Raw genomic sequence first — 226752 nt, 5'->3', positions numbered from 1 at the left:
GCTGGTCGCCGAGGGGCGGGCGCTGGCCGAACAGCGCCTGTACCGGATGGTGCGCGAGCACGGGCTGCCGGAGCCGGTCTGGAACGTCGACCTGCGCATGCCCGGCGGCCCCCACCTCGGCGGCGTGGACGCCTTCTGGCCGGAGCAGGCGGTGGCGCTGGAGCTGGACACCCGCGCGCACCGGCAGCGGGAGGACGACGACCCGGTCTGGGCGGAACACGTGCGCAAGCGGGAGCACTTGGAGCGGCTGGGCATTACGGTCGTGCACCTCACCCCGCGCAAACTGCGGGACTCGCTCGAACATCAGGCGACGGTCGTCCGTACGGCGTTGATGGCGGCGGGGGACCGGGAACCCGCCGCGTATGTCGTGGTGCTGCCCCAGTAGTGAACGACGGGGCGGTCACCAGGAGGGGAGAGGAGGGGCCGCGTTGCACGACGTCCCGGCGGCCCCTCCTCACGCCGCCCCGCGTCCGGCTCCGGGGATTGTCATGGCCCGCCCCTTGTGTCCCGGATGGCGTATGGCGGAAGTACGCCATGACTCCTTCCCCTCCCGGACAACTCTCCCCAAACAGTGATCCCTTGCGTAAAGCTGAGCGGTCGTCCGGGATCGGATTCCGGACTGCAGCGGCCAGGGCCGGTCTGCCCCGGTCGTTCACGCACGTTCCTTTACCTACAAGGGATGCCGATGACCCACACCCCCCAGCGCGAACCGATACCGGGCGCGAGACGCGCGGCCCGCATCGCCGTGGCCGCGGGCCTCGTGGCCGCGCTCGCCGCGGCCGGACCCCTGCCCGTGGTCTTCGCCGCCGACGGCCCGCCGGCCGCGCTGCCGGCCGACGCCTCCGTCAAGTCCGCGCACGACAAGCTCGGTTCCGACGACGCGGACCGGCTCGCCGAGGCGAAGGCGGACGGCGAGAAGAACGTCACGATGATGGTCGCCACGGCTCCGGGCGGCACCGAGCGGGTGGCGGAGGAGCTGGACGCGATCCCCGGCGGCGCCGTCGGCCGGACCTACGACGAGCTGGGCTACGTCCGCGCCACCGTCCCCACCGCCAAGGCGGACTCGGCCATCGCCGCCGCAGCGAAGCTCTCCTCCGTGCACGGCATCGACCTGCGCGAGGAGATACCGCTGGACGACCCGACGCCGAGCGCGGACCGCGCGAAGGGCGCCAAGCACGACAAGGGCCGTGCCTACCCGGCGCCGGACCGCCGCACCCCCGCCGAGAACCCGTACAACCCGTCGTTCGAGACGGGCGCCGTCGACTTCGTGGAGAAGTACCCGAAGGCGGACGGCCGCGGCGTCACCATCGGCATCCTGGACTCGGGCGTCGACCTCGGGCACCCGGCGCTGCGGAAGACCACCACCGGCGAGCGCAAGATCGTCGACTGGGTCACCGCCACCGACCCGGTCGTCGACGGCGACCGCACCTGGCGCCCGATGACCACCTCGGTCTCCGGGCCGACCTTCACCTACGGCGGGAAGACCTGGACGGCTCCCGCGGGCTCCTACCGGGTCAGCAGCTTCCTGGAGTCCTACACCACCGGCGGTGACGCGGCCGGCGACGCCAACCGGGACGGCGACACCACCGACTCCTGGGGCGTTCTGTACGACGCCAAGGCCGGCACGGTCCGCGTCGACCTGAACGGCAACCACGACTTCGCCGACGACACCCCGATGAAGCCCTACAAGGACGGCTTCCAGGTCGGGTACTTCGGCACCGACGACCCGAAGACGGACGTGGCCGAGCGGCAGCCGTTCGTCGTCGAGATCCGCAAGGACGTCGTCGTCGACGGCGCGGGCACCAAGGCCGACTTCGTCAACATCGGCGTCATCGAGTCCGAGCACGGCACCCACGTGGCCGGACTCACCGCCGCCAACGGCCTGTTCGGCGGCCGGATGGACGGTGCCGCGCCCGGCGCGAAGATCGTCTCCTCCCGGGCCTGCACCTGGAGCGGCGGCTGCACCAACGTCGCGCTCACCGAGGGCATGATCGACCTCGTCGTCAACCGCGGCGTCGACATCGTCAACATGTCGATCGGCGGCCTGCCCGCGCTCAACGACGGCAACAACGCCCGCGCGGAGCTGTACACGCGGCTCATCGACGACTACGGCGTCCAGCTCGTCATCTCCGCGGGCAACTCGGGCCCCGGCGCCAACACCATCGGCGACCCCGGCCTCGCCGACAAGGTGATCTCCGTGGGCGCGTCCATCTCCCGCGAGACCTGGGCCGCCAACTACGGCTCCCAGGTGCGCACCAAGTACGCGATGATGCCGTTCTCCTCGCGCGGCCCGCGTGAGGACGGCGGGTTCACGCCGACGCTGACCGCGCCCGGCGCGGCGGTCAACACCATCCAGACCTGGATGCCCGGCGCGCCGGTCCCGGAGGCGGGCTACGCCCTGCCGGCCGGCTACGGCATGCTCCAGGGCACCTCGATGGCCTCCCCGCAGGCCGCCGGCGCCTCCGCGCTGCTGCTGTCCGCCGCGAAGCAGGCCCGCGTCGACCTCACCCCGGCGAAGCTGCGCACGGCGCTGACCTCGACCGCCGACCACATCAGCGGCGTGCAGGCGTACGAGGAGGGCGCGGGCCTGATCAACGTCCCCGACGCCTGGCGCGCGATCCGCAAGGGTGCCACCGCGCACGAGTACTCCGTCCAGGCGCCGGTCGACACCGCGATCGACCAGTTCCTGAAGACCCCGGGCAAGGGCACCGGCCTCTACGACCGCGAGGGCGGCCTGAAGGCCGGCGAGCGCAAGACGTACGAGATCACGCTCACCCGCACCACCGGCTCCGACCGGGCGGTCCGGCACGAGCTGGAGTTCGAGAACAACGCCGGGCGCACCTTCCGGATCGTCGGTCCGGACGAGGTACGGCTGCCGCTGAACGAGCCGGTGACCGTCAAGGTCGAGGCGCGGCCCGGGTCCGCCGGGCTCAAGAGCGCCATCCTGGAGGTCGACGACCCGCGCACCGAGGGCGTCGACAAGCAGGTCCTGACCACGGTCGTGGTCTCCGCGCCGCTGAAGTACGACGTCTCCGCCAAGGGTTCCGTGCAGCGCAACGCCACCAAGTCCTACTTCGTGACCGTCCCCGAGGGCGCGAAGACGCTGGAGGTGGCGATGAGCGGGCTGAAGACCGGGAGCCAGACCCGGTTCATCGCCATCCACCCGTACGGCGTCCCGGTCGACAACACCTCCACGCCGTACTGCTACAACAACTACCTCGACGGCAACGGCTGCCGGCCCGACGTGCGCGCGTACGCCGACCCGCAGCCCGGCGTCTGGGAGATCGAGGTCGAGTCGCGGCGCACCTCGCCGCTGCTGGACAACCCGTACAAGCTGGACGTCACCGTCCTCGGCGCCGTCTTCGACCCGGAGACCGTGACCGTGCCCGAGGCGAAGGCCGGCACGCCGGCCGCCGTCTCCTGGAAGGTGACGAACCGCTTCGCGCCGCTGGAGGGCAGGCTGACCGGCGGTCCGCTCGGCTCGTCCGAGACGTCCCGCCCGTCCATCGCGCAGGGCGAGACGGCCACCTCCACGGTCGAGGTGCCCGAGGGCGCCGACTCGCTGGACGTCGCCATCGGCGGCGTCTCCGACGCGGCCGCCGACCTGGACCTGACGGTCTACGGCGCGGACGGTGCCGTGGTCGGCCAGTCCGCCGACGGCGACTCCGAGGAGTCCGTCTCCGTCGCGAAGCCGGCCGCCGGCACGTACACCGTCGAGGTCGCGGGCTACTCGGTGCCGTCGGGCAGCACGGAGTACAACTACCGGGACGTGTTCTTCGCCGCGACCCTCGGCTCGGTCGCCGTGGACGGCGCGGCGCCGGTCGAGCTCGGCACGGGCGACTCGGCGACGGTCACCGCCCAGGTGACGGCGCTGGCCGCCGCCCCGGAGGGCCGTGAGTTCTTCGGCCGGGTCCAGCTGGTCAACGCCCACGGCACGGCCGCGGGCCTGGGCAGCGTGCGGATCGGGAAGGTCGTGCCGTAGTCCGGTGCGGCGGGTGACGGGCGGGCGCTCCTTCGGGGGTGCCCGCCCTTTCCCTTGCCGGGTCCCGCCGGGTCAGTCGCAGGTCAGGGTGCGGGACTCGGCGAGGGACGCCGTGATCACGGCGCGTTCGGCGGCGACGGCGCGGCTGCCGGTGATCACGACGTCCGGGGTGTCCCCGTACCGGGGGATGCCGATGAGCGCCTGGTCGCCCGGGGCCGGCCGGGCGGTGGCGTCGTCCAGCACGAAGGTGACCGGTGCGGCGTCCCGCTCCCCCGGTCCGTCCGTCTTGTAGGCGCGGGTGACGTCCAGGGTGATCCGGTGCCGCCCGGTGCCCGGCACGGGTTCGGCGGCCGTCACCGTGCCCTCGGCCACCAGCCGGGCGCAGGCGAGGTAGTGGGGGCTGCCGAAGGCGCCGGACGCCGCGGAGCCCGCCCCCTCGTCGCTCGCCACGCCCTTGCCGGCCGCGTCCTCGGACGCCCCGCTCCCGCCCTGCGCCCCCAGCCAGCCGAGGCCCGCCACCAGCGCGCCCGCGCAGGCCACCGCGAGGGCGCCGAGGGCCGGGGCGAGGAAGCGCCGGCGCGGACGGGCGGGGGGCGCCTCCGGGGCTCGGAGCACGGGGGGCGGCCCGCTCAGCGCCGTGCCGAGGAGCCCCAGCTGTTCCCGCAGCAGGGCCACGTCGGCTGCCGCGGACCCGTACGCGCGCCGCTCCCCGGGGTCCGCGTCCGGCGGCAGCGCCTCGCCGGTGATGGCCGCCATGAGCGCGTCGTACCCGGCGTCGGCGTCGCCGTCGTGCCCCGCGTGCCCGTCGGGGTGTTCCTCGGCGGCCATCTCACACCACCTCGTCCTCGTGCAGGCGGGCCCGCAGTGCCCGTACCGCTGTGTGCAGCCTGCTCTTGACCGTGCCCTCGGGGATGCCCAGCTCCTCGGCGATGCCGCGCACCGGCAGGTCCGCGAAGAACCGCAGGACGAGGACCTGGCGCTGGGCGTCGGGCAGCTCGTCCAGGCCCTGGGCGACGGCGAGGGAGAGCACGCTGGTGTCCTCCCCCGAGGGATGGTCCGCCTGGCGCAGCGCGGCCAGGCGCTCCCCGAGCCGGTCCTGGCGGCGCCGGGCGCGGTGCCAGTCCATCGCCAGGTTGGAGGCGACCACCGCCGCCCACGCCGACACGTCGCGCGGCGCCTCCCGGCCGCTCGCCGTCCGCTCCAGCAACCGCAGGCGGACCTGCTGCACCCCGTCCGGCAGGTCCGCCTGCGGCACCCCGCCCAGCGCGAGCACCGCCCGCACCCGGCGTTCCTGGGCCGCGTCCAGGGGATCGTCGCGTCCGGCGTCCCCCTGGCCGCGGCGGGCCTTTCTGCGCAGCACTGCCACCCCTCCCCCTGGGACCTGTCCCCGCGTCTCCCCTATGACGCCGCGGCCGCCCGAAACGTTCGCCCGTCCGGCCGGCCGTCGGCGCGAGGCGTACGTCACATCGTCGTGTGGGGTGGGACGGGATGGGCAGGGGCGGACCGAGCCGCCGCGTCCCAGGGTGCGGGCACCCGGGGCAAAGGATTGGACAGGCGGGCCGGGCTTCGCCCCATGATGGAAAAGTCTCGGCCGAGCAAAGCGCGCGTGAAGACACGCGTACAAACGGAGAAGGAGTCACCGTGAGGATCGGAATCGTCGGAGCCACCGGCCAGGTGGGCACGGTCATGCGCAGGATCCTCACGGAGCGCGACTTCCCGGTCACCGAGCTGCGCCTCTTCGCCTCGGCGCGCAGCGCGGGCAAGGAGCTGGACGGCGTGACGGTCGAGGACGCGACCACCGCCGACTACTCCGGCCTGGACATCGTGCTGTTCTCCGCGGGCGGCGCCACCTCCAAGGCGCTGGCCGAGAAGGTCGCCTCGCAGGGCCCCGTCGTGATCGACAACTCCTCCGCCTGGCGTCGCGACCCCGAGGTCCCGCTGGTGGTCTCCGAGGTGAACCCGCACGCGATCGCGGACCGCCCCAAGGGCATCATCGCCAACCCGAACTGCACCACGATGGCCGCGATGCCGGTGCTGCGCCCGCTGCACGCCGAGGCCGGCCTCGAAGCCCTCGTCGTCGCCACCTACCAGGCGGTCTCCGGCTCCGGCCTGGCCGGCGTGGACGAGCTGTTCGAGCAGGTCCAGAAGGTCGGCGCGGACGCCCCCAAGCTCACCCACGACGGCTCCGCGGTGGAGTTCCCGAAGCCCGACAAGTACGTCGCGCCGATCGCGTACAACGTGCTGCCGCTGGCCGGCTCCATCGTCGACGACGGCCTGCACGAGACGGACGAGGAGCAGAAGCTCCGCAACGAGTCCCGCAAGATCCTGGAGATCCCGGAGCTGAAGGTCTCCGGCACCTGCGTGCGGGTGCCCGTCTTCAGCGGCCACTCCCTGCAGATCAACGCCCGTTTCGCCCGCCCGCTCCCCGTGGCCCGCGCCAAGGAGCTGCTGGCCGGCGCCCCCGGCGTCGCCCTCACCGAGGTGCCGACCCCGCTGGAGGCGGCCGGGCAGGACCCGTCGTACGTGGGCCGCATCCGGCAGGACGAGACCGTGGAGAACGGCCTCGCCCTGTTTGTCTCCAACGACAACCTCCGCAAGGGCGCCGCCCTGAACGCGGTGCAGATCGCGGAGCTGGTGGCGGCGGAGCTGAAGGGCTAGCACCCCGGGGGCCGGGGCCAGCCCCGCCTCACCTCATAGAGGAAGCAGCCGTACTCGACGGCCCGGACGTGGACGAGCGCCACGGCCGGGTCGTCGAACGCTTCCTGGAGGGCGGGGGCGAACTCGTCGGCCCCGCCGACCAGCCGCCCGCCCAGGATGTGTCCCTCGGCCGAGTAGCGGCGCACCGTGCGGTGGGCGTTGGTGAAGGCCAGGCCGTCCCCGTCGGGCCCCGCGCACTCCTCGGCGTGGACGAAGACCGGCCCCTGCTCGTCGTAGGCGCCCGGGTCGGCGCCGGTGCGAGCCGCCCAGCGGCGCAGCGGGGCGTAGGAGACGAGGGCGATCCTCTCCCCCGGCACGCTGCGGCGCAGGCAGCAGCGCAGGGGGGGCGCCGCCCTCGGTGTCGGTGAGCGGCTCGGGGGCGCGGCCGGCGTCGTCGGTGGCGCGCAGTTCCTTCAGGGTGGCAGCGGGGACCGGGTGTGCGGTGTAGTGCTCCATGGCTCCCAGGTTCGCGCCCGCCCGGCTCGCCGACCGGCGGGAAATGGACATCGCGTTCCGTGCGGGCCGCGTGGAAGGATGGCGCAACCGACACATAACGAGGAGATGACCGCGTGCCTGGCACAAACCTGACTCGCGAAGAGGCGCGGCAGCGGGCGACGCTGCTGAGCGTCGACTCGTACGAGATCGATCTCGACCTCACCGGCGCGCAGGAGGGCGGCACCTACCGGTCCGTGACCACGGTGCGCTTCGACGTCGCGGAGGGCGGCGGCGAGTCCTTCATCGACCTGGTCGCGCCGACGGTCCACGAGGTGACGCTGAACGGCGACGCCCTCGACGCCGACGAGGTGTTCCAGGACTCCCGCATCGCCCTGCCGGGCCTGCTGCCGGGGCGCAACATCCTGCGCGTGGCCGCCGACTGCGCGTACACCAACACCGGCGAGGGCCTGCACCGGTTCGTCGACCCGGTGGACGACCAGGCGTACCTGTACACCCAGTTCGAGGTGCCGGACGCGCGCCGGGTCTTCGCGAGCTTCGAGCAGCCCGACCTCAAGGCGACGTTCCAGTTCACCGTGAAGGCGCCCGAGGGATGGACGGTCATCTCCAACTCGCCGACGCCCGAGCCGAAGGACAGCGTCTGGGTCTTCGAGCCGACCCCGCGCATCTCGTCCTACGTCACGGCCCTGATCGTCGGCCCGTACCACTCGGTGCACAGCGTGTACGAGAAGGACGGCCAGTCCGTCCCGCTCGGCATCTACTGCCGCCCGTCGCTCGCCGAACACCTCGACTCGGACGCCATCTTCGAGGTGACCCGGCAGGGCTTCGAGTGGTTCCAGGAGAAGTTCGACTACCAGTACCCCTTCAAGAAGTACGACCAGCTCTTCGTGCCGGAGTTCAACGCGGGCGCGATGGAGAACGCGGGTGCGGTGACCATCCGGGACCAGTACGTGTTCCGCTCGAAGGTGACGGACGCCGCGTACGAGGTGCGGGCGGCGACGATCCTGCACGAGCTGGCGCACATGTGGTTCGGCGACCTGGTCACCATGGAGTGGTGGAACGACCTGTGGCTGAACGAGTCGTTCGCCACCTACGCCGAGGCCGCCTGCCAGGCCGACGCGCCCGGCTCCAAGTGGCCGCACTCGTGGACGACGTTCGCCAACCAGATGAAGACCTGGGCGTACCGGCAGGACCAGCTGCCGTCCACGCACCCGATCATGGCGGACATCAGCGACCTGGACGACGTGCTCGTCAACTTCGACGGCATCACGTACGCCAAGGGCGCGAGCGTGCTCAAGCAGCTCGTCGCGTACGTCGGTGAGGACGCGTTCTTCAGTGGCGTGCAGGCGTACTTCAAGCGGCACGCGTTCGGCAACACGCGCCTGTCCGACCTGCTGGGCGCGCTGGAGGAGACCTCCGGGCGGGACCTGAAGACCTGGTCGAAGGCGTGGCTGGAGACGGCCGGCATCAACGTACTGCGCCCGGAGATCGAGACGGACGGCGACGGTGTCATCACCTCCTTCGCCATCCGGCAGGAGGCCCCCGCGCTGCCCGCCGGTGCGAAGGGCGAGCCGACGCTGCGCCCGCACCGCATCGCGGTCGGCGCCTACGACCTCGACGCGGACGGCAAGCTGGTGCGCGGCGAGCGCGTGGAGCTGGACGTGGACGGCGAGCTGACGGACGTGCCGCAGCTGGTCGGCCGGGCCCGCCCGGCGGTGCTGCTCCTGAACGACGACGACCTGTCGTACGCGAAGGTCAGGCTGGACGAGCAGTCCCTGGCCGTCGTCACCGAGCACCTCGGCGACTTCACCGAGTCGCTGCCGCGCGCGCTGTGCTGGGCGTCGGCCTGGGACATGACCCGGGACGCGGAGCTGGCCACCCGGGACTACCTCTCCCTGGTCCTGTCCGGCATCGGCAAGGAATCCGACATCGGTGTCGTGCAGTCGCTGCACCGCCAGGTGAAGCTGGCCATCGACCAGTACGCCGCCCCGACCGCCCGCGAGGCGCTGCTCACCCGCTGGACCGAGGCGACGCTGGCCCACCTGCGGGCCGCCGAGGCGGGCAGCGACCACCAGCTGGCGTGGGCGCGCGCGTTCGCGGCGACGGCGCGGACGCCGGAGCAGCTCGACCTGCTGGACGCGCTGCTCGACGGCACGCAGACGATCGAGGGCCTGGCCGTCGACACGGAGCTGCGCTGGGCGTTCGTGCAGCGGCTGGCGGCCGTGGGCCGGTTCGGCGGCTCGGAGATCGCCTCGGAGTACGAGCGGGACAAGACGGCCGCCGGTGAGCGGCACGCCGCCACCGCGCGTGCCGCACGGCCCACCGAGCAGGCCAAGGCGGAGGCCTGGGAGTCGGTCGTGGAGTCCGACAAGCTGCCGAACGCCGTCCAGGAGGCGGTCATCGCCGGCTTCGTCCAGACCGACCAGCGCGAGCTGCTGGCGTCGTACACGGAGCGGTACTTCGAGGCGCTGAAGGGCGTCTGGGAGTCCCGTTCGCACGAGATGGCCCAGCAGATCGCGGTCGGCCTGTACCCGGCGGTGCAGGTGTCGCAGGAGACCCTGGACCGCACGGACGCGTGGCTGGCCTCCGCCCAGCCGAACGCGGCCCTGCGCCGCCTGGTCTCGGAGTCCCGCTCGGGCATCGAACGCGCCCTGCTGGCCCAGGCGGCGGACGCGGCGGCGACCACGGAGTAGGTCCTCACACCGCAGGGGCGTCCGGTCCGCACGTCGGGCCGGGCGCCCCTGCCGTGTGCCCGCGCCGGGCGCCCCTGCCGTGTGCCCGGGTGGGGGCGGCACGCGGACGCTCCGTCACCGGGCCCGCCACGGCCTTCGCGTTCACCCACGCCGCCCGGTGGCACCAGCCGCACCGGGGCCCCGGCCCGTGCCCGGGTGGGTCTCGGCGCAGCACCGGGCCCCCGGCGGCACCGGGGCTGTCGCGTTCGCCCACCACGCCCGGGGGCCGCGTGTCGCGCCCCGCGGCCCCCGGCGCGGCTCGGCTCAGGGGCGGGAGGCCGCCGCTCCTTGGAGAGCCCTGAGTACCGTCGCGACGGCGGGGGCCTCCGACGCTCCCCTGCGTACGGCCGCGACGACGTGGCGGACGGGGTGGTCGGCGTGCAGGTCGCGCATGGACACGCCGTCGCGCGGGACGGCCGCCATGCGGGGTACGAGGGCCACGCCCATCCCGGCCTCGACCATCGCGAGGATCGCCGTCCAGCCGGCCGCCGTGTGGGCCTGGTGCGGGCGGAAGCCGGCCGTCTCGCAGGCCGCACGGGTGATGGCGGACCAGGGGCCGCTGCCGCCGAAGATCCACGGCTCGGCGGCGAGGTCGGCCAGGCGGAGCCCCTCCGCGCGGGCCAGCGGGTGGCCGGCGGGCAGAGCCACGTCCAGCGGGTCGGCGAGCAGCGGGACCCGGGTGAAGCGCGGGTCCGCGGCGCTCGGCGCCTGCGCGGCCAGCGACAGGGCGAGGTCCACCTCCCCGGCGGCCAGCAGCTCGTACGCCTCCTGGGCCTCGGCCTCCCGCACCCGCACCGTCACGGCGGGGTGGCTCGCCCGCAGCGCGGTGACGGCCGGTACGACGAGCGCCGGCACGGCCGTGGAGAAGGCGCCGACCCGTACCTCGCCGGCCTCTCCCCGGACGTACGCCGACAACTCGGCCTCCGCCCGTTCCAGTTGCTCGAAGACCGCCTCCGTGTGCCGCAGTACGAGGCGTGCCGCGTCGGTCAGCCGGACCCGGCGCCCGTGGGCCCGGAGCAGCTCCACGCCGAGCTGCCGGGAGAGGTTCGTCAGCTGCTGGGACACGGCGGACGGCGTCATGCTCAGCGCCTCGGCCGTCGCGGTCACCGTGCCCCGTTCCCGCAGCGTGCGCAGGATCTGCAGCTTGCGGATGTCCCAGTCGGCCATGGCGGCAACCTATCCGCGGCCGGCCCCCGTCAGCGACGCGCCCCCGCGCCGAGGACGACGCCGCCGAGGATCAGCGCCATGCAGCCCGCCTGCGTCCAGCCGGTCGGCTCCGACAGCAGCGCCCAGGACAGCAGGGCGACGCACACCGGCTGGAGGTAGTAGACGACGCCTGCTCGGGACGGACCGATGAGGGAGATCGCCTTGTTCCAGGCGAAGAAGGCCACCGCCGAGGAGGCGACACCGACGTAGAGGAGGGCGAGGACGGTGCCCGGCTCCGGGCTGAAGCCGCCCTGCGCGGCGAGGCTGACGCCCTGCGCGGGAAGCAGCATGAGGGTGCCGAGGAGGAACGTGGTGAACAGGAATCCGACCCCGTCGAGACCGGCGGGCCTGCGGCGCAGCAGCGCGCTGTACGACCCGAAGCAGCAGGCCGCGGCGATCATCCACAGGTCGCCCGCCGAGAAGCCCGCCCCGCCTCCGACCAGCAGCAGCACGCCCGCGCAGGCGACGAGCAGCCCCGCCACCCGGCGGGCGCCGAGCCGGACGCCGCCCGCCCGTTCGTAGACCGCCATCAGCACCGGGGACGCCGCCATGATCATGCCCATGTTGGCGGCGGGCGTGGTGACGCCGGCCTGGTTGACGAGGGTGTTGTAGACGGCCACGCCGAGCAGGGAGGCGAGGAGGACGAAGCCGAGGTGGCGCCGGATGAGCGCGCGCTGCCGCCAGGCCCGCCGGGCGCCGAAGGGGGCCACGACCGCGAGGGCCACCACCCAGCGCCAGAACGCGTGCTGGACGGGCGGCACGCTGTCTCCGAGGGCACGGGAGGCGACGAAGCTGCCGGACCAGACGACCGTGGCGAGCACGGCGAGCCCGATCCCGAGCGCGACGGGGGCGGCGGGCGCGGCGGCCGGGGTGGGGGGCGCGGCAGGGGCGGGTGCCGGGGTGGGGGTGGGGCTGGGGGTGGGGGTGACGGTCCGGCGGTCGGCTACGGCCACGGAGGTCCTTTCACTGTCGGCGGTCGTGGTGCAGCTACCGTCGCAGGCCCGGACCCGTCAGGTCCATCGAATCTTTTCGACCGTTCCTTGAAGGAGAACTGAACGGTACGGCCCCCGTGTCCGTCTTCGCTCGCGGCGCCCGCTGCCCCGCGACCGTCGCCCCGAACGCCAGCGCCATGCCGGCCAGTTGCACCGGCGTGAGCGTCTCGCCCAGCGCCGCCCAGCCGACGACCGCGGCGGTGAGCGGCGAGAGCGGGCCGAGGAAGGTGACCTGGGTGGCGGAGAGCCGGCCGATGCCGCGGAACCAGAGCCAGTACGCCACCGCCGTGTTGGCCAGCGCCAGGTAGAGGTAGCCGCCGACCGCCGCGCCGTCCAGCGCGGGCGGAGCCCCCTCGACCAGGAGGGCGACCGGCGCGATGAGCAGCCCGCCCGCGGTCAGTTGCCAGCCGGTGAGCGCGAGCGGGCCGACTCCTTCGGGGCGGCCCCAGCGCTTGGTGAGCACGGTGCCGGTGGACATGGACGCGGCGGAGGCGAGGGCGGCCAGCGCGCCGAGCGCGTCGAGTCCCCCGGCCGCCTTCAGCACGACCAGGCTGACGCCGAACGCGGCGACGACGCCGGTGAGCACCGCGCGCGTCGTGGGCCGCTGCCCCAGCAGCAGGGTCGAGAGACCGATGACGAAGAGCGGGCCGACCGAGCCGACGACGGCCGCCATGCCGCCCGGCAGCCGGTAGGCGGAGAGGAACAGCAGCGGGAAGAAGGCGCCGATGTTCAACGCGCCCAGTACCGCCGCCTTCCACCACCAGGCACCGCGCGGCAGCACCCGGGCGAGCGCGAGCAGCAGCAGACCGGCGGGCAGGGCGCGCGCCAGACCGGTGAACAGGGGCCGGTCCGGTGGGAGGAACTCGGTGGTCACGGCGTAGGTGGTGCCCCACGAGACGGGGGCGAGGGCGGTGAGCGCGATGAGGGTGGTGCGACCGGCGGACGGCATGACGATAGCTTACTTGTAAGCAAGTTTCCGTCAAGCTACTTTCTTGCGGCCGAGTGGAATCCTCCCGATACTCGTGCCATGACCGAACACGCCGGGCCCCCCTCCGAGTCCTTCCCCGAGTCCTCTCCCGCGCCGCGCAAGGACCCCGTCGACGCGATCGTCGACCAGTGGGCGGCGGTCCGTCCCGACCTGGACACGGCCGCCATGGAGGTGTTCGGCCGGGTGTTCCGGCTGGCCCGCGCGATGGGCGACCGGATGGAGAAGGCGTACGCCCGCTTCGGGATCTCCCGCGGGGAGTTCGACGCCCTGGCCACCCTGCGCCGCTCCGGCGAGCCCTACACCCTTTCGCCCCGGCAGCTCTCGGCCACGCTGATGCTCACCACCGGCGGTATGACCGGACGCCTGGACAAACTCGAACGCGCGGGGCTGCTGCGCCGCTCCCCCGACCCGCACGACCGCAGGGGACTCCAGGTCACGCTCACCGACCGGGGCCTGGAGCTGATCGACGAGGCGGTCGGCACGGGCCTCGCCGCCCAGGCGGATGCCCTGTCCGCCCTGGACGCGCGCCAGGCCGCCGAGGTGGCCGGCCTGCTGCGGGTCCTGCTCGCCGGCACCGAGAAGTAGGCCGGGCGGCAGGCGGACCGCTCAGCCCACGTGCGCGGCGACGGCCGCCCCGGTCTCCGCCGCGCCGGCGGAGACCGGGGCGGCGGCCACGTACCCGTCGGGGCGCACCAGCACCGTCGTACGGCGCCCGCCCGCCCAGCACTCCACGGACAGCCGCTCCTTGCGGCCCTCCTCGTCCATGTACGCCTCCGCACCCGGGGCCGGCGCCGGGGTGATCAGCACGAACCGTCCGCCGCGCAGCGCCTCGTAGAGCCGGATCCCGCCCGCGAGGGGCAGGTCCGGGACGCGGGTGCCGGTCAGCCGGTGGGCGCCGCGGGGGGCGGGGTAGCGGTAGCCGATGCCGGTGATCCGGCCGGTGACCCGGCGACGGGCCGGGCCCACATGGCCGAGGACGGTGGTCACCGCGGCCCGGAACGCCAGCGTCCAGGGGCGCCTGGCCATGGCGAGGCGCACGATGCCGCCACTGCTGCGCAGTACCGACCTGCCGACGGGGTGCCGCTCGCTTTGGTAGGTGTCCAGCAGCTCGGGCCGGGCGTGCCCGTGCAGCACGGCCGCCAGCTTCCAGCTCAGGTTCGCCGCGTCCTGCAGACCGGTGTTCAGGCCCTGCCCGCCGGCCGGTGTGTGCACGTGCGCCGCGTCGCCCGCGAGGAACACGCGGCCCACCCGGTAGGCGGGCGCCTGGCGTTCGTCGCTGTGGAAGCGGGACACCCAGCGGGCGTCGTGCATCCCGAAGTCCCGGCCGAGGGCCAGGCGGGTGATCTCCTTGACCTCGTCGAACCCGACCGGCTCGGTGTCGGGGACGTCGCGGCCCCGCTGCCAGCCGATCACGCGGTGGTACCCGTCACCCAGCGGCGCCAGGAAGGCCAGGGCGTCTCCGTTGGCGTTGACGGTCAGCAGCGTCTCCGGCTGCTCGGCGAGCCGTACGTCGGCGAGAACGGCGGAACGGATGGCCGAACGCCCGGGGAACGGCAGGCCGATCGCCTCCCGCACGGTGCTGCGCATCCCGTCGGTGCCGACGACGTACGCCGCCCGTAGCGTCCCGGGCTCGCCGTCGGGCCCGCGGACCTCGACGGTCACGGTGCCGTTGGCCGGGTCCTGGCGCAGACCGGTCACCCCGGTCTCGTACCGGAACTCCACGCCCGCCTCCACCGCCCGCCGCTCCAGCACCTTCTCGACCTCGTACTGAGGGAGGACGAGGAGGTGCTGGAAGCGGGAGGGGAGGGTGGCGAGGTCGATGGAGAGGCGGCCGAAGACGCGGAGGCTGTCCAGGGGCCGGCCCATCGCCTCCAGTTCGTCCGCCAGGGCGCGGGCGTCGAACTGCTCCAGGGTGCGGGCGTGCAGGACGAAGGCGCGGGAGAGGTTGCTGATCCGGTGCGGGCGCTTCTCGACGAGGGTGACGGGGATGCCGGCGGTGGCGAGGTCGCCGGCGAGGAGCAGGCCGGTCGGGCCCGCTCCGACGACGATCACGGGGGTGCGGGGGGTGGCGTGCGGGGTGCCGGTCATGTGGGCCTCCTAGGCGATGCCAACGTTCGTTTGCCAACGGCTGTTTGCCAACGCTCGTTGTCACCGTAGAGCGGCCTGCGGATCGACGTCAACACTTGTTGGCCTACACATGTTGGCCTACGCTTGTGGACATGTCCGACGAGTACGACGACCACGGATCACCCGCCCGGCGGTCCGACTCCACCCGCGCCGCGATCCTGGACGCGGCCCGCGAGCGCTTCGCGGCCGACGGCTACGAGCGGGCCACCATCCGCGCCATCGCCCGGGACGCGCGCATCGATCCGTCGATGGTGATGCGGTACTACGGCAACAAGGAGGGCCTGTTCGCGGCCGCCGTCGCCATCGATCTCGAACTGCCCGACCTGTCCGAGCTGCCGCGCGAGGAGGTCGGACGCGCCCTGATGGCGCACTTCCTCTCCCGATGGGAGGAGAACGAGGTGCTCACGGCGCTGCTCCGGGCCGGGACCACCAATCAGGCCGGGGCCGAACGCATGCAGGGCATCTTCCGGGACCAGGTGCTGCCGGTCGCCCTACGGGTGTGCCCGGACCCCGAGCAGGCGCCCGCACGGGCCGCGCTCGTCGCGACGCAGGTGCTCGGTCTGGCGCTCACGCGCTACGTCCTGCGGTTCCCGCCGGCCGTGGCGCTGCACCGCGAGGAGGTCCTGGCGTGGCTGGCGCCCACGCTCCAGCGCTATCTGACCGCGCCGAATCCCTGAGAGCCGAGCCCTGGGACACGCGGCCCGCCCGTGAGAACGCCGAAGGGCGCCGCCCGTCACATGTGTGCGGGGCGGCGCCCTCGGTGAAGCCGTTGCGGAGAGGTCAGGCCTTCGCGGCGACCTTGGCCTTGGTCTTGGCCTTGCCCTTGCTGCCGGGGGTGATCACCCGGTGCTCCGGCTTGGACCTGTCCAGGGCCATGACCAGACCGGCGATGACCGCGAACAGCGCGAGCGGGGCCAGGACGTAGTAGCCCAGCGTCTCGATGACGCTCAGGCCGGTGCCGGGGTCGTCGCCGTCGTCGCGGGTCAGCGCGAGCGCGGGGGACGACATGAGCAGCATCATCAGCGTCGTACCGGCTGCCAGGGCGCCGGCGCGCAGGGCGTTCTTCTTGTCCACGGTGCCAAGTTAGCGAACGGCTTGGGAGACCGCGCGCCCGGGGTACCCGTACGGGGCCCGCGGGGCGCCCGGTTCAGCCGTCCCGGCCGTCGCCGCGTTCCCGTACGACGTCGATCAGGGCGTGCAGGCGGGGTGAGGCGGCCAGGTCCTCCAGGGTCACCGGCCGGCCTTCGGCGTCGGCGACGGGCAGCCGCCAGTTCGGGTACTGGTCCCAGGTGCCGGGGAGGTTCTGCGGGCGGCGGTCGCCGACGGCGTCCGGGAGCCAGATGCCGACCATGCGGGCCGGGGTGCGCAGCAGGAAGCGGTGCACGGCCTGGATCTCCGCCTCCTCCGCGGGAATCCCGGTGTCGCCGCCGGTGCCGTCCAGCAGCCCGAGCCGGGCGAGGACCTCCAGCCACTCCGCGATGTCCGCCGCGGACTCGGCGCGCTCCCGCTCCAGCGGGCGGGTGAGCAGGCCGAGGCGGTCCCGGAGTTCGACGTGCTCGCCGGTGAGGCGGGCGGCGGTGGACGGCAGGTCGTGGGTGGTGGCGGTGGCCAGGCAGTCGGCGCGCCACCGCTCGGGCGGCAGCGGACGGCCGTCGCCGGTCCAGTCGCGCTCGAACCACAGCACCGAGGTGCCGAGCACGCCGCGTTCGCGCAGCGCCTCGCGCACGCCGGGTTCGACGGTGCCCAGGTCCTCGCCGATGACGACGGCGCCGGCCCGGGTGGCCTCCAGAACGAGGACGGCGAGCATGGCCTCTGCGTCGTAGTGGACGTAGGTGCCCTGGGTGGGCGGATGGCCCTCGGGGACCCACCAGAGCCGGAACAGGCCCATGACGTGGTCGACGCGCAGCGCGCCCGCGTAGCGGAACAGGCCGCGCAAGAGGTCCCGGAAGGGCGCGTAGCCGGAGTCGGCGAGGCGGTCGGGGCGCCAGGGCGGCAGGCCCCAGTCCTGGCCGAGGGCGTTGAAGGCGTCGGGCGGGGCGCCCACCGACATGCCGCGGGCGAAGTACTCCTGCTGCGCCCAGGAGTCGGCGCCGCGCGGGTGCACGCCGACGGCGAGGTCGTGGACGATCCCGACCGGCATCCCGGCCTCGCGGGCGGTGTGCTGGGCGGCGGTGAGCTGGGTGTCGGTGAGCCAGGTGAGCCGGGAGTGGAAGTCGACGCGGTCCATCAGCTCGGTGCGGGCGCGTTCGGTGGCGGCGGAGCGGGGGTCGCGCAGGCCCTCGGGCCAGAGGTGCCAGTCGGGGCCGTGGATCTCGGCGAGCGCGCACCAGGTGGCGTGGTCCTCCAGCGCGGTGCCCTGGGCGGCGAGGTAGTCGCAGTAGGCGGCGCGGCGGCCGGGTCCGAGGGGGACCTCGTGGAGCAGGTCGAGGGCGTCGCGTTTCAGCTCCCACACGGCGTCCCGGTCGATCAGGGCGTCGTCGTCCAGTACGGCACCGCGCAGCCGTGCCGCCCGGTCCCCGAGCTTCCGGGCCCGCTCGGGGTCGGTGACGTAGGCGTACTCGGGTACGTCCTCGATCCGCAGGTGGACGGGGTCCGGGAAGCGGCGCGAGGAGGGCCGGTACGGGGAGGGGTCGGAGGGGGTGCCGGGCACGGCCGCGTGCAGCGGGTTGACCTGGACGAACCCGGCACCGAGGGCGCGTCCCGCCCAGTCGGCCAGTTCACGCAGGTCACCGAGGTCGCCCATGCCCCAGGAGCGGCGGGAGAGCAGGGAGTAGAGCTGGACGAGGAGTCCGTGGGAGCGCCGGGCGGGCGCGGGCAGCCGGGCGGGCGCCACGATCAGGTGGGCCCGTGCGGTGCGGCCGTCGGGCGCGGTGGCGGTCAGGCGGTGGACGCCGGGTGGGAGCCGCCCGGCGTCGTCGCGGGTCTCGCCCTGCTCGGTGTCGACGCGGAGCCGGGTGCCCTCGGGCAGTGCGGCGAGGGCGGCCGGCGTGCCGCCGCCGTCCCAGTCGACGACGGTGGGCGGCAGCAGGCGGTCGCGCAGCCCGGTCTCACGCGCGGCGAGCGCGGCCCGTACGGCCTCGGGGGTGCTCGTGTCCACGCCGAGGGCGGCCAGCGCGAGGGTCACCGCGGTGACCGAGGCCGGGACGGTGCGGTCCGGGGACGGGCGGTAGGCGGTGGCGACGCCGTGCAGGGCGGCGAGCCTGGTCAGATCCTCGGGAAGGTCCTCGGCGGAGGGCTCGGCCGGCCCGGCTGCTGGCATCTGTGACCTCTACGACCTCGTCGGTTCGGGAACGGCGAAGGAGGGGCCGCCCTGCTCCGGCACGTCAGCCGTGAGCTCGGGCGAGGACTCGCTGGTCAGCGGTACGGCGTCGGCGAACGGCGACTCGCTGGTCAGGGGCTCGGCGTCGGGCAGTGGAGGTTCGCTGGTGAGCGGGGTCTCGGCGAAGCTCTGGGCGGCGCCGAAGACGCAGTAGTGCGGGGTCTCGGAGGCGGCGGAGGGCTCGGCCCAGGGTGTGGACGGCTCCGCCACGGGTTTGGAAGGGGCCGGGAGCAGGAGGATTGCAGCCACGGAGATCTCCTTTGGGTCGGGCTGTTGCGAGCACGCTTCTAGCGGGTTACGGCAGCCCCCTACCCAGAAGGTGCGCGGACAGGCACTCTGACACCCGCAACGTGGCCCTGGTCACATCTCACTCCTTCCAAATACCCATGATCCGGGCAAAAGAAATCCCCGACCGACTGCCTCCAACTATTCACTCAGTACATGTACGTGGTGAATACTGATCTTCATGAGCACCCGCCATCTCCTCCTGGGCCTGATCGCCTCGGGGCCGGGCCACGGCTACGACCTCAAACGGCGCCACGACGAACGCTTCCCGCAAGCCCGTCCGCTGGCCTACGGGCAGGTCTACACAACCCTGCAGCGGCTGGTCCGGGACGGCCTCGCGGAGGTCGACGGCACCGCGTCCGACGGCGGCCCGGAGCGCACCGCGTACCGCGCGACCGACGAGGGCGCGCGGGAACTGGCGCGCTGGGCGGGCGAGATCGCACCGCCCGCGCCCTTCGTGACGAACGAGATCTTCGCCAAGGTCGTCGTCTCGATCCTCACCGGCGGCGACGCGGGCGCCTACCTGCTGGCCCAGCGCGCCGCCCACATGGGCCGGATGCGGGAGCTCACGGCGCTCAAGACGGCGCCGGGCACCGACCTCGCGACCGTGCTCTCGGCCGACTACGCCCTCAACCACCTCGATGCCGACCTGCGCTGGATGACCACCACCGCGGCCCGGCTCACCACCCTGACCACGGAGGTCCGCACGACATGACGAACGGGGACACGCACGAGGCCACGACGGGACCGCTGCTCGCGGCCCGCGACCTGGTGAAGACGTACGGCAGGACGGAGGCCCTGCGGGGCGTCTCGGTCGACCTGCGGGCCGGCGAGATACTCGCCGTCACCGGGGCCAGCGGCAGCGGCAAGTCCACGCTCCTGCACTGTCTGGCCGGGATCGTCCGGCCGGACGCGGGTTCGGTGACGTACGCCGGCCGGACGCTGGCGGGGCTGCCCGAGCACCGGCTGAGCGAGCTGCGCCGCACCGACTTCGGGGTGGTCTTCCAGTTCGGGCAGCTGATCCCGGAGCTGACGGCGCTGGACAACGTGGCGCTGCCGCTGATGCTGGCCGGCACCGCACGGGCCGAGGCGCGGGCGCGCGCCGGTGAGTGGCTGGAGCGGTTCGGGGTGCGCGGGCAGGAGGAGCTGCGGCCGGGAGAGATGAGCGGCGGGCAGGCACAGCGGGCGGCGCTGGCCCGCGCGCTGGTCGGCGGGCCGAAGGCGGTGTTCGCGGACGAACCGACCGGGGCGCTGGACTCGCTTGCGGGTGAGCAGGTGATGACGGCGCTGGCGCGCACGGCCCGGGAGTCGGGCACGGCGGTGCTGCTGGTCACGCACGACGCCCAGGTGGCGGCGTACGCGGACCGCGAGGTCCGGCTGCGGGACGGCGCCGTGGCGCTGGAGGTGACCGCATGAGCGCATGGGGTGCGGACGTCCGGCTGGCCCGGCAGTTCGTGAGCGGGTCGGAACGGCGGGAGTGGTGGCGGATCGCGCTCACGGCGGCGGGCGCGGCGCTTGCCACGGGGTGCGCGCTGGCGGCGGTCACGCTCGCCTCGATCCCGGACGGATACACCGTCTCCGTCTTCCACGGCCTGGTCAACGAGGGCGGCACCCGCTCCGGGGTGATCGCCGGACTGTTGCTGCTGCTGGTACCGGTGCTGGCCTTTCTCGGCCAGTGCACCCGGATCGGCGCCGTGCACCGGGACCGGCGACTGGCCGCACTGCGACTGGCCGGCGCGACACCCTGGCAGGTCCGCCGGATCGCGGCGGTGGAGACGGGGCTGGCCTGTCTGGCGGGCTCGGCGGTGGCCACCGTCTTCTCGGTCCTGCTCCTGCTGCGTCTGTGGACGGGGCCGACCGCGCCGGCCTGGGCGGGCATCGCGCTGGTCGCCGTCGGCGTACCGGTGTCGGGTGCGGTGGCGGGCGCGGTGGCGCTGCGCGGGGTGGTGGCGTCACCGATGGGGCGGCTGCGGAGGGTGGGGCCGGAGTCGGGCCGGAAGCCGGGCCTGGTCTTCCTGGGCGGGCTGATCCTGCTGATCGCGGTGACGGCGCTGGCCACGGACGGCTCCGGCGGCGCCGGCAACCGGGTCGGCTGGCGCACTCCGCTGACCGTCTTCCTCCTCGTCGTCGCGCTCGGCGCGGGCGCGGTGTGGCTGGCCGGGGCCACCGCCCGGCTCACCGGCCGGCTTCTGTCCCCCCGGGCCCGGACCGCGGCGCCACTGCTCGCCGCGGAGCGACTGCGGGACGATCCCTGGGCCCCGGCTCGCACGCACGCCGCCGTCCTGGTGGTGACGGTCGCCGGCACGGCCTTCCTGGGCATCCGGCACGCGATGCTCACCGACCTGCGTGCCAGGGAGGGGCGCCTCGGCGCCGACCTGGCGTACTACACCACCGGCCTCGACCTGACGGGCGCCGCGCTCCTCGTCGCCCTCGCGATCACGCTCACCGGCCTCGCCGTGGGCACCGCCGAGTCACTGGCCGATCGGCGCCGGACGCTGGCCGCGCAGGTCGCGGCGGGGGTGCCGCGGACGGTCCTGAACAGGGCCCTGCTGATGGAAACCGCCCTTCCGCTCGCCCCCGCCCTGCTCCTGGCCTGCGCCGGGGGCCTGTCGGTCGGCGTCTCGTACTCGTCCCTGCACGGCGACGGCTCGTTCCCGTGGACGGCCCTGCTGGTCGCACCGGCGGTGTACGCCGCCTGCCTCCTCGCGGCGGCGACAGCCCTGCCCCTGCTGCGACGCTCGGTGCGGCCGGGGGAGCTGCGGTACGTGTGACGGCCGCCCCGGGTGTACGCCGAGACCGGTATCCCGGTGTACCTCCTGATGGACCAGGACACCTGCGAGGTCAAGGTGCACAGCCGGCCGGACGGCGGACGTTACGAGACCGTGCAGACCCTGCCCTTCGGCAAGGAGGTCGCGCTCCCGAGCCGGTCGGGATCACTCTGGACACCGAGCCGCTGAAGAACCGGGTGCGCTGAGCGACCCCGCACCGGCCTACGCGAAGGCCCGGACCGTCAGGCGGAAATGCCGTCGATCCGGGCCATGGCGTCCTCCGCGCCGTACGGCTGCAAGTAGGGCAACCAGCGCGGGTCCCTGTGACCCGTGCCGATGATGCGCCAGGCCAGGCCGGTGGGCGGGGCGGGTTTGTGGTGCAGGCGCCAGCCGATCTCGCCCAGGTGCCGGTCGGCCTTGACGTGGTTGCAGCGGCGGCAGGAGGCCACCACGTTGTCCCAGGCGTGCAGCCCTCCGCGGCTGCGCGGGATGACGTGGTCGACGCTGGTGGCGACGGCGCCGCAGTACATGCAGCGGCCTCCGTCGCGGGCGAAGAGGGCACGGCGGGTGAGCGGGACGGGTCCCCGGTAGGGCACCCGCACGAACCGCTTGAGCCGGACCACGCTGGGTGCGGGCACGGTGACGGTCGCGCTGTGCAGGTAGGCGCCGGACTCCTCGAGGCATACGGCCTTGTTCTCGAGGACGAGGACGAGCGCGCGGCGGAGCGGTACGACGCCGAGCGGCTCGTACGACGCGTTGAGGACCAGGACATGCGGCACGGGTGCCTCCTTGGGCGTCGGCGGCGCGTGGCTCGCGCCGGGACGATCTGGTTCAGTCTCCCCTCATGGCTGGTCGAAGCGCCACCATGTCCCGGTAACGGGCTGGGAGTGTTTTCGACCACACGGGGCGCCGCGCCGGGGGCGTGACCAGTCCGAGCGCGGGTGAGGACCGTCTCTCCCGCCCATTTCGGGCCGTTCCGCGCCCGGTGCCCCGTTAGTGTGGTGCATCTGCCCGTCCGGTGACCTTTCCGTGACCTTGGACCGGACCTCGAAGGACGGGCCGCCGCACTTGGAGGTAAGCCGTCGTGTCCCTGTCCGCCGCCGTCCGCACGGCCGCCGGTCCGTCGCCGTCCCCGACGCCCTCGGGGTCGACGACGCCGCCCGTGCCCTCGCTCCGGGACGCCCAGGAACACGCGACGAACGCCGCGGGCTGGGTCGAGGAGAACTGGTCGACGTGGCTGGCGATCGGGCTGCGGGTGCTGCTGATCCTGGTGATCGCGGCGGTGCTGCGGGCGGTGGTGCGGCGGGCGATCACCAAGCTGATAGAGCGGATGAACCGCAGGACCGGAACGGGCGGCAGCACCGCGCTGAGCAGCCTGCTGGTCAACGCCGAGCGGCGCCGGCAGCGTTCCGAGGCCATCGGGTCCGTGATGCGCTCGGTGGCCAGCTTCCTCGTCCTCGGCACCGCCGCGCTGATGATCCTCGGGACCTTCCAGATCAACCTCGCCCCGCTGCTGGCCTCGGCCGGTGTCGCGGGCGTGGCGATCGGCTTCGGCGCCCGCAACCTGGTCACCGACTTCCTGTCCGGCGTCTTCATGATCCTGGAGGACCAGTACGGCGTCGGCGACAGCATCGACGCGGGTGTGGCCTCCGGCGAGGTCATCGAGGTCGGGCTGCGGGTGACCAAGCTGCGCGGCGTCGACGGCGAGATCTGGTACGTCCGCAACGGCGAGGTCAAGCGGATCGGCAACCTCTCCCAGGGCTGGTCCACGGCCGGCGTGGACGTGACCGTCCGCTCCGACGAGAACCTGGACAAGGTGAAGGAGACCCTCGACGCGGTCGGCGAGCGGATGAGCAAGGAGGAGCCCTGGAACGAGATGCTCTGGGGCCCGATCGAGGTCCTCGGCCTGGACTCCGTACTGCTCGACTCCATGGTCGTGCGGGTCTCCGCGAAGACCATGCCCGGCAAGTCCCTCACCGTCGAGCGTGAGCTGCGCTGGCGGATCAAGCGGGCCTTCGACGAGGCCGGCATCGCGATCGTCGGCGGGGCCACGTTCCCGGTGGACGGCGCCCCGGCCGTCGCCGACCCGGCGGCCGGTGTCGCGCCGCCGTCGGCATACGCGAGCACGGTGTCGCCGCAGTCCGTCGCGGCGTCCCCCATCCCTCCGCCGAGCACCACCAAGTAGCGCGACCGGCTCCTCCCCGGAGTGACACCGCCCCCGAGGTAACGACTGCGTTGCCTCGGGGGCGGTCTCTTGACGCCCCCTCCCGGGCGGGCCTACGTTTCTCAGCCAACAGGAAACTTTCCTAACAGTCACAGTGGACGAGGCGGGCAGGCGGGCAGTGGACTTGCCCGTCCCCCACTGAAAGGCTGAGCGGCGAGAGGCAGGTGTGGACACGTATGGCAGGAACCGCCGGAACGCCGGGCACCCCGCGCGTCCTGCGCGCCATGAACGACCGGGCCGCCCTGGACCTCCTGCTGGAGCACGGGCCGCTGTCCCGGACCCGGATCGGCAAACTGACCGGCCTGTCCAAGCCGACCGCCTCCCAACTGCTGGCCCGCCTGGAGGCCGCGGGCCTGGTGCTGGCCGGCGGCACCACCGAGGGCCGCCCGGGCCCCGGCGCACAGCTCTACGAGGTCAACCCGGCCGCCGCGTACGCCGCCGGACTCGACGTCACCCCGGACCGCGTCCTGGCGGCGGTCGCCGACGTCACCGGGCGCACCGTCGGCCGCTTCGAACTGCCGACCCCGGGCCGGCGGCCCCTCACCCCGGTCGTCCAGCAGGTCACCGACGCCCTCGACGGCGCGGTGAAGGCCGCCGGACTCGCCCGGGCCGACGTCCACCGCCTCGTCATCGGCACCCCGGGCGCCTTCGACCCGGGCACGGGGCGGCTGCGCTACGCCTCCCACCTGCCCGGCTGGCACTCCCCCACCCTCCTGGACGAACTCGCCGCCGCGCTGCCGATGCCGGTCGAGTACGAGAACGACGTGAACCTCGCGGCCGTGGCCGAGCAGCGCCTCGGCGCGGCCCGGGGACACGAGGACTTCGTGCTCCTGTGGAACCAGGAGGGCCTGGGCGCCGCCCTGGTCCTCGGCGGCCGGCTGCACCGCGGCTGGACCGGCGGCGCGGGCGAGGTCGGGTTCCTTCCGGTGCCGGGCGCGCCGCTGGTCCGCAAGGTCAGCCGGACCGGCAGCGGCGGCTTCCAGGAACTCGCCGGTTCCCAGGCCCTGCCGGGGCTCGCCCGGGAGCTGGGGCTCACCGACCTTCCTCCGGGGCCGTACTACGAGTCCGCCGCCGCGCTCGTCGCCCGTGCCGCCGAGGCCGACGACGAACCGCACCGCCGGCTGCTCCAGACCTACGCCACCCGCCTGGCCACCGGCCTCGCCTCCCTCGTCTCGGTGCTCGACCCCGAGCTGGTGGTCCTGAGCGGCACCTCGCTCGCCGCCGGCGGCGAGGCGCTCCGCGACCTGGTCCAGGACGAGCTGGAGGAGCTGGCCGCCTCCCGGCCCCGGCTCGTCGTCGGTGACGTGACCGACCACCCCGTACTGCGCGGCGCGCTGGAGAGCGCCCTCGCGACCACCCGCGACGAGGTCTTCGACACCTCGCGCTGAGCGACCCCCCGCACGGCACCGCCTCCGCACGGCACCACCACTCGCACGGCACCACCCACCCCGCGCCACCCCCGCACCACCACCCCCGTCCCGCCACGCCCTGCCCCAGGGAGCCTCGCCATGCCCGGAATATCCAGAAAGGCCGCCCTCGCGGTCGCCGCCTCCGCCTCCCTCGCCCTGCTCGCCACCGCCTGTACCGGCCAGGCCGATTCCGGCGCCTCCGACGATCCGAACGCCAGGACCACCCTCACCTTCTGGCACGGCTGGAGCGCGCCCGCCGAGGTGAAGGCCGTACAGGCCAACGTCGACCGCTTCGAGAAGGCGCACCCCAACATCAAGGTGAAGGTCGTCGGCAACATCAACGACGACAAGCTCAACCAGGCCCTGCGCGCGGGCGGTTCGAGCGGCCCCGACGTGGTGTCCTCGTTCACCACCTCCAACATCGGCAAGTTCTGCTCGTCGGGCGCCTTCGCCGACCTGAAGCCCTTCATCGAGAAGTCGAAGCTCGACCTGGACGCCCTCATCCCGAAGCCGATGCTGGACTACACGCAGTTCGAGGGCGTGCGCTGCGCCCTGCCGCTGCTCGGCGACGCCTACGGCCTCTACTACGACAAGGACGCCTTCGCGGCGGCCGGCATCAAGGCCCCGCCCAAGACCTGGTCCGAGTTCGCCGAGGTGGCGAAGAAGCTGACCAAGCCGAAGGGCGACGGCTACGAGCAGCTCGGCTTCATGCCGAACTACCACGGCTACGAGACCGTCGTCGACCACTACATGTCCCAGTGGGACCACGCCTACTTCGACCAGGACGGCAAGTCGAGCGTCGCCGAGGACCCGGCCTTCGCGGAGATGTTCACGTACCAGAAGAAGCTCGTCGACGACCTCGGCGGCTTCGCCAGGCTGGAGAAGTACCGCAACACCTTCGGCGACGAGTGGGGCGCCAAACACCCGTTCCACACCGGCCAGGTGGCGATGCAGCTCGACGGCGAGTGGCGGCTCGGCATGGCCAAGGACGCCGGGGTGGACTTCGAGATCGGCACCGCGCCGCTGCCCGTCGCCGACGACGAGGTGGACGAGTACGGCAAGGGGTTCCTGTCCGGCACCGTCATGGGCATCGCGCCGCAGAGCGAGAAGAAGAACGCCGCGTGGGAGCTGGTGAAGTACATGACGACCGACACCGGGGCCGTCGTCGCCTTCGCCAACGCCATCCGCAACGTGCCCTCCACCTTCCCGGCCCTGAAGTCGCCGGACCTCAGGACCGACCCCGCGTTCAAGACCTTCCTGGACATCGCCCAGCACCCCGAGTCGAACTCCCCGCCGGCCTCCGTCAACGGCTCCACGTACCAGCTGACGCTCCAGGACTTCGGGTATCAGTACGAGTCGGGCAAGGTGAAGGATCTCAAGGCCGGGCTGGAGAAGACCGCCGAGCAGATCGACCGCGACATCGAGCAGACGAAGTAGCGGGCATGACCACGTCCATGACCGCGAACACCCTCCGTGCGAAGCGCCGTTCCTCGGCGCTGCGCACGCTGGCCTTCATGTCGCCGTGGCTCGTCGGGTTCGGCGTCTTCTTCGCCTATCCCCTCGTGTCCACCGTGTACTTCTCGCTGATGAGATACGACGGCTTCGGGGTCCCCGAGTTCCGGGGCCTGGACAACTGGGTGTACGTCTTCCGGGACTACCCCCTGTTCTGGCCCGCCCTGCGCAACACCCTGTGGCTGGTCGTGGTGATGGTGACCTGCCGGGTGGTGTTCGGGCTCGGGATCGGGCTGCTCATCACGAAGATCAGGAGGGGGGCCGGAGTCTTCCGCACCCTCTTCTACCTCCCCTACCTCGCCCCGCCGGTCGCCGCGACGCTGGCCTTCGTCTTCCTCCTCAACCCCGGCACCGGACCGGTCAACTCCGTCCTGGAGGGCCTGGGCGTCCCCGCGCCCGGCTGGTTCACCGACGCGGCCTGGTCCAAACCGGCGCTGACCGCGCTCGCCCTGTGGGGCGTGGGCGACCTCATGGTCATCTTCATGGCCGCGCTGCTCGACGTACCGAAGGAGCAGTACGAGGCGGCGGAGCTGGACGGGGCGTCGGCGTGGCAGCGGTTCCGGTTCGTGACGCTGCCGAACATCTCGCCGATCGTGCTGTTCGCCGTGGTCACCGGCGTGATCCAGACGATGCAGTACTACACGCAGCCGCTGGTCGCGGGGAAGGTCGCCTCCGGGATCATCGGCGGCTCCGGCCAGTCCTTCGAGCCGGGCTACCCGGACAAGTCGACCCTCACGCTCCCCCAGCTCGTCTACAACCTCGGCTTCCAGCGCTTCGACTACGGCTCCGCCTGCGTGGTCGCCCTCGTGCTGTTCGCGCTGGCCATGGCGTGCACGGCGCTGCTGATGCGCCGCCGGGGCGGACTGATCCAGGCAGGTGACCGATGACCCAGGTACTGGACCGGCCCGTGGTGGCCGGCACGACACCCCCCACCGAACGGCGTGCCGCCCGCCGGCGCGTGCTGCTGGAGTGGATCGGCGTCCACGCCCTGGGCGTCGCCGCCGCCCTGTTCTTCACCCTGCCGTTCGTGTTCGTGGTGCTCACCTCGCTGATGAGCGACCAGCAGGCCCTCACCCGGGACCTGTGGCCGCACACCTGGGAGTGGGGCAACTACCGCACGGTCCTGGACACGCCCGGCTTCCTCACCTGGTGGCGGAACACACTGCTCTACGCCGGTCTGGGCACCCTCCTGACCGTCGTGTCCTCGGTGCCCGTGGCCTACGCGCTGGCCAAGTTCCGCTTCCGGGGCCGGCATCTGTCCCTGATGCTGGTGATCTCGATGATGATGCTGCCCCCGCAGGTGATCATCATCCCGATGTACCTGTTCTGGGCGAAGCAGCTGGACCTGTCCGGCACCCTCTGGCCGCTGATCATCCCGATGGCGTTCGGCGACGCGTTCTCCATCTTCCTGCTGCGCCAGTTCCTGCTGACCATCCCGGACGAGTACCTGGACGCGGCCAGGGTCGACGGCTGCGGGGAACTGCGCACCCTGCTGAAGGTCGTCCTGCCGATGGCGAAACCGGGCATCGCGGCGGTGGCCCTCTTCCAGTTCTTCTACGCCTGGAACGACTACTTCGGCCCGCAGATCTACGCCTCCGAGAACCCCGGCGCCTGGACCCTCTCCTACGGCCTGGAGTCCTTCAAGGGCGCCCACCACACCGACTGGAACCTCACCATGGCCGCGACCGTGCTGGTCATGGCCCCCGTGATCCTCGTGTTCTTCTTCGCGCAGAAGGCGTTCGTCGAGGGCGTCACACTGACCGGAGTAAAGGGTTGATGACTGCATGAAACTCACCGTGGTCGGCGGCGGTTCGACCTACACGCCCGAACTGATCGACGGCTTCGCCCGGTTGCGGGACACCCTGCCGGTCCGGGAGCTGGTCCTCGTCGACCCGGCGGCGGACCGGCTGGAGCTGGTGGGCGGCCTCGCCCGCCGCATCTTCGCCCGGCAGGGACACGACGGCCGGGTCGTCACCACCTCCGACCTGGACGCGGCCGTGGAGGGCGCCGACGCCGTACTGCTCCAGTTGCGCGTCGGCGGCCAGGCGGCCCGCGAACAGGACGAGACCTGGCCGCTGGAGTGCGGCTGCGTCGGCCAGGAGACGACCGGCGCGGGCGGCCTGGCCAAGGCGCTGCGCACGGTGCCGGTGGTGCTGGACATCGCCGAGCGGGTCCGGCGGGCCAACCCGGACGCCTGGATCATCGACTTCACCAACCCGGTGGGCATCGTGACCCGGGCCCTGCTCCAGGCGGGGCACCGGGCGGTCGGCCTGTGCAACGTGGCGATCGGGCTCCAGCGCAAGTTCGCCGCACTGCTCGGCGTGACGCCCGCCGACGTCCACCTCGACCACGTGGGCCTCAACCACCTCACCTGGGAGACCGGCGTCCGGCTCGGCGGCCCCGAGGGCGAGGACGTCCTGCCCCGGCTGCTCGCCGAGCACGGGGACGCGGTCGCCGCCGACCTGCGCCTGCCCCTCCCCCTCCTCGACCGCCTCGGCGTCGTCCCCTCCTACTACCTGCGCTACTACTACGCGCACGACGAGGTCGTGGACGAACTGCGCACCAAGCCCTCGCGGGCCGCCGAGGTGGCGGAGATGGAGCGGCAACTGCTGGAGATGTACGGCGATCCGGCCCTGGACGAGAAGCCCGCCCTGCTCGCCAAGCGCGGCGGCGCCTACTACTCGGAGGCCGCCGTCGACCTGGCCGCCGCCCTGCTCGGCGGTGCCGGCTCCCCCTACCAGGTGGTCAACACGTACAACGGGGGCACGCTGCCCTTCCTGCCCGACGACGCCGTGATCGAGGTGCCGGCCGCGGTGGGCGCCAAGGGTGCCGCCCCGCTGCCGGTGGCGGCCGTGGACCCGCTGTACGCGGGCCTGATGGCGAACGTGACCGCCTACGAGGACCTCGCCCTGGACGCCGCCCTGCGCGGCGGCCGGGACCGGGTCTTCCGGGCGCTGCTCGCCCACCCCCTCGTCGGCCAGTACGGGTACGCCGAGCGGCTCACCGACCGGCTGATCGCACACAACCGGGAGCACCTGGCGTGGGCCTGACCGCGAGCGTCCTCGCCGTCGACGCGGGCAACAGCAAGACCGACGTGGCCGTGGTGACGGCGGACGGGGAGGTGCTGGCCACGGCCCGCGGCGGCCCCTTCCGGCCGCCCGCGGTGGGCGTCGAACGGGCCGTCGACACCCTGGCGGAAGCGGTGACGCGGGCCTTCGCGGCGGCCGGTGTCGGCTCCGTCGAACACGTGTCGGCGTGCCTGGCCAACGCCGACCTGCCCGTGGAGGAGGAGCAACTGGCCGCCGCGCTGCACGCGCGCGCGTGGGGCTCGCGGGTGGACGTGCGCAACGACACCTTCGCGATCCTGCGGGCCGGTGTCGACGAGCCGCTCGGCGTCGCCGTCGTGTGCGGGGCCGGCGTCAACTGCGTCGGCATGCGCCCCGACGGGCGCACCGCCCGCTTCCCGGCCATCGGGCGCCTGTCCGGCGACTGGGGCGGCGGCTGGGGGCTGGCCGAGGAGGCGCTGTGGCACGCGGCGCGCGCCGAGGACGGCCGGGGCGGACCCACGGAACTGGCCCGGACCCTGCCGGCGCACTTCGGGCTCGACTCGATGTACGCCCTCATCGAGGCCCTGCACCTGCGGCACGTCGAGCCCGCGCGACGCCACGAGCTGACCCCGGTGCTGTTCGCCACGGCGGCGGACGGCGACCCCCTCGCCCGGTCGGTCGTGGACCGGCAGGCCGACGAGGTGGTGGCGATGGCGACGGTCGCGCTGACCCGTCTGGACCTGCTGTCCGAACCGGCGCCGGTCCTGCTCGGCGGCAGCGTCCTGGCGGCGCGCCATCCGCAGCTCGACGACCGGATACGGGAGCTGTTGGCGGCCCGCGCCCCGAAGGCCGTCCCCACGGTGGTGACCGCGCGGCCGGTGCTGGGCGCGGCGCTGCTGGGTCTGGACCGGGTGGGCGCGTCGGCCGGGGCCCGTGCGCGGGTGCGGGAGCGGTTCGCGGCCTGACAGGGATCCGGACGGACGGCGGGACCGGCTCGGGGAACCGAACCGGTTCCGCCGGCGTATTCATGGGCAGGGGTTGGTGCGTCGCACCCTGATCGAATCCGGATCGGGTGAAGGCCGGTGCGAATGTCGGTGCGGGCAGCGATACTTGCGGCGACGGATGACCATGGGGGAGGTCAGGAGTGACTCGACCGCCGAAGGGCAGCGCGGCACCGCAGGGCCCGGGCGTGCCCGCGCCGCCCGCCGTGCCACCGCAGTCCGGCCCTCCGGCACCCGAACAGGGCCCCTCCGGCGGCGCACCGGCCGCTCCCCCGCAGCCGCCCGCCCCGCCCCGGCGCACCGCCTTCGCCGAGGGCGTGGACCGGCTGCGCGCGGCGGCGGTCACCGAACCCGGGCGGCTGCGCATCATCGGCGCGCTGCTCGCCGCGCTGGTCGTCGCCTTCGGCGCCGTCACCGCCTGGCAGATGAACGACCGGTCCACCGCGGCCGACGACGTGCTGACCCGCAGCCAGCCCCTCAGCTCCGCCGCCGCCGGCATCTACCGCTCACTGGCCGAGGCCAACACGGCGGCCTCCAGCGGCTTCCTCGCCGGCGGCCAGGAGACGAAGGACTCCCGCGACCGGTACGACAACGGCATCAGCGCCGCCGCCGAAGGACTCGTCACCGCCGCCGCCAACTCCGACCCCGAGTCGCCGGCCGCGAAGACCATCGCGAGGCTGAACCGGCTGCTGCCCGAGTACAAGGGCCTGGTCGAGCGCGCCCGCACCTACAACCGGCAGGGCTTCCCGGTCGGCGGCGCCTACCTGCGCTACGCCAACGAGAAGATGCAGAAGGAGATGCTCCCCGCGGCGGAGGACCTCTACAAGACGGAGAACGGCCGGCTGAGCGCCGACTACGGCGACGCCAAGCCCTACCCCTGGGCCGCGATCGCCCTCGGCGTCGTCGTCCTCGCCGCGCTGGTCTGGGCGCAGCAGCGCAACTACCGGCGCACCAACCGGGTCCTCAACCACGGCCTGGTCGCCGCCACGGCCACCGCCACGATCGTCATGCTCTGGCTGGTCGTCGGCCACAGCGTCGCCCGGTCCAGCCTGACCGACTCCTACGAGCACGGCGTCCGCTCGCTGAACGCGCTCAACGAGGCCCGGATCGCCTCCCTCAAGGCCCGCGGCAACGAGAACCTCACACTGGTGTCGCGCGGCGCGGAGACCACCAAGGTGGGCGAGAAGACGTACGACTCCTACGACCTGGCCTTCGGGAAGAACATGGACGCCCTCGGCAAGGCGCTCGCCGAGGCGGGAAGGCTCGCCGACGACAAGGCGGGCGAGTCCCCCGTGGACGCGGCGAACGGCAGCATGACGGAGTGGAAGAAGCGCCACGCCTCGGCCCGCGAGCAGGACGACTACGGCAACTACCAGCAGGCACTGGATCTGGTGATAGGCGGTGAGGGCGCCACCGTCGAGTGCTTCGACGGCGTGGACGACTCGCTGGCCGCCGCGCTCGCGCACGAGAAGGACGAGTTCGAGCGGTCGGCCGGCGACGGCCTGGACGCGATGACCCTCCTGCCCCAGGGCGCGGGGATACTGGCGGGACTGGGCGCGGCCGGCGCGCTGCTGGGCATCGGACGCAGGCTGTCGGAGTACCGGTGAGGCGGCGCGCGCGGCCGGCGGCCGTCGGGAAGGGGCACCCGTGAAAGGGGGCGTGAGGATGCGTGCGCGGCGATTGCGGACCGGGCTGAAGGGCTGGGGCGGAGTGGGCGCGATGGCGTTCGCCTGCGCCCTCGCCGTGCTGTTCGCCCTGCTCCTGCCGTTGGTCCGCTCGCACGGCGAGGGCGGCGGCGCGTACGACGGCCCCGGCCTCGCCCACGGCGGCCAGGCCCGGGCCGCGCAGGAGTGCCCGGACCCGGAGAAGCAGACCCTCGCCCCGTCCGGGGCCGACGGCCCCACCATCGACGAGATCCGCGGCCGCGAGGGCGAGAAGCGCAAGCTGATCGTCGGCGTCGACCAGAACAGCTACCGCTGGGGCTACCGCGACCCGAACAGCGGCGGCGACGCCGAGCTGGAGGGCTTCGACATCGACCTGGCGCACCGCATCGCGGAAGACATCCTCGGTGACGCGGACGCCGTGCAGTTCAAGGCCATACCCACCAACCAGCGCGAGCCGGCGATCCAGGACGGCCGGGTCGACATGGTGGTCCGCACCATGACGATCAACTGCGCCCGCCTGGAGAAGGTCGCCTTCTCCGCCCCCTACTTCCGCACCGGCCAGCAGCTGCTCGCCCCCAAGTCGTCCCCGATCACCGGGTACGACGACACGCTGGCCGGCCGGAGCATCTGCACGGCGGCCGGTTCCACCGCGCTGAGCACACTGGAGCAGGACCAGAAGGACGGCCGGCTCGCCGCCGACGCCGACCTCGGCACCACCGTGCCCAACCAACTCGACTGCCTGGTGCGGCTCCAGCTCGGCGAGGTCGACGCGGTGGTCACCGACGGCGCGCTCGCCGCGAGCCAGGCCGCGCAGGACCCGACGGTGCAGCTGAAGGGCGACCCCTTCACCACCGAGTACTACGGCGTGGCGATGAAGAAGGACGCCGACGATCTGGTACGCCGGGTCAACCGGATCCTGGAGGAGTGGCGCGCCGACCGGACCGACGGCTGGCAGAACTCGTACGACGAGTGGCTGTCCCCGACCATGGGCGACGACCCGGCGCAGTCGGAGCCGCCGGCCCCGGAGTACCTGCGCAAGAGCTGAACGGCCGCCGTACACAGGCAGAGAGCACAAGTCCGCGACAGCGAGGGGTGATCGATGGGCGACACGGGACCCACCGGGCCGGTGATGGACCGGGACGAGGTGGACCGTGCGCTGGCGCGGCTCGGCGCGGAGCACGAGGCGGTCGAGACCTCACTGCTCGCCCTCCAGGACCACGCGGGCCGCAGACTCCTCGAAGGCGCCGAGCTGACCGGCGTCACCGTCGAGCGCTGGAGTGCCGCGGAGGCGTCAATCACGCTGCTGTGGTCCTACTTCGACGCCTACACGGGCGCGCTGCGCACCGCCCGGGAGATCCGCTCCCGGCGCCGCTGGTCCAGCCGCGAGGACCTGGTGGAGCTGACGGAGCTGCTGCGCGGCGAGGCCGTCACCGTGGCCGGCGGTGCGGCGGCCCTCGCCCAGGCGCCCACCCCGGACGGCGGTCCCGGACGGCTCAGCGAGCGCTATTCCCTGGCGGCGCTGGTGGAGCGGATGAACCAGCTGTACGCGACCTCCCTGGACATGGTGGTCGCCGCCGACGCGGTGTGGTCGGCGCTGCCCGCCCGGATCGATTTACTCGCCGCCGAGCTCCAGCGCACCCGCAAGCTCGCGCACTCCGTGGGCGTGCGCCCCGGCGAACACCCGTCCGGCGACGACCTGGAGCGGATCACCCGCACCCTGACGCGGCTGCGCGAGCGGGTGGTGTCCGACCCGCTGGCCTTCTGGCTGCCCGCCGAGGGCAGTTCGGCGCCCGGCGGCGGCCGGCCCGACACGACGGTGTACGACCGTGAGGCGCGCGCCCTGGAGGAGGTGCGCCGCGAGATCGACGCCGTGCTGGCCGTCCGCCAGGACGCCGAGCAGCGCATCGTGCGGCTGCGGGACGTGCTCTCCCGGGCGGACCGCACGCTCGCCGAGGCGCGCACCGCGCGCGGCGAGGTGCTGGCGAAGATCGCCGCGACGGAGGTGCCGGTGGTCGGGGGACCGCCGATCGTGCTCCAGGAGCAGCTGGCGGCGGCCGCCGAGTACCGCAGGCACGCGCAGTGGCACCGGCTGTCCCCGCTCCTGGAGTCCCTGGAGGAGAAGGCGGAGGACGAACTGCTGCGCGCCCGCGAGTCGTTGACGGCGGTCACCGCCCCGCTGGCGGTCCGCGCCGAGCTGCGCGGACGGCTCGACGCCTACAAGGCCAAGGTGGCCCGCCTCGGCTTCGCCGAGGACCCGGAGCTGGCGGAGAAGTACGAGAAGGCGCGCCGCATGCTGTGGAGCGCGCCCTGCGACCTGCGCGTCGCCGAGCAGGCCGTGCTGCGCTACCAGCACGCGGCGGCCGAGACGCTGGGCTCCCCGCGGCGCGTGCCCGGCCAGGGCGGGCCGGTGGACCGGACGGGGCCCGGCGTATGAGCGACGAGGGGGAGGCAGCGTCATGAGCGAGGCAGGGCGGACGTGTCAGCGTCCCGGCTGCGGCGGGACCTACGAGGACATGGGCGGCGGCGAGCTGTACTGCGACACCTGCGGCCTCGCGCCGGTCGTCGCGTCGAACGGCATGGTCGGCTCCACCCCGACGGGCGTCACCGCAGGCGGCGGCCGGGGCTCGCGCGGTTCGGCGGGCAGCGCCGGTTCGAGCGCCGGCGCCCGCGGTTCGGGTACGTCGTCGCAGTCGTCGCGCTCGTCCCGCTCGTCGAGGTCTCGGCGCTCGGTGTCGGGGCGGCTCTCCCGGGCGGTGTCGGGGCGGTCCACGGGGCGTTCGGTGTCGGTGCGCAGCTCCGGTTCGGGCGCCGGCTCCACCGCGCGGGGGCGCCTGGGCGCCGGACTCGTCGAGGTCCCGGCGATCCCGCGGCCCGACCCCCGCGAGATGGTCATGGAGCGTCCGGAGGTGCCGGAGCGGAAGCGGTTCTGCTCGCGCTCGGACTGCGGGGGGCCGGTCGGGCGGTCCCGCGGCGAGCGGCCGGGCCGCACGGAGGGCTTCTGCACCAAGTGCGGCCACCCGTACTCGTTCGTGCCCAAGCTGAAGACCGGCGACGTGGTGCACGGCCAGTACGAGGTGGTGGGCTGCCTCGCCCACGGCGGTCTCGGCTGGATCTACCTCGCCGTCGACAAGGCCGTCTCCGACCGCTGGGTGGTCCTCAAGGGCCTGCTGGACACCGGCGACCAGGACGCGATGGAGGCGGCGATCTCCGAACGGCGGTTCCTCGCCGAGATCGAGCACGCCAACATCGTGCGGATCTACAACTTCGTCGAGCACCTCGACCAGCGCACCGGCTCCCTCGACGGCTACATCGTCATGGAGTACGTGGGCGGCAAGTCGCTCAAGGAGATCGCCAACGCCCGCCGCACCCCGGCGGGCAGACGCGACCCGCTGCCGGTGGAGCAGGCCTGCGCGTACGGCATCGAGGCGCTGGAGGCGCTCGGCCACCTGCACAGCCGCAAGCTGCTGTACTGCGACTTCAAGGTCGACAACGCCATCCAGAGCGAGGACCAGCTCAAGCTCATCGACATGGGCGCGGTCCGCCGCATGGACGACGACGAGTCGGCGATCTACGGCACGGTGGGGTACCAGGCGCCGGAGGTGGCCGACGTGGGCCCGTCGGTCGCCTCCGACCTGTACACCGTGGGACGCACCCTGGCCGTGCTGACGTTCGACTTCCAGGGGTACACCACCGTCTACGCCGACTCGCTGCCCGACCCCGACACCATCGAGGTGTTCCGGCAGTACGAGTCCTTCTACCGGCTGCTGGTGCGCGCCACCGATCCGGACCCGGCCCGCAGGTTCGCCTCCGCGCAGGAGATGGCGGAGCAGCTGACGGGTGTGCTGCGCGAGGTGGTCTCGCTCCAGACCGGGCGTGCCCGGCCCGCGCTCTCCACGCTCTTCGGGCCCGAGGTCCGGGTGACGGACACGGAGCTGTTCCCCCGGCTGGACGGGGAGGTGTCGCGGCTGGGCGCCCGGACGACGGTCCGCGCGCGCGGACGCGGCACCGGCGCGGGAGTGTCCCTGCCGGGCGGTCCGGGGCCCGCCCCTGCACTGCCTCGCGCTACGGGACCGGCGGTGGGAGCGCCGGGCGGTACGGTCGCGGGGGCCACGCCGGGCGCCGGTACGGGCGGCGCGACGGGCTCGGTCGCCGGCGGCGGTGCGAGCGCGTCGCTGCCGGGCGCGGTAAGCGCGGTCGGCGGGCTCGGCGGCGGCACCTCCGGGCTGGTCAAGGACGCCGACGCACCCATCGCGTCCCTCGCCCTGCCGGTCCCCCGGGTCGACGCGGGCGACCCCAACGCGGGCTTCCTGGCGGGGCTCATGGCGTCCGCGCCGGGCGAGCTGCTGACCGCGCTGGCCGCCGCTCCGGCGCCGTCCACCGAGACGCGGCTGCGGCAGGTCAGGGCCCGGCTGGAGAACGGCGACGCGCCCGGCGCGCTGACGGCCCTGGAGACGCTGGAGCGCGAACGGCCCGACGACTGGCGGGTGGTCTGGTACCGCGGCCTTGCCGCACTGGTGACCGGCGGGCACGAGGACGCCGCGCTGGCCTTCGACGCCATCTACGACGCCTTCCCCGGCGAGACCGCGCCCAAGTTGGCGCTCGGCCTGTGCGCGGAGGTACTGGGACAGCTCGACAACGCCGCCGAGTACTACCGCCTGGTGTGGTCGACCGACCCGAGCCATGTCAGCGCCGCGTTCGGCCTGGCCAGGGTGCAGCTGGCCGGCGGCGACCGGACCGGTGCCGTAAGGACGCTGGAGTCGGTGCCGGAGTCGTCGGTGCACTGCACGGCCGCGCGGGTCGCGGCCGTACGGGCCCGGCTGCGGCGGCGTACGGCGGGCGCCGGCGACGTGGCCTTCCTGGACGACCTGACGGCCGCCGCCCGGCAGGTCGAGGCGCTGGACGTGTACGGTCTGGATCCGGCGCGGCGCGAGCAACTGTCGGCCGAGGTCCTCGGTTGCGCGCTGGACTGGGTACTCTCCGGAGGTCGGGGTTCCGTCCCTCCCGCCGCCGGAGGACGGACGCTGCTCGGCAGCGCCCTGGACGAACGCGGCCTGCGCTTCGGCCTGGAGCGTTCGTACCGCACGCTGGCCCGGCTGGCGCGGGACGGCGAGGAGAGGATCGACCTGGTGGAACGTGCAAACCGTTACCGCCCCCGGACGTGGGTGTAGTTGATGTCGCAGATGCCCCAGCAGGCCGCTGTGTCCAAGTGCCCGAGCTGCGAGGAACCCCTCGAGTCGGGTGACCGTTTCTGCGGTGCGTGCGGATACGACCTGTCCGCCGTGCCCCCGCGGCCCGATGACCACCCGACCGTCGCCGTCGGCGGCGCGGTGCCCGCTCCGGCGCCCCCACCGGACGGCGTGGACTGGCCCGCCGCCCGGGACTCGGACGGCAACGGCCGTCCCGTCCCCGTGCACGCGGCCGCCGAACTGCCGGGCACCGACTCGGGCGGCTCCCCGCTGCCGCCGCCCCCGGCGGCCCCACCGGTCCCGTCGGCGCCGCCCGCGCCCGGTGTGCGCTTCGACCGGCCCCGCGAACCCGAGGAGTACCCGTTGCAGGCGCCCGACCCGCGGCTGACCGCCTCAGCGGCGCCGCACGCCGAGCAGGGAGCGGAACCGGCCGCGGCCGCCGGGGACAAGGTGTGCGTGGCCTGCCGCGCGGGCCGCGTCGACGACGACGGCTACTGCGAGAACTGCGGGCACGCCCAGCCCCGCGAACGCGACCACATGGAGCAGGAGTCGGGCCCCGTCGCGGCGGTCAGCGACCGCGGCCTGCGCCACCACCGCAACGAGGACGCGTTCTCGGTGGGCTGCACCGCGCTGCCCGACGGCGCCCCCGCCAGCGTCGCGATCGTCTGCGACGGCGTGTCCTCCGCGACCCGCCCCGACGACGCCTCGCTCGCCGCGTCCCGGGCGGCCGGCGAGCTGCTGCTGACCGCCCTGCCGCGCGGCACGCATCCCCAACAGGCCATGCACGACGCCATCCTCGCCGCCTCGCACGCCGTCAACGCGCTGGCCGACGAACCCGCCACCGCCCGCGAGCAGGGCCCCCACCAGAACGCGCCCGCCTGCACCCTGGTCGGCGCCGTGGTCACCGCCGGCCTGCTGGTCGTCGGCTGGGTCGGCGACAGCCGCGTCTACTGGGTGCCGGCCGACCGCGCCACCCCGCCCGCCCGGCTCACCGAGGACGACTCGTGGGCCGCGCAGATGGTCGCCGCCGGTCTGATGAACGAGGCCGAGGCGTACGCCGACGAACGCGCCCACGCGATCACCGGCTGGCTGGGCGCCGACGCCTACGAACTGGAGCCGCACACCGCGTCCTTCAAGCCGGACCGCCCCGGCGTGGTCGTGGTCTGCACGGACGGCCTGTGGAACTACGCGGAGTCCGCCGAGGAAATGGCCGACGCCATGCCCCTCGACGCCGCCACCCGACCGCTGCACGGCGCCCGCGTCCTGGTCGGCCACGCCCTGGACGGCGGGGGCCACGACAACGTAACAGTGGCCCTCGTGCCGTTCCCGGCCGTGCCGCAGGGGGCAGGATCGGCCTGAGGCCCCCGTACGGGTAGGGGTACGCGCGGGGTGGCCTCGCGGGCCGCAGGGGGCGGTCCGCGCGAGCAGCCAAGGCCCCACCTCCGTGGGGACGTAGAGGGGGATGCGATCCGGCATGGCCAATTTCTCGAAGTCGAACGTGCCGCAGTTCGCGGTGGACGTGTACCAGAACGAGTACCTGCCCGAGGGCGGCCAAGAGGTCAACGCCATCGTGACGGTGACCGCGACCGGCGGCGGCACGGTCGGGAGCGCGGTCGCCGCGCCCCACCTGTACTCGCCGGGCCAGGGCCCGTCGGCGGCCGTGGCGCTGCTGGTCGACTGCTCGGGCTCGATGGACTACCCGCCGACCAAGATGCGCAACGCCCGCGACGCGACGGCCGCCGCGATCGAGACCCTGCGCGACGGCGTGCACTTCGCGGTGGTCGCCGGCACCCACCTGGCCAAGGAGGTCTACCCGGGCGGCGGGCGGCTCGCGGTCGCCGACGCCGCCACGCGGGCGCAGGCGAAGCAGGCGCTGCGCAGCCTCAGCGCGGGCGGCGGCACCGCCATCGGCACCTGGCTGCGGCTGGCCGACCGGCTGCTGTCCACCGCGGACGTCGCCATCCGGCACGCCATCGTGCTCACCGACGGCCGCAACGAACACGAGTCGCCGGAGGACCTCAGGGCGGCGCTCGACGCCTGCGCCGGGCGGTTCACCTGTGACGCACGCGGCGTGGGCACCGACTGGGAAGTGAAAGAAGTCACAGGGATCGCCTCCGCCCTGCTCGGCACGGCCGACATCGTCGCCGATCCGGCGGGCCTGGCCGCCGACTTCACGCAGATGATGGAGACGGCCATGGGCAAGGAGGTCGCGGACGTCGCGCTGCGCCTGTGGACCCCGGTCGGCACCACCGTGACGTTCGTCAAGCAGGTCGCGCCCACGGTCGAGGAGCTGACCGGCCGCCGCTCCGAGGCGGGGCCGCGGGCCGGGGACTACCCCACCGGTTCCTGGGGCGACGAGTCCCGCGACTACCACGTCTGCGTGCGGGTACCGGCCGCTGAGCTGGGCCGGGAGATGCTGGCCGCCCGCGTCTCGCTGGTCATCCCGGAGCCCGACGGCACGGTTCAGAGCCTCGGCGCGCAGGGTCTCGTACGGGCCGTGTGGACGGACGACATGACCGCTTCCACGTCCATCAACCCGCAGGTCGCCCACTACACCGGGCAGGCCGAACTGGCCCAGGTCATCCAGCAGGGGCTGGATCTGCGCAAAGCGGGAGACATCGACGGAGCAACGGCCAAACTGGGCCGGGCGGTTCAGCTCGCGGGGGTATCCGGAAACGGTGATACGGCGAAACTGCTTGCGAAGGTGGTGGACGTGGTGGACGCGGCGGCGGGTACTGTGCGACTGAAAGCGAAGGTGGAGGAGGCCGACGAGATGACTCTCGAGACCCGGTCGACCAAGACCGTTCGTGTGAAGAAGTGACGCAGGACCATCCGCGCGACACGCCCGCAAGAGAGGGAAGCCCCGACATGCCGACCTGCCCGAACGGACACCAGTCGGGTTCCGACGACTGGTGCGAGGTCTGCGGTCACCGCATGGCCGGTGCCGTGCCGCCCCCTCCGCCGCCCCCGCCCCCCGGCGGCGGCTACGGCTTCCCGCCGCCCGGCGGTCCGGGCGGTGGTCCCGGTGGTCCCGGCGGCGAGCCGCAGCTGTGCCCTCAGTGCCGTACGCCCCGGGAGGGCGGCGCGCCCTTCTGCGAGGAGTGCCGGTGGAACTTCCTCACCAACACGGCCACCTCGTACACCCCGGCCGCCCCGCGCCCGCCGGCCTCCGGCGGCCCGGCGCCCTTCCAGCAGCCGCCGGGTGGCCCCTCGTACGGCGGCGGTGACGCGTACGGCTACCAGGGCTCACGCCCGTCCCAGATGAACCGCCCCGCCGAGCCGATCCCGCCGGGCCCGCCCTTCGGCGGCGACCCGTCGGGGCGCGGGGGCCCGGGCGGACCCGGCGGTCCCGGCGGAGCTCCTGGCGGCCCCGGTGGACCCGGCGGTCCTGCCGGTGGCCCGGGCGGTCCCGGCGGTCCTGGCGGTCCTGGCGGTCAGAAGGGTCCCTCTGGCCCGTTCGGGCCCGGCGGGCCCGGTAGGCCTGGCGGACCCGGCGGTCCGGCCGGCGGTCCCGGCGGGCCGAACGGCCCCTCTGGTCCATTCGGACCTGGTGGTCCCGGTGGCCCCGGTGGGCCCAGCGGCCCCGGCGGCCCGGGGCGTCCCGATGGTCCCGGCGACCCGAACGGTCCCGGTGGCTTCGGAAACCAGGGCTCCCCCAACGGCCCCGGCGGTTTCGGCGGCCCGGCTGGCCCCAACGGCCCTCATGGTCCCGGCGGCCCCGGTGGTTTCGGCGGCCCCGGTGGGCCCAACGGTCCGGGTGGGCCCAACGGCCCCGGCGGCCCCGGCGGTCCTGGCGGCCCCCACGGCCCCGGTGGCCCGGGCGGGCCCGGCGGCCCCGGCGGCCAGAACACCCCCTCCGGCCCCCCGGCCCCGCCTCCGTTCGGCGGGGACCCGTCGCGGCCGGTTCCGCCGCCGCCCGGGCCCGGTCCCGGCGGTCCGGGCGCCCCGCAGGGCGGCTACGGCTACCCGCAGCGCGGCGCCACACAGGCCCCGCCCGGCCAGGGCTTCGGCGGCGGTGACGACGACTGGGTGCTCTCCCCTCCGTCCTCGACCGGTCCCGGCGGCCCGGGTGCTCCGCAGGGCGGCTACGGCTTCCCGCAGACGGGTGCCACCCAGGCTCCGCCGTCGCCCACCGGCCCCGGCGGCCCGGGCGGGCCGCAGGGCGGCTACGGCTACCCGCAGACGGGTGCCACCCAGACGCCGCCCGGCCAGGGCTTCCCGCAGCCGACGACCTGGTCGGCGACCATCGGCCCGGACCGCGACTACTTCATGGCGATGATGCACCGCTCGGGCCCCGAGGCCGCGGGCCTGAACCTGCCCGCGTACTCGCCCGAGCAGCAGCGCACGCTCACCGGCAACCAGATCACCATCGGGCGCCGCCGGCACTCCACCGGTGACACCCCGGACATCGATCTGGCGGTACCGCCGGAGGACCCGGGCGTCTCGCACCAGCACGCGGTGCTGGTGCAGCAGCCGGACGGCACCTGGGCGGTCGTCGACCAGAACTCGACGAACGGCACGACGGTCAACGGCGGCGAGGAGCCGATCCAGCCCTTCGTGCCGGTGCCGCTCCAGGACGGCGACCGGGTGCACGTCGGCGCCTGGACGACGATCACGATCCGCCGGGGCTGACGCGGGCGGGCCCGTCCGTCAGGTGAACGGCCAGGCGTACGGGCCCTCGGGATCGTCCAGCCACGCCCAGGCCCGTGCGCCGCTGAGGGTGATGCCGAAGCGCTCGCGCTGCGGGGCGCCCTCGCGGTCCCAGAGCGCGTACGCCTCCTGCGGGTCGAGGCTGCCCCGGCTCAGCGCCAGCAGGAAGCGGAACAGGTCGTTCTCCCGGGCCCGGCGCGGCACCCCGCCCAGGCCCTGCGGCTGCGGCGCGGAGGCGTCCGCGCCGCGCAGCGGCACGAAGTACGCGGGCGTGTGCAGGAAGCGCCCCTCGGCGTGCGCCGCGTCGTGGACGGTGAGGACGACCAGCCCGGTGGCGAGCGGGGTCAGGATCCTGCCGCCGGGACGGCACTGGGCCGGCCAGGCAAGCGGCACCGAGGCCAGCGAGCAGGTGGCGAGGATCCGGTCGTAGGGGGCGCGCTCGGGCACCCCGCGGGCGCCGTCGCCGGTGACGACGGCCGGACGGTACCCGGCGGCGGCCAGGTGCCGGCGGGCCGACTCGGTGATCTCCGGTTCCAGGTCGACGGTGGTGACGAGGTCGTCGTCGCCGAGCCGGTGGGCGAGCAGGGCGGCGTTGTAGCCGGTGCCGGCGCCGATCTCCAGGACCCGGTCGCCGTCCCTCACGTGCAGCTCCGCCAGCATCATCGCCATCAGCGAGGGCTGGCTGCTGGAGGAGACCAGTTCGCCGTCGCGCATCCGGGTCGCCAGCGGGGCGTCGGCGTACGCGCCGCGCACCCAGCGCTCCCGGGCGCCCCGGTCGGGGTCCTCGCCCCACCGGCGTTCGTAGCCGCCCCGGACGCCGACGTAGTAGTACGGCACGAAGAGGTGGCGCGGGACCGTCCGGAACGCCTCCCGCCAGACCGGGTCGGCCGACCAGGCGCCGCTCAGCTCGATCTCCCGCACCAGCTCCGCCCGCGCCGAGGCCGCGAGGCGGTCCAGGTCCTCGTGCCCGCCCATGCCTCCACAGTACGGGCCCGGGCGGGGGACCTAAGTCCGAAGTCCTATGTCCGGGCGTCTGAGACCATGGACGGCGTGAATGAGATTCGGCGCGGCACGCTTCAGGAGCAGACCTTCTACGAGCAGGTCGGCGGGGAGGAGACCTTCCGCCGACTCGTCCACCGTTTCTACCAGGGCGTCGCCGAGGATCCGATCCTGCGGCCGATGTACCCGGAGGAGGACCTGGGTCCGGCCGAGGAGCGCTTCACGCTCTTCCTCATGCAGTACTGGGGCGGACCGACGACGTACAGCGAGAACCGGGGTCACCCGCGGCTGCGGATGCGCCACGCGCCGTTCGCCGTGGACCGGGCGGCGCACGACGCCTGGCTGAAGCACATGCGGGTCGCCGTCGACGAGCTGGGGCTCTCCGAGGAGCACGAGCAGACGCTGTGGAAGTACCTGACGTACGCGGCGGCCTCGATGGTCAACACCGCAGGCTGACCGGTCCGTCCGCGGGTGCCGGGGACGGGTGACGGGCGGATTCCGGTCGCCCGACGCCGGATTCCGGTCACGATCCGGTCAAGTCCGAGCCCCAGGCGCTTACTTCCGCACCTCGTCCTCTGACAGCATCGCCGAGAGGTCTGGACAACATCGGCGGGGGGCCGGGTGGCGGGGTACGGGGGATTCGCGGGGTTCGTGCTGCTGCGCGCGCGGGCGCACCGCCTGCTGCTCGCCGCCGCCCTGCTCACCGTGCTGCTCACCACCGCGGTCCTGACGGCCCTGACCGCCTATTCGGGCGCCGTCGGCGACGCGGCCCTGCGCCACGCCCTGGCCGATCCCCGCAACGCGGCGGACACCGCGCTGGTCGTCAAGGCGGACGTGCCCGAGGAGGGGCGCGAGCAGGCCGACCGCACGGTGCGCGAGGGCGCCCGGGACACCTTCGGCGGACTGCCGGTCACCGTCCGGGAGATGGCGCGGTCGGGCGCGTACAGCCTGCCGGGCACGCTGCGGCCGCCCGGCGAGCGCTCGGGCGACCCGGACCTGACCTACTTCGCGGCGCTGGACCCGGCGCAGGTGCGTGTCACCGAGGGCCGGCTGCCGCGGGACGGCGCCGGAGGGAGCGGCGGAGCGGTCGAGGTCGCGCTGCCGACGACCGCCGCCGAGCGGCTGGACGTCGGGACCGGCGCCCGGCTCACCCTCGCCGACCGGTTCGGCGGCCCGGACGTGGTCGTCGAGGTGACCGGCCTGTACCGGCCCGCCGAGGCCGCGGCCCCCTACTGGCGGCTGGACGACCTCGCCGGGCGCGGCGTCAAGAAGGGCGGCTTCACGACGTACGGCCCGCTGCTCGCCGCCCCCGGGGTGCCGGCCGGGGGCGCGGTGAGCGCGGGGCCCTCGGGGTGGCTGGCGACGGCCGACTTCTCCTCGGTGATGGCCGGGCGGACGGACGAGCTGCGGGAGGCGGCCCGGGGCGGCATGGCGTGGCTGCGCGCACGCCCCGTCCTCAGCGGCTCCACCGCGGCGACCACCTCCCTGCCCGAGGTGCTCGACCGGCTCGACCGCTCCCTGCTGGTCTCCCGCTCCACGCTGCTGGTCGTCGCCCTCCAGCTGGCCCTGCTCGCCGGGTGCGCGCTGCTGCTGGTGGCCCGGCTGCTGAGCGCCGAGCGCGCGGCCGAGCGGCGGCTGCTGCGGGCGCGCGGCGCCTCCCGGGCACGGCTCGGGTCGCTGGCCGCGCTGGAGGCGCTGCTGCTGGCCGTCCCGGCGCTGGTCCTCGCGCCGCTGCTCGCCGGGCCGCTGACCCGGCTGCTGGCCGGCCAGGGGTCGCTGGACCGGATCGGGCTGCGGCTCGAGGTGCCGGCCTGGGGCGGCGGCGGGGTGTGGCTGACGGCGGGTGCGGCGGCCCTCGGGTGCGCACTGGCGGTGACGCTGCCCGCCCTGGCCTCCTCGCTGAACGCCGGGGGCCGGGTCCGCGCGCTGCCCGCCCCGCTGCGCGCCGGAGCCGACGTCGGGCTGCTGGTGGTCGCGGGCGTCGCCTACTGGCAGCTGTCCCGGCAGACCTCGGGTGCGGTGAGCGGCGACGGTTCCGGGGCCCTCGGCATCGACCCGCTGCTCGTGGCGGCGCCCGCGCTGGCCCTGCTGGCGGGGACGGTGCTGACGCTGCGGCTGCTGCCGCCGGTGGCGCGGCTGGCCGAGCGGCGGGCGGCCGGCGGACGCGGGCTGACCTCGGCGCTGGCGGGCTGGCAGCTGAGCCGCCGGCCGATGCGCGGCGCCGGCCCGGTGCTGCTGCTGGTGCTCGCGGTGGCCCTGGGCATGCTCGCGATCGGCCAGGGCACCTCCTGGGAGCGTTCACAGGACGATCAGGCGGACTTCCGGGCCGGGGCCCCGGTGCGGGTCCTGGCCGCCGGTTCGGTGGGCCCGGGCCGTACCGAGACCTACGCGGACGTCGAGGGCGTACGGGAGGTGGCCCCCGCGGCGCGCTCCACGCTGCAGTTGTCCGCCGACCGCGCGGCGACGGTCCTGGCCCTGGACACCGGGCGCGCGGCGGACACGATGCTGCTGCGCCCGGACCTGTCCGACGAACCGGCCGGGACGCTGCTGCCCCCGCTGGGCGCCGGGGAGCCGGCGGCAGGCGCCCGGGTGCCCGCCGGGACGGTACGGCTGGGGGTGACCGCCACCCTGAGCGGCGGCCCGGGCGGCGGCGGGGAGAGCGCCACAGGACCGGCGGACGTGACGGTCACGGTGCGGGACCGCTACGGCATCCCCTTCCGGCTGCCGGCCGGCCAGTTGCCCGCGGACGGCCGCCGCCACACGCTGGCGCTGGACGTCTCCCCGGGCGGCCCGCTCACCGTGACCGGCGTGGAACTGGTCACGGCCCAGCCGGCCGACCGCGCGGAGCGGCACCGCCTGACCCTGACGGAGCTGACCGCCACGGCGGCCGACGGGACCGTGCGGCGCCCGGCCCTGCCCGGTTCCTGGACCGCCTCGGTGCGCGGCGACGGGTCGGCCTCGTCGCCGGACGCGGACACCAGTCCGACCAAGCCCCGGCTCGCCCCGTCCGGACCGCCGTCGGTGGAGTACGGCACCGGGTACCAGCCCGCCGACCCCTACAGCACCCTGACATCGGCGGTGACGCTGCGCCTGGACGTCGTACAGCCCGCGCCGCCGCGGCTCACGGCCGTCGCGACCGACCGGTACCTCGACTCGGCGGGCGCCCGCGTCGGACAGAGCGTGGACGTCCAGCTCGACGGCCACAGCGTGCCGGTGCGGATCGTGCGCTCGGTCCGCGCCCTGCCGACGACGGCCGCGCCCGACGCGACGGCCCCGACGGCCCCGACGACTGCGGCGAAGGACGGCGGCGCCCTACTGCTCGACCTGCCGTCCGTGAACCGGGTGCTCCAGGCGAAGTACGGCGAGGCCCTCGCCCCGACCGAGTGGTGGCTGCGTCCGGAACCCGGCGGCACGAGCGCGGTCGTCACGGCGCTGCGCGCCCTCCCGGACCTGGAGCCCTCGCAGGTCGTGGTGCGCGACGAACTGGCCGTGGGCCTGCGCGACGACCCGTTCGGCGCCGGTCCGGAGGCGGCCTTCACCGCGGCGGCCGGGGTGGCGGCGGCGCTCGCGGCGGTCGGGTTCGCGGTGAGCGCGACGGGGTCGCTGCGGGAACGCGGCGCCGAGTTCGCGATCCTGCGCGCCCTGGGCGCCCCGCGCCGCCGGCTGGCCCGCACGGTCGCCGTCGAGCAGGCGGTGCTGCTTTTCCTGGCCCTGCTGGTGGGCACGGCCCTGGGCGCGGCGCTGACCCGGGCGGTGATCCCGCTGATCGTGCTCACCCCGCAGGCCACCCACCCGGTCCCGGACGTGCTGGTCGCCCTGCCTGCCGGCCGGGTCGCCCTCCTCCTGGCGGGTGTCGCCGTCACGCCCCTGCTGGTCACGGCGGCCCTGGCCCTGCGCCGCACCGACCCGGCTTCGGCGTTGCGCGAGCAGGGAGGTGAGGCGCGGTGAAACCGGTGAGCGCTCCCTGGGTCCGCACCCGGCTTCGCGCCGCGCCCGGTGCCGCCTGGGCCCTCGCGGTGCTGGTGGCGCTGACCGCGTGTCTGGCCGCCGCCTTCCCGCGGGCACTGGAGCGGTACGCGGACGCCGGCCTCGACCGGGCTCTGGCGCAGGCCCGCCCCGACCGGACCAGCGTGCTGGTGCTCGCCCCGCAGCCCGACTTCGGTCTCTCCCCGCGAGAGCGGGAGGAGTCGCTGCGCCCGGACCCGCTGGGCCGGCGGTACGCCAAGGCGGTCGCCGCCGTGGACCGCCGCGCGCCGCTCGCCGTCGACCGGGCGCAGTCGACGTACGGCGTGCGCACCACCCAGGGTCTCCCGGTGCCGGAACCCTGGCTGCCGCAGCCGAGCGGGCTGCCGGCCCAGTTCTACTTCGCCGCCCAGCACGGCCTCGGCGACCACGCCCGGATCGGCTCCGGCCGCCTGCCGCGCGTGACGGGCGGCCCGGTGACCGCCGCGACCGGCGCGCTGGAGGCGGCCGTCACCACCGAGACGGCCCGCACGCTGCGCATCAAGGTGGGCTCCGTCCTGCACGTGCCCGGCGTCGAACGCGCTCCGCTCACCGTCCGGATCACCGGCGTGCTCGCCCCGCGCGACCCCGACGGCGCCTACTGGTCCACCCAGTCCGTGCTGCGCGAGCCGTCGCTGATGACGGTGCCGGGGGCGGCGGGCGCGGACCGCGAACGCTACTGGCTGGGCGCGCTGCTGCTCGCCCCGGACGCCGGGCCCGCCCTGCTGGGGACGGCCGGGACCCCGGTCCGCTACTGGCAGTTGGCCCCCGAGACGGACGCGCTGCACGCCCACGACGTGGACGGGCTGACGTCGGCCGTCGCCGCTCTGGAGTCCGGTCCCGGTCTGCGCGAGGTGCGTTCGGGCGTCGACCCGCTGGCGGACGTCAGCACCGACCTGGACGAGACGGTCCTCGCCTTCGACGGGCTGCGGTCGGGCATCGGCCCACTGGTCGCGGTCGCCGCCGCCGGGGCGGGCACGGTCGCGGGGGTCGTGCTGCTGATGGCGGGCGGCCTGGCCGCCGACCGCCGCCGCGCCGAACTCGCCCTGTTGCGGGCCCGCGGCGCCTCCCTGCGGGGCGTCGCGGGGCGGCTGTTCGCCGAGACCGCCGTGGTCGCGCTGCCCGCGGGCGCCCTCGGCCTCGCCGCCGCCCTGTTCGCGCTGCCCGGTGGCCGGCTCGCCCCCGCCGTCTGGGCGGCCGTCGCCGTCACCGCCGTCGCCTGCGCCGCGCTGCCCGTGCGGGCGTGCGTCGCGCACCGTGCCGTACGGGTCCACGACGGCCGGCGGGACGTGGCCTCCGCCCGTCCGTCCCGGCGGCGCACGGTCGCCGAACTCACCGCCGTCGCCCTGGCGCTCGGCGCGGTCGAGACCCTCCGTCGGCGCGGCGCGTCCGGCACCGGCGGGGACCTGGTGTCGGCGGCACCGGTGCTGATCGGGGTGATCGCCGCGCTGGTGCTCGTACGCCTGTATCCGCTGCCCCTGCGCCGCCTCGCCCGCCCGGCGGGACGCCTGCGCGGCGCGGTGGGCCACCTTGCGCTGGCCCGCGCCGGCCGTACGTCGGTCTCGGCGGTGCTGCCGCTCCTCGCCCTGCTGACGGCGCTCACCACGGCCGCGTTCGGCGGCTCGGTCCTCGCCGGGGTGACGGACGCCCGCGACCGCGCGGCGCTGCTCACCGTCGGCGCCGACGCCCGGATCGAGGAGACCGGGCCGCTCCGGGACGGCCTGTCCGACCGTGTGCGCGGCACCTCCGGCGTCCGGGACGTGGTCGAGGTCGGACTGACCTACCAGGCCAAGGGCCCGGACGGCCGCCAGACCCTGCCGGTGGCCGGCGTGGACCCGGCCGCCTACGCGCGGCTCGCGGCCCGGACCGGGCTGGGGTCCTTCGAGGCGGAGGAGCTGAAGCGGCGCGGCGGTTCCGAGGAGCCGCTGCGGGCGCTGGCCTCGCCGTCCGTCGCCGAACGGTTCGGCACCGGGCAGTTCCGGATCCGCGTGGAGGACGGCACCTCCGTCACGGTCCGGATCGGCCTCGTCCGCGACCGCACCCCCGCCGTCTCGGGTGAGGACTTCCTGGTCGTGGACCGGGCCGGACTCTCCGCCGAGGCGGCCCGCCCGACCGTCCTGCTGCTGACCGGCGACCGGATGGACGCGGGGGCGCTGCGCCGTACTGCGGGCGACGACGCCGGTGCCGAGACCAGTGCGGTGACGCTGCGGTCCGAGGAGCGGGACCGGTACGTCGACTCGCCCCTCCAGACCGGCGCCGAGCGCGTCTACGCGGGTGCCGTCGTCGCGGGCACCGGCTACGCCGTCCTCGCCCTGCTGCTGTCCCTGCTGCGCGCCGCCCCCGAACGCGCCGCCCTGCTGGCCCGGCTGCGCACCATGGGCCTCACCCGGGCGCAGGGCCGCCGTCTGCTCGTCCTGGAGTCCCTGCCCCAGGCCGTGCTGGCAGCCGCGGGAGGGGCCCTGACCGGCTGGGCGGCGATCCGTCTGCTCGCGCCCGGCCTCGACCTGACCACGATCGCCCTGGCGGGCGCCGCGTCCCCGGTGGGCCGCGCCGAACTGCGCACCGACCCGTGGTCGCTGGCCCTGCCGGCGGTCGCGGTGCTGGTGGTGGCGGTGGGCGTCGCCGGGGTGCAGGCATGGTGGTCGGGCCGGCGCGGGTCGGTCACCGAACTGAGGGCGGGGGACGCGCGGTGAGGGCGTTCCCGGCGGGCCGGGCGTCCCCGGGGAACCGGGCGTCCCCGGCGGGCCGACCGTCCCCGGCGGGTCCGACGGACCGCTCCCCCACCGGCACCCCTGGACGACGAGCCGTATCCGCGCAGGAGGCACGATGACGACGAACCCGACCCTCGCCGACCTGGCCGACCGCGCCACCGCGTCCCGCGACCGGCCCGCCTACGGCCACGACGCGCTGATCACCTGCGACCGCCTGGTCCGGATCTTCAGCGCGGACGGCGTGGAGGTGCAGGCCCTCCAGGGCCTCGATCTGCTGGTCCGCGAGGGCGAGTTGATGGCCCTGGTCGGTGCGTCGGGCAGCGGCAAGTCCACGCTGATGAACATCCTGGCCGGCCTGGACACCCCCACCGCCGGGGCGGCCCGGGTGGCGGACCGCGACCTGCTCACGATGACCGCGAAGGACCGCCTCGCCTACCGCCGCGAGGTGGTCGGCTTCGTCTGGCAGCAGACCTCGCGCAACCTGCTGCCGTACCTGACGGCGGCCCAGAACGTGGCCCTGCCGATGCAGTTGGCGGGCGCACGCGGCCGGACCGCCCGACGGGCCCGTGCCGAACGGTCCCTGGAGCTCCTGGAGCTGCTGGACGTCGCCGACTGCCGCGAGCGCCGCCCGCGGGAGATGTCCGGAGGCCAGCAGCAACGCGTCGCCATCGCGGTGGCCCTCGCGGGCGCGCCCTCGGTGCTGCTCGCCGACGAGCCCACGGGCGAGCTGGACTCCCACACGGCGGAGCAGATCTTCGCCGCGTTCCGCACCGCGAACGAGCGCCTGGGCACCACCATCGTCATCGTCACCCACGACCAGGCGGTGGCGGGCGAGGTCCGCCGCACGGTCGCCATCCGCGACGGCCGCACCTCCACGGAGGTCCTGCGCCGCAGCGAGGTGGACGCCACGACCGGCCACGAGACGGTGGTGGCCCGCGAGTACGCCATGCTCGACCGCGCCGGACGGCTCCAGCTGCCCGCCGACTACACGGCGGCCCTCGGCATGCGCGACCGCGTCGCCCTGGAACTGGAGGCCGACCACATCGCCGTACGCCCGGACGACAGTGATCAGTGATCAGTGCTCAGTGCTCAGTGCTCAGTGAGACGGACGCTCCGACGGAGGTCAGCGCACGCTGATACCGAGGGCGCCGGTGCCCGCCCGGCGCAGCGCGACGGACCCGTAGGGCGTACGGAGCCGGAGCCAGGCGCCCGAGGAGAACAGACCCGGCGCGTCCTCGGCGGACTCCGCCCCCGGCCGCAGGAACCCGAGTGACTGGGCCGCGTGCACGGCCCGTACCGGCAGCCCGGTGTCGCCGACCGTCCGGGACCAGATGTCGCGGCCGATCCGGTCCAGCTCGGCCCGGGTACGCGCCTCGGCCGCCAACTCCCCCGTACGGGAGCGGAACTCCGCCACCGCGGCGGCGACCAGCGCGCGCAGGGCGTCCGGCGCGGGAAGCCCCGGCTCGGACCGCCATCCGCCACGCGGGGGCAGCACCCCGGCCCAGGGCGGCCCGGTCACGGCACCCGGAACCCCGGCGGTGGCGGACTGCTCGTCCACCGACTCCAGCAGCTCACCGGCGGAGACGGTCACGTCCAGGGTGACGTCGAGTCCGTTCTCGTACGGCTTGGCCAGCCGTACGGCGCGCACGGCCAGCACCTCGAAGGAGGGAGGCCGGCCGAAGACCGCGAGAGCGGTACCGGCCGCCTGGAGACGGACGGCGGCCGAACGGTCGTAGTGGAGCAGCCGGGAGAGGAAGGCCGCGAGATCCGCGGCCTCCCCCTCGTCGGCCAGATGGAGCACCGTCATGCGGCGACGGCCTCCTCCTTGTCGTCCGTGTACTCCCGCAGGAACTCCCGTTCCTCAGCGGTGATGCGGCGGGGCATCTGCGTCTGGAAGTCGAACGGCACGATCACGGTCGAGGCGCGGACGTAGACCACGTCTCCGTCCTTGACCTCGTAGGTGAGCGTGAAGGAGGCCGCCCTCACCTCCGTGACCCAGAGCTCGATGTCGACCGGGTGGTGCCGGTGCACGAGCTGCCGCTTGTAGTCGATCTCGTGGCGCGCCACCACAGACCCCTGCTTGAAGTCCTTCTCCGGGCGGAACAGGAAGTCGATGCGTGCCTCCTCCAGGTAGCGGAGGAAGACCACGTTGTTGACGTGGCCGTACGCGTCCATGTCCGCCCAGCGCAGCGGGCAGCGGTAGATGTGCCGCAAGATCGATCAGCCCCGGGTCAGCTTCTTGTAGGTGGCGCGGTGCGGACGCGCGGCATCCGCACCGAGCCGCTCGACCTTGTTCTTCTCGTACGACTCGAAGTTGCCCTCGAACCAGAACCACTTGGACTCGCCCTCGTAGGCGAGGATGTGCGTGGCGACCCGGTCGAGGAACCACCGGTCGTGGGAGACGACCACGGCGCACCCGGGGAACTCGAGGAGGGCGTTCTCCAGGCTGCTGAGGGTCTCGACGTCGAGGTCGTTGGTCGGCTCGTCGAGGAGCAGCAGGTTGCCGCCCTGCTTGAGGGTGAGCGCGAGGTTGAGCCGGTTGCGCTCACCGCCGGAGAGCACACCGGCCGCCTTCTGCTGGTCCGGCCCCTTGAACCCGAAGGCGGAGACGTACGCGCGGCTGGGCATCTCGACCTGGCCGACGTTGATGTAGTCCAGCTCGTCGCTCACAACGGCCCACAGCGACTTCTTGGGGTCGATGTTCTCGCGGCTCTGGTCGACGTAGGAGATCTTGACGGTGTCGCCGACCTTGATCTGCCCGGAGTCCGGCTCCTCGAAGCCCTGGATCATCTTGAACAGAGTGGTCTTGCCGGCACCGTTGGGTCCGATGACCCCGACGATCCCGTTGCGCGGCAGCGTGAAGCTGAGGTCGTCGATGAGCACCTTCTCGCCGAAGGCCTTGCTGAGGTTGTTGACCTCGACGACGACGTTGCCCAGGCGCGGGCCCGGCGGGATCTGGATCTCCTCGAAGTCCAGCTTCCGCATCTTGTCGGCCTCGGCGGCCATCTCCTCGTACCGCGCGAGACGCGCCTTGGACTTGGCCTGCCGCCCCTTGGCGTTCGACCGCACCCACTCCAGCTCGTCCTTGAGCCGCTTGGCGCGCTTGGCGTCCTTCTGGCCCTCGACCTTGAGACGGGTCTGCTTGGTCTCCAGGTACTTGGAGTAGTTGCCCTCGTAGCCGTGCAGCCGCCCGCGGTCGACCTCGCAGATCCAGCCGGCGACGTTGTCCAGGAAGTACCGGTCGTGGGTCACGGCCACGACGGTGCCCTCGTACTTGGCGAGGTGCTGCTCCAGCCAGTTCACCGACTCGGCGTCGAGGTGGTTGGTGGGCTCGTCGAGCAGCAGCAGGTCGGGCGCCTCGAGCAGCAGCTTGCACAGCGCGACGCGGCGCTTCTCACCACCGGACAGGTTGGCGACGGGCCAGTCGCCGGGCGGGCAGCCCAGCGCGTCCATGGCCTGCTCCAGCTGGGCGTCGAGGTCCCAGGCGTTGGCGTGGTCGAGCTCCTCCTGGAGCTTGCCCATCTCCTCGAGCAGCGCGTCCGAGTAGTCGGTGGCCATCTGCTCGGCGATCTCGTTGAACCGGTCGAGCTTGCCCTTGACCTCGGCGACACCCTCCTGGACGTTCTCCAGGACGTTCTTGTCCTCGCTCAGCGGGGGCTCCTGCAGCAGGATGCCGACCGTGTAGCCCGGCGACAGGAAGGCGTCACCGTTGGACGGCTGCTCCAGCCCGGCCATGATCTTCAGCACGGTCGATTTACCGGCACCGTTCGGCCCGACCACGCCGATCTTCGCGCCGGGCAGGAAGCTCAGGGTGACGTCATCGAGGATCACCTTGTCGCCGTGCGCCTTGCGCGCCTTGCGCATGGTGTAAATGTACTCAGCCAAGAGAAACCGTCCGGCAGCTTGAATCAGGCAGTGGGCAGATACACCCCATCTTGCCGCACCGCCACCGCTGTGAGGAAACGCGTTCCCTGCGGGGCTCCTGACCTGGCCTTTCCCGGATGCCCCCCGGAGCCTCACCTGTCACTGCCGGTCGCCGCCGATCGGCCTCGGGCACCCTCGCACGGCCCAGGGACGGCCCAGCCGGACGCGTGGTCGAGGCCTCTCCAGTGTCAGTCCCTGCGGCTATGGTGCGTCCGCCATGAAGGGCGACGCTCTGGGGAGGGCCTGTGGGAGCCAAGACGGGACTGCTGGTGTGCGCCGACGGGGACGCCGCGGGAATGCTGCGTCAAGTGGGGGTGGCTGACCTTGTACGGACGAAGGCCATGCTGCGGCGGCTCTATCCGGGCTGCGAGATCGATGAGTGCGAGGGTTCGAACCTCTCGGACGGCGTGTACCCGCCGCAAGGGACGGTGTACGCGGCCAGTTGGCCCGGCGTGGAGGTCGTGGGCGACCAGAGTCTGATGATCGACAGCCCCTCCGAGCTTCCGGAACACCTGGTGGCGGCGAGCGCCGGCCGACGGCTCGTCCTGCATGCCATGCACAGCGTCGTCGACTGGCTGGCGTTCGCCGTGTGGGAGGACGGACGCCTCGTCCGCTCGCTGAGCCTCTCGCCGGACAGCGGAATCACCGAGAACATCGGCGAACCGCTCCCCTTCGAACTGCCCTACTGGGCCGGAGACCGTCCGGCGGACATCGTCCCCTGGCCCGGCGAGGAGGAAGAGCCATATGCCCTGCCCTTCCACCCCATGGAGCTGGGCGAGGACGCGTTGCGCGCGCTCTGCGGCTTCGTCCAAGAGGGCCGACCCGAATCTGACGACGTCGACGCGGATGCCACCAGACTGCATGGCTTCCATGTGAGGGAGCCGCATGGGCCCGACTCCGCCGTACAGGAGGCAGAACTACGCAGGGCCGCGGCAGCCATGGACCCGCCACGCTTCTACACCCTGGGACCTGACGGCGCACTGATCGAGCGGTCAGGCCCTTGACCCGATCAAGTTCTTTCTGCTGAGTCTCCGCGGAGCTCCTTCACCGGGTGATCGGGATCTCGTAGACGATCTCGCAATGAGCCGCGGGCACCACGATGTCGGCTGTCTCCACGGGCCGACCATCGTCGCTGTAGTACGTCCGCTGGATGTGCGTGACGAGGGCGGCTTTCTGGACGCCGAGTAGCGACGCCTCTTCGGCGGTCGCCTGTCTGGGCTCCGGCTGCTCGACGGCATGGCTCACCGTGATGCCGATCGCGGCCATCCGGTTCACGACGCCCGCTCCCGCGTGCGGCCCACCCTCCGGGAGAACAACGAGAGTGCCCGCGGTGAGGTCGTACGGCTCCCAACTCGTTGACAACTGCACAGGCCTGCCGTCCGCCAGGAACTCATACGCCGTCCGCACGCACAGCTCGCCCTCGTCGATGCCGAGTCGCGCCGCGATGTCTGCGGGGGCCGGCACCTTGGCGTCCGTCCGGCTCTCCCAGTCCCCTTGCCTGCCCACAGCCTTCATATCGGCCCGGAAGGGCGACCCGCTCGGCTGCTCACGCGCCGAGGACCTCACCACTCGCACCCGCTGCCGGGGCTCGGTGACGTAGGTACCCGACCCGGCGCGACCCTCAAGCACACCTTGGGAGATCAGCAGCTCCTGCGCCCGACGGACCACGTTCTCGCCGACGCCGCACTCCTGGCCGATCTGCGCGCGAGAGGGCAGACGGTCTCCCGGCTCCCACAGGTGCTCCGCGATCCGCCGCCGGAGTTCGTCGGCGACGCGGAGATAGGGCGGCTGCTCATGCATATGGAAAATCTAGTCCACTAGCTCTAATCTAGTTAACTAGCTTCACTTAAAGTGATCGCTGGATGACGGAGGCTGCCCTGTGCCCGCTTCGGGAGTTAGCGCGGCGGCCATCGCCGCCCGGTTGACCGCCCTCGGGCTTTCCACACGAGTGGAGGAACAGCACGAGCACACAGCGGTGGAAGTGGAGGTGCCGGACACGCTCTCCGCCGAGTCATGGCGGGACGTCCTGGACGTGGTGGCTGAGGCCGACCGATTCGGGCTCCTCGCCACCAGCTTGAACGACCGCACCTTATGGGCGGTCGTACGCAAAGCGGCCCCCACGACGGGCGATGTCGGGGGACCGAGCCATCAGCGATAGGAGCTGAACAGCGTGTTCAACCGTATCCGCCGCGCCTTCTCGCTCACTAGGGCGCGCAACTCTCCAAGGGGCAGGCACCGCCGTCCGTTAGCACCTGCCTTTCCTCCTCCTCTCCCCGTCCCTCGTGGGCCCGTGGGCACGTCGGCCCCCGGCTTGGGCCGTACAGCCGACGACGCGGCATCTCATCGAAACCTGCTCAGAGGAGAGGACGTGGTCCTGGTCCGCCCGTACGTCCTGGCGATGGAAGCACGCCTCCGGACACGTGCGATGGTCATCGCCCCTCACCTCTCGGCGGACGCCTGGTCATCGCTGACAGGGGCTTACTGATGCCACATCGTCGACAGCCGCACATCCCAGACGCCGCGTCCGCCCCCTACCGCTCGACTGCATGCCGGATCGGCACGCACCACGTCTGCGCCGACGCCTCCCCGACGCCGGCCCCGTCCGACATCCCGGTGATCTGCGAGGCGTGCGACTGCCCGTGCCACTCGGGCGTTGACCCGTCCGCGTCCTTGGGGGTGACGCGGTGACGGCGTATACCCCCGGCGGCCCGCTGGTCTCCAACATCGAGGTCACCGCGACCACCGTGCAGCGCGGCGACATCATCCAACTCGGCGGCCGTGTCGTCCGGGTGAGAGACCTTTTCCAGCTCCCTCAGGGAGTGAAGCAACTGGTTTTTGAGTCGGGCGAGTTGCTGACCATACATGCGCGTACCCGGCTCGTCGCCGTGCGAATGCTGAGAAGGCGGTGACCGGCTCCATGCGCTCACGCCACCTCGACATCGCCGACGGCCTCCGGCAGCAGATCACAGCCGGCCGCATCCTGCCGAGCGAACGCCTTCCATCCGAGGCTGCTCTCGCGGACCGCTACGAGATCAGCACGGTGACGCTGCGAAGAGCACTCGCCGTGCTCCAGAGGGAAGGCCTCGTCGAGAAGATCCACGGCAAAGGCAACTTCGTCCGCCGCCCTCACCGCAAGATCATGTACGTCGGCGGCTGGGGCACCCTGGACCCGTGGACCGCCGCCGAACCGGACTTGCGCGTCACCATCCGCAGCACCGCAGTTCAGGCACAAGCGCACTTGGCGACCTTGTTGAAGGTGCCCACGGGCAGCTCCGTCGTGGAGTTCACCTGCCTCAGCCGCCAAGGTGTGTCACCACACGGCCTGGCGCGCGTCTACATGCCGCACGGCCTGGTCCCGCCCGAAGCACTCGACGACGCCTCCACATCCAGAGAGGCAGCCAGAAGGTTCGCCTACCTCGCTCCACCCCCGACTGCTGCCCGATAGACGGTGAGCGCTCGCTTCCCGACACCGGACGAAGACTCGGCCCTCCGGATCGGCATCGCGTCAGTCGTCCTCTCCATCACTCGCATCGCCACCGACTCCACGGGCCGCGTCGTCGAAGCCGCGCTTCTGGCCTTCCCGGGGGATCGAGTCGACGCCGTGTTCACCACCCACCACGAAATCGACGAAAGGCAGAGCAAGGGATGACAGCACCGAACGAACTGCGACTCCTCCCGTGGTCGGGCCCGGAAGGCAAGCCCTGCTACCTGAGCACCGATGAACGCGGTGGCTACATGTCTCGCCTGGCGGACAATGTCGAGGCGGTCCAACTCGGCATGGCGGCCGAGCTCCTGGAGGAAGCCTCCGAAACCCTCAGCGACCGGGATGTGGCCCTCGACGAGATGCAGCGCTTGGCGAAGGAACTGAGCGGGGCCCTCCGGGACGTCCTCCGCGTTGCCACCAGCCGCGGTCACCTCCTGGCAGTCGGCGGACCGCGTCCCTGAGAGACCGCCAAGAGCGGCTGCCTGCGGCGACATCCCTCGAGCGCACAGAGAGAAGCCCGTCTACTGATCACCGGCTCCGCTGACCAGCGGGACTGAAGAAGCCCACGGCTCTGACCAGTTCAGAATGTCGTGGGCTTCCGTCGTTGGTGGTGGGCATCGGCTGACCTCGCACGGCCCGGAGTCGACCCAGTCCTCTCGCCAGGGTAGACACTCAGCCGGCAGTCGTGGCGTGAGCCTCAGTCGCCCCCGAACCACAGATAGCTGCCGGGGGTGGCTGCACACTCACCCAGCATCCTCGCGAGGTCGTCCAACGCGGCGAGCTGACGCTCGTCACCGCACTGTTGCTTCAGATCGCCAATCTCCTGAACGGCGGCTGCGGCCTCCTGCTCGTTCATCAACGTATCCCCGTACGGATCGACGGCAGTAAGCCGCCCGGGTACACCGAGAAGCTGAAGCGAGCCGAGCGCATCGGCCAGGGCGTCGCCATGCCCGTAGGAAGTCTGCAAGAACGTCGCACGCCAGTTCCTGCGCGCCGGCCGTGATGAGTGCAGCTCCAGATCAATCCCCATGCTCCATGATGCACGTGTGCAGCTGCTGCGCAGCCACAAGTGATCACGGGGGCCGTGACCTGCGGCCGACTTATCGATCAACGCCCTGACCTGCTGCCGAGCTGTCGGCACCTGTCGACGTTGGTCACCATTGAGCGCCCTTCCACGGCCCGAGGACGGCCCGGGAGGGCGCTCGTACGTGAGCGCCGCATTGTGAGTTCGGTTTGACCGCCCTGTCCACCCGTGCTGCGCGGGGCGGCCGTGGCCGTGTCAGACCACCGCCCCGCGCCGCTGCCGTCCGCTGTCGTTGATGTCAGCCATGGATGTCACCTCACACAGGCTGGGGTCACTTGCGACGCTTGCGTGTCTTCGCCTTGCGCTCGGCTTCCTTACGCTTCTCGATGGTGTACGACGACCACTCGCCACGGTGCAGGTTGCATCGCGACGCACCGACCATCGCCAGCCGCCGGCACCGAGTGCCCTTGTCCGTGAGCGCTCCGCACCTGGACTGCGTACGAGCCACGTCTCCCACCCCCGGTCTCGACCGTTGTGCGGACCAATGCAGGATTGCCGGGCACATGTCCTTTGTGGAAGGCGCACTGCTCCGCGCAGCGGTGCACGGCGGGCCAAGGAGGTCGCTCGGGGACGCACGCTTTCCAACTGTATTGATGAGGTGCTGGATGGGGTGCAGGGTCGTCTACCTGCGTTCATTGAGGGCTCGTCACCAGGCTGAGGCTGGCTCCGGTCTTGGCTGAACGTCGGTGAATCGGGCTGAATGAGACGAAAACTGGGACGGCCCGTCCGGCGGTCGTTGTCAGTGGCCTCGCCTAGTCTCCGGCCATGAGCATGATCGGTGAGTACCTGCGTGTCACGGCTGCTGAGCTTGACCGAGCGATCCAGGACCCCGACTGGGCTTTGGACTTCGTCGAAGAGGTCCAGGACGCCGAGGAGGAGACGGAGCCCGCGCTGGCCGAGGCGCGTCACTTCAGCACGTACAAGGCCTGGGACATGCTTCGCTTCCTTCTGTCGCGTGCTGGGTTTCCCGTGAACGTGATCCACGGTGAGGAGCCGTTCGCCGAGGACGAGGACTGGGGGTACGGGCCTCCGAAGTACCTGCGGCCTGAGCGGGTCCGGCTTGCGGCGAAAGCTCTGCGGGACACCAGCTATGACCAGCTCGTCAGTGGCGTGGATCCTGCTGAACTGACTGGTGCCGAGGTGTATCCGCTCGGATGGAGTGAGTCTGGCTCGCTGGACTGGGGGCGTCCCTGGTACGACGGGCTTACACAGTTCTTCGAGGCTGCTGCCAGGGCGGACGACGCGATGCTCGTCTGGCTGGACTGACAGGCGCAGACACCGGTGAGACCTCAGCTTGGGAAGCTGCGATCATTAGCTGCTGGTTCGGGAGCTGACCTGCGCGAACGGTCGATGTGCGGCCTCATTCTGCTCGGCTTCTTTCACCGTGGTTCCCCGCTGTTCCCCGCTCCATCTGGTGCGCTTGTGGTGCAGCAGGGGCGCGGTGCCCACCCACGTTGACCCTCATGCCGCAGCTGTTGCGGCCTTCACCGACGGATCACGTGAACTCTAGTTGGGCGGCGCGAGATCAACTCGCACGGCTTCCTCGAAGGCTTCGGCGGCTGCCATGACATCCTTCAAAGCAGCATCAGCATCGGCTGGCTCAGCGTGCAGGATCGGCCCCTGGGCCGTAAGCAGCTTCCTCCGCATGCGCACGGCTGCCAGGCGGACAGGTTCCGAGGCTATGAGATCGATCTCGACCCCGAGCTTGTACGCCGCTGACCGAGCGTCGTGCAAGGTGCCGTCGGCTTCATCTCTCACGATTGCGACGAGTGCATCGTGCCATCCGTACACAGCCAACAGCAGATCTCGGTAGAGGTGGCGCTTGTCATCCAACCAGCGCACACGTTCTTCGTGTCGGCGTTGTTCTCGTTGGAGACGCAGCTGCCCTCGTTGGGCCAACCACGCTCCGGAGAAGCCCGAAACGGCGCCCACCGAGGCGCCGAAAAGCCCTGCTAGCGCTGCGTCCAATGCTGCACCTACTCCATCTAGGGACATGCGGTCCGGGCAATACAACCAGAAGGCGACACACGGGAGCACGAGGCGATGAAGTCTCGCTGACTGAGCCCAGTCAGGACACAGCTAGAAGGGCCAGATGAGGAGGGCTCTACTCTCGGTCTGGCCCTTCGCATAGTTTGAGGCGCTGCCGTGCGACACGCGCCTTAGGGAGTTCGATCGCAACTCGGCACCAGCGGGGCGCCTCCTGGTCACGTTGGCCATGCCAGACTGCCTGGGAGTTCTGACGCCTGGCGCCCTTGATGTCACTCGCGGTTGTCAGAGCGGGGCAACCGCATGCGCTCGCTGACACGATGGTCCCGTGGTTGACCTGGAGCGCATCAAAGCAGAGACCGTGGCGTACTTCCGAGTACTCGATGAATCCGTCACCCAGCGGCACCACTTCCGCCACGCAGATGAGGAAGGCGGCCTGTGGTGCATCGAGGCCGTACCTGACCGCGGTGAGGTGGTCGTCATCAAGCAAGCCGAGCTGACTCCGGCCGGCCAACTCCGCCGGTACAGCTGGGAGCACCTGGAGGACGAGTACGGCTTCCTAACAGACCAAGCGATCGATCCTGAAGAGGATCCGCTGGAAGCCATCCCGGCCGAAGAGTTCCTTCGCGTGTGGACTCGGTAAGCGGGCTGGACAACCACTTTAGGAGAGAGGCTGAGTGATCTCCCTCCTGAGCTTCGGTTTCATAAGGCGAAGAAGCGGACGGGTACTCGCCCAAGAGGCACCGGTGTTGACCGTGGCTGACCCCTGCATCTGGCACGGTCGTGGCACGAACTCCAGCCGACGACAGTCAGCCACGCCGGCGGGTGCGCCGACCAACCAGGTGCGCGTATGCCTCGCTGTACCCCCACTGGCCTTCACCACGTTGCCAGTGCCGTCGACCAAAGCAAGCCGCGATAGCGGGCACGAGCTGACGATGTCTGAGCCCTCAGTTTGGGAAGCTAAGGCCATCTGAGTCCTGCTTTGTAGCTGATCTGCGACTGCTGTCGGCTCTTGGTGTGAAGCGGCTGGTTCCCAGGTGTTCCCCGTGTATCCCCGCACAATCTGGCACGGGTCTGACACGAGAGATGCGGCCGCGTGGCACGTACTGCCGCCGGGCAACATCGGGAGGACAATTTGCCATATGGTCAACTTGCAGTTGCCCGCCGACGTCGACGAGATCATGCACTACATCGGCGAGGCCGCCAAATTGTCGGGCTACCTCAAGTGGAATGAGGAGGCCAAGCTCAAGGCCGACATGATGAACGTACGGCACCGTTGGGTGTCCCGGGTTTCCGAAGAGGCGCTCCGGAAGAAGTGTCGAGCGGTCGACCTTACGGACGCGGAGACCGCCAAGATTCTTGAGTATCTCCGCAAGATTCAAGACGGCCGGCAGTTGGTGCCTCACAAGATGTACCGCGCGTTCCGCTTTACTCAGGAGCCGGCATAGGAGGCCGACGCAACGGTGCCCAGCACGAAATTGATCACTGCGACACCCAACCCTCGGTCGACAGCGGGCACCGCCGTCCACGCGGACAGTGGATTCTTGTGAGTGAGTCTGCTGCACAGCGACCACGCACAGCGCGACAGGCCTAGCGCGTGTCTGTCTGACGTTTGTTGGTCAGTTGATCGGATGTGTCTGTCCGATCAGTGATCATTGATCACGAGACATACAAGCAGCGAAACACCGTCGAGCGGTGCATCAACCGCCTCAAGCAAGCACGCGGCCTGGCCACACGAACCGGCAAGCTCGCGATCGCCTACCAGGCCGCACTCCACCTCGCGGGCATCCTCAACTGGACCCGACGCTGACCAAAGAGACAGAACCTAGGTGGGGGGAGCACCTGCAGCATGGCACGGAGAGAGCGCTGAGGGCTTCCGTCACGCACTAATTCGACTATGCTCGTGAGCGGCTGCCGCAGTCTTCCCAGTGTGCCGCTATATGGCGACGAAATACCCAAAAAGTGCCACGTAGACCAGACCGAATAACACCGGCAGGGCTTGCTCGGTGCTAGTGAGACGGAAATACCTTCCGTGCTGACCAGAGCGCACAGAAGCGTGCCACTCGCCCCTAGAATAAGCTCGGGCGGGTAGCCTTTCCTCAAGGACTTCAATAACCGCATATTTTGCCCTGTTGAGCAGACGGTATGACCGCAGTGTGCAAAACCAGACGAAGCATGCCCCACACATCACGAGCAATGCAACTACTGGCACGAAGATCCCAGTCTCGCTGGTGAGCTTCGAGGATACTGAGGTGATGACGCTGACCACGGCCAGGTTCAAGGTCAAGAAGAAGGAGTTGACGAGGCCCCTACGGGCGCTCAGTCGGTCAGCCATCTCGACGCAGAGCTTGTATTGTTCAAGAATGAGCTGATTCTGTAGGTCTGCGGTATCGGAATTACCTTCCCGTACCACGTTGGTGTTCCATACTGCTATATGCAGCTCGCGTGACGCTTCAGACACGGGCACCCCTAAGGGCGGGCTCAAGGCCCGCCCATCGAACTTTTACAGGGAATAGTCCTCGATTTCGAGGAAGTCGCGGTAGGCAGGATGGAACTCATAGCGCTCTTCTCTTTTACCGCGCCGTGAGGCGTTTCGCGCCAGAATCTTCGCCTTCCTCAGATCATCTGCGCGATCTGGGTAAGTGAAAATCCCCTCTCGCACTTCAATGCCTAGGAAGGAGATCTTGACAAGCCCTTCAAGGAACTGGGCAGCCTGGTCTTCTTCAGTCAATCCAGAGATTGATTGAATTATCTCTAGAATCTCAGCTTTCGGCATGATTGGCAGGCAGCCAGCAAATTCATAAACTACCTCCTCTAGGTGATCCATGGTCGACCCGTACTCGACAAGCAGTGCATCGAGGGCAAACTTGCTGTAGTTTTTCTTCGCCTCCATGATGTCGGATTCTTCGACTGTCAGGTGCCGCGCATTCGCCGCACTGAAAACGGCCGCCTTACAGAAGAACACCAAGTCTCGTGGACGGTGGAGGACGGTCGACAGGATGTAGTCCAGCGTTGGCTCGCCGTCGACGCTGGGACAGAAATGCCTTTCCCACAGCTCGTTGGGAGAGGTCCCCTTTGGGCGGGCTGATAGATACCGCTCGTCTATCACGCGCTTCAGTAGTTCTGGCTGGTTCCAGTCGATTCTCTTGGTATTGATCTTGTCCGGCTCGCGAGCCTCCTTGATTACTTCATCGTAGATGTCAGACCTCAAGAAGACACTGACCGTTACGTTCACGGAGCGCAGCTTATTGTTTTCCCTCTGGAATTCCTCCGCGATCCGGCTCACTGTGCTTAGGAGGCCCACGAGCAAGACCGCTTGTGTTTTGAGTTGCGCGGATTTCATCCATGCACTGTCGAGATTGTCTACCAGCAGCGCTACGCGGTGGCGGTCACGCAGCGCTTCTCCGAGCAACTTACGGAGATTCCCGACAATGTTGCCGTGAAGTGCCTGGGCGATACGCTCGCGCTGCTTCTCGATAGTTCGGGCGGATCCATGCATCTCACGGCGAACGGACTCGATGACGCGCTCAAGCCGGACGGAAAACTCCTCGGCGATGTCGTTCTGCGCCAGATAGTCGCGTAGCCGCGCCATCGGTGTTCCGCTCCCGATACCGGCCGGCAGCCTGTCAGCCGCGGCGACAGCCTCTAGTGAGATTTCGGAGTAGAGCAGGAACCGCCAGAAGCTCTCAACGAGATATGACTGATTTCCGTCACCTCCAAGAGAATGTAATACGCTTACAAGGCCGTCCAGATCGTAATTAGTTGGCCGGACGACACAGACCAAATTCCGCTTATCGTCCCGCAGGACTTGCGAGGCGCGGATCATGTTCGCCGATTTTCCCATGCCTTTGCGCCCGACGAACACGACGCTGCTTTCGCTCAGGATCGCCTCATATTCCGCTGTCTCAACGAAATACTCATCGAGGGTATCGGACTCGTTTTCGGCAACATAGTCGCCGAATTTTAGGTCCTTAAGTTCTGCTGCAAGTTCGACCTTCGGCGTCGGATGTGAATCTGCCATCCCCTCCTGGTTCCATGCCCGGAAAGCTTGCTCGCGCCATTGCCCTAGCTTCTCGGCAAGTCTTTTCTTGTTGTGATAGGTATAGAGAATGTCTTTGTAGTCGACCGGTCCATGGTAGTCCTCCTCGACAACCACCAGCAAAGGCCGCTCTAGCCCTCTTGCGAGCCCAGCGATAAAAGCACTCCGAGCGTTATGCAGCCGATTCCTCTCATGCCTCTCGCCTGACATCTGAAGAAGTGTAGCGGCTGAGGAATAAACGGCGTTAACGTACCAAGCCAGTGGGGCTGATCCCTGTTCCGCTGGATCGGCGATCGTTACTTTTGTTCCGAGGTCTCTTTCTTTGCTGACCATCCTTCGGAGATTTCGCTCCGATTCCGAGGTGTGATAAGTGGGAACGTAGAACAGTGAGTTCCTCGCGGTCCGATCCAGGGCCTGGGACACGTCATCCCATAGCGTCTTTTCGCTTGCCTCTTCAATGCCGGTCATAAATTTTGCGGCGAGTTCGCTGCCGGTTTCGTAGAAGATGCATCCGATTGTCGAGAAAATATCGAACGCTCGCCAGTCGCGCATCGTCTCCGGAGTTTTGCAAACGGATAGGACGATGTGCTTGCGTTGACTAAAGGCGTAGCCCACTTCGAACAGAACGTTCTCACTTAGAGTGGTGACATCAAAGAGGCAGATCGTGCTATCGTCGATATCCTGAAGCACCGTCTCAATGATAATTCTGCCAGTAGCAGGATTCGCCTCCCATGTTTTCGCTTCGGCAAAACGGCTCTTGTTTATTAGGGTCGCCGCCTGCTGAATCTCCTGTGAGACATCGACAGGGTTTTTTGAGTAGCCGAGAAAGACCTTGTAATCCATCTTGCCCCCCATGATCAGTGGCAGGGGTTGCGACCCCCTGATCGTTCAATGCAAGGAAGCACTCAGTCAGGAGTGCGATCTCCCCTCCCGCGCATCATTCGACTGATTTTAGGCAGCGATCAGTTGGTTGGGGAGACTTCTCGCAGATTCGTCGCAAACCTAGGTCTGCCAAGGTCGGCGGAGCGGCTTTGGCTGGTGGCCTGCCTGGTCTGGGGTCGAGCATGATCTGGGGGCCGTATGTTGGTTGGCAACGCGGGCAGTCTTTGGACCTGCCCGCAATGTGCACGAGTGGCACCTGGTCTCGCTCGACGCGGGACCTGGACCCGGGAGGTGGCTAAAGCCGCGGAGCCGACCGCCCCGGCCCCGACGTACCTCTTCTCGCATCAGGCCGCTGGCTTCTGTGTACGCGGCACGGGCGCCGGCCGGGCTGGAGCGGGGCGGAGACAGGAGCGCAGGCCCGGCCGGGGGCCGGGCCGCGCGCGGTGAGCGGAGCGAGCCGCCTTGAAGTAGGGAAAGTCTTATCCCGCTGGGATGAGGTGCTTGCCGTCGTGGCTTCGTACGTGGGGGCCCCGTCTAGGGCATCCAGGAGTCTGATCGCGTAGACCTCGGCCATGCGGCAGCTGACCTCGTCGGATGTGAGCCATGAGACGGCTGTTGACTCGCTTGAGGTGCGTTCGGTGCCGCCGGAGGGCTTGCAGCGGAAGACCAGGGCCACGATGCCGCGGGTGGTGTTCTTGTAGACGCCGCTCGCCTCCGCCGGCATCATCCCGGCCCCCGAGAAGGGCAAGCGCTACGCCGCCGCCCGCGAGCACGGCATGCACGCGCTCCGGCACTTCTACGCCTCGGTCCTCCTGGACGCCGGGGAGAGCATCAAGGCCCTGAGTCTGTACCTCGGTCACAGCGACCCTGGGTTCACCCTTCGGGTCTACACGCATCTGATGCCGTCCAGCGAGACACGGACCCGGAAAGCCATCTCCGCGATGTACCGGGCCGCCGGTCACGCTCACGACGGCCCAGAGACGATCCAGGTCGCCTGAGCCGGCCCCTCATCGGCGGGAAAGCTGCTGGTGAGGGGCCCTCTCATGCCCTCTATCGCGGACACCGAAGTGAGAGTCAATGCCAGTAGGCCGCCAAGGCTTCGCAGTCACCAACCTGCGGGCAGGATGCCGTTGGCGTATCTGTTCAAGCCAGGGGGTCACATGGGAAGCGCACTCATCGGCTTAGCCGCTGCGGTGGTTGGTGTCACGGGCACGCTGATTGCCTCCGTCCTTTCGCAACGTCACATGGCTCGCGTCCAGTCGCAAGAGTTCGCGCGTCAACAGCAGGCGACCGAAGCTCAGTGGCATCGTGAGCAGCAAGTAGCAGAGCTGAACCGTCGTCGCGATGGCTACATGCAAGTCAACGCATCTTTCCGGCGTTACCGAACCCATCTCATGAACTTCCTGTGGGATGTGCACAAGGGGTCTGTCACGCCAGATGCTCGTGAGCTGGTCGAGGAGGCTCGACGCGACCACCACTCCGTCTTCGCTGAGGCGCAGATGGTCGCCTCGCCTGCGGTGCTCGTCGAGCTAGACGGGATGACGACGGCGCTGTCTGACGTCTACCGGCGAACCATGTGTCTGGAGGAGGGCAATCCGGAGCCGGATGGGTCCTTCAACGACATACGAACAGACTTCGTTCGCCTTTGGGAGCGCTGGGAGGGGATGCGCACCGTGATGCGCGCCGACCTCGGCCTGGGAAGCATCGCTGGGGAGCCGCCCTCATCGGGTCACCGAAGCGCTCCAGCAACGGTCGATGGCCCAGGGACGGCCCAAGTTGCCTGAGGCGGCCCCTCGTCGGCGAGGAAACCGCTGGTGAGGGGCCTTTTCATGCCCTCTCGCGGCAAGTAACACCCCATCTTGCCGCACCGCCACCGCTGTGAGGAAACGCGTTCCCTGGCGCAATGCTGACCTGGGGTTTCGCGCCTTGCCGAACTAGGGTGGCGATGTGACGAGCGCACCGGAGCGCCCCCGCCCTCTCCTTTTCCTCGACGTGGACGGCCCGCTCATCCCGTTCGGGTCGTCGCCCGACCGCGCGCCGGGGTCCGTCACCGCTCCGGCCGAGGGGCATCCGCTGCTTGATCGCCTCGTCCCCGGGACCGGGCAGCGCCTCAGGGCATTGGGGTGCGACCTGGTGTGGGCGACGACGTGGGGAGAGGACGCGAACTCGACCGTCGCCCCGCTCATCGGGCTGCCGCGTCTGCCGGTGGTGCCGTGGCCGGCCGACGGGGCCGTGGCCGTCCCACGCGGCGTTCACTGGAAGACACCCTGCCTAGTCGAGTTTGCCAGCGGGCGACCGTTCATCTGGGTCGACGACGAGATCGGCGACATGGATCGACTGTGGGTGGCGGCCCAGCACCCCGGTCCCTCGCTCCTCCATCACGTCGCCCCGGCGAGAGGCCTCACGGACGCCGACTTCTCGGCACTGGCCCGGTGGCTCGACTCGTCGGGACGGGCCTGACGCCGACGAACGCCTCGAAGCAGAGCTAGCCGGGGGCTCCGTCGGCCAGCAGAGCGGCCTGTCGTTGGACCGCCGCGGCGACCCGGGGCTCGTCGTCGGTGGCGAGGAGGTCGAGGAGGGCGCCGCGGAGGACCGCGAGGGCGAGGGTGCGGCGGGTGGCGCCGTCCTCGCTGTCCCGCTCCGGCTGGGGCTGGCACGCGGCGAGGACGTCCAGCCAGTCGTGCACCGTGGCGCGGGCGAAGCCCGACCAGGCGCCCTCGGGCTCGACGAGAGAGCGCGCGTACGCCTCGGACCAGAGGCGGAGCAGGGCCCGGTGTTCGCGGGCGGAGAGCCAGGTCCAGACGTGTTCGACCGCCGGGACCAGGCCGACGGGCCGGTCGGTGCCCCGGAGGCGGTCCAGGAGCGCCAGTTCGTCCGCGCGGGCCCGTTCCAGCAACGCCCGCACCAGGCCGTCCTTGTTGCCGAACAGGAACATCAGCACTCGCGTGCTGGACCCGATGGCGTCGGCCAGCGGGCGCAGCGACAGGTCGGCCAGGCCGTGGGTGAGTACGTACCGGTAGGCCGCCTCCAGCAGCTCGACCTGGCGCGCGGACGGGGTTGCCGTTGTCGGGGACATGGGCCTAGCCTAATTCTACTGACACGGTCGTTTCAGTATCGGGGAGTAGTCGAAGCGTTACCTATGGCACGGAGTGCGATCCATGTCCGAGCGAGACCACCGGCGGCACCTCGTCATACGCTGCGCCGACCGCCCCGGCGACCTGGGCTGGGTCGTGATGGCCCACGGCGAGATCTACGAGCGGCAGTTCGGCTGGAACACCGACTTCGAAGCCCTCGTGGCCAAGATCGTCGCCGAGTACGCGGCCAAGCACGACCCGGCCACGGAAGCCGCCTGGATCGTTGAGGTCGACGGCGAGCGCGCGGGCTGCGTCCTCCTCGTCGCCGGTGACCAGCCGGGCGTCGCGAAGCTGCGCATCCTGCTCGTCGCGCCGACGGCTCGGGGGCTCGGTCTCGGCGCCCGCCTGGTCGAGGAGTGCCTGGACTTCGCCCGCCGGGCCGGCTACCGGCAGGTGACGCTGTGGACCAACGACGTCCTGGTGGCCGCCCGCAAGATCTACCAGCGCTTCGGCTTCCGTCTGGCGGACGAGGAGCCCCATCACAGCTTCGGTCATGATCTCGTCGGGCAGAACTGGATCCTCGACCTGCGCTGACGCCTGGTCAGTGACCGGCCGTGGACAGCTCCAGCCGCCGGCCCCGGAAGCGCTCGCGCAGGAGTCGGTCGTGGGTCACCACCACGAGGGTGCCGGTGTAGTGGGCCAGGGCCGCCTCGATCTCCTCCATCAGGGACGGGGAGAGGTGGTTGGTCGGTTCGTCCAGGAGGAGCAGGTCGAGGGGGCCGGACGTGACCAGGCGGGCCAGTTCGAGCTTGCGGCGCTGCCCGACGGACAGGTCGCGTACGGGGACGGACAGGTCCGCGGGGTGGAACAGGCCCAGTGCGAGCAGCGTGTCGGCGTGTTCGTCGGGGTGGCCTACGCGGCCGGCCGCGTAGGCCGCGAGGAGGGTGCGGGCGTCGAAGGCGGCTTCGGGGGCGCACTGTTGGCGCAGGTGGCCGATCCGGCGCGGGCGGCGGACGGAGCCCGCGTCGGGTGTCAGCTCCCCTGCCAGTACCTGGAGCAAGGTGCTCTTGCCCGCGCCGTTGGGTCCGGTGACGAGCAGCCGGTCGCCCGGGGCGAGTGTCAGGTGCGGCAGGGAGAGGCGGCCCTCGACTCGCACCCCTTCGAGGTGGGTTGCGGTCGCCGACTCGTCCTCGGTCGGCGCGCCTTCGACTCGGGCCGTGAAGCGGAGGGGTTGCGGCGGCGGTGGTACGGGGTGCTCCGTGAGCCGCTGCAAGCGCTCGCGCGCGTTGCGGATGCGGCTCTGGGCGCCGTGGGACCGCGAGCGCGCCCGGAAGGCGCCGGCGCCACTGAAGGCCCACGGGCCCTTGCGGGGGATCTCGGACAGCATGCCGATGCCGGAGTCCGCCAGGGCGCGCTGCCGGGCGACCTCGTCGCGCCACTGCTCGTGCTCCCACGCCCAGCGCGCCCGGGCGGCCGCTTTGGCGGTGAGGTAACCGGCGTATCCGTTGCCGTAGCGCCGAACCGTGCGCCGGTCCTGGTCCACCTCCAGCACGGTGCCGGTGACGCGTTCCAGGAACGCCCGGTCGTGCGTGGCCACGATCACCGTGCCCCGGTGACGGCGCAGGCGGGCTTCGAGCCAGGCCACGGCCTCGTCGTCCAGGTCGTTGGTCGGTTCGTCGAGCAGGAGCAGTTCGGGGTCGGAGGCCAGCGTCGCGGCGAGCGCGAGGCGGGAGCGCTGCCCTCCGGAGAGGGTGCCGAGCGGACGCGCTCCGTCGAACGGCGCGCGCTCACCGAGGCGGCGCAGGGCCACCTCCACACGCCGGTCCGCTCCCTGCCCGCCCCGTGCCTCGTACTCGGCCAGCAGCGCCGCGTACTCCTCGAACGCGTCGGGACCGGCCGTACCCAGTGCGGACTCCGCGGTCCGGATTCGGCGCTCCAGGGCGCGCAGTTCGCGCAGTACGTGGTCCACGGCGTCGCCCACGCTCGCCGCGCCGGGCAGGTCGAGGGTCTGGGCGAGATGGCCGATGCCGCCCGGCGCCGTGACGGTCAGGGTGCCGTTGTCGACCGGCTCCTGTCCGGCGAGGAGCCGCAGCAGCGTGGATTTGCCCGAGCCGTTGTCCCCGACGATGCCGACCTTCTCGCCCGGTCGGACGGTGAGGGACACGCGATCCAGGACGACTCGGTCGCCGTAGCGCTTGGTGACGTCGGCGAGGGCGATCTGAGAGGCGGGGCGGGGGGCGGGGGCGGCGTTCACGGTGGTGGCTGAGGGAGCAGGGCGCAAGGGCGGTCCTTTGGCTGGGGAGCAGGGGTGAGCAAGTTGCGGTGGCGGTGGCAGTCCGGCGGGAGCCGGAAGCGCCTTTCACCGACTGGCACGCCCGTAAAGTTAGACGATACGGTTCGTCTCGTCAAGGGTGCCGAACAAAGTCCCCGGCGCCACGCGTACGCGGCGGCCGGGGACTCGGACGGGGATCTGGAACCCGGGCGCTAGACGGTCACCGCTCGCTCTTCTTCCGGAGGAACACCAGCACCGCACCGCCGATGACCACCAGACCGATCGCCGCCCCGCCGATCAGCGGGGTCGCCCCGGAGCTGCCGGTCTCGGCGAGGTTGGGGTTCTGGGTGGGGGTGACGGCCGTGGCGGGGGCCGGTTCACCGAGGGTCTGGGTGGCATCGTCGCCCGTCGTGGCGCCCTGGGTACGGCAGTCGAGTACGCCGGAGAAGCGCTGCTCGAAACCGGCCGGGCCGCGGACGGTGAAGTCGTAGGGCCGGTCCTCCGGCAGCGGGACGGTCACCGTGCGGGTCTCACCGGCCGCGATGGTGTACTCGGCATCGAGCAGCGCGAAGGTGAACGGCTCGTCGCCCTTGTTGACGGCGGTGACGTCCAGGCCGCCTTCGGCGCAGTTCTTCTCGGCGGACAGGGCGGGTATCGCCCCCTGGCCGGCCCAGGTGGCCGTGGCCGTCGCCGCGACCGTGGACTCGCTGGAGCCCGCCAGGATCTGGGTCTGGCTGCGGCTCTCGGAGGCGAAGGCCCGGCCGACCGGCACGGTGGTCGACGCCTGGACGGTCAGCTCGGACGTGCCGGCCTCCGCATCCTCGGGCACGTCGAAGAAGATCTGGGTGCCGTCGGTGACCTCGGTGACCGGCTCACCCTTCTTGTCGACGATCCGTACGCCGCTGGTGGTGGCGTCCACCGGGGGCGTCACCGTCGCGCCGCCCGCGTTGGTGCGGACGGTCACCGGACCGATCCGCTCACCCGGGCGGCCCGAGACCGCGGGCGGGTCCAGGGTGAGCGAGGCGGCGGGCTCGGTGAGGCCGCGGGCGTTCTTCTCCAGGTAGTCGGCGAGCCGCTCGGCCTGGGGGTCGGTCGCCTCGACGTCCGTGTGGTCGGAGTAGCGCCAGATGGCCACCTGGGTGCCGGCCGCCGCGTCCTGTTCGGTGAGCCCGCCGCGGACACCCGCCTTCTTCGCGAGCTCGGCGAGATCGTTGACCTGGGGGTAGGAGTTGTCCAGGATCCAACGGATGCGGCCGGCGTCCTTGTTGGTGCCCAGCGAGGTGCCGCTCCACGGCGTCTCGTAGTACTTGGCGTCCTTCTGCGTCGGGTTCTGGATGTCGACGCAGTACGTCTGCAGCATCCCGCCGCCCTCGACGGACATCTCGAACAGGCCGGCCGGCACCTCCTGGTCGCCGTCCTCCCCGTGGATGACCGCGGTGCCGTGCGTCTTGAGCCCGCCTATCGTGGCCGTCGCGCCGCCCTGACCCCCCGCTCCGTCCTGGGCGGCGGCCGGTCCCGCACCGGTCACCAGGCCGGCGACGGCGACAGCGGACACCAGGGCCGCGGCGGCGGTACGCGCCGTCCTCCGGCCGGGCAGAGACAGCGCAGCGAGCGAAGAAAACACCAAATTCCCCTTCGAGCAGGACCCGTTGGCGTGGGGGGAACGGTCCCACCAGCAGAAGCAGCAGCCCCACAGGGCTCGTTCGGCATCCTAAGGACCTGACGGACCGTGCCCCCGGGTGATGTTCGCCCGCACGGTGATCCGAATCGGAATCGTTATCGCCGACCGACCCTGTGAGCAGGGCTTATCGACAAATCCACCCGGGTTCGTCCGGGCGCAGGGCTCGATAAGCCCGCACTTCGGTCAGTTCCGGCGGGCCACCCGAATCAGGCCACGGCGGCGGGCTCCTGGCGTGGTTCGAGGTCCGTGTCGGCCGACTCCCCCGCCGGTGTCTCCCAGTTGGGCTCCGGCCGCGGCGGGGAGGCCGAGACCTCCGGCGCCTCCGCCTTCCCGGTACGCCTGAACGCGGCCGTGCCGCGCGCGAGATCGTGGCCGATCGCCACCGCGTCGATGTCCGCCGAGGTCCAGTTCTGCCCCTCGCGCACGTCCGTACGGACCTTCAGCCTGCCCTGGACGACGACGGGGTCGCCCACCGCCAGCGACGCCGACGCGTTTGCGGCGAGCTGCCGATTGGCCCACACGGTGAAGAAGTTGGTGTGGCCGTCCGTCCAGGCGCTCTTGTCGCGGTCCCAGTAGCGCGCGGTGACCGCCAGCCGGAAGCGCGCCGACGGTCCGTTCGCCAGCTCCCGGAAGACCGGCTGCGTGGCCACGTTGCCCACGGCGCAGATCATCGTCTCGTTCATCGCGAGTCCTCCCTCCCGTACGGGCCCGTCCCGTACGGCTGCGTCCGGCGACCGCGTTCGTCACGACCGCCGCGAGGCCAGACTGCCCCGGCCGGCGCCCGGCCCGCCTAGGGCTGTGGACCGTCGCCCGCCTGTGGAGAACTCCGTCACCCGTGCGGGTGAGAGCCGCCGATCCGCTCCGAAGCCGAAGTCGAAGTTGGAGCCGGAGCCGGAGCCGGAGCCGGAGTCGGATCCGAGGCCGAATCGGAGCCGGAGTCGGAGTCGGAACCCGAGCCGGAGCCGGAGCCGGAGTCGCCGAGGCTCGCCTACCTCGCCGCCGTCCCCACCCCCATGACCCGCCCGTACTGCTCCCGCACTTCCCGGTACCGCAGCAGTTCCGCCGCCAGCGGATCCAGCACCCTGGCCCGGCCGCACCCGGCGGCCGCCTCCCGCAGCAGGCGTTCCGCCTCGTGGCCGTAGCGACGGGCCGGTCCACGCGCCGCCATACGGCAGGCCCACTCGATGAGGGGGCCGCCGATGATGCCCGCCAGCATCAGCAGCACCGGCACGCCCAGGTTCGGCGGCATGAAGCCGACGATCTGGCCCAGCAGCCACAGGCCGCCCACCACCTGGATCAGGGTCATGGACGCCTGCGCCAGCACGGCCACCGGCCACCAGCCCGGCCGCGGTGGGCGCCCCGGCGGCAGCCCCGTGCGCTCCGCCAGCTCGTCCAGGGCCTCGGGCAGCCCCTGGGCGCCGCGCACGGCCGCCTCGCGCATCGCCTGCGCCCAAGGCGCCGGCAGTCCGGCCGACGCCCGCTCGGAGACCGTACGCACCGCCTGCTCGACGCGCTGCCGCGCGGTGGCCTCCTCGTCCGGCTGGGCGCGCAGCTGGAGCCGCCCCGTGGCCGGTTCGCGCCGCTCGTGGTACCAGCGCCATAGCCGCAGCCAGGGCGTACCGCACGCGCGGTTGGCGTTGCGCAGCCAGGCCCGCTCGGCCGCGTCGCCCGCCGCGGTGGCGCCCACCGCGTCCGCGAGCCGGTCCGAGAACTCCTCGCGTGCCTCCTCGCTGAGGCCGGTCCGCCGCCCGGTGACGTACACGGAGCGCAGGCGCCGGGCGGCGGCGTCCACGTCGGCCGCGATGCGACGCGCCGGGGCCTGCCGCTCGGCCACGAACTGGCCCAGCACCTCACGCAGCTCGCCGATGCCCTCCCCGGTGAGGGCGGACAGGGCGAGCACGGTCGCGCCGGGTTCGCCGTGCTCCCCCAGCGCGATGCCGTCCTCGTCGAGCAGGCGGCGCAGGTCGTCGAGGACCTGTTCGGCGGCCTCGCCGGGCAGCCGGTCGATCTGGTTGAGGACGACGAGGGTGACCTCCGCGTGGCCCGCCATCGGCCGCAGATAGCGCTCGTGGAGCACCGCGTCGGCGTACTTCTCCGGGTCGACGACCCAGATGACGGCGTCGACCAGCTCCAGGATCCGGTCCACCTGCTCGCGGTGCTGGACGGCCGCCGAGTCGTGGTCGGGCAGGTCGATCAGGACCAGCCCGCGCAGCGGCGACTCGGAGTCGGGGTGCTGGATCGGGCGGCGGCGCAGGCGGCCGGGGATGCCGAGGCGGTCCAGGAGGCTCGCGGCGCCGTCGCTCCAACTGCACGCGATGGGCGCGGCGGTGGTCGGCCGGCGGACGCCCGTCTCGGAGATCGTCACCCCGGCGAGGGTGTTGAACAGCTGCGACTTGCCGCTGCCGGTGGCGCCCGCGATGGCGACGACGGTGTGCTGCCCGGAGAGCCTGCGCCGCGCGGCGGCCTCGTCGAGGACCCGCCCCGCCTCGGCGAGGGTCCCGCCGTCGAGGCGGGTCCGGGAGAGGCCGACCAGCTCGCGCAGGGCGTCCAGCCGGGACCTGAGGTGTCCGTCGTAGGCGAGCGGCATCAGGGCGGCCGAGGTGGCGGCGGGCCGGCTGGGCAGGACCGCGTACTGCTCCGTGCCACCGTTCTCGTCCACCCGCCGCGCGATCAGCCCGTCACCCCACGCACCCTCCCCGTCCCCGGAACCGGCACCCGAGCCGGAGCCGGAGCCGGAGGGACCACCGGGACCGGAGGAACCACCGGGGCCCGACGAACCACCGGAGCCGGACGGACTACCGGCCCCGGACGAACCACCCGAGCCGACCGAACCACCGGACCCGGCCGAACCACCGGCGACACGCTCGGCCCTGCCCACCTGCTCGGCCCTGGCCGCCCGCTCGGCTCCTCCCGCCCGCTCAGCCCTGGCCGCCCGCTCGGTCCTAGCCGCCCGTTCGGCCCTAGCCGCCCGCTCAGTCCCTCCTGCCCCTTCCGCCCCTCTGGCACGCTCCTTCCCTCCCCCAAGTTCCTTCCCTGCGGCACGCTCAGCCCGTCCCGCACCCGCACCCGCACCCGCACCCGCAGCCGCACCCTCGGCCCCACCCGCCCCTCCCCCGTCGGCCGCGCCCCCCGTACGGCCCCCGCGCCGCCGCAGCCACGTCCCCCGCGCCGGTTCCTCGGACGCGCCCTCGGCGCCGTCCGCACGCGTGGTCTCCGGCTCGGTGGCGCCCCCCGGGGCCCGGCCGTCCCCGGGCTCCGTGTCGCCGGACTGCCCCGTCCGGTCCGCCTCCTGGGTGGTGTGGTCGGTGTGCTCGGTGGGGTCCTGGTCAGTGACGGCGGTCACCGGTCACCTCTCCTTCTGCAGTACGGACAGCGCGGCGATGAGTTCGGCCTGTGGCTCGGGATGCACCTCCATCCCGTCGAGCGGCGCCAGCCGGCGCTCGCGCTCGACGTGCAGGACGCGGTCGACGTGTTCGTCGAGCAGCCGTCCGCCCCGGTCGCGCAGCCGCAGCGCGCCGTGGGCGCCGAGCCGCTCGGCGAGCCGCTCCCCGGCGACCCGCGCGCGTCGTCCGCCGAGCAGCACGGTGGCCACCAGCCCGGCCACCACCCCGGGATCCGGGGCGAGGTTCCGGTCCAGCTCGCGGACCTCGTCCTCGGCGTACTCCTCCAGCTCCCGCCGCCACCGCCGCACCGCCAGCCCGATCCGGTGCTCGGCGCTCTCCGGGGTGGGGTCGTGGCGCGTGAGTTCCGGGGCGGCCGCGGCCGGTTCGCCCCGCCACGCCTCGTCGACCCGCTCGTCGGCGGCGGTGACGGCGCACAGCAGCAGCGCGCTCAGGCTCTCCACCAGGGAGTCGAGGAGCTCCTCCGGTGAGCAGTCGAGGGGGAAGGCCCGCCAGCGCTTCAGGGCGTCGCCGGCGAGGACGGCACCCGCCTGCAACCGCCCCCGCACGCGCGCGTGCTCGCCGTCGTACGCCCCCTCGACGGCGGCGGTGAGCCGCAGCGCGGCGGCGTACTGCGCCGCGGTGGCCCCGGCCAGTTCGGGCATCCGGGACTTGAGCGAGTCCAGGATGCCGTGCGCCGTACGGGCCATGGTGTGGTGCCGGGCATCCAGGTCCTGGGCCCGGTGCACGAGCCAGGACCGCAGCGGCGCCACGGCGCTGGCCGGCAACAGCCCGCCGCCCCACGCCGATTCGGGCAGCTCGGGCACGGTGAAGCGGGGTACGTCGCCGAGACCGGCCTTGGTGAGCAGGGCTCCGTACTGCCGGGACACCTCGGCCACCACCTGGTGCGGCACCCGGTCGAGGACGGTGACCAGGGTGGCGTCGTACTCCTTGGCGGTGCGCAGCAGGTGCCAGGGCACCGCGTCGGCGTACCGGGCGGCCGTGGTGACCATCACCCAGATGTCGGCGGCGCAGATCAGCTCGGCCGCCAGGACGCGGTTGTCGGCCACGAGGGAGTCGATGTCGGGCACGTCCAGGAGGGCGATGCCCGGCGGCAGGGTGTCGGCGGTCTCGACCCGCAGCACGCGCGCGGGGTTCTCGCCGGGCAGCAGCAGGTCGTCGTCCGGTTCCCGGTGCGGCACCCACACGCGCGTGAGGTCGGGCAGCACCCGCATCCCGCTGAACCAGTGGTGGTCCTCCGGATGGCACACCAGCACCGGCGTGCGGGTGGTGGGCCGCAGCACGCCGGCCTCGCTGACCCGCTGCCCCACGAGGGAGTTCACCAGGGTGGACTTACCGGCGCCGGTGGATCCGCCCACCACGGCCAGCAGGGGCGCTTCGGGATCCTTCAGCCGGGGCATCAGGTAGTCGTCGAGCTGGGCGAGCAGCTCGTCGCGGTTGGCACGCGCGCGTGGCGCACCCGCCAGGGGCAGCGGAAAGCGTGCGGCCGCGACACGGTCGCGCAGCGCGGAGAGTGCGTCGAGCAGCTGAGGCCGTACGTCCAAGGTCACCACATGTGAAGAATGCCCAAGTTTGAGGGAATTCTGAAGCATATGAGCATGATGAGCATGTCTGCGCGCCGACCGGACACTCCGGACGGAAGCCACTAGTGGGACGTGAGCACAGTCCAGGCATAACGAGTGGACAACACCCGATGCGCGAGCGGCCAAAAGCGATGCACGATTCGTACCTGCCTGCGATTATCAGAACCGCTTCACCGAACCTCCACATCGAGCCACGGAGGGGAAGCATCAGGGACATGGAGCCGGGAGCCCTATCCTTGTCCCCGGCAACGTCACGGACCCGCCCACACCCGGGCACCACGAACGAGGCCACCACACCAGGCCCCCGTAGCTCAGTGGATAGAGCAGGCGCCTTCTAAGCGCTTGGCCGCAGGTTCGAGTCCTGCCGGGGGCGCCACTGCCCGTTTGGCGAGGGGGACCGGACCACGTGCGACTGCGTTGCGCCGTACTCGACGACTTCCAGCGGGTGGCGACCGAGATCGCCGACTGGTCCCCGGTCGCCGACGACGTGGACGTCGTGTCCTTCGACACCCATTTCGGCGACGAGGACGCTCTCGCGGCCGCCCTCGCCGACTTCGACATCGTCGTCACGCTGCGCGAACGCGTGGCCTTCCCCGGATCACTGATCGCCCGGCTGCCCCGGCTGAGACTCCTCGTCGCCTCCGGCATGCGCAACAGCGTGATCGACTACGCCGCCGCCGAGGCGCACGGCGTCACCGTGTGCGGCACGGCCTCCTCCTCGGCCCCGCCCGTCGAACTGACCTGGGCGCTGATCCTCGGCCTGGCCCGCGGCATCGTGCGGGAGGGCAACGGGCTGCGCGAGGGCGGCCCCTGGCAGCAGACGGTGGGCGCCGACCTGCACGGCCGCCGCCTGGGCCTGCTCGGCCTGGGCAAGATCGGCAGCCGGGTGGCCGGGGTCGGCCTCGCCTTCGGCATGCGGGTGAGCGCGTGGAGCCAGAACCTCACCCGCGAGCGCGCCGACGAGGTGGGCGTCGAACTCGCCCCCTCCAAGGAGGCGCTGCTGCGCGACGCCGACTTCGTCTCCGTCCACCTGGCGCTCGGCGACCGCACGCGCGGCCTGCTCGGGCCCGCCGAACTGGCCCTGCTCAAGCCGACGGCCTATCTGATCAACACCTCGCGCGCGGCGATCGTCGACCAGGACGCCCTGCTCGCCGCGCTGCACGAGGGCCGGATCGCCGGCGCGGGCGTCGACGTCTTCGACACCGAGCCGCTGCCCGCCGGCCACCCGATGCGCACCGCCCCGCGCCTCCTCGCGACGCCCCACCTCGGCTACGTCTCACAGGCCAACTACGCCACGTACTACGGCCAGGCCGTGGAGGCGATCCGGGCCCACCTCGACGGCTCCCCCGTACGCCGCCTGCCCGTGGCCCCCGCTTCGGACGCTCAGGCGGTGCCCACCCGGTCGGATTCCACCGGGCGCGCGTAGATCCCACCGCTCCGGCGCAGGTGTCCGAAGTCCACCAGATGGCGCCGGAGCGTCACATGGTCGACCTCGCCGTCCTCGCACCAGGTCCGCAGCTTCTGGTCGACGGTGCGCTCGGGGTACTCCACGCCGGGGGCGAAGGTCCGCTCGGCGATGTGCCGCAGCACCACCTTCTTGCGCGTCCAGCGGGCGGGGAGGCGGACCAGGCGCCCGTCCTTCACGAAGGTCCGCAGGATCATGCCGGTGCGGTCGCCGTCGGCCGCCGGTGCGGAGTCACCGGCCGGGTTCGCCGCGGGGCGGGCCGCGCGGGCCAGCTCCCTGAACCGGTCGTGGGCGACGACGAGTTCACCGTCGTCCCCAGGCACCACCACGCCCTGCTCCCCCAGTCGGCGCAGCGCGCCCGCCGTCTCCTTGGCGGACAGTCCCGCCATCCGGGCCACCTCCGCGCTGCCGCCGGCCCCCAGAGCGACCGCGGCGAAGGCGCGGACCCTGCTCTGCTCGGAGAAGAGCCCGGGCAGCGCGGCGAGCGCGGACGGCTCGGAGGGCTCGGAGGGCCCAAGGGGCTCGGAGGGATCGGAGGGCTCGGAGGGATCGATGGACGCGTCGGGCAGGTCGTTCGGCATGGCGGGGAGGCTAGTGGACGTCCGCGCGGGAGCGGCACCGGTTTTCCAGCGCCGCCCACCCCCTCGACACCCCTCACCTCTCTGCAAAAAGGGTGATCCTCACATTCCCCCCGTGACCCGCTTCGACCAGGTGCGTTGAACCGGCCGCGCGGCGGCGCGTCCTGCCGCCGTGTTCCCCGAGTCAGAAGGAGAAACGTGATGTCTCGCATCGCGAAGGCTGCCGGCGTCGCTCTCGGCGCCGGCGCCGTGGTGCTCAGCGGCACCGGCCTGGCCATGGCGGACGCGGGTGCCGAGGGCGCGGCCATCGGCTCGCCCGGCGTCCTGTCCGGCAACGTCATCCAGGTCCCGGTCCACGTACCGGTCAACCTGTGCGGCAACACCGTCAACATCCTCGCTCTGCTCAACCCGGCGTTCGGCAACGCCTGCGAGAACGGCGACGACGCCAAGAAGGACACGAGCGACAAGAAGAAGCACACGAGCGACAAGAACGGCAAGAACGGCAAGAAGAACGCCGGCTACGGCAGCTGAATCCCGTAGCACCCGAAGAGCCCCGGCCTTCCCGGCCGGGGCTCTTCCCGTGGGTCCCCCGGGCGCACCCGGTGGATCCCCCGGGTGCGCTGGTCGACCCGTCAGGCGTAACGGTAGATCCGGCCGACGTCCTCCAGCTCGTCCGGAGTCACGTTCCACGGCGGCATCCGCTCGTGCCGGGCGACGATCCGTCCGCGCTGCGCGCTGCCCCGGCCGGGCGGCTTCGCGGGCAGGTAGCGGGCGCCCCGGTGACGGGCCTGCCAGCGGGACCACTGAAGGTCGACGAAGGCGTGGTGCAGCCAGAACACCGGGTCGTTGACGGAGGCGCCGCCGACCATGGCCCCGCCGACCCACCGGTGCACCCGGTTGTGGTTGCGCCAGGAGACGCTGCCCCGGCCGGTCCCCCACCCCTCCAGCTTGTTGCGGAACCCCTTGCGGACCGTGGAGTCGTAGGGCGCGGTGTCGTACACCGGGTCGTCGAGGGCCCACTCCAGGTCACTCCTGGTGGGCAGCCCGAGGGGAGCACCGGCCCGTCCCAGGTCCCGGGTGAGGTACTCGGTGTCGGTGACGTTCACCTTCAGCGTCCAGTTGCCCTCGGCGTACGCGAACGGCCCGGTGGTGACCCGGTGGTCGGAGCGTCGCCCGGTGCCGCCCAGGAAGTCGGGGGTCCAGGGCGCGGACGTGGTGCCGCGGTTCCTCGTCCAGTCCCAGTACGGCACGGTGACCGCCGGGTCGACCCGGCGCAGCGCCTCCTCCAGGTCCAGCAGGAACCTGCGGTGCCAGGGCAGGAAGGAGGGCGCCATGTGCGCCGTACGCAGCCCGGCCTCGCCGTCCGAGACGTAGTAGTCGATGTGGATGCGGACGAATTCGTCGTACTCGCCGCGCCGTTTGATCTCCAGCAGCGCGTTGACGAACCGTCGCCGCTCGGCGCGGGTCAGCGTGCTGACGTCCTTACGCGTGTACGCCATGCCGTCCCCCGGAGCGGTGGTCGTGCCCGTGAGAGTCGTGCCCCTCGGCGGCCGGATTGTCACGCAGGTGCTCGCCGGGGCCGAGTGCGTCGACGGCGCGGCGGGCCGCGGAAAGGGGGGTGGGGTAGGACCGGTAGTGGTCGATCATGGTCAGCCAGCTGCCGTCGGCCCGGCGCATCAGGTGCAGCGGGCGGCCGTCCACGGTGACGTGCCAGGTGCCGGCGCCGACGGCGCGTCCCGCGGCGGACCGGACGCCGCGGATCCGGCGCCCCCGGTAGGTCTCGTCGAAGGCGCCGCTCCCTGCCGGCTCGGCGATGTGCGGCTCGGGGCGGGAGGCGGCGACCAGCGGCGTCAGGGTGACCGCGAAAGCCGGTGCGAGCAGCCCTCGCATCAGCTGCCGCCGGGTGCCGTGCGCCGGGCCGCCTCTCGCCCGGCTCTCCGCCCCGCGATCCTGCTCCTGCTCCTGCTCCTGCTCCTGCTGCTCGGTGTCGCTCGTTGCCGCGCCCGCGTCAACGGCCATGGCTCGCTCCTCGTCCGGTTCCGGTGGTCCGCACCACTAACCGGCCGACGGGCCACTCGGTCACCGCCCGCAGGGCCAGTCGGAGCACGGGACGGCCCGGGCGCGTGACGGGCCGAGCGGGCTAGAGCCCCGGTCCGACGCCCAGGTCGGCCACGGGAGCCGTCTGGACGACGGGGGCCGCCACACCGGCCTCCGGGAGCTTGACCGCCGGCAGGCCGAAGGCGTCGGCGCGCGGCGCGGTGAGCGGCGCGTCCGGGGACAGACCGGGTGCCAGGGTGCGCAGCCCGGCGGCGGGGGCGTCGAAGGCGGCATGGTCGAAGTTGTCGCCGAGGACGTGCGGCACGGGCTGGCGCACATCGGCGCCCGGCAGCCCGCCGTGCACCGGCAACTGGGGCAGCGCCCGCTCCGGCAGCAGCCGGCCCTCGACGTAGCGCGGCCCCTCGGGTGCGCCCACCGTCGGCACGGGCAGCTCGCCGGTCACCTGCGGCAGTTCCATGCCGAGGGCCGTCTCCGCGCCGGACAGGGGCACGGGTACGGGGATCGCGTCGGCCGCGGCGGCGGGGGACGCGGACACGCCCACGGCTGCCGCCACTCCGGTGACGACGGCGGCCAGGGTTCGTCTGGTGGTCGGCTTCATGTCAGGCACGGTCCCTTTCGAGAATGCGGGAAGGCGGGAGGAACGGGCGGGAAGAGCGCACGCGGAAAACGGACCGGGGCTCAGCCGCCGAGCGGGAGGCCCCCGAGCCGGCCGTTCTTCGAGTTCAGGTCGGTGGTCGCCTCCTTCACGGTGTGCAGCACGGAGTCCTTGTTCTCGGTGTCGAGCGCCTTCGACTGGTGCTTGAGCGGCATGACGTCGACGGGCTCCGCGGTCAGCGCGTTCACGGCACCGTTGAGGCTGGTGGGCGTCAGCCGGGCGGTGTCGGCGTCGTGGGCGAACGCGGGCACGGCGGAGCCGGCGACGACCAGGGAACCGGCGACGACCGCGGCGGCCTTGAGGGACTTCATCGTGTTCCTTTCTTCGGCGACCCGTGTCACCGGAGGAAATGCTGACGCCCTCTCCAACGACCTGTACCGGGCACGGAAACTCCACCGTCCGGAAGACATATGAGATCTCCGGACCCGCGAAAGACGGAAGGACGGAAAGGCGGAAAGACGGAAAGGCGGAAATGCAGAAGGGCCGTCGCGCGACCCCGCAAAGGGGGTGACGCGACGGCCCGGGGACGCGCGGGGCGTCAGGAGGGGTTGGCCGGCAGCGGGTTCGCCGGGACCGCGGCTTCCGGCGTGGCGGCCTCCGGAGCCGCCGGGAGGGCGGGCAGACCGGCCAGGTCCGCGGCGGGCATGCCGTTGGCGACGAGCGTGGCGGCGACGACGTTGCTGATGCCGGTCATCACCCCGTCGATGGCCGGGCTCACCTGCTCGGCGTTGCCGGCGGTGGTGGCCTTGACCAGCGCGTCGATCCGCTTCTGGAGATCGGCGTAGGCGGTGGCCGTCAGGTCGGACGCCGTCGCGGTCTGGTCCTCCGCCACGACCGGCGCGGGCAGCGTGACCGGGTTGCCGGCCTGCGGCGCGGTCACGGCCGGCGGCTGGGCCGGGGTGGTCGTGCCGGGCAGGTTCACCGTGTCGTCCGCGTCCGTGTCGTCGGCGTCCGCGTCGGCCGCCTCGGCCTTGGCGAGCGCGTCCTTGACCGCGGCGGCGAACTGGTCGGCGTCGGCGGCGGCCAGCTGGCCGTTGTCGGCCTTGAGAACGGCGTTGAGCAGGTCGGTGACGGGCGTGAGCACTCCGCCCAGGTCGACCAGGCCGCCGACCTGGCTCTGCAGTTCCGCCAGGTCGGGCAGGGGTGCCTGGGACACCGCGTGGGTACGTTCCCGGGCCGATTCGCCATCGGCCGCCATCACCGCCGGCCCCGAGAGACCGATCAGCAGGCCGGCGCAGAGAGCGGTGGTGGCGATTCGTCGTGCGGGCAGACGCATGGGTCGTTCCTTTCGGTGGTGCTTCGGATCTTGTGCCCACCGTGAAAGCGCCCCTGGCGCTCTGCAACCGAGCGGTGACCGCACGTGCTCGCCCGGATTTCCCGTCGTCGGCGTCTTACCTGGTGAGACGCCCTGTCAAGGTTCGTACGCCGTGTCGGCACACGGACCCCCCATTCGGGGCAGCGCCCCGCCGTCCGCACGCAAACGCGGACCGGCCGCCCGGTCGCGGAGGAACCGCGGTACGGACGGCCGGTACGGAAGGCGCGAGCCGAGGTCAGTCGTTCTCGCACTCGTTGCCGAACGCCGGGTTCAGCAGGCCGATGACGTCGACGGTGTTGCCGCAGACGTTGACCGGGACGTGGACCGGGACCTGCACCACGTTGCCGGACAGGACGCCCGGGGAGTGGGCGGCGGCGGCCTTCGCGCCGCTGTCGGCAGCGGCGACACCGGCGGTGCCCGCCACCGCGGCGGCGGCGACGGAGGTCAGGGCCAGGCCCTTCGCAATACGCGACATGGAGAAGTGCTCCTTGGGGTTGTCACACACATCCGGGCGGCTGCCCGGCGCAGTGTCAACGCGTGGCATCCACGCGAGTTGTGCCGCCAAAGGGGTGATCTGGCGAAGGACCGGTATTCACAAATCCAACACACTTACCCGCTTTCACCGTATTAGTACGGATAGCGGCTAGAGTCCCACTTCGTTCCCCACTCCACCGACGCCTCCCCGTCGCACCACTCAGGGGCATCGGCCGAAGGCACTCTCCGAGAACTCCCGACGCGGCGGTGACCTGCCGGTTTCCGGCTCGTTTGGCAGCGGGACGCGGCGTGCGCCGGCGTACGCCGCGGCGCGGCCGGCGCCCCGCCGTCAGACGCGTTCCCGCACGTCCCGAGCAGAATCCGTGAACGAGGAAACGCGCATGCACCTGCCACCGACCGGCTCCCGGCCACGGGTTCTGCATGTCACCCAACCGGTGGACGGCGGGGTCGCCCGGGTCGTCACCGACCTGACGCGGGCTCAGCTCGCCGCCGGACTGAGCGTCGCGGTCGCCTGCCCCGACGGGAACCTCGCCGACAGCCTCCACACCCTGGGCGCCGACGTACACCTTTGGCCGGCCACCCGCTCGCCGAGCCCGGCGCTCGTGCCGGAGGTACGCCGGCTCGCCCGGGTGACCGGGGTCGTGCGCCCGGACCTGGTGCACGCGCACAGCGCGAAGGCCGGTCTCGCGGCGCGGCTCGCGGTGCGGGGGCGGATCCCGACCGTCTTCCAGCCGCACGCCTGGTCGTTCGAGGCGGTCGGCGGTCCCGCCGGGGCGCTCGCCCTGTGCTGGGAGCGGTGGGGCGCGCGATGGGCGGCGCGGACGGTGTGCGTGAGCGAGGCGGAGCGGTGGCGCGGGGTACGGGCCGGGGTCCGCGGACGCTGGTCGGTGATCCCCAACGGCATCGACACCGACCGCTTCCCGGCGCGCGGAACGCCCGAGGACCCGACCGATGCCGACGGCGTGCGGCTCCGGCACGGCATCGGCCCGCACGCCCCGTTGGTGGTCTGCGTGGGGCGCCTGTGCCGGCAGAAGGGCCAGGACGTCCTGCTGGCCGCGTGGCGTTCGGTCCTCGCGCGGGTGCCGGACGCCCGGCTGGTCCTGGTCGGCGACGGCCCGGACCGCGGTCGGCTCACCGCACGGGCCTCGGCGTACGGCTTCCTGGACGGCGCCCGGACGTCGGTGGTCTTCGCGGGCGGTGTGGACGACGTCGCCGCCTGGTACCGGGCCGCCGACCTGGTCGTCCTGCCGTCGCGCTGGGAGGGAATGGCGCTGGCCCCGCTGGAGGCGATGGCCTGCGGGCGGCCCGTGGTGGTGACGGACGTGGACGGGGCCCGCGAGGGCCTGCCGCCCGCTCTGGAGCCGCACTGCCTGGTGCCGCCCGAGGAACCCGCGACACTGGCCGGCGCGGTCGCCGCCCTGCTGCTCGACGCGCCGCTGCGCACGTCGCTCGCCCGCCGGGGACACGCGCACGTGCGGTCCGCGCACGACGTACGGCACACGGCCGCGGCGGTCGCGGCGGTGTACGACGCCCTCCTGGGGGGCGCACGGACGACCGGGACGCGCGTCGCCGACGGCTGCGGGGCGACGGGCGCGGGCGTGCCCCTTCCGCACGTCGACCCGGCAGCCCCGGACCCGTCCCGGCACCACGACCCGGCAGCCCCGGACCCGCACCACGCCCCGGCCACCGCTGAGCCGTCCCGCCGCGGCGGACCGTCCGACGCCCTCCGTCTCCTCCCCGGCGACCGGCCCGCAGCCATGGGCCGGCCGGCCGTCGTGCCCATCGAGTACAGGGAGTCCACCCACCCGTGACCGCGGAAAGCACCGTCCCCAGCCCCTCCGGCCAGGCGCACGACCTCGGCCCGTCCCCCGTCGCGGTCCTGCCGCCGCGTACCCGCCCCGCCGGCTTCCGGCTGCCCGCCGGGCGCACCTCGCCGCGGCCGGACTCACCCCTGCCGCTGCTCGTCGCGGACGGCACGGCGGCGCTGCCGGGGTCGCTGGCCCTGACCGGCACCCCGTACCAACCGCTGCTGACGGCACTGCTGGTCGGTGCCTCGCTGCTGCTGCGCCCGCGCCCGGACCCCGCCCGGCCGCCCACGGGGGTGCTGGACGACCTGCCCGCCCTGTGCGGGCGGATCGCGGTCGTCTGGCTGACGCTGGCGGCACTCGTCGCGGCGTACGACCCGCCGCAGGCGCTGTCCGCGCCCACCCTGCTCCTCGGCTTCCTGCTGCACGCGGCCACGGGCTGCGCCGCGCGGGGCGCCGTGCACCGGCGGCGCCGTACGGCGCTGGCGAACCGGCCGCACGCGGCCCTGGTCGTCGGTCCCGCCGCGACCGCGCAGCGGGTGGCCTCGGCGCTGCTGCGCCACCCCCGCTGCGGGGTCCGACCCGTCGGCGTCGTCACCGACGAACCCGACGGAACCACCGGCCTGCCCGTGCTGTCCACCGGCGAGGAGGTGCGGCGGGCGGTCGTGCAGAACGGGGTGCGCGACATCCTGACCGTCCACCCCTCCGTACCCACCCGGCAGGAACCGCTGCTGCGGGCGCTGGCGGAGTCCGGCTGCGTGGTGTGGGAGCTGGACGCCGACCTCCCCGCGCGGGACGGCCGGGAACGCCTCGCCGGATTCTCCCGCCGGCGCCTGGAACCGGGCGCCCGGCGACCGGCCGGCGCCGGCAAGCGGGTGCTGGACGTGACCGTGTCCGGGCTGCTCCTGCTCCTGCTCAGTCCCCTGCTGCTGGCCTGCGCGACGGTGCTGCGGATGGTCGGCGGGCCGGGCGTGCTGTTCCGGCAGGAGCGCATCGGCCAGGACGGCAGGCCGTTCACGCTGCTGAAGTTCCGCACCCACCGTCCGGCCGACGAGCACGAGTCGGCGACCCGGTGGAGCGTGGCGGACGAGCGCCGGATGCCGTGGTTCTGCCGCTTCCTGCGGCGCACGTCGCTGGACGAGCTGCTCCAGTTGTGGAACGTCTTCCGGGGCGACATGAGCCTGGTCGGCCCACGACCCGAACGGCCCTTCTTCGTGACCCAGTTCAGCCAGACCTACCCCGGCTACGCGGCCCGGCACCGGGCACCCGCCGGCATCACGGGCCTGGCCCAGATCAGCGGGCTGCGCGGCGACACCTCCATCGAGGACCGGGCCCGCTTCGACAACGCCTACATCGACGACTGGTCGCTGTGGCAGGACGTCTGCATCCTGCTGCGCACCGCCGTCGCGCTCGTGCGTCCCACGGGGAGCTGACGCAGGTGGCCCACGCCCTTCCCCTGTGGCCGGCGGCGCGCGTTCGGCGGCTGCCGCCCGTGCTGGCCGTCGTCGCGGTGGTCGCGCTGCTCGCCCTGCCTCTCGCGCCGGACGGCGGGGGCGGCATCGGCGGCGCGCATCCGGCCGACGCGGTCTCCGCGCTGGTGGTGCTGTACTGCGCGGTTCGGCTGGTACGGGACCGGCGGCGCCCCCTGACCCGCGGCACGGCGGTGGTACTGGGCCTGCCGGTGCTGGGTCTGGCCGTCGCCGCCGTGGGCGCCGCCTCGCCGGGGGCGGGGCTCGAGGGGCTGGGCCGGTACCTCCAGGTCTTCGTCCTCGTCCCCGCCGCCGTACTGCTGCTCCTGCGCACGCGGGACGACGTACGGCTGCTCGCCTGGTCGATGGTGGGCCTCGCGGTGTGGCAGGGGGCGGTCGGCGTGCACCAGTACGTGACCGGCACCGGCGCCTCCTACCAGGGCGAGCGGATCCGGGCGGTGGGCACCTTCGGGGCGCAGGACGTGATGGGGATGGCGACCGTGGTCTCCCTGGGCCTGGTCTGCGCGGCCGGTCTGGCGCTGGGGCGTACGCCGGTGCGGCACCGGCTGCTCGCCGCCGGGTGCGCGCTCGCCCTGCTCGTGCCGCTCGCCCTGTCGTTCAGCCGGGGCGCGTGGATCGCGACGGCGGTGACCTGCGCGGCGCAGCTGCTGCTGGCCGGGGCGCGCCGGGCGCTGGCGGTGGGCGCGGCGGCGGTCGCTGCGGGCGTGGTGCTGGTGGGCGGGCTGGGTGTGGGTACGGCGATGCTCCAGGAGCGGGTCGGCAGCATCACGCAGGTCACGGACGCCCCCGACCAGTCGGTGACCGACCGCTACACGATGTGGGCGGCGGCGGCCGGGATGTGGCGCGAGCGGCCACTGACCGGAGTGGGGCTGAAGGGGTTCCCCGAACACCGCGACTCGCACGCCTCCCTGGCCCTGTCCTCGGGCAGCGAGACCGACGGCGCCGGTGCCGGTTACCAACGGCAGCCGCTGCTGTCCCCGCACAACATGTACCTGCTGGTGCTGGCCGAACAGGGCCTGCTCGGGCTGCTCGTGCTCGCCGGGAGCTGGCTGGCGCTGCTGGTCCTGGGGCTGCGCAGGCTGCGTGCCGCGGGGCGGGCCGGGACGGCGGGGCAGGACTGCGGGCTGGTCGCCTGCGGGCTGCTGGTGTGGCAGTTGACCGACTTCGCGTACGCCGACATCGGCGGGCCCTCGACGGTACTGACGGCGGTCTGCCTCGGGCTGGCGGCCTGGTGGGCGCTCGGGTCCGCGACGAGTGAGCGGGTGGCGCAGCGGTGAGGACGACCCCGCCGCGCGCGGCGGACGGGACGGCGGTCCCCCCGGCCCGGACCGCTCCGCCGGATCCGGACGCAGCGGTGGCCGAGACGCGGTCCTCCCGGAGTTTCCTGGCCCGGGCCGCGCTGGTCACCGCCGTGCTGTCGGTGGCAGGGTCGGTGCTCGGGCTGGCCCGGGACCAGGCGCTGGCCCGGTTGTTCGGGGCGGGCAGCGAGACGGACGCCTTCCTGGTGGCGTGGACGGTGCCGGAGTTCGCGGCGACGCTGCTGATCGAGGACGGGCTGGCCTTCGCGCTGGTCCCGATGTTCAGCCTGGCCCTGGCCCGCCGCGCGCGGGGCGCCCCCGGCGACCCGGTCCGCGACCTGGTCGCCGCCACCCTGCCCCGGCTGCTGTGGGCCTTCGTCGCGGTCGGCGCGCTGGTCGTCGTCTGCGCTCCCGCCCTGGTCCGGACGCTCGCGCCGGGCCTGGACGATCACGCCCTGGCCGTGGACTGCACCCGGCTCACCGCCACCTGCGTCGTCAGCTTCGGGCTCGCCGGGTACTGCAGTGCGGCGCTTCGGGCGCACCGCCGGTTCCTGGCGCCGGCGGCGATCTACGTCGCCTACAACACCGGCATCATCACGGCGATGTTCGTGCTCGGCGGGCGCTGGGGAGTGCGGTCGGCGGCGGTGGGGGTCGCGGCGGGCGGTCTGCTGATGGTGGCGGCGCAGGTGCCGTCGCTGCTGCGGCAGTTGCGGCACCGGGACACGGGCGAACGGCTCGCGGACTCCGGGGACCCGGCCCGCCCGCTCGCCCTCGCCCTGTTCTCCACCGTGCTGCTCTTCGCGGTGTGCCGGCAGTCGCAGATCCTCATTGAGCGCTTCCTCGCCTCCGGGCTGCCCGCCGGGGCCATCTCGCACCTGAACTACGCGCAGAAGGTGGCGCAGATCCCGATGACGCTGTCGCTGATGCTGTGCACGGTCACCTTCCCGGTGGTGGCCCGCGCCATGGCCGACGGCGACACCGAACGGGCCCGCGAGCGGGTCGAGCGGGACGTGGCGCTGGCGGCCTGCCTGGTGCTCCTTGGCGCGGCCACGGTGGTGGCCTGCGCACCGCAGATGATCGAACTGCTCTTCCAGCGCGGCGCCTTCACGGCGGCCGACACGGCGGCGACCGCGGGCGTCATGCGCGTGTACGCCCTCGGACTGCTCGGGCAGACCGTGGTGGGCGCGCTGGCCCGGTCCTACTTCTCGGCGGGCCGCGCCTCCTGGTACCCGCTCGGCGCGATGGCCGTCGGCATCGCGGCCACCGCCGGCGCCGGCGGCTGGGCCGTCGGTCCGTGGGGTGTGACCGGCATCGCCGCCGCCAACGCCGCCGGCATCACCGTCACCGGGGCCCTGCTCCTCGCCGGGATGGGCCCGCGCAGTGTCCCGGTCCGGGTCCGGCGGGTCCTGGGCGACCTGGCCCGGCCGGTGCTGGCGGCGGCCGTGGCGACCGGCGCGGGCGCGTGGGCCGCGGGCGCCGTGACCGGCCTCGCCGCCGCCCCCACCGTCTCCACCGGCGTCCGCGCGGCCCTCGCGCTCACCGCGGGCGTCGTGACCGTCTGCGGTGTCTTCGCCCTGCTCGGCCTGGTGCTGGGCGTCCAGGGCGTGCGCCCCGCCCTCCTGTCCGTCCGCTCCGTCACACGAAGGATTCCGCATGGCCGCTTCGGCTTCCGTAGATCCCGTTGACACCCGCACCGGCGGCCGTCCGCGCCCCGGCTCCGTCCCCTGGGTGGCGATGTACCACTCCGTCGGCGACGCCACGGACGATCCGTACCGTGTCACGGTCACGCCCAACCGGCTGAACGCGCAGCTCGGCTGGCTGCGGCGGCGCGGGCTGCGCGGTGTGTCGATGGCCGAACTGCTCGCCGCCCGGGCCCGCGGCGAGGGCCGGGACCTGGTGGGGCTGACCTTCGACGACGGGTACGCCGACTTCGTCGAGTACGCCCTGCCGTGCCTGCGCCGCTGGGGCTGCGGAGCCACCCTGTTCGTCCTGCCGGGACGGCTCGGCGGGGTCAACTCCTGGGACCCGCTGGGCCCGCGCAAGCCGCTGCTGACCGCCGACGGCATCCGGCACGCCGCCGCCGAGGGCGTCGAGATCGGCTCGCACGGGCTCACCCACGTCGACCTGACCCGGGCGGACGACGCCGCGCTGAGCGCCGAGACGGCCGAGAGCCGGGCGCTGCTCACGGAGTTGACCGGCGCTCCCGTCGCCGGCTTCTGCTACCCGTACGGCACGGTCGACGCCCGCGCCGCCGAGGCCGTGCGCGGCGCCGGGTACGGCTACGCCTGCGCCATCGACCCCGGCCCGCTGACCGGTCCGTACGCGCTGCCGCGGGTGCACGTGGGGCAGCACGACACGTCCGTACGGCTGCTGCTGAAGACGCGGCTGCACCGTCTGCGCCGCCGTCCCGTGGCGGGGGTCTGACGTGCCGGACCTCAAGGCGCTGCACATCATCACCGGCCTCGGCGTGGGCGGCGCCGAGCAGCAACTGAGGCTGCTGCTGCGGCATCTGCCGGTCGACTGCGACGTCGTGACGCTCACCAACCCCGGCCCGGTCGCCGACGGGCTGCTGGCCGACGGGGTCCGGGTCGTCCACCTCGGCATGACCGGCAACCGGGACCTGGCCGCGCTGCCCCGGCTGGCCCGCCTCATCCGCGCCGGCGGCTACGACCTCGTGCACACGCACCTCTACCGCGCCTGCCTCTACGGACGGCTCGCGGCCCGGCTGGCCGGCGTACGCGCCGTCGTCGCCACCGAACACTCCCTCGGCGACTCCCAGATGGAGGGCCGCCCGCTCACCCCGGGCGTCCGCGCCCTGTACCTGGCCGGGGAGCGGCTGGGCAGCGCCACCGTCGCCGTCTCCCCCACCGTCGCCGACCGGCTGGAGCGGTGGGGGGTGCCCGCGCCCCGCATCGAGGTGGTGCCCAACGGCATCGACCTGACCCGTTTCCGGTTCGATCCGGTCCAGCGCCTGCGCACCCGCCGCCGTCTGGGCCTGCCGGAGGGCGCGTACGTGATCGGCGGCGTCGGCCGGCTGACCTCGGCCAAGCGGTTCGACGTCCTGGTCCGAGCGCTGGCCGGACTCCCGGACGACTGCTGGCTGCTGCTGGTGGGCGGCGGCCCCGAGGAGCACGTGCTGCGGCGCACCGCCCGCGAGGCCGGGGTCGCCGACCGCGTCCTGCTCACCGGCGAACGCCCCTACGTCCCCGACGGCTCCCCCGGCCCCGACCTGCCCTCGCTGGCCGCCGCGATGGACGTCCTCGCGTCGCCCTCGCCGGAGGAGGCCTTCGGCCTGGCGGTCGTGGAGGGCCTCGCGTCGGGGCTGCCGGTGGTGTACGCGTCCTGCCCGGCGATCGAGGACCTGCCCTCCGGGCACGCGCCGACCGCCCGGCGGGTCACCGGCGGCGCCGAGGACTTCGCCCGCGCCCTCGCCGAGGTCCGGGCCGGCGCCGGACCCGGTCCCGGGCCGCGCACGGTTCCCGAGGCGGCCCGCCACTACTGCGTCACCCGCAGCGCCGCCCGGCTGATGGACGTGTACGCGACCACCCTCACGCACCCGTTGTCCCCGGCACCCCAGGGAGTCAGTTCCACATGACCGAGCCCCTCACCCAGTCCCCGGCCCAGCCCTCGGCGGAGCCCGAGGCCGAACCGCCCGCCCGCCCGCGCCGCGCACGGGCCGCCCTGCGCCGCGTCCGGAACCGCCTGCGGTCGCTGCCGCCCTGGTCGCCGCTGGCGGCCGGTGTCCTGGCAGGCGGGCTGCTCGGCGCCGGCTACGGCCTGCTCGCCACCCCGCAGTACACGGCGACCGGCTACGTCGTCGCCGTCCCCACCGACAAGTCCGACCCGGCGACCGCGCTGGGCTTCGCGCAGGCCTACGGGCGGGTCGCCACGCAGCTCGCGGTGCTCGGGGACGCGCAGATGTGGGCGGACGTGCCGGTGGCCCGGCTGGAGGAGAGCGTGCGCACGGCGACGTCGCCGGACGCGCCGATGGTCTCCGTGACGGCCACCTCCGCCGACCCGGAGGAGGCCGCGGACATGGCCAACGCGGTCGCCCGGGCGCTGACGCGGCACGCGGCCGCCTCCGTCGACGACACCCACGTGGAGCTGCGGCAGTTCGCGCGGGCCACCAAGCCGACCGAGGCGTCCTCCGCGTCCGCCGCGGTGACCGGTCTGGTGGGGGCGAGCGCGGGCGGGCTGCTCGGCGGGCTGGCGCTGCTGGCCCGCCCGCGCCGTGCCGCGGCGGACGGCGGCCGCGCGACCGCGGCGGTGCCCGGACCCGCCTCGGCGGCCGGCGTGCGCGGGCAGCTGTGACGGACACGAGGGCGCGCACGGCCGCGCCGTCGGCCGGCTGCACGACCGAACTGGTCACCGACGAGGCGCACTTCGCCGACCTGGCGCCGCAGTGGTCGCGTCTGCACGCCCGGTGCGAGGCCGCGACCCCGTTCCAGAGCCACGCCTGGCTGCACGCGTGGTGGCGCTCGTACGGCACGCGCGGCCGGCTGCGGCTGGTGCTGGCCCGCGACGGCCGCGATCTGGTCGCCGCCGCACCGCTGACGCTGGTACGGCGTCCGGTACCCGCCCTGGTGCCGCTGGGCGGGGCGATCTCCGACTACGGCGACGTCCTGCTGGACGACGAGCGCGGTCCGGACGCGGTGGCCGCGCTCACCGAGGGCCTGTCCCGGGCCGCCCGCACCGCACTGGTCGACCTGCGCGAGGTACGGCCGGGCGCCGCCGCCGAACGGGTCTACGAGCGCTGGCGCGGTCCCCGCCGCCGGCTGGCCGACTCGCTCTGCCTGGAGCTGCCCGCCCTCCCGATGGACGAACTGGTCGCCCGGCTGCCCTCGGCCAAGGCCCGCCAGCGGGTCCGTGCCCAGCTGCGCCGGCTGGACTCGCTCGGCGTCAAGAGCCGGACGGTCCTGCCCGACGAGGTCGACGCGGCGCTGGGGCGGCTGCTCGAACTGCACCGGTTGCAGTGGCAGGGCCGGAAGGTGACCGGCGAGCACCTCAAACCGCGGTTCCGCGACCACCTGGTGCGGGCGGTACGGCCGATGGTGTACGCCGGGGACGCGGTGGTCACCGAGTTCCGGATGGACGACGAGGTGGTGGCCGTGGACGTGACGCTGCTGTCCGCCCGGCTGGCCGGCGGCTATCTGTACGGCGCCCACCCCCGGCTGCGGGAGCGCAGGGCGGACGTGGCGGTGATGCTGCTGGACGCGTGCGCCGGGCACACCCGGCAGCCGGGGCGCGGCACGCTCAGCCTGCTGCGGGGCAACGAGCCGTACAAGCACCACTGGCGTCCGGACCCGGTGTCCAACCAGCGGCTGCTGCTGGCCCGCCGGCGCACCGCCCCGCTGCTCGCGGCGGCCCTCGGCGACGCCGCCGCGCGACGGCGGGGCAAGGCGCTGCTGCGGCGCCCGGAGCGGAAGGAGGGCGACGGTGGCGGCGGCACCTGACGAGCCCGGCCGCCACCGTCGCGTACGGCTACTCGTCGCGCGAGTACCAGTCGAGGCGCATGCAGAGCTTCCCGCCGAGCCAGTACTCGACCCAGTCGCCCAGCTCCAGCGGCGAGCAGCCGGCCGGCGGCCGGGGCGTGGTCTCCGGCACCGCGGGCACGGGCGGCGTGGTGGGCGTCGCGGGTGCGGTGGGCTCCGGGGTCCCGGGTGCGGGCTCGTCGGTGCGGCCGAAGAGCACGGACCGGTAGACGGCGGTGGAGCGGGGATTGTCGTCGCACTGCCACACGCCGTGCGGGCAGTAGTCGGTGACCGTGTTGTAGACGGGCTTGTGCTCGTCCATCCAGGCCAGCATGCGCCGCATGTACTCGGCGTTGTCGCCGTTGCGGAACAGCCCCCATTCCGGATAGGAGACGGGCTTTCCGTGCTTCTTCGCGAAATCGACGTGCGCCTGGAGTCCGTAGGGCTCCTTCACCTGTTCGTCGAACTTCATTCCGCGTGGCTGGTCGTAGGAGTCCATGCCGATGATGTCGACCGTCTCGTCCCCCGGATAGCACGTCGTCCAGGGGACGGCGTCCCGGCCGCGGCTCGGCGTGAAGTCGAACCGGAACTTCTGGCCGGGCACCGCCCGCATGGTGGTGACGATCCGCTTCCAGTACGTCTTCCAGGCCTCCGGGTCCGGCCCGCAGCGGTGGGTGTAGGTGATGCCGTTCATCTCCCAGCCGAGCACCAGGACCGTGTCCGGGACCTTGAGTTCGACGAGCCGTTCGGCGAGGGCGCGGAAGTGGTGGTCGAACTCCCCGGCGGCGCCCCGGCGCAGCAGTGCGCGCACCTCGTCGTCGCCGACCCCCTCCTCGTTGCGCTCCATCATGGGCACGTTGAGGACGAACATCCGGTCCGCCTTGCGGGTGCGCCAGTCGGCCCACGCGTCGAGGAAGGTGGGGGCGCCCTCGATGTTGCTCCAGCGGTCGCCGGGCAGATAGGTGTGGCCGACGCGCAGTTCGGCGTCGCCCAGCCACCGGCTGAGCCCGGCCATCCGGGCCACGCCGCGTGGGCCGTAGTCCAGGTACGCGCCGAACGCGGGGGTGACGGCGGGCTTCTTCGCCGGTGCTCCGGGTGCCGGGACCGCCGGCGCGGGTGCCGGCGGGGTCGGTTCGGCGGCGACCGTGGGGCCCGCCGCGGCCACCAGCGCCGCCAGCGCGACCGCCGCCGCGACGCCTGCCGGCCGCCTGGACCGGTTCCGTGACTGCCGTACGGCCATACCGGCTCCATTCCTCGCCGTGAATTCCGCTCCGTTACTGACACTCAGTCATATGAAATGCCATCACGCCACCGCCGCTACGGCTTTCGAGTGCGCCGATCGCCCGCACCGGTGAACCGATTCGAAGACGAAGGAAGTTTCCCGTGTCGCTGTTCGACACCCGCGTCCCCGCAGTTCTGCTGCGGACCGACCGGAATCCCTTTCACCACGGAACGCTGGGCGCCGTGCGTTCGCTCGGTCGGGCCGGAGTGGACGTGCACGTGGTCGCGGACTGCTCGCGCAGCCCCGTCCGCGCCTCTCGCTACGTGACGGAACTGCACACTCCCCCGCCGCCCGACGCGTCGCCCGCCGACATCACGGCGGCCCTGCGCCGGGTGGCGGCACGGATCGGGCGTCCCGCCGTACTGATTCCGATGGACGACGCGTGTGCGGTGGCGGTGGGACGGGCGCGGGCCGAGCTGGCGCCCTCGTATCTGCTGCCGGACCAGCCGGGCGACCTACCCGCACGGGTCGCCGACAAGGCGGAGCTGGCCGGGGTGTGCGCCTCGCTGGGCGTGCCGCACCCCGAGACGCTGGTCCCGGACGGACCGGCCGAGGCGGCGCGGGCCGCGTGGCGGCTGGGTCTGCCGGTGGTGGCGAAGTGGAGCCGGCCCTGGCTGGTGCCCCCGGGCGGCGGGCTGCGCAGCACGGTGCTGGTGCGCTCGGCCCGCGAGGCCGGGGAGCTGTACCGGCGCGCCGAGGAGGCGGGGAGCCGACTGCTGCTCCAGGCGTTCCTGCCGCCGGGGCCGGACCGCGACTGGTTCTTCCACGGGTACGCCGACCGCTCGGGCACGGTCCGGGCGGGCGGCCCGGGCCGCAAGACCCGGGCCAGGCCGCGCGGTGCCGGTCTGACCGCGGTGGGCCGCTGGACGCCCAACCCGCGGGTGCAGGCGCTCGCCGAGCGGGTCACCGGCGAGCTGGGCTACCGGGGCGTCTTCGACCTCGACTTCCGCCGCTGCGGTGCGACGGGCGGCTACCACCTGCTCGACTTCAACCCGCGTCCCGGCGCGCAGTTCCGGCTCTTCACCGACTCCGCCGGACTGGACGTCGTACGGGCGCTGCACCTGGACCTGACCCACCGGGCCCTGCCGGACGGGGTGCCGCGGCCGGGGCGGACCTTCGTGGTGGAGAACTACGCGCCGCTGAGCGCGCTGCGGCCGGCGCCGGACGGGCGGGAGCTGGCCTGGCACGCGCCCGACGACCGGGCGCCGGGCCGGGCCCTGTGGGCCCTGTGGGGCCGCCACGCGACCGGCCGGGTGCTGGACCGCGCGCGCAGCCGGCGCGCGCACCCGGCGGACGAGGCCCCTGCCCGCGCCCGCGTGGTGCGCCAGGCGGGCGCGCCGCGGGCCGACCGCGCGGGACAGCCGGACCGCCCGGGGGGCGACCGGGCGGGCAGTCACTGACGCGGGACGGGGGCACGACAACGCCCCCGGCGGCCCATGCGGGCCGACCGGGGGCGTCGGGGTGGAGCGTGGGTCAGCGCGTGGCGTTGGCCCGGCCCCTGCGGTACAGGATCGCTCCACCGGCGATCAGCACGGCACCCGCGGCGGCGGCGCCCAGCGTGCCCTCGCTGCCGGTCTCGGCCAGGACGGGCGGCTGCTCCGTCTGCGGGGTGGGCGGAGTCTTCTCCTCCTCGGCGGGCGGCGGGGGCTCCTCCTCGCTCGGCGGCGGGGGCGGCTCCTCCTCGTCCGTGGGCGGGGTGGTGGGCGGCGGCGGCTCCTCCTCGCCGTAGCCGGGGGGCTCCTCCGAGCGGTTCTCGCACTCGTTGCCGAAGACCGGGTTGAGCGCGGCGATCAGGTCGACCGTGTTGCCGCAGAGGTTGAGCGGCACCTCGATCGGGAGCTGCACGGCGTTGCCAGAGCCGACGCCCGGCGAACCCACGGCGGTGCCGCTCGCGTCGGCACCGCTCCCGCCGGTGCTGGAGGCGTCGGTGCCGGAAGCGTCGGTGTCGGACGTGTCGGTGTCGGACACGGCGGAGGTGTCCCCGCCGGAGCCGCTCTTCCTGCTCTCGTCCGAGTCGTTCTCGCACTCGTTGCCGAAGGCGGGGTTGAGCGCCGCGATCACGTCGACCGTGTTGCCGCAGACGTTCACCGGCACGTCGACCGGGGCCTGGAGGGCGTTGCCGGACGCGACGCCCGGCGAGTTCTTGGCGGCTCCGTCCGCTTGCGAGTCGGCCAGGGCGGGGCTGCCGCACAGGGAAAGGATGCCCGTCGCGGCGGCAGCCGCGACCATCCCCCTGCTCAGAGTCTGTCGCACTCTCGTTGTCTTCCTGCTTGTAGAAATGGCTGGAGAACGATCCGGAGGACAGGCTGCGGAAAGGGGAAGAGCCGGCCCCGAACCAAACAAGCTGGCCAAGGCCGGCCGTGACGCAGCCGGTCGGTGCGGAACGACGTCAGTCGTTCTCGCACTCGTTGCCGAACGCCGGGTTCAGCAGACCAACGACGTTGATGCTGTTGCCACACACGTTGACGGGAACGTGCACGGGAACCTGGACGACATTGCCGGACAGGACACCCGGGGAGCCGATCGCAGCGCCCTGGGCGTCGGCGTCGGCGAAGGCCGGGGCGGCCATGCCGAGAGCCATGATCGCGCCAGCGACGACGGCAGCGGTTTTCTTCATGAACTTTCCCTTCTCCGCGGTCATGCCTGAATGGCGGCCGAAACCGCGCGAGCACAGCATTGACGGCTCGCACCATGACCTGCAGCCTGCAAACGAGGAATTGACGGCCGGAGCAACTACCGAACGCGGGACACCCCGAAATTCACTCGGATGCCTCACGACACGGCCCTGCCATTCCCCCGGAAGAGCGAAGACGTCAACCGCTTCTCGGCGAGACCCCGGCCCGGGAACGACCGGGCGGCCCACGGGGAAGTCAGCGGGCCGCCCGGGCTGGGCGGGAGGGGACTCAGTCCCGGCCCTCGCCGTTCGCCGACAGAACCGACAGGTCCTCCAGGACGTGCGACAGGGCACCGTCCCGCTTGGCCTGCGTGGAGTTGTCCGCGCACTGCTGGTTCAGGTCGTCCGACAGGACGTTGATGTCCTGGACCGGCACGAGGTTGATGACGGCGGCGTTGATGTCCTCGACACCCAGGCACGGCTTGTTCAGCGTGCCCTCGACCAGCGACAGCTGCGGGCTCATGTCGCCCTTGGTCGCCGAGTTGCCGAACGCCGACTTGGCGCCGTTGCCGTTGGCCACGGCCGGCCCGTTGTCGTCCCCGATGGCAAGAGCCTGAGGAGCGGCGGCAGCCGACATGCCGATCACAGAAGCGGCAGCCGCCGCGGCGACCATTGCCTTCTTGAGCACTTCGCGTTCCTTTCGTCGTAGCGACGCACTGTCCTACGGCCTGATCAACCCGGTGCGCGATGATTGGTTTCGGGCGTTCACCCGGTTGGGCCTCCGCCGCATACCGAAAAGGGCCACTCGGATCGCCGGAAATACCGGCGGAATCAAGGAGCCGCACGGACTTCCCGTGTCCGCCGACCGAGTGAACGGGAGAAACCCGGCCGGACTCGTGGAGTTGACCAGTGCGCTCCGGTGGACGGGGTTTCCTCAGAAAGGACTGGCCAGTGATCAAGAAGGTAGCCGCCTACGCGGCGATCGCCGCCTCCGTCATGGGCGCCTCCGCTGCCGCGGCCCCGCAGGCGATGGCGATCGGCGACGACAGCGGGCCCGTCTCGGCCAACGGGAACGCGGCCTCGCAGTACTTCGGCAACTCGGCGACCCACGGCAACATGAGCCCGCAGATGGCGCTCATCCAGGGGTCGTTCAACAAGCCGTGCATCGCGGTCAGCGACATCCCGGTCAGCGTCGTCGGACTGATCCCGATCCAGGACATCCCGGTCCTGTCGGACGACCTGAACCAGCAGTGCGCGGAGAACTCCACGCAGACCAAGCGCGACGGTGCGCTGGCCCACCTGCTGGAGGACGTGTCGATCCTGTCGGCGAACGGCGAGGGCGGCAAGGGCTGACATCGGCCGAGGGGCGGGCCGCCGGGCACAACGGCGGCCCGCCCCTTTCGCGTGTCAGCGTCCGGGCGGCGCGTACAGGGCCTCGATGGCGTCGGCGTACGCCGCGACGGCCGCGTGCCGCTTCACCTTCAGCGACGGGGTCAGCAGCCCGTTCTCCTCGGTGAACTCGCCCTCGACCAGCCGGAAGGCGCGGATCGACTCGGCCCGGGAGACCGCCGCGTTGGCGTGGTCCACGGCCTTCTGGACGTCGGCCCGCATCCTCTCGTCCCGTACGACCTCGGACATCGGGGTGTCGGCGGGCAGCTTGCGCACCGACAGCCAGTGGGCGACGGCGTCCGGGTCGAGGGTGATCAGGGCGCCGACGAAGGGGCGGTTGTCGCCGACGACGAGGCACTGCGCGACGGGCGGGCGGCTGCGCAGGCGGTCCTCCAGGACGGCCGGGGAGACGTTCTTGCCGCCGGAGGTGACCAGCAGGTCCTTCTTGCGGCCGGTGATGGTGAGGTAGCCGTCGTCGTCGAGGGAGCCGAGGTCGCCGGTGGCGAACCAGCCGTCGGTGAGGGCCGCGTCGGTGGCCTCCGGGTTGCCCCGGTAGGCACCGAAGACGATGCCGCCCTTGACGAGCACCTCGCCGTCGTCCGCGATGCGCACGGAGGTGCCGGGGACGGGCGGGCCGACGGTGCCGGGGCGGGGGCCGAGCGGCGGGACGATGGTGGCGGCGGCGGTGGTCTCGGTGAGGCCGTAGCCCTCGTAGACCATGATTCCGGCGGCGTAGAAGAAGAGGTTCAGGTCGCGGTCGAGCGGGGAGCCGCCGCTGATCGCGTAGCGCATCCGGCCGCCCAGTTCGGCCCGCACCCGCCGGTAGACCAGCAGGTCGTACAGGGCCCAGCCGGCCCACAGGCCGAGGGCGGGGCCCTTGCCGCGGCCGAGGAAGCGTTCCAGGTGGGCGCCGCCGAAGCGGACGGCGAGGCGGTGGGCGCGCTCGAAGGAGGCGCCGCGACCGATCTTCTCGGCGGTCGCGCGGCCGGTGTCGTGGATCTTCTCGAAGAGGTACGGGACGCCGACCAGGAAGGTGGGGCGGAACGACTTGAGCGCGGGGCGCAGTTCGTCGGGCTTGATGCTCGGGAAGTGGCCGATCTCGATGCGGGCCAGCAGGCAGGCGATCTGGATCGTGCGGCCCAGGATGTGGGCGAGCGGCAGGAAGAGGAGCGTCGAGGCGGTCTGGCCGGTGACCTCCTTGAAGATCGGGTGCAGCAGCTCGACCGTGTTGGCGGCCTCGGCGTGCAGGTTGGCGTGGGTGAGGACGCAGCCCTTGGGTCGGCCGGTGGTGCCGGAGGTGTAGCAGACGGTCGCCACCGCGTCCGGGGTCAGGGCGGTGCGGCGCTTGGTGACCTCCTCGTCGCTCACGCCCGCGCCGAGGGCGGTGAGGTCGGCGAGCGCGCCCGCGTCGAGTTCCCAGGCGCGCGGGCGTTCGGGGTGGGCGGCGGTGCCGGCCAGGACGGTGGCGGTGTTGGCGGCGGTCTCGGTGACGAGGTGCCGGGCGCCCGAGTCGCGGACGATCCACTCGACCTGGTCGGCGGACGAGGTGGCGTAGACGGGGACGGTCTGGCCGCCGGCCGCCCAGATCGCGAAGTCCAGGACGGTCCACTCGTAGCGGGTGCGGGACATGACGGCGACCCGTCCGCCCGGTTTCAGACCGGCCGCGATCAGGCCCTTGGCCACCGCGGTCACCTCGTGGGCGAACTCGGCCGCGGTGACGGGCCGCCAGGCGCCGTCCACCTCGCGGCGCAGGACCACCGCGTCGGGGGCCTCGGCGGCGTTGGTGAACGGGATGTCGGCGGTGCTGCCGGTGGTGGGGCGGGGCGCGAGGGGTGCGGTGCGGGCCTCGCGGACGGCGCCGTAGGCGTCCCTGACGGTCTCGGTGCTCGCGCGGGACACCAGGTCACCGCGGTTTCTCGCCCGTTTCAGGTCCTTGCGTACGCCCATGTCGGCTCCCGGTCGCTGATCGGCTGGCGTTGTGTCGTGCGCATCCAGACTTGCTTACTCCTGAGTAAACTTACTCAGGAGTAAGCATAGGTCAATGGGTGCGTGCGGACCGAGGCGCCTCAGGTCAGCCGGTTCGCCGTGCCGATCGCCTCGGCCAGCCGCCGGACGTCCTCGTCCTCGGTACGGACGGCCAGGGAGTCGGCGCGCTCGGCGAGTTCACCGAGGCCGGGCGCGCCCGGCAGGGAGCCGTGGCGGGTGTCGCCGTCGTAGGAGGACGAGGACGACGAAGAGGAACGGAGCGCGTCCGCGAAGTACGCGGCGGTCGCGGTGACCCGCAGGCCGCGGTCCGCCTCCCAGACCGAGTCGCCGAGAGCGTCGGTCTCCACGTCGCCGGACTCCTCGTGCGGGGTCCGGCTGTCGGGGTCGAGCCAGCGGACGGTGGCCGTCGCGAGGTGGCCGTCGGCGCCGGGCCGGGTGCGCACGGCGTACAGCGCCGTGACGGTGTGGCCGGGGCCGACCTCGCCGCCGTCGACGCGGTCGTCGCGGAAGTCCTCGTCGGCCACCTGCCGGTTGTCGTAGCCGACGAGGCGGAACTCGGCGACCGTCTCCGGGTCGAAGGCGACCTGGGCCTTGGCGTCGCGGGCGGTCAGCTCGATGTGGCGCGGGAGCTGCTCGCAGAAGACCTCGCGGGCGTCCTCGGCGTCCGAGACGTACGTGGTGTGGCCGTCGCCCCTGTCGGCGAGGCGTTCCATCAGGGCGTCGCCGTAGTCGCTGCCGACGCCGACCCCGAAGAGGGTGATGCCGTGCTCTCGGCGCTCGTCCGCGATGCGTTCGAGGATGGTGTCCGCGTCGGTGTCGCCGGTGTTGGCGAGGGCGTCGGAGACGAGGACGACGCGGTTGGTGGCGCCCGCGCGACGGCCCTCGACGGCGGTGTCGTAGCCGGTCTCGACGCCCGCGCCGAGGTTGGTGGACTCGGTCGGCTCCAGGCTGTCGATCGCGTCGTGGACCCGGCCGCGGTGATCGCCGAGCCGGGTCATCGGCAGCACCGTCTCGGCCTCGTCGCTGAAGGTGACGAGCGCGACCGAGTCGTCGTCGCGCAGCTGGTCGGTCATGGTGGCGAGGGAATCCTGGGCGAGGTCCAGACGGCCGGGCTCGCCCATCGAGCCGGAGACGTCGATGACGAACGTCAGGGCGGCCGGCGGGCGTTCGCCACGCTGCTCGGCGGTGCGGGTGGCGAGGCCCACGCGGACCAGCGACCAGTCCTCCCGGTCGGTGCGGGCGCCGTCCACGCTCACCGTGAAGCCGTCCCCGTCGGGACGTTCGTAGTCCTGGCGGAAGCTGTTGACGAACTCCTCGGGCCGCACCGTCGACGGGTCGGGCAGCCGGCCCTCGGAGAGGGTGCGGCGGGCGTAGCCGTAGGAGGCGGTGTCCACGTCGAGGGCGAAGGTGGAGAGGTGGTCGGGGTCGGGGGCGACCTCCCGGGAGTCGCCGGTCCCGCCCGTCTCCCCGGCCTCCGCGGTGGATGTGCCGCCGGGCGGGCCGTCGGGCGCGGGCGCGTAGCCGCCGCCCCGGGAGTCGGCGGCGGTGTCCTTCGCCCCGCTTGACGCGTCGTCGTCCCCTCCCCCGCAGCCGGTGAGCAGCAGGCCGCCCGCCGCCGTGAGCGCGAGCAGCGCGCCGACCGGCCTTCGTGTCCGGTACCGCTTCATCGTCCCTACCCCCTGGTTCCGTTGACGCCGACCTACGTGACTGTGACGGCGGGGCGGGGCGGAACGTGCGGGACGGGGCGTCACGGGTGCGTCTCGAAGTGGGCACGGCGGCGGGCCGGCGAGACCGGTGGGTGATCCTCCGGTGACCGGACCGACGTCCGGCCCGGCCCTGTCGTCCTAGGACACCACGTCCTTGCGGGAGAAGTTCCGGAAGGCCAGGGCGAAGAGGACCAGTGCGTACGTCACCGAGAGCGAGGTGCCCTGGATCAGGCGGGTCCAGTCCAGCTCGGGACGGACCGTGTCCAGCCAGGCGTACTGCCAGTGGGCGGGCAGGAAGTCGCGCCAGTCGCCGAGGGCGGTCACCTCGTCCAGGACGTTGCCGATGATGGTCAGGCCGACCGCGCCGCCGACCGCGCCGAGCGGGGCATCGGTCTTGGTGGAGAGCCAGAACGCCAGCGCGGCGGTGACCAGTTGCGAGACGAAGACGTACGCCACCGTGAGGGCGAGGCGCTCGGCGGCGGTGCCGGTGGGCAGGCTGCCGCCGGTGGGCAGCTCCAGCGGGCCCCAGCCGTAGGCGGCGGTGCCGACGGCGAGGGCGACCAGGGGCAGCAGGACGATCGCGGCGAGGCTGAGGGTGAGGGCGACGACCAGCTTGGACCAGAGCAGGCGGGCGCGGGGTACCGGCGCGGCGAGCAGGTAGCGCAGGGAGGACCAGCCGGCCTCGGAGGCGACCGTGTCCCCGAAGAAGAGGGCGACGGGCACGACGAGCAGGAAGCCCGCGGAGGCGAAGAGGTTCACCGCGGCGAAGTTCGCCCCCGACGCGGTGGCCGAGTCCATCAGGCTGACCTGGTTGTTCGACCCGCCCGGCTCGCCGCCGATCCGGAAGGCGACGAGCAGCACGAACGGGAGGGCGAACAGGATGCCGCCCATGACGAGGGTGCGCCGCCGCTTCAGCTGCCGGACCATTTCGACCCGGACGGGCAGCGTGCGGCCCGCGCGGTAGCCCTCGGCGACCTCCTGGGCGCCGGCGGGCTCGGCGCGGTCGGCCAGCGTGCTCATGCCGAGTCTCCGATCAGGGTGAGGAAGGCGTCCTCGAGGCGGCGGTGGGGGCCCACCGACTCCACGGGCACGTCCAGGCGGACGAGTTCGGGGATGAGGTCGCGGGCGGTGCCGGTGGGGTCGAGGCGGACCAGGAGGCCGCCCTCGGTGACGGCCGCCGATGCCACGCCGGGCAGTGCGGCGACCTTCTCGGCGAGGGGCGTGTCCACGCGCGCGTGGGTGCCGACCAGCAGGGTGTCCCCGGAGCCGACGATCTCGCCGACCGGGCCAGCCTGCACGAGCCGGCCGTGGTCCATCACCACCAGGTGGGTGCAGCTCTGCTCGACCTCGGACAGCAGGTGGCTGGAGACGATCACCGTGCGCCCGGCCGCCGCGTAGCGGATCATCACCTCGCGCATCTCGCGGATCTGGGGCGGGTCGAGGCCGTTGGTCGGCTCGTCCAGGATGAGCAGGTCGGGCAGGCCCAGCATGGCCTGGGCGATGGCCAGGCGCTGGCGCATGCCCTGGGAGTAGGTGCGCACCGCGCGGGCGAGCGCGTCGCCGAGGCCGGCGATCTCCAGGGCCTCGGCGAGGTGGGCGTCCTCGGCCGGGCGTCCGGTGGCCCGCCAGTACAGCTCCAGGTTCTCCCGGCCGGACAGGTGCGGCAGGAAGCCCGCGCCCTCGACGAAGGCGCCGACCCGGGAGAGCACCGGTGCGCCGGGCGCGATGGCGTGGCCGAAGACGCGGATGTCGCCGCCGTCCGGCCCGATCAGACCCATCAGCATGCGCAGGGTCGTCGTCTTGCCCGCGCCGTTCGGCCCGAGGAGGCCGAGCACCTGGCCCTTCTCCACGCGGAAGGACAGGTCCCGTACGGCGTACCGGTCGGCGGACTTGGCGTACCGCTTGGTCAGGTCGGTGATCTGGAGGGGTACGTCGGCCAGCGCGGGGTCGGGGGGCGGGGCCGAGGTCCGGCGGCGGGCGGTCAGCAGCAGGGCCGCGGCGACGGCGGCTCCCGCGAGGGGCGCCCACCAGACCCAGGCGGGCAGCCCGGCCGTCGCACCGGTGTCACCGAGGGCGGTCGGCACCGACAGGCCGCCCTCGAGGGAGACGGTGTAGGTGGCGGGGGCGGCCGGTGAGGCGTAGCCGAGGTCGGTGGAGGCGAGGACCAGGCGCAGCTTGTGGCCGCGCTCCACCTCGTGGTCGACGGCGGGCAGGGTGACCGTGACGTCCTTGCCGGCCTTGGCGTCCGCCACCCGCAGCGGCGTGACCAACTGTGAGGGGAGCACCTGCTGGGCGCCGCCGGGGCCGACGTCGTACACCTTGGCGAAGAGCACGGCGTCCTCGGCGGTGGACTGCACGCGGACGGTCGCCGTGGGCGAGCCGGTGATCTGGAGGTCCTCGCGCAGGGGCGCCGACTCGAAGGCCGCGTACTGGCCGGGGAAGTCGAGGGAGATGCCGACGCCGAGCGAGGACAGCTGGGAGAGGCCGCCGGAGCCGCCGATGCCGGGCAGGGCGGAGACGGCGGGCGGTGCGGCCCCCGCAGGGTTCTCGAAGGTCTGCTCGCGTCCGCGCAGTTCGATCGCGCGGGGCTCGCCGCCGAGGCCGGGGTAGGCGTCGGCGCTCACGCCCTCCAGGCGGGGCTCGCCGTCGCCGCTGCCGGTGCCGACGGTGCGGGAGACGCGGAAGGCGGGGCCGGTGCCGGCCGACTCGTCGCCCTTCAGATGGCGGTCGAACCACGCGGCGGTGCGTGCCTGGACGCGGTCGGCCTCCATGTCGCCGCCGTCGTGGCCGCCCGAGACCCAGTCGACGTCCACGGGGGCGCCGTTGGCCCGGATCGCCTTGGCGGCGGCGTCGGCCTGGCCGAGCGGGAAGAGGGAGTCGGTCTGGCCCTGGGCCAGCAGTGTGGGTACGTCGATCCGGTCGCCGACGGCCTGCGGGCTGCGCTCCTGGAGGAGCTTCACCGCCTCGGCGTCCGGCGCCCCCTTCTCGGCGACGCGCTGGTACATGCGGCAGAGCGCGGGCTCGAACTTCTCGCAGCCGCCGCCCATGTTGACGAAGATGCCGGCCCAGAGCTTCTTGAAGACGCCGTTCGGGAAGAGGGCGTCCGCCAGGTTCCAGTACGTGATGGCGGGGGCGATGGCGTCCACGCGGTCGTCGTGCCCGGCGGCCAGCAGCGCGACGGCGCCGCCGTAGGAGCCCCCGGCCATGCCCACGCGGGGGTCGCCCTTGCCGTCCAGCCGGACCTCGGGCCGCCCGGCGAGCCAGTCGATGAGCCGGGAGACGTCGGCGACCTCGCCGTCCGGGGCGTTGAGCCCGATCTTCCCGGTCGACCTGCCGAAGCCGCGCGCCGACCACGTCAGGACCGCGTACCCGTCCTGCGCGAGGCGCTCCGCCTGGTCCCGGGCGTCGGCCTTGCTGCCACCGAAGCCGTGCGCGAGCAGGACCGCGGGGCGACGGCCCTCGGAACCGGCCGTGAAGTACGAGGTGTCCAGGCGCACTCCGTCGCCTACTTCCACGACCCGGTCGGCGCGGTGCACCGGGGGCGGGTCGTCGCCGGCGACGGCCGTCCAGGTCCCGGCACCGGCGAGCACGACGACAGCGGCCGCGGCGGACAGTATCCGCCGCGGCCCCCGTAGCAGCCCTCGCACGCGGGGCAGTCGAAGATCCATGCGTCAACGGTACGGGCACCCGCCGACAACGGGGGCCGCCCCGGGGCTGAACCGACCGCCCTCCCACGGAAGTACGGGACCGCCCGCGCATACCACGGGCGCGGTAGGCCGAGCCGGTCACGGACGCCCCGGGCGCCGACGGTCCGGGCCACGGCTGGGCCACGACCGGGGCCTCGGTCCGGGCCACGGCCGGGGTGCGACAGGGACGCACACGCGCACCTGCCGGCGCGGGCGACCCCATCCCCCGACGAAGGCCGAGGCGCTCTGTTCGGGCGTCACCGGGTGGCCGGCTCCCGGACGTCCTGCGGGACGGTCACCAGCCAGCGGGTGTCGCGGTGCGGGCGCAGGTACAGGGCCCAGTACAGCGTGGCGACGGCCGCGATGCCGCCGGTCCACAGCAGGTGGCTCGCCTCCTGCTGGGTCAGGATGTAGGCGAGGACCGCGATCAGCAGGACCGGCACCACCGGCCACAGCGGCATGCGCCACGCGTGCGCGTGCCGGTGGGCGCCGCGCCGGGACAGCAGGGCGGCGACCGCGACCAGCAGGTACATCGCGGTCACGGAGACGCCGGTGACGCCGTACAGGGTGTCGAGGTTGACGTAGCAGAGCGCGGCGCCCGGCACGCCCACGGCGAGGGTGGCGACCCACGGGGAGCCGAACCGGCCGAGCCTTGCGAAGAGCCGGTTGACCGGCGCGGGCCACGCCTTGTCGCGGGCGGAGGCGAACAGGACGCGCGAGTTCTGGATGACCATCACGATGCCGGCGTTGATGATGGCGAGGGCCACGCAGAGGCTGACGAAGGTGCCGACGGCGGAGTTGGACCAGGCGGTGACCATGGCGCCGATGTCGCCGCCGGTCAGCTCCGCGAGGTCGGAGGCGCCGAAGGTGATGGCGACGACCGGGACCAGGATGATCACCGTGGAGATGGCGAGGGTGGCCAGCACCGTGCGGGCGACGTTGCGGCGCGGGTTCTCCAGTTCCTCGGAGAGGTAGACGGCGGTGGAGAAGCCCTGCGTGATGAAGAGGGCGATGGCGAGCCCGGAGACGACCAGCATGGCCGTCACGGGGTCCGTTCCGCCGCCCGCGCCGCCCACCTCCATCGACGTGAGGCTGCCGGGGCCGCGCTCGGCGTGGGCGAAGCCCAGCACGGCGACGACGGCCGCGGCGATGACCTCCAGGACCAGGAAGACGCCGGTGATCCAGGCGTTGGCGCGCAGGTCGAGGAGGCCGGCGAGGGTGGCGAGCACCATGACGCCCGCGCCCGCCAGGGACGGGTCGAGGTGCAGGATCGGTTCGAGGTAGTCGGCCGTGCCCATCGCGATCACCGGCGGGACGATCATGACGACCAGCAGGGACAGCACGAAGACCAGCCAGCCCGCCAGTCGCCCGGCCATCGTCGACACCATGGCGTACTCGCCGCCCGCGCTGGGGACCAGAGTGCCCAGCTCGGAGTAGCAGAACGCCACGGCGACGCAGAGGAGCGAGCCGACGGCGATGGTGAGTGCGGTGGCGGTGCCGAGCGAGCCGAACAGGTCGGGGACGACCACGAACAGCGTGGAGGCGGGGGTCACGCAGGAGAGCGTGAGGAGCGTGCCGCCGACGACCCCGATGGACCGCTTCAGCGTCCGCGGCCGGTCCGGATGGTCCCCGAGGTCCTCGGGTGCCGTCGCGGCGGTCTGGGCGGGACGGAGCGTGTCGGTCATACGCGGTTTCCGATCGACTCGTGCGGCACGGTGCGCGGCGGAGCGCCACCGCCTCCGGTTCGCTCCCGCGGCAAGATGGAATACCGACGGAAACCAGTGCGTCAATGGCTGTTCATCTACGGAATCAGTTGTCTGAGACGCGCGGAGCTTTCGAAAACGGCATCAGATGCGTAGGCCCAGCGGTCGTTCCGGGTGCGCGGGATCCGTTGCGGACGGAGGAAAAAAATACGGCCGTCCGCATAACGGACGGCCGTACGGGGCTCCCCGGGCATTCCCGGGTGGTGCCTCAGTGGTTGCGCGGGAATCCCAGGTCGACGCCGGCGGGGGCGTCGGCCGGGTCCGGCCAGCGGGTGGTGACGACCTTGCCGCGGGTGTAGAAGTGCGTGCCGTCGTTGCCGTAGATGTGGTGGTCGCCGAAGAGCGAGTCCTTCCAGCCGCCGAAGGAGTGGTAGCCCACGGGGACCGGGATCGGGACGTTCACGCCGACCATGCCGGCCTCGATCTCCAGCTGGAAGCGGCGGGCCGCGCCGCCGTCCCGGGTGAAGATCGCGGTGCCGTTGCCGAACGGCGAGGCGTTGATGAGGGCGACGCCCTCCTCGTAGGTGTCCGCGCGCAGCACGCACAGCACCGGGCCGAAGATCTCGTCCTGGTAGGCCTTCGCCGTGGTCGGCACCCGGTCCAGCAGGGAGATGCCGATCCAGTGGCCGTCCTCATGGCCGTCGACCGTGTGACCGGTGCCGTCCAGGACGACCTCGCAGCCCTCGGCCGCCGCGCCCTCGACGTAGGAGGCGACCTTGTCGCGGTGCGCCTTGGTGATGAGCGGGCCCATCTCGGACGTCGGGTCGTTGCCGGGACCGATCTTGATCTTCTCGGCGCGTTCGCGGATCTTCTCGACCAGTTCGTCGCCGACGGCGCCGACCGCGACGACCGCGGAGATCGCCATGCAGCGCTCGCCCGCGGAGCCGTAGGCCGCGCTCACGGCCGCGTCGGCCGCCGCGTCGAGGTCGGCGTCGGGCAGCACCAGCATGTGGTTCTTGGCGCCGCCGAGCGCCTGCACGCGCTTGCCGTTGGCGGAGGCGGTGGTGTGGATGTAGCGCGCGATCGGGGTCGAGCCGACGAAGGAGACGGCCTTGACGTCCGGGTGCTCCAGGAGGCGGTCCACGGCCACCTTGTCGCCGTGCACGACGTTGAAGACGCCGTCCGGCAGCCCGGCCTCGGAGAGCAGCTCGGCGATCCTGACGGCCGCCGACGGGTCCTTCTCGCTCGGCTTGAGCACGAAGGTGTTGCCGCAGGCGATGGCGAGCGGGAACATCCACATCGGCACCATGGCCGGGAAGTTGAACGGCGTGATGCCGGCGACCACACCGAGCGGCTGGCGGATCGAGGACACGTCGACACGGGTGGCGACCTCGGTGGACAGCTCGCCCTTGAGCTGCACGTTGATGCCGCAGGCCAGGTCGACGATCTCCAGTCCGCGGGCGACCTCGCCGAGCGCGTCGGAGTGCACCTTGCCGTGCTCGGCGGTGATCAGCGCGGCGATGTCGTCGCGGTGCGCGTCCAGCAGCGACCGGAACCTGAAGAGGATCGAGGTGCGCTGCGCCAGCGAGGACTGGCCCCAAGTGAGGTACGCCTCCTTGGCGGCGGCGACCGCCGCGTCCACCTCGTCGACCGAGGCGAAGGCGACCTTGGTGGTGACCGCGCCGGTGGCCGGGTCGGTCACCGGCCCGTACGTGCCCGAGGCGCCTTCGGCGGACTTGCCGCCGATCCAGTGGTTGACGATGTTCGTCATGACCGAGAACTCCTTCACAGATGGCGGCGACGGGTACAGACGTGCCGTTCGTACAGCTCAGGGCCTTTGACCACGGACGGTCCGGTCGCGGTCTCGGCCATGTCTACATCTCACCAGGCGCGGGCCTTCCCATGCGCCCGACACAGTGTCTGCGGTTTGGGTGCGGGCGTAGACACATGTTGCGGGCGTACGGCAGGACGGGGCGCCGTGAGCGCTCGCCGCGGAGGATTCGGCTCGTTGTTCGGAGTGTCGCTCGTTGTACTGGAATGCGGGCGACACAGTGGTCGTCGCGTGTATGGGGCGCCGCCTTGATCAAGCTGGTGTCTTCTGCGAATGGAGACGCCGTCATGCGAGTTTGCGACATTCAGCGGTGTGAGGTGCGGCCGGGGCGGCTGGTCGAGTTCACCTTCAGTGAGGCGACGGTGGGGGCCATGGCGTCACTGGCGCCGGACCCGCGGCCGCCGGCGTATATCCAGGAGTCGCACATCAGGACGGCGCGGTCGGTGCGTGAGGGTGGGTTGTTCGTGCCGACCTGGCTGGGGGCGGCGTTCGACCTCCCGGGCCGGGTGGATCTCGATGTGCTGGAGCGGGCGTTGCGGGGCTGGACGCTGCGCCACGAGACGCTGCGCAGCGGCTTCAGGTGGGCCGGTGACGAGATGCAGCGGTTCACGCTGCGCGAGGGCGATGTCTCACTGCGGCGTGAGGTGGTCGGCGACTTCGAGGACTCGGGCGCACTGGTCCGATATCTGCAGAACCGATTCGACACGGCAGCGGACGCGCTTCGCTGGCCGAACCTGATCTATACCGCGGTCGTCCGGGACGATTCCACGAGCGTGTACATGGCTTTCGATCACACGAACGTGGACGCCTACTCCCTGCAGCGCATTCCGGAGGAGATCCACGAGCTGTACACGGCGGGTCTCACGGGGCGGCCCGTCGCCGGGACGCCGACGGGGAGCTATGTCGATTTCTGCCGGCAGGAGCGGACGGACGCGGACGGGATCGGTGACACGCACGCGATCGTCGCACGCTGGCGGGAATTCATCGGCCGATGCGGTGGGCGGCTGCCGGCGTTCCCCGTCGATCTCGGCCTGGAGCCCGGTGATGTGCTGCCCGCACAGAAGCTGGTGTGCGAGCCGCTCGTCGACGCGAACGCGGCCGCGGCGTTCGAGGCGTACTGCCGGCCCTACGGCGGCAGTCTCGTGGGGATCCTGGCCGCGACGAGTCTGATCGTCCATGAGCTCGGCGGCGAACCCGTCTACCGCACGGTCGTCCCGTTCCATACGCGGCTGAAGTCGGCGTGGTCGGATTCGGTGGGCTGGTACGTCGGTGGCGCACCCATCGAGGTGCCCGCGGCGCGGGACTTCCGCGGGGCGCTGGAGACGGTCCGCGCCGAGTTGCGGGCCAACCGGTCACTGGCGCGCATCCCGCTGGCCCGGGTACTGCCCCTGCTGGGCGGGGATTTCCGCCCGACCTCGCCCGACCTGTACTCGATCGTGTCGTACGTGGACGCCCGCCTGCTCCCGGGATCGTCCCGCTGGACCGAGAGCAAGGCGTACGGACTGATCAGGGTTTCGTACGGCGACCAGGTGTGCGTATGGGTCAACCGGCTGCACGAGGGACTGTGGTTCGCCTGCCGCTATCCGGACACCGACATTGCCTACAAGAACGTGCGCCGGTACGTCGAGATGCTGCGGGACGTGATCGCGTCCGTGTCCGCACATGACGCCTCTCCTCCGCCCAGTAGGCGCCCCATTGACGCAACGCCACTGTCCTTGAGCGGTGTTGGTACGACGCGGGGACACACATGACAGCCAATTCACACGATGTGAAGGCATCTGATGCAGAGCAACCCAGCTTTTAATACGGGGATTTACCGCCACCCGGTGACGTCGTCAATTCATTGACTCCCGAGAGGGACGCGCGGCACGGAAGGCCCTTGATTACTGATAGCGTTCGGCCAGTCACGGTAGGCAATCAGCCTCTCTGTACGAGCGAAAATCCGAGGGTCCTATGCGCAAGCTTCAGCATGTCGTGATCGCAGCGGTGGCAGCGGCGGGTGGCCTGTCGGCCGCCGGCGCCGGCACCGCCGTCGCCGACACCTCCGACAACGCGCCGAAGGTGTACGACATCTACCGCCCCTACCAGGAGTGCAGCCCGCAGACGGTGTCCCAGAACGACGTCCCGATCGGCGTGCTCGGTATCGCCGGGACGCTGGACACGACCTGCGACCAGTACAACTACGACTTCACCGGCTGAGCCCGGCCCGCCCGGCGCCCGGGTACGCCGCACTCCTACGAAGGAAAGCGCATCACATGTTCAGCAGGAAGAAGATGACGGCGGTGTCGGTGCTCGCCGGCGGCCTCGCCATGGCCTGCGCCGGCCTCGCCCACGCGCACGCCGCGAAGGACCCGGGAACCTGCAGTCGCGACCTCTTGGGTGGCTTCACCTGCAGCCAGCGGATCCACGGTCAGCTCTCCGAGGACGGTGAAGTCCCCCATCAGGAGACGTGCACGCCGGTGCAGCCCCTCACGCTGCCCGCCGCCCTGGGCCAGGGGCAGTTGCAACTGGGCCCCAAGGTGACGTGCTCCCCCGCGACGACGGGTGCGACCGACGAGGTCGAGAGCGGGCAGGGACCGTTCGGCCTGCAGTCCCAAGTCCTGCACGGGTGACGCTTCCGGCAGACACGGCGCCCGAGTGGGCGGCACGACGCACGGGTCGACACGACGCGTAAGGCACAGATCCCGACATATGACGAAATGCGTGTATAGGCTAACGCTCAGTAGTCAAGCCGGGTTTCGTGCCCGAGTACGGAAAGGTCACTCATGCGTAAGTTTCAGCGTGCCGCGGTCGTAGCCATGGCGGTTGCGGGCCTGTCGGCGTTCGGTGCCGGGGCCAGCTTCGCCGGTGAGGGCGACGCGCCCGCGCCGGTCACCGCCGTGGCCAACTCGTCGGCCAACGCGCTGGCGGTCAGCGGCGGTTACTACTTCACGCCGCCGGCGCAGCCGCAGGGCGAGCCGCAGGCCGCCCCGGAGGAGGAGCGGCACGCCGAGCCCGAGCAGTACGGCCACGAGGGCGAAGGCCAGTAAGACGTTACCGGGAGTTCGTTCTCTCGGTGCCGCCACGGGCTCACCGGCCCGCGGCGAACGCAGCCCGGACACGCCACGGTTACTCAGTGTGCGCGTCCGGGCTGCGGCCAATTCGGCCGCCGGCCGCAGCTGACAGTGCGTCCAGGCACCGACTGATCGGTTCCGACACCTTCACGGGCCCGGGCGCACACCGGTCAACGGCAACCAGCGCCCGGGCCCTATCCGGTAAAGGAATGCAGCACATGTTCACTCCGCGGAAGATCGCCGCCATCTCGGGGATCGTCGGAAGTCTCGCCGCCGCCCTCTGCGCCGGCGCCGGGCACGCGTACGCGGACGGAGGGGCCGGTGACTGCGAGAGCAGGGACGGGGTCTGCGTCCGCAAGAGCGAGACTCGCATCGACAAGGACGGCGAGCACATCCTCCGGCAGGATCAGCGCTGCACGACGGCCGACCGGCCGAACGTGGTGTTCCAGGAGCACCAGCTGCTGGGCGACGGAGGATCGGCCAGTGCCGGACCGGTGGTGGACTGCTCCAACACGGCGAAGCTGCCCAAGGGGTTCAAGAAGCCGCACTTCGCATGAGCGCTGCCGGCGAATGCCGGGCCGGGATCATTCCCGGCCCGGCATTTCTCATGCCCCGACCGCAGGCCACGCCGACACGGAGCGAACGCACGCGCCCAACGGGCTTTCCGCACACGCCAAAGCGGGCGTCCCGTAACCGGGACGCCCGCAGCCCACGCGTGTGGGTCGGTCTTCAGCCGCCGACCGAGTTGTTGCAGCCCATCGTCGACCCCAGGGACGTCTTCTGCGCGCCCGGGTTGCCCTCGCCGTTCAGCAGGTTGCCGCCCAGGCCGTTGCCGATGCCCACCTGGCCGAGGATGTTGACGTTGCTGTCGTGCGACCCGCAGCTGCTGGTCTGGCTGACGGTGTAACCGCCGTTGCCGCCCTGGTCGGCATGGGCAGTGCCGACACCCAGGAGCCCGGCGCTCCCGAACGCGGCGACGAGGACGGCGGCCATGCGGAGGTTGTGCATGTCATCTCCGGTGGAGTGAGGTGGAGAACGATCGGCTTTGATACGGCAGCGGAGGCTGATACGAGAACGGTCCCGGCGCCTTGCCCCGAGGGCCCGGTGCCGGGACCGTTCACTGGCTGACGCGGTGGCGTCTGCCCGGAAGGTCAGAAGGCGCTGTTGTTGCAGCCCATGGTGGAACCGAGGTGGGTGGACTGGGCGCCCGGGTTGCCCTCGCCGTTGAGCCCGTTGCCCAGCAGGCCGTTGAGGATGCCGACCTGGCCGAGAACGTCGAGGTTCAGGTCGTGCGACCGGCACTGGGAGCTCTGCGAGATCTTGAACTTGTCGCCCTCGCCGCCCTTGCCCTGGTCGGCGTGGGCCGTGCCGCCCACGAGCCCGATGGTGCCGAGCGCGGCGACCAGAACGGCAGCGTTGCGAAGCTTGCGCATTTCATCTCCGGTGAGGTGAGTGGGTGCGATCCGGGAGAGATCGACTTTCTACAGGGCAGGAGATTAATGCGAAATATGGACAAAAAGGGCAGCGACGCGCCGCTCTGACAATGCCGCGGCAAATGCACCCGAAAGACCTATCGCCTACTGCCGGGCGGCAACGCCCGGCCGCCGACTCCGCTACTGCGCCTGCGCGCTGGCGAGGGAGTTCGCCTGGCTGTTGGCCTGGGTGCAGTCGACGCCCCGGGTCTGGGAAGCGGCGAGCAGCGCGACCGGCACATTGGCGGCGAGCAGGTTCTGCGGGCTGCACTCCTGGGACGGACGGAACAGGTTGGCCTGCTGCACCGGACCACCCTGCTTCGGCTGCGGGGCCTGCGGGGAAACCTGGGGGCTGATCTGCGGGTTCAGCTGAGGGTTGACCTGCGGGCTGACCGTGGTGCCCCGCTGGGGAGCCGCCTGCGAGCCGTACGACTGCACGGACGCCTGCGCCGAACTGGCCGAGGCGGCCTGGGCGTCCGGCTGCGAAACGGGCGTCGGCACAGCCCCGTTGTGGCCGACCGGAGTCACAGCGGCGCTGGGGCCGGCCCCGGCGGCGGTCAGACCGCCGGCCGCTGCGACGATGAGCGCGACGTGCTGAAGCTTGCGCATGAAATCCTTTGGCCCTTCATTGACCTGTGCACGGACTTGGCGAAATGCGAGATGCGGCAGTGCAGTTGTGCCGCACTACTGCCCTGGACGGCTGCAATAGGCCGTCGTTCCTGCCCTGTGCGGAACGAGGTGGGCGAGAGCCCGGATACGGGCTCGGCACCGCCGTCACCCGTTTGACGCAAAGGGCGCACGACCTGCCGTCAACTCCCTTTAACACGGCGGCAAATGGGTGACGGACATTCATGTGCCGTGACCAGGACGAGCAAACCCTCGTTCCACGTGGGGAGGGCAGCGGCCTTGGACCTGAGCAGGGGAGCAGGGGATTCGCTGCTGACTCCGATGCAATGTCCGCGTGCTGCTCAACTTTGACCGCTGCTGACGATGCGGTGCGAGTGTCGCGCCGACTGCACGCATGACGCGCTGAATTCAGTGGATTTCCAGTTCAGGTATCGAAGGGCCGAGGGTTTCATGCGCAAGCTTCACAAGGTCGCGCTCGTGGTGGCAGCAGCCGGCGGTCTGACCGCCGCCGGCGCCGGCGCCAGCCACGCCGCACCCGTCGGACAAGTCGGTGCCGTCCCAGCATCGACTCCTGACTACCCGGCCACGCACGCCGCCCCGCCGCCCCAGCCGAACGGCCCCTACGCCGCGGCCGGGACGCAGGGAACGGCTCAGGCCACCGCCCAGCCGGCGCCGCAGCAGTACGCCCAGCCGGCACCGCAGCCGGCACCCCAGCCGTACGCCCAGCCGGCACCCCAGCCGTACGCCCAGCCGTACGCTCAGCCCGCACCCCAGCCGTACGCCCAGCCGGCACCCCAGCCGGCTCCGCAGCCGTACGCCCAGCCGGCACCCCAGCCGTACGCCCAGCCGGCGCCTCAGCCGTACGCCCCGCCGGCACCCCAGCAGACGGGTCACGCCTACGCCGCGGCCTCCTCGCACGGGACGGCGCAGGCCTCCACCTCGCCCTACCAGCCGCAGGCGGCCCCCATGCAGGCGGCTCCCATGCAGGCGCCCCAGGCCGCCCCCACGCAGCCGCAGGTCGTGCCGCAGGTCGTGCCACAGGTGATGCCGCAGGTCGCCCCGCAGGTGGCCATGCCCCAGGGCATCGGGGCAGAGCCCCCGGCGCAGGTCGCCCCCCAAGTCAACCCGCAGGTGAACCCCCAGGTGAACCCGATCCTCAACCCGATCGTCTCGCCGGCGGACGCACCGCAGCTGTCCCCGGTCGGCCTCGGACAGGTCGCGGCACCCCCGCTCGGCCAGCTGGGGCTCCCCCGACTCGGCTGACGCCCTCCGGCGCAGCCGCCCGCAATCGTCACTCCTCTGTTCCGACACCCCATCCGCTCGACCAACGGAGAACCCATGCGTACGTTTCAGAAGGCAGTCCTCGTGAGCGCCATCCTCGGCAGCGTCGGCGCCCTCAGCGCCACCACCGCCGTCGCCAACGACTGGGGCAGCGACCTCGACATCACGCAGGGCACCGAGTGCCGTTCGCACGACATGAACATCGAGGTGCTCGGCAGCGTCGGCGCCCTCACCGGCCTGGCGGGCAACATCCTGAACGGCGAAGGCAACCCGGGCGCACAGCAGAACCACCTCGGTTCCGACATGGGCTGCAACAGCCAGGCGCTCTGACGTCTCCCCCGGCCGAGTGCCGGGGTCAAGACGGCGGCGACACGTCACGGGCACCGGAAGGATTCGACATCCCTTCCGGTGCCCGTCCGTTGCGGCGTCCGGGTCAGCTGGTGAGGTCCGGGCGGAAGCGGCGGTACAGGACACCACCCGCGATGAGGAGCACGGCACTCCCGGCGACGGCGCCGACCGTGAGGTCCGCTCCGGTGTGGGCCAGCACGGGCGCCGCCGGCTCGGAGTCGGGCTGGGCCGGGACGTGCGCCGGAGTCTCCGGGGCCGGGGTGCTCGGGACCGCACGCTCCGGGGCGGCAGGCTTCGGGGCCGGGGGGTTCGGGGCCGGGCGGGCCTGGTCGTCGGGGCCGTTGACCGACTCGTTGCCGAAGACCGGGTTGCCCAGGCCGACCACACTGACACTGTTCCCGGACACGTTCACCGGCACGTCGACCGGGAGTTGAAGACCGTTGCCGGAGAGCAGGCCGGGCGAATCGGCGGTGTGGCTCTGCGCCGACGCCCCACTGGCCGCCTCCTCTTCGCTGCTGCCCTGCGAACTGCCCTTCTTCGCAGCACTCTTGTTCGCGCAGGTGTTGCCCGCGGCCGGGTTGAGCAACCCCGCGACGTCCACCGTGTTGCCGCAGATGTTCACCGGCACGTCCACCGGGATCTGGATGGCGTTGCCGGAGAGCAGCCCGGGCGAGCCCTCCGCCGCAGCGTCGGCGCCGGCTCCGTCGGCCGCGAGGGCGGAGGAAACCGGTAGTGCCAGGGCCATCACGCCGGTCGCGGCGGCGGCGAGTACACCGTTTCGGGTAGCCAGTCCCATGGGATTTTGCCTTCCTGACAATGCGCGGGCACTCACCCGCACCCCGTGAAACGCAAGGGATCTCAGCAGAGTTATGGGTACCGCCCTCGAAGCCACCCTCGGGCACTAGTCTTCAGTCGCCCTCGCCCCCGCCGTTTCACAACAATCCGACAAGCGGCGGATATCAAGAGCGGGCCACGGCCGTGTCACAAGTACCACCGTCCTGTCACAACTGTCGCGCCTCCACGGACCTTCCGTCACAGGCGCGCACGGGCCCTCGCCGGCCGTCACTCCCGGTCGTTCACCCGGCACACGCTTGGTGATCGCCAGCGCAGCGCCCGGCTCCCCCCGGTGGCCGTCCCCGGCCGCCGCCGCGGCGCGCGCGGGGAGGTGCGACTAGTGACCGACCGAAGGCTCTGGTCCTACAAGGACATCGCGGCCCACATCCGGGTGCAGCCCGACACCGTGCGGTCCTACCGCAAGCACGGACTGCTGCCGCCGCCGGACCACGTGGAGGGCGGCAAGCCCTACTGGTACGCGGACACGATCCGGGCCTGGGTGGCGTCCCGGCCGCGCAACCGGAACCGGTAGCGGGGCCGCCGGGACACGCGGGAGAAAACCGTTCTGTGCCCCACCGCCGCGTGGGGCACAGTGCCGCCCATGGACTTCTCAGCGAAACCCGTCCTCACCGGCGAGCGGACCGTCCTGCGGCCGTTCACCGCGCGGGACGCCGATGTGATGTGGGAGATCGTCAACGACCCCGAGGTCGTCCGCTTCACGTTCGAGCCCAGCACCGAGATCACCCGGGAACGGCTGCGCTCCTGGTACGGCGTGCGCACCGCCGACCCCGACCGGCTGGACCTCGCGGTGACCGACCGCGCGACCGGCGAACTCGTCGGCGAGGTCGTCCTGTACGACTGGGACCCGGCCGCCCGCAGCTGCACCTTCCGCACCCTCATCGGGGCCCGGGGCCGCGGCCGGGGTCTGGGTAGCGAGGCGACCCGGCTCATCGTCGGCCATGCCTTCGAGCGGGTCGGCCTGCACCGCGTGCAGTTGGAGGTCTACGCCCACAACCCGCGGGCCCGCCGGGTCTACGAGAAGGCCGGTTTCGTGGTGGAGGGGATACGCCGGGAGGCGGCCCTGCGCGACGGCGTGTGGGTGGACGACGTCCTGATGGCGGTCCTCGACCACGAGTGGGCCGCGCACGGAGGCGTCGCTGGTGACGGGTGAGGCCGGGTGAGGTCCGCTTTCATACCCCCTAGGGGTACAGTGGGAGTAAGTGGTCCACGCTGGACCACGGGTACCCGCCGTGCACACCCCGACGAGGAGTAACGACATGACCGCCCAGACCGACACCCAGGGCTCCGTCACCACCGTCTACAAGGTGAGCGGAATGAGTTGCGGACACTGCGAGGGCGCCGTCTCCGGCGAGATCTCCGAAATCGCGGGCGTCACCTCGGTGCAGGCCGTCGCGTCCACCGGCGAGGTGACCGTCGTCTCCGGGGCACCGCTGGACGACGACGCCGTGCGCGCCGCCGTGGACGAGGCCGGGTTCGAGCTCGTAGGCCGGGGCTGAGCCCCGGCGCTTCGGCGCCCCCGCAGCAGCCACCGTCCCCCGGCCGGGCCGCGCACGGTCCGGCCGGACCCGTCTGGAGCCCGGACCATGACCAGCACCACCGCGGACACCGCGACGACCGCCCAGGCCGCCGAACCCGACCTCGCCGAGGTCGAGCTGCTCATCGGCGGGATGACCTGCGCCGCCTGCGCGGCCCGGGTCGAGAAGAAGCTCAACCGCATGGACGGCGTCACCGCCACGGTGAACTACGCGACCGAGAAGGCCCGGATCACCCACCCGGCGACCACCACCGTCGCGGACCTGATCACCACCGTCGTGCGCACCGGGTACACCGCCGAGGAGCCCGCGCCGCCGGAGCCCGAGAGCCCCGAGGACGCGGCGGCCTCCGGACCCTCCGTCGATCCCGAGTCCGCCGCCCTGCGCAGGCGTCTGATCGTCTCCGCCCTGCTCGCCGCCCCGGTGGTGCTGCTCGCGATGGTCCCGGCGCTCCAGTTCGACAACTGGCAGTGGCTCTCGCTCACCCTGGCCGCGCCGGTCGTCGTCTGGGGCGGGCTGCCCTTCCACCGCGCCGCCTGGACCAACGTCCGGCACGGCGCGGCCACCATGGACACGCTGGTCTCGCTCGGCACGCTCGCGGCGTTCGGCTGGTCGCTGTGGGCGCTGTTCTTCGGGGACGCGGGCATGCCGGGCATGCGGCACGGCTTCGACCTCACCGTCTCCCGCACCGACGGCGCCTCCGCGATCTACCTGGAGGCCGCTGCCGGGGTCACCGTCTTCCTCCTGCTCGGGCGCTGGCTGGAGGCCCGCTCCAAGCGCCGGGCGGGGGCCGCGCTGCGGGCGCTGATGGAGCTGGGCGCGAAGGACGTCGCCGTCCTGCGCGAGGGCCGCGAGGTGCGGATACCGGTGGCCCGGCTGGCGGTGGGCGACCGGTTCGTCGTCCGGCCGGGCGAGAAGATCGCCACCGACGGGACGGTGGCCGAGGGCGCCTCGGCGGTGGACGCCTCACTGCTGACCGGCGAGTCCGTCCCGGCCGACGTGGGCGTCGGCGACGCCGTCACGGGCGCCACGGTCAACGCCGGGGGCCGGCTGGTGGTCGAGGCGACCCGGGTCGGCGCGGACACCCAGCTGGCCCGGATGGCGCGGCTCGTGGAGGACGCGCAGAGCGGCAAGGCCGAGGTGCAGCGGCTGGCCGACCGGGTGTCCGGGGTCTTCGTGCCCGTGGTGCTGCTGATCGCGGCCGCCACCTTCGGCGGGTGGCTGGGGGCGACCGGGGACACCGTCGCCGCGTTCACCGCCGCCGTCGCCGTACTGATCATCGCCTGCCCGTGCGCGCTGGGCCTGGCCACGCCGACCGCGCTCATGGTGGGCACCGGCCGGGGCGCCCAGCTCGGCATCCTCATCAAGGGGCCGGAGGTCCTGGAGTCCACCCGGCGGGTCGACACGGTCGTCCTGGACAAGACCGGCACCGTCACCACCGGCCGGATGACCCTGCATGAGGTGTACGCAGCCGAGGGCACCGGCGAGGAGGAGGTGCTCCGGCTCGCGGGCGCCGTCGAGCACGCCTCCGAGCACCCCTTGGCCCGCGCCGTGGCGGCCGGCGCCGAGGAGCGGGTCGGCCCGCTGCCGGACGTCGGGGACTTCGTGAACGTCCCCGGGCGCGGCGTGCGCGGCCGCGTGGAGGGCCGTGAGGTGGCCGTGGGGCGCCTCCACGACGAGCTGCCGCCCGAGGTGGCCCGCGCCAGGGACGAGGCCGAGAGCAAGGGCCGTACGGCCGTGGTGGTCGGCTGGGACGGTGCGGCGCGCGGAGTGCTCGCCGTGGCGGACGCCGTCAAGGAGACCAGCGCCGAGGCGGTGGCCGAGCTGCGGCGGCTGGGCCTCACACCCGTGCTGCTGACCGGCGACCACCGGCGCGTCGCCGAGTCCGTCGCAGCCGCCGTCGGCATCGACGAGGTGATCGCCGAGGTGCTGCCCGAGGAGAAGGTCGCCGTGGTGGAGCGGCTGCGGGCCGAGGGCCGTACGGTCGCCATGGTCGGGGACGGCGTCAATGACGCGGCGGCGCTGGCCACCGCCGACCTGGGGCTGGCGATGGGCACGGGGACGGACGCGGCGATCGAGGCGGGCGATCTGACGCTGGTCCGCGGCGACCTGCGGGTGGCGGCGGACGCGATCCGGCTGTCCCGGCGGACCCTCGTGACGATCAAGGGAAACCTCGTGTGGGCCTTCGGCTACAACGTGGCCGCGCTGCCGCTGGCCGCCGCCGGGCTGCTGAACCCGATGATCGCGGGGGCGGCGATGGCCTTCTCCTCGGTCTTCGTGGTCACCAACAGCTTGCGGCTGCGGGCGTTTCACTGAGGTCTCGATGCGGTGGCCCCTCTGGAGTCCGGCACGTACCTCACATAAGCTCTTCACAAGGCTCGCGCATCTTCCTTACGCTGGAGCCCCGGTCGACGTATCGGGTCTCTTGCGCCTGTAAGGGGCATATGCAGCATATGCAAGAGACGCAGATCACAGTGATGCGAACGTAACCATCGAAGGGGTTCGAAGGTCTAAGTTGGCGATGTCAGGGAGCGTCTTGGGGGGCGTGAACTGGCATCTGGGGATGTCTTGGGGGACTTTCCCAGAGCTGCGTTGCCGGGACACGTACACCGGAGAGCTTTGAGCGGCCCTCCCGGGCGTGCGCTGTCCCGGCAGACCGCACGACGTACGAACGCACGACACGTATGAACGGCATGACACGTACGAGTACGACGCGTACGAGCACGACACAGCGAATTCAGGCGCTGTCCTCACAGACGCCCGGCCGGATCCCGTGGGGGGAATCCGCACCGGGACATGGGAAGGCGCCCTGGATCGTCGGCCCGTGGGGGGACCGGCGCCAGGGCGCCTTCTGCTGTTCCGGGACACGGACGTCCCGGTGCGCGCGCACTCCGGACACGAGAGAGTCCCGTACCGCTCGAGGCGGTGCGGGACTCTCCTGGTGCGCGTGCGGGGGTGCCTTGCGGCTCAGCGCTCCTCGACCGGGACGAAGTCGCGCTCGACGACGCCGGTGTAGATCTGGCGCGGACGGCCGATGCGGGAACCCGGCTCCTTGATCATCTCGTGCCACTGGGCGATCCAGCCCGGAAGGCGGCCGAGGGCGAACAGGACCGTGAACATCTCGGTCGGGAAGCCCATGGCCCGGTAGATCAGACCGGTGTAGAAGTCGACGTTCGGGTAGAGGCTGCGCGAGACGAAGTAGTCGTCGGAGAGCGCGTGCTCCTCCAGCTTCAGGGCGATGTCCAGCAGCTCGTCGGACTTGCCGAGGGCGGAGAGCACATCGTGCGCGGCGGCCTTGATGATCTTGGCGCGCGGGTCGAAGTTCTTGTAGACCCGGTGGCCGAAGCCCATCAGGCGGACGCCGTCCTCCTTGTTCTTCACCTTGCGGATGAAGGAGTCGACGTCACCGCCGGCGTCCCGGATGCCCTCCAGCATCTCCAGCACCGACTGGTTGGCGCCGCCGTGCAGCGGGCCCCAGAGCGCGTTGATGCCGGCGGAGATCGAGGCGAACATGTTCGCCTGCGAGGAGCCGACCAGGCGGACCGTGGAGGTCGAGCAGTTCTGCTCGTGGTCCGCGTGCAGGATCAGCAGCTTGTCCAGGGCGGAGACGACGATCGGGTCGAGCTCGTACTCCTGCGCCGGGACGGAGAAGGTCATCCGCAGGAAGTTCTCGACGTAGCCGAGGTCGTTGCGCGGGTAGACGAACGGGTGACCGATCGACTTCTTGTACGCGTAGGCGGCGATCGTCGGAAGCTTGGCGAGCAGCCGGATGGTCGAAAGGTTGCGCTGGCGCTCGTCGAACGGGTTGTGGCTGTCCTGGTAGAAGGTCGACAGCGCCGAGACCACCGACGACAGCATGGCCATCGGGTGGGCGTCGCGCGGGAAGCCCTTGTAGAAGTTCTTGACGTCCTCGTGCAGCAGGGTGTGCTGCGTGATGTCGTCCTTGAACGAGGAGAGCTGGTCGACGGTGGGCAGCTCGCCGTTGATCAGCAGGTAGGCGACCTCCACGAAGGAGGAGCGCTCGGCCAGCTGCTCGATCGGGTAGCCGCGGTACCGGAGGATGCCGGCCTCGCCGTCCAGGTACGTGACGGCGGATTTATAGGCGGCGGTGTTGCCGTAGCCGCTGTCCAGCGTCACCAGACCGGTCTGGGCGCGGAGCTTCCCGATGTCGAAGCCCTTGTCGCCGACAGTGCTGTCGATCACCGGGTAGGTGTACTCGTCGTCGCCGTACCGCAGTACTACCGAGTTGTTGGTGTGCTCGCTCACGTCTTCCCTCACCGACGTAGTGCCTCATCTTCGAGGTGCCCTGACTGTCTCTACCATCCCCCACTTGGCTCAGGAGAGTGCACTCGGGGTCGACCATCGGGCCTATCGGCGGCACTCAGTGCCGCCAACTTGCTCATCCTGCCCCCTCTTTCCCCCTTCCGGAAGTGCTCTGTGACCTTTGCGACTCGTTTGATCGATCATTTTTTTCACACGGGTCGGGAGGTTTGCCGGAAGGTTTCAGGGGCGAGGGCCCGCCAGCCGGAAGTCGAGCGCCGTACAGCGCCGGCCGGCCGAGACCGTGCGCACCGCTTGTCCGATCGCCTTGCGGGAGCCGACGAGGACGACCAGCTTCTTGGCCCGGGTGACCGCCGTGTACAGCAGGTTCCGCTGGAGCATCATCCAGGCGCCGGTGGTCACGGGGATGACGACCGCCGGATACTCGCTCCCCTGGGAACGGTGGATGGTCACCGCGTAGGCGTGGGCCAGTTCGTCCAGTTCGTCGAATTCGTACGGAACCTCCTCGTCCTCGTCCGTCAGTACGGTGAGGCGCTGGTCCACCGGGTCGAGTGAGGTGACCACGCCGACGGTGCCGTTGAAGACGCCGTTCCCACCCTTCTCGTAATTGTTGCGAATCTGGGTGACCTTGTCGCCGACCCGGAAGACACGGCCGCCGAACCGCTTCTCCGGCACGTCGGGGCGGCCCGGGGTGACGGCCTGCTGGAGCAGTCCGTTCAGCGTGCCCGCGCCGGCCGGTCCTCGGTGCATGGGAGCGAGGACCTGGACGTCCCGGCGCGGGTCGAGGCCGAACTTGGCGGGGAGGCGGCGGGCGGCCACGTCCACGGTGAGGCGGCCGGCCTCCTCCGTGTCGTCCTCGACGAAGAGGAAGAAGTCCTTCATGCCGTCGGTGACGGGGTGCTGCCCGGCGTTGATGCGGTGGGCGTTGGTGACGACGCCGGACTGCTGGGCCTGCCGGAACACCCGGGTGAGCCGGACGGCCGGTACGGGGCCGCCGTCGGCGAGCAGGTCCCGCAGCACCTCCCCGGCGCCGACGCTGGGCAGCTGGTCGACGTCACCGACGAGCAGCAGGTGGGCGCCCGGGGGGACGGCCTTGGCGAGTTTGTTGGCGAGGAGGAGATCGAGCATGGATGCCTCGTCCACCACGACGAGGTCGGCGTCGAGCGGCCGGTCGCGGTCGTAGGCGGCGTCGCCTCCCGGCTTCAGCTCCAGCAGGCGGTGCACGGTCGACGCCTCGGCGCCGGTCAGCTCGGCGAGGCGCTTGGCGGCCCGGCCGGTCGGGGCGGCCAGCACCACCTTCGCCTTCTTGGCGCGGGCCAGCTCGACGATCGAGCGGACGGTGAAGGACTTGCCGCAGCCGGGGCCGCCGGTGAGGACGGCGACCTTCTCCGTGAGGGCGAGCTTGACGGCGGCCTCCTGCTCGGGGGCGAGGTCGGTGCCCGTGCGCTGCTTCAGCCATCCCAGCGCCTTGTCCCAGGCCACGTCCTGGAAGCCGGGCATCCGGTCCTCGTCGGTGCGCAGGAGGCGGAGCAGCTGGGCGCTGAGGGACAGCTCGGCGCGGTGGAAGGGGACGAGGTAGACGGCGGTGACGGGGTCGCCGCCCTCCGGGTCGGGGATCCGCTCCCGCACCACGCCGGGGTCGTCGCCGTCCTCCGCCGGCTCGGCCGCCAGTTCGGCGAGGCATTCGATGACGAGGCCGGTGTCCACCTGGAGCAGCTTCACCGCGTCGGCGATGAGCTTCTCCTCGGGGAGGTAGCAGTGCCCCTGATCGGTGGCCTGCGAGAGGGCGTACTGGAGACCCGCCTTCACCCGGTCCGGGCTGTCGTGCGGGATGCCGACGGACTGCGCGATCTTGTCGGCGGTGAGGAAGCCGATGCCCCAGACGTCGGCGGCGAGCCGGTAGGGCTGGTTCTTCACGACGGAGATCGACGCGTCCCCGTACTTCTTGTAGATGCGGACCGCGATCGACGTCGACACCTCGACGGTCTGGAGGAAGACCATGACCTCCTTGATCGCCTTCTGCTCCTCCCAGGCGTCGGCGATCTTCTTGGTCCGCTTGGGTCCGAGGCCGGGGACCTCGATGAGCCGCTTGGGCTCCTCCTCGATGATGGTGAGGGTGTCGAGTCCGAAGTGCTGGGTGATCCGGTCCGCGAAGACCGGCCCGATGCCCTTGACCAGGCCGGAGCCGAGGTAGCGCCGGATGCCCTGGATGGTGGCCGGCAGGAGGGTCGTGTAGTTCTCGACGTGGAACTGCTTGCCGTACTGGGGATGCGACCCCCAGCGCCCCTCCATCCGCAGGGACTCCCCGGCCTGCGCACCGAGCAGCGCACCGACGACGGTGAGCAGATCACCGGCGCCGCGGCCGGTGTCGACGCGGGCGACCGTGTAGCCGTTCTCCTCGTTGGCGTACGTGATGCGTTCCAGGACGCCTTCAAGGGTGGCGAGCCGCCGCTCACCGGGGGCCGCGGGGGGCTGGTTGGGCATGATCCGACGGTACCGGTGAGGACTGACAGGGCGTTCGGAGAGTCGCCTTCTCTCCATACTCTGGGCCCATGGACTACGCCAGGATGCGCGCGATCGCCGCAGAGCTCGGGGCCTACTCGGAGCAGCTCGAGGGGTCGTGGAGCGTCGAGATCGGGCCGTGCGGTCCGATACTGGCGATGAGGTGCCCGTCGAAGCGGCACGAGGGCGCGGTCCGCCGCATCTGCAAGCAGTTGGACGCGCAACTGCTCCGCACCCACCCCGGCTACATCTGCGCGAACGGCCCCGAGATCGAGCACCCCGCCATCGGCCGCATGCGCCGCCCGGACGCCGTCGTGATCCCCGGAGCCACCCTCGACGAAGAGGGCCTGGCGGTGGACGCGACGCAGGTGCTGGCTGCCGTCGAGATCGTCTCACCGTCCAATCCGAGCAACGACCATGACGAGAAGTTGGCCGACTATCCGGCCATGGGCATCCCGCACTACCTGATCGTCGATCCGCGCACCGGCACGATCGAGGTGCACTCCGAGCCGTGCAAGGGCCGCTACAGCAGCAAGGAGCCGTACATCTTCGGCGACTCGGTGCCGTTCGGGCCGTGGACGGTGGAGACGTCGGAGTTCCGCAGGTACGGCAGGGACGACTAGAGGCCCGGTCCGGCGGATCTTGGATGGTTGCTTCCCGCAGAGGCTAGGTTCTGACCATGGGATCAACGGAGGGTAGCTCCCGGAGTCGTTGGGCGTTCGTGGTTGGGACACTGGCCAAGAATCCGTGGCTGGCCGTGAGCTGGGTTCTGCTCGCAGTTGCGTCGGTTGCCGCCCTGAAGATCGTGCCGCAACCGTGGAGCGCGGGCGTCTATCCCGTGGTCGTGTTCGTCGCGCTGCTGCTGTTTTCCCGGGCGTCGACTCAGAAGGAGTGAGCCCGCTCAGGGCCTGATGGTCCGGTTCCGCTCCATCCTGGAGCCCGGATAACCGGCCCTGCAGTTCTGGGCGCCGACATCGGGCCTGAGCCGCCTGCTCGAGCGGTCGGCGAGCACCAGGAGGACGGTCCCGACCTCGCCGCCGCTGTCGGTGGCGTGCGCTGCCAGTTCGACGTGGGCGACGGCAGCCCTGGGGAGGCGCGCTGGGTCAGTGAGGAGGCGGGTTCCTCTCCAGCTCCGTGATCACCGTGAGGAAAGCGGATGACGGCGGCGCGGGGGAAGGCGACGGCCCGAGTGGGACGACTCGCGCCAGTGGTCCATACAGCGCTCCGCGGGCGACTTTGCGGTCGCTCACTCTGATGCGCAGCGCCGCTTCGTGGATCACGACATCGTGCGGAACAACGAGTTCTTGGCGAGCCGTGCGGGGGCCGGCACCCGCCGGCCAGACGCGGCAACCGGGGCAAGTACGGGTGGTGCGAGCTGGCGGCGGCCTGACCGTCACGCCCCGAGCGACGACCTCGGGCCGACTCGATGAGGGCACCTCCGGGGCACCGGCCCGCCCGATTGACATGCAGGCAAATGGCTGCCTAACGTAATAGGTAGCCAATGGGCTGCATGTCAGAGGGGCGGAGATGGACGAGGTCTTCAAGGCGCTGGCGGACGGCAGCCGGCGGCGGCTGCTGGACAGTCTGAACGCGCGCAACGGGCAGAGCCTGCGCGAGCTGTGCGCCGGGCTGGACATGGTCCGGCAGTCGGTCAGCAAGCATCTGGCGGTGCTGGAGGGCGCCAACCTGGTCACCACCGTGCGGCGGGGCCGGGAGAAGTTGCACTACCTCAACGCCGAGCCGATCAACGCCATCGCCGAACGCTGGATCAGCCGCTACGACCAGGGGCGGGTGCACGCACTCGCCGACCTCAAGCACGTGCTGGAGAGCAATGCCATGGACAGCGACGCGTTCGTGTACACGACCTACATCAGGACCACGCCCGAGAAGCTGTGGCAGGGCCTGACCGATCCCGAGTTCACCCGGCGCTACTGGGGGCTGGAATTCGGCACCGACTGGGCGGCCGGGTCGCCCATGGTGTGGCGGGAGCGGGGGGCCGAGACCGCCGACCCCAGGCAGGTCGTCCTCGAGTCCGACCCGCACCGGCGGCTGTCGTACACCTGGCACACCTTCACGCCCGAATGGGCCGAGGCCAACGGGATCGACGGCGAGACCCTCGCCAAGCTCTCCGCCGAGCGGCGGTCGAAGGTCACCTTCGAGATCGAGGATCTTGAGGGGAGCGGGACCGTCAAGCTGACCGTCGTGCACGACGGTTTCGAGCCCGGCAGCACCGTGCGCGAGATGATCCAGCACGGGTGGCCCGCCCTCGTCTCCGGGCTCAAGACGCTGCTGGAGACCGGGGACACACTGCCCCAGCCCCAGTAGTCAACGGTGCAGGGCGGTTTCCCGTTCCATGCGCGTCAGCTTCTCGGGGTTGCGCACCGCGTACAGGCCGGAGATGCGGCCGTCGTCGAAGCGGACGGCCATGACCGTGTCCAGTTCTCCGTCGAGGCGGATCAGCAGGGCCGGGTGGCCGTTGACCTGGGCCGGGTGCATCGACATCTCGACGGGCAGCTTGACCAGGCCGCCGAGCATTAGGCGGGCCACCTTGTCGGCGCCCAGGACGGGCCGCAGGATCGCCTGCTTGATGCCGCCGCCGTCGCCCAGCATGACGACGTCAGGGGCGAGGATGTCGAGCAGCCCCTGGAGGTCGCCCGTCCGCACGGCTCGCTGGAACGCGTCGAGCGCGTCCCGGCTCTCGGCGCGGGAGACGACGCCGCGCGGCCGGCGGGCCGCCACGTGCGCGCGGGCCCGGTGCGCGGTCTGACGGACGGCGGCCGGGGTCTTGTCGACGGCCTCGGCGATCTCGTCGTACTCCAGGGCGAACACCTCGCGCAGCACGAACACCGCCCGCTCGGTCGGTGTCAGGGTCTCCATGACCAGCATCATCGCCATCGAGACGCTGTCGGCCAGTTCGACGTCCTCGGCCACGTCGGGGGTGGTGAGCAGCGGCTCGGGCAGCCACTCGCCGACGTAGGACTCCTTGCGGCGGCCGAGCGTGCGCAGCCGGCTCAGCGCCTGCCGCGTGGTGATCCGGACCAGGTACGCGCGCCGGTCCCGCACCTCGGCGAGATCGACGCCGGTCCACCGCAGCCACGTCTCCTGGAGGACGTCCTCCGCGTCCGCGGCCGAGCCCAGCAGCTCGTAGGCGACGGTGAAGAGGAGGTTGCGGTGGGCGACGAAGGCCCCGGTGGCGGGGTCCGCCGATCCGCCGCCGGTGCCGGGTCCGGTGGTGCCGTCCTGTCCGTGCGTGCCGTGCTCGCTCATGGCCGGTCGCTCCCGCTCGTTCGCCTTCGACGGTGTCACGCGCACAGGACGCCGGCCGCGGCGGTTCTGTGACACCCGCCGCCGGTGGCCCTCGTCACACCGGCGTCCCGTCACAGGGTCCGGGCCGGCGGCGTCTTGTGTGCGTCAACGCGGCACCGAGAGTGAGGACGGGACCATGGAAACCCGATTCAACCTGTTCGAGAACGAGATCGGCGGCAGGTTCGCCAAGCGGTTCGCGGGCGTCGCCCTGGTGCTCCAGCAGTCGTCGCTGCCGAAGTCCACGCAGGAGCTGATGGCGCTGCGGGCCAGCCAGATCAACGGCTGCGGGCACTGCATCGACATGCACACCAAGGACGCCGCGGCCGCCGGGGAGAGCGCGGTCCGGCTCCACCTGGTCGCCGCCTGGCGCGAGTCCACCGTGTTCACCGAGGCCGAGCAGGCGGCGCTGGCCCTCACCGAGGAGGGCACCCGGCTCGCCGACGCCCACCAGGGCGTGTCCGACGAGACCTGGGCCCAGGTGCGCAAGCACTACGACGACGACCAGATCGCCACACTGATCTGCGTCGTCGCCATGATCAACGCGGCCAACCGGCTCGCCGTGATCACCCACCAGGCGGGCGGCTCCTACGAGGCCGGCATGTTCGACGCGGCCTTCGCCTGACGGGCCCGGACGGCGGCGCCGCTTCCCCGGCGAAATCCGGTGGAGCGGAGCCGCCGTGCCCAACTAACCTCCAGCCGGACCGAGTCGTCCGGTGAGGCTGGAGAAGGGCGGGCCGTTGTACACCGCGTGAGACACCCCGAGTGCTGATCTGTCGCGCGTCGCACCTGTGCGCCGTGCTGCTTTCCGCTGCGGACTTCTCACACTGAAACCGGTGTACTTCTGTGCTCAACGACTGGGTCGTCATGCCCACCTGCCTGCCGCTCGTCCTCCGTCGCTGCCACGCGTGCGGGGGCGGGCGCTTCCGGGCGAACGGCAAATTCCGCGCCAACGCCCACCACAAGCTCATCGACGCCTGGCTCCTCGTGCTCTGCACCACCTGCGGCGGCACCGCGAAGCTCACGGTCTTCGAGCGCACGCGCGTGCGCTCGGTGCGGCCCGAACTGCTGGACCGGCTGCACGGCAACGACCCCACCCTGGCGGCGGAGTTGCTCCTGGATCCGGGCGTCCGGCGCCGTAATCGCGTCGCCCTCGACTGGGACGGCGCCTGGCGCCTCGACACCGGCGGGTCGGACCACCTGGAGCGCGAGGTGATCGACGTCTCGGTCCGCTTCGCCGCCCCGATCCCCGTCCGGCCGGTGCGGCTGATCGCCGAAGGATGCGGTCTCTCCCGGGCCGAGGTCGAGAGGCTGGCCGCGGAGGGAAAGGTCGTGTCGGCCGTCCGGCTGGGCGCCGGGCTCAGCGGCGACTTCACCTTCACGCTCAAGCGCTGAGGCCGCCCGCGGCCGCGCCGGGACCCGGTCACGATTGGGTCTCGGCGCGGCACCACCCCTTGCCCCGAGCCCCTGTAATCGTTTCCAATCCCTCGTGTAATCGATTCCACGAGGAGGTGGAAACGGCGATGGCGAGCATCAAGGACGTCGCCGCCGAGGCGGGCGTCTCCGTCGCGACGGTCTCGCGCGCGCTCAACGGCCACCCGTCGGTCAGCGCCGCCGCGCGCCGCCGCGTACTGGCCGCGGTCGAGACGCTGGGCTACCGCCCGAACGCCGTCGCCCGGTCGCTGCGCACCGACCAGACCCGCACGCTCGGCCTGGTCATCAGCGACGTCATGAACCCGTACTTCACGGAGTTGGCCCGCTCCGTCGAGGAGGAGGCCCGCGCACTCGGCTACAGCGTCATCATCGGCAACGCCGACGAGCGGCCCGATCTCCAGGACCACCACGTGACGACGCTGCTGGACCGCCGGATCGACGGGCTCCTCGTCTCCCCCACCGACGGCGGCTCCCCGCACATGCTGGCCGCCGCTCGGGCCGGGACGCCGATGGTCTTCGTCGACCGCTGGATCCCCGGCGTGGACGTCCCCGTCGTCAGGTCGGACGGGCGGGCCGCAGTACGGGAGCTCGTCGCCCACCTGTACGGGCTCGGGCACCGCCGGCTCGCGATCATCGCCGGGCCCGCGGCCACCACCACCGGACGCGAGCGCGTCGACGCCTTCCGCGAGGCGCTCGGCGCGTACGGGCTGCCCCTCCCCGGCGCCTACATCGGGCAGGGCGACTTCCAGGCCGACAGCGGCCGCCGGGTCACCGAGGGCTTCCTCGACCTGCCCGAACCCCCCGAGGTCGTCTTCGCCGCCGACAACCTGATGGCGCTCGGCGCGCTGGACGCCGTACGGGCGCGGGGTCTTCGGGTCCCCGAGGACATCGCGCTCGCCGCCTTCGACGACATCCCGTGGTTCGTGCACACCGATCCGCCGGTCACCGCCATCGCCCAGCCCACCGGCGACCTCGGGCGGGCCGCCGTCCGCGCGCTCGTCGACCGGATCGAGGGGCGGACCGGCGAGTCCGTCACCCTCCCCGCGCGGCTCGTCGTCCGCCGCTCCTGCGGTGAGGCGAACCCGCAAGAACACCCGTCCCCCGTACGAAGGAGTACGCCGTGAGCAGCCGCAGTCCGGACGAGTTGCTGCGCATCGAGGGCATCCGCAAGACCTTCCCCGGCGTGGTCGCGCTCGACAGCGTCGACTTCGACCTGCGCCGGGGCGAGGTGCACGTGCTGCTCGGTGAGAACGGCGCAGGCAAGAGCACCCTCATCAAGATGCTCTCCGGCGCCTACACCCCCGACGCCGGGCGGATCCTGGCCGGTGGCGAGGAGGTGCGCATCCACGGTGCGCAGGACTCCGAGCGCCTCGGGATCGCCACCATCTACCAGGAGTTCAACCTCGTCCCCGATCTGACGGTCGCCGAGAACATCTTCCTGGGGCGGCAGCCGCGCCGCCTGGGAATGATCGACCGGAAGAGGATGGACGCGGACGCCGAGGTGCTGCTGGAGCGGGTCGGCCTGAGCGTGTCGCCCCGCACGCGCGTGCGGGAACTCGGCATCGCGCGGCTCCAGATGGTCGAGATCGCCAAGGCGCTCAGCCTGAACGCGCGCGTGCTCATCATGGACGAGCCGACCGCCGTGCTGACCTCCGAGGAGGTCGAGAAGCTGTTCGCCATCGTGCGGCGGCTGCGCGAGGACGGCGTCGGGATCGTGTTCATCACGCACCACCTGGAGGAGATCGCCGCCCTCGGCGACCGCGTCACCGTCATCCGGGACGGGCGCAGCGTCGGCCAGGTGCCCGCCTCCACCCCCGAGGACGAGCTGGTACGGCTCATGGTCGGGCGGTCGATCGAGCAGCAGTACCCGCGGGAACGCACCGGCACCGGTGAGGCGCTGCTCAAGGTGGAGGGGCTGACCCGGGACGGTGTCTTCCACGACGTCGGCTTCGAGGTGCGGGCCGGAGAGGTCGTCGGCATCGCGGGCCTCGTCGGCGCCGGGCGGACCGAGGTGGTCCGCGCGGTGTTCGGCGCCGACCCCTACGACGCCGGGACCGTGCACGTCGCGGGCGCGCCGCTGCGGCGGCACGACGTGAACGCCGCCATGGCCGCCGGGATCGGGCTGGTGCCCGAGGACCGCAAGGGGCAGGGGCTCGTGCTCGACGCGTCCGTCGAGGAGAACCTCGGGCTCGTCACCCTTCGGTCGAGCGCCCGCGCGGGGCTCGTCGACCTCAAGGGCCAGCGTGCGTCGGCTGAGCGGATCGCCGGGCAGCTCGGTGTGCGGATGGCCGGTCTCGGCCAGCACGTGCGCACCCTCTCCGGCGGCAACCAGCAGAAAGTCGTCATCGGCAAGTGGCTGCTGGCGAACACCAAGGTGCTCATCCTCGACGAGCCGACGCGCGGCATCGACGTCGGCGCCAAGGTCGAGATCTACCAGCTCGTCAACGAACTGACGGCCGCCGGTGCCGCCGTGCTCATGATCTCCAGCGATCTGCCCGAAGTACTCGGCATGAGCGACCGGGTGGTCGTCATGGCACAGGGACGGGTCGCCGGTGAACTCCCCGCCGAGCGGGCCACCCAGGACGCCGTCATGGCGCTCGCCGTCAGCACCCCCCACACCGAAGGAACCGGAACGGAGGCCGACCGTGGCCACTGACACGCTCAAGAGCAAGCCGGGCGCGCAGGGCGCCTCGGGCGGTGTGCGCCGCCTGCTGCTGGAGAACGGCGCGCTGACCGCGCTGATCGTCCTCGTCGTCGCCATGTCGGCGCTCTCCGGGGACTTCCTGACCGCCGACAACCTGCTCAACGTCGGCGTCCAGGCGGCCGTGACGGCGATCCTCGCCTTCGGTGTCACCTTCGTCATCGTCTCGGCGGGCATCGACCTGTCGGTCGGCTCGGTCGCCGCGCTGTCGGCCACCGTGCTGGCCTGGAGCGCCACCGAGGCCGGGATACCGGTCGCGCTCGCGGTGCTGCTGGCCGTCGCGACGGGCATCGCCTGCGGTCTGGTGAACGGTTTCCTGATCTCGTACGGGAAGCTGCCGCCGTTCATCGCGACGCTCGCCATGCTGTCGGTCGGGCGCGGTCTGTCGCTGGTCATCTCGCAGGGCTCGCCCATCGCCTTCCCGGAGTCGGTCTCGCACCTCGGGGACACGCTCGGCGGGTGGCTGCCGGTGCCGGTCCTCGTGATGATCGTGATGGGGCTGATCACCGCGTTCGTCCTCGGGCGGACCTACATCGGCCGCTCCATGTACGCCATCGGCGGCAACGAGGAGGCCGCGCGGCTGTCCGGGCTGCGGGTCAAGCGGCAGAAGCTCGCCATCTACGCCTTCTCCGGCCTGTTCGCGGCCGCCGCGGGCATCGTGCTCGCCTCCCGGCTCTCCTCCGCGCAGCCGCAGGCCGCGCAGGGCTACGAACTGGACGCCATCGCCGCCGTCGTCATCGGCGGTGCCTCGCTCGCGGGCGGTACCGGCAAGGCGTCCGGCACCCTGATCGGCGCGCTGATCCTCGCGGTGCTGCGCAACGGCCTCAACCTGCTGTCCGTCTCCGCGTTCTGGCAGCAGGTCGTCATCGGTGTCGTCATCGCGCTGGCGGTGCTCCTGGACACCCTGCGGCGCAAGGCCGGCGCGACCACCCCGGCGGCCGGCACCTCCGGCGGCGGGAACCGGGGCAAGCAGGCGCTGACGTACGTCATCGCGGCGGCCGTGGCCGTCGCGGTGGTCGGCGCGACCTCGCTGCTGCACAACGGGTCCTCGGGCGGCACGTCGAAGAAGGTCGGGCTGTCGCTGTCGACGCTGAACAACCCGTTCTTCGTGCAGATCAGGGACGGTGCGGAGGAGCAGGCGAAGAAGCTGGGCGTGGACCTGACCGTCACCGACGCGCAGAACGACGCCTCCCAGCAGGCGAACCAGTTGCAGAACTTCACCAGCGAGGGCCTGTCGTCGATCATCGTCAACCCGGTGGACTCGGACGCCGCGGGCCCCTCGGTGCGCTCGGCGAACAAGGACGACATCCCCGTCATCGCCGTGGACCGCGGTGTGAACGACGCCGAGACCGCCGCGCTGGTCGCCTCCGACAACGTCGAGGGTGGTGAGCTGGGCGCCAAGGCCCTCGCCGAGAAGCTCGGCGGCAAGGGCACCATCGCCATCCTCCAGGGCCAGGCCGGCACCTCCGCCAGCCGGGAGCGCGGGGCGGGCTTCGCGGCCGGCCTCAAGGAGTACCCGGGCATCAAGGTGGTCGCCAAGCAGCCCGCGGACTTCGACCGCACCAAGGGCCTGGACGTGATGACCAACCTGCTCCAGGCGCACCCGGACATCGACGGTGTCTTCGCGGAGAACGACGAGATGGCGCTCGGCGCGATCAAGGCGCTGGGCTCCAAGGCGGGCAAGTCGGTCCAGGTCGTGGGCTTCGACGGCACGCCGGACGGGCTGAAGGCGGTCCAGGGAGGCACGTTGTTCGCGTCCGTCGCGCAGCAGCCGAAGGAACTGGGCAGGATCGCCGTACAGAACGCTCTGCGGGCGGCCGAGGACAAGAAGGTGGAGCAGACGGTGAAGGTGCCCGTGAAGGTGGTCACCAAGGAGAACGTGGCCGGCTTCGAGGGCTGACGGGGACGCACGGGAGTGCACGGGCGGACGGTCGCGGTGACCGTCCGCCCACCTCACTCGGATCACTCGGAGCACTCGGAGCACTTGGATCACTGGGATCACTTGGATCGGAGAACGACTGATGTACGACTACGACCTCCTGGTCGTGGGGTCGGCCAACGCCGACCTCGTGATCGGCGTGGAACGGCGGCCGGGCGCCGGGGAGACGGTGCTCGGCTCCGACCTGAGCGTCCACCCGGGAGGCAAGGGCGGGAACCAGGCGGTGGCCGCCGCCCGGCTCGGCGCCCGCACGGCCCTGCTGGCCCGGGTCGGCGACGACGGCCACGGACGGCTGCTCCTCGACTCGCAGCGCGCGGCCGGAGTCGACACGGTCGGTGTGCTGGTGGGCGGCGCCCCGACCGGCGTCGCGCTGATCACCGTCGACCCGTCGGGGGACAACAGCATCGTGGTGTCGCCGGGCGCCAACGGCCGGCTGACCCCGGGCGACGTCCGCGCGGCCGCCAGCCTCTTCCACGCCGCCCGGGTCGTCTCCACGCAGTTGGAGATCCCCCTGGAGACGGTCGTGGAGGTGGTCCGGAGTCTGGCGCCGGGCAGCCGCTTCGTGCTGAACCCGTCGCCGCCGCGCCCGCTGCCGCCGGAGGTCCTCGCGGCCTGCGACCCGCTGATCGTCAACGAGCACGAGGCGAAGGTGATCCTCGGCGACGCCCTGGTCAGCGAGCGCCCCGAGGACTGGGCCCGCATCCTGCTGGCCAAGGGCCCGCGTTCGGTGGTCGTCACCCTGGGCGCCGAGGGGGCGCTGGTGGCGTCGGGCGAGGGCGTGTCGCGGGTGCCGTCGGTGAAGGTGGACGCCGTGGACACGACGGGCGCGGGCGACGCGTTCACCGCGGCGCTGGCCTGGCGGCTCGGCACCGGCGACTCGCTCGCCGAGGCGGCGGCGTACGCGGCCCGGGTGGGCGCGGCGGCGGTCACGAAGGCGGGGGCGCAGGAGTCGTACCCCACCGCGGCGGAGGCCGAGGCGCTGTGAAGAGGGCAGGGATACTAAACCGCCATCTCGCGGGCGCGCTCGCCGAACTCGGACACGGTGACGGGGTCCTGGTGTGCGACGCCGGCATGCCCATCCCGGACGGCCCGCGCGTCGTAGACCTGGCCTTCCGCGCCGGAGTGCCGTCCTTCGCCGAGGTGCTGGACGGGCTGCTCGCCGAGCTGGTCGTGGAGGGCGCGGTGGCGGCGACGGAGGTGCGGGAGGCCAACACCGGCGCCGCGGCACTGCTCGACGGCCACTTCCCCGGCCTGACCCTGGTCCCGCACGAGCGGCTCAAGGCGCTGTCGGCGGACGCGCGTCTGATCGTCCGCACCGGCGAGGCCCGGCCGTACGCGAACGTGCTGCTGCGGTGCGGGGTCTTCTTCTGACGGGTGCCGGCCGGGGACGCCGGAAACTTTGAGAGGGCCCGGTCGCGACCGGGCCCTCTCGGGTTCCCCTCCCCTTCAGAACCCCACGGATCCCCCCCGGGTCCCCCCACAGGGGTTCTGATGCCAGGTACGACCCGCGGGGCGCCGAAAGGGTTGCACGCGTCAGTGGGATTTATTTTTCCGGATCTGTTTCTCCGGTGCGGCGTCCCCCGCGTGCGCGGCGAACCGCTCCGCCGTCTCGGCGAGTACCTCGCGTCCGTCGCGCGCCCACAGCGCCTCGTTGAACAGTTCGACCTCGATGGCGCCGGTGTATCCGGCCGCCTCCACGTAGCCCTTCCACTCCCGCATGTCGATCGCGCCGTCGCCGATCTGGCCGCGGCCGTTGAGGACGCCCTCGGGCAGGGGGGTGGTCCAGTCGGCGAGCTGGAAGGTGTGGATGCGGCCGCCCGCCCCGGCCCGGGCGATCTGCTCGGGCGCCCGGTCGTCCCACCAGATGTGGTACGTGTCGACGGTGACGCCGACCTGGTGGGCGGGGAAGCGTTCGGCCAGGTCCAGGGCCTGGGCGAGGGTGGAGACCACGCAGCGGTCCGAGGCGTACATCGGGTGCAGCGGCTCGATGGCGAGGCGTACGCCGTGCTGCTCGGCGTAGGGGGCGAGTTCGGTGAGCGCGTCCGCGATGCGTTCGCGGGCGGCGCGCAGGTCCTTGTGGCCGGCCGGGAGGCCGCCGGAGACCAGGACGAGGGTGTCGGTGCCGAGGGCCGCGGCCTCGTCGACGGCGCGGCGGTTGTCGGCCAGGGCGGCGGCGCGCGCCTCCGGGTCGACGGCGGTGAGGAATCCGCCGCGGCACAGGGTGGTGACGGTCAGACCCGCGTCGCGGACCAGCTTGGCCGCCGCCTCGACGCCGTACGCCTGGACCGGTTCGCGCCACAGGCCGACGTTGCCGATGCCCAGGTCGCGGCAGGCGGTGGTCAGTTCGGGCAGCGTCAGCTGCTTGACCGTCATCTGGTTGATGCTGAAGCGGGCCAGGACGGGGGCGGGACGGGGGTCGCTCACTGGGTGACTCCGTACAGGTCGAGCAGGGTCCGCATGCGCTCCTCGGCGAGTTTCGGGTCCGGGAACAGGCCGAGACCGTCCGCGAGTTCGTAGGCGCGCGCGAGATGCGGCAGGGAGCGGGCCGACTGGAGGCCGCCGACCATCGAGAAGTGGCTCTGGTGGCCGGCCAGCCAGGCCAGGAACACCACACCCGTCTTGTAGTACCGGGTGGGGGCCCGGAAGAGGTGGCGGGAGAGTTCGACGGTGGGGTCGAGGAGGGCGCGGAAGCCGTCCGTGTCGCCGGTGTCGAGGTGGCGGACCGCCTCGGCGGCCAGCGGGCCCAGGGGGTCGAAGATGCCGAGCAGGGCGTGGCTGAAGCCCTGCTCGTCGCCCGCGATCAGCTCCGGGTAGTTGAAGTCGTCCCCGGTGTAGCAGCGCACGCCCCGCGGGAGGCGGCGGCGCAGTTCGATCTCGCGCCGGGCGTCCAGGAGGGAGACCTTGATGCCGTCGACCTTGTCGGGGTGGGCGGCGATGACCTCCAGGAAGGTGTCCGTCGCCGTGTCGAGGTCGGACGAGCCCCAGTAGCCCTCCAGCGCCGGGTCGAACATCGGGCCCAGCCAGTGCAGGACGACCGGTTCGGCGGACTGGCGCAGGAGGTGGCCGTAGACCTCCAGGTAGTCGTCCGGGCCCTTCGCGGTCGCGGCGAGGGCGCGGGAGGCCATGAGGATGGCCTGGGCGCCCGACTCCTCGACGAGGGCGAGCTGTTCCTCGTAGGCCGCCCGGACCTCGGCGAGGGTGCCGGCCGTGAGCTGGTCGGTGCCGACGCCGCAGGCGATGCGGCCGCCGGTCGCCCGCGCCTCGGCGGCGGAGCGGCGGATCAGCTCGGCCGCCGTGGGCCAGTCCAGGCCCATGCCGCGCTGGGCGGTGTCCATCGCCTCGGCGACGCCGAGTCCGTGCGACCACAGGTGGCGGCGGAAGGCGAGGGTGGCGTCCCAGTCGACGGCGGCGGGCGAGTCTGGGGTGGTGTCGGCGAACGGGTCGGCGACCACGTGTGCCGCCGAGAAGACCGTGCGCGAGGTGAAAGCGCTTCCCGGGGCTTCCCGGGTGACGGCGAGCGGCTCGGTGCGCGGCTCGTGGGCGCGCAGGGTGCCGTCCGCGCCCGGCAGGTGGAGGGTCACAGCGAGATCTCCGGTACGTCGAGGCGGCGGCCCTCCGCCGAGGACCGCAGGCCCAGTTCGGCGAGCTGGACGCCGCGGGCGCCGGCCAGCAGGTCCCAGTGGTAGGGGGCGTCGGCGTAGACGTGCTTGAGGAACAGCTCCCACTGGGCCTTGAAGCCGTTGTCGAAGTCGCCGTTGTCCGGGACCTCCTGCCACTGGTCGCGGAAGGCCTCGGTGGCGGGGATGTCCGGGTTCCAGACGGGCTTGGGGGTGGCGGAGCGGTGCTGGACGCGGCAGTTGCGCAGGCCGGCCACCGCCGAGCCCTCGGTGCCGTCGACCTGGAACTCGACCAGCTCGTCGCGGTTGACACGCACCGCCCAGGAGGAGTTGATCTGCGCGATGGCGCCGCCGTCCAGCTCGAAGACGCCGTAGGCGGCGTCGTCGGCGGTGGCGTCGTAGGGCTTGCCGTTCTCGTCCCAGCGCTGCGGGACGTGGGTGGCGGTGAGGGCCTGCACGGACTTCACGCGGCCGAACAGCTCGTGCAGGACGTACTCCCAGTGCGGGAACATGTCGACGACGATGCCGCCGCCGTCCTCGGTGCGGTAGTTCCACGAGGGGCGCTGGGCCTCCTGCCAGTCGCCCTCGAAGACCCAGTAGCCGAACTCGCCGCGCACGGACAGGATCCGGCCGAAGAAGCCGCCGTCGATGAGGCGCTTGAGCTTGAGCAGGCCGGGGAGGAAGAGCTTGTCCTGGACGACGCCGTGCCGGACGCCCTTCGCGTTGGCGAGGCGGGCGAGGTCGAGGGCTCCGTCCAGGCCGGTGGCGGTGGGCTTCTCGGTGTAGATGTGCTTGCCCGCGGCGATCGCCTTCTTGATCGCCTCCTCGCGGGCCGAGGTGACCTGGGCGTCGAAGTAGACGTCGACGCTGTCGTCGGCCAGGACCGCGTCCAGGTCCGTGGAGACGTGGTCGAGTCCGTGCCGTTCGGCGAGCGCCTTCAGCGCGTGTTCGCGGCGGCCGACCAGGACCGGCTCCGGCCACAGCACGGTGCCGTCGCCGAGGTCGAGGCCGCCCTGTTCGCGGAGGGCCAGGATGGAGCGGACGAGGTGCTGGCGGTAGCCCATGCGCCCGGTCACGCCGTTCATGGCGATACGCACCGTCTTGCGTGTCACGTCATTCCCTTCGTACGAGCCGTACGCCTCGCAGCAAGCGCTTTCTATCCAGAACGAAGCTAGCCTGTGAACGGTGGTCTGGACAAGACCGCGATTCGGGTGAGTTGTTCGAGGGGGCGAACGACGACGCGTGGTGGCCGTAGGGTCACCGCGACGGCGTTCGGCTCACGCGCGATGCGGAGGACGAGGACATGACGGTGACACTTGCGGACGTGGCGGCCCGCGCCCAGGTCTCCCCCGCGACGGTGTCGCGCGTGCTGAACGGGAACTACCCGGTGGCCGCCACCACCCGGGAGCGGGTGCTGAAGGCGGTCGACGAGCTGGACTACGTGCTCAACGGCCCGGCGAGCGCCCTGGCCGCGGCCACGTCCGACCTGGTCGGCATCCTGGTCAACGACATCGCGGACCCCTTCTTCGGCATCATGGCCGGCGCCATCCAGTCCGAGATCGGCGGGCCGGGCGGCAGAGCGGGCGGCGAGCGGCTCGCGGTGGTCTGCAACACCGGCGGTTCCCCGGAGCGCGAGCTGACCTACCTCACCCTGCTGCAGCGCCAGCGCGCGGCGGCCGTCGTGCTGACCGGCGGGGCGATGGAGGACGCGGCGCACCAGGCGGCGGTGGCGGCGAAGCTGCGGAAGCTGACGGAGGCCGGGACGCGGGTGGTGCTGTGCGGGCGGCCGCCGGCGCCGGAGACCGGGGCCATCGCGCTGACCTTCGACAACCGCGGGGGCGGCCGGGAGCTGACCGAGCACCTGCTCGGGCTCGGCCACCGCCGGCTCGGCTACATCGCCGGCCCGCAGGAGCGGACCACCACCCGGCACCGGCTGGAGGGCCACCGCGCCGCGCTCGCCGCGCACGGCGTCGAGGAGGACCCCCGCTGGACGGTCCACGGCCGCTACGACCGGCAGTCCGGGTACGAGGCGACGCTGGAACTCCTGCGCAGGGATCCGTCCCTGACGGCCGTCGTCGCCGCGAACGACTCCGTCGCGCTGGGCGCGTGCGCGGCGCTGCGGGACTCGGGGCTGCGGATCCCGGACGACGTGTCCGTGGCCGGCTTCGACGACCTGCCGTTCAGCATCGACGCGGTGCCCGCGCTGACGACGGTCCGGCTGCCGCTGGCGGAGGCGGGGGCTCGGGCGGGGCGGGTGGCGATGGGGCGGGAGGAGGCGCCGGCCGGGGGGATCGCGACGGTGCGGGGGGAATTGATGGTGCGGGGGTCCTCCGGAGGGCCTCGGGGGTAGGTGCCGTCGGTTCTTTGGTGCCGCGCGTTGGTGTGGGCCTTGGTGGGGGCTGCCGCCCCCACACCCCCGCTTCGGCCTGGACGGCCTCGTCCTCAAGCGCCGGACGGGCTGACAGTGGACGGCGACTCGTCGTCAGACCCCGGAGAGACTGACACGTGCCGGCGCCGCCAGAGGACGGCGATGTCATCAGACCCCGGACAGGCTGGTGGTGCCGGTCGGCGACACCAAGTGGCGGGCAGGAATGCGGGCGGCGGAGCCGGGTACGCTCCGGGGTCATGAAGCTGGCGTTCTCCACCCTTGGTGTCCCCGGGCTGCCCCTGACCGATGTGCTGGGCCTCGCGACCGCGCACGGCTACCACGGTGTCGAGTTGCGCGCCCATCCGGAGGAACCGGTGCACCCGGGTCTGTCCCCGGACGAACGGGCCTCCGTGGCGGCCGAGTTCAAGGCGTCCGGTGTGGAACTGCTCGGTGTGGCCGGGTACGCGCGGATGGCCGCGCCCGGTGACGACGAGCCGGTCCTCGCCGAGGTCCGCGCCCTGCTCGAACTCGCCCGCGACCTGGGCGCCCCGTACATCCGCGTCTTCCCCGGCGGCGGCACCGGGCAGAGCGCCGAGGAGGCCGACGCGACGGCCGCCCGGCGGCTGGGCACGGCCGCCGAGTACGCCGCCGACCTCGGTGTCCGCATCCTCCTGGAGACCCACGACTCGCACCGCACGGGCGCCGACGCGATGCGCGTCCTCGGCCTGGTCGGGCACCTCCAGGTCGGCGCCCTGTGGGACGTGATGCACACCTGGCTGGGCGGCGAGCAGCCCTTCGAGTCGTACGCGGCCCTCGCCCCGCACCTCGGTTACGTTCAGGTCAAGGACATCGCCTCAGCCGAGGACACCACACCGCTGCCGCTGGGCGCGGGCGTGCTGCCGCTCACCGAGGTGGTGGACGTCCTCTCCCGGCACGGGTGGGACGGCTGGCTGTGCTGGGAGTACGAGAAGCGGTGGTACGAGTCCGCCGCCCCGCTGCCCGACCTGCTGGCGGCCGGCCGAGAGCACCTGACCCGGCTGCTCACCGACGCGGCGTGAGGGCGTCCGCCGCCGACCGGACCCGGCGCTCCATCCGCTCCCGGCGCTCGGGCCACTCCGCCGCCGTGATGGAGTAGATCGCGGAGTCGCGCAGCCGGCCCTGCTCGCCCGGCGCCCAGGAGCGGGACCAGTTGCGCAGAACGCCCTCGAGACGGGCGCCGGTCTTCTCGATCGCCGCTCGGGAACGGGCGTTGCGGGCGTCGGTCTTGAGGTCGACCCGGGACACCTGCCAGACCTCGAAGGCGTGGCGGAACAGGAGCAGCTTGGCCTCGGCGTTCATGCCGGTGCCCTGGGCGGAGCGGGCCAGCCAGGTGAAGCCGACCTCGATCGCGTCGAGGGCGTCGTCGGTGAGCCAGGAGCGGGGTTCCCAGTAGGCGGTGGCGCCGACCGCCCGCCCGGTGGCGAGGGAGATCTGCGCGTAGGGCGCCAGCCGCCCCGAGGCCGCGCGGGCCAGTTGGGCGTCGATGTAGCCGCCGACCTCGTCGGCCCTCGGCACCCACGTGTACGCGTAGCCGCCGCGGTCCTCCTCCGCCGCCACCGCGAGGTCGGCCGCGTGCCGGTGGCCCAGCGGCTCCAGTCGTACCAGCGTGCCTTCGAGGGGCGGGCCCTTCAGTGCGAACGTCACCGGACGGATTCTTCCGCCGGCGCGGAGGGCCGTCCAATGGTTTCCGGGCGGGCCGACGCGATCACGTACGGCGTCCGGTCGCGGGCGCGCCGGCCCGTGAGCGTCGTCAGCGCCACCCCGCCCACCAGCAGTGCCGCCGCGCACCAGCGCAGGGGTGTCACCGCCTCGCCGAGGAAGAGGGCCGCAGAGGACGTCCCGAAGACCGGGACCAGGAGTGAGAAGGGCGCGACCGTCGAAGCGGGGTGACGGCGCAGCAGCCAGCCCCAGGCGCCGAAGCCGAAGACGGTCGAGACCCAGGCCACGTAGAGGATCGTGCCTCCGCCCTGCCAGTCCAGGCCGCGCAGTGCCGCGAGGTCCGCCTCCGGACCCTCCGTCAGCAGGGAGAGGGCCAGCAGCGGCAGCACCGGGACGGTGCACACCCACACCATGAAGTTCAGGGCGTCGGGCGGGGACGCCTTGCGGGTGAGGACGTTGGACAGCCCCCACGCGGCGGCGGCCCCGACGACCATCACGAAGGCGCCCAGCGGTCCGGACGCGCCCTCGTCGACCGCCGCCACACCGATGCCGGCCAGCGCGACGAGCATGCCCGCCGCCTGGACGCGGGAGGGGCGTTCGCCCAGGACCGCGGCGGCGATCACCGCGGTGAACACCGCCTGGATCTGCAGGACCAGGGAGGACAGGCCGGCCGGCATGCCCGCGTCCATGCCCACGAAGACCAGGCCGAACTTGGCCACGCCCAGCACCAGCCCCACCGCCACGATCCACTTCCACGCGACCTTGGGCCGGCCCACCAGGAAGACGGCGGGCAGGGCGGCCGCCAGGAAGCGCAGGGCGGAGAAGAGCAGCGGCGGGAAGTGGTCGAGGCCGACCTCGATGACCGTGAAGTTCACGCCCCAGACGGCGGCGACGAGCACGGCGAGGAGGAGGTGGGAAGGTCGCATGCGTCGAGGATCGCGCCACCGGACTGTGTAGCACCAGCGATGATTGCTGCATGGTTGGATGAAGGACTGCTAACTGTTTGACTGCTGACTGTTTGACTGCTGGCTGTTTCGCCGTCGGGAGGCGTCGTGCTCGATCTTCAGCGTCTGCGTGCCCTGCACGCCGTGTCCGTGCACGGCTCGGTGGGCGCGGCCGCCGCCGCGCTCGGGTTCACGCCGTCCGCGGTGTCGCAGCAGATCGCCAAGTTGGAGCGGGAGACCAGGACGGTGCTCCTGGAGCGGGAGGGTCGCGGGGTCCGGCTCACCGACGAGGCGTGGCAGCTGGCCGCCACCGCCGTGGAGCTGCTGGCCCTGGTGGAGCGGGCGGAGACCCGGCTGGAGGAGCGGCGCGGGGTGCCGTCGGGGCGGCTGACGGTGGCCGCGTTCGCCTCGGCGGCGCGCGGTCTGCTGCCCTCGGTGCTGGCCGACCTGGCCGCCCGTCATCCCGCGCTCGACGCCCGGCTCACCGAGGTCGACCCGCATCTGTCCGTGGACCTGGTGGCGAAGGGCGCCGTCGACCTGGTGGTGGCGCACGACTGGGACATCGCGCCGCTGCCGGCCCCGGCCGGGGTGGAGCAGGCGCCGATCGGTGAGGACCTGTGCGATCTGCTCGTGCCCGAGGGGCACCGCTTCGCCGGCCGGTCCGCCGTCCGGCGTGCGGAGCTGGGCGGGGAGCGGTGGATCTGCCAGCCGCCCGGCCGGGTCTGCCACGACTGGCTGACGCGGACTTTGCGGGGCGCCGGGCACGAGCCGGACATCGTCCACCAGGCGGACGAGAATCCGACGCTCGTCGCCCTGGTCGCGGCCGGTCTCGGCATCGCCCTGATCCCCCGGCTGGGACGCGGCCCGCTGCCGTCCGGGGTGGTGGAGGTGGAGCTCGACCCGATGCCGGTACGACGGCTGTACGCGCTGTGGCGGGCGGGCGCGGCGCGCCGTCCGGCGATCGCGGAGACGGTGCGCACGCTGCGGGCCCACTGGCCGGCGGCCTCGGCGCACACCGTCCCGTAGCCGGGCGTGGTCAGTCCCGGGCGCGGCGGATGTCGATGTTGCCGTGCCGGGTGCGGGCGCGGACCTCGACGGCCTCCTCGGTCTTCTCCGGGCTCCCGGAGGAGGTGAGCGTGTTGCGGACCTGTCCCGAACGCGAGTTGACGTCGAGCCACGCGGCCGTGCCCTCGGCGACCCCGACCTCAATGGCGCCGTAGCTGGTCTGCAACTGGACGGAGCCGCGGGTCACGCGCCCCACCCGCAGGGTGCCGTGGGCCGTGGTGGCGGTGACGGAGTCCTCGGCGCGGGCGACGTCGATGTCTCCGTTGGCGCCGTTGACCCGCAGCTCTCCGACGGCGGTGCCGACGGTCGTGGTGCCGTGCGAGTTCTTCAGGACGGCGGAGCCGTCGAGCAGGCCGACGCGCAGGCTGCCGGAGCTGGTGGTGATCTCCGCGGCGCCCTCGACGCGGTCCACGGTGATGGAGCCGTGGGACGCCGTCAGGTTGAGCGGGCCGGTCGCGTCGAGGCGGACGTCGCCGGACGAGACCTTCACGCGGACCTCGCCGAGCCGTCCCTCGCCGAGCACCTGGGTCCAGGACCCGGTCAGGTCGACGCGCGAGCCCGCGGGCAGTTCGACGGTCACGTCGACGGTGCCGGAGCGGCCGAACAGGCCGGCCTTGGGGGTCCTGACGGTCAGTGCGCCGCCCGCGCAGGTGACCTCGGTCTGTTCCGCGGTGCGGTTGTCGGCGTCCTTCTTCGCGTTGCGGGGCCGGACCTCGACGACGGTGTCGGTGCGGTCGCCCGCCGTGAACTGGATGGAACCGGCCTCCACGAGCGCGGTGACCGAGATCGGTTCGGGAGTGTCGAAAGAAGGCATGGCTGTCCCGTCCTCATGAGTCGTTGGGGCGTCCCCGCTGGTGGGACGTGGTGTGGTGAGGTGGAGCGGGCGTGCGGCGTGCTTGCTCGCCTAGCGCACCCAGCCGGTGAAGCTCTGTCCGACGTTCTGGGTGCGTTCCGCCGGGCGCGGGCGGCCGCCGCCCTCGACGGCGGCCGACACGGCCCGCACCAGCCAGGCGTTGACCGACAGGCCCTCGCGGCTCGCGGCCTCCTCGGCGCGGGACTTGAGATGGGCGGGCAGGCGCAGGTTGACGCGGGCAGTGCCGCCCTCGTCGCCTTCGGCGGGCGGCTGCGGCCTGAGCGGTTCGACGGGTGCGGCCGGGTCCCCGAGGCCGCCGCCGTCGGTGGGCGGCATGGTCACCACGAAGTCGGGGTCCAGTCCCCGCAGCCTCAGGTCGACCGAGCCCGGGGCCAGTTCGCGGGTGATCTCGTCCATGGCCGCGGAGAGCACGTTGAGCATGGTCAGCCTGGTCGCCGACTCCAGTGGGGCGGTGAGCCGTTCGGCCAGTTCGCGGGCTTCTTCACCGCCGGCCTCGGCGGCCACCGCGAGTTCGCGGCGGAGGGTGTCGACATACGGCGTGAGGTCCATGACGTCATCATGGCACCATGCTGGCCCCATACGCAAGCCGCGCGGCGCCATCGCGGTCACCAAGGTGGCATTCTGTGCCCTGACCTGCAGAGATGGGATGACATCAACCTGACCGACCCAGCCGCCACAGCTCGTCAACCGCCCGCAGATGTGCGGAATGGCATCATCCGGCGCCACGTGGTGCCACATGGTGCCATGTGCCACCACTCGGAGCCGCGGCCGGGAGCCCGTCACCGACGGCGTGCCCCCTCCCAGCGCCGACGACGGCCGCCCTCACCCCCGGCTCCCCCGGCGCCCGCAGCGCATCGGCCCACTCCTGTGCGGCCCCTTGACTGGCAGAAACTTCCTGGATATTGGTGGCTCCTTGGCAGTTTCCTTCAGCAGCTCTCCAGCGATCCCCAGCGGATCACTCCGGAAGGAGCGCACGTGCACCACAGCAGCACGGCCGGCACGGGAAGCACCGCACACCCCTCCAGACGTACCGTCCTCACCGCCACCGCGGTCGTCACCGCCACCCTGGCGGCCGGCGGCGGCACGGCACACGCCGACCCGCGCCGGCCCGACGACGCCAAGCTCCGCGCCCTGATCTCCCGCATGACGCTGGAGGAGAAGGTCGGCCAGCTCTTCGTCATGCGGGTCTACGGCCACTCCGCCACCGCCCCCGACCAGGCCGACATCGACGCCAACCTCAAGGAAATCGGCGTCCGCACCGCGGCCGAGCTGGTCGCCAAGTACCGGGTCGGCGGCGTCATCTACTTCGCCTGGGCGCACAACACCCGCGACCCGCACCAGATCGCCGACCTCTCCAACGGCATCCAGAAGGCGTCCCTGGAGCTGCCGCGCGGCCTCCCGGTGCTGATCTCCACCGACCAGGAACACGGCATAGTGGCCCGCGTGGGCGAACCGGCGACCCTCTTCCCGGGCGCGATGGCCGTCGGCGCGGGCGGATCGCGGTCCGACGCCCGCACCCTCGGCCGCATCGCGGGCGCCGAACTGCACGCGATGGGCGTCCGCCAGGACTACTCCCCCGTCGCCGACGTGAACGTCAACCCGGCCAACCCCGTGATCGGCGTGCGGTCCTTCGGCGCCGATCCGGAGGCGGTGGCGGACCTGGTGGCCGCCGAGGTGACGGGGTACCAGCGGTCCGGGGTCGCCGCGTGCGCCAAGCACTTCCCCGGGCACGGCGACACCGCGACCGACAGCCACACCGGCCTGCCGGAGATCACTCACACCCGCGAGGAGTGGGAGACGCTGGACGCGCCGCCCTTCCGCGCGGCGATCGACGCCGGCATCGACGCGATCATGACCGCCCACCTGGTGGTCCCGGCGCTCGACGACTCCGGCGACCCGGCCACCCTCTCCCGGCCCATCCTCACCGGCATCCTGCGGGAGGAACTGGGCTACGACGGGGTCGTGGTCACCGACTCGCTCGGCATGGAGGGCGTGCGGACCAAGTACGGCGACGAACGGGTGCCGGTGCTGGCGCTGAAGGCGGGCGTCGACCAGCTGCTCAACCCGCCGCACCTCGACCTCGCCTGGAACGCCGTCCTGACGGCCGTACGGGAAGGCGAACTCACCGAGGCACGGCTCGACGAATCGATCCTGCGGGTGCTGCGGCTGAAGGCGAAGCTGGGGCTGTTCCGGGACGCCTACACCAGCCGGCGGGACGTCGACCGGACGGTGGGCACCCGGGCGCACCTGGCGGCGGCCGACCGGATCGCCGAGCGGACCACCACCCTGCTGGTCAACGAGGACCGGCTGCTGCCGCTGTCGCGGCGCACGCATCGCAGGGTGCTCGTCGTGGGCGCCGACCCCGCCTCGCCGTCGGGCACGACCGGGCCGCCCACGGGGGTGCTCGCGGGCGAACTGTCGGAGCTGGGCTTCACGGCCACCGCCCTGTCCACCGGCACCGCCCCCTCCGCCGCCGTGATCGACGGTGCGGTCGCCGCCGCCGGGGACGCGGACGCGGTGGTGGTCGCGACGTACAACGTCACGGCGGCGAGCAGCCAGCGCACCCTGGTCGCGCGGCTGCTGGAGACCGGGAAACCCGTCGTCGCGGTCGCGATCCGCAACCCGTACGACGTGGCCCACCTCCCCGGCGTCCGCGCCCACCTGGCCGCCTACTCCTGGACCGACGTCGAGGTGCGGGCGGCGGCCCGGGTGATCGCCGGGCGGGTCCGGCCGCGCGGGCAGCTGCCGGTGCCGGTGGTCCGGGCGGACGATCCGGACACGGTGCTGTACCCCCTCGGGCACGGGCTGTCCTACCGGTCGTAGGGCGTAGCGCGGCCTACGTCACGCGCCGGGGGCGCCCCCGGCGACCGTGCCCGAAGCACCCCGCGCGTCTGGCGTGCGCCCGCCGCGGCGGGTCACGCTGGACCGGGGATCCAGGGGGACGGCGATGCGTGAGAGACGGGCCGCGGGAGTGCGGTGGGCGCTGCCGGTGCTGTGCGCCCTGCTCCTGACGGGCTGCCAGAGTCCGGCGGGACCGGCCGGTGGGGACACCGGCGGCACGGCCTCCGGGGACGGGCGGTCCGGCGCCACGGCGTCGCGGTCGGCGTCGGAGGCGGTGCCGGCGTCCGGGTTCGGGGCGGTGTTCCTGGCGGTCGACGAGTGCGGCTCGTTCGGCACGGTCGGCTCCACCGAGGTGCCGTGCGACAGCGAGCGGGCGGCGGCGCGGGTCGTGGCCCGGGAGGACGGCCGCGCGAGCGACGGGCCGCCGTGCCCCGCCACCACCGACTTCGTCCTGCACATCAGCGAACAGCGCCCCTCCGCCGACGAGGACGGCGACGGGACCGTGCCCCAGGGCTACGCCTGCATGCGCAACCTCCAGCCACCGCACCCGGGCGACCCGGGCGGCGGTGGCGGACCGCGCACCATCGTCGGCGACTGCGTCCACGACACCGGCGACGGCAAGGTCCGCGAGACCGCGTGCGACGGAACGGGGGAACGCGAGCCCCAGTTCAAGGTGGTCGAAGCGGTCGCCGACCGGGCCGACTGCCCCGCCTCGACCGGCCTGTACGTCCGCCTCGGCGGTGCCCGGCCGGTGGGCTGTGCCCGGCCCCTGTGAGCGGCCGGGCACAGTCACCTCGCTACGGGCGCAGCGCCGGCTCGCGCTCGACGTCCCGCTTGTCCAGCTTGGCGTCGAACGCCGCCAGCGGCTTGGCCGCCGACGGGTTCTCCTGGACCTTGCCGGAGGCGACGCCCGCCCAGTCGAGGATGCGGGCGGTGGCCTTCGCCTTCTGGTCGGGGACCAGACCGGCGACGTTGGCCCCGTGGTTCATGCCGGGGGCGGTGAGCACGTAGGAGTCGCGCGCACCGTGTCCGAGGCGGAAGGGCTCGGCGCCCCACGGGTCGTTCTCGCCGTAGACGAACAGCATCTGCCGGGCGTTGTGCCGCACCCAGCGGTCGACGTCCCACATGGCCAGCGGCTGGAACTTCATCGGGATCGACCGGGGCACGAAGTTCCGCGGCGGCTGGTAGCCGTAGCGGATGTACTTCTTCTCGATGTGCGGGAAGTGGATCGTCGGGGCGCCCAGCTGGGTGCCCGCCTGGTAGTAGTACGGCGTGTAGGTCTCCAGGCCCTGGTCCGTGTAGGCGGAGAAGCCGGAGATCGAGTCGACGGAGCCCCAGATCGCGTCGTCGGTGGCGTTCTTGGCGTCGGCCGGGATGTCGGCGCAGTCGTCGAGGGTGCTGTACTGCCAGAAGCCCCAGACGTAGTCGAGGACGACGGCCTCGTAGGCGCGGTCCAGGCTGCCGATGGTGTCGAAGGTGTAGCCGTTCTCGGCCGCGTACGCCTCGTACTTCTTCTTGAGCGGCGCACGGCGCACCAGCGCCTCGCGCTGCACCCCGTTCAGCTTGTCGCGGCACTCCTCGGTGCCGACGCGGGCGAAGAAGCGGTCGTAGGCCGAGTCCTCCTTGTTCACCACGTCGTTGGGGGCGACGTAGGCGACGACGCCGTCCATGTCGCGCGGGTAGAAGCGCTCGTAGTAGGTGGCGGTCATGCCGCCCTTGGAGCCGCCGGTGGAGATCCAGTTCTTGGAGTAGACCGGCTTCAGCGCCTCGAAGATGCGGTGCTGGTCGCTGGCGGCCTGCCAGATGTCCAGCTTGGACCAGTCGGCCGGGGCCGGCCGGGACGGGGTGAAGTAGCGGTACTCCATGGAGACCTGGTTGCCGTCCACGATCTGCGTCGGCTCGCGCCGGCTGGGGTTCGTGGAGACGTTGTAGCCACCGGTGTAGAAGACCGTCGGGCGGTTCACGTCCTTGTGCAGGACGGTGATCCGCTGCTGGAACGTGCCCTTGGACGGACGCCGGTGGTCGACCGGCTGCGTGTAGTTGAGGACGAAGAAGCGGTAGCCGGTGTACGGCTTCTCCTCGATCAGGCTCATGCCCGGTATGGACAGCAGCCGGTCCTTGATGTCGACGGCCTTCGGCTCGGCGGCGGTGGCCGCCCCCGCCGTGCTGACGGTGCCTATGAGCACCACGAGCGCCAGCAGCCATCTGAGCGCCTTGCGCATGCACCCTCCCTGTGAAACGGATGTCCGCCGGAAGCTATCGGAGCAAGTCGCGCGCGCACCAGGGTGGATGGGGAAATGGCCCGCTTGGTTCCCGGTGGGCCGGCCGCCTCAGCAGAGGATCCAGCCGGAGCTGACCGAGCGGCCGGAGACCTTGCCGGTCACCCATACGCAGCGCTTACCGGCGTGCACCGTCACGGGTCCGGCCCGGTAGGCGTACCGCCCCGAGTCCACCACGGCACGGCCCCCGCGCGCCCGCACGCTCACGGACATCTGCCGCTTGGTGCCGGGCCTCTTGGGGACGGTGACGGCGCAGACGTAGCCGCCGCGCCTGTGGACGAGGACCGACCCCGTCGCGAACGGGAGCGTGCGCACCTTGCGGCCCGGGCACGCCGTGGCGGCATGGGCCTCCTGCGGCGTCGCCACGGTGAGCAGCCCGGCCGCCACGAGCACCGTCGTGCCCAGCGCCAGGCCGCGTCGTGTCCCAGCACCGGCTCGGCCCACTGTCGTCCCCTCCGTACGGCGGTCACTGACGTACGGATGTACGGACGCGCGCCGGGTGTCGAATGGTTGCGCGAGTGTCAGTGTGCCGCGCCGACCGGCTCCTCCGGCTCCGCCGCGCCGACGAAGGTCCGCCACAGCCGTGCGTACCGTCCGTCGAGGGCCAGCAGCTCGTCGTGCGTGCCGTCCTCGGCGACCCGCCCGCCGTCCATGACGACGACGCGGTCCGCGCGGGCGGCCGTGGTCAGCCGGTGGGCGACGACCAGGGTCGTGCGCCGGCCCGCTATCCGGTCGGTCGCGTGGTTGACCTGCGCCTCGGTGGCCAGGTCCAGCGCGGCCGTCGCCTCGTCCAGGAGCAGCACGTCCGGGTCGACCAGCTCGGCGCGGGCCAGCGCGATCAGCTGGCGCTGCCCGGCGGAGAGGTTGCGGCCCCGCTCGGCGACCTCGTGGAGGTAGCCGCCGGTGAGGGTGGCGATCATCTCGTGCGCGCCGACCGCCCGCGCCGCCGCCTCCACGTCGGCGTCGGTGGCGTCCGGGCGCCCGTAGGCGATGGCGTCCCGCACGGTGCCCGGGAAGAGGTACGCCTCCTGCGGGACGACGCCCAGCCGGTGCCGGTAGGAGGTGAGGTCGAGGGCGCGCAGGTCCTGCCCGTCGACCGTGACCCGGCCGCCGGTCGGGTCGTAGAACCGGGCCACCAGTTTCACCAGGGTCGACTTGCCCGCGCCGGTCTCACCGACGAAGGCGACGGTCTGCCCGGCGGGGATGCGCAGGTCGATGCCGGTCAGGGCCGCGTCCGCCTCGTCGGCACCCCCGTACCGGAAGTGCACGTCCTCGAAGGCGATCTCGCCGCGCAGGGACGTGACCCCGGCGGGCTTCTCGGCGGCCCGGGTGGAGGTCGGTTCGCGCAGCAGCTCCTGGATGCGGCCCAGCGAGACGGACGCCTGCTGGTAGCCGTCGAAGACCTGGGAGAGCTGCTGGACGGGCGCGAAGAACAGGTCGATGTAGAGCAGGTACGCCACCAGCGCGCCGGTGGTCAGCGTCGCGTCGTCGATCCGGCCGCCGCCGACGATCAGCACGGCCGCGGCGGCGCCCGAGGAGAGCAGCTGCACGAAGGGGAAGTAGATGGAGATCAGCCACTGTCCCCGGATGCGGGCCTGGCGGTAGCTGTCGCTGCGTTCGGCGAACCGCCGCCCGCCGTCGCCCTCGCGCCGGAAGGCCTGCACGATCCGCAGCCCCGCGACCGACTCCTGGAGGTCGGCGTTGACCGTGGAGACCCGCTCCCGGGCCAGTTCGTACGCCTTCACGCTGGCCTTGCGGAAGAAGTACGTGGCGATGATCAGCGGCGGCAGCGTCGCGAAGACGACGAAGGCGAGCTGTACGTCGATGACCAGCAGGGCGACCAGGATGCCGAAGAAGGTGACGATGGAGACGAAGGCGGTGACCAGGCCGGTCTGGAGGAACGTCGACAGCGCGTCCACGTCCGTGGTCATCCGGGTCATGATCCGGCCGGTCAGCTCGCGCTCGTAGTAGTCGAGGCCGAGCCGCTGGAGCTGGGCGAAGATCTTCAGGCGGAGCGAGTACAGGATCCGCTCCCCCGTCCGGCCGGTCATGCGGATCTCGCCGGTCTGCGCCGTCCACTGGGCGAGCACCGCGAGCAGGCCGAGCAGCGAGACCGCCCAGACCGCGCCGAGCGCCAGCTGGGTGACGCCCTCGTCGATGCCGTGCCGGATCAGCACCGGCAGCAGCAGGCCCATTCCGGCGTCCACGCCCACGAGGGCGAGGCTGATCAGCAGCGGGGTGCGGAAGCCTCGCAGCAGGCGGCGCAGACCGTACGACTCCTCCGGCTGGACCGCCCGCGTCTCGTCGACGTCCGGGGTGCCGTCCGCCGGGGGCAGCGCGTCGACCTGGGCCAGCAGTTCGGGGGTGGCCGGGGTGCCGGCTAGGGCGGTGTCCTTCGGGGTGCGGTCGCCGGTCCACAGCCGTGGGGTGACGCCGCGCTCGGCGTCGAACTCGGCGTCCAGCTCGTCGCGGACGGAGGTGTCCTCCGTCTTCTCGGCGGGGCGCGTGTGCCCGGGTGAGACGCCGCCCAGTTCGTCGGGGTCGGTGAGCAGGCGGCGGTAGAGGGCGGAGCGGCGCTGGAGTTCCTCGTGGGTGCCGAGGTCGGCGAGGCGGCCGTGGTCGAGGACCGCGATGCGGTCGGCGAGGCCCAGGGTGGAGCGGCGGTGCGCGATGAGCAGCGTGGTGCGGCCCCGCATGACCTGCTTCAGCGCCTCGTGGATCTCGTGCTCCACGCGGGCGTCCACGGCGGAGGTGGCGTCGTCGAGGACGAGCAGCCGGGGGTCGGTGAGGATGGCGCGGGCGAGGGCGACGCGCTGGCGCTGGCCGCCGGAGAGGGTCAGGCCGTGCTCGCCGACGGTCGTGTCGTAGCCGTCGGGCAGCTCGCTGACGAACCCGTGCGCCTGCGCGGCCCGCGCGGCGGCCTCGACCTCCTCGTCGGTGGCGTCCGGACGCCCGTACGCGATGTTGGCGCGGATGGTGTCCGAGAAGAGGAAGGAGTCCTCGGGCACCAGCCCGACGGCGGCCCGCAGCGAGTCGGTCGTCAGCTCGCGCACGTCGTGGCCGCCGACGAGGACGGCGCCGCGCGTCACGTCGTAGAAGCGCGGCAGGAGCAGCGACACCGTGGACTTGCCGGAACCGGAGGAGCCGACGACGGCGAGGGTCTCCCCGGCGCGGATCTCGAAGGAGAGGCCGTCGAGGACGGGCCGTTCGGCGTCGTAGCCGAAGGACACGTCGTCGAACTCGACGGTCGCGGGCGCGTCGGCCGGCAGCGTCTTGGTGCCGTCCTCGATCGAGGGCTCGGTGTCGATCAGCTCCAGGACGCGTTCGGTGCCGGCGCGGGCCTGCTGGGCGACGGTGAGGACCACGGCGAGCATCCGGACCGGGCCGACGAGCTGGGCGAGGTAGGTGGAGAAGGCCACGAACGTGCCGAGCGTGATGTGGCCGCCCACGGCGAGCCAGCCGCCGAGGGCCAGCATGGCGACCTGGCCGAGCGCGGGGACCGCCTGCAGGGCCGGGGTGTACGCGGCGTTCAGCCTGATCGTCCGCAGCCGCCCGGCGAAGAGCTTGCGCCCGACCTCCCGGAGCTTGCCGGTCTCCTGCTCCTCCTGCCCGAAGCCCTTCACCACGCGTACGCCGCTGACCGAGCCGTCGACGACGCCCGCGACGGCGGCGGCCTGGGCCTGCGCGTACCAGGTGGCGGGGTGCAGGCGGCTGCGGCTGCGGCGGGCGATGAACCACAGCGCGGGGGCGACGGCGACGGCCACCAGCGTCAGCGGCGGGGACAGCCACGCCATGATGACCAGGGAGATCAGGAAGAGCAGGACGTTCCCGATGGTCATCGGGAGCATGAAGAGCAGGCCCTGGATCAGCTGGAGGTCGCTGGTCGCCCGCCCCACCACCTGGCCCGTGGACAGCTCGTCCTGCCGCCGTCCGTCGAGCCGGGTGATCGTCCCGTACATGTCGGTGCGCAGGTCGTGCTGGACGTCGAGGGCGAGCCGGCCGCCGTAGTAGCGCCGGATGTACGTCAGGACGTAGACGACGGCCGCGGCGCCGACGAGGAGACCGGCCCAGACGGCCATGTCCCTGGTCTTGTCGCCGATCACGTCGTCGATGATCACCTTGGTGATCAGGGGGACGAGGGCCATGACGGCCATGCCGCCCAGCGAGGCACCGAGGGCGAGGACGACGTCCTTGGGGTAGCGCCAGGCGTATCCCGCCAGTCGTCGTGTCCATCCCCGTTGCGCGTCCACGCGTGTCCTCCGGTCGGTCGTCCCGCTCGTCCCGCTTCACCTGATCTACCGGAAGGCACCAACGCCCGCGAGCGGGGATTTCATCCCGTCGCAACATTTCGGGCCGGCGGCGGACCCGGTGCCGCACCCGGCACGCAATCGACACGTCTCGTACACCCCACCTCCAACATGTCCATGTCACGCTCGATCCACCGTTCTCCTCAACACGCGTAGATCGGACACCCCACATGCTCGCGATACGCATCGGACGCCACCGGGCGGCCGCGCTCGCCGTGGCCGCCGTCCTCACCGGCCTCGCCGTCCCCTCACTGGCCGCGAACACGGCCACGGCGACGAGCCCGGCGGCGAAGACCACGGCGGACTACGACGACACGTACTACAAGGACGCGGTCGGCAAGACCGGCGACGACCTCAAGGCCTCGCTCCACACGATCATCAGCGACCAGACCAAGCTCTCCTACGACGCGGTCTGGGACGCCCTGAAGACGACCGACCAGGACCCCGCCGACAGCGGCAGCGTGATCCTGCTCTACTCGGGCCTCTCCCGCAGCAAGTCGTCGAACGGCGGCGACACCGGCGACTGGAACCGCGAGCACGTGTGGGCCAAGTCCCACGGCGACTTCGGCACCGCGACCGGGCCGGGCACCGACATCCACCACCTGCGCCCCGAGGACGTCGGGGTCAACAGCGTGCGGGGCAACAAGGACTTCGACGACGGCGGCAGCGGCTTCACCGACAGCGGCGGCAGCCTCACCGACGCCGACTCCTTCGAGCCCCGCGACGCGGTCAAGGGCGACGTGGCCCGCATGATCTTCTACATGGCGACCCGGTACGAGGGCGGCGAGGGCTTCCCCGACCTGGAGGTCAACGGCAGCGTCGACAACGGCAGCAACCCGTACATCGGCAAGCTGTCCGTCCTGAAGACATGGAACGACGAGGACCCGCCGGACGCCTTCGAGGAGCGCCGCAACCAGGTCATCTACGACACCTACCAGCACAACCGCAACCCGTTCGTCGACCACCCGGAGTGGGTCGAGGCGATCTGGTAGCGGTCAGCCCACGAGGTCCGCGTAGACGATGATGTTGTCCGGGCGGTGGCCGTCGGTGATCTCGCCGCCGCAGGTGATCAGGCGCAGTTCGGGGCGGTCGGTCCTGCCGTAGACCTTCTCGGTGGGGAAGGCGTCCTTGTCGACCTGCTCCAGCGCGGTGACGGCGAAGACCGCCCGGGTGCCGTCCTCGCGGCCGACGTCGATCGTGTCGCCGGGCTTGATCTTCCCGACGTCCTTCATGACCGCCGGGCCGTTCGCCGTGTCGAAGTGGCCGACCAGGACGGCCGGGCCGGTCTCACCCGGCGTGACGCCCTTGCCGTACCAGCCGATCCGGTCGGCCTGGGCGACGGAGGGGACCTCGATGGTGCCGTCGGCGTTCAGGCCCAGCCGGAGCAGGGGGCCGGTGTCGACCCCGGCGGCGGGGATGGTGACCCTGACGGGTACGGATGCGGGCATCGCCGTCGGGACGCTCGTCCCGCTCGGCGCCGGGGTGGCGGGCGCCGAGGCGGATGCGGTGATGTGCGGGGGCGGGGTGGCCGCGTGCCCGTCCGCCCCGCAGCCGGCGAGCGCGGCGGCGAAGGGCAGGACGAGCAGGGCCGTGGCCGCTCGGCGTCCGAGGGACAGGCGCATGTCGTTCTCTCCTGAAAGGCCCCGGCCGGAGCCTGGCCCGCAAGGCGGGGCGCGGTTCCGGCCGGGGCGCGGGTGCGTACGGGGTCAGCGAGTGGCGGCAGACCGCCGGCGGCGCAGGGCGACGAAGGCCACCCCGGCGGCACTGGCGGCCGCGGCCGCTCCGCCGACCGTGACGAGCGGGGACGCGCCGCCGTCCGTCGCCTCGTATCCGGCCGCGACGCCGCCCTTCGGTATGACGGAGGTCTGGTCGCCTCCCCCCTGGCCCAGCTGCCCGGAGCCGCCGGCCGGGTACGTGAAGTCGCACCCCTGCGGCAGGCTCGGGAAGGCGGTGATCAGCGCCGGATGGCCGCCGCCCTCCATGTTCGTCCGCAGCTTCGGGTGCGTGCTGTCGGGGTTGAGGATCTCCGCGAGGAAGCCCGCGCTCTCGGGCAGCCTGGGCTGCGTGCGGCTCAGCGACAGACCCGGGATGAAGCCCTCCTCGCCGGCTCCCTTGAAGCGGACGGACGGCCCGGACGGGCTGATCGTCAGCACGGCGGTCGTGCCGGCACCGATGTTCGTGCTCTTCGTCACCACGCACCGGACCGGCGTCACCGAGCCCTGCCCGTCGGATCCCGCGTCGGTGGCCGAGGCCGTCGGGCTGGGCGAGGCGGAGGTCGGGGCGGAGGTGGAGGGCGTGGACGGGGAGGCCGGGTCCGTGGGGGAAGCGCTCGCCGAGGGCGGGGCGGGTGCCGTGGCGGAGGAGGACGGTGCGGGCGAGGTATCGGTGGCGAAGGCGGTCGCCGCCGAGGCGAGGACGACGCCGGTCACCGCAACGGCGCCCACGGACCCGCGGAGCAGGCGACGGCGGCCGGAGGACAGGGAAGCACCGGCAAAAGAGTGCACAGCGGGCCTTTGCAAGGAAGGAACCCCTTTCCGATTGGTCGGATCATTGAGCTTATTGACGACCAATCAGCGGAAGGATGTGCTCCCCGTCACAGCACTGTCACAGGCCACACGCAGCCCGCGGTGGCCTGTGACGCACTGCCGTCACCCCAGATGCGTAGGCGCGAACATCCGCAGCACGGCCGGCAGGACCACGACCGACGGGCCCGGTGCGGCCAGGGCCTTCGCGAGGTCGGTCTCCAGGGTCTCCGGGGACGTGCGCACGCCCGGTACGCCGAAGGACTCCGCCAGGGCCACGTAGTCCGGGCGGGTCAGTTCCGTGGCCGTCGGCTGTCCGAAGGCGTCGGTCATGTACTCGCGCAGGATGCCGTAGCCGCCGTCGTCGACGATCAGCCAGGTGACGTTCAGGTCGTACTGGCGGGCGCTGGCCAGTTCCGCGATGGAGTACAGGGCGCCGCCGTCGCCGGAGACCGCCAGCACCGGGCGGGTGGGATCGGCGGCGGCGGCGCCGAGGGCCGCCGGGAAGCCGTAGCCGAGGCCGCCCGCGCCCTGGGCGGAGTGCATGGCGTTGGGGGCCTTGGCGTCGAAGGCCGACCACGCCCAGTAGGCCAGGATGGTCATGTCCCAGAAGGACGGGGCGCCGGGCGGGAGGGCTCCCCGGACGGCGGCCAGGACGTCCTGTTCCAGGGTGAGTTCCTGGGACTCGATGCGGTCGCGGACCTTGTCCAGTACCTCCCGTACGCGTTCGGGGGCGGTGGGGTCCGTGCGCTCCTCCACCGTCTCCAGCAGGGCCTGGAGGGCGAGGCGGGCGTCGGCGTGGATGCCGAGGGCCGGGTGGTTGGACTCGAGCTTGCCGAGGTCGGCCTCGATCTGGACGACCCGGCCGCGCGGCTTGAACGTGTGGTAGTTCGACGAGAGTTCACCGAGGCCCGAGCCGACCACCAGGAGGACGTCGGCGTCCTCCAGGAAGTCCGTCGTGTGGCGGTCCTCCAGCCAGGACTGGAGGGACAGGGGGTGCGTCCACGGGAACGCACCCTTGCCGCCGAAGGTCGTGACGACGGGGGCCTGGAGGCGTTCGGCGAGCTGCCGCAGCTTGCCCGAGGCGTCCGCGCGGACGACGCCGCCGCCCGCGATGATCGCGGGGCGTTCCGCGCGGGACAGCAGGTCGGCCGCCACCGCCGTCAGTTCGGGGCGCGGGGGCAGTTCCTCGGGGAAGGTGTCACCGCCGGTCACCACCGGGATCGGGGTCTCGGACAGGAGGACGTCCTGCGGGATCTCCACCCACACCGGTCCGTGCGGCACGGTCAGCGCGGACGTCCACGCCTCCGCGATCGCGGACGGGATCTGGGACTGGGTGCGGACCGTGTGGACGGACTTCACCACGCCCCTGAACGAGGCCGCCTGGTCCGGGAGTTCATGGAGGTAGCCGTGGCGGCCGCCGCCGAGGCCGGCCGTGGGGATCTGGCTGCTGATCGCGAGGACGGGGGCGGAGGCCGCCCGTGCCTCCTGGAGCGCGGCGAGGGCGGTGAGGGCTCCCGGGCCGGTGGACAGGAGCAGCGGGGCCGCCTCGCCGGTGATCCGGCCGTACGCGTCGGCCGCGAAACCGGCGTTGTTCTCCACCCGCAGGCCGATGTAGCGCAGGTCCGAGCGGCGCAGCGCGTCGAACATGCCGAGGGCGTGCTGGCCGGGCAGGCCGAAGACGGTGGTCGCGCCGAGCCCGGCCAGGGTCTCCACGACCAGGTCTCCGCCGTTGCGGCCGGGGGGAGGGTTGAGCGCGGCCTCCGTCTGGGCGGCGGTCGGACGGAGTACCAGGTCGTGGTCGTGGGTCACTTGCTCTCGGCCTCCTGGTCCGTCGCGCGGGCCTGCGCGATCTGGCGGGACATGATCGTGGTGAGTTCGTACGCGGTGTGGGAGGCCGCGACGGAGGTGATCTCGGCGTGGTCGTAGGCGGGGGCCACCTCGACGACGTCGGCGGAGACCAGGTTGCAGGATGCCAGCCCGCGCAGGATCTCCAGCAGTTCGCGGGAGGTCATGCCGCCGGCCTCGGGGGTGCCGGTGCCGGGCGCGTGGGCGGGGTCGAGGCAGTCGATGTCGATGGAGATGTAGAGCGGGCGGTCGCCGATGCGCTGGCGGAGCTGGTCGGCGACCTCGTCGGCGCCGCGCCGGTAGACGTCGGCGGAGGTGACGATGCCGAAGCCCATCTTCTCGTCGTCGGTGAGGTCCTGCTTGCCGTACAGCGGGCCGCGGGTGCCCACGTGGGAGAGGGCCGAGGTGTCCAGGATGCCTTCCTCCACCGCGCGCCGGAACGGCGTGCCGTGCGTGTACTCGGCGCCGAAGTAGGTGTCCCAGGTGTCCAGGTGGGCGTCGAAGTGGAGCAGGGCGACCGGGCCGTGCTTCTTCGCGACCGAGCGCAGCAGCGGCAGGGCAATGGTGTGGTCGCCGCCCAGCGTCATCAGGCGGGCGCCGGTGCCGAGGAGGTCGTCGGCGGCGGCCTCCACGGTCTCGACGGCCTCGTTGATGTTGAAGGGGTTGACCGCTATGTCGCCGCCGTCGGCGACCTGGGCGAGCGCGAAGGGGGAGGCGTCCTGCGCAGGGTTGTACGGGCGCAGCAGTCGGGAGGCCTCGCGGATGGCGTTGCCGCCGAACCGCGCGCCGGGCCGGTACGAGACGCCGGAGTCGAACGGCACGCCGACCACGGCGACGTCGGCGGAGGAGACCTCGTCCAGGCGGGGCAGCCGGGCGAAGGTCGCGGGTCCGGCGTAGCGCGGGATCCGGGAGGAGTCGACGGGGCCGCGGGGCGTCTCGTTGCTGCTCATGTACTGCCTTCCTTCTTACGCTTCGTCGCGTATGTACTACTGCCGTCCGACTCTACTGGGGTGCCGGGACCGGCGGTTCGGACGGGGATTCGGGGGACCGTCCGGCGAGACGTTCGCGCCACGCGGCGAGGATCGCCTCGTCGGTGGGGCGGGTGGCCAGGGAGACGGCGACGTAGACGACGAGGGAGGCCAGCAGGCCGTAGTAGATCGGCTCGTTGGCGAGGACGCCGTAGCCGGCCATCAGGCCGACGACGGTGAGGCCGCCGACCGCCACGGCGGCGAGGGCGCCGTGCGCGGTGCCGCGCTTCCACAGCAGTCCGCCGAGGATGGGGACGAGGAGGCCGCCGACGAGCAGGTTGTAGGCGACGGTGAGGGCCTCGACGACGTCGTTGAGGGCGATCGCGATGACGACGACCAGGACGCCCATCGCGAGGATGAAGACGCGGTTGCCCTTCACCTCGTCGTGTTCGCCGTCCGTCTTGCGCATGACGCCGCGCAGCCGGGACCAGATGTCGTTGTTGGCGACGGTGGCGCAGGCGATGAGGGCGCCGGAGGAGGTGGACATCACGGCGGCCAGGGCGGCGGCCAGCACCAGTCCGCGCACGCCCATGGGGAGTTCGTCCTTGACGATGGTGGCGAAGGCGTCGTCGGGGCTGGCGAGGTTCGGGTAGAGCACCTTGGCGGCGGTGCCGATGACGGCGCCGGCCACGGCGTAGACGAGGCAGTAGGTGCCGGCGATGGTGCCGCCCCACTTCGCGGTGCGGTCGCTGCCGGCGGTGAAGACGCGCTGCCAGATGTCCTGACCGATGAGCATGCCGAAGGTGTAGATCAGAACGTAGGTGAAGATCGTCTCGCCGCCGACGCCCAGCGGGTCGAAGTACTCGGTCGGCAGCTGAGCCTTCATCTCGCTGAAGCCGCCGGCCTTGACCACCGCGATGGGCAGCAGCAGGAGCAGGACGCCGATGGTCTTCACGACGAACTGCACCATGTCGGTGAGCGTGATGGACCACATGCCGCCGAGCGTGGAGTAGGCGACGACGATGGAGCCGCCCAGGATGATCGCGAGGGTGCGGTTCACGTCGAAGAGGACGTCGAAGATCGTGGCGTAGGCGATGGTCGAGGTGACCGCGAGCATCAGGGTGTACGCCCACATGACGACGCCGGAGATGACGCCGGCCTTGCCGCCGTAGCGCAGGTCGAGCATCTCGGAGACGGTGTAGACCTTCAGGCGGGCGATGCGCGCGGAGAAGAAGACGGACAGGGCGAGCAGGCCGAGGCCGATGGTGACGACCATCCAGGCGCCGGAGAAGCCGTACTGGTAGCCGAGGCCGACGCCGCCGATGGTGGAGGCGCCGCCGAGGACGATCGCCGCCATGGTCCCGGAGTACATCGCGGGGCCGAGCCGGCGCCCCGCGACGAGGAACTCGCTCTTGGACTTGGCGCGGCGCATGCCCCACCAGCCCATGGCGAGCATGCCGGCGAGATAGACGACGATCACGATGTAGTCGACGGCCATGGGGGCCTCCTTCGCGCACTGTCGGTGGCGGGTCGTGCTGGGGGTGGTCCGGTGGCTGGTCGCGGGGACATCCGCCCGTACCCGCGGCCGCCGGTCTGGATTCCGGTCCGGGTTGACACTAGGTGGCTGGAAAGCGACTGCGAAGTGTACGTTTCATCCATTCACGTCCGCCGAAGTGGAGGAAACGTCCATCATGCCGGAGCCGACCGTTCCGCCTGGCCCTTCCACGCCGCCGACGCCGCCGGTCTCCCTCGCGGCCCTGCTGGCCCGCGACGACCTGGGGCTGCGGCGGATGGCGGGGCCGTCCCCGGCGGGCGTGGCGGTGCACTGGGCGCACACCTCGGAGATGGCCGACCCCTATCCGTACCTGCTGGGCGGCGAACTGCTGCTGACGGCGGGGGTGCACGTCCCGCGCGGCACGGACCCGGGCCCTTCCTACTTCGACGCCTACGTCGGGCGGATCGTGGCGGCGGGCGGCGCGGCGCTCGGCTTCGGGGTGGCGCCGGTGCACGACACGGTGCCGCGGGCCCTGGTCGCGGCCTGCGACGCGCACGGGCTGCCGCTGGTGGAAGTGCCGCGGCGGACGACGTTCTCGGGCGTGGCCCGCGCGGTGTGGCAGCTGATGGCGCAGGCACGGCTGGCGGAGCTGCGGCGGGTCTCCGAGGCGCAGCAGGCTCTGGCCGCGGCGGCCTCCCGTCCGGACCCGGTGCCGTCGGTCCTGCGCCGGCTGGCGGGGCGGCTCGACGGGCGGGCGGTGCTGTACGGGCCGGAGGGCACGGAGATCGCGGCGGCGGGGCGGGAGCCCGGGGGCGAGGTGCGGCGGGCGCTGGCGGGGCTGTCCCGGTTCGTCACCGGCCACACCTCCACCACGGCCACGGACACGGTGGCCGGCACGCATCTCGCCGCGTACGCGCTCGGCACCGGGCAGGGTTTCGTCCTCGGGGTGGCCGCGCCGCACCGGGAGTCCGGGGACCACACCATCGCATCGGTCGCCGCCGTCCTGCTCTCGCTGCTCACCGGTGAGCACCAGAGCGGCACGGGCGCGGCCCGCTCCTCGGCACTCGTACGGCTGCTGCTGGGCGCCCGCCCCGAGGAGGCCGCGCCGCTCCTCGGCGGCGGGGGCGCCACCCACTGGCACGTCGTCCACGCCCGCCCCGTCTCCGGCACCGCCGACCCGGTCGCCGCCTCGGCCCTGGGCGCGGCCCTGGGCTCACCCCTCGTCGATCCCGCGGGGGACGTGGTGCGGGTCCTGGTAGCGGCCACCGGGCCCGCCGGCCCGGGGACGGCCCCCACCGCGTCCCCGCCCGGCACGGGGCGGCCGGCCGGAGAACCGGCGACCCGCCTTCCCGGCCCCGAGGGAGACCCCGGAACGGCCCCCACCGCGCCCGCGCCCGCCTCCCCACCCGGCCGCCCGGGCGCGGAGGGCGAGGAACAGCCCGGCCCGCAGAGCCGTCCCGGCAGCGGGGGGACCGGCGGCGACGGGCCCGACGCGCAGCCGGAGTGGGTGCTGGGGGTGAGTGCCGCCGTCACCCCCGCCGAATGGCCGGCGGCCGACGCGCAGGCGGCCCGTGCGCTGGCCCGGGCGCGGGCCACACGGGTGCCGCTGGTCCGGCACGGTGCGCGGCCCGCGCTGGCCGACCTGGTGCCGGACGGCGACGCCGAGGCGCACGCGCGTGCGCTGCTCGCGCCGGTCGCGGACGTCCCGGCGCTCACCGAGACGCTGCGCACCTGGCTCTCCCTGCACGGCAGCTGGGACCGCACCGCCGTCGCCCTGTCCGTGCACCGCAACACCGTCCGGCAGCGCGTCGCCCGCTGCGCGGCCCTGCTGGAAGCCGACCTCGACGACCCGGACGTACGGATGGAACTCTGGTTCGCGCTGCGGAGGTGACCCGCGTCCCAGCGCGGGACATGCCCAAGACGCCGAGTGGCGGCTGCCTCACAATGGGAGCCATGCCGATACCCGGGACACCCAGCCGCGCCGAACTCGCCGAGCACCTCGTCAGAACCCGTATCGCGGGCGACGTCGCCACGCCCCGCGAGAACAACCTCTCCCACTACCGGAAGCTGGCGAACGGCGACCGCAACTTCTGGCTCGGTCTGGAGCTGGGCGAGCGCTGGACCGACGAGCAGGACGTGCTCGCGGTGATGGCGGAGCGGGTCGGTGTCAACGACGACCCGGAGTACCGGTACGGCCAGGACACCATCGACCCGGAGCTGACCGTGGCCGCGCTGGAGCGGATGGCGGGGCGGCTGCGCAAGGCCGCCGACGGCGAGCAGCGGGTGCTGTTCGCCACCGGCCACCCGGGCGGCCTGCTCGACGTGCACCGCGCGACGGCCGACGCGCTGCGCACCGCCGGTTGCGAGATCGTCGTGATCCCGGAGGGGCTGACGACGGAGGAGGGATACGTCCAGCAGTTCGCGGACGTGGCCGTGCTGGAGCACGGTGCCTCGCTGTGGCACACCCACTCCGGCGAGCCGATGAAGGCGATCCTCACCGGCCTGGAGCGCGCGGGCCGCCCGCTGCCCGACCTGGTCGTCGCCGACCACGGCTGGGCCGGCTGTGCCGCCCAGCACGGCGTCGACTCCGTCGGCTACGCGGACTGCAACGACCCGGCCCTCTTCCTCGCCGAGTCCGAGGGCACCCTCCAGGTCGCGGTGCCGCTGGACGACCACGTGGTCAGCCCGCGCTACTACGACCCGATGACGGCCTACCTGCTGACGGAGGCGGGGCTGAAGTAGCGCGCCGCGCGTCGTCAGGCCTCCCGGGGGACGCGCACCACGCCTTCCTGGATGACCGAGATGGCGAGCCGCCCGTCCTGGGTGTGGATCCGGGCCTGCCCAAGGCCCCGGCCGCCGGACGCGGAGGGGGACTGCTGGTCGTACAGCAGCCACTCGTCGGCGCGGAACGGCCGGTGGAACCACATGGCGTGGTCCAGCGAGGCGCCGACCACGTCCCCGACGGCCCAGCCGCCGCGACCGTGCGCGAGCAGCACCGAGTCGAGGAGCGTCATGTCCGAGACGTAGGTGGCGAGGACGACGTGCAGGAGGGGGTCGTCCGCGAGTTTGCCGTTGGTGCGGAACCACACCTGGGAGTGCGGGTCGCGCGGGGTGCCGAAGTCACCGAACGGCGGGTCGTCGACGTAGCGCAGGTCGACGGCGGCGCGGGCCTCCAGGAACCGTTCGACGGTGTCGGCGGGCAGGTGCGGGTAGCTCCGCAGCCGCTCCTCGCCGGTGGGCAGCGTCGCCGGGTCCGGGGCGGACGGCATGGGGGCCTGGTGGTCCAGGCCCTCCTCGTACGTCTGGAAGGACGCCGACAGGGTGAAGATCGGCTTGCCGTGCTGGACGGCGACCACCCGGCGGGTGGTGAAGGAGCGGCCGTCGCGCAGCCGGTCGACGTTGTAGACGATGGGGGCGCCCGGATCGCCGGGGCGCAGGAAGTACGCGTGCAGGGAGTGTGCGTGCCGGTCCGCGGGGACCGTGCGTCCGGCGGCGACCAGCGCCTGGGCGGCCACCTGCCCGCCGAAGACCCGGGGGACGACGGCGGAGCGGGAGCGGCCGCGGTAGATGTCCTCCTCGATCCGCTCGAGGTCGAGCAGGTCGAGGAGGGACTGGAGTGCTTCGCTCATGTCCTGTGATTCTGTGGTCTGCAGACCGGTCTACAGGCCCATGTTCTTCGCGATGATCGACTTCATGATCTCGCTCGTGCCGCCGTAGATGCGGTTGACGCGGTTGTCCGCGTACAGGCGGGCGATCGGGTACTCGTTCATGTAGCCGTAGCCGCCGTGCAGCTGGAGGCAGCGGTCGATGACGCGGTGGGCGACCTCGGTGCAGAACAGCTTGGCGCTGGCGGCCTCGGCGGGGGTCAGCTCACCGGCGTCCAGCGCCTCGGTGGCGCGGTCGGCGACGGCCTCGGCGGCGTCCACCTCGGCCTGGCAGGCGGCCAGCTCGAACTTGGTGTTCTGGAAGTGGGCGACCGGCTTGCCGAAGACCGTGCGGTCCTGCACGTACTGCTTGGCGAACCGGACGGCGGCCTTGGCCTGCGCGTAGGCCCCGAAGGCGATGCCCCAGCGCTCGGAGGCCAGGTTGTGGCCGAGGTAGGAGAAGCCCTTGTTCTCCTCGCCGAGCAGGTCCTCGACGGGCACCTTGACGTCGACGAAGGCCAGCTCGGCGGTGTCGGAGGTGCGCAGGCCGAGCTTGTCCAGCTTGCGGCCGACCGAGTAGCCCTCGGACTTGGTGTCCACGGCGAACAGCGAGATGCCGTGGCGGCGGTCCTCGGCGGTGGGCGCGGCGGTGCGGGCGCAGACGATGACCTTGTCGGCGTGCACGCCGCCGGTGATGAAGGTCTTGGCGCCGTTGAGGACGTAGTGGGTGCCGTCCTCGGAGAGCTTGGCGGTCGACTTCATGCCCGCCAGGTCGGAGCCGGTGCCGGGCTCCGTCATCGCGATGGCCCACATCTCCTCGCCGCTGACGAACTTCGGCAGGAAGCGCTTCTTCTGCTCGTCGGTGGCCAGCATCTTGATGTAGGGCAGGGCGAGCAGCACGTGCACGCCGGAGCCGCCGAACTGGACGCCCGCGCGGGCGGTCTCCTCGTAGAGGACGGCCTCGAACTTGTGGCTGTCCATGCCCGCGCCGCCGAACTCCTCGGGCACGTTGATGCCGAAGATGCCCAGGTCGCCGAGCTTGTGGTAGAAGTCGCGCGGCGCCTGGCCGGCGGCGAACCACTCGTCGTAGACGGGGACGACCTCGGCCTCGATGAAGGCGCGGATGGTCTCCCGGAACGCCTCGTGGTCCTCGTTGAACACCGTACGGCGCACCGCGCCACCTCCAGGGTACGTATCTAAGCGCTTGCTCAGACTTCACCGTACCGGCGGGTAGGGAGGGGCGTCCAGAGTGGGCCGTGGGTAACCCTCGTCACTCCCCCACCGCCGCGAACGCTCCCCGGGCCATCCGGTGCAGCAGTTCCGACGTCACCGTGCGGCCGGGGAGGGCGCCGGGGCGGCCCAGGTGGGGCGTGGAGTTCAGGAGGCCGAAGACCGAGTGGACGGCCGAGCGGGCGCTCGGTTCCGTGACCGCCGGATAGACCTCGCGGACCACCCCGACCCACAGCTCGACGTACTGCCGCTGGAGCTGCCGCACCATCTTGCGGTCGGCGTCCCGGAGGCGGTCCAGCTCACGGTCGTGCAGGGTGATGAGCGGGCGGTCGTCGAGCGCGAAGTCGATGTGACCCTCGATGAGCGAGTCGAGGACCGCCTCGGCACCCGCCCCGGAGCCGGCCACCCCCTCGGCCTCCGCCAGCCGCCGTTTCGCCCCCGTCAGCAGCTGTTCACTGATGCCGACCAGCAGCTCCGCGAGCATCGCGTCCTTGCCGGCGAAGTGCCGGTACAGACCGGGGCCGCTGATGCCGACCGCGGCGCCTATCTCGTCGACGCCGACACCGTGGAAGCCGCGCTCGGCGAAGAGCCGGGCGGCCTCCTTGAGGATCTGCTCGCGGCGGGTGGGGGCGTCGGTTCTGGTGGCCATGGGAGCAATTCTAGACAGGGAGGTTAGCGGTCGTTAACCTGAGGGAAACGCGTTAACGCTCATTAACTGGTCGATCACTGGGTGAGGGGACCGCAGGATGCACGAGGCACCGGAGCTGACGACGGCGGCAGATCCCGCGTCCGAGGCCTTTCGGGCCAACGAGGAGGCGCACGGCGTCCTCGTTCAGGAGCTGCGCGCCAAGCTCGCCGCGGCCCGGCTCGGCGGCGGGGAGCGGGCCCGGGCCCGGCACACCGCGCGCGGCAAGCTGCTGCCGCGCGACCGCGTGGACACGCTGCTCGACCCCGGCTCGCCGTTCCTGGAGCTGGCGCCGCTCGCGGCCGACGGGCTCTACGACGGACAGGCCCCGGCGGCCGGCGTCATCGCCGGAATCGGGCGGGTGAGCGGCCGGGAGTGCGTGGTCGTCGCCAACGACGCCACCGTCAAGGGCGGCACGTACTACCCGATGACCGTGAAGAAGCACCTGCGGGCACAGGAGGTGGCGCTGGAGAACCGGCTGCCGTGCCTGTACCTGGTCGACTCGGGCGGCGCCTTCCTGCCGATGCAGGACGAGGTCTTCCCCGACCGCGAGCACTTCGGGCGGATCTTCTACAACCAGGCCCGGATGTCCGGCGCCGGCATCCCGCAGATCGCCGCCGTCCTCGGCTCCTGCACGGCGGGCGGTGCGTACGTCCCGGCGATGAGCGACGAGGCCGTGATCGTCCGCAATCAGGGCACGATCTTCCTGGGCGGCCCGCCGCTGGTGAAGGCGGCCACCGGCGAGGTGGTCACGGCGGAGGAGCTGGGCGGCGGCGAGGTCCACTCGCGGGTGTCCGGCGTGACCGACCACCTGGCCGAGGACGATGCGCACGCCCTGCGGATCGTGCGCCAGATCGTCTCCACACTGCCCCGGCGCGGCGCGCTCCCCTGGGGCGTGGAGCCCGCCGTCGAGCCGAAGGCCGACCCGCAGGGGCTGTACGGCGTGGTGCCGGTCGACTCCCGCACCCCCTACGACGTCCGCGAGGTCATCGCGCGCGTGGTGGACGGGTCCCGGTTCGCCGAGTTCAAGTCGGAGTTCGGGCAGACCCTGGTCACGGGCTTCGCCCGCATCCACGGCCACCCGGTGGGCATCGTCGCCAACAACGGCATCCTGTTCGCCGAGTCGGCCCAGAAGGGCGCCCACTTCATCGAGCTGTGCGACCAGCGCGGCATCCCGCTGGTGTTCCTTCAGAACATCTCCGGGTTCATGGTCGGCCGGGACTACGAGGCCGGCGGCATCGCCAAGCACGGCGCCAAGATGGTGACGGCCGTGGCGTGCACGCGGGTGCCGAAGCTGACGGTGGTCGTCGGCGGCTCGTACGGCGCGGGGAACTACTCGATGTGCGGGCGGGCCTATTCGCCCCGCTTCCTGTGGATGTGGCCCAACGCGAAGATCTCCGTCATGGGCGGCGAGCAGGCCGCGTCCGTGCTGGCCACGGTCAAGCGGGACCAGCTGGAGGCGCGCGGCGAGGAGTGGCCGGCCGAGGAGGAGGAGACCTTCAAGGCACCGGTCCGCGCGCAGTACGAGCGCCAGGGCAACGCCTACTACGCGACCGCCCGCCTGTGGGACGACGGGGTGATCGAGCCCGCCGACACCCGGCGGGTGCTGGGTCTGGCCCTGACCGCCTGTGCCAACGCGCCGCTGGGCGACCCCCAGTTCGGCGTCTTCCGGATGTGAGGAGGGGACTCGATGGGTAGCACGATGGGGAGCCTGATGTTCGACACGGTGCTGGTGGCCAACCGCGGTGAGATCGCCGTGCGAGTCATCCGGACCCTGCGCTCGATGGGCGTGCGCTCGGTGGCGGTCTTCTCCGACGCCGACGCGGACGCGCGGCACGTGCGCGAGGCCGACGAGGCGGTACGGATCGGCCCGGCGCCGGCGGCGGAGAGCTATCTGTCCGTCGAGCGGCTGCTGGCGGCCGCCGCCCGGACCGGCGCGCAGGCCGTCCACCCGGGGTACGGCTTCCTCGCCGAGAACGCCGGGTTCGCGCGGGCCTGCGAGGAGGCGGGGCTGGTCTTCATCGGGCCGCCCGCCGACGCCATCGCCCTGATGGGCGACAAGATCCGGGCCAAGGAGACGGTCAAGGCGGCCGGGGTGCCGGTGGTGCCGGGCTCCAGCGGCAGCGGGCTGACGGACGCCCAGCTCGCCGACGCCGCCCGCGAGATCGGCACCCCGGTGCTGCTCAAGCCGTCGGCCGGCGGTGGCGGCAAGGGGATGCGGCTGGTGCGGGACGCCGCCGTGCTCGCCGACGAGATCGCCGCCGCCCGCCGCGAGGCCCGCGCCTCCTTCGGCGACGACACACTCCTGGTGGAGCGCTGGATCGACCGGCCCCGGCACATCGAGATCCAGGTCCTGGCCGACGGCCACGGCAACGTGATCCACCTGGGCGAGCGCGAGTGCTCCCTCCAGCGCCGGCACCAGAAGATCATCGAGGAGGCGCCCAGCGTGCTCCTCGACGAGGCGACCCGCGCCGCGATGGGCGAGGCCGCCGTGCAGGCGGCGCGCTCCTGCGGCTACCGGGGCGCGGGCACGGTGGAGTTCATCGTGCCGGGCAGCGACCCGTCCTCGTACTACTTCATGGAGATGAACACCCGCCTCCAGGTGGAGCACCCGGTGACCGAGCTGGTCACCGGCCTGGACCTGGTGGAGTGGCAGCTGCGGGTGGCGGCGGGCGAACCGCTCGGCCTCGCGCAGGACGACGTCCGGCTGACCGGGCACGCGGTGGAGGCCCGCCTGTGCGCCGAGGACCCCGCGCGCGGCTTCCTCCCCTCCGGCGGCACGGTGCTGCGGCTGCGCGAGCCCGAGGGCGACGGGGTGCGCACCGACTCCGGGCTCAGCGAGGGCAGCGAGGTCGGCAGCCTCTACGACCCGATGCTGTCCAAGGTGATCGCGTACGGCCCCGACCGGGAGACGGCGCTGCGCAAGCTGCGGGCGGCCCTGGCCCGGACGGTGACGCTGGGCGTGCAGACCAACGCCGGGTTCCTGCGCAGGCTGCTCGCGCACCCGGCGGTGGTGGCGGGCGACCTGGACACCGGTCTGGTGGAGCGCGAGGCCGACGGCCTGGTCTCCACGGACGTGCCGGAGGAGGTGTACGAGGCGGCGGCGGCCGTACGGCTGGACGCGCTGCGTCCGCGCGGGGACGGCTGGACGGACCCGTTCTCGGTGCCGGACGGCTGGCGCACGGGCGGCGAGCCGAAGCCGGTGGCCTTCCCGCTGCGGGCGCCGGGACTCGACCCCGTCACGCACTCCCCGCGCGGCACCCACACCGTCACCGACGACCAGGTGGCCGTCACCCTCGACGGCGTCCGGCACACCTTCGACCGCGTCGCCGACTGGCTGGGCCGCGACGGCGACGCCTGGCACGTGCGCGACCACGACCCGGTCGCCGCCTCCCTCACCCGCTCCGCGCACGCGGGCGCCGACTCGCTCACCGCGCCGATGCCGGGCACGGTGACGGTGGTGAAGGTCGCCGTCGGCGACGAGGTGGCCGCCGGGCAGAGCCTGCTGGTCGTGGAGGCGATGAAGATGGAGCACGTCATCTCCGCGCCGCACGGCGGCACCGTCGCCGAACTGGACGTCGCGCCCGGCACCACGGTCGCCATGGACCAGGTGCTGGCGGTCATCACCCCGGCGGAGAGCCCCGGCGACGGGGCGGAGGAGACGGCATGAACACCCCCGACCCGGGCCTGCCCATGACGGTGCCGGCCGACGGCCTGCCCGCCCGCGTCCGCATCCACGAGGTCGGCGCCCGCGACGGCCTGCAGAACGAGAAGGCGATCGTCCCGGCCGCGGTGAAGGCGGAGTTCGTCCGCCGGCTCGCCGGGACCGGTCTGACCACCATCGAGGCCACGAGCTTCGTGCACCCCAAGTGGGTGCCGCAGCTGGCGGACGCGGAGGAGCTCTTCCCGGCGGTCGCGGACCTGCCGGTCGACCTCCCCGTCCTGGTGCCGAACGAGCGCGGCCTGGACCGCGCGCTGGCGCTGGGCGCCCGGCGTGTGGCGGTCTTCGCCAGCGCCACCGAGTCCTTCGCCAAGGCCAACCTGAACCGCACGGTGGACGAGGCCCTGGCCATGTTCGCGCCGGTGGTGGCGCGGGCGAAGGCGGCGGACGTGCACGTGCGGGGCTACCTGTCGATGTGCTTCGGCGACCCGTGGGAGGGCGCCGTCCGCGTCCCGCAGGTGGTGCGGGTCTGCCGGGCCCTGCTGGACATGGGCTGCGACGATCTGAGCCTCGGCGACACCATCGGGGTGGCGACCCCGGGCCACGTCGGCGCCCTGCTCACCGCGCTCACCGAGGCAGGCGTCCCCGTGGACACGCTCGGCGTCCACTTCCACGACACCTACGGCCAGGCCCTGTCCAACACGCTGACCGCGCTGCGGCACGGCGTGACGACGGTCGACGCCTCCGCCGGCGGCCTGGGCGGCTGCCCGTACGCCAAGTCCGCCACCGGCAACCTCGCCACCGAAGACCTCGTGTGGATGCTGCGCGGCCTCGGCATCGACACCGGGGTCGACCTCGGCCGTCTCGTCGCCACCAGCGTCTGGATGGCCGCCCACCTGGGCCGACCCAGCCCGTCCCGCACCGTACGAGCCCTCGCGGGCTCGGGCGCCGACTCCCACCAGGAGCACTGATCACCCATGGACCACAAGCTCTCCCCCGAACTGGAAGAACTCCGCCGCACGGTGGAGGCGTTCGCCCACGACGTCGTGGCGCCCAAGATCGGTGACTTCTACGAGCGGCACGAGTTCCCGTACGAGATCGTCCGGGAGATGGGCCGCATGGGCCTGTTCGGGCTGCCGTTCCCGGAGGAGTACGGCGGCATGGGCGGCGACTACCTGGCCCTCGGCATCGCCCTGGAGGAGCTGGCGCGGGTCGACTCGTCGGTGGCGATCACGCTGGAGGCGGGGGTCTCGCTGGGCGCGATGCCCGTCCACCTCTTCGGCACCGAGGAGCAGAAGCGCGAGTGGCTGCCCCGGCTGTGCTCGGGCGAGATCCTGGGCGCCTTCGGCCTGACCGAGCCGGACGGCGGCTCGGACGCGGGCGCGACGCGGACCACGGCGCGGCTCGACGAGGCGACCGGCGAGTGGGTGATCAACGGCACCAAGTGCTTCATCACCAACTCGGGCACGGACGTCACGGGCCTGGTGACGGTCACGGCGGTCACCGGCCGCAAGCCGGACGGCCGGCCCCTGATCTCGGCGATCATCGTCCCGTCGGGCACGCCGGGCTTCACGGTGGCCGCCCCGTACTCGAAGGTCGGCTGGAACGCGTCGGACACCCGTGAGCTGTCCTTCTCCGACGTACGGGTCCCGGCGGCGAACCTGCTGGGCGAGAAGGGGCGCGGCTACGCCCAGTTCCTGCGCATCCTGGACGAGGGGCGCATCGCCATCGCCGCGCTCGGCACGGGCCTCGCACAGGGCTGCGTGGACGAGTCGGTCAGGTATGCGAAGGAACGTCACGCCTTCGGCAAGCCCATCGGCGCCAACCAGGCCATCCAGTTCAAGATCGCCGACATGGAGATGAAGGCGCACACCTCCCGCCTCGCCTGGCGGGACGCGGCCTCCCGCCTGGTGGCGGGCGAGCCGTTCAAGAAGGAGGCCGCGCTGGCGAAGCTGTACTCGTCGACGGTGGCCGTGGACAACGCCCGGGACGCCACGCAGATCCACGGCGGGTACGGGTTCATGAACGAGTACCCGGTCGCCCGCATGTGGCGGGACGCGAAGATCCTGGAGATCGGCGAGGGCACCAGCGAGGTCCAGCGGATGCTGATCGCACGGGAGTTGGGGCTGGTCAGCTGAGACGGGACGCCGTCGCGGGGTGGGGCCGGACGGCCCCGCCCCTGGACAAGATCTGAGGTTAGGCTAACCTACCCGGAAATTGTCCCGCGGACCCTCCGCACCGTTCGAAAGCAGCCACACCATGCCCAACGCCAGCGCTACCCACCTCACCCGCCGCGGAATCCTCGCCGCGGGCGGCGCCCTCGGCCTCGGTGCCGCGCTCACGGCCTGCGGTGACGACGACGGCAAGAGCGGCTCGGACGAGGGAGCGGGCGGCGCCGGCAAGTCCGGCCCCTGGTCCTTCAAGGACGACCGCGGCACGACCGTGAAGCTGGACTCGGTGCCGAAGAACATCGTCGCCTTCACCGGTGTCGCCGCCGCCCTCTGGGACTACGGCGTCGAGGTCAAGGGCGTCTTCGGCCCGACCACGACCAAGGACGGCAAGCCCGACGTCCAGGCCGGCGACCTCGACGTCGACAAGGTCACCGTCCTCGGCAACGAGTGGGGCAAGCTCAACGTCGAGAAGTACGCGACCCTCGCCCCCGAGGTCCTCATCACCACGACGTTCGACACCGCGGGCACCCTCTGGTCGGTCCCGGAGGAGTCCAAGGACAAGGTCGCCAAGCTCGCGCCGAGCGTTGCGATCTCCGTCTTCGACCGCCAGCTCACCCAGCCGCTCCAGCGCATGTGGGAGCTGGCCGAGTCGCTGGGCGCCGACATGAAGGCCAAGAAGGTCACCGACGCCAAGGCCGCCTTCGAGAAGGCCGCCGCCCGGCTGCGGGCCGCCGCCAAGGCCAAGCCCGAGATCAGGGTCCTGGCCGGCTCCGCGAGCGCCGACCTCTTCTACGTCTCCGGCACCAACCTGTCCGTGGACCTGGAGTACTTCAAGTCCCTCGGCGTGAACTTCGTCGAGCCCTCGGACGAGGCGAAGAAGGCGACCGGCGGCTGGTTCGAGAGCCTGAGCTGGGAGAACGTCGACAAGTACCCGGCCGACGTGATCATCATGGACGACCGCGCCTCCACCATCCAGCCCGCGGACATCACCGAGGGCACCTGGAAGCAGCTCCCCGCGGTCAAGGCCGGCCAGGTCATCCCCCGTTCCCCCGAGCCGATCCTGTCCTACGACAAGTGCACGCCGCTGCTGAACAACCTCGCCGAGGCCATCGAGAACGCCAAGAAGGTCGGCTGACCTTCTCCGTCTCCCGGAGCACGCCATGACGACGGCCGTAGCCGCCCCGTTCCGTTTCTTCTCCCTCCAGGTCGTACGGACGAGGCGGCTCGGTCCGTCTCTGGCCCGTGTCACCTTCGCCGGGGGCGACCTGCGCGCCTTCCACTCGGACGGCCGCGACCAGTCCCTGTCGCTGTTCCTGCCGCACCCGGGCCAGTCCGAGCCCGCGGTGCCGGTGGAGCGGGGCGACGAGTGGTGGCAGGCCTGGCGTGAACTCCCGGACGACGTACGGGCGGTGATGCGCTCGTACACGCTGCGCGCGCTCCGGTGCGACGCCGACGGCGACACCGCCGAGATCGACATCGACTTCGTGCTGCACGGCGTCGAACCCGGCGGCGCCTTCGAGGCCGGCCCCGCCGCCCGCTGGGCCGCCGCAGCCACCGCCGGGGACCGCGTCCTGCTGCTCGGCCCGGCGATCGCCGACAACCGGGCGATCCGCTTCCGGCCGCCCGCGGACACCGACCTGGTGGTGATCTGGGGCGACGAGACCGCCGTACCGGCCGCCTGCGCGATCGTCGAGTCGCTGCCCGCCGGCACCCGCGCCCGGGTCTGGCTGGAAGTGCCGCACGCCGAGGACGTGCAGGACCTCCACACGGCGGCGGACGCCGAGATCACCTGGCTGGTCCGGGGCGTCACCGGCGGCCCCGAGGCGACCCTGGCCACCCTGCGGGACGCGCGGCTGCCGGACGCCGTGCACCCCTACGTCTGGATCGCGGGCGAGTCCGGCTGCGTCAAGTCGCTGCGCCGGCACTTCGTGCGCGAACGCGGCATCGACCGGCGGCGCGTCACCTTCGTCGGCTACTGGCGCCAGGGGCTGACGGAGGAACAGCTCCGCGAACAGGGCTGAGAGCAGGGGCTCCTGGATCGCCGTGCACCTGAGTGACGGCAGTCACGCACAGGCATGCGTTTGATCCAATCACGTTAGGTTAGGCTGACCTAAGTTGAAGCAAGGGTTCCGCCCTGCCGACCTGCCCCATCCTTCCCCTCCCTCTCGGACCGTCCCCACCGGAGGACCCCCGCATGCGCTCGCACCTGCTCAACGACACCACCGCGGAGCAGTACCGCCGTTCCGTGACCGAAGGAGTCGAGCGGGTGGCCGCCAGAATCGCCACCACCGACCGCCCGTTCACCGGTGTCACGGCCGACGCCCTCTCCCCCCGCATCGACGAGATCGACCTCGACCGGCCGCTGCACGACACGGCCGCGGTCCTCGACGAGCTGGAGGACGTCTACCTCCGCGACGCCGTCTACTTCCACCACCCCCGCTACCTCGCCCACCTCAACTGCCCGGTCGTCATACCGGCGGTGCTCGGCGAGGCGGTGCTGTCCGCCGTCAACTCCTCCCTGGACACCTGGGACCAGTCGGCCGGCGGCACGCTCATCGAGCGGAAACTGATCGACTGGACCACCGACCGGATCGGCCTCGGCCCCGCCGCCGACGGCGTGTTCACCTCCGGAGGCACCCAGTCCAACCTCCAGGCGCTGCTGCTGGCGCGGGAGGAGGCCAAGACCGACACCTTGGCCAAGCTGCGGATCTTCGCCTCCGAGGTCAGCCACTTCAGCGTGCAGAAGTCGGCGAAGCTGCTCGGCCTCGGCCCCGACGCCGTCGTCCCGATCCCCGTCGACCACGACAAGCGCCTGCACACCGTGGCCCTCGCCCGTGAGCTGGAGCGCTGCACGCGGGACGGTCTCGTCCCCATGGCCGTCGTCGCCACGAGCGGCACCACCGACTTTGGCTCCATCGACCCGCTGCCGGAGATCGCCGCGCTCTGCGAGCAGTACGGCGTGTGGATGCACGTGGACGCGGCCTACGGCTGCGGGCTGCTCACCTCGCTGAAGTACCGGGACCGGCTGGCCGGCATCGAGCGGGCCGACTCGGTCACCGTCGACTACCACAAGTCGTTCTTCCAGCCGGTGAGTTCCTCCGCCGTGCTGGTGCGGGACGCGGCCACGCTGCGCCACGCCACCTACCACGCGGAGTACCTCAACCCGCGCCGCATGGTGCAGGAACGTATCCCCAACCAGGTGGACAAGTCGCTCCAGACCACCCGGCGCTTCGACGCGCTCAAGCTGTGGATGACGCTGCGCGTGATGGGCGCCGACGGCATCGGGCAGCTCTTCGACGAGGTGTGCGACCTGGCCGCCGAGGGCTGGCGGATGATCGCCGCCGACCCGCGCTACCACGTCGTCGTGGAGCCGAGCCTGTCCACCCTGGTCTTCCGCTACATCCCGGCCGCCGTCACCGACCCCGCCGAGATCGACCGGGCCAACCTGTACGCCCGCCGGGCCCTGTTCGCCTCCGGCGACGCCGTGGTCGCGAGCACCAAGGTGGCCGGACGCCACTACCTGAAGTTCACCCTGCTCAACCCCGAGACGACCACGGCCGACATCGCCGCCGTCCTCGACCTGATCGCCGGCCACGCCGAGCAGTACCTGGGAGAGTCCCTTGACCGCGCTTCCTGAAGCCAGTGCCACGTACGACTTCGTGGGGATCGGCCTCGGCCCCTTCAACCTCGGCCTCGCCTGCCTCACCGAGCCCATCGACGGGCTGAACGGCGTCTTCCTGGAGTCCAAGCCGGACTTCGAGTGGCACGCCGGCATGTTCCTGGACGGCGCCCACCTCCAGACCCCGTTCATGTCGGACCTGGTCACGCTCGCCGACCCGACCTCCCCGTACTCCTTCCTCAACTACCTGAAGGAGAAGGGCCGGCTGTACTCGTTCTACATCCGGGAGAACTTCTACCCGCTGCGTGTCGAGTACGACGACTACTGCCGCTGGGCCGCGAACAAACTGAGCAGCGTCCGCTTCTCCACGACGGTCACCGAGGTGACGTACGACGAGCGCGAGGAGCTGTACGCCGTCGCCACCACGGCCGGCGACACCTACCGCGCCCGCCGGCTCGTCCTCGGCACCGGCACCCCGCCGCACATCCCCGACGCCTGCCGGGGCCTGGCCGGCGACTTCCTCCACAACTCCCAGTACGTCCAGCACCGGGCCGAGCTGGTGAAGAAGGAGTCGATCACGCTGGTCGGCAGCGGCCAGTCCGCCGCCGAGATCTACCAGGACCTGCTCAGCGAGATCGACGTCCACGGCTACCGGCTGAACTGGGTCACGCGCTCCCCGCGCTTCTTCCCGCTGGAATACACCAAACTCACGCTGGAGATGACCTCGCCGGAGTACGTGGACTACTACCACGCGCTGCCGGAGCCCACCCGCTACCGCCTCACGGCGGAGCAGAAGGGCCTGTTCAAGGGCATCGACGGCGACCTGATCAACGACATCTTCGACCTGCTCTACCAGAAGAAACTGGGCGGGCCGGTCCCCACCCGCCTGCTCACCAACTCGGCGCTGACCAGCGCCCGGTACGCGGACGGCACGTACACCCTGGGCTTCCGCCAGGAGGAGCAGGGCACGGACTTCGAGATCGACACCCAGGGCCTGATCCTGGCCACCGGGTACCGGTACACCGAGCCGGAGTTCCTCAAGCCCGTCCGCGACCGGCTCCGCTACGACTCCCGCGGCAACTTCGACGTGTCCCGCAACTACGCCGTGGACGTCACGGGCAGCGGCGTGTTCCTGCAGAACGCGGGTGTCCACACGCACAGCGTGACCAGCCCCGACCTGGGTATGGGCGCCTACCGCAACAGCTACATCGTCCGAGAGCTGCTCGGCACCGAGTACTACCCGGTCGAGAAGTCGATCGCGTTCCAGGAGTTCAGCGCATGACCACCCCCACGAAATCCGCCACCACGAGGATCGGCGCCCTCACCCTGCGCCCCCTCGACCCGCTCAGGGACGCCGAGCTGCTGCACGGCTGGCTCACCCACCCCAAGTCCGCGTACTGGATGATGCAGGAGGCGAAACTGGTCGACGTCGAGCGGGCGTACATGGACGTGGCCGCCGACCCCCACCAGGACGCCTTCATCGGGCTGCACGACGGCGTGCCCGCCTTCCTGATGGAGCGGTACGACCCGGTCCACCGCGAGCTGACCGGCCTGTACGAGCCGGAGCCCGGCGACGTCGGCATGCACTTCCTGGTCGCCCCCACCGACCGGCCGGTGCACGGCTTCACCCGCGCCGTCATCACCGCCGTCATGACCGAGCTGTTCGCCGACCCGGCCACCGCCCGCGTCGTCGTCGAGCCGGACGTCGACAACAAGGCCGTCCACGCCCTGAACGCAGCCGTCGGATTCGTGCCCGCGCGCGAGATCCAGAAGCCGGAGAAGAAGGCGTTGCTGAGCTTCTGCACCCGCGACCAGTTCGAGAAGGCGGTGTCCCGATGAGCCTCGCCGACGCCGTCGCCCACCTCTCCCCCGAGCGCTGGGAGCAGGCCAACCGCCTCCTGATCCGCAAGGCCCTGGCCGAGTTCACGCACGAGCGGCTGCTCTCCCCCGAGCGGGACGGCGAGGAGTACGTCGTCCTCAGCGACGACGGCCAGACCCGCTACCGCTTCACGGCCACCGTCCGCGCCCTGGACCACTGGCAGGTGGACGCCGCCTCGATCACCCGCCACCGCGACGGGTCCGAACTCCCGCTCGCCGCGCTGGACTTCTTCGTCGAGCTGCAGAAGACGCTGGGCCTGAGCGAGGAGATCCTGCCGGTCTACCTGGAGGAGATCTCCTCCACCCTCTCCGGCACCTGCTACAAGCTCACCAAGCCGAAGGTCACCTCCGCCGAGCTGGCCCGCGCCGACTTCCAGGCCGTCGAGACCGGCATGACCGAGGGCCACCCGTGCTTCGTGGCCAACAACGGACGGCTCGGCTTCGGCATCCACGAGTACCTGTCGTACGCCCCCGAGACCGCGAGCCCGGTCCGGCTTGTGTGGCTGGCGGCGCACCGCTCCCGCGCGGCGTTCACGGCGGGCGTCGGGATCGAGTACGAGTCCTTCGTCCGCGACGAGCTGGGCGAGGGGACCGTCGACCGCTTCCACGGCGTCCTGCGCGAGCGGGGCCTGGACCCGGCCGACTACCTGCTCATCCCGGTCCACCCCTGGCAGTGGTGGAACAAGCTCACCGTCACCTTCGCCGCCGAGGTCGCCCGCGGGCACCTGGTCTGCCTGGGCGAGGGCGACGACGAGTACCTGGCCCAGCAGTCCATCCGTACCTTCTTCAACGCCTCGCACCCGGAGAAGTACTACGTGAAGACGGCCCTGTCCGTCCTCAACATGGGCTTCATGCGCGGCCTGTCGGCGGCCTACATGGAGGCCACCCCGGCCATCAACGACTGGCTCGCCCAGCTCATCGAGGGCGACCCGGTGCTCAGGTCGACGGGCCTGAGCATCATCCGGGAGCGGGCCGCCGTGGGCTACCGGCACCTGGAGTACGAGCAGGCCACCGACCGCTACTCGCCGTACCGCAAGATGCTGGCCGCGCTCTGGCGGGAGAGCCCGGTGCCCTCCCTCCAGGAGGGGGAGACGCTCGCCACCATGGCCTCCCTCGTCCACGTCGACCACGAGGGCGCCTCCTTCGCGGGCGCGCTGATCGAGCGGTCCGGCCTCGCGCCCGCCGAGTGGCTGCGGCACTACCTGCGCGCCTACTACGTCCCGCTGCTGCACAGCTTCTACGCCTACGACCTGGTGTACATGCCGCACGGCGAGAACGTGATCCTGGTCCTGGAGGACGGGGTGGTGCGGCGCGCGATCTACAAGGACATCGCCGAGGAGATCGCGGTGATGGACCCGGACGCGGTCCTGCCGCCGGAGGTCGCCCGGATCGCCGTGGACGTGCCCGAGGACAAGAAGCTCCTGTCCATCTTCACGGACGTCTTCGACTGCTTCTTCCGCTTCCTCGCCGCGAACCTGGCGGGCGAGGGCATCGTGGAGGAGGACGACTTCTGGCGGACGGTCGCGGAGGTCACCCGCGAGTACCAGGAGTCGGTGCCGGAACTGGCCGAGAAGTTCGACCGGTACGACATGTTCGCGCCCGAGTTCGCGCTGTCCTGCCTCAACCGGCTCCAGCTGCGCGACAACCGGCAGATGGTGGACCTCGCCGACCCGTCCGGCGCGCTCCAGCTGATCGGCCGGCTGGAGAACCCGCTCGCGGGCCGGTAGCCGGGCCCCTGGACGGGCGGGCACCCCGGAGACGGTCCTCCGGGGTGCCCGTCACCGCGTTCCGGTCAGGCCGGGTCAGGTCCAGGGGACCTGCGGAGAGCGGTAGTAGTCGATCCCCATCGCCTCCCAGCGCGGAGCCTGCGCGGCCAGCCGCACCTTGTAGGTGTCCCAGTCGTGCGTCGACGCCGGGGACCAGCCCAGCTCGGCGACGCCCGGCAGCCTCGGGAAGGCCATGAACTCCAGCTGCTCCGGGTCGGAGAGGGTCTCCGTCCACAGCGGCGCCTCGACACCGCGGACCGCGGAGGCGGGGGCGCCCGGCAGGTAGGCGGCCGGATCCCAGTCGTAGGACCGCTGCACCTCGACGTAGCCCGCCCAGGACAGACCCAGCGGCGTGTCCTTGGTGTACTTCATGTCCAGGTACGTCCGGTCGGCCGGGGACAGGATCAGCCCGATCCCGTTCCGCGCGGCCTCGGCGACCTGGGCCTTCTCCGCGTCACTGGTGCGGTCCAGGCCCCAGTACTGGACGAGCGCGCCCTCGACCGGTTCGGCGCTCGCCAGCTGGTGCCAGCCGACGACCGTCTTGCCGTACTTCGCGACGATCGGCTGCACCCGCTTCATGAAGGCGACGAAGTCCTCGTGCGGCGTGGAGTGCGCCTCGTCGCCGCCGATGTGGAGGTAGCGGCCCGGGGTGAGCGCGGCCAGCTCGCGCAGGACGTCGTCGACGAAGTCGTACGTGACCTCCTTGCCGACGCACAGCGAGCTGAAGCCGACCTGGGTGCCGGTGTACAGCGGCGGGGCGACACCGTCGCAGTTCAGCTCGGCGTAGGAGGCGAGGGCCGCGTTGGTGTGGCCCGGCATGTCGATCTCGGGCACGACCTCCAGGTGACGGGAGGCGGCGTAGCGCAGGATCTCCTTGTAGTCGTCCTTGGTGTAGTAGCCGCCGGGGCCGCCGCCGACCTCGGTGGAGCCGCCGTACGTCGCCAGGCGCGGCCAGGAGTCGATGGCGATGCGCCAGCCCTGGTCGTCGCTGAGGTGCAGGTGGAGCTTGTTGTACTTGTAGAGGGCGACGCGGTCGATGTACTGCTTCACCTCGTCGACGGTGAAGAAGTGCCGGGAGACGTCCAGCATGGCGGCGCGCCAGCCGTAGCGGGGGGTGTCCTCGACGGTGCCGCCGGCCACCAGCCAGGGGCCGGGCTGCACGGAGTCCTTCTCGACGGCGGCGGGCAGGAGCTGACGGAGGGTCTGGACGCCGTGGAAAAGGCCGGACGCCGCGCGGGCGGTGATGGTGACGCCGGAGCGGCCGCTGTCGAGGCGGTAGCCCTCGTCGCCGTAGGAGCCCTTGGCCAGGCGCAGCTGGATGCCGCCGTGGCCGTGGGAGGTGACGGGCAGCCGGTAGCCGGTGGACGGCCGCAGAACACCGGCCAGGTAGTCGCCGACGCGGCGGGCCTCGCGCGAGTCGTCGACGCGGATGTGGGTGGAGCGGGTGATGCGGTACGGGGCGCCGCCCGGGTCGACCGAGGCGGGGGCCGGGATCACCCGGTCCAGGGGGGTCGCGGCCGTCTTGTGCGCGGGTGCCGCGCCGGTGGTGACGGCGCAGGCCGTCACCACCAGAAGCAGCGATCCCAGCAGCCGGCTGGTGCGGGGAGTCGTTCGGTGGTGCCGTCGATGAGCTCTCACGTGCGCGCTCCCTTCGCGGGTGTGCGGTACGGGGGTTGGGGGCGGGTGTGGACCACTCTCCCGCACCATCGCCGCCCACAGAAGCGATGAAACAATCCGCGCATGGCGGAAATCATCCAGAAGGACGGAACGTGGGTCTTCGACGGCGACTCGCTGCGGCTGACTCCTGGACGCGACAAGAGCGTCGCCCTGCTGCGCCGGGAGTTGGGTGAACTGCTCGTCCCGCTCTCGGCGTTGGCGGGCATATCGTTCGAGCAGGGCCGCAAGTCCGGCCGGCTGCGGCTGCGCCTGCGGGACGGCGCCGACCCGCTGCTGCACGCGACGGGCGGCCGGCTGACCGAGCCGCACGACCCGTACCAGCTCCTCGTGGAGTCCGACCGGTACGGCGTGGCCGAGTACTTCGTGGACGAGGTCCGCAACGCACTGCTCCTGGACCAGGTTCCGTCCGGCCCGGTGGACGCGTATCTGCTGCCGGGCCCCGCCGTCCCGCTGTCGGTGTCGGCCGGGGACGGCATCGCGAGCTTCGACGGCGAGCGGGTGCGCCTGGAGTGGAAGTGGCAGGCGGAGGACGCCAAGTCGGCCGGGGGTCCGCGCACCCTCCCCCTCGGCGACATCCTCTCGGTGGAGTGGCAGCCGGAGGTGGGGATGGAGAACGGCCACCTCCGGTTCACCGTGCGGGGCGCGCCGAGCAAGGTGCCACCCAAGTACGACCCGAACGCGGTGGAGCTGTGGGGGTTCAAGAAGGACCCGCTGATGGCTCTGGTCGCCGCTGCCGTGCAGGCCCGCCTCCCGCACCCGGCCGCCCCCGCCGCCCCGGAGAAGGCCCTCCCGTCCGGGGACGCGCCCGCCCCGGCCCCCGCAGCCGAGGACGACCACGACGCGCTGCTGCGCCGACTGCGGGAGCTGGGTGAGCTGCATCGCTCCGGGGTCCTGACGGACGAGGAGTTCAACCTGGCCAAGCAGGCGGTACTGAAGCGCTTCTGACCGGCCCCCGCCGACTCCTGCCCGAAATCGGGCAGGATTCTTGCATAACCGTGTCCCGTACTCCAGGATCTACCGGGTGCACGACGAACTCGTTGATCATCTGACGCGGTCCACCCCCCTGAACCGGGGCGAGGCGCTGCGCGTGGTCCAGGACGTGCTCGCCTACTTCGACGAGACGACCGAGGAATTCGTCCGTCGCCGCCACCGCGAACTCCAGACCCAGGGCCTGGTGAACGCGACGATCTTCGAACGCATCGGGGCGGAGCTGAAATACCGGGCGGTGGCACCGGCGGAGCTTTCGCTCCGTCAGCTGCGCCGCATCGTCTACGGCTGAGAAGCCGAAGAGGAACACGAGGTTTACGTATACATGTGCGGAATCGTCGGATACATCGGCAAGCGTGACGTCGCGCCCCTGCTCCTGGAGGGCCTCCAGCGCCTGGAGTACCGCGGCTACGACTCGGCGGGCATCGTCGTCACGTCCCCGAAGGCGGCCGGCCTGAAGATGGTCAAGGCCAAGGGCCGGGTCCGCGACCTGGAGGCCAAGGTCCCGGCGCGCTTCAAGGGCACCACCGGCATCGCCCACACCCGCTGGGCCACCCACGGCGCCCCGTCCGACGCGAACGCCCACCCGCACATGTCGGCCGACCAGAAGGTCGCCGTCGTCCACAACGGCATCATCGACAACGCCGCCGACCTGCGCCGCAAGCTGGAGGCGGACGGCGTCGAGTTCCTCTCCGAGACCGACACCGAGGTCCTCGTCCACCTCATCGCCCGCTCCGAGGCCGAGAAGCTGGAGGACAAGGTCCGCGAGACCCTGCGGGTCATCGAGGGCACCTACGGCATCGCCGTGATGCACGCCGACTTCCCCGAGCGCATTGTCGTCGCCCGCAACGGCTCCCCCGTCGTCCTCGGCATCGGCGAGAAGGAGATGTTCGTCGCCTCGGACATCGCCGCGCTGGTCGCCCACACCCGCCAGATAGTCACCCTCGACGACGGCGAGATGGCCACCCTCAAGGCGGACGACTTCCGCACCTACACCACCGAGGGCACCCGCACCACCGCCGAGCCCACCACGGTGGAGTGGGAGGCCGCCTCCTACGACATGGGCGGCCACGACACCTACATGCACAAGGAGATCCACGAGCAGGCCGAGGCCGTGGACCGCGTGCTGCGCGGCCGGATCGACGACCGCTTCTCCACCGTGCACCTCGGCGGCCTCAACCTGGACGCCCGCGACGCCCGCGCCGTGCGCCGCGTGAAGATCCTCGGCTGCGGCACCTCGTACCACGCGGGCCAGATCGGCGCCCAGATGATCGAGGAGCTGGCCCGCATCCCCGCGGACGCCGAGCCCGCCTCCGAGTTCCGGTACCGCAACGCGGTCGTCGACCCCGACACCCTGTACATCGCCGTCTCCCAGTCCGGTGAGACGTACGACGTGCTGGCCGCCGTGCAGGAGCTGAAGCGCAAGGGCGCCCGCGTCCTCGGCATCGTCAACGTGGTCGGCTCGGCGATCGCCCGCGAGGCCGACGGCGGCATGTACGTGCACGCCGGACCCGAGGTCTGCGTCGTCTCCACCAAGTGCTTCACCAACACCTGCGTCGCCTTCGCGCTGCTCGCCCTGCACCTGGGCCGCACCCGCGACCTCTCGGTCCGCGACGGCAAGCGGATCATCGAGGGGCTGCGCAAGCTGCCCGCGCAGATCGAGGAGATGCTGAAGCAGGAGGAGGACGTCAAGAAGCTGGCCGCGCAGTACGCCGACGCCCGCTCGATGCTCTTCATCGGCCGCGTCCGCGGCTACCCGGTCGCCCGTGAGGCCTCGCTGAAGCTCAAGGAGGTCTCGTACATCCACGCCGAGGCCTACCCGGCCTCCGAGCTGAAGCACGGCCCGCTCGCCCTGATCGAGCCCGCCCTGCCGACGGTCGCGATCGTGCCGGACGACGACCTGCTGGAGAAGAACCGCGCGGCCATGGAGGAGATCAAGGCCCGCAGCGGCCAGATCCTCGCCGTCGCCCACCAGGAGCAGGAGAAGGCCGACCACACCATCGTCGTCCCGAAGAACGAGGACGAGCTGGACCCCATCCTGATGGGCATCCCGCTCCAACTCCTCGCCTACCACACGGCCCTGGCCCTGGGCAGGGACATCGACAAGCCGAGGAACCTGGCGAAGTCGGTAACGGTCGAGTAGCGCCCCGAAGGGGCGCGGGGAACTGCGCGAGCAACCCCCACACACCCGCACGGGCCACACAACCGAACGGCCCCCCACGTGTGCCACCAAACACGTGGGGGGCCGTCCCATCACCGGGGAGCCGCCCGACCCCCCAGCCGGCGCAGCTAACCGGTGGCCGTCACTCCCCGGCCCGCAGCGCGTCGCGAGACACCCGTGGGCCAGTGGGCCAGGACCGCGGTCGCCGCGTACCAGGCGACCACCCCCGCCCCGACGGCGAACCACCCGCCCGCCTTGCCCAGCGCCGCACTGTCCGCGAACGAACCGACGGCGAGCAGCAGCAGGGACACGCAGAGCAGCCCGTACACCCCCTGCCCGAGCGCGTCGCCGCCGGCGAACGTGAGGGTGAGGGCGACGAGCGCGAACAGGAGCAGGAAGAGGCCCGCCGCGTTGGCGGAGACCTGGTTGTCGGCGGAGACGGCCCAGGTGAACCAGAGCGCTCCGAGCACGGTGAAGGCCGTGCCGGAGGCGGTGTCGCTCTCGCGCAGTGCGAGCAGACCGGCGACGAAGAGCGCGACGCCGCCGACGTACTGGGCGACGGTCACGGCGTCCGCCGCCGTCACCTGGTCGATCACGGCGGTGTGACCGAGGCCGAAGGCCAGCAGGGTGATGCCGAGGGCGAGTCGGCCGGCGATGGTGGTGGTGGTGGTGCTTCCCGCGGAGACGTCGTTGTCCACGGCGGGCTCCCTTCATGCATGTGCGGTTGTGCGGTGACACGTATATGCCCTTCACAAAGGCACAAACACCTCTACGCGTCGGTAGCTTCACGCTGCATGAACAGGGGGGCCGCCTGGGACGACGGGGGCGGCCGAGTCACCCGGGACGCTACGGAATGATCACCACGGGCCGCTTCGCCCGCTTGGCGAGCCGCCCGGCGACGGAGCCGAAGAGCCGGCCCACGAGACCGTGGCTGGAGCCGACGACGATGGCGTCCGCCTCGTACTCCCGGCCCACCTCTTCGAGTTCGTGGCAGATGTCGCCGCCGCGCTCGACCAGGATCCAGGGGACGTCGGCGAGATAGTCGGCGCACGCCAGCTCCAGACCCAGCACCTCGGTGCGGTGGTCCGGCACGTCCACGAAGACGGGAGGCTCGCAGCCGGCCCAGACCGTGGTGGGCAGCCGGTTGGCGACATGCACGATGACCAGGCCGGAGCTCAGTCGGGATGCCATGCCGATGGCGTACGCGAGGGCACGCTCACTGGATGTGGAGCCGTCGAAGCCGACCACGACCCCGTGCTTGAAGGCGGGGTCGCACGACTGGCGTGGCTCTTCGGCCGCCAGGGGCTCGGCCGCCGTAGGTTCGGCGACGGGCCGCTTGCGGTCCGCGGGTTCGAAGAATTCTTGACCGGCCATGGCTGTCTCGGCGTTTTTATCCTCTATGGGGGCCAACAGTGGGCGGCTGAGCTGTGTCCGGGAATTGTCTTCCCAACCCCATACCCCCAAGGGTACGGCGGCACGCCTCCTTCGCCCAGATCCCGCGGAGGGTCCGCCGCGGGGTTCACCGGAGCATGCCCGAGGGGCGCCCGCAACGCAATGGTTGCTGCCCTGTACAGGCGGTTTGCACAGGATTCAACGTTCGGCGACCGGTCGTGACCGACGCGCCGCGCGGGCGTTGATCTCCATGCCGCCAGCCTCAGGGAGCACCCGTGTCCGGACCGCACCGCCCCGCCGAGCCTCCGTCCGCGCCCTCCCGGGACGGCGTGACCGACCTCGTCCGCTGGGCGGCGTTCAGCTGCTTCCTGGTCCCGGTCGCGCTCCTCTGGTACGGCGCGTCCTTCGCCGGCACGGCCGGCACCGCCCTCGGCCTGGCCGCCGTCACCGGCGTGTGCCGTCTGCTGCTGCGACGGTCCGAGCGCCTCGCCGCGCACCCGTGCGGCGGGGAGCGCGCGGGGCGGGGCGGCCGCCGGCGCAGGCCCGCGGCGCGGGTGCGCGGGGGCGGACGGCACGCTGGGGAAAACACACCGGTCGACTGACCGGTTTCCGCGCACAGTTCCGCTTCTTTTCAGCCAACTTCCAGGGGTGGCTCATCTACCCCCCTCACCACCCCCAAACCCCCGTTCCACCTGCACGGAAAGGGTCTCGGGGACCCCGCGCACCCTATGGGGATTGGCCACTGACACAAGGCGCACTTCCCTGGGGCGCCCCAGAGTGCAACGCTTCGTGATCGACTGCTTCACGCCAAGTTGCCATGTCGACAATGTCCCAAGTGCCGAACCGGCCATCCCGGCGCGACGGGACACAGTAGATTCGATCTTGACTGTCTACGGCGGGGGACTCGTGCAGGACCGAGGGGAAACGTGTTGGAGCGACAGACCCGAAGGGTAGAGGGTGCCGCGACCACCGAGGGGGGCTTAGCAGTATGAGCCACGACTCCACTGCCGCGCCGGAAAGCACCGTCCGGAAGCTCTCCGGGCGACGCCGCAAGGAGATCGTCGCGGTGCTGCTGTTCAGCGGCGGCCCCATCTTCGAGAGTTCCATACCGCTGTCGGTGTTCGGGATCGACCGCCAGGACGCCGGCGTGCCGCGCTACCGCTTGCTGGTGTGCGCCGGTGAGGACGGCCCGCTGCGGACCACGGGGGGCCTCGAACTGACCGCGCCGCAGGGCCTGGAGGCGATCTCACGCGCGGGCACCGTCGTCGTGCCGGCCTGGCGGTCGATCACCTCGCCGCCGCCGGAGGAGGCGCTCGACGCGCTGCGCCGGGCGCACGAGGAGGGCGCCCGCATCGTCGGCCTGTGCACCGGCGCCTTCGTGCTGGCGGCGGCCGGCCTGCTGGACAGCCGCCCCGCGACCACGCACTGGATGTACGCGCCGACGCTGGCCAAGCGCTATCCGTCGGTGCACGTGGACCCGCGCGAGCTGTTCGTGGACGACGGCGACGTGCTGACGTCCGCGGGCACCGCCGCCGGGATCGACCTGTGCCTGCACATCGTGCGCACCGACCACGGCAACGAGGCGGCCGGCGCGCTGGCCCGCCGCCTGGTGGTGCCGCCGCGCCGGAGCGGAGGCCAGGAGCGCTACCTGGACAGGTCTTTACCGGAGGAGATCGGCGCCGACCCGCTCGCCGAGGTCGTCGCCTGGGCGCTGGAACACCTCCACGAGCAGTTCGACGTGGAGACGCTGGCCGCGCGCGCCTACATGAGCCGCCGCACCTTCGACCGCCGCTTCCGGTCGCTGACCGGCAGTGCGCCGCTCCAGTGGCTGATCACCCAGCGGGTGCTGCAGGCGCAGCGCCTGCTGGAGACGTCGGACTACTCGGTGGACGAGGTCGCGGGCCGCTGCGGCTTCCGCTCGCCGGTGGCCCTGCGCGGTCACTTCCGCCGCCAGCTGGGGTCCTCGCCCGCCGCCTACCGTGCCGCCTACCGGGCACGGCGCCCGCAGAGCGAGCGTCCGGTGGATCCGGATCCGGGCGGCGCGGGAGCCCCCCGGCCGCCCGCCCCGGCCGAACCGGCCGCCCTGTCACCGGAGAGTTCGGTCCCGTTCCAGACCCGCCGCACGGCGGCACCGGTCCCCGCGGCGGCCGGCGTCCCGGGCCAGCGCGGCGCGTCGTGACCTGACACCTGACACTCGAAACGCCGGACGGGCCGCTCAGCCCGTCCGGCGTTCGTCGATCCAGCCCGTCCGGCGTTCGAGGACGAGGCCGTCCAGGCCGAAAGCGGGGGTCCGGGGGCGGCAGCCCCCAGCGAGGCCCACACCGACGCCGGGGGCCCGAGAAACAGGCGCCCGCCGTACAGTGGCCGCATGAACGATCGCATGGTGTGGATCGACTGCGAGATGACCGGCCTCTCGCTGTCCGACGACGCGCTCATCGAGGTTGCCGCCCTCGTCACCGACTCCGAGCTGAACATCCTCGGCGAGGGCGTCGACATCGTCGTCCGCCCGCCGGAGCGGGCCCTGGAGACGATGCCCGACGTGGTGCGTGAGATGCACACCGCGTCCGGCCTGCTCGCGGAGCTGGACGGCGGCACGACGCTCGCGGACGCCGAGGCGCAGGTCCTCGCGTATGTACGGGAGCACGTGAAGGAGCCCGGCAAGGCCCCCCTGTGCGGCAACTCGGTCGGCACCGACCGCGGCTTCCTGCTGCGGGACATGCCCACGCTCGAGGACTACCTGCACTACCGGATCGTCGACGTCTCGTCGATCAAGGAGCTGGCCCGCCGCTGGTACCCGCGGGCGTACTTCAACAGCCCGGAGAAGAACGGCAACCACCGCGCGCTCGCCGACATCCGCGAGTCCATCGCCGAACTGCGCTACTACCGGGAGGCGGTCTTCGTCCCGCAGCCCGGACCGGACTCCGACACCGCCAAGGCGATCGCCGCGAAGCACGTCGTACCGGCCAGGTAGGGGCCCCGGTACGCCGGGGAGCGGCGCCCGGAAAGCCGGGCGCGAGCACCCCTTCGGACCCTGTACACTTTTTCTCAGCCGGTCGGGAAACCCCGCCATGCGGGATTCGAGCACCGGCCTTGGTGGGTGTAGCTCAGTTGGTAGAGCACCTGGTTGTGGTCCAGGTGGCCGCGGGTTCAAGTCCCGTCACTCACCCTGATCCGTCGGCCGGTGACCTTCGCGAAGGTCACCGGCCGACGGCGTTCCGGGCCCTCGCCCGGAACGCCCTCACATCCCGCGCCGGCTCTCCCTCGCCAGCAGCACCAGCAGGTAGGCGCCCCCGACGCACACGGTGACCGAGCCGGTCGGCAGGAGCACGCCCGGGATCGTGTGCTGCGCCGCGAGGTCGGCGCCGAGCAGCAGGATCGCGCCGACCAGCGCCGAGCCGGCGAGGTCGACGGAGGTGCCGTGACCGGTGAGCCGACGGGCGATCTGCGGGGCCGCCAGCGCGACGAAGGCGATCGGGCCGGCCACCGCGGTCACCGCGGCCGTCGCGACCACCCCGAGGACGACCAGCAGCACCTTGGTCCGCTCGACCGGCACCCCCAGCATCGCCGCCGTGTCGTCGCCGAGTTCGAGCCGCCGCATCCTGCGCTGTGCCACCGGTGCCGCCACGGCCACCGCCGTCAGCACGACGGCGGCCGTCCCGATGCCCGGCCAGTCGACGTTGCTCAGCGACCCGGCCCCCCACACCGCGACCCGCAGCGCCGTGTCCACGTCGGCCTTCACCAGGAACCAGGTGTTGACCGAGGAGAGCAGTGCCCCGACCGCGATGCCCACGATGATCAGCCGGAAGCCCTGCACGCCCCGCTTGAACGCCAGCAGGTACACGCCGAACGCGGTGACGAGCCCCCCGGCGAGCGCTCCCGCCGCCAGCGCCGAGTAGCTGGTCGCCCCCGCCAGCAGCATCACGACGACGCCGGTGTACGAGCCGGTGGTGAGGCCGATCACGTCGGGGCTGCCGAGCGGGTTGCGGGTGAGGGACTGGAAGACGGCGCCGCCCACCGCGAGGGCGGCGCCGAACAGGACGGCGGCGACGATGCGCGGCGCCCGCCACTCCAGCACCACCTTGCGCACGCTTCCGCGCGCCGACCCGGTGAGTACGTCGGTCAGGTCGCCCAGGCTCAGCGGGTAGCTGCCCAGGGTGAAGGCCCACAGGGTCAGCGCGACCAGCACCAGCCACAGCACCGTGCAGACGACGACCGCGCGGCGGGTCAGACGCAGGCTCAGCGGCCCGGCCCGGAGAACGAACACCCCGCTCACAGCGCCCTCGCCCGTCGTCCGCGGACCAGCCAGACCAGTACCGGCGCACCGATGATCGGCATCATCACGCCGACCGGCAGCTCGGCGGGGGTCACGACCAGCCGGCCCAGTACGTCGGCGACCAGCACGACCGCCGGTGCGAGCACGGCGGAGTAGGTGAGGATCCAGCGCCAGTCGGGGCCGGTCAGCCACCGCACGGCGTGCGGCACCATGAGGCCGACGAACAGCAGCGGGCCGGCCGCGGCCGTCGCCGCGCCGCACAGCAGCGTCACCGCGACCACCACGCCGAAGCGGGTCGCCCCCACCCGCAGGCCGACGGCCCGCGCGGCGTCGTCGCCGAGGGCGATCGCGTTGAGCGGGCGCGCACAGCAGACGGCGACGACGAGTCCGGCCAGGACGAAGGGCGCGATCGCCGCGGCCGTGCCGGACGGACGGTCGGTGACGCTGCCCGCCTCCCAGAACCTCATGCGGTCGAAGGTCTCCGTGTCGATCAGCGCGAGGGTCTGCGAGACGCCGGAGAGCACCGCCGTGAACGCGATGCCGATCAGGGTGAGCCGCAGGGGCGCGGGCCCTCCCCGGCCGCCCCGCCCACCGCTGGCGGCGAGGAAGACGAAGGCCGCGCCGGCGACCGCGCCCGCGAACGCGAGCGGAAGGTACTGCTCGATGCGGGTGACACCGAAGGCGGCCACGCCCAACGTGACGGCGAAGCCCGCGCCCGCGTTGACGCCGAGGATGCCGGGGTCGGCCAGCGGGTTGCGGGTGAGCGCCTGGATGAGTGCCCCGGCCACCCCCAGGGACGCGCCGACCAGCAGGCCCACGACGGTGCGGTCGACCCGGGCGTCGGCGACCGTGGCATGGGTCGCGGATCCGTCGGGCGCGGTGAGGGCCTGCCACACCACGTCCAGGGGGAGCATCGCCGAGCCGAGCGCGACGCTCAGCACCACCGCCGCGAGCAGTACGGCGACGGCGGCACCGAGGCCGAGCAGCCGGCGTCCGGTGGGACGCGACGAACGGGTCGGTGGGAGCGCGGCCTTCGTCGCCAGCGCCTGTGCCATCCATCCTCCTTGAGAAGCCCACGCCGGACCGGCGGGGCCGAGCTGCCGGCATTCCGAACCGCCGGACTTTCGAACTGCCGAACTGCCCAACTCCCGGGCTTCCGGAATGCCGGACCTCCGAAGTGCCGAAGTACGCCTCACCGTCCGCCGAGCGCACCCTCCGCGTCCGCCGTGAGCGCGCATACCGGGATTCCCGACTCGCGGCTGAGCGCGCGCAGCAGCCCGGCCCGGGTGGCGTAGCCGGCCGCCCTGGCCGCCGCCGTCAGTTCGCCGCCGCCGAGGATGTGCTCGACGGCGGCGTTCATCCTGGCCCGGTTCCGCCACCGTGTGAAGGGCAGCCCGGTCTCGTCGAGGCAGACCCGCTGCACCTGACGTGGGCTCATCCGGTGCCGGGCGGCGAGCAGCTCCAGCGTCGCGGAGTGGTCGCACAGGGCCTCACGGGCGAGCGCCCGCACCGCGGGATGGGTGGGCAGGACGACCGGGAAGTACTGCCGGGAGATGCGCCGCAGCACCCGCCCGAGCGCCAGGCGGAACGGCCGGACCTCGGCCGCGCAGCCCGGCGCGGCGCCCAGCACGGTGGTCATCACCTCGGTGATCGCGGGCACCACGCCGAGCGGCTGGACCCGGAGTCGGGGCAGGTCGTCGGGGGTGAGGGTGGGGCCGAGCGCCAGGCCGCCGGGCTCGATCCGCAGCGCGTGCGGCACTTGGGGCGCGAGCCACACGGACTCCTGCCGGCCGAGCCGCCACTCCTCGCCGTCGGCGAGCAGGAGGGCGGAGCCGGTCACGATGTGGATGAGCTGCGGCTCGTCGTGCTGGTGGGTGTCGTGACCGAGAAAGCGGATGGCGTTCTCGGCGACCACGGTGCCGAGGGATGTCACCGGCAAGCCTGCCTCCCGTACCTGCGACGTGTCGTGTCCGTCGCCGGCGATGTCGTGAACGGATCGACACCCCGGAACCGGCGAGGTTAGGCTCACCTTACCAACGGGTCGAAGGTGCGATCCCGTCCTGCCACGTGAGGTCCCATGTTTGCTCCTGCCCGCCTGCTCGCCGTCGCGGCCGTCGCCGCGCTGGCTCTCACCGGCTGCGCGGCCGACGACTCCTCCGGCGACGGCGACAAGGCGTCCGCCGCGAAGCCCCGTACGGTCGTGACCGACTACGGCAAGGTGGAGGTGCCCGCCGAGCCGAAGCGCGTCGTCGTGCTGAACCACGCGCTCGCCGGATACCTCTACGACCTCGACGTGCCGGTGACCGCGACCATCCCCGAGGACGCCGACGGCAAGGGCGAGTTCTCCCCCTACTGGGCCGACGAGGCGAAGAAGGACAAGACGACCTTCCTGCCGTGGAGCGTCGACGGCTTCGACCTGGAGGCGATCCTCAAGCTCGAACCCGATCTCATCGTGGGCGGCGGCGTCGGCTTCCCGCTGTTCCAGGCGGAGAAGGTGTACGACGACCTGTCCGACATCGCGCCGACGGTGCTGGTCGGCAAGAAGCTCGGCGACTGGCGCAGCCAGTTCTCCTTCCTCGCCGACGACGTCTTCGGCAAGGAGGACGTCTACACCCAGCACCTCGCCGCCTACGACAAGCGTGTCACCGAGGTGAAGAAGGCCATCACGCCCCCGCCCGGCCCGGTCTCCTTCCTGGCCATGACCGGTGACGGCACCGCCTACGGGCTGGTGGAGAGCGTGGGTCTGCCGACCGAGTTCAAGAAGGTCGGCATCGAACCGGCCCCCGTCTTCGCCAAGGGCGGCTTCAAGGTGTACGGCGGGGGCGGCGACATGTTCGAGCTCTCGACGGAGAAGGCCGGTCAGACGATCACCCAGCCGTCGGTGTTCGTGATGGGCTTCAACGCCGACACCACCGACGTCGCCACCCTCAAGAAGAACCCGGTGTACGGCGCGCTGCCCGCCTTCAAGTCGGGGCACGCCTACGACCTGCCGTACTGGGTGCTGCGCGGCGACTACGACGAGTCGATGGCGCTGCTGGACATCATCGAGGAGCAGTTCGCCTGATGGCGGCCCAACGCGCCTTCACGACACACCCGCTCGTCCTGCGCCGGGTCACGGTGCGCCGCGTCACGGAGGTGTCCCCCCGGATGCGGCGCGTCGTCCTGGGCGGCGACCAGCTCGCCCCGTTCACCCGGGACGGGATCGACCACCCCGGTTTCGCCGCGCCCGGGTTCGACGACCACGTCAAGGTGATCCTCGCCTCGGACGGCGACGTCCGGGCCGCGCTGCCCGCCCAGTTGCCGCACGGCATCGAGTGGACGCCGGCGGAGAACCGGCTGACCCGCGACTACACGCCCCGCCGGGTGGACGCGGCGGCCGGCGAGCTGGACCTCGACTTCGTCGTGCACGGCGACGGACCGGCGGCGACGTGGGCGGCGTCGGCCCGGGAGGGCGACGAGCTGTGGTTCGTCGGCCCCAAGTCGTCGCTGCGGCTGCCGGATCGGCTGGACTGGATCCTGCTCGTCGGCGACGAGACCGCGCTGCCCGCGATCGGCCGATTCCTGGACGAGCGTCCGGTCGCCGCCCCCGCCCATGTCCTGGTCACCGTCCCCGACGACTCCGCCCGCCAGCAACTGGCGTTGCGCGACGGCGACACCGTGACCTGGGTCGTGGCGGAGCCCGGCGACGCGGCCGCGCTGGAGGCCGCAGTGCGCAAGCTGCCGGCCCCCGAGGGGGACGGGTACGCGTGGGCGGCGGCGGAGAGCCGGGCGCTGCTGCCGGTACGCCGGTATCTGCGGCGCGAGCGGGGGCTCCCGAAGGAGCGGCTGAACATCACGGGCTACTGGCACCGCGAGGAGACTGCCCCGGAGCAGGCGGAGGGTTCGCCCGCCCCGGAGCACGGACACGTTCCGTCGCCGGTGCCGTGGCTGGTGGCGCGGGCGGCGCTCCAGCTCGGCGTGATCGACGCGGTCGCCGACGCGCCGGGCATCCCGCTCGGGACGCTCGCCGCGCGCGTGGGCGTGCCGGCGGCGGGGATCGGCGTACTGCTGCCCCTGCTCACCGCGCACGGCGTGGTCGCCGGGGACGAGGGCGGACTGCGGCTCGGCGCGGCGGGCGAGGACCTGCTCGACGACCACGAGCGCGAGGAGTACGTCGGCCAGGAGGCGGAACTGCTGCTCGCGCTCACGGAACTCGCGCCCGCGCTGCGTGCCGGTGTCTCCCCCTGGCAGCGGGCGTCGGGCGCCACCCTGCACGACACGGTGGTCCGGGACGCGGAACGCTACGGCGAGTTGGTCGAGGAGTGCGAGCAGTTGGCGTTCCTGCTGTCCGGCCTGACCGCCGACCCGCTCTGGACCGGCGTCGGGACCTGTCTGCTCGCCGGACCCGGCACCGCGTCCGTCGTCGCCGCCCTCGACGACGCCGGGCACCGGCCGGGGCTGCGCGTCGCGGAGGACGACGTTCCCGCGGCGGTCCTGCGCGGCCGCGTCACGGCACCGGAACGGATCGACTGGACGGGCGGCCCGGCCGACGTCGCCGTGGCCGCGAAGGCCCTCGCCCACCGGACCGACGACGAGGCCGTGGCGCTGCTGGAGCGGCTGGCCGGCTGGGTCCCGACGGCGGTCCTGGTCGAGGCCTCCCGCCCCGACGGCCTGAGCCCCCGCGCGGCCGAGGCCGCCCTGCACGCCTACGCCGCGACCGGCGCCCCGCTGCGCGACTCCACGGCGATCGCCGCCCTCGCCGCCCGCACGGGCTGGCACGTCACCCGCGTCGTCCCGCTCGGCTGGGGCGCCGAGGCCACGGTCCTGGAACGCGGGGAGTCCACTTCGGGGTGACCGGGTGCCGGTCGGGCGCCGGCGTCCGCGCCGGGGCCCGGGCCCTGACGCCCTTCGGCGTCAGGGCCGCGGCACACGCTCAGGACGACGTCCGCTCCACCAACTCCGTCGCCAGCACCACCTGGTGCCGCTCCAGCCCCCGCGAAGCCGCCGGACGGCGGTCCGCGATCTCGGTCAGCAGCAGGTCGATCATCGCGCGGCCCATCTCCTCGATGGGCTGGCGGACGCTGGTCAGGGGCGGCTCCATGTGGCGGGCTATCGCCGAGTCGTCGTAGCCGACCAGCGCCACGTCGTCCGGGATGCGCCGCCCCGCCTCGCGCAGCGCCTGGCGGGCACCCGCGGCGGTGACGTCCGAGGCGGCGAAGACCGCGTCCACGTCGGGACTGCGGCGCAGCAGCTCCTCCATCGCGCGGCGCCCGCCCTCCTCGGTGAAGTCACCGGCCTCGATCAGCCCCTCGTCCGCCGCGTGGCCCGCGTCGCGCAGGGCGTCGCGGTAGCCGTCGACGCGGCGCTGGGCGCCGTAGACGTCGAGGCGGCCGGTGATGTGGGCGATGCGGCGGCAGCCCCGGGTCAGCAGGTGCTCGACGGCCGAGCGGGCGCCGCCGTAGTTGTCGGAGTCCACCGAGGCCAGCGACTCCGTGGCCGAGCGCGGGCCGCTGATCACGGCCGGGATCTCCAGCTGGGTCAGCAGGTCGGGCAGCGGGTCGTCGGCGTGCACCGAGACCAGCAGGACGCCGTCCACGCGGTGCGCGGCCAGGTACTGGGCGAGCCGCTCGCGCTCCCGGTCACTGCCCGCGAAGATCAGGAGCAGTTGCATCTCGGTGTCGGAGAGTTCGGAACCGACGCCCTTCAGCATGTCCGAGAAGTACGGCTCCGCGAAGAAGCGGGTCTCCGGTTCGGGCACGACCAGCGCGATCGCGTCGGTGCGGTTGGCGGCCAGCGCCCGGGCCGCCGTGTTCGGGACGTAGCCGAGTTCGGCGACCGCCGCCTCGACGGCCGCCCGGGTGGCGTCGCTGACCCGGGGCGAACCGTTGATCACCCGGGACACCGTGCCGCGGCCGACGCCCGCCCGTGCCGCCACCTCTTCGAGGGTGGGCCGGCCACCGCTCCGACCACGCACTCCGTGGCTTGCCATCGGCTCCGCCTCCCGTCGACACCCCCGCACTCTGCGGCTGGCCTGGAATTTAACAGGCCGGTCGGGTGTAATGACCGGCTCCGGGTCCGCTCCCGCCGTGGCGGAGGTGTCTCCGTAGCGCTCGTCGCCTCCAGTTAACAGGCCGATAACTGAACGCATTTCGTCGCGTCCGCTCCCTTGACACCCCCGCCCGGACCGACGACTCTTCAACACATCACTTGTGGGAGCGCTCCCACACTACCTGGCACATACACATCCCGCACGTTCCCCGCCCGAGCCGCAGCAACGAACGAACGACATGAAGCAGCGGGTCCAACCATGTAGTTGGCCGGGGGGTCGGCACGTCAGGGCAACAGGAGGACGCAATGCGAGCAGCACGTATACGACCCGCCCGCAAGGTGGTGGTCATGGCGGCCATCGCGTCGCTGGGCGCCGGGCTGCTGGCCGGCTGTGCCGATGACGGGAAGGACGAGGACGGCTCGTCGTCGGGCGACAGCAGCGGCAAGACCACGATCACCCTCGGTCTGTTCGGCACGATGGGCTTCAAGGAGGCCGGCCTCTACGAGGAGTACGAGAAGCTCAACCCGGACATCAACATCGAGGAGACGGTCACCGAGCGGAACGAGAACTACTACCCCGCTCTGGTCAACCACCTCACCACCGGGAGCGGCCTGCAGGACGTCCAGGCCATCGAGGTCGGCAACATCGCCGAGGTCGTCGAGACCCAGGCGGACAAGTTCGCCGACATGTCCAAGGTCGAGGGCGTCCAGGCCGGCAGCTGGGTGGACTGGAAGTGGAAGCAGGGGGTCACCAAGGACGGCCAGGCGGTCGGGCTCGGCACCGACATCGGCCCGATGGCCATCTGCTACCGCAAGGACCTCTTCGAGAAGGCGGGCCTGCCGACCGACCGCGACGAGGTCGGCGCGCTGTGGGCGGGTGACTGGAAGAAGTTCATCGAGGCCGGCGAGAAGTACAAGAAGGGTGCCGGCAAGGACACCTACTTCATGGACTCGCCCGGCGGTCTGATCAACGCCATCCTCGGCGGCGAGGAGGAGAAGTTCTACAACGCCGCCGGCGAGGTCGTCTACAAGACCAACCCCGCCGTCAAGGAGGCCTTCGACCTGACCGCGGAGGCCGCCGAGAAGGACCTGGTCCAGGCGCAGACCCAGTTCCAGCCGGCCTGGGAGCAGACCATCGCCAACAACCTGTTCGCCACCGTGGCCTGCCCGCCCTGGATGCTCGGCACCATCAAGGGCAAGTCGCAGCCCGAGGCGTCCGGCCAGTGGGACGTGGCCGCCGCGCCGACGTCCGGCAACTGGGGCGGCTCCTTCCTGGGTGTGCCCAAGAGCGGCAAGAACGTCGAGGAGGCGCAGAAGCTCGTCGCCTGGCTGACCGCGCCGAAGCAGCAGGCCAAGCTGTTCGCCGTGCAGGGCAGCTTCCCGAGCGCCACGGCCGCCTACGAGCTGCCGGAGGTGAAGGACGCGAAGAACGAGATGACCGGCGAGGCGCCGATCGGTGAACTGTTCGCCAAGGCCGCCGAGTCCATCCCGGCGCAGGTGATCGGCCCGAAGGACCAGATCATCCAGCAGGGTCTGACCGACAACGGCGTCATCCTCGTCACCCAGGGCAAGTCGCCCAAGGAGGCCTGGGAGAACGCCACCAAGACCATCGACAACAACCTGGAGAAGTGACCGGAATGACCACCCGGCACGACACCGCCGCGCCCCCCTCGAAGGGGGGCGCGGCCCCGGGCCGACCGCCCGGTGACGCGGTCTCCCCCGAGGAGGCGAGCAAGCGGGCCCGGCTCTCCCGCCGCTGGCAGCGGGACCTGCGCTGGAGCCCGTACGCCTTCGTCTCCCCGTTCTTCCTGCTGTTCGCCGCCTTCGGCCTGTTCCCGCTGCTCTACACCGGCTGGGCCTCGCTGCACACGGTGGAGCTGACGGCGCCCACCGACATGACGTGGGTGGGCCTGGACAACTTCACCAGGATCTTCGACGACGAGTTCTTCTGGAACGCGGCGCAGAACACGCTGACCATCGGCATCATCTCCACGGTGCCGCAGCTGCTGATGGCGATGGGCCTCGCGCACATCCTCAACTACAAGCTCCGCGGCTCCACCTTCTACCGCGTGGTGATGCTGGCGCCGTACGCGACGTCGATCGCCGCCGCCTCGCTGGTCTTCGTGCTGCTCTTCGGCCGCGACTACGGCATGATCAACTGGGCCCTCGACCTGGTCGGCTTCGACAAGGTCGACTGGCAGAGCGACAAGTGGCCGTCCCAGATCGCCGTCTCGTCGATCGTCATCTGGCGCTGGACCGGCTACAACGCGCTGATCTACCTGGCGGCGATGCAGGCGATCCCGCAGGACCTGTACGAGTCGGCGGCGCTGGACGGTGCCAGCCGGTGGCGGCAGTTCATCCACGTCACGCTGCCCCAGCTGCGTCCGACGATCCTCTTCACCGTCGTCGTGTCCACCATCGGCGCCTCCCAGCTGTTCGGCGAGCCGTTGCTGTTCGACGCCAACAAGGGCGCGTCGGGCGGCTCCCAGCACCAGTTCCAGACACTCGGCCTGTACCTGTACGAGCAGGGCTGGATCAACCAGCACCTGGGCCGTGCCTCGGCGATCGCCTGGACGATGTTCCTGATCCTCATCGTGATCGGGATCGTCAACTACGTCATCTCGCGCCGGCTGCGCGCCAGTAGTTAAGGAGAACCGGCCGTGACGACGACCCTGACCAAACCCCCGGCCGACCCGGTGCCCGAACCGTCCCGGCGGGGCCGGCTCCGGTCCAAGTCGGCCCGGGCCGGCGGACAGATGCACGCCGGCCCCGTCGCGTACATCATCCTCGCCCTGTTCACCCTCGGTTCGCTGTTCCCGCTGGTGTGGACGGCGATCGCCGCCTCACGCGACAACCAGCGCCTGGCCCAGACGCCGCCGCCGTTCTGGTTCGGCGGCAACCTCTTCGACAAGCTCGAGATCGCCTGGACCGACGCCAACATGGGCGAGGCGATCCTCAACACCACGATCGTGGCGGGGATCTCGGCGGTCACCGTCGTCTTCCTGTCGACGATCGCCGGCTTCGCCTTCGCCAAGCTGAAGTTCCGGGGCCGCAACGCGCTGATGCTGATCGTGGTCGGCACCATGATGATCCCGCCGCAGCTGAGCATCATCCCGCTGTACATGATGGTGGCCAAACTGGACTGGACCGACCAGCTCCAGGCGGTGATCTTCCCGTCGCTGGTCAGCGCGTTCGGCGTGTTCTTCATGCGGCAGTACCTGCTGCAGGCGCTGCCGGACGAGATCATCGAGGCCGCCCGGGTGGACGGCGCGAGCAGCTGGCGCGTCATCTGGCACGTGGTGTTCCCGGCGGCCCGGCCCGCGATGGCCGTCCTCGGCATGCTGATCTTCGTCCAGGTGTGGAACGACTTCCTGTGGCCGTTCCTGGTGCTGACGCAGAACGGCAACCCGACCGTGCAGGTCGCCGTGGCCGGCCTCGGCCGCGGCTTCACCCCGGACCAGGCCCTGATCATGGGTGGCGCGCTGCTCGGCACGCTGCCGCTGCTGCTGGTCTTCGCGATCTTCGGCAAGCAGATCGTGGGCGGCATCATGCAGGGAGCCGTCAAGGGCTGACAGGCTGCCGAGAAGGGCAGACACCAAGGGCCGACACCTCACCCGGTGGGCCGGGTCGCCGCCGCCCCGGCCCGCATTCCCCCCTCGTCCTTACTACGCGCCGGTCGTCACACGACCCGCTATGGGAGCGCTTCCATGCTTGAGTCCGCAACGCCGGTGACCCCGGTGACCTTCCCCCCTGCCTTCCTCTGGGGCGCCGCGACCTCGGCGTACCAGATCGAGGGCGCGGTGCGCGAGGACGGCCGTACGCCCTCGATCTGGGACACCTTCAGCCACACCCCCGGGAAGACGGCCGGCGGGGACACCGGTGACATCGCTGTCGACCACTACCACCGCTACCGCGACGACGTGGCGCTGATGAAGGACCTGGGGCTCGGCGCGTACCGCTTCTCCATCTCCTGGCCCCGGGTGCAGCCGACCGGCCGCGGCCCCGCCGTCCAGCGCGGCCTGGACTTCTACCGCCGCCTGGTGGACGAGCTGCTGGCCGCCGGGATCAAGCCGGCCGTCACCCTCTACCACTGGGACCTGCCGCAGGAGCTGGAGGACGCGGGCGGCTGGCCGGAGCGGGACACCGCGTACCGGTTCGCGGAGTACGCGCAGATCGTGGGCGAGGCGCTCGGCGACCGCGTGGAGCAGTGGATCACGCTCAACGAGCCCTGGTGCGCGGCCTTCCTGGGCTACGCCTCCGGGGTGCACGCGCCCGGCCGCACCGACCCCGCGGCCTCGCTGCGCGCCGCGCACCACCTGAACCTGGCGCATGGCCTGAGCACGGTGGCCCTGCGGTCGGTGATGCCGGCCCGCAACTCGGTGGCGATCAGCCTCAACACCTCGGTCGTCCGCCCGCTGTCGCAGAAGCCGGAGGACCTGGCGGCGGCCCGCAGGATCGACGACCTGTCGGGCGGCATCTTCCACGGCCCGATCCTGCACGGCGCCTACCCGCAGTCCCTGCTGGAGGCGACCGCGCCGGTCACGGACTGGTCGTTCGTCCAGGACGGCGACCTGGGGCAGATCCGCCAGCCGATCGACGCGATCTGCCTCAACTACTACACGCCCACCGTGGTGTCGGCGGCGGACGCCGACTCCCGGGCGCCGCGCGCCGACGGTCACGGCGAGAGCGACCACTCGCCGTGGCCGGCCGCCGACGACGTGGCCTTCCACCAGCCGCCGGGTGAGCGCACGGAGATGGGCTGGAGCGTCGACCCGACCGGCCTGCACGAGCTGATCATGCGCTACCACCGCGAGGCTCCCGGCCTGCCGCTGTACATCAGCGAGAACGGTGCCGCCTACGACGACAAGCCCGGCGCCGACGGCACGGTGCACGACCCGGAGCGCGTCGCCTACCTGAACGGCCACCTCACGGCGGTACGCCGGGCCATCACCGACGGCGCCGACGTCCGCGGGTACTACCTGTGGTCCCTGATGGACAACTTCGAGTGGGCCTACGGCTACGAGAAGCGGTTCGGCGCGGTCTACGTCGACTACGTCTCCCAGCGGCGCACCCCCAAGTCGAGCGCCCTGTGGTACGGCCGGGCGGCCCGCACGGGCTCGCTCCCGCCGGTGGACTCCGCCGAGTAGGCGTCCCGCCGGGAGCGGCACGACCGATGCGGGGCGCGGCACCCTACGTGGGTGCCGCGCCCCGCTCGTGTGGGCCGGTGTGGGGGGAAGCCCGGCCCTACTTGAAGGCGGCGAACGCCTTCGCGAAGGCGTTCGCCGCCTGGTCGATGGAGCTGCACGTCGCGTCGGCCGCGGGCTTCGGACCGCCGGGGCACGCCTTGTCGCGGGTCGCGGACCACATGGACAGCCCGCCCAGGCCCTTGGACTCGGCGAACTTCACGAGCTGGCCGGCGTCCTCGACGGTGAAGACCTCGGAGACGACGTCGTTGACGCCGATCATCGGGGTGACGGAGACCGTCTTCCAGGCTTCGTCGTCGGAGCGGCCGAGGACGCCCTTGACCTGCGCCTGGGTGGCGGTGGCGGCCTGCTCGGCGTAGGTGCCCATGTCGTCGCTGTACGCGGGCCCGTAGTCCATCGCCATGATGTTGACGGTGCCGATGTCCACGCCGTTCTCCTTCGCGTCGGCGAGGAGGTCGACGCCCGCCTGGGTCAGGCCCTCGGGCATGACGGGGAGGGTGAAGGAGACGTCCAGGCCCGGGTGTTCCTTCTGGAGCGCGGCGATGGCCTGGGCACGGCGGGTGTTGGCGGCGGTGTCGGGCAGCGCGCCGCCCTCGACGTCGAAGTCGACCTTGGTGAGGTCGTAGGCGTCGACGACCTTGCCGTACGCCGCAGCGAGCGCGTCCACGGACGTGCAGGTGGTGCCCAGTTCGGAGCCGGAGGCGCCGCCGAAGGAGACACGGACGTCGCCGCCCTCGGCGCGCAGGGCGCCCATCTGCTTGGCCACGGCGTCGCTCGCGAGGTCGGTGACGCCGCCCCACTTGGGGGTGCAGCCGCCGCCGTCGGTGACGAAGGCGAGGGTGTAGTCCTTCACGCCGGTGGCCTCGGCGTTGGCGAGGAGGTCGTAGGCCGGGTAGAGGGAGGTGTCGACGTACGGTGCGAAGCTGGCGCCGGCGGCGGTGCCGTTGCCCGGAGTCGAGGTGGGCGCCGGGGTGGTGGCGGTGCCGGTCGGGTCCGGCTCGGCGGGGTCGGTGGCCGTGGGCGCCGGGGTGGAGGCAGGGGCCGAGGGTTCGGTGGGCCGGCCGCTGGGCTCGGGGGTGGCGCCGTCGTCCGCCGAGCACTCGGCGCCGTCGACGAGGCAACCGGTCGGCTCGTTTGCGCCGTTGACGACGAAGCCGACGGTGACGGACTCGCCGGCCTTCAGGCCGTCCGTGTCCCACTTCGGCGGGGTCACGGTGACGTGCTGCCCGCTCACCTTCGACTCGGCGTTCCACAGCGAGCCCAGCTTCGTCCCGCCGGGCAGGTCGAACTCCAGTGTCCAGTCCGGCTTCGCCTCGCCGCTGCCGTTGGTGACGACGTACTGGGCGCTGTAGCCGTTCGACCACTCGCTGGTCTGCGTGTAGACGGCGCCCACCGGGGCCGCCTGGGCGGTACTGGTGAACAGCAGCGCGCCACCGCCGGCCACGGCCGCCGCGACGACGGCGCCGATCGCCTTGTTCCTGCCACTGACCCTGCGTCGGTGCGTGCGCGTCATGTGCCTGCCTTCGCTGTTCACGGTGCCCCCGGCGGGGAACGTCCGGGGATGGGGGTGCGGCAGCACGCTAGCGAGCCGGAAACGGGCAAAGAGCCTGATCCGGGCGGGGTTCGGCGATCTTAGGGTGCGCTTAAGGAAGAGATCGGGGCCGATTAATGGTGGCCGTCTGCCGGGGCTGTCTGCGGCGCCGCACCGCTCCCCGGTGGCCGCGCCGCTCGGGTGCCGTCCGCCCGTCGAGCTGCACCCAGATGCGCACCTCGGTGCCGCCCAGCACGGAGGAGCCGATGCGGACGTCGCCGCCCGTCGACTCGGCCATGCGGCGCACGATGTCCAGGCCGAGCCCGGTCGACCCGTCGCTGCCCGAACCCCGGCCGCGGGCCATCGCCGCCTCGGGGTCGGGTATGCCGGCGCCCGCGTCCGACACGAGCACGATCACCGCGTCCTCGCCGTTGTGCAGGTCGACCGCGAAGGCGGTGCCCTCGGCGGTGTGCCGGAAGACGTTGCCGAGCAGGGCGTCGAGGGAGGCGGCCAGGTCGGCGCGGGCCACGGGGATGCGCACCGGCCGGTCGGCTCCGGCCACCCGCCACTTGCGGCCCTCGTCCTCGGCGAGCGCGGACCAGAACCCCATCCGCTCGCGCACCACCTCGGCCGCGTCGCAGCCGGCGCCCGGCCCGGCGGCGGCCGTCTGCGGCTTGGCGTCCCGGGCGGTGCGGATGATGGTGTCGACCTCGCGCTCCAACTGCTCGACGGCGGACCGGGTCTGCTCGGCGGCCGGCCCGTCGCCGAGCGAGGCGGCGTTCAGCCGCAGCACGGTCAGCGGCGTACGGAGCCGGTGGGACAGGTCGGCTGCCAGCTCGCGTTCGTTGGCGAGGAGCTGGACCACCTGGTCGGCCATGGAGTTGAACGCGACGGCCGCGAGCCGCAGTTCGGTCGGCCCCTCCACGGGCACCCGCGAGCCCAGCCGCCCCTCCCCCAGTTGGTGCGCGCCCTCGACCAGGCGCTGCGCGGGCCGCACCATCCGCACGCCCAGCCGGTCGGCGACCGCGACGGAGCCGACGATCAGGGCCGCGCCGACCGCGGCGAGCACCGCCCAGGCCGTCGCGACCCCGTTGGTGACCTCGGACTCGGGGACGTACACCTCGACCACGGCGATCTCGCCGGAGCTGAGCGCGACCGGCTGGAGCAGCGTGGAACCGCCGTCCACCTCGGTGGTGGAGGCACGGCCCATCTCGCGCACGGCGGCGATGTCCTCGTCGGTGGCGCGCTGCCGGCCGATGTCGGCGGCCCGCTGCCCCGCGCCGTCTGTGCGGTCGGCGGGCTCGCCGGACGACGGTATGTGCACGGCCATACCGGCGTCCGAGCCGGCGGAGGCGACGACGCGCTCCAACTGGTCGCGGTCGGTGGTGATGGACAGCGCGGGGGCGACGGCGGCCGCCTCCCGTTCGGCATTGGAGAAGGCGCGGTCCCGGGCCATCTCCCGGATGACGAGTCCCAGGGGGACGGCGAACGCGACCACGACCATCGCGGTGACCGCCAGCGACACCTTGACCAGGGCCCACCTCATCGCGGCGGCTCCGCTCCGGGCCGCCCCGGGCCCCGCGCCGGGTCCTGTTCCAGGGGAGGCTCCAGCTTCACGCCGACGCCGCGCAGGGTGTGCAGGTAGCGCGGCCGCGCCGCGGTCTCGCCCAGCTTGCGGCGCAGCCAGGACAGATGGACGTCGATGGTCTGGTCGTCGCCGTAGGACTGCTGCCAGACCTCGGCGAGCAGTTCCTTGCGGGGGACGACGACCCCCGGCCGGCCGGCCAGGAAGGCGAGCAGGTCGAACTCGCGGCGGGTCAGGTCGAGGCGCACCCCGTCCAGGTCGGCATGGCGGCGCAGGGGGTCGACGGTGAGGCCGCCGACCCGGATGACGGGCGAGGGCGCCGCCTCCGCCGGTCCGGTCCTGACCCGGCGCAGGACGGCGGCCATGCGGGCCGACAAATGCTCCACGGAGAACGGCTTGGTGAGGTAGTCGTCCGCGCCCGCGTTCAACAGCCGTACGACCTCCGCCTCGTCGTCCCGGGCGGTGGCGACGATCACGGGGACGTCGGTGATGCCGCGCAGCATCTTCAGCGCCTCGGAGCCGTCCAGGTCGGGCAGTCCGAGGTCGAGGATCACCACGTCGAAACGGAAATGGGCGACCTCGCGCAGCGCCTCCAGCGCCGTACCGACGCTGCGCACGGTGTGCGAGGCGTCGGTCAGGTGCCGGATGAGCGCCGAGCGTACGAACTGGTCGTCCTCGACCACGAGCACACTTGCCATGGGCGGCACCGTACGCCATGCGGACCAGCCCGGTGCGGGCCTGTGGACAACTCCGGCACGGGCCTGTGCACAACCTCGCCGGGGGCCGGCGTCACCCTCCGTTCGGGCGACACGGGTGGGGCGGGTGAGGCAGTATGGCGGCGATGCGCAGAGGACTCGTCCACGTACTTGCCTGGCTGCTCGCCACCGGCGCGGCGGTCACGCTGTCGTGGTGGGGCGTCCACACGGTGATGACGGGCACGGCCTACGACGCGCCCCGCGCCCTGCCCATCACCGCGGCCGACACGTCGGTACGGGACGCGCGGGACGGCTCCGGCGAAGAGGGTGCGCGGGCGTCGTCCACCAGCCGTCCGTCGCCGTCGGGCAGTCCTTCGCCGTCGCCGGCCGAGACCCGCCCCGAGCCCGAGCCCACGCCGTCGCGGACCGCGCCGTCCACCACGCCCGAGCGCCCGGCGAGCCCCTCCCCCGCCACCTCCGGCGAGGTCAGGAGCTACGACACCGACGGCGGCCGCGCGGTCTTCGACCTCGGCAAGTCGTCGGCCTCCCTGGTGTCGGCGACGCCGGGTGCGGGCTGGTCGATGCAGGTGTGGAAGACGGAGTCGTGGATCCGGGTGGAGTTCAGCTCGGGGGCGGACCGGGTATCGGTGTTCTGCACCTGGCACGACGGGCCGCCGCGGGTGGAGATCGGCAGCTACTGAGCCGGCGCGCCCCGCCGGGGCTCGGCTCCTACCCCTGCCCCCGTCGGCGTCGGCGTCGGCGTCGGCGTCGGCGTCAGCGGAAGACGGACGGCGGCGGCGCGGGCGAGTCCACCGCGGCCGCATCGGTGACCGGCGCGGCTCCTCCCGCGAAGTCGGCCAGCGCGCGGCCGTGTTCCACCCGGGCGGGCTGCGGGTCGGAGGCGGCGCGGCGGGTGAGTTCGGCGACCGGCAACGGGCGGTCGGAGGCGACGAGGACGGCGTTGCCGAAGCGCTTACCGCGCAGTACCGCGGGGTCGGCGACGAGGGCGAGTTCCGCGAACCGGGCCGCGGCGGTGGCGATCTGGCCGCGCAGGTGGGCGAGGGGCGGGCCGTCGGCGAGATTGGCGGCGTAGACCCCGCCGGGCGCGAGCGCGCGCCGGACCTCGTCCAGGAACTCGGCGGACGTCAGGTGGGCCGGGGTGCGGGCGCCGCTGAAGACGTCCGCGACGATCAGGTCGGCCCAGCCCTCGGGCACCCTGGCCAGTCCGGCGCGGGCGTCGGTGGAGCGCACCCGTATCCGCGCGCCGGGCTCCAGGGGCAGCTCCCGGCGGACCAGTTGGACGAGGGCGGCGTCCCGCTCGACGACCTGCTGGGTGGAGCGGGGGCGGGTGGCGGCGAGATAGCGGGCGAGGGTGAGGGCGCCGCCGCCGAGGTGCACGGCCTGGACGGGCCTGCCCGGCGGGGCGGCGAGGTCGATGACGTGCCCGAGACGGCGCTGGTACTCGAAGGACAGGTGGGCCGGGTCGTCGAGGTCGACGTGCGACTGCGGGGCGCCGTCGATCAGCAGGGTCCAGGCCCGGGTCCGGTCCCGGTCGGGGATCAGCTCGGCGCGCCCGCCGTCGACGTCCTCGACGACCGTCTCGGCGGCAGCGCGCCCGCGGCGGGCGTTCCTGGACTTTCCCATCGGGCCATTATCGGCGCACCGCGCGGGGGCGCCGCGCCCGGCCGGGACGGCTCAGCGGCAGCTGTCGGCCGCTCTGATCAGCCGGGCCGCCTCGCCCAGCGCCTCGCGCAGCACCGCGGGGTCGGTCGCGAGGTCCGCCTCGCCGGGCGGCAGCAGCCAGTCGGAGCCCTCCACGGGCGGCTCGGGCGGCAGGTCGAGGCTCAGCCCGCGGCCGTCCGTCTCCGTACAGGTGCTGCCCGGCACGTCCCAGGCGGCGGCGGTCCCCGGCGGCACCAGGAACCCCAGGGTGTCGCAACCGTCGTCGTGGATCACGGGGCCCACCGCCTCACCGGCTCCCCGCCTGAGGATGTCGACCGCCTCCAGACCCTGCCGGGTCGGCACGGTGACGACATCGCAGGCGTCGCAGGGCGGATCACTGATCCGGCTGGTATCCATCCCGGCCTCCACCACGGAAGTCCTCCTCGGACGAGCGGTCGGGAGTCGAGGGCCTCCCGGTCACCCTGTCCAACGCGGCGGGCCGTCAACGGCTACGGCACAAGTCCGCCGCAAAGGATGGCACTTCATGGCAGATCGCGGATGAGATATCCGGTTTGTAGGCAAACAGTGCGTGGCGGCTCCGTCACAGCCGGTACGTTCTTGCTCGCCGGAAACAGGGATGCCATGTGAGGGCATGCGGATGATTTCCGCACCTCATCCCTTTTCCGGCATGGTTCGACGGTTCGCACGAGAGGACCCGGCCATGGCGTCGTCAATGGTGACCTCCGCCCAGCCCGAACGGCCGTCGCGGCCGAACCTCGCCTTCCGGCGGTTGCGCGGCAAGCGCTCGCCGGCCGAGTTCGCGGCGGCGGTCCGCCGGGCCGCTCGCGAGATCGGCGAGCGGGTGAGCTGTGACGCGCGGTACGTCGGCCGGGTCGAGGCGGGTGAGATCCGCTGTCCCAACTACGCGTACGAGCGGGTGTTCCTGCACATGTTCCCCGGTCGCACGCTCACCGACCTGGGGTTCGCGCCCCGCTCGTCGGTACGCGGACGCCGGGTGCGTACCGACGGGGACGCGCTCCCGGCGCACACCCGCCCGTCCGAACGCGCCACGAGTGAGACGCGGGGGGCGGGTGAACCGTATGAGACGCATGACACGCAGGACCCGTACGAAAAGCACGACAACAATGAGGAGAGCGACGTGCTGCGTCGCGCATTCATGACGAGCGGGGCCACCGTGGCCGCCGCCTCACTGGGCCCCCTGGGGCTCGCTCTCGACGCCGCGGCGGCCGGACGTCCCGTGCGCCGCGCGGGGTCCGGCGAGGCCGGCGCCCTCGAGGAAGCCGTCCGCCGGATCCGGCTGCTGGACGACCGGCACGGTGCGGACGGCCTCTACCGGCGCGCGGCGGCCCCGCTGCGCACCGCGTACGCGCTGCTGGACGCCGGCGCGTCCCGCCGGGCGACGTCGGACCGGCTCTACACGGGCGCCGGCGAACTGGCGATCTCCGTGGGCTGGCTGGCGCACGACTCGGGGCGCTTCGACGACGCGCGCTCCCACTACGCGGAGGCGCTGGCCACCTCCCGGATGACCGGCGACGCGGGTCTGGAGGCGCACGCCTTCTGCAACATGGCGTTCCTCGCCCGCGACGCCGGGCGGCCGCGCGAGGCGGTTCGGGCGGCCCAGGCCGCGCAGCGCGCCGCCCGGCCGCTGGGCTCGGACCGACTGATGTCGCTACTGGCGCTGCGCGAGGCGGGCGGCTGGGCGGGGCTCGCCGACCGGGTCGGCTGCGAACAGGCGCTGGTCCGCGCGCAGGCCCTCTACGAGCGGGGCCCCTCGGACGCCGACCCCGAGTGGATGAGCTTCTACGGCCGCGCCGAGCTGGAAGGTCTCGAGGCGCAGTGCTGGTCCGCACTGGGCGACTGGCACCGGGCCGCCCGGCACGCGCGACGGGCCGCCGAGCTGCAGGACCCGCACTTCACCCGGAACCTCGCGCTGTACTCGGCGGAGCTGGCGGACGACCTGGCCCGCGGCGGCCACCCCGACGAGGCGGCGGACGCCGGCCTGCGGGTCCTGGACCTGCTGGGCGAGGTCCAGTCCTCCCGCATCCACACCATGCTGGCCGGAACGGCCCGAGTCCTGCTGCCGCACCGCCGCAACCGGGGAGTCTCGGCGTTCCTGGACCGCCACGCCACGCTGCCGCGCCCGGCTTGAGACCCACTCCCCCGGCCCGTCAGCCCACCAGGTGCCCCAGGTCGTTCCAGCTCTCCAGCGCCGGCTCCCCGTAGGCCCATCCCAGGACCGACAGTGACGTCGGATTCAGCCGTATCCGCGCCGCGAAGTCCAGCGGCAGCCCCAGCCACCGCGCCCCGATCGACCGCAGGATGTGCCCGTGGGCGAAGACCAGCACATCCCGGTCCGCCTCCCGCGCCCACGCGACGACCTCGTCCGCACGCGCGGTGACGTCCGCCACGCTCTCCCCGTCGGGCACCCCGTCCCGCCAGATCAGCCAACCGGGCCGGACAGACTGGATCTCGTCCGGGGTCATGCCCTCGTACGCCCCGTAGTCCCACTCCATCAGCGTGTCCCACGCGCGGGCGCGCTCGCCGAAGCCCGCCAGGGCGCAGGTCTCCCGCGCACGGGCCAGCGGACTGGTCCGCACCTCGACGCCGGGAAGCCCCTCCAGGGGCGCCCGGTGCAGCCGCTCGCCGAGCAGCTTGGCGCCCTGCCGGCCCTCCTCGAGAAGCGGTACGTCGGTCCTGCCGGTGTGTCTGCCGGACAGCGACCACTCGGTCTGTCCATGCCGGGCCAGCAGGATGCGCGGTGCCATGAAGAGGCCTTTCCGGGAGAAATGTCTGGGGGGACCTCTCCATCATCCCGCACGGCGGGCTCGGGCAACCCGGGGGGCGGTCCCGGCGTCTATCCGGTCCGAGGGCGCCTCGCGAGGCGGGCTCAGGGAGGCCGTAGAGTGGCACGTCCGTGTCAATCGAGGCGCGCGAGCAACGAGAGAAGGGGGAGGGCGATCGGATTGCCGCACACCGAGATACCGGGCAGCGAGGCTGCCCCCGCGACTCGGCTGCGCTGGTGGACCGAGCTGCCGCTCATCGTCCTCGTGTACGCCTGCTACTCCGCCGGGCGCCTGCTCGTGCGGGGCGACGTCTCCGACGCCGTCGACCACGGCCTCGCGATCCTGAGTGTGGAGAAGGCGCTCTTCCTCAACGCGGAGCACCCTCTCAACCGGCTCTTCACCAGCGAGCCCTGGATAGGGATACCCGCCGACTTCTGGTACGCGTCACTGCACTACCTGGTCACCCCGGCGATCCTGATCTGGCTCTTCCGCTCCCGCGCGGTGCGCTACCGGGCCGCGCGCACCTGGCTGATGACGTCCACGTTCATCGGCCTCATCGGCTTCACGCTGCTGCCGACCTGCCCGCCCCGGCTGCTCGACAAGAGCCACGGCTTCGTCGACACGATGGCCCAGTACAGCTCGTACGGCTGGTGGGGCGGCGAGGCCAGCGCGCCGCGCGGACTGGGCGGGATGACCAACCAGTACGCGGCCATGCCGAGTCTGCACGTCGGCTGGGCCCTGTGGTGCGGCGTGATCCTCTGGCGCTACGGCGGCAGCCGCCTGACGAAGGTGCTCGGCGTCGTCTACCCGCTGGTGACCACCATCGTGGTGATGGGCACCGCGAACCACTACTTCCTCGACGCGGTCGCGGGCGCGGCCGTGATGGGCGCGGGACTGCTGCTGACGCCCGTCGTGCTGCGGATCTCCAACCGGGCGCGGACCCGGCTCATGGCCCGCTTCGCCTCCGGCGGCACACCTGCCGCACCGGTCCCCGACGGCGCGGGTTCCCCGATTGTCAGTGGCGGATGCCAGACTTCCGCGGGTGAGCGATTCCCACGCCAGCGCGAGCAGCGGTTCGAAGCAGGAGCCGAGCCGGACCCCGCCCCCTCGGACGCGGGGGACGAGACTCCGGCACCGGCTCGCTGAGCTGCGCGGGCCCGACGTACCCGCCAAGGCGCTGGACGCGCGCGCCCTGGCCGCCCTCGCCGCCAACCCGGGGTGCCGCAGGCGCGCGATCCTCGACGGCGCCGGGGTGGACAAGGCCGCGCTCGCGAGCGCGCTGGGATCGCCGTCGGTCTTCGGACAGTCGCAGTTCGCATTCATGCGGGGCAACGCCTTCGAGGCCCGGGTCAAGGCGGACGGCGGCGCCGAACTGCTGCGTCTGGTCCACGAGAAGCTCGACCAAGGCGCCGAACCGCCCGCCGGCGCGCGCGTGCCCGACCTCTCCGCGAGCGGACCCGAGGGGCGCGCGGCCCGGACGTCGCTCGCCCTGCGCGAGGCCACCGGCACACCGGGCGCCTGGACGCTGCTCGACCATCCGATGCTCGCCCTGGAGGTCGCGGGTTCCCCCGCCTTCCTGGAGCCGGACGCCGTGGTGGTGCACCCGGACGGCAGCTGGACGGTCGTGGAGATCAAGTCCTTCCCCATGCTGGACGGCGCCGCCGACCCGGCGAAGGTCGGCGCCGCCGCGCGGCAGGCCGCCGTGTACGTCCTGGCCCTGGAGCGGGTCGCCGGGCACCTGGACCCCGCCCCGCGCGTGCGCCACCGCGTCCTGCTGGTCTGTCCCAAGGACTTCTCCAACCTGCCCACCGCGTCCGCGGTCGACGTGCGCAAGCAGCGTGCGGTCACCGACCGCCAGCTGGCCCGGCTGACCCGGATCGAGGACATCGCCGACGAGCTGCCCGACGGCGTCTGCTTCTCCCCCGAGCTGCCGACGGAGGAGCTGACGGCGGCGGTCGGGGCGGTCCCCGCGACCTACGCGCCCGAGTGCCTGTCCGCCTGCGAGCTGGCCTTCCACTGCCGCGCCCGGTCCCGGGAGGACGGCGCCGTGACCAGCCTGGGCCGCCCGGTCCGGGCCGAACTGGGCGGGCTGGCCACGGTCGAGGACGTGCTGGCCGCGGCCCGCGGGGAGGCCGGCGACCCGGACGACCCGGCCGTGGCCGCGCTGCGCCGGGCGGCCCGGCTGCGCGCGGAAGCGCTGGTGGCGGCCGGTGCCGGGGACGGCGGGGTGGCCGGGTGTCACTGATCACCACGCTCGCCCGGCTGGAGGCCGTGCGCACCGGCGCCGCGCAGACCGCCGCCACCGTCCGGCACCGGCACCTGTCCGACCGTCCGCTGGTCTTCGTCCCGCTGATCACCGCAGGTGAGGCGGGTGCCCCGCTCGGCGCGCTGGTCGGCACCGACCGGGACGCACCTCGCCTGCTGGTCGTGCCGCAGCCCCGCGACCGCGACCTGCGCTTCGCGTTCCTGGCCGAGCTGGCGGACGTCGTGCTGCCGCACGTCGAGGCGTGCGCCGACGCCGTGGAGGCCGCCGAGCGCACCGAGACCGACCCGGAGACGGGCAAGCGGGTCAAGGTCGAGGTGGACCTCTGCGCGGACGCCGCGCAGCTGATCGTGCCGAGCCGCGCGGGCATCGACTTCGTCCGGCTGCTCGGCCGCTCCATGCGCTTCCGTCGTACGGCGGAGCAGGATCCGCAGACCCCGCACCCCGCACCGCCCAGGGTGCCGCTCCTCGGCCGGTGGCTCACCCACTACGGCGAGCGGGCCCGGGTCCCGGGATCGTCCCTGCTCCTGGCCATGACCGACCTGCTGGGCCGGCACTGGGCGACCGGCCAGTCCACGCTGGAGGACCAGCACCTGGGCGCGCTGCTGGCGTGGATCGCCCCCGAGGGCGAGGGCCTGACCGGCGCGGAGGCCGCGCGCCGGGCCGAGCTGGCGCGCGACACCGAGGGCCAGTTGCTGTGCCCGCCGGCGGGACCGGCGACCGACCCGGCCTTCGACAACCGGCTGCTCGCCCCCGCCATCGAGCGCTACGACCGCGCGCGCACCGCGTTCGCCGCCGCCGAGGACGGTCTGGAGGCCGACGACCGGCTCGGCGCGCTCAGCGCCGCCGAGCGGGACATCCGCGCCCTGGTCGAGAGTCGTACGCGGCCCACCTGGGAGTCGGTGTGGCGGGGCCTGGACCTGCTGCGGGAGCTGCCGGCCGGCGCGCACGTCGACGACCGCTGGACCCGCGACCGCTGGTCGTTCACCTCGCACCGGGACCGGGTCCTGGCGGGCGAGCCCCCGCAGCCGCGCCGCGACGACGCGGTGACTGCGGCGAACAAGCTGGCCACGCGCGAGCGCGAACAGGCCCGCCTTGAGGCCCAGGAGGCGCTGGACGATCCGCTGGTGATGGCCGGGCGGCGGCTGGCCGGGGAGGCGTTCGCGGGCGAGGTCACCGACGTGGTGATGGCGTACAGCGAGAGCAAGCGGCCCAGTCCGCGCCCGCTGGTCACGGTCCGGACGGACGACCGGCCGCACCTGGGCGAGCGGGTGCGGGTGTACCGGTCGCTGGGCGGCAAGCCGCAGGCGGCGGAGTACGCCGGTCCGGCGGGCGATCCCGGCGACGGGACGCTGGTCCTGCGGATCATGGACAAGATGGGCCGCGGCAAGGAGCCGGAGGCGGGGTCGGTGCCGGAGAAGGGCGACCGGGTCTGCTTCACCCTCTTCGAGCACGAGCAGCGGGGCGGCGCGAAGCTTCCCGACCCGGAGGAGACCCCGTGGACGCACGGAGGCCCGCCCGGTGAGGCGGCCGCCGTGCCGGAGGCCGCCGACGCCCAGACGGAGGAGGACGTGCTGTGACCGCCGACGCCACCACCACCCCGGTGACCGCCCCCGCCGCCCCGGCCCTCGACCCGGGCGCCGAGGCCGCGCGCGCCACCGCGGCGATCCTCCACGACACCCTGCACGGCACCGAGCGCGGGGTCGTCGTGGATTCCCCGCCGGGCGCCGGCAAGTCCACGCTGGTCGTCCGGGCGGCGCTGGAGCTGGCCGAGGCCGGCCGCACCCTGATGGTGGTGGCGCAGACCAACGCCCAGGTGGACGACCTGGTCCTGCGCCTCGCCGAGAAGAACCCCGAGCTGCCGGTGGGCCGCCTGCACAGCAGCGACACCGACGCGTACGACAAGGCGCTCGACGACCTGGCGAACGTACGCACCTCGGCGAAGGCCGCCGACCTCGCGGGCCTGGCCGTCGTCCTGTCCACGGCCGCGAAGTGGGCGCACGTCAAGGTGGACGAGCCCTGGCGGCACGCGATCGTGGACGAGGCCTACCAGATGCGCTCGGACTCCCTGCTGGCGGTCGCCGGGCTCTTCGAACGGGCGCTGTTCGTGGGCGACCCCGGTCAGCTGGACCCGTTCGCGACGGTGGGCAGCGAGCAGTGGGCGGGCCTGGCGTACGACCCGTCGGCGTCCGCCGTGACGACCCTCCTCGCCCACAACCCCGGCCTCCCCCAGCACCGTCTTCCGGTCTCCTGGCGCCTGCCGGCCTCGGCGGCCCGGCTGGTCTCGGACGCGTTCTACCCGTACACCCCGTTCCGCAGCGGCACCGGTCACGGCGACCGGAGTCTGGCCTTCGCGGTGCCGTCGGACGGCTCGGGTCCCGACCGGGTGATCGACGAGGCCGCGGTCTCCGGCTGGGGCCTGCTCGAGCTGCCCGCCCGGCACACCCCGCGCACCGACCCGGAGGCGGTACGGGCGGTGGCGTCGGTGGTCCGGCGGCTCCTGGACCGGGAGGGCGCGGCGCTGTCGGAACGCTCCCCCGGCCCCGTCCCGTTGACCGCCGCCCGCATCGCCGTCGGCACCGCGCACCGGGACCAGGCCGCCGCGGTGCGGGCCGCGCTGGCCGACCTCGGGGTGAGCGACGTGACCGTGGACACGGCGAACCGGCTCCAGGGCCGGGAGTACGACGTCACGGTCGTCCTGCACCCCCTCTCCGGCCGCCCCGACGCCACCGCCTTCCACCTGGAGACGGGCCGCCTCTGCGTCCTGGCCTCCCGCCACCGGCACGCCTGCATCGTGGTCTGCCGCGAGGGAGTCGACGGACTCCTGGACGACTATCCGTCCACGGAGCCGGTCCAACTGGGCACGCTGGTGAAGTTCCCGGACGGGTGGGAGGCCAATCACGCGGTGCTGGCGCACCTGGCGGAGCACCGGGTGGCCTGGCGCCCCTGACCGGCTCTCCGGAACCCGTCGGCGTGAGTGGGGGAGTAATTCCCTTAGGGCTAAGATTTCAGCACCATAATCTACGCCGCGAGGGGAAGACATGGCTCAGGGCAGGGCGGCGAGGCGGCCGGATGCGGTGGCGGGGATCGTCGGGGACTGGGCCCGCGAGCGGCCCGAACTGGACACCTCTCCCCTGGAGGTGCTCGCCCGGCTGCACCGGTCGTATCTCCAGTACCAGTCGCGGATGACCGCGCGGCTGGACGAGCACGGGCTGTCCGTCGCCGGTTTCGACGTGCTCACCGCGCTGCGCCGGGCCGGGGCCCCGTACCGGCTGACCGCCGGGCAGCTCGCGGCCTCCGGGCTGGTCTCGTCGGCCGGGGTCACCCTGCGGCTCGACCGGCTGGAGAAGGACGGCCTGCTGGTGCGTGAACGCGACGCCGAGGACCGGCGCGTGGTGTATTCCCGGCTCACCGACGCCGGACTGCGGAAGGTGGACGAGGTGTTCAGCGAGCACCTGGAGAACGAACGCCGGATGCTCGGCGGACTCTCGCCCGCCGAGCACCGCCAACTCGGCCGTCTGCTGTCGAAGCTGGAGCGTTCGATCGTGGACTCCGACGACGTTCCCGCTCAGCCCGCCGGGACGGGCTGAGCCTTCGACTGCCGCCCGGCCTGCGCCTGGTAGAGGCGACGCAGCCGGACCACGCCCAGGTCGTGCTGGTAGAGGTTCTCCCGCTGGTCGGCGTCCGCGGGCATGCTCTCCAGGATGACGCGGTCCTGCTCCAGGACCTCCCAGTGGCGCTCCTCGACGAGGGTCTTGTAGAGGAACCGCCAGGTGTCCCGCTGCCAGTCGCTCACCTTGCGGTACCGCCAGAAGAAGACGCCGGTGCGTCCGGCGTCCACCGGGCAGGCCATGCCGACGATGCCGAAGGGACCCCCGGGGCCTGCCGACGGCGGGTAGGGGATGGACAGGTCCACCCAGTCGACGCCGGTGTGGCACAGCTCGACCCAGTCGAAGTTGACGCCCCGCTGGTCGGTCTTCTCGAAGAAGTAGCCGCGTGCGGTCTCCCGGATGCGGAACTTGGCGGTGGTGTCACCGGCGAACATGGTGTGCGACTCCGAGTGCAGGAACGCGCCGTGCATCGGGTCCAGCAGGTTCTCCATGGCGAACCGCCACGGCACGTTCCACTCGGCGTAGCAGAGGAACGCGGAGATCTCCTCGTCGGCGAGTGGTTCGGGCAGGGTGAGTTCCACCGGGTCGGGGTGCTCCTCGTCGCCGAAGTAGGCGAGGATCGCGCCGCCGACCTCCCGGACGGGCAGTGAGGTGACGAGGGTCTTGCCCTCCAGGTTGCAGCCGGGCAGGCCCGGCACCGAGGTCACCGTGCCGCTGCCGTCGACCTCGACGCCGTGGTACCAGCAGGCGACGCGGTCGCCCAGGTGCTTGCCGAGCGAGAGGGGCGCGCCGCGGTGGGGACAGCGGTCGGCGAGCATGGAGAGGCCGCCGTCGGACTTGCGGAAGAGCAGCCAGTCCTCGCCGAGGGCGGTCACCCTGCGCATGTCCCCGGGCGAGACGAAGTTCGAGGGCACGACGGGGTGCCACTGGTTGCGCAGGCCGTGGGCGTAGATGTGGTCGGCGGTGTCGTGGGTCGAGAGGGTCATGTCAGGCTCCCAGGCGGTGCATCTCGGCGCGGAAGGCGTCCTCGGTCCAGGGCTCGCCCGTGGGGGTGCGCAGCTGGCGGGAGTTGAGGCCGTCGACGACGTCGGTCAGTTCGTGGCCGTCCTTGGTGAAGATGTCCTCGAGCGTGCGGGCGAGCTTCAGCTCGTACGGGGTGGGCTCGTGGTCACGGGTCTGATGGGGGTCCAGGAAGGGCCAGGTCTCGGGCACGGCGTTCTCCGTAGGGAAGTCGGCTGTTTCAGGGGGTTCAGAGGTTCAGGACGAGGCGGTCCGAGGCGCAGCGCGAGACGCAGATCATCATCGTCTCGCCGGTGGCGCGCTCGGTGTCGCTGAGGAGGAAGTCGCGGTGGTCGGGGGTGCCGGCCAGGACGCGGGTCTCGCAGGAGCCGCAGATGCCGTCCCTGCAGGACGAGGCGACGGCCAGTCCGGCGTTCTCGGCGGCCTCCAGGATCGAGGTGCCGCCCGCCACGCGCAGGGTCACACCCGAGGCCCGGCACTCGACGTCGAAGGCGCTGTCGTCGCCCTCCCGCGCCGCCGCGGCCGGTGCGGCGAAGCGCTCGGTGCGCACCTGCCCCTCCGGCGCCGCCTCCTCGACCGCCCGCAGCAGCGGTTCCGGGCCGCAGCAGTACACCAGCGCGTCGGCGGGCAGGTCCGCGAGCGTGCCGGCGACGTCGATGTGTCCGAGTTCGTCCTGCGGCACGAGGGTCACCCGGCCGCCGCCGAGCGCCGCGAGTTCGCCGCCGAACGCCATCGAGGCGCGCGAACGGCCGCCGTGGACGAGCCGGTACGGAACGCCGTCGCGCTGTGCCCGGCGGGCCATGGCCAGGATCGGGGTGATGCCGATACCGCCGGCGACGAAGACGTAGGAGGCGGCCGGTTCCAGGGCGAAGTGGTTGCGCGGCCCGGCCACCCGCACAGTCTGGCCGGGCCGCAGCTTGGTGTGCACGTGGCGCGAACCGCCGCGCGAGGCCGGTTCGTCGAGGATGCCGAGGCGGTAGACCCCGCTGTCCTCCGGGTCGCCGCACAGGCTGTACTGGCGGACGTGACCGCCCACGTGCAGGTCCAGGTGTGCGCCGGGTGCCCAGGAGGGCAGCGGCTTGCCGTCGGGGTGGACCAGCTCGACGGAGAGGACTCCCTCCGCCTCCCAGGTCGTGCGGTGGACGAGGAGGTCCAGTTCCTGCTCTTCGGCGGCTTCGGTGGCGCTCATGTCGGCGGGCCTCCCTACCGGGTGGGGATCTTGACGGGCGGGGTGAACGGGTTCTTCATCGGGCCGAGCGCGGCCAGGTCGACCTCGACGAGGGTCGGGCCGTCGGAGGCGACGGCCGCGTCGATCACCTTCGCGGCCTCGCTCGCGTCGCCGATCCGCGCGTAGGGCAGCCCGCAGGCGGCGGCGAGCCCGCCGAAGTCGGGCGTGAACAGGTCGACGCCGGAGCGGCGTTCGGTGTAGGTGGCCTGCATGTTGCGCAGGACGCCGTACCCGCCGTCGTTGAAGACGATCAGGGTGAGGCGCGGCCGCTCCTGGGCGAGGGTGAGCAGTTCGCCCAGGTGGACGGCGAGCCCGCCGTCCCCGGCGATCACCACGGTCGGCTCGTCGGGGCGGGCGAGGGCGGCGCCGATGCCCATGCCGAGGCCCTGTCCGATGCCGCCGCCGCGCGGGAAGACGTTGGCGCGCGGGTCGTGCATGGGGAGCAGGCGGTTGCCCCAGGACGAGGACGGGATGGTCACGTCCCGGGCGACGACGCTGCCGCGGGGCAGGGCGGCGGCGAGGGCGTCGCAGATCGCGGCCTGGGGTCCGATGCCGTCGTGCAGAGCGGCCCGCACCTCGTCGCGCACCCGGCGGACCCGGTCGGTCCACTCCGCGTCGGCCCGTACGGCGGCGTCGGTGAGCCGGGGCAGGACGGCCGCGGCGTCGCCGTGGAGACCGTGCCGGGCGGGGTACACCCGGCCGAGGGCGGCGGCGTCGACGTCGATCTGGATGTGCGCCTCGGGGATGCGCAGCCCGTAGTCGGCGGTCTCGTTGGAGCGGAAGTGGGTGCCGACGGTGACGACGACGTCCGCGTCGGACAGGAGCCCGCGTCCGGCGGGGGTGGTGGCGAAGTTGCCGATGACCAGGTCGTGGTCCTCGGGTACGGAGCCGCGCCCGGAGTTGGAGGTGAGCAGGCCGGCGCCGGTCGCCTCCAGCAGGGCGAGCAGTTCGGCACGGGCGGTGTTCGCGCCGCCCCCGGCCCAGATCAGCGGGCGTCGGGCGGAGGCCAGCAGGTCGCGTGCCGCGGCCAGCCGGGACGCGTCCGGCACCGGCACCTCGGGAGCGGGCGCGGTCTCGCCGTCGTCGTCCTGGGCCGCGTACTGGAGGTCGATCGGCCACTCCACGCTCGCGGGCCCGCCCGGCGCCGTGCGGGCCGCGGCCGACGCCTCGCGCAGGACGCGGCCCGCCTCCCGTGCGGAGGTGATGGTCGCGGCGTACTTGGAGACCGCGGCGAGCATGCCGGGCTGGTCCTTGGTCTCGTGGATGAAGCCGCGCCCGCTGCCGAGGTGCGCGGTCTCCACCTGCCCGGTGACGTGCAGGACCGACGTCCCGGAGGACAGGGCCTCGATCAGGGAGCCCGCCGCGTTGCCGGCGCCGGTGCCGGTCGAGGTGAGGGCGCAGCCGATGGAGCCGCGGGCCCGGCCGTAGGCGTCGGCGGCGTTGACGGCGCTCGCCTCGTGCCGCACCGGCACGAACCGCAGGTCCGGGTCGGCCTCGACGGCCTCCACCAGCGGCAGGTTGTGCACGGACACGATGCCGAACACGGTGTCGACGCCGAGGGACTTGAGATGGGCGGCCAGGAGTCCGCCACCGTGGTCGTAACGCATACGAACTCCTCAGAGGATGCCGCGGCCGACTCCGCCGCAGACATCGATGCTGGTTCCGGTGATGTAGGAGGCGCGCGGCGAGAGCAGCGAGACGATCGCGTACGCGACCTCCTCGGCGCGGCCGAGCCGCCCCAGCGCGATGCCCCGGTCGGCGGCGATCTCCGCCTGCCACTCCTCGTAGGTGAGGCCGCTGTCGGCGGCCGCGTGGCGGCGGGTCCACTGCCCGGTGTCGACCAGGCCGAGGCAGACGGAGTTGACGCGGATGCCCTCGGGGGCGAGTTCGCGGGCCAGGGAGGCGGAGAGGTTGAGGATGCCGGCCCGGGCGGCGCTGGTCGTGATCAGCCGGGTCTCGGGCTGTTTGGCGAGGACGGCGTTGACGTTGACGATCGCGGCGGCGTCGGAGGCCCGGAGGTGGCCGCGGGCCGCGCCGAGGGGGTTGAGGACGCCCGCGAACTTCAGTTCCAGTTCGTCGCGCCAGTCGTCCGCGGTCGTCTCGTCGAGGGCCTTCATCCGGGACTGTCCCGCGTTGTTGACGAGCCCGTCGAGGCGCCCGCCGAGGTGCGCGACGGCGCGCTCGGTGAAGTCCCGTACGGCGTCGGCGTCCCGGACGTCGCAGACGCCGGTGTGGAGCCGGTCCGGGCCGGCGCCGAGGCCGGCCGCGGCCTTGGCGAGCCGGTCGGCGTCCCGTCCGCAGGTCGCGACGCGGGCGCCCTCCGCGAGCAGGGCCCGGACCGTGGCCAGGCCGACGCCGGAGCTGCCGCCGGTGACCAGGACGGTGCGGTCGGCGAGGCCGAGGTCCATGGGGTACTCCTTGCAGACGGACGTACGGATGTACGGATCTCTGTGTGTGGGGGCGGGTTTCAGTGCATGGTGAAGCCGCCGTTGACGGCGACCACCTGCCCGGTGAGGTAGCCGGACTCCTCCCCGAGCAGGAAGGAGACGAGCCCGACCAGGTCGTCGGGCCGCTGCGGCCGGGGTACCGCGCGGTTCGCCGCGTACAGGGCGTGGCGCGCGGCCGGTACGGTCTCGGTCGCCTCGACCTCGGTCAGTCCGGGGGCCACGGCGTTGACGGTGATGTCCCGCTCGCCCAGTTCGCGGGCCATGGCCCGGGTCAGCGCGAGGACCGCGCCCTTGGAGGCGATGTAGTGGGCCAGGCGCGGGGAGCCGTAGAGGGCCGCGTCCGAGGCGATGTTGACGATCCGCCCGGGGCGGGACATCAGCGGCAGCAGGTGCTTGGCGACGAGCCACGGACCGCGCGCGTTGACGGTCATCAGCCGGTCCCAGGTCTCGACGTCGATGTCCTGGAACTCCCGGCCGCCGACGCCGTTGGCCAGCGCCGCGTTGTTGACCAGGCCGTACACGGGCCCACCGGCGAGGCGGGCGGCCAGGGCCTCGACCGAGGCGGGGTCGGCGACGTCCAGGAGGACGGACTCGGCCGTGCCGCCCGCGTCCCGGATCGCCGCCGCCGTGCGGGCGCCCCACTCCGGGTTCAGTTCGGCGACGACGACCCGGAACCCGTCGGCCGCCGCCCGGCGGGCCATGGCCTCCCCGAGGCCACGGCCCGCGCCGGTCACGACGACCGTACGGCGCCCGTCGGAGGGGTCAGTCACGGGTGACGCCGTACAGCGGGGAGTACTCGGGGTACGTCGGCACCTGCGGCTTCTGCGTGCCGATGATCACGCAGAAGAGGGCGTCCGTGTCGCCCTCGTTCTTCAGCGAGCGGGTCACCCCGGCCGGGACCACGATCATGTCGCGGTAGCCCAGCGTGCGGTACTCGGTCTCGTCGGGACCGCGGTGGATGCCGACGCGGACCTCGCCCTCCAGGACGAAGAACGCCTCCTCCACGTCGTGGTGGGTGTGGGCCGGGCCCTCGGCGCCGGGCGGCAGCAGCATGTTGGAGAAGGTGAAGCCGCGGGAGGGGATGATCCGGCCGTCGTCGTCGTGGTTGCCGGTGGCGCCGGAGCCGACGTAGCGGATCTGCGCCCGCTTGTACTGCGGTCCCGCCTTCTCCTGGAAGGACAGGGTGCCCCAGTCCGGCTCGCGGGAGGCCTTGGAGGCGATCAGGGAGTCGGTGTACTTGGCGAGGTCCGAGCCGTTGTCGTAGTCGTCGGTGGTCAGCGGCATGGTGATCAGCCCTTCCGGGTGCGGTTGCGGGTACGGGTGTCGGTGACGATGTGCAGGTGGGAGAGCAGCCAGGCGTTGAAGTGCTCGGGCTGTTCCTGGTTGGCCAGGTGACCGGCGTCCTTGACGATCACGTAGGCGGTCCGGTGCAGACCGCCGGCCAGGACCTGTGAGGCGTCGGGGCCGGTGATCCGGTCCTTCTCCCCGCACAGGACGAGCGTGGGCGCGGCGACCCGGGCGAGTTCGCCGCGCAGGTCGGTGCGGGCCATCGACTCGGCCGCCTGCCGGTAGCCGGGCGGCCGGACCGCGTCGGCCATGGTGTCGACGACCCGCCGCACCAGTTCGGGCGGCGCGTCCTCGGAGACGAGGCGGGGGCCGCGCCGCTCGGCGAAGGCGCGCGGGCCGAGGCTCTCCAGCTCCGGGACCCGGGCGCGCATGGCGGCGGCCTTCTCGCGGCTGGTGCCGGAGCCGGGGGTGGAGTCGGCGACGGTGAGGGAGGCGACGAGGTCCGGGTGCCGGGTGGCGAGCCGCAGCCCGATCACGCCGCCCCACGAGACGCCGACGACGTGTGCCTCGGTGTCCCGCGCGCGGATGACGGCGGCGGCGGTGTCGGCGTAGTCGTCGAGGGTGAGATCGTGCTCCGGATCGGCCGACTCGCCGTATCCGGGCGCGTCCCAGGCGACCATCCGGTGGCTCGCGGCGAGCGCGTCGGTCTGCGGTGCGAAGGCGGCGGACGAGGAGCCGATGCCGTGCAGGCACAGCACCAGCGGTCCGTGGTCCCCGGTCTCCGCCAGGTGCAGCCCGGCGAGGTCGTGGGCGGTCACAGGATCTGCCCCCGGCGTCCGGCCAGCGCGGCGAGCGAGCGCAGCACGGCGTACGGGACGACCTGGCTGGTCGCCGGGTTGCCCGGGTCGGGGACGTGGCGGACCTCGAAGCGGTACGAGCCCTGCGGCCCGTTCGCCTCGATGACGTGGGAGGTGTGCGCGGCGCCCGGGTCGGCGACGACCCGTACCCGTACGGCGTCGAGGTCTCCGACCGCGAGGGCGACGGAGGCGGCGACGTTGGTGGACTTGGGGAACCTGACCGGTACGTCGCGTGCGGTGCCGCGCATGACCTCCACCGGCCCGGAGGCGGACCGCATGCGGGCGAGCGTCTCCTCGTCCATCCAGGGCTGTTCGAGGGTGGACGGCAGTTTGGTGGTGGTCAGGGTGACCTCGCCGAGCGGCCCCATGGCCCGTACGGCCTGGAGCAGGTCGAGGCCGCCGACCGCGCCGCCGGTGAAGTAGACCCGGCCGGGTCCGGCGGTGAGGAGCTTCTTGGCGAGTTCCTCGTCGGTGAGCGCTCCGGTGGAGGCCACGAGCAGGTCGGTGCCGGAGGCGAGGACGGCCTCACCCCATTCCCGTACGACGCCCTGGCCGGCGGCCTCGACGATCAGGTCGCAGGCGGCGAGGGCTTCCTCCATGGCGAGCTGCGGGGCGGGAACGGCGTCGCCGAGGGGACGGTTGTCGACGATGCCGACGAGTTCGGCGCCGGGCACCTCGCCCGCGGCGAGCGCGCCGCCGACGGTGCGGCCGATGGCGCCCCAGCCGACGATGCCGACCTTGCGTGTGCCGCCGTTCATGCCGCTGCTCCTTCGGTGCCGGCCGGGGTGGGGGTGGCGGGGGCGTCCACGGGCGGGACGACCGGGCTGCCGTCGGGGGTGCCCGCCATGTGCGCCCGGATCCGCTGCGAGGGCGGGCCCGCGGTCCCCCACAGGTCGGACAGCTCGGGGGTGCGCCGCCACACCTTGCAGATCCAGGTGTCCTCGACGATCTGGGCGACCTCGGTGGTGTACTCGCAGACCAGGCCCGTGGGGTCGGTGAAGTACGAGAACGTGTTGTTGCCGGGGCCGTGCCGGCCGGGGCCCCACTCGGGGGTGATGCCGTGGTGTTTGAGCCGGCCGAGGCCGCGCATGAAGTGGTCAAGCGAGGTCATCTCGTAGGCCACGTGGTTGAGGGAGACCCACGGTGCCTGGTTGAAGGCGACGCAGTGGTGGTCGGTGCCGCAGCGCAGGAACGCCATCTGGTGCTCGGACCAGTCGGAGACGCGCATGCCGAGCACGTCGCGGTAGAAGGCGACGGAGGCGTCGATGTCGGGGGTGTTGAGGACGGCGTGGGTGACGCCCACCGGCAGGGACACGTCCCGACCGCGCGCGGTGACCGCCCAGGTGTCGGCGGAGAGTTCGACCAGCCGTCCGTCGAGGTCGTGGAAGCGCAGCCCGTAGCCGCCGCCCACCTGGTCGAGCGGGCCGGGTCCGGTGACGAGCGCGATGCCGCGGGCCCGGAGCCGGTGCGCGGCCTCGTCGATCTCGGCCGGGGTGCCGAGCGCGAAGACGAGGCGGCCCAGGCCGACGGTGTCGGAGCGGGTCAGGCGCAGGGCGTGGTGCTCCTCGCCGGTGCCGCGCAGCCAGCTCGCGCTGTGTTCGGCCTCGACGACCTGGAGGCCCCACACCTCCTCGTAGAAGTCGACGGCCTCGGCGTAGTTCGGGGTGAGCAGTTCGACCGAGCGCAGGGCGCGCAGGCGGCCGATCGGGGGGTGGGTCGTGGCGAGGTCGGTCGGGGGGTGGTTCATGGCGGGATCTCCCGTGGTGTGGGTCAGTTGGCCCAGGGCAGGGGCGTGGAGTCGGTGCCCCAGTACAGGGACTTCTGCCGCTGGTAGGCACGGATCAGGTCGCGGCCCTTCTCGATGCCGAGCCCGGAGTCCTTCACCCCGCCGAAGGGGGTGGAGACGGAGAACTGCTTGTAGGTGTTGATCCAGACGGTTCCGGCCTCGATCCGCCGCCCGAGCCGCCAGGCGGCCCGCGCGTCCCGGGTCCAGATGCCGCAGGCGAGCCCGAAGACGGAGTCGTTGGCCTGGGCGACGAGTTCGTCCTCGTCCTCGTAGGGCAGGGCGACGAGCACCGGGCCGAAGATCTCCTCCTGGCAGACGCGGGCCGAGTTCGGCAGGGAGTCGATCACGGTCGGCAGGTAGTAGGCGCCCTTCGCGTACCGCTCGCCCTCGGGTACGGCGCCGCCGCACAGCACCCGGCCGCCCTCCTCGCGGGCGAGTTCGACGGCCGCGGCGACGCTGTCGCGGTGCGCGTGGTGCACGAGCGGCGCGACCTGTGTGCCGGGGGCGGTACCGGGGCCGACGCGCAGCTCGCGCACCCGCCGGACGAGTTCCGTGACGAAGGAGTCGTACCGCGAGGCGTGCACGAAGAGCCGTGAACCGGCGATGCAGGACTGGCCGCTGGAGGAGAAGATCCCGTACATGACGCCCGCGAGGGCCTGTTCGACGTCGGCGTCCTCCCGCACGATCGTCGGTGACTTCCCGCCCAGTTCGAGCGAAGCGGGCACGAGCTTGTCCGCGGCCACGCGGGCGATGGCGCGTCCGGTGGCGGTGCCGCCGGTGAAGCCGATCCTGCCGACCAGCGGGTGTCTGGCGATCGCGTCGCCCACGACGCTCCCCCTGCCCGGCAGGACGGCGAGCAGCGCGGTCGGCAGTCCGGCCTCGGCGAGGACCCGGTGGACCAGGCGCCCGAAGGCGAGGGAGACCAGCGGGGTCCACTCGGCGGGTTTGAGCAGGACGGCGTTGCCGCCGGCCAGGGCGGGTGCCGTCTTCTGCGCGTCGGAGGCGATCGGCGAGTTCCACGGGTTGATCGCGCCGACGACGCCGATCGGTTCGTGGGTGCTCATCGTGAGGTACGGGCCGCGCGAGGGGGTGAGCGCGTCCTCGCCCGTCTCCAGGGCGGCGGCCGTGTACCGGAAGGTGCCGGCGGCGCTCAGCGCGAGGGCGCGGGTCTCGCCGAGGGTCTTGCCGGTGTCGGCGGTCTGCAGCGCGGACAGTTCGTCGGCGTGCTCCTCGATCAGGTCGCCGATCCGGTACAG

Annotated in this window: 198 protein-coding genes, 2 tRNA genes and 6 pseudogenes (2 of these 206 only partly in view); 113 read left to right on the top strand and 93 right to left on the bottom strand. The window is 72.4% G+C overall.

Features of this window, described 5'->3' with window-relative positions:
• Positions 1-385 carry the 3' end of a hypothetical protein gene (locus ACGF3J_RS02060; RefSeq protein ID WP_161328447.1) on the top strand. The gene continues 683 nt to the left of window position 1, outside the view, so the window shows 385 of its 1068 coding nt (coding positions 684-1068); the start codon falls outside the window, past its left edge; its stop codon occupies positions 383-385.
• Positions 386-685: 300 nt separating this feature from the next.
• Positions 686-3982: a S8 family serine peptidase gene (locus ACGF3J_RS02055; protein WP_393853395.1), complete on the top strand. Its 3297-nt coding sequence runs from the start codon at positions 686-688 to the stop codon at positions 3980-3982.
• A gap of 72 nt (positions 3983-4054) precedes the next feature.
• Here ACGF3J_RS02055 and ACGF3J_RS02050 read toward each other — a convergent pair whose 3' ends face one another.
• Positions 4055-4810: a hypothetical protein gene (locus tag ACGF3J_RS02050; RefSeq protein ID WP_393853394.1), complete on the bottom strand. Its 756-nt coding sequence runs from the start codon at positions 4808-4810 to the stop codon at positions 4055-4057.
• Between the two features lies 1 nt (position 4811).
• Positions 4812-5348 (bottom strand): sigma-70 family RNA polymerase sigma factor, encoded by a 537-nt coding sequence (locus ACGF3J_RS02045; RefSeq protein ID WP_125495873.1) that lies wholly within the window; start codon positions 5346-5348, stop codon positions 4812-4814.
• A gap of 275 nt (positions 5349-5623) precedes the next feature.
• Here ACGF3J_RS02045 and ACGF3J_RS02040 point away from each other — a divergent pair, with 275 nt between their 5' ends.
• Positions 5624-6640 (top strand): aspartate-semialdehyde dehydrogenase, encoded by a 1017-nt coding sequence (locus ACGF3J_RS02040; RefSeq protein WP_161331771.1) that lies wholly within the window; start codon positions 5624-5626, stop codon positions 6638-6640.
• On the opposite strand, the pseudogene ACGF3J_RS02035 reads toward ACGF3J_RS02040, so the two are convergent.
• Positions 6637-7135 (bottom strand): annotated as a pseudogene (locus tag ACGF3J_RS02035) (DUF1203 domain-containing protein). The gene ACGF3J_RS02040 and the pseudogene ACGF3J_RS02035 overlap by 4 nt on opposite strands.
• A gap of 113 nt (positions 7136-7248) precedes the next feature.
• On the opposite strand from ACGF3J_RS02035, the gene pepN reads away from it, so the two are divergent.
• A complete protein-coding gene (gene pepN, locus ACGF3J_RS02030) occupies positions 7249-9825 on the top strand; it encodes an aminopeptidase N (RefSeq protein WP_393853393.1) in 2577 nt (858 codons plus the stop codon).
• A gap of 303 nt (positions 9826-10128) precedes the next feature.
• Here pepN and ACGF3J_RS02025 read toward each other — a convergent pair whose 3' ends face one another.
• Genes ACGF3J_RS02025 through ACGF3J_RS02015 form a run of 3 tightly spaced genes read right to left on the bottom strand, consistent with a single transcriptional unit; the run spans position 10129 to position 13011 of the window.
• Positions 10129-11031: a LysR family transcriptional regulator gene (locus ACGF3J_RS02025; protein ID WP_161331847.1), complete on the bottom strand. Its 903-nt coding sequence runs from the start codon at positions 11029-11031 to the stop codon at positions 10129-10131.
• A gap of 29 nt (positions 11032-11060) precedes the next feature.
• Positions 11061-12023, bottom strand: a complete 963-nt coding sequence (locus tag ACGF3J_RS02020) for a DMT family transporter (RefSeq protein WP_393853392.1) — start codon at positions 12021-12023, stop codon at positions 11061-11063.
• 34 nt (positions 12024-12057) lie between these two features.
• On the bottom strand, positions 12058-13011 hold the full coding sequence (locus ACGF3J_RS02015; protein WP_393853391.1) for an EamA family transporter: 954 nt from the start codon (positions 13009-13011) through the stop codon (positions 12058-12060).
• A 78-nt stretch (positions 13012-13089) separates the two neighbouring features.
• On the opposite strand from ACGF3J_RS02015, the gene ACGF3J_RS02010 reads away from it, so the two are divergent.
• Complete coding sequence (locus ACGF3J_RS02010; RefSeq protein ID WP_393853390.1) at positions 13090-13635, top strand: MarR family winged helix-turn-helix transcriptional regulator; 546 nt, start codon at positions 13090-13092, stop codon at positions 13633-13635.
• Positions 13636-13656: 21 nt separating this feature from the next.
• On the opposite strand, the gene ACGF3J_RS02005 is transcribed toward ACGF3J_RS02010, so the two are convergent.
• On the bottom strand, positions 13657-15138 hold the full coding sequence (locus tag ACGF3J_RS02005) for an FAD-dependent monooxygenase (RefSeq protein WP_393853389.1): 1482 nt from the start codon (positions 15136-15138) through the stop codon (positions 13657-13659).
• Positions 15139-15269: 131 nt separating this feature from the next.
• On the opposite strand from ACGF3J_RS02005, the gene ACGF3J_RS02000 reads away from it, so the two are divergent.
• On the top strand, positions 15270-15854 hold the full coding sequence (locus ACGF3J_RS02000; protein ID WP_386932138.1) for a TetR family transcriptional regulator: 585 nt from the start codon (positions 15270-15272) through the stop codon (positions 15852-15854).
• A 103-nt stretch (positions 15855-15957) separates the two neighbouring features.
• On the opposite strand, the gene ACGF3J_RS01995 is transcribed toward ACGF3J_RS02000, so the two are convergent.
• The 3 genes from ACGF3J_RS01995 to ACGF3J_RS01985 all read right to left on the bottom strand — a co-directional run bounded on the left by ACGF3J_RS01995 (position 15958) and on the right by ACGF3J_RS01985 (position 18751).
• Complete coding sequence (locus tag ACGF3J_RS01995; protein WP_161327425.1) at positions 15958-16251, bottom strand: hypothetical protein; 294 nt, start codon at positions 16249-16251, stop codon at positions 15958-15960.
• Between the two features lie 73 nt (positions 16252-16324).
• Positions 16325-18436, bottom strand: coding sequence for a 4-alpha-glucanotransferase (gene malQ / locus ACGF3J_RS01990; RefSeq protein ID WP_393853388.1), 2112 nt, complete (start codon positions 18434-18436; stop codon positions 16325-16327).
• 9 nt (positions 18437-18445) lie between these two features.
• Entirely contained in the window at positions 18446-18751 is a 306-nt protein-coding gene (locus tag ACGF3J_RS01985) for a hypothetical protein (protein ID WP_125495457.1), read from the bottom strand.
• 211 nt (positions 18752-18962) lie between these two features.
• On the opposite strand from ACGF3J_RS01985, the gene ACGF3J_RS01980 reads away from it, so the two are divergent.
• The 4 genes and pseudogenes from ACGF3J_RS01980 to ACGF3J_RS01965 form a co-directional block, all read left to right on the top strand.
• A complete protein-coding gene (locus ACGF3J_RS01980) occupies positions 18963-19496 on the top strand; it encodes a PadR family transcriptional regulator (RefSeq protein ID WP_393853387.1) in 534 nt (177 codons plus the stop codon).
• Positions 19493-20197 (top strand): ABC transporter ATP-binding protein, encoded by a 705-nt coding sequence (locus tag ACGF3J_RS01975; RefSeq protein WP_393853386.1) that lies wholly within the window; start codon positions 19493-19495, stop codon positions 20195-20197. The genes ACGF3J_RS01980 and ACGF3J_RS01975 overlap by 4 nt, the downstream gene beginning before the upstream one ends.
• Positions 20194-21552 (top strand): FtsX-like permease family protein, encoded by a 1359-nt coding sequence (locus ACGF3J_RS01970; protein ID WP_393853385.1) that lies wholly within the window; start codon positions 20194-20196, stop codon positions 21550-21552. The genes ACGF3J_RS01975 and ACGF3J_RS01970 overlap by 4 nt, the downstream gene beginning before the upstream one ends.
• Positions 21553-21558: 6 nt before the next feature.
• Positions 21559-21755, top strand: a pseudogene (locus ACGF3J_RS01965) (Uma2 family endonuclease); the annotation flags it as partial.
• A 36-nt stretch (positions 21756-21791) separates the two neighbouring features.
• Here ACGF3J_RS01965 and ACGF3J_RS01960 read toward each other — a convergent pair.
• Positions 21792-22328 carry an HNH endonuclease gene (locus ACGF3J_RS01960; protein ID WP_125495453.1) on the bottom strand — a complete coding sequence of 179 codons (537 nt, stop codon included), beginning with the start codon at positions 22326-22328 and terminating at the stop codon, positions 21792-21794.
• A gap of 305 nt (positions 22329-22633) precedes the next feature.
• Between ACGF3J_RS01960 and ACGF3J_RS01955 the strand changes: the two genes are divergently transcribed.
• The 14 genes from ACGF3J_RS01955 (at position 22634) to ACGF3J_RS01890 (ending at position 42224) form a co-directional block, all read left to right on the top strand.
• On the top strand, positions 22634-23734 hold the full coding sequence (locus tag ACGF3J_RS01955; protein ID WP_161327420.1) for a mechanosensitive ion channel domain-containing protein: 1101 nt from the start codon (positions 22634-22636) through the stop codon (positions 23732-23734).
• Between the two features lie 215 nt (positions 23735-23949).
• On the top strand, positions 23950-25161 hold the full coding sequence (locus ACGF3J_RS01950) for an ROK family protein (RefSeq protein WP_393853384.1): 1212 nt from the start codon (positions 23950-23952) through the stop codon (positions 25159-25161).
• A gap of 120 nt (positions 25162-25281) precedes the next feature.
• Positions 25282-26619, top strand: a complete 1338-nt coding sequence (locus ACGF3J_RS01945; protein WP_161327418.1) for an ABC transporter substrate-binding protein — start codon at positions 25282-25284, stop codon at positions 26617-26619.
• Between the two features lie 17 nt (positions 26620-26636).
• Positions 26637-27581: a carbohydrate ABC transporter permease gene (locus ACGF3J_RS01940; RefSeq protein ID WP_161327436.1), complete on the top strand. Its 945-nt coding sequence runs from the start codon at positions 26637-26639 to the stop codon at positions 27579-27581.
• Positions 27578-28471 carry a carbohydrate ABC transporter permease gene (locus ACGF3J_RS01935; protein WP_161327417.1) on the top strand — a complete coding sequence of 298 codons (894 nt, stop codon included), beginning with the start codon at positions 27578-27580 and terminating at the stop codon, positions 28469-28471. Before ACGF3J_RS01940 ends, ACGF3J_RS01935 begins: the two co-directional genes overlap by 4 nt.
• Positions 28472-28478: 7 nt before the next feature.
• Positions 28479-29744: a 6-phospho-beta-glucosidase gene (locus ACGF3J_RS01930; protein WP_161327416.1), complete on the top strand. Its 1266-nt coding sequence runs from the start codon at positions 28479-28481 to the stop codon at positions 29742-29744.
• On the top strand, positions 29735-30706 hold the full coding sequence (locus ACGF3J_RS01925; RefSeq protein ID WP_393853383.1) for an N-acetylglucosamine kinase: 972 nt from the start codon (positions 29735-29737) through the stop codon (positions 30704-30706). The genes ACGF3J_RS01930 and ACGF3J_RS01925 overlap by 10 nt, the downstream gene beginning before the upstream one ends.
• 179 nt (positions 30707-30885) lie before the next feature.
• Positions 30886-32349, top strand: coding sequence for a hypothetical protein (locus tag ACGF3J_RS01920; RefSeq protein WP_393853382.1), 1464 nt, complete (start codon positions 30886-30888; stop codon positions 32347-32349).
• A 58-nt stretch (positions 32350-32407) separates the two neighbouring features.
• A complete protein-coding gene (locus tag ACGF3J_RS01915) occupies positions 32408-33451 on the top strand; it encodes a glutamate ABC transporter substrate-binding protein (protein ID WP_161330091.1) in 1044 nt (347 codons plus the stop codon).
• 54 nt (positions 33452-33505) lie between these two features.
• Positions 33506-34840, top strand: a complete 1335-nt coding sequence (locus ACGF3J_RS01910) for a hypothetical protein (protein ID WP_393853381.1) — start codon at positions 33506-33508, stop codon at positions 34838-34840.
• A 22-nt stretch (positions 34841-34862) separates the two neighbouring features.
• Positions 34863-37574 carry a tetratricopeptide repeat protein gene (locus ACGF3J_RS01905; RefSeq protein ID WP_393853380.1) on the top strand — a complete coding sequence of 904 codons (2712 nt, stop codon included), beginning with the start codon at positions 34863-34865 and terminating at the stop codon, positions 37572-37574.
• Between the two features lie 3 nt (positions 37575-37577).
• Positions 37578-38951, top strand: a complete 1374-nt coding sequence (locus ACGF3J_RS01900; RefSeq protein ID WP_393853379.1) for a PP2C family serine/threonine-protein phosphatase — start codon at positions 37578-37580, stop codon at positions 38949-38951.
• Positions 38952-39066: 115 nt separating this feature from the next.
• Positions 39067-40413: a VWA domain-containing protein gene (locus ACGF3J_RS01895; protein ID WP_393853378.1), complete on the top strand. Its 1347-nt coding sequence runs from the start codon at positions 39067-39069 to the stop codon at positions 40411-40413.
• A 47-nt stretch (positions 40414-40460) separates the two neighbouring features.
• Positions 40461-42224, top strand: a complete 1764-nt coding sequence (locus ACGF3J_RS01890) for an FHA domain-containing protein (RefSeq protein WP_393853377.1) — start codon at positions 40461-40463, stop codon at positions 42222-42224.
• A gap of 18 nt (positions 42225-42242) precedes the next feature.
• Here ACGF3J_RS01890 and ACGF3J_RS01885 read toward each other — a convergent pair whose 3' ends face one another.
• Positions 42243-43217, bottom strand: coding sequence for a methyltransferase domain-containing protein (locus tag ACGF3J_RS01885; RefSeq protein ID WP_161328869.1), 975 nt, complete (start codon positions 43215-43217; stop codon positions 42243-42245).
• Positions 43218-43283: 66 nt separating this feature from the next.
• On the opposite strand from ACGF3J_RS01885, the gene ACGF3J_RS01880 reads away from it, so the two are divergent.
• The 4 genes from ACGF3J_RS01880 (at position 43284) to ACGF3J_RS01865 (ending at position 51029) form a co-directional block, all read left to right on the top strand.
• Entirely contained in the window at positions 43284-43697 is a 414-nt protein-coding gene (locus ACGF3J_RS01880) for a globin (RefSeq protein WP_161328870.1), read from the top strand.
• Between the two features lie 165 nt (positions 43698-43862).
• On the top strand, positions 43863-47189 hold the full coding sequence (locus ACGF3J_RS01875; RefSeq protein ID WP_393853376.1) for an FtsX-like permease family protein: 3327 nt from the start codon (positions 43863-43865) through the stop codon (positions 47187-47189).
• Positions 47186-49936, top strand: coding sequence for an FtsX-like permease family protein (locus ACGF3J_RS01870; RefSeq protein WP_393853375.1), 2751 nt, complete (start codon positions 47186-47188; stop codon positions 49934-49936). Before ACGF3J_RS01875 ends, ACGF3J_RS01870 begins: the two co-directional genes overlap by 4 nt.
• Positions 49937-50069: 133 nt before the next feature.
• Positions 50070-51029: an ABC transporter ATP-binding protein gene (locus tag ACGF3J_RS01865; protein WP_161332506.1), complete on the top strand. Its 960-nt coding sequence runs from the start codon at positions 50070-50072 to the stop codon at positions 51027-51029.
• A gap of 48 nt (positions 51030-51077) precedes the next feature.
• On the opposite strand, the gene ACGF3J_RS01860 is transcribed toward ACGF3J_RS01865, so the two are convergent.
• Genes ACGF3J_RS01860 through ettA form a run of 3 tightly spaced genes read right to left on the bottom strand, consistent with a single transcriptional unit; the run spans position 51078 to position 53839 of the window.
• The gene (locus ACGF3J_RS01860) at positions 51078-51761 is read right to left on the bottom strand and encodes a hypothetical protein (protein ID WP_161332505.1); all 684 of its coding nucleotides are present in this window, start codon (positions 51759-51761) and stop codon (positions 51078-51080) included.
• The gene (locus ACGF3J_RS01855) at positions 51758-52168 is read right to left on the bottom strand and encodes a thioesterase family protein (RefSeq protein WP_122620070.1); all 411 of its coding nucleotides are present in this window, start codon (positions 52166-52168) and stop codon (positions 51758-51760) included. The genes ACGF3J_RS01860 and ACGF3J_RS01855 overlap by 4 nt, the downstream gene beginning before the upstream one ends.
• Positions 52169-52174: 6 nt before the next feature.
• On the bottom strand, positions 52175-53839 hold the full coding sequence (ettA, locus tag ACGF3J_RS01850) for an energy-dependent translational throttle protein EttA (RefSeq protein WP_161332504.1): 1665 nt from the start codon (positions 53837-53839) through the stop codon (positions 52175-52177).
• Positions 53840-54123: 284 nt separating this feature from the next.
• Here ettA and ACGF3J_RS01845 point away from each other — a divergent pair, with 284 nt between their 5' ends.
• Complete coding sequence (locus ACGF3J_RS01845) at positions 54124-54882, top strand: DUF6928 family protein (protein WP_161332503.1); 759 nt, start codon at positions 54124-54126, stop codon at positions 54880-54882.
• 40 nt (positions 54883-54922) lie between these two features.
• Here ACGF3J_RS01845 and ACGF3J_RS01840 read toward each other — a convergent pair whose 3' ends face one another.
• Positions 54923-55678, bottom strand: a complete 756-nt coding sequence (locus tag ACGF3J_RS01840; protein ID WP_161332502.1) for a GntR family transcriptional regulator — start codon at positions 55676-55678, stop codon at positions 54923-54925.
• Between the two features lie 79 nt (positions 55679-55757).
• Between ACGF3J_RS01840 and ACGF3J_RS01835 the strand changes: the two genes are divergently transcribed.
• From ACGF3J_RS01835 to ACGF3J_RS01820, 4 genes and pseudogenes are all read left to right on the top strand, one after another.
• The gene (locus ACGF3J_RS01835) at positions 55758-56036 is read left to right on the top strand and encodes a hypothetical protein (RefSeq protein WP_161332501.1); all 279 of its coding nucleotides are present in this window, start codon (positions 55758-55760) and stop codon (positions 56034-56036) included.
• Positions 56037-56562: 526 nt separating this feature from the next.
• Complete coding sequence (locus ACGF3J_RS01830; protein WP_161332500.1) at positions 56563-56787, top strand: hypothetical protein; 225 nt, start codon at positions 56563-56565, stop codon at positions 56785-56787.
• A gap of 8 nt (positions 56788-56795) precedes the next feature.
• A pseudogene (locus tag ACGF3J_RS01825) lies at positions 56796-57527 on the top strand (GntR family transcriptional regulator).
• Entirely contained in the window at positions 57524-57823 is a 300-nt protein-coding gene (locus ACGF3J_RS01820) for a hypothetical protein (RefSeq protein WP_161332499.1), read from the top strand. Before ACGF3J_RS01825 ends, ACGF3J_RS01820 begins: the two are co-directional and overlap by 4 nt.
• A 236-nt stretch (positions 57824-58059) precedes the next feature.
• Here the strand turns inward: ACGF3J_RS01820 and ACGF3J_RS01815 are convergent, their stop codons facing one another.
• A complete protein-coding gene (locus ACGF3J_RS01815) occupies positions 58060-58392 on the bottom strand; it encodes a hypothetical protein (protein WP_161332498.1) in 333 nt (110 codons plus the stop codon).
• Positions 58393-59211: 819 nt separating this feature from the next.
• Between ACGF3J_RS01815 and ACGF3J_RS01810 the strand changes: the two genes are divergently transcribed.
• A complete protein-coding gene (locus ACGF3J_RS01810) occupies positions 59212-59712 on the top strand; it encodes a YfbM family protein (RefSeq protein ID WP_202559065.1) in 501 nt (166 codons plus the stop codon).
• 240 nt (positions 59713-59952) lie between these two features.
• Here ACGF3J_RS01810 and ACGF3J_RS01805 read toward each other — a convergent pair whose 3' ends face one another.
• Positions 59953-60288, bottom strand: a complete 336-nt coding sequence (locus ACGF3J_RS01805; protein WP_161332497.1) for a hypothetical protein — start codon at positions 60286-60288, stop codon at positions 59953-59955.
• 472 nt (positions 60289-60760) lie between these two features.
• Here ACGF3J_RS01805 and ACGF3J_RS01800 point away from each other — a divergent pair, with 472 nt between their 5' ends.
• From ACGF3J_RS01800 to ACGF3J_RS01790, 3 genes and pseudogenes are all read left to right on the top strand, one after another.
• Complete coding sequence (locus ACGF3J_RS01800; protein WP_161332496.1) at positions 60761-61075, top strand: hypothetical protein; 315 nt, start codon at positions 60761-60763, stop codon at positions 61073-61075.
• A gap of 499 nt (positions 61076-61574) precedes the next feature.
• Positions 61575-61880, top strand: coding sequence for a hypothetical protein (locus ACGF3J_RS01795; protein ID WP_161332495.1), 306 nt, complete (start codon positions 61575-61577; stop codon positions 61878-61880).
• 209 nt (positions 61881-62089) lie between these two features.
• Positions 62090-62242: pseudogene (locus ACGF3J_RS01790) on the top strand (IS5/IS1182 family transposase); the annotation flags it as partial.
• Positions 62243-62368: 126 nt separating this feature from the next.
• Here the strand turns inward: ACGF3J_RS01790 and ACGF3J_RS01785 are convergent.
• The 3 genes and pseudogenes from ACGF3J_RS01785 to ACGF3J_RS01775 all read right to left on the bottom strand — a co-directional run.
• On the bottom strand, positions 62369-62893 hold the full coding sequence (locus ACGF3J_RS01785; RefSeq protein WP_161332494.1) for a hypothetical protein: 525 nt from the start codon (positions 62891-62893) through the stop codon (positions 62369-62371).
• A 42-nt stretch (positions 62894-62935) separates the two neighbouring features.
• Positions 62936-65314: a P-loop ATPase, Sll1717 family gene (locus ACGF3J_RS01780; RefSeq protein WP_161332493.1), complete on the bottom strand. Its 2379-nt coding sequence runs from the start codon at positions 65312-65314 to the stop codon at positions 62936-62938.
• Between the two features lie 518 nt (positions 65315-65832).
• Positions 65833-66068 (bottom strand): annotated as a pseudogene (locus tag ACGF3J_RS01775) (NUDIX hydrolase); the annotation flags it as partial.
• Between ACGF3J_RS01775 and ACGF3J_RS01770 the strand changes: the two are divergent.
• The 3 genes and pseudogenes from ACGF3J_RS01770 to ACGF3J_RS01760 all read left to right on the top strand — a co-directional run.
• Positions 66061-66351: pseudogene (locus tag ACGF3J_RS01770) on the top strand (integrase); the annotation flags it as partial. The pseudogenes ACGF3J_RS01775 and ACGF3J_RS01770 sit on opposite strands and share 8 nt — an antisense overlap.
• A 162-nt stretch (positions 66352-66513) precedes the next feature.
• On the top strand, positions 66514-67137 hold the full coding sequence (locus ACGF3J_RS01765; RefSeq protein WP_161332492.1) for a hypothetical protein: 624 nt from the start codon (positions 66514-66516) through the stop codon (positions 67135-67137).
• 163 nt (positions 67138-67300) lie between these two features.
• Complete coding sequence (locus ACGF3J_RS01760) at positions 67301-67813, top strand: HAD domain-containing protein (RefSeq protein ID WP_161332491.1); 513 nt, start codon at positions 67301-67303, stop codon at positions 67811-67813.
• A 25-nt stretch (positions 67814-67838) separates the two neighbouring features.
• Here the strand turns inward: ACGF3J_RS01760 and ACGF3J_RS01755 are convergent, their stop codons facing one another.
• Complete coding sequence (locus tag ACGF3J_RS01755; protein WP_393853374.1) at positions 67839-68429, bottom strand: TetR/AcrR family transcriptional regulator; 591 nt, start codon at positions 68427-68429, stop codon at positions 67839-67841.
• An 82-nt stretch (positions 68430-68511) separates the two neighbouring features.
• On the opposite strand from ACGF3J_RS01755, the gene ACGF3J_RS01750 reads away from it, so the two are divergent.
• Entirely contained in the window at positions 68512-69021 is a 510-nt protein-coding gene (locus ACGF3J_RS01750; protein ID WP_393853373.1) for a GNAT family N-acetyltransferase, read from the top strand.
• 7 nt (positions 69022-69028) lie between these two features.
• Here ACGF3J_RS01750 and abc-f read toward each other — a convergent pair whose 3' ends face one another.
• From abc-f to ACGF3J_RS01725, 5 genes are all read right to left on the bottom strand, one after another.
• The gene (gene abc-f / locus ACGF3J_RS01745; RefSeq protein ID WP_393853456.1) at positions 69029-70681 is read right to left on the bottom strand and encodes a ribosomal protection-like ABC-F family protein; all 1653 of its coding nucleotides are present in this window, start codon (positions 70679-70681) and stop codon (positions 69029-69031) included.
• 238 nt (positions 70682-70919) lie between these two features.
• Positions 70920-72323 (bottom strand): Cys-Gln thioester bond-forming surface protein, encoded by a 1404-nt coding sequence (locus ACGF3J_RS01740; RefSeq protein ID WP_161332487.1) that lies wholly within the window; start codon positions 72321-72323, stop codon positions 70920-70922.
• Between the two features lie 263 nt (positions 72324-72586).
• Entirely contained in the window at positions 72587-73063 is a 477-nt protein-coding gene (locus ACGF3J_RS01735; RefSeq protein WP_161332486.1) for a single-stranded DNA-binding protein, read from the bottom strand.
• 305 nt (positions 73064-73368) lie between these two features.
• Entirely contained in the window at positions 73369-75039 is a 1671-nt protein-coding gene (locus ACGF3J_RS01730; RefSeq protein WP_393853372.1) for a YfjP family GTPase, read from the bottom strand.
• A 687-nt stretch (positions 75040-75726) separates the two neighbouring features.
• A complete protein-coding gene (locus ACGF3J_RS01725) occupies positions 75727-77334 on the bottom strand; it encodes a dynamin family protein (protein ID WP_393853371.1) in 1608 nt (535 codons plus the stop codon).
• 330 nt (positions 77335-77664) lie between these two features.
• On the opposite strand from ACGF3J_RS01725, the gene ACGF3J_RS01720 reads away from it, so the two are divergent.
• A tRNA-Arg gene (locus tag ACGF3J_RS01720) sits at positions 77665-77740 on the top strand.
• Positions 77741-77770: 30 nt separating this feature from the next.
• Entirely contained in the window at positions 77771-78790 is a 1020-nt protein-coding gene (locus ACGF3J_RS01715; protein ID WP_393853370.1) for a D-2-hydroxyacid dehydrogenase family protein, read from the top strand.
• On the opposite strand, the gene ACGF3J_RS01710 is transcribed toward ACGF3J_RS01715, so the two are convergent.
• On the bottom strand, positions 78748-79410 hold the full coding sequence (locus ACGF3J_RS01710) for a DUF2087 domain-containing protein (RefSeq protein ID WP_393853369.1): 663 nt from the start codon (positions 79408-79410) through the stop codon (positions 78748-78750). The two genes, ACGF3J_RS01715 and ACGF3J_RS01710, sit on opposite strands and share 43 nt — an antisense overlap.
• Positions 79411-79608: 198 nt before the next feature.
• On the opposite strand from ACGF3J_RS01710, the gene ACGF3J_RS01705 reads away from it, so the two are divergent.
• On the top strand, positions 79609-79938 hold the full coding sequence (locus tag ACGF3J_RS01705) for a chaplin (protein WP_161330729.1): 330 nt from the start codon (positions 79609-79611) through the stop codon (positions 79936-79938).
• A gap of 101 nt (positions 79939-80039) precedes the next feature.
• Here ACGF3J_RS01705 and ACGF3J_RS01700 read toward each other — a convergent pair whose 3' ends face one another.
• The 6 genes from ACGF3J_RS01700 to chpG form a co-directional block, all read right to left on the bottom strand.
• Entirely contained in the window at positions 80040-80906 is an 867-nt protein-coding gene (locus tag ACGF3J_RS01700) for a tyrosinase family protein (protein ID WP_393853368.1), read from the bottom strand.
• Positions 80890-81426 carry a tyrosinase cofactor gene (locus tag ACGF3J_RS01695; protein ID WP_393853367.1) on the bottom strand — a complete coding sequence of 179 codons (537 nt, stop codon included), beginning with the start codon at positions 81424-81426 and terminating at the stop codon, positions 80890-80892. Before ACGF3J_RS01695 ends, ACGF3J_RS01700 begins: the two co-directional genes overlap by 17 nt.
• 121 nt (positions 81427-81547) lie before the next feature.
• Entirely contained in the window at positions 81548-82063 is a 516-nt protein-coding gene (locus ACGF3J_RS01690; protein ID WP_161330726.1) for a hypothetical protein, read from the bottom strand.
• A gap of 80 nt (positions 82064-82143) precedes the next feature.
• The gene (locus ACGF3J_RS01685; RefSeq protein ID WP_161330725.1) at positions 82144-82431 is read right to left on the bottom strand and encodes a hypothetical protein; all 288 of its coding nucleotides are present in this window, start codon (positions 82429-82431) and stop codon (positions 82144-82146) included.
• A gap of 227 nt (positions 82432-82658) precedes the next feature.
• Positions 82659-83396, bottom strand: a complete 738-nt coding sequence (locus ACGF3J_RS01680; RefSeq protein ID WP_393853366.1) for a hypothetical protein — start codon at positions 83394-83396, stop codon at positions 82659-82661.
• A gap of 274 nt (positions 83397-83670) precedes the next feature.
• Complete coding sequence (gene chpG / locus ACGF3J_RS01675) at positions 83671-83910, bottom strand: chaplin ChpG (protein WP_161332816.1); 240 nt, start codon at positions 83908-83910, stop codon at positions 83671-83673.
• Between the two features lie 400 nt (positions 83911-84310).
• Between chpG and ACGF3J_RS01670 the strand changes: the two genes are divergently transcribed.
• From ACGF3J_RS01670 to ACGF3J_RS01635, 8 genes are read left to right on the top strand one after another with little or no spacing between them, the layout of a single operon-like run.
• The gene (locus tag ACGF3J_RS01670) at positions 84311-85741 is read left to right on the top strand and encodes a glycosyltransferase (protein ID WP_393853365.1); all 1431 of its coding nucleotides are present in this window, start codon (positions 84311-84313) and stop codon (positions 85739-85741) included.
• On the top strand, positions 85738-87168 hold the full coding sequence (locus ACGF3J_RS01665) for a sugar transferase (protein WP_161332814.1): 1431 nt from the start codon (positions 85738-85740) through the stop codon (positions 87166-87168). Before ACGF3J_RS01670 ends, ACGF3J_RS01665 begins: the two co-directional genes overlap by 4 nt.
• 5 nt (positions 87169-87173) lie before the next feature.
• Positions 87174-88502 (top strand): O-antigen ligase family protein, encoded by a 1329-nt coding sequence (locus ACGF3J_RS01660; protein ID WP_393853364.1) that lies wholly within the window; start codon positions 87174-87176, stop codon positions 88500-88502.
• Positions 88499-90208, top strand: a complete 1710-nt coding sequence (murJ, locus tag ACGF3J_RS01655; protein ID WP_393853363.1) for a murein biosynthesis integral membrane protein MurJ — start codon at positions 88499-88501, stop codon at positions 90206-90208. Before ACGF3J_RS01660 ends, murJ begins: the two co-directional genes overlap by 4 nt.
• A 49-nt stretch (positions 90209-90257) precedes the next feature.
• Complete coding sequence (locus ACGF3J_RS01650; RefSeq protein WP_161332818.1) at positions 90258-90947, top strand: polysaccharide deacetylase family protein; 690 nt, start codon at positions 90258-90260, stop codon at positions 90945-90947.
• 1 nt (position 90948) lies between these two features.
• Positions 90949-92118, top strand: a complete 1170-nt coding sequence (locus tag ACGF3J_RS01645; protein WP_393853362.1) for a glycosyltransferase — start codon at positions 90949-90951, stop codon at positions 92116-92118.
• The gene (locus tag ACGF3J_RS01640) at positions 92115-92834 is read left to right on the top strand and encodes a lipopolysaccharide biosynthesis protein (RefSeq protein WP_393853361.1); all 720 of its coding nucleotides are present in this window, start codon (positions 92115-92117) and stop codon (positions 92832-92834) included. Before ACGF3J_RS01645 ends, ACGF3J_RS01640 begins: the two co-directional genes overlap by 4 nt.
• Complete coding sequence (locus tag ACGF3J_RS01635; protein ID WP_393853360.1) at positions 92831-93976, top strand: GNAT family N-acetyltransferase; 1146 nt, start codon at positions 92831-92833, stop codon at positions 93974-93976. The genes ACGF3J_RS01640 and ACGF3J_RS01635 overlap by 4 nt, the downstream gene beginning before the upstream one ends.
• A 28-nt stretch (positions 93977-94004) precedes the next feature.
• Here ACGF3J_RS01635 and ACGF3J_RS01630 read toward each other — a convergent pair whose 3' ends face one another.
• Positions 94005-95234 (bottom strand): glycoside hydrolase family 26 protein, encoded by a 1230-nt coding sequence (locus tag ACGF3J_RS01630; RefSeq protein WP_393853359.1) that lies wholly within the window; start codon positions 95232-95234, stop codon positions 94005-94007.
• Between the two features lie 143 nt (positions 95235-95377).
• Here ACGF3J_RS01630 and ACGF3J_RS01625 point away from each other — a divergent pair, with 143 nt between their 5' ends.
• Positions 95378-96676: an ATP-grasp domain-containing protein gene (locus ACGF3J_RS01625; RefSeq protein WP_393853358.1), complete on the top strand. Its 1299-nt coding sequence runs from the start codon at positions 95378-95380 to the stop codon at positions 96674-96676.
• A 73-nt stretch (positions 96677-96749) separates the two neighbouring features.
• Here ACGF3J_RS01625 and ACGF3J_RS01620 read toward each other — a convergent pair whose 3' ends face one another.
• From ACGF3J_RS01620 to rdlA, 3 genes are all read right to left on the bottom strand, one after another.
• Positions 96750-97529: a chaplin gene (locus ACGF3J_RS01620; protein WP_393853357.1), complete on the bottom strand. Its 780-nt coding sequence runs from the start codon at positions 97527-97529 to the stop codon at positions 96750-96752.
• Between the two features lie 136 nt (positions 97530-97665).
• Positions 97666-97893 carry a chaplin ChpD gene (chpD, locus tag ACGF3J_RS01615; protein ID WP_125495810.1) on the bottom strand — a complete coding sequence of 76 codons (228 nt, stop codon included), beginning with the start codon at positions 97891-97893 and terminating at the stop codon, positions 97666-97668.
• A 286-nt stretch (positions 97894-98179) separates the two neighbouring features.
• Positions 98180-98578 carry a rodlin RdlA gene (rdlA, locus tag ACGF3J_RS01610; RefSeq protein WP_122620037.1) on the bottom strand — a complete coding sequence of 133 codons (399 nt, stop codon included), beginning with the start codon at positions 98576-98578 and terminating at the stop codon, positions 98180-98182.
• A gap of 263 nt (positions 98579-98841) precedes the next feature.
• Between rdlA and rdlB the strand changes: the two genes are divergently transcribed.
• On the top strand, positions 98842-99243 hold the full coding sequence (rdlB, locus tag ACGF3J_RS01605) for a rodlin RdlB (RefSeq protein WP_161326877.1): 402 nt from the start codon (positions 98842-98844) through the stop codon (positions 99241-99243).
• 54 nt (positions 99244-99297) lie between these two features.
• Here the strand turns inward: rdlB and ACGF3J_RS01600 are convergent, their stop codons facing one another.
• The 6 genes from ACGF3J_RS01600 to mmsA all read right to left on the bottom strand — a co-directional run bounded on the left by ACGF3J_RS01600 (position 99298) and on the right by mmsA (position 110131).
• A complete protein-coding gene (locus tag ACGF3J_RS01600) occupies positions 99298-101226 on the bottom strand; it encodes an AMP-dependent synthetase/ligase (RefSeq protein WP_393853356.1) in 1929 nt (642 codons plus the stop codon).
• 119 nt (positions 101227-101345) lie between these two features.
• The gene (locus tag ACGF3J_RS01595; RefSeq protein ID WP_393853355.1) at positions 101346-102932 is read right to left on the bottom strand and encodes a von Willebrand factor type A domain-containing protein; all 1587 of its coding nucleotides are present in this window, start codon (positions 102930-102932) and stop codon (positions 101346-101348) included.
• Positions 102933-103109: 177 nt separating this feature from the next.
• Positions 103110-103991 carry an ABC transporter permease gene (locus ACGF3J_RS01590; RefSeq protein ID WP_161326874.1) on the bottom strand — a complete coding sequence of 294 codons (882 nt, stop codon included), beginning with the start codon at positions 103989-103991 and terminating at the stop codon, positions 103110-103112.
• A complete protein-coding gene (locus ACGF3J_RS01585; RefSeq protein WP_393853354.1) occupies positions 103988-106639 on the bottom strand; it encodes an alpha/beta fold hydrolase in 2652 nt (883 codons plus the stop codon). Before ACGF3J_RS01585 ends, ACGF3J_RS01590 begins: the two co-directional genes overlap by 4 nt.
• Positions 106640-106914: 275 nt before the next feature.
• Entirely contained in the window at positions 106915-108342 is a 1428-nt protein-coding gene (locus tag ACGF3J_RS01580; protein WP_161326872.1) for an APC family permease, read from the bottom strand.
• A 286-nt stretch (positions 108343-108628) separates the two neighbouring features.
• The gene (gene mmsA / locus ACGF3J_RS01575) at positions 108629-110131 is read right to left on the bottom strand and encodes a CoA-acylating methylmalonate-semialdehyde dehydrogenase (protein WP_161326871.1); all 1503 of its coding nucleotides are present in this window, start codon (positions 110129-110131) and stop codon (positions 108629-108631) included.
• A gap of 347 nt (positions 110132-110478) precedes the next feature.
• On the opposite strand from mmsA, the gene ACGF3J_RS01570 reads away from it, so the two are divergent.
• From ACGF3J_RS01570 to ACGF3J_RS01550, 5 genes are all read left to right on the top strand, one after another.
• Positions 110479-111942, top strand: a complete 1464-nt coding sequence (locus tag ACGF3J_RS01570) for a condensation domain-containing protein (RefSeq protein ID WP_161326879.1) — start codon at positions 110479-110481, stop codon at positions 111940-111942.
• A 202-nt stretch (positions 111943-112144) separates the two neighbouring features.
• Positions 112145-112390, top strand: coding sequence for a hypothetical protein (locus ACGF3J_RS01565; protein ID WP_125492440.1), 246 nt, complete (start codon positions 112145-112147; stop codon positions 112388-112390).
• 56 nt (positions 112391-112446) lie between these two features.
• Complete coding sequence (locus ACGF3J_RS01560; protein WP_161326870.1) at positions 112447-112803, top strand: hypothetical protein; 357 nt, start codon at positions 112447-112449, stop codon at positions 112801-112803.
• A 153-nt stretch (positions 112804-112956) separates the two neighbouring features.
• Entirely contained in the window at positions 112957-113220 is a 264-nt protein-coding gene (locus tag ACGF3J_RS01555; RefSeq protein WP_161326869.1) for a hypothetical protein, read from the top strand.
• Positions 113221-113462: 242 nt separating this feature from the next.
• A complete protein-coding gene (locus ACGF3J_RS01550) occupies positions 113463-113801 on the top strand; it encodes a hypothetical protein (RefSeq protein WP_161326868.1) in 339 nt (112 codons plus the stop codon).
• A 172-nt stretch (positions 113802-113973) separates the two neighbouring features.
• Here the strand turns inward: ACGF3J_RS01550 and ACGF3J_RS01545 are convergent, their stop codons facing one another.
• The 3 genes from ACGF3J_RS01545 to ACGF3J_RS01535 form a co-directional block, all read right to left on the bottom strand.
• Entirely contained in the window at positions 113974-114252 is a 279-nt protein-coding gene (locus tag ACGF3J_RS01545) for a hypothetical protein (protein ID WP_161326867.1), read from the bottom strand.
• Between the two features lie 143 nt (positions 114253-114395).
• Entirely contained in the window at positions 114396-114677 is a 282-nt protein-coding gene (locus ACGF3J_RS01540; RefSeq protein WP_161326866.1) for a hypothetical protein, read from the bottom strand.
• Between the two features lie 180 nt (positions 114678-114857).
• Complete coding sequence (locus tag ACGF3J_RS01535) at positions 114858-115325, bottom strand: hypothetical protein (protein WP_161326865.1); 468 nt, start codon at positions 115323-115325, stop codon at positions 114858-114860.
• A 468-nt stretch (positions 115326-115793) separates the two neighbouring features.
• On the opposite strand from ACGF3J_RS01535, the gene ACGF3J_RS01530 reads away from it, so the two are divergent.
• The gene (locus ACGF3J_RS01530; RefSeq protein WP_161326864.1) at positions 115794-116606 is read left to right on the top strand and encodes a hypothetical protein; all 813 of its coding nucleotides are present in this window, start codon (positions 115794-115796) and stop codon (positions 116604-116606) included.
• A gap of 75 nt (positions 116607-116681) precedes the next feature.
• Entirely contained in the window at positions 116682-116954 is a 273-nt protein-coding gene (locus ACGF3J_RS01525) for a hypothetical protein (protein ID WP_161326863.1), read from the top strand.
• A 103-nt stretch (positions 116955-117057) separates the two neighbouring features.
• Here ACGF3J_RS01525 and ACGF3J_RS01520 read toward each other — a convergent pair whose 3' ends face one another.
• Complete coding sequence (locus ACGF3J_RS01520) at positions 117058-117768, bottom strand: chaplin (RefSeq protein WP_161326862.1); 711 nt, start codon at positions 117766-117768, stop codon at positions 117058-117060.
• A 378-nt stretch (positions 117769-118146) separates the two neighbouring features.
• On the opposite strand from ACGF3J_RS01520, the gene ACGF3J_RS01515 reads away from it, so the two are divergent.
• From ACGF3J_RS01515 to ACGF3J_RS01500, 4 genes are all read left to right on the top strand, one after another.
• Entirely contained in the window at positions 118147-118338 is a 192-nt protein-coding gene (locus ACGF3J_RS01515; protein WP_161326861.1) for an AlpA family transcriptional regulator, read from the top strand.
• 69 nt (positions 118339-118407) lie between these two features.
• On the top strand, positions 118408-118977 hold the full coding sequence (locus tag ACGF3J_RS01510; RefSeq protein WP_161326860.1) for a GNAT family N-acetyltransferase: 570 nt from the start codon (positions 118408-118410) through the stop codon (positions 118975-118977).
• Between the two features lie 106 nt (positions 118978-119083).
• Positions 119084-119323: a heavy-metal-associated domain-containing protein gene (locus tag ACGF3J_RS01505; protein WP_161326859.1), complete on the top strand. Its 240-nt coding sequence runs from the start codon at positions 119084-119086 to the stop codon at positions 119321-119323.
• Between the two features lie 87 nt (positions 119324-119410).
• Positions 119411-121675, top strand: a complete 2265-nt coding sequence (locus tag ACGF3J_RS01500; protein WP_161326858.1) for a cation-translocating P-type ATPase — start codon at positions 119411-119413, stop codon at positions 121673-121675.
• A gap of 651 nt (positions 121676-122326) precedes the next feature.
• Here ACGF3J_RS01500 and ACGF3J_RS01495 read toward each other — a convergent pair.
• Positions 122327-123637 carry a citrate synthase gene (locus tag ACGF3J_RS01495; RefSeq protein WP_185832363.1) on the bottom strand — a complete coding sequence of 437 codons (1311 nt, stop codon included), beginning with the start codon at positions 123635-123637 and terminating at the stop codon, positions 122327-122329.
• Positions 123638-123862: 225 nt separating this feature from the next.
• On the bottom strand, positions 123863-126124 hold the full coding sequence (locus ACGF3J_RS01490; protein WP_161326857.1) for an ATP-dependent RecD-like DNA helicase: 2262 nt from the start codon (positions 126122-126124) through the stop codon (positions 123863-123865).
• Positions 126125-126192: 68 nt separating this feature from the next.
• On the opposite strand from ACGF3J_RS01490, the gene ACGF3J_RS01485 reads away from it, so the two are divergent.
• From ACGF3J_RS01485 to ACGF3J_RS01475, 3 genes are all read left to right on the top strand, one after another.
• Complete coding sequence (locus ACGF3J_RS01485) at positions 126193-126765, top strand: Uma2 family endonuclease (RefSeq protein WP_161326856.1); 573 nt, start codon at positions 126193-126195, stop codon at positions 126763-126765.
• A 134-nt stretch (positions 126766-126899) separates the two neighbouring features.
• Complete coding sequence (locus tag ACGF3J_RS01480) at positions 126900-127037, top strand: hypothetical protein (RefSeq protein ID WP_161326855.1); 138 nt, start codon at positions 126900-126902, stop codon at positions 127035-127037.
• Between the two features lie 632 nt (positions 127038-127669).
• On the top strand, positions 127670-128467 hold the full coding sequence (locus ACGF3J_RS01475; protein ID WP_161326854.1) for a metalloregulator ArsR/SmtB family transcription factor: 798 nt from the start codon (positions 127670-127672) through the stop codon (positions 128465-128467).
• Here ACGF3J_RS01475 and ACGF3J_RS01470 read toward each other — a convergent pair whose 3' ends face one another.
• Positions 128468-129409, bottom strand: coding sequence for an RNA polymerase sigma-70 factor (locus ACGF3J_RS01470; RefSeq protein WP_202557609.1), 942 nt, complete (start codon positions 129407-129409; stop codon positions 128468-128470).
• 175 nt (positions 129410-129584) lie between these two features.
• Between ACGF3J_RS01470 and ACGF3J_RS01465 the strand changes: the two genes are divergently transcribed.
• The 7 genes from ACGF3J_RS01465 (at position 129585) to rbsD (ending at position 136890) form a co-directional block, all read left to right on the top strand.
• Positions 129585-130070 (top strand): carboxymuconolactone decarboxylase family protein, encoded by a 486-nt coding sequence (locus ACGF3J_RS01465; RefSeq protein WP_161326852.1) that lies wholly within the window; start codon positions 129585-129587, stop codon positions 130068-130070.
• 221 nt (positions 130071-130291) lie between these two features.
• Entirely contained in the window at positions 130292-130840 is a 549-nt protein-coding gene (locus ACGF3J_RS01460) for a DUF1062 domain-containing protein (RefSeq protein WP_161326851.1), read from the top strand.
• A 128-nt stretch (positions 130841-130968) separates the two neighbouring features.
• Positions 130969-132003, top strand: a complete 1035-nt coding sequence (locus ACGF3J_RS01455) for a LacI family DNA-binding transcriptional regulator (protein ID WP_161326850.1) — start codon at positions 130969-130971, stop codon at positions 132001-132003.
• Positions 132000-133535 carry a sugar ABC transporter ATP-binding protein gene (locus tag ACGF3J_RS01450; protein ID WP_161326849.1) on the top strand — a complete coding sequence of 512 codons (1536 nt, stop codon included), beginning with the start codon at positions 132000-132002 and terminating at the stop codon, positions 133533-133535. The genes ACGF3J_RS01455 and ACGF3J_RS01450 overlap by 4 nt, the downstream gene beginning before the upstream one ends.
• Positions 133525-135480, top strand: coding sequence for a substrate-binding domain-containing protein (locus ACGF3J_RS01445; protein WP_161326848.1), 1956 nt, complete (start codon positions 133525-133527; stop codon positions 135478-135480). The genes ACGF3J_RS01450 and ACGF3J_RS01445 overlap by 11 nt, the downstream gene beginning before the upstream one ends.
• A 121-nt stretch (positions 135481-135601) precedes the next feature.
• On the top strand, positions 135602-136504 hold the full coding sequence (locus ACGF3J_RS01440) for a ribokinase (protein WP_161326847.1): 903 nt from the start codon (positions 135602-135604) through the stop codon (positions 136502-136504).
• Positions 136501-136890: a D-ribose pyranase gene (rbsD, locus tag ACGF3J_RS01435; protein WP_161326846.1), complete on the top strand. Its 390-nt coding sequence runs from the start codon at positions 136501-136503 to the stop codon at positions 136888-136890. Before ACGF3J_RS01440 ends, rbsD begins: the two co-directional genes overlap by 4 nt.
• 162 nt (positions 136891-137052) lie before the next feature.
• On the opposite strand, the gene ACGF3J_RS01430 is transcribed toward rbsD, so the two are convergent.
• From ACGF3J_RS01430 to ACGF3J_RS01420, 3 genes are read right to left on the bottom strand one after another with little or no spacing between them, the layout of a single operon-like run.
• Entirely contained in the window at positions 137053-137892 is an 840-nt protein-coding gene (locus ACGF3J_RS01430) for a sugar phosphate isomerase/epimerase (RefSeq protein WP_161326878.1), read from the bottom strand.
• A 47-nt stretch (positions 137893-137939) separates the two neighbouring features.
• Positions 137940-139100: a dihydrodipicolinate synthase family protein gene (locus ACGF3J_RS01425; RefSeq protein ID WP_161326845.1), complete on the bottom strand. Its 1161-nt coding sequence runs from the start codon at positions 139098-139100 to the stop codon at positions 137940-137942.
• Positions 139097-140248 carry a Gfo/Idh/MocA family protein gene (locus ACGF3J_RS01420; protein ID WP_161326844.1) on the bottom strand — a complete coding sequence of 384 codons (1152 nt, stop codon included), beginning with the start codon at positions 140246-140248 and terminating at the stop codon, positions 139097-139099. Before ACGF3J_RS01420 ends, ACGF3J_RS01425 begins: the two co-directional genes overlap by 4 nt.
• A gap of 191 nt (positions 140249-140439) precedes the next feature.
• On the opposite strand from ACGF3J_RS01420, the gene ACGF3J_RS01415 reads away from it, so the two are divergent.
• Complete coding sequence (locus tag ACGF3J_RS01415; protein WP_234961317.1) at positions 140440-141486, top strand: LacI family DNA-binding transcriptional regulator; 1047 nt, start codon at positions 140440-140442, stop codon at positions 141484-141486.
• A gap of 275 nt (positions 141487-141761) precedes the next feature.
• Complete coding sequence (locus ACGF3J_RS01410) at positions 141762-142562, top strand: sugar phosphate isomerase/epimerase (RefSeq protein ID WP_161326418.1); 801 nt, start codon at positions 141762-141764, stop codon at positions 142560-142562.
• On the opposite strand, the gene ACGF3J_RS01405 is transcribed toward ACGF3J_RS01410, so the two are convergent.
• Together ACGF3J_RS01405 and ACGF3J_RS01400 are read right to left on the bottom strand one after the other, a co-directional pair.
• Entirely contained in the window at positions 142546-143187 is a 642-nt protein-coding gene (locus ACGF3J_RS01405; protein WP_161326417.1) for a GNAT family N-acetyltransferase, read from the bottom strand. The genes ACGF3J_RS01410 and ACGF3J_RS01405 overlap by 17 nt on opposite strands.
• Positions 143184-144128: an EamA family transporter gene (locus tag ACGF3J_RS01400; protein ID WP_161326416.1), complete on the bottom strand. Its 945-nt coding sequence runs from the start codon at positions 144126-144128 to the stop codon at positions 143184-143186. The genes ACGF3J_RS01405 and ACGF3J_RS01400 overlap by 4 nt, the downstream gene beginning before the upstream one ends.
• A 126-nt stretch (positions 144129-144254) precedes the next feature.
• On the opposite strand from ACGF3J_RS01400, the gene ACGF3J_RS01395 reads away from it, so the two are divergent.
• Positions 144255-145172 carry a LysR family transcriptional regulator gene (locus tag ACGF3J_RS01395; RefSeq protein WP_161326415.1) on the top strand — a complete coding sequence of 306 codons (918 nt, stop codon included), beginning with the start codon at positions 144255-144257 and terminating at the stop codon, positions 145170-145172.
• Between the two features lie 10 nt (positions 145173-145182).
• Here the strand turns inward: ACGF3J_RS01395 and ACGF3J_RS01390 are convergent, their stop codons facing one another.
• Both ACGF3J_RS01390 and ACGF3J_RS01385 read right to left on the bottom strand, forming a co-directional pair.
• A complete protein-coding gene (locus tag ACGF3J_RS01390) occupies positions 145183-146025 on the bottom strand; it encodes a DUF4097 family beta strand repeat-containing protein (RefSeq protein ID WP_161326414.1) in 843 nt (280 codons plus the stop codon).
• 90 nt (positions 146026-146115) lie between these two features.
• Positions 146116-146634: a toxin-antitoxin system HicB family antitoxin gene (locus tag ACGF3J_RS01385; protein ID WP_161326413.1), complete on the bottom strand. Its 519-nt coding sequence runs from the start codon at positions 146632-146634 to the stop codon at positions 146116-146118.
• Between the two features lie 426 nt (positions 146635-147060).
• Here ACGF3J_RS01385 and ACGF3J_RS01380 point away from each other — a divergent pair, with 426 nt between their 5' ends.
• On the top strand, positions 147061-148908 hold the full coding sequence (locus tag ACGF3J_RS01380) for a glycoside hydrolase family 3 protein (protein WP_161326412.1): 1848 nt from the start codon (positions 147061-147063) through the stop codon (positions 148906-148908).
• 124 nt (positions 148909-149032) lie between these two features.
• Entirely contained in the window at positions 149033-149701 is a 669-nt protein-coding gene (locus ACGF3J_RS01375; RefSeq protein ID WP_393853353.1) for a hypothetical protein, read from the top strand.
• 22 nt (positions 149702-149723) lie between these two features.
• Here the strand turns inward: ACGF3J_RS01375 and ACGF3J_RS01370 are convergent, their stop codons facing one another.
• From ACGF3J_RS01370 to ACGF3J_RS01360, 3 genes are all read right to left on the bottom strand, one after another.
• The gene (locus tag ACGF3J_RS01370; RefSeq protein ID WP_161329334.1) at positions 149724-151148 is read right to left on the bottom strand and encodes a S28 family serine protease; all 1425 of its coding nucleotides are present in this window, start codon (positions 151146-151148) and stop codon (positions 149724-149726) included.
• Between the two features lie 108 nt (positions 151149-151256).
• Positions 151257-151649, bottom strand: a complete 393-nt coding sequence (locus ACGF3J_RS01365) for a hypothetical protein (protein ID WP_161329333.1) — start codon at positions 151647-151649, stop codon at positions 151257-151259.
• Positions 151650-151726: 77 nt separating this feature from the next.
• Entirely contained in the window at positions 151727-155455 is a 3729-nt protein-coding gene (locus ACGF3J_RS01360) for an ABC transporter ATP-binding protein (protein ID WP_161329332.1), read from the bottom strand.
• A 227-nt stretch (positions 155456-155682) separates the two neighbouring features.
• Between ACGF3J_RS01360 and ACGF3J_RS01355 the strand changes: the two genes are divergently transcribed.
• Positions 155683-156504 carry an endonuclease I family protein gene (locus tag ACGF3J_RS01355; RefSeq protein ID WP_161329331.1) on the top strand — a complete coding sequence of 274 codons (822 nt, stop codon included), beginning with the start codon at positions 155683-155685 and terminating at the stop codon, positions 156502-156504.
• A 3-nt stretch (positions 156505-156507) separates the two neighbouring features.
• On the opposite strand, the gene ACGF3J_RS01350 is transcribed toward ACGF3J_RS01355, so the two are convergent.
• The 5 genes from ACGF3J_RS01350 to ACGF3J_RS01330 form a co-directional block, all read right to left on the bottom strand.
• Positions 156508-157134, bottom strand: coding sequence for a class F sortase (locus ACGF3J_RS01350; RefSeq protein ID WP_161329330.1), 627 nt, complete (start codon positions 157132-157134; stop codon positions 156508-156510).
• Positions 157135-157218: 84 nt separating this feature from the next.
• The gene (locus tag ACGF3J_RS01345; protein ID WP_161329329.1) at positions 157219-157956 is read right to left on the bottom strand and encodes a hypothetical protein; all 738 of its coding nucleotides are present in this window, start codon (positions 157954-157956) and stop codon (positions 157219-157221) included.
• 204 nt (positions 157957-158160) lie between these two features.
• Positions 158161-159846, bottom strand: coding sequence for a thiamine pyrophosphate-binding protein (locus tag ACGF3J_RS01340; protein ID WP_161329328.1), 1686 nt, complete (start codon positions 159844-159846; stop codon positions 158161-158163).
• Positions 159843-160832, bottom strand: a complete 990-nt coding sequence (gene speB / locus ACGF3J_RS01335; RefSeq protein WP_161329327.1) for an agmatinase — start codon at positions 160830-160832, stop codon at positions 159843-159845. Before speB ends, ACGF3J_RS01340 begins: the two co-directional genes overlap by 4 nt.
• 52 nt (positions 160833-160884) lie before the next feature.
• The gene (locus ACGF3J_RS01330) at positions 160885-162348 is read right to left on the bottom strand and encodes a sodium:solute symporter (RefSeq protein ID WP_161329326.1); all 1464 of its coding nucleotides are present in this window, start codon (positions 162346-162348) and stop codon (positions 160885-160887) included.
• A gap of 193 nt (positions 162349-162541) precedes the next feature.
• Here ACGF3J_RS01330 and ACGF3J_RS01325 point away from each other — a divergent pair, with 193 nt between their 5' ends.
• Both ACGF3J_RS01325 and ACGF3J_RS01320 read left to right on the top strand, forming a co-directional pair.
• The gene (locus tag ACGF3J_RS01325) at positions 162542-164236 is read left to right on the top strand and encodes a PucR family transcriptional regulator ligand-binding domain-containing protein (RefSeq protein ID WP_393853352.1); all 1695 of its coding nucleotides are present in this window, start codon (positions 162542-162544) and stop codon (positions 164234-164236) included.
• Between the two features lie 62 nt (positions 164237-164298).
• Entirely contained in the window at positions 164299-165087 is a 789-nt protein-coding gene (locus ACGF3J_RS01320; protein WP_161329783.1) for a phosphatase, read from the top strand.
• A gap of 14 nt (positions 165088-165101) precedes the next feature.
• Here ACGF3J_RS01320 and ACGF3J_RS01315 read toward each other — a convergent pair whose 3' ends face one another.
• The 3 genes from ACGF3J_RS01315 to ACGF3J_RS01305 all read right to left on the bottom strand — a co-directional run bounded on the left by ACGF3J_RS01315 (position 165102) and on the right by ACGF3J_RS01305 (position 167868).
• Complete coding sequence (locus ACGF3J_RS01315) at positions 165102-165974, bottom strand: acyl-CoA thioesterase II (RefSeq protein WP_161329782.1); 873 nt, start codon at positions 165972-165974, stop codon at positions 165102-165104.
• A 30-nt stretch (positions 165975-166004) separates the two neighbouring features.
• Positions 166005-167162: an acyl-CoA dehydrogenase family protein gene (locus tag ACGF3J_RS01310; protein WP_122619978.1), complete on the bottom strand. Its 1158-nt coding sequence runs from the start codon at positions 167160-167162 to the stop codon at positions 166005-166007.
• Positions 167163-167259: 97 nt separating this feature from the next.
• The gene (locus ACGF3J_RS01305) at positions 167260-167868 is read right to left on the bottom strand and encodes a TetR/AcrR family transcriptional regulator (RefSeq protein ID WP_161329781.1); all 609 of its coding nucleotides are present in this window, start codon (positions 167866-167868) and stop codon (positions 167260-167262) included.
• A 97-nt stretch (positions 167869-167965) separates the two neighbouring features.
• Here ACGF3J_RS01305 and ACGF3J_RS01300 point away from each other — a divergent pair, with 97 nt between their 5' ends.
• The 10 genes from ACGF3J_RS01300 (at position 167966) to ACGF3J_RS01255 (ending at position 180960) form a co-directional block, all read left to right on the top strand.
• Positions 167966-169582 carry a carboxyl transferase domain-containing protein gene (locus ACGF3J_RS01300; protein WP_161329780.1) on the top strand — a complete coding sequence of 539 codons (1617 nt, stop codon included), beginning with the start codon at positions 167966-167968 and terminating at the stop codon, positions 169580-169582.
• Between the two features lie 36 nt (positions 169583-169618).
• Positions 169619-171574: an acetyl/propionyl/methylcrotonyl-CoA carboxylase subunit alpha gene (locus ACGF3J_RS01295; RefSeq protein WP_161329784.1), complete on the top strand. Its 1956-nt coding sequence runs from the start codon at positions 169619-169621 to the stop codon at positions 171572-171574.
• Positions 171571-172536, top strand: a complete 966-nt coding sequence (locus ACGF3J_RS01290) for a hydroxymethylglutaryl-CoA lyase (RefSeq protein ID WP_393853351.1) — start codon at positions 171571-171573, stop codon at positions 172534-172536. The genes ACGF3J_RS01295 and ACGF3J_RS01290 overlap by 4 nt, the downstream gene beginning before the upstream one ends.
• A gap of 6 nt (positions 172537-172542) precedes the next feature.
• Positions 172543-173703: an acyl-CoA dehydrogenase family protein gene (locus tag ACGF3J_RS01285; RefSeq protein ID WP_161329778.1), complete on the top strand. Its 1161-nt coding sequence runs from the start codon at positions 172543-172545 to the stop codon at positions 173701-173703.
• Positions 173704-173824: 121 nt separating this feature from the next.
• Positions 173825-174871, top strand: coding sequence for an ABC transporter substrate-binding protein (locus ACGF3J_RS01280; RefSeq protein ID WP_161329777.1), 1047 nt, complete (start codon positions 173825-173827; stop codon positions 174869-174871).
• Positions 174872-174896: 25 nt separating this feature from the next.
• Positions 174897-175757, top strand: a complete 861-nt coding sequence (locus ACGF3J_RS01275) for a siderophore-interacting protein (protein ID WP_161329776.1) — start codon at positions 174897-174899, stop codon at positions 175755-175757.
• A 173-nt stretch (positions 175758-175930) separates the two neighbouring features.
• Complete coding sequence (gene desA, locus ACGF3J_RS01270; protein WP_161329775.1) at positions 175931-177373, top strand: lysine decarboxylase DesA; 1443 nt, start codon at positions 175931-175933, stop codon at positions 177371-177373.
• Positions 177357-178637 (top strand): lysine N(6)-hydroxylase/L-ornithine N(5)-oxygenase family protein, encoded by a 1281-nt coding sequence (locus ACGF3J_RS01265; protein WP_161329774.1) that lies wholly within the window; start codon positions 177357-177359, stop codon positions 178635-178637. The genes desA and ACGF3J_RS01265 overlap by 17 nt, the downstream gene beginning before the upstream one ends.
• Complete coding sequence (locus tag ACGF3J_RS01260) at positions 178634-179194, top strand: GNAT family N-acetyltransferase (protein WP_161329773.1); 561 nt, start codon at positions 178634-178636, stop codon at positions 179192-179194. The genes ACGF3J_RS01265 and ACGF3J_RS01260 overlap by 4 nt, the downstream gene beginning before the upstream one ends.
• The gene (locus tag ACGF3J_RS01255) at positions 179191-180960 is read left to right on the top strand and encodes an IucA/IucC family siderophore biosynthesis protein (RefSeq protein WP_161329772.1); all 1770 of its coding nucleotides are present in this window, start codon (positions 179191-179193) and stop codon (positions 180958-180960) included. The genes ACGF3J_RS01260 and ACGF3J_RS01255 overlap by 4 nt, the downstream gene beginning before the upstream one ends.
• 75 nt (positions 180961-181035) lie before the next feature.
• Here the strand turns inward: ACGF3J_RS01255 and ACGF3J_RS01250 are convergent, their stop codons facing one another.
• A complete protein-coding gene (locus ACGF3J_RS01250) occupies positions 181036-182637 on the bottom strand; it encodes a beta-N-acetylhexosaminidase (RefSeq protein ID WP_393853350.1) in 1602 nt (533 codons plus the stop codon).
• Positions 182638-182739: 102 nt separating this feature from the next.
• Between ACGF3J_RS01250 and ACGF3J_RS01245 the strand changes: the two genes are divergently transcribed.
• The 3 genes from ACGF3J_RS01245 (at position 182740) to glmS (ending at position 185806) form a co-directional block, all read left to right on the top strand.
• A complete protein-coding gene (locus ACGF3J_RS01245; RefSeq protein WP_161325911.1) occupies positions 182740-183621 on the top strand; it encodes a DUF4429 domain-containing protein in 882 nt (293 codons plus the stop codon).
• A gap of 76 nt (positions 183622-183697) precedes the next feature.
• Complete coding sequence (locus tag ACGF3J_RS01240) at positions 183698-183955, top strand: hypothetical protein (RefSeq protein ID WP_125495712.1); 258 nt, start codon at positions 183698-183700, stop codon at positions 183953-183955.
• A gap of 33 nt (positions 183956-183988) precedes the next feature.
• The gene (gene glmS / locus ACGF3J_RS01235) at positions 183989-185806 is read left to right on the top strand and encodes a glutamine--fructose-6-phosphate transaminase (isomerizing) (RefSeq protein ID WP_161325910.1); all 1818 of its coding nucleotides are present in this window, start codon (positions 183989-183991) and stop codon (positions 185804-185806) included.
• Between the two features lie 146 nt (positions 185807-185952).
• Here glmS and ACGF3J_RS01230 read toward each other — a convergent pair whose 3' ends face one another.
• Both ACGF3J_RS01230 and ACGF3J_RS01225 read right to left on the bottom strand, forming a co-directional pair.
• On the bottom strand, positions 185953-186522 hold the full coding sequence (locus tag ACGF3J_RS01230) for a GPR1/FUN34/YaaH family transporter (protein ID WP_393853349.1): 570 nt from the start codon (positions 186520-186522) through the stop codon (positions 185953-185955).
• Positions 186523-186670: 148 nt separating this feature from the next.
• The gene (locus ACGF3J_RS01225) at positions 186671-187198 is read right to left on the bottom strand and encodes a universal stress protein (protein ID WP_161325907.1); all 528 of its coding nucleotides are present in this window, start codon (positions 187196-187198) and stop codon (positions 186671-186673) included.
• Between the two features lie 293 nt (positions 187199-187491).
• On the opposite strand from ACGF3J_RS01225, the gene ACGF3J_RS01220 reads away from it, so the two are divergent.
• From ACGF3J_RS01220 to ACGF3J_RS01205, 4 genes are all read left to right on the top strand, one after another.
• The gene (locus ACGF3J_RS01220; protein WP_393853348.1) at positions 187492-187818 is read left to right on the top strand and encodes a hypothetical protein; all 327 of its coding nucleotides are present in this window, start codon (positions 187492-187494) and stop codon (positions 187816-187818) included.
• Between the two features lie 386 nt (positions 187819-188204).
• Positions 188205-189395, top strand: a complete 1191-nt coding sequence (locus tag ACGF3J_RS01215; RefSeq protein ID WP_393853347.1) for a helix-turn-helix domain-containing protein — start codon at positions 188205-188207, stop codon at positions 189393-189395.
• A 189-nt stretch (positions 189396-189584) separates the two neighbouring features.
• Positions 189585-190187: an oligoribonuclease gene (orn, locus tag ACGF3J_RS01210; protein WP_125494475.1), complete on the top strand. Its 603-nt coding sequence runs from the start codon at positions 189585-189587 to the stop codon at positions 190185-190187.
• 122 nt (positions 190188-190309) lie between these two features.
• Positions 190310-190382, top strand: a tRNA-His gene (locus tag ACGF3J_RS01205).
• 72 nt (positions 190383-190454) lie between these two features.
• Here the strand turns inward: ACGF3J_RS01205 and ACGF3J_RS01200 are convergent.
• The 3 genes from ACGF3J_RS01200 to ACGF3J_RS01190 all read right to left on the bottom strand — a co-directional run bounded on the left by ACGF3J_RS01200 (position 190455) and on the right by ACGF3J_RS01190 (position 193428).
• The gene (locus ACGF3J_RS01200; protein ID WP_161331852.1) at positions 190455-191489 is read right to left on the bottom strand and encodes an iron chelate uptake ABC transporter family permease subunit; all 1035 of its coding nucleotides are present in this window, start codon (positions 191487-191489) and stop codon (positions 190455-190457) included.
• Positions 191486-192544, bottom strand: coding sequence for an iron chelate uptake ABC transporter family permease subunit (locus tag ACGF3J_RS01195; RefSeq protein WP_161331853.1), 1059 nt, complete (start codon positions 192542-192544; stop codon positions 191486-191488). Before ACGF3J_RS01195 ends, ACGF3J_RS01200 begins: the two co-directional genes overlap by 4 nt.
• Before the next feature lie 137 nt (positions 192545-192681).
• A complete protein-coding gene (locus ACGF3J_RS01190; RefSeq protein WP_393853346.1) occupies positions 192682-193428 on the bottom strand; it encodes a helix-turn-helix domain-containing protein in 747 nt (248 codons plus the stop codon).
• Positions 193429-193566: 138 nt separating this feature from the next.
• On the opposite strand from ACGF3J_RS01190, the gene ACGF3J_RS01185 reads away from it, so the two are divergent.
• Both ACGF3J_RS01185 and ACGF3J_RS01180 read left to right on the top strand, forming a co-directional pair.
• The gene (locus ACGF3J_RS01185) at positions 193567-194553 is read left to right on the top strand and encodes an ABC transporter substrate-binding protein (RefSeq protein ID WP_393853345.1); all 987 of its coding nucleotides are present in this window, start codon (positions 193567-193569) and stop codon (positions 194551-194553) included.
• Positions 194553-196322, top strand: a complete 1770-nt coding sequence (locus ACGF3J_RS01180; RefSeq protein ID WP_393853344.1) for a siderophore-interacting protein — start codon at positions 194553-194555, stop codon at positions 196320-196322. Before ACGF3J_RS01185 ends, ACGF3J_RS01180 begins: the two co-directional genes overlap by 1 nt.
• Before the next feature lie 79 nt (positions 196323-196401).
• Here the strand turns inward: ACGF3J_RS01180 and ACGF3J_RS01175 are convergent, their stop codons facing one another.
• Positions 196402-197457 (bottom strand): LacI family DNA-binding transcriptional regulator, encoded by a 1056-nt coding sequence (locus tag ACGF3J_RS01175; protein ID WP_122619955.1) that lies wholly within the window; start codon positions 197455-197457, stop codon positions 196402-196404.
• A gap of 365 nt (positions 197458-197822) precedes the next feature.
• Between ACGF3J_RS01175 and ACGF3J_RS01170 the strand changes: the two genes are divergently transcribed.
• The 4 genes from ACGF3J_RS01170 to ACGF3J_RS01155 all read left to right on the top strand — a co-directional run bounded on the left by ACGF3J_RS01170 (position 197823) and on the right by ACGF3J_RS01155 (position 202663).
• Positions 197823-199148 carry an extracellular solute-binding protein gene (locus tag ACGF3J_RS01170; protein ID WP_393853343.1) on the top strand — a complete coding sequence of 442 codons (1326 nt, stop codon included), beginning with the start codon at positions 197823-197825 and terminating at the stop codon, positions 199146-199148.
• 5 nt (positions 199149-199153) lie between these two features.
• The gene (locus ACGF3J_RS01165) at positions 199154-200164 is read left to right on the top strand and encodes a carbohydrate ABC transporter permease (RefSeq protein ID WP_161331860.1); all 1011 of its coding nucleotides are present in this window, start codon (positions 199154-199156) and stop codon (positions 200162-200164) included.
• Between the two features lie 12 nt (positions 200165-200176).
• Positions 200177-201088 carry a carbohydrate ABC transporter permease gene (locus ACGF3J_RS01160; RefSeq protein WP_361354208.1) on the top strand — a complete coding sequence of 304 codons (912 nt, stop codon included), beginning with the start codon at positions 200177-200179 and terminating at the stop codon, positions 201086-201088.
• 135 nt (positions 201089-201223) lie between these two features.
• The gene (locus ACGF3J_RS01155; protein ID WP_161331859.1) at positions 201224-202663 is read left to right on the top strand and encodes a GH1 family beta-glucosidase; all 1440 of its coding nucleotides are present in this window, start codon (positions 201224-201226) and stop codon (positions 202661-202663) included.
• A gap of 97 nt (positions 202664-202760) precedes the next feature.
• Here ACGF3J_RS01155 and ACGF3J_RS01150 read toward each other — a convergent pair whose 3' ends face one another.
• From ACGF3J_RS01150 to ACGF3J_RS01140, 3 genes are all read right to left on the bottom strand, one after another.
• Positions 202761-204233 carry a cellulose binding domain-containing protein gene (locus ACGF3J_RS01150; protein ID WP_393853342.1) on the bottom strand — a complete coding sequence of 491 codons (1473 nt, stop codon included), beginning with the start codon at positions 204231-204233 and terminating at the stop codon, positions 202761-202763.
• 130 nt (positions 204234-204363) lie between these two features.
• Positions 204364-205797: a HAMP domain-containing sensor histidine kinase gene (locus ACGF3J_RS01145; RefSeq protein ID WP_161330071.1), complete on the bottom strand. Its 1434-nt coding sequence runs from the start codon at positions 205795-205797 to the stop codon at positions 204364-204366.
• On the bottom strand, positions 205794-206534 hold the full coding sequence (locus ACGF3J_RS01140) for a response regulator transcription factor (RefSeq protein ID WP_393853341.1): 741 nt from the start codon (positions 206532-206534) through the stop codon (positions 205794-205796). The genes ACGF3J_RS01145 and ACGF3J_RS01140 overlap by 4 nt, the downstream gene beginning before the upstream one ends.
• A gap of 143 nt (positions 206535-206677) precedes the next feature.
• On the opposite strand from ACGF3J_RS01140, the gene ACGF3J_RS01135 reads away from it, so the two are divergent.
• The gene (locus tag ACGF3J_RS01135; protein ID WP_393853340.1) at positions 206678-207232 is read left to right on the top strand and encodes a hypothetical protein; all 555 of its coding nucleotides are present in this window, start codon (positions 206678-206680) and stop codon (positions 207230-207232) included.
• Positions 207233-207305: 73 nt separating this feature from the next.
• Here the strand turns inward: ACGF3J_RS01135 and ACGF3J_RS01130 are convergent, their stop codons facing one another.
• Entirely contained in the window at positions 207306-208175 is an 870-nt protein-coding gene (locus ACGF3J_RS01130; RefSeq protein WP_393853339.1) for a spermidine synthase, read from the bottom strand.
• Positions 208176-208226: 51 nt separating this feature from the next.
• Positions 208227-208610 (bottom strand): hypothetical protein, encoded by a 384-nt coding sequence (locus ACGF3J_RS01125; RefSeq protein ID WP_202558446.1) that lies wholly within the window; start codon positions 208608-208610, stop codon positions 208227-208229.
• A 304-nt stretch (positions 208611-208914) separates the two neighbouring features.
• On the opposite strand from ACGF3J_RS01125, the gene ACGF3J_RS01120 reads away from it, so the two are divergent.
• Complete coding sequence (locus ACGF3J_RS01120; protein ID WP_393853338.1) at positions 208915-210363, top strand: hypothetical protein; 1449 nt, start codon at positions 208915-208917, stop codon at positions 210361-210363.
• A 19-nt stretch (positions 210364-210382) separates the two neighbouring features.
• Here the strand turns inward: ACGF3J_RS01120 and ACGF3J_RS01115 are convergent, their stop codons facing one another.
• Entirely contained in the window at positions 210383-210979 is a 597-nt protein-coding gene (locus ACGF3J_RS01115; protein WP_161330878.1) for a histidine phosphatase family protein, read from the bottom strand.
• Positions 210980-211177: 198 nt separating this feature from the next.
• Between ACGF3J_RS01115 and ACGF3J_RS01110 the strand changes: the two genes are divergently transcribed.
• The 5 genes from ACGF3J_RS01110 (at position 211178) to ACGF3J_RS01090 (ending at position 216850) form a co-directional block, all read left to right on the top strand.
• Positions 211178-212143 (top strand): phosphatase PAP2 family protein, encoded by a 966-nt coding sequence (locus ACGF3J_RS01110; protein ID WP_393853337.1) that lies wholly within the window; start codon positions 211178-211180, stop codon positions 212141-212143.
• Complete coding sequence (locus ACGF3J_RS01105) at positions 212040-213242, top strand: hypothetical protein (RefSeq protein WP_393853336.1); 1203 nt, start codon at positions 212040-212042, stop codon at positions 213240-213242. The genes ACGF3J_RS01110 and ACGF3J_RS01105 overlap by 104 nt, the downstream gene beginning before the upstream one ends.
• Positions 213233-214840, top strand: coding sequence for a hypothetical protein (locus ACGF3J_RS01100; RefSeq protein WP_393853335.1), 1608 nt, complete (start codon positions 213233-213235; stop codon positions 214838-214840). The genes ACGF3J_RS01105 and ACGF3J_RS01100 overlap by 10 nt, the downstream gene beginning before the upstream one ends.
• On the top strand, positions 214837-216210 hold the full coding sequence (locus ACGF3J_RS01095) for an AAA domain-containing protein (protein WP_393853334.1): 1374 nt from the start codon (positions 214837-214839) through the stop codon (positions 216208-216210). Before ACGF3J_RS01100 ends, ACGF3J_RS01095 begins: the two co-directional genes overlap by 4 nt.
• A gap of 91 nt (positions 216211-216301) precedes the next feature.
• A complete protein-coding gene (locus tag ACGF3J_RS01090) occupies positions 216302-216850 on the top strand; it encodes a MarR family winged helix-turn-helix transcriptional regulator (RefSeq protein ID WP_393853333.1) in 549 nt (182 codons plus the stop codon).
• Here the strand turns inward: ACGF3J_RS01090 and ACGF3J_RS01085 are convergent.
• The 11 genes in view from ACGF3J_RS01085 to ACGF3J_RS01035 are tightly spaced (at most 59 nt apart) and all read right to left on the bottom strand, a layout consistent with a single transcriptional unit that may run on beyond the window.
• Positions 216829-217857 (bottom strand): Rieske 2Fe-2S domain-containing protein, encoded by a 1029-nt coding sequence (locus tag ACGF3J_RS01085; protein ID WP_393853332.1) that lies wholly within the window; start codon positions 217855-217857, stop codon positions 216829-216831. The genes ACGF3J_RS01090 and ACGF3J_RS01085 overlap by 22 nt on opposite strands.
• Position 217858: 1 nt before the next feature.
• Positions 217859-218083, bottom strand: a complete 225-nt coding sequence (locus ACGF3J_RS01080) for a recombinase-like helix-turn-helix domain-containing protein (RefSeq protein ID WP_114530323.1) — start codon at positions 218081-218083, stop codon at positions 217859-217861.
• A gap of 37 nt (positions 218084-218120) precedes the next feature.
• Entirely contained in the window at positions 218121-219080 is a 960-nt protein-coding gene (locus tag ACGF3J_RS01075; protein WP_393853331.1) for a PDR/VanB family oxidoreductase, read from the bottom strand.
• Between the two features lie 14 nt (positions 219081-219094).
• On the bottom strand, positions 219095-220726 hold the full coding sequence (locus ACGF3J_RS01070; RefSeq protein ID WP_393853330.1) for a thiamine pyrophosphate-binding protein: 1632 nt from the start codon (positions 220724-220726) through the stop codon (positions 219095-219097).
• 9 nt (positions 220727-220735) lie between these two features.
• Positions 220736-221527, bottom strand: coding sequence for an SDR family oxidoreductase (locus tag ACGF3J_RS01065; protein ID WP_393853329.1), 792 nt, complete (start codon positions 221525-221527; stop codon positions 220736-220738).
• Positions 221528-221586: 59 nt separating this feature from the next.
• Entirely contained in the window at positions 221587-222336 is a 750-nt protein-coding gene (locus tag ACGF3J_RS01060; RefSeq protein WP_393853328.1) for a 3-oxoacyl-ACP reductase family protein, read from the bottom strand.
• A complete protein-coding gene (locus ACGF3J_RS01055) occupies positions 222329-222850 on the bottom strand; it encodes a cupin domain-containing protein (protein WP_393853327.1) in 522 nt (173 codons plus the stop codon). Before ACGF3J_RS01055 ends, ACGF3J_RS01060 begins: the two co-directional genes overlap by 8 nt.
• 5 nt (positions 222851-222855) lie before the next feature.
• On the bottom strand, positions 222856-223671 hold the full coding sequence (locus ACGF3J_RS01050; RefSeq protein ID WP_393853326.1) for an alpha/beta fold hydrolase: 816 nt from the start codon (positions 223669-223671) through the stop codon (positions 222856-222858).
• Positions 223668-224468 carry an aspartate dehydrogenase domain-containing protein gene (locus ACGF3J_RS01045; protein ID WP_393853325.1) on the bottom strand — a complete coding sequence of 267 codons (801 nt, stop codon included), beginning with the start codon at positions 224466-224468 and terminating at the stop codon, positions 223668-223670. The genes ACGF3J_RS01050 and ACGF3J_RS01045 overlap by 4 nt, the downstream gene beginning before the upstream one ends.
• Positions 224465-225457 (bottom strand): VOC family protein, encoded by a 993-nt coding sequence (locus ACGF3J_RS01040; protein WP_393853324.1) that lies wholly within the window; start codon positions 225455-225457, stop codon positions 224465-224467. The genes ACGF3J_RS01045 and ACGF3J_RS01040 overlap by 4 nt, the downstream gene beginning before the upstream one ends.
• Positions 225458-225480: 23 nt before the next feature.
• Positions 225481-226752, bottom strand: partial view of an aldehyde dehydrogenase gene (locus ACGF3J_RS01035; protein WP_393853323.1) — the 3' portion only. 216 nt of this gene lie beyond the right edge of the window; only the last 1272 of its 1488 coding nucleotides appear in the window; its start codon lies beyond the right edge, outside the window; it ends in the stop codon at positions 225481-225483.

The sequence above is a fragment of the Streptomyces sp. NPDC048171 genome, from assembly GCF_043202655.1.
GTDB lineage: Bacteria > Actinomycetota > Actinomycetes > Streptomycetales > Streptomycetaceae > Streptomyces.
This window is presented reverse-complemented; position numbering and strand designations above follow the sequence as displayed.

What these genes read in the sequence shown, in the direction of transcription:
- ACGF3J_RS02055 (WP_393853395.1), top strand. Translation starts at nt 686, where the DNA reads ATGACCCACACCCCCCAGCGCGAACCGATACCGGGCGCGAGACGCGCG.
- ACGF3J_RS02050 (WP_393853394.1), bottom strand. Translation starts at nt 4,810, where the DNA reads ATGGCCGCCGAGGAACACCCCGACGGGCACGCGGGGCACGACGGCGAC.
- ACGF3J_RS02025 (WP_161331847.1), bottom strand. Translation starts at nt 11,031, where the DNA reads ATGGCCGACTGGGACATCCGCAAGCTGCAGATCCTGCGCACGCTGCGG.
- ACGF3J_RS02015 (WP_393853391.1), bottom strand. Translation starts at nt 13,011, where the DNA reads ATGCCGTCCGCCGGTCGCACCACCCTCATCGCGCTCACCGCCCTCGCC.
- ACGF3J_RS02010 (WP_393853390.1), top strand. Translation starts at nt 13,090, where the DNA reads ATGACCGAACACGCCGGGCCCCCCTCCGAGTCCTTCCCCGAGTCCTCT.
- ACGF3J_RS02005 (WP_393853389.1), bottom strand. Translation starts at nt 15,138, where the DNA reads ATGACCGGCACCCCGCACGCCACCCCCCGCACCCCCGTGATCGTCGTC.
- ACGF3J_RS02000 (WP_386932138.1), top strand. Translation starts at nt 15,270, where the DNA reads ATGTCCGACGAGTACGACGACCACGGATCACCCGCCCGGCGGTCCGAC.
- malQ (WP_393853388.1), bottom strand. Translation starts at nt 18,436, where the DNA reads ATGCCAGCAGCCGGGCCGGCCGAGCCCTCCGCCGAGGACCTTCCCGAG.
- ACGF3J_RS01980 (WP_393853387.1), top strand. Translation starts at nt 18,963, where the DNA reads ATGAGCACCCGCCATCTCCTCCTGGGCCTGATCGCCTCGGGGCCGGGC.
- ACGF3J_RS01975 (WP_393853386.1), top strand. Translation starts at nt 19,493, where the DNA reads ATGACGAACGGGGACACGCACGAGGCCACGACGGGACCGCTGCTCGCG.
- ACGF3J_RS01970 (WP_393853385.1), top strand. Translation starts at nt 20,194, where the DNA reads ATGAGCGCATGGGGTGCGGACGTCCGGCTGGCCCGGCAGTTCGTGAGC.
- ACGF3J_RS01950 (WP_393853384.1), top strand. Translation starts at nt 23,950, where the DNA reads ATGGCAGGAACCGCCGGAACGCCGGGCACCCCGCGCGTCCTGCGCGCC.
- ACGF3J_RS01945 (WP_161327418.1), top strand. Translation starts at nt 25,282, where the DNA reads ATGCCCGGAATATCCAGAAAGGCCGCCCTCGCGGTCGCCGCCTCCGCC.
- ACGF3J_RS01940 (WP_161327436.1), top strand. Translation starts at nt 26,637, where the DNA reads ATGACCGCGAACACCCTCCGTGCGAAGCGCCGTTCCTCGGCGCTGCGC.
- ACGF3J_RS01935 (WP_161327417.1), top strand. Translation starts at nt 27,578, where the DNA reads ATGACCCAGGTACTGGACCGGCCCGTGGTGGCCGGCACGACACCCCCC.
- ACGF3J_RS01930 (WP_161327416.1), top strand. Translation starts at nt 28,479, where the DNA reads ATGAAACTCACCGTGGTCGGCGGCGGTTCGACCTACACGCCCGAACTG.
- ACGF3J_RS01915 (WP_161330091.1), top strand. Translation starts at nt 32,408, where the DNA reads ATGCGTGCGCGGCGATTGCGGACCGGGCTGAAGGGCTGGGGCGGAGTG.
- ACGF3J_RS01910 (WP_393853381.1), top strand. Translation starts at nt 33,506, where the DNA reads ATGGGCGACACGGGACCCACCGGGCCGGTGATGGACCGGGACGAGGTG.
- ACGF3J_RS01905 (WP_393853380.1), top strand. Translation starts at nt 34,863, where the DNA reads ATGAGCGAGGCAGGGCGGACGTGTCAGCGTCCCGGCTGCGGCGGGACC.
- ACGF3J_RS01900 (WP_393853379.1), top strand. Translation starts at nt 37,578, where the DNA reads ATGTCGCAGATGCCCCAGCAGGCCGCTGTGTCCAAGTGCCCGAGCTGC.
- ACGF3J_RS01895 (WP_393853378.1), top strand. Translation starts at nt 39,067, where the DNA reads ATGGCCAATTTCTCGAAGTCGAACGTGCCGCAGTTCGCGGTGGACGTG.
- ACGF3J_RS01890 (WP_393853377.1), top strand. Translation starts at nt 40,461, where the DNA reads ATGCCGACCTGCCCGAACGGACACCAGTCGGGTTCCGACGACTGGTGC.
- ACGF3J_RS01885 (WP_161328869.1), bottom strand. Translation starts at nt 43,217, where the DNA reads ATGGGCGGGCACGAGGACCTGGACCGCCTCGCGGCCTCGGCGCGGGCG.
- ACGF3J_RS01880 (WP_161328870.1), top strand. Translation starts at nt 43,284, where the DNA reads ATGGACGGCGTGAATGAGATTCGGCGCGGCACGCTTCAGGAGCAGACC.
- ACGF3J_RS01865 (WP_161332506.1), top strand. Translation starts at nt 50,070, where the DNA reads ATGACGACGAACCCGACCCTCGCCGACCTGGCCGACCGCGCCACCGCG.
- ACGF3J_RS01860 (WP_161332505.1), bottom strand. Translation starts at nt 51,761, where the DNA reads ATGACGGTGCTCCATCTGGCCGACGAGGGGGAGGCCGCGGATCTCGCG.
- ACGF3J_RS01840 (WP_161332502.1), bottom strand. Translation starts at nt 55,678, where the DNA reads ATGCATGAGCAGCCGCCCTATCTCCGCGTCGCCGACGAACTCCGGCGG.
- ACGF3J_RS01820 (WP_161332499.1), top strand. Translation starts at nt 57,524, where the DNA reads ATGACAGCACCGAACGAACTGCGACTCCTCCCGTGGTCGGGCCCGGAA.
- ACGF3J_RS01815 (WP_161332498.1), bottom strand. Translation starts at nt 58,392, where the DNA reads ATGGGGATTGATCTGGAGCTGCACTCATCACGGCCGGCGCGCAGGAAC.
- ACGF3J_RS01810 (WP_202559065.1), top strand. Translation starts at nt 59,212, where the DNA reads ATGAGCATGATCGGTGAGTACCTGCGTGTCACGGCTGCTGAGCTTGAC.
- ACGF3J_RS01795 (WP_161332495.1), top strand. Translation starts at nt 61,575, where the DNA reads ATGGTCAACTTGCAGTTGCCCGCCGACGTCGACGAGATCATGCACTAC.
- ACGF3J_RS01780 (WP_161332493.1), bottom strand. Translation starts at nt 65,314, where the DNA reads ATGGATTACAAGGTCTTTCTCGGCTACTCAAAAAACCCTGTCGATGTC.
- ACGF3J_RS01765 (WP_161332492.1), top strand. Translation starts at nt 66,514, where the DNA reads ATGGGAAGCGCACTCATCGGCTTAGCCGCTGCGGTGGTTGGTGTCACG.
- ACGF3J_RS01755 (WP_393853374.1), bottom strand. Translation starts at nt 68,429, where the DNA reads ATGTCCCCGACAACGGCAACCCCGTCCGCGCGCCAGGTCGAGCTGCTG.
- ACGF3J_RS01750 (WP_393853373.1), top strand. Translation starts at nt 68,512, where the DNA reads ATGTCCGAGCGAGACCACCGGCGGCACCTCGTCATACGCTGCGCCGAC.
- ACGF3J_RS01735 (WP_161332486.1), bottom strand. Translation starts at nt 73,063, where the DNA reads ATGAACGAGACGATGATCTGCGCCGTGGGCAACGTGGCCACGCAGCCG.
- ACGF3J_RS01710 (WP_393853369.1), bottom strand. Translation starts at nt 79,410, where the DNA reads ATGCCGAACGACCTGCCCGACGCGTCCATCGATCCCTCCGAGCCCTCC.
- ACGF3J_RS01705 (WP_161330729.1), top strand. Translation starts at nt 79,609, where the DNA reads ATGTCTCGCATCGCGAAGGCTGCCGGCGTCGCTCTCGGCGCCGGCGCC.
- ACGF3J_RS01700 (WP_393853368.1), bottom strand. Translation starts at nt 80,906, where the DNA reads ATGGCGTACACGCGTAAGGACGTCAGCACGCTGACCCGCGCCGAGCGG.
- ACGF3J_RS01695 (WP_393853367.1), bottom strand. Translation starts at nt 81,426, where the DNA reads ATGGCCGTTGACGCGGGCGCGGCAACGAGCGACACCGAGCAGCAGGAG.
- ACGF3J_RS01690 (WP_161330726.1), bottom strand. Translation starts at nt 82,063, where the DNA reads ATGAAGCCGACCACCAGACGAACCCTGGCCGCCGTCGTCACCGGAGTG.
- ACGF3J_RS01685 (WP_161330725.1), bottom strand. Translation starts at nt 82,431, where the DNA reads ATGAAGTCCCTCAAGGCCGCCGCGGTCGTCGCCGGTTCCCTGGTCGTC.
- ACGF3J_RS01680 (WP_393853366.1), bottom strand. Translation starts at nt 83,396, where the DNA reads ATGCGTCTGCCCGCACGACGAATCGCCACCACCGCTCTCTGCGCCGGC.
- chpG (WP_161332816.1), bottom strand. Translation starts at nt 83,910, where the DNA reads ATGTCGCGTATTGCGAAGGGCCTGGCCCTGACCTCCGTCGCCGCCGCC.
- ACGF3J_RS01670 (WP_393853365.1), top strand. Translation starts at nt 84,311, where the DNA reads ATGCACCTGCCACCGACCGGCTCCCGGCCACGGGTTCTGCATGTCACC.
- ACGF3J_RS01650 (WP_161332818.1), top strand. Translation starts at nt 90,258, where the DNA reads ATGTACCACTCCGTCGGCGACGCCACGGACGATCCGTACCGTGTCACG.
- ACGF3J_RS01640 (WP_393853361.1), top strand. Translation starts at nt 92,115, where the DNA reads ATGACCGAGCCCCTCACCCAGTCCCCGGCCCAGCCCTCGGCGGAGCCC.
- ACGF3J_RS01630 (WP_393853359.1), bottom strand. Translation starts at nt 95,234, where the DNA reads ATGGCCGTACGGCAGTCACGGAACCGGTCCAGGCGGCCGGCAGGCGTC.
- chpD (WP_125495810.1), bottom strand. Translation starts at nt 97,893, where the DNA reads ATGAAGAAAACCGCTGCCGTCGTCGCTGGCGCGATCATGGCTCTCGGC.
- ACGF3J_RS01600 (WP_393853356.1), bottom strand. Translation starts at nt 101,226, where the DNA reads ATGGGCGTACGCAAGGACCTGAAACGGGCGAGAAACCGCGGTGACCTG.
- ACGF3J_RS01595 (WP_393853355.1), bottom strand. Translation starts at nt 102,932, where the DNA reads ATGAAGCGGTACCGGACACGAAGGCCGGTCGGCGCGCTGCTCGCGCTC.
- ACGF3J_RS01590 (WP_161326874.1), bottom strand. Translation starts at nt 103,991, where the DNA reads ATGAGCACGCTGGCCGACCGCGCCGAGCCCGCCGGCGCCCAGGAGGTC.
- ACGF3J_RS01585 (WP_393853354.1), bottom strand. Translation starts at nt 106,639, where the DNA reads ATGGATCTTCGACTGCCCCGCGTGCGAGGGCTGCTACGGGGGCCGCGG.
- ACGF3J_RS01580 (WP_161326872.1), bottom strand. Translation starts at nt 108,342, where the DNA reads ATGACCGACACGCTCCGTCCCGCCCAGACCGCCGCGACGGCACCCGAG.
- mmsA (WP_161326871.1), bottom strand. Translation starts at nt 110,131, where the DNA reads ATGACGAACATCGTCAACCACTGGATCGGCGGCAAGTCCGCCGAAGGC.
- ACGF3J_RS01570 (WP_161326879.1), top strand. Translation starts at nt 110,479, where the DNA reads ATGCGAGTTTGCGACATTCAGCGGTGTGAGGTGCGGCCGGGGCGGCTG.
- ACGF3J_RS01565 (WP_125492440.1), top strand. Translation starts at nt 112,145, where the DNA reads ATGCGCAAGCTTCAGCATGTCGTGATCGCAGCGGTGGCAGCGGCGGGT.
- ACGF3J_RS01560 (WP_161326870.1), top strand. Translation starts at nt 112,447, where the DNA reads ATGTTCAGCAGGAAGAAGATGACGGCGGTGTCGGTGCTCGCCGGCGGC.
- ACGF3J_RS01555 (WP_161326869.1), top strand. Translation starts at nt 112,957, where the DNA reads ATGCGTAAGTTTCAGCGTGCCGCGGTCGTAGCCATGGCGGTTGCGGGC.
- ACGF3J_RS01550 (WP_161326868.1), top strand. Translation starts at nt 113,463, where the DNA reads ATGTTCACTCCGCGGAAGATCGCCGCCATCTCGGGGATCGTCGGAAGT.
- ACGF3J_RS01545 (WP_161326867.1), bottom strand. Translation starts at nt 114,252, where the DNA reads ATGCACAACCTCCGCATGGCCGCCGTCCTCGTCGCCGCGTTCGGGAGC.
- ACGF3J_RS01540 (WP_161326866.1), bottom strand. Translation starts at nt 114,677, where the DNA reads ATGCGCAAGCTTCGCAACGCTGCCGTTCTGGTCGCCGCGCTCGGCACC.
- ACGF3J_RS01535 (WP_161326865.1), bottom strand. Translation starts at nt 115,325, where the DNA reads ATGCGCAAGCTTCAGCACGTCGCGCTCATCGTCGCAGCGGCCGGCGGT.
- ACGF3J_RS01530 (WP_161326864.1), top strand. Translation starts at nt 115,794, where the DNA reads ATGCGCAAGCTTCACAAGGTCGCGCTCGTGGTGGCAGCAGCCGGCGGT.
- ACGF3J_RS01525 (WP_161326863.1), top strand. Translation starts at nt 116,682, where the DNA reads ATGCGTACGTTTCAGAAGGCAGTCCTCGTGAGCGCCATCCTCGGCAGC.
- ACGF3J_RS01520 (WP_161326862.1), bottom strand. Translation starts at nt 117,768, where the DNA reads ATGGGACTGGCTACCCGAAACGGTGTACTCGCCGCCGCCGCGACCGGC.
- ACGF3J_RS01510 (WP_161326860.1), top strand. Translation starts at nt 118,408, where the DNA reads ATGGACTTCTCAGCGAAACCCGTCCTCACCGGCGAGCGGACCGTCCTG.
- ACGF3J_RS01505 (WP_161326859.1), top strand. Translation starts at nt 119,084, where the DNA reads ATGACCGCCCAGACCGACACCCAGGGCTCCGTCACCACCGTCTACAAG.
- ACGF3J_RS01500 (WP_161326858.1), top strand. Translation starts at nt 119,411, where the DNA reads ATGACCAGCACCACCGCGGACACCGCGACGACCGCCCAGGCCGCCGAA.
- ACGF3J_RS01490 (WP_161326857.1), bottom strand. Translation starts at nt 126,124, where the DNA reads ATGCCCAACCAGCCCCCCGCGGCCCCCGGTGAGCGGCGGCTCGCCACC.
- ACGF3J_RS01485 (WP_161326856.1), top strand. Translation starts at nt 126,193, where the DNA reads ATGGACTACGCCAGGATGCGCGCGATCGCCGCAGAGCTCGGGGCCTAC.
- ACGF3J_RS01475 (WP_161326854.1), top strand. Translation starts at nt 127,670, where the DNA reads ATGGACGAGGTCTTCAAGGCGCTGGCGGACGGCAGCCGGCGGCGGCTG.
- ACGF3J_RS01470 (WP_202557609.1), bottom strand. Translation starts at nt 129,409, where the DNA reads ATGAGCGAGCACGGCACGCACGGACAGGACGGCACCACCGGACCCGGC.
- ACGF3J_RS01465 (WP_161326852.1), top strand. Translation starts at nt 129,585, where the DNA reads ATGGAAACCCGATTCAACCTGTTCGAGAACGAGATCGGCGGCAGGTTC.
- ACGF3J_RS01455 (WP_161326850.1), top strand. Translation starts at nt 130,969, where the DNA reads ATGGCGAGCATCAAGGACGTCGCCGCCGAGGCGGGCGTCTCCGTCGCG.
- ACGF3J_RS01440 (WP_161326847.1), top strand. Translation starts at nt 135,602, where the DNA reads ATGTACGACTACGACCTCCTGGTCGTGGGGTCGGCCAACGCCGACCTC.
- ACGF3J_RS01430 (WP_161326878.1), bottom strand. Translation starts at nt 137,892, where the DNA reads ATGACGGTCAAGCAGCTGACGCTGCCCGAACTGACCACCGCCTGCCGC.
- ACGF3J_RS01415 (WP_234961317.1), top strand. Translation starts at nt 140,440, where the DNA reads ATGACGGTGACACTTGCGGACGTGGCGGCCCGCGCCCAGGTCTCCCCC.
- ACGF3J_RS01410 (WP_161326418.1), top strand. Translation starts at nt 141,762, where the DNA reads ATGAAGCTGGCGTTCTCCACCCTTGGTGTCCCCGGGCTGCCCCTGACC.
- ACGF3J_RS01400 (WP_161326416.1), bottom strand. Translation starts at nt 144,128, where the DNA reads ATGCGACCTTCCCACCTCCTCCTCGCCGTGCTCGTCGCCGCCGTCTGG.
- ACGF3J_RS01390 (WP_161326414.1), bottom strand. Translation starts at nt 146,025, where the DNA reads ATGCCTTCTTTCGACACTCCCGAACCGATCTCGGTCACCGCGCTCGTG.
- ACGF3J_RS01385 (WP_161326413.1), bottom strand. Translation starts at nt 146,634, where the DNA reads ATGGACCTCACGCCGTATGTCGACACCCTCCGCCGCGAACTCGCGGTG.
- ACGF3J_RS01375 (WP_393853353.1), top strand. Translation starts at nt 149,033, where the DNA reads ATGCGTGAGAGACGGGCCGCGGGAGTGCGGTGGGCGCTGCCGGTGCTG.
- ACGF3J_RS01370 (WP_161329334.1), bottom strand. Translation starts at nt 151,148, where the DNA reads ATGCGCAAGGCGCTCAGATGGCTGCTGGCGCTCGTGGTGCTCATAGGC.
- ACGF3J_RS01355 (WP_161329331.1), top strand. Translation starts at nt 155,683, where the DNA reads ATGCTCGCGATACGCATCGGACGCCACCGGGCGGCCGCGCTCGCCGTG.
- ACGF3J_RS01350 (WP_161329330.1), bottom strand. Translation starts at nt 157,134, where the DNA reads ATGCGCCTGTCCCTCGGACGCCGAGCGGCCACGGCCCTGCTCGTCCTG.
- speB (WP_161329327.1), bottom strand. Translation starts at nt 160,832, where the DNA reads ATGAGCAGCAACGAGACGCCCCGCGGCCCCGTCGACTCCTCCCGGATC.
- ACGF3J_RS01330 (WP_161329326.1), bottom strand. Translation starts at nt 162,348, where the DNA reads ATGGCCGTCGACTACATCGTGATCGTCGTCTATCTCGCCGGCATGCTC.
- ACGF3J_RS01325 (WP_393853352.1), top strand. Translation starts at nt 162,542, where the DNA reads ATGCCGGAGCCGACCGTTCCGCCTGGCCCTTCCACGCCGCCGACGCCG.
- ACGF3J_RS01320 (WP_161329783.1), top strand. Translation starts at nt 164,299, where the DNA reads ATGCCGATACCCGGGACACCCAGCCGCGCCGAACTCGCCGAGCACCTC.
- ACGF3J_RS01315 (WP_161329782.1), bottom strand. Translation starts at nt 165,974, where the DNA reads ATGAGCGAAGCACTCCAGTCCCTCCTCGACCTGCTCGACCTCGAGCGG.
- ACGF3J_RS01305 (WP_161329781.1), bottom strand. Translation starts at nt 167,868, where the DNA reads ATGGCCACCAGAACCGACGCCCCCACCCGCCGCGAGCAGATCCTCAAG.
- ACGF3J_RS01300 (WP_161329780.1), top strand. Translation starts at nt 167,966, where the DNA reads ATGCACGAGGCACCGGAGCTGACGACGGCGGCAGATCCCGCGTCCGAG.
- ACGF3J_RS01295 (WP_161329784.1), top strand. Translation starts at nt 169,619, where the DNA reads ATGTTCGACACGGTGCTGGTGGCCAACCGCGGTGAGATCGCCGTGCGA.
- ACGF3J_RS01290 (WP_393853351.1), top strand. Translation starts at nt 171,571, where the DNA reads ATGAACACCCCCGACCCGGGCCTGCCCATGACGGTGCCGGCCGACGGC.
- ACGF3J_RS01285 (WP_161329778.1), top strand. Translation starts at nt 172,543, where the DNA reads ATGGACCACAAGCTCTCCCCCGAACTGGAAGAACTCCGCCGCACGGTG.
- ACGF3J_RS01280 (WP_161329777.1), top strand. Translation starts at nt 173,825, where the DNA reads ATGCCCAACGCCAGCGCTACCCACCTCACCCGCCGCGGAATCCTCGCC.
- ACGF3J_RS01275 (WP_161329776.1), top strand. Translation starts at nt 174,897, where the DNA reads ATGACGACGGCCGTAGCCGCCCCGTTCCGTTTCTTCTCCCTCCAGGTC.
- desA (WP_161329775.1), top strand. Translation starts at nt 175,931, where the DNA reads ATGCGCTCGCACCTGCTCAACGACACCACCGCGGAGCAGTACCGCCGT.
- ACGF3J_RS01260 (WP_161329773.1), top strand. Translation starts at nt 178,634, where the DNA reads ATGACCACCCCCACGAAATCCGCCACCACGAGGATCGGCGCCCTCACC.
- ACGF3J_RS01255 (WP_161329772.1), top strand. Translation starts at nt 179,191, where the DNA reads ATGAGCCTCGCCGACGCCGTCGCCCACCTCTCCCCCGAGCGCTGGGAG.
- ACGF3J_RS01245 (WP_161325911.1), top strand. Translation starts at nt 182,740, where the DNA reads ATGGCGGAAATCATCCAGAAGGACGGAACGTGGGTCTTCGACGGCGAC.
- glmS (WP_161325910.1), top strand. Translation starts at nt 183,989, where the DNA reads ATGTGCGGAATCGTCGGATACATCGGCAAGCGTGACGTCGCGCCCCTG.
- ACGF3J_RS01225 (WP_161325907.1), bottom strand. Translation starts at nt 187,198, where the DNA reads ATGGCCGGTCAAGAATTCTTCGAACCCGCGGACCGCAAGCGGCCCGTC.
- ACGF3J_RS01215 (WP_393853347.1), top strand. Translation starts at nt 188,205, where the DNA reads ATGAGCCACGACTCCACTGCCGCGCCGGAAAGCACCGTCCGGAAGCTC.
- orn (WP_125494475.1), top strand. Translation starts at nt 189,585, where the DNA reads ATGAACGATCGCATGGTGTGGATCGACTGCGAGATGACCGGCCTCTCG.
- ACGF3J_RS01195 (WP_161331853.1), bottom strand. Translation starts at nt 192,544, where the DNA reads ATGGCACAGGCGCTGGCGACGAAGGCCGCGCTCCCACCGACCCGTTCG.
- ACGF3J_RS01185 (WP_393853345.1), top strand. Translation starts at nt 193,567, where the DNA reads ATGTTTGCTCCTGCCCGCCTGCTCGCCGTCGCGGCCGTCGCCGCGCTG.
- ACGF3J_RS01180 (WP_393853344.1), top strand. Translation starts at nt 194,553, where the DNA reads ATGGCGGCCCAACGCGCCTTCACGACACACCCGCTCGTCCTGCGCCGG.
- ACGF3J_RS01175 (WP_122619955.1), bottom strand. Translation starts at nt 197,457, where the DNA reads ATGGCAAGCCACGGAGTGCGTGGTCGGAGCGGTGGCCGGCCCACCCTC.
- ACGF3J_RS01170 (WP_393853343.1), top strand. Translation starts at nt 197,823, where the DNA reads ATGCGAGCAGCACGTATACGACCCGCCCGCAAGGTGGTGGTCATGGCG.
- ACGF3J_RS01165 (WP_161331860.1), top strand. Translation starts at nt 199,154, where the DNA reads ATGACCACCCGGCACGACACCGCCGCGCCCCCCTCGAAGGGGGGCGCG.
- ACGF3J_RS01155 (WP_161331859.1), top strand. Translation starts at nt 201,224, where the DNA reads ATGCTTGAGTCCGCAACGCCGGTGACCCCGGTGACCTTCCCCCCTGCC.
- ACGF3J_RS01150 (WP_393853342.1), bottom strand. Translation starts at nt 204,233, where the DNA reads ATGACGCGCACGCACCGACGCAGGGTCAGTGGCAGGAACAAGGCGATC.
- ACGF3J_RS01145 (WP_161330071.1), bottom strand. Translation starts at nt 205,797, where the DNA reads ATGAGGTGGGCCCTGGTCAAGGTGTCGCTGGCGGTCACCGCGATGGTC.
- ACGF3J_RS01140 (WP_393853341.1), bottom strand. Translation starts at nt 206,534, where the DNA reads ATGGCAAGTGTGCTCGTGGTCGAGGACGACCAGTTCGTACGCTCGGCG.
- ACGF3J_RS01135 (WP_393853340.1), top strand. Translation starts at nt 206,678, where the DNA reads ATGCGCAGAGGACTCGTCCACGTACTTGCCTGGCTGCTCGCCACCGGC.
- ACGF3J_RS01130 (WP_393853339.1), bottom strand. Translation starts at nt 208,175, where the DNA reads ATGGGAAAGTCCAGGAACGCCCGCCGCGGGCGCGCTGCCGCCGAGACG.
- ACGF3J_RS01125 (WP_202558446.1), bottom strand. Translation starts at nt 208,610, where the DNA reads ATGGATACCAGCCGGATCAGTGATCCGCCCTGCGACGCCTGCGATGTC.
- ACGF3J_RS01120 (WP_393853338.1), top strand. Translation starts at nt 208,915, where the DNA reads ATGGCGTCGTCAATGGTGACCTCCGCCCAGCCCGAACGGCCGTCGCGG.
- ACGF3J_RS01115 (WP_161330878.1), bottom strand. Translation starts at nt 210,979, where the DNA reads ATGGCACCGCGCATCCTGCTGGCCCGGCATGGACAGACCGAGTGGTCG.
- ACGF3J_RS01090 (WP_393853333.1), top strand. Translation starts at nt 216,302, where the DNA reads ATGGCTCAGGGCAGGGCGGCGAGGCGGCCGGATGCGGTGGCGGGGATC.
- ACGF3J_RS01085 (WP_393853332.1), bottom strand. Translation starts at nt 217,857, where the DNA reads ATGACCCTCTCGACCCACGACACCGCCGACCACATCTACGCCCACGGC.
- ACGF3J_RS01075 (WP_393853331.1), bottom strand. Translation starts at nt 219,080, where the DNA reads ATGAGCGCCACCGAAGCCGCCGAAGAGCAGGAACTGGACCTCCTCGTC.
- ACGF3J_RS01070 (WP_393853330.1), bottom strand. Translation starts at nt 220,726, where the DNA reads ATGCGTTACGACCACGGTGGCGGACTCCTGGCCGCCCATCTCAAGTCC.
- ACGF3J_RS01065 (WP_393853329.1), bottom strand. Translation starts at nt 221,527, where the DNA reads ATGGACCTCGGCCTCGCCGACCGCACCGTCCTGGTCACCGGCGGCAGC.
- ACGF3J_RS01055 (WP_393853327.1), bottom strand. Translation starts at nt 222,850, where the DNA reads ATGCCGCTGACCACCGACGACTACGACAACGGCTCGGACCTCGCCAAG.
- ACGF3J_RS01045 (WP_393853325.1), bottom strand. Translation starts at nt 224,468, where the DNA reads ATGAACGGCGGCACACGCAAGGTCGGCATCGTCGGCTGGGGCGCCATC.
- ACGF3J_RS01040 (WP_393853324.1), bottom strand. Translation starts at nt 225,457, where the DNA reads ATGAACCACCCCCCGACCGACCTCGCCACGACCCACCCCCCGATCGGC.